The 230,686-nt window shown below is 45.3% G+C and carries 194 protein-coding genes, 28 tRNA genes, 9 rRNA genes, 1 other RNA gene and 1 riboswitch (2 of these 233 running past the window's edge); of the genes, 89 read left to right on the forward strand and 143 right to left on the reverse strand.

Annotated elements, in window-relative coordinates; genetic code table 11:
- From aceE to ampD, 3 genes are all read right to left on the reverse strand, one after another.
- Positions 1-934: the 5' portion of a pyruvate dehydrogenase (acetyl-transferring), homodimeric type gene (aceE, locus tag N646_RS07770; RefSeq protein ID WP_005386612.1), read on the reverse strand. The gene continues 1,730 nt to the left of window position 1, outside the view; only the first 934 of its 2,664 coding nucleotides appear in the window; its start codon is at positions 932-934; the stop codon falls past the left edge of the window.
- Positions 935-982: 48 nt separating this feature from the next.
- Complete coding sequence (gene pdhR, locus N646_RS07775; protein ID WP_005379989.1) at positions 983-1,750, reverse strand: pyruvate dehydrogenase complex transcriptional repressor PdhR; 768 nt, start codon at positions 1,748-1,750, stop codon at positions 983-985.
- A gap of 405 nt (positions 1,751-2,155) precedes the next feature.
- Positions 2,156-2,707 (reverse strand): 1,6-anhydro-N-acetylmuramyl-L-alanine amidase AmpD, encoded by a 552-nt coding sequence (ampD, locus tag N646_RS07780; protein ID WP_005386614.1) that lies wholly within the window; start codon positions 2,705-2,707, stop codon positions 2,156-2,158.
- Positions 2,708-2,799: 92 nt separating this feature from the next.
- Here ampD and nadC point away from each other — a divergent pair, with 92 nt between their 5' ends.
- The 8 genes from nadC (at position 2,800) to yacG (ending at position 10,001) form a co-directional block, all read left to right on the forward strand.
- Complete coding sequence (gene nadC, locus N646_RS07785) at positions 2,800-3,687, forward strand: carboxylating nicotinate-nucleotide diphosphorylase (RefSeq protein WP_017820396.1); 888 nt, start codon at positions 2,800-2,802, stop codon at positions 3,685-3,687.
- Between the two features lie 261 nt (positions 3,688-3,948).
- Positions 3,949-4,386 carry a pilin gene (locus N646_RS07790; protein ID WP_017820395.1) on the forward strand — a complete coding sequence of 146 codons (438 nt, stop codon included), beginning with the start codon at positions 3,949-3,951 and terminating at the stop codon, positions 4,384-4,386.
- Between the two features lie 12 nt (positions 4,387-4,398).
- Positions 4,399-6,084: a type IV-A pilus assembly ATPase PilB gene (pilB, locus tag N646_RS07795; RefSeq protein ID WP_017820394.1), complete on the forward strand. Its 1,686-nt coding sequence runs from the start codon at positions 4,399-4,401 to the stop codon at positions 6,082-6,084.
- Positions 6,085-6,107: 23 nt separating this feature from the next.
- Positions 6,108-7,331 carry a type II secretion system F family protein gene (locus tag N646_RS07800; protein ID WP_017820393.1) on the forward strand — a complete coding sequence of 408 codons (1,224 nt, stop codon included), beginning with the start codon at positions 6,108-6,110 and terminating at the stop codon, positions 7,329-7,331.
- A gap of 64 nt (positions 7,332-7,395) precedes the next feature.
- Positions 7,396-8,265, forward strand: a complete 870-nt coding sequence (locus N646_RS07805; RefSeq protein WP_017635919.1) for a prepilin peptidase — start codon at positions 7,396-7,398, stop codon at positions 8,263-8,265.
- Complete coding sequence (coaE, locus tag N646_RS07810) at positions 8,266-8,880, forward strand: dephospho-CoA kinase (RefSeq protein ID WP_017635920.1); 615 nt, start codon at positions 8,266-8,268, stop codon at positions 8,878-8,880.
- Positions 8,881-8,907: 27 nt separating this feature from the next.
- Complete coding sequence (gene zapD, locus N646_RS07815; RefSeq protein WP_017820392.1) at positions 8,908-9,648, forward strand: cell division protein ZapD; 741 nt, start codon at positions 8,908-8,910, stop codon at positions 9,646-9,648.
- A 158-nt stretch (positions 9,649-9,806) separates the two neighbouring features.
- Positions 9,807-10,001: a DNA gyrase inhibitor YacG gene (gene yacG / locus N646_RS07820; RefSeq protein ID WP_017635922.1), complete on the forward strand. Its 195-nt coding sequence runs from the start codon at positions 9,807-9,809 to the stop codon at positions 9,999-10,001.
- A 464-nt stretch (positions 10,002-10,465) separates the two neighbouring features.
- On the opposite strand, the gene rplS is transcribed toward yacG, so the two are convergent.
- From rplS to ffh, 5 genes are all read right to left on the reverse strand, one after another.
- Positions 10,466-10,819 carry a 50S ribosomal protein L19 gene (gene rplS / locus N646_RS07825; protein ID WP_005379971.1) on the reverse strand — a complete coding sequence of 118 codons (354 nt, stop codon included), beginning with the start codon at positions 10,817-10,819 and terminating at the stop codon, positions 10,466-10,468.
- Between the two features lie 41 nt (positions 10,820-10,860).
- A complete protein-coding gene (gene trmD, locus N646_RS07830; RefSeq protein WP_005385420.1) occupies positions 10,861-11,622 on the reverse strand; it encodes a tRNA (guanosine(37)-N1)-methyltransferase TrmD in 762 nt (253 codons plus the stop codon).
- A gap of 27 nt (positions 11,623-11,649) precedes the next feature.
- On the reverse strand, positions 11,650-12,198 hold the full coding sequence (gene rimM, locus N646_RS07835; RefSeq protein WP_005379964.1) for a ribosome maturation factor RimM: 549 nt from the start codon (positions 12,196-12,198) through the stop codon (positions 11,650-11,652).
- Between the two features lie 29 nt (positions 12,199-12,227).
- Complete coding sequence (gene rpsP, locus N646_RS07840; protein WP_005379962.1) at positions 12,228-12,476, reverse strand: 30S ribosomal protein S16; 249 nt, start codon at positions 12,474-12,476, stop codon at positions 12,228-12,230.
- Positions 12,477-12,685: 209 nt separating this feature from the next.
- Positions 12,686-14,068 carry a signal recognition particle protein gene (gene ffh / locus N646_RS07845; protein ID WP_005385423.1) on the reverse strand — a complete coding sequence of 461 codons (1,383 nt, stop codon included), beginning with the start codon at positions 14,066-14,068 and terminating at the stop codon, positions 12,686-12,688.
- A gap of 224 nt (positions 14,069-14,292) precedes the next feature.
- On the opposite strand from ffh, the gene N646_RS07850 reads away from it, so the two are divergent.
- Together N646_RS07850 and N646_RS07855 are read left to right on the forward strand one after the other, a co-directional pair.
- Positions 14,293-15,087, forward strand: a complete 795-nt coding sequence (locus N646_RS07850) for a cytochrome C assembly family protein (RefSeq protein WP_005379950.1) — start codon at positions 14,293-14,295, stop codon at positions 15,085-15,087.
- 124 nt (positions 15,088-15,211) lie between these two features.
- The gene (locus tag N646_RS07855; protein WP_005379948.1) at positions 15,212-16,492 is read left to right on the forward strand and encodes an HlyC/CorC family transporter; all 1,281 of its coding nucleotides are present in this window, start codon (positions 15,212-15,214) and stop codon (positions 16,490-16,492) included.
- Positions 16,493-16,559: 67 nt separating this feature from the next.
- Here the strand turns inward: N646_RS07855 and luxS are convergent, their stop codons facing one another.
- From luxS to pncC, 23 genes are all read right to left on the reverse strand, one after another.
- Positions 16,560-17,078, reverse strand: coding sequence for an S-ribosylhomocysteine lyase (gene luxS / locus N646_RS07860; protein ID WP_017820391.1), 519 nt, complete (start codon positions 17,076-17,078; stop codon positions 16,560-16,562).
- An 84-nt stretch (positions 17,079-17,162) separates the two neighbouring features.
- Positions 17,163-17,768, reverse strand: coding sequence for a transglycosylase SLT domain-containing protein (locus N646_RS07865; protein WP_005379943.1), 606 nt, complete (start codon positions 17,766-17,768; stop codon positions 17,163-17,165).
- Between the two features lie 23 nt (positions 17,769-17,791).
- A complete protein-coding gene (gene gshA, locus N646_RS07870) occupies positions 17,792-19,360 on the reverse strand; it encodes a glutamate--cysteine ligase (RefSeq protein WP_017820390.1) in 1,569 nt (522 codons plus the stop codon).
- A gap of 156 nt (positions 19,361-19,516) precedes the next feature.
- Positions 19,517-22,360, reverse strand: coding sequence for a M16 family metallopeptidase (locus tag N646_RS07875; protein ID WP_017820389.1), 2,844 nt, complete (start codon positions 22,358-22,360; stop codon positions 19,517-19,519).
- A gap of 9 nt (positions 22,361-22,369) precedes the next feature.
- On the reverse strand, positions 22,370-22,831 hold the full coding sequence (locus N646_RS07880) for a YqaA family protein (protein ID WP_005379938.1): 462 nt from the start codon (positions 22,829-22,831) through the stop codon (positions 22,370-22,372).
- Complete coding sequence (locus N646_RS07885; RefSeq protein WP_017820388.1) at positions 22,825-23,775, reverse strand: NADP-dependent oxidoreductase; 951 nt, start codon at positions 23,773-23,775, stop codon at positions 22,825-22,827. The genes N646_RS07880 and N646_RS07885 overlap by 7 nt, the downstream gene beginning before the upstream one ends.
- Before the next feature lie 123 nt (positions 23,776-23,898).
- Positions 23,899-25,029: a sodium ion-translocating decarboxylase subunit beta gene (locus tag N646_RS07890; RefSeq protein WP_005379935.1), complete on the reverse strand. Its 1,131-nt coding sequence runs from the start codon at positions 25,027-25,029 to the stop codon at positions 23,899-23,901.
- Between the two features lie 9 nt (positions 25,030-25,038).
- A complete protein-coding gene (gene oadA / locus N646_RS07895; protein ID WP_017820387.1) occupies positions 25,039-26,823 on the reverse strand; it encodes a sodium-extruding oxaloacetate decarboxylase subunit alpha in 1,785 nt (594 codons plus the stop codon).
- 31 nt (positions 26,824-26,854) lie between these two features.
- A complete protein-coding gene (locus N646_RS07900) occupies positions 26,855-27,112 on the reverse strand; it encodes an oxaloacetate decarboxylase subunit gamma (RefSeq protein WP_005379932.1) in 258 nt (85 codons plus the stop codon).
- Positions 27,113-27,665: 553 nt separating this feature from the next.
- A tRNA-Arg gene (locus N646_RS07905) sits at positions 27,666-27,742 on the reverse strand.
- 52 nt (positions 27,743-27,794) lie between these two features.
- Positions 27,795-27,871 (reverse strand) — tRNA-Arg (locus tag N646_RS07910).
- A 53-nt stretch (positions 27,872-27,924) separates the two neighbouring features.
- A tRNA-Arg gene (locus N646_RS07915) sits at positions 27,925-28,001 on the reverse strand.
- A 52-nt stretch (positions 28,002-28,053) separates the two neighbouring features.
- A tRNA-Arg gene (locus tag N646_RS07920) sits at positions 28,054-28,130 on the reverse strand.
- Between the two features lie 53 nt (positions 28,131-28,183).
- A tRNA-Arg gene (locus tag N646_RS07925) sits at positions 28,184-28,260 on the reverse strand.
- Positions 28,261-28,345: 85 nt separating this feature from the next.
- Positions 28,346-28,437: transfer RNA gene (locus N646_RS07930), tRNA-Ser, on the reverse strand.
- Between the two features lie 29 nt (positions 28,438-28,466).
- Positions 28,467-28,543 (reverse strand) — tRNA-Arg (locus N646_RS07935).
- A 31-nt stretch (positions 28,544-28,574) separates the two neighbouring features.
- Positions 28,575-28,666, reverse strand: a tRNA-Ser gene (locus N646_RS07940).
- Between the two features lie 334 nt (positions 28,667-29,000).
- Complete coding sequence (csrA, locus tag N646_RS07945) at positions 29,001-29,198, reverse strand: carbon storage regulator CsrA (RefSeq protein ID WP_004415691.1); 198 nt, start codon at positions 29,196-29,198, stop codon at positions 29,001-29,003.
- A gap of 92 nt (positions 29,199-29,290) precedes the next feature.
- Positions 29,291-30,478 (reverse strand): aspartate kinase, encoded by a 1,188-nt coding sequence (locus tag N646_RS07950; RefSeq protein WP_005383803.1) that lies wholly within the window; start codon positions 30,476-30,478, stop codon positions 29,291-29,293.
- A 212-nt stretch (positions 30,479-30,690) separates the two neighbouring features.
- Positions 30,691-33,273, reverse strand: a complete 2,583-nt coding sequence (alaS, locus tag N646_RS07955) for an alanine--tRNA ligase (protein WP_005380872.1) — start codon at positions 33,271-33,273, stop codon at positions 30,691-30,693.
- A gap of 142 nt (positions 33,274-33,415) precedes the next feature.
- Positions 33,416-33,883: a recombination regulator RecX gene (recX, locus tag N646_RS07960; RefSeq protein WP_005383799.1), complete on the reverse strand. Its 468-nt coding sequence runs from the start codon at positions 33,881-33,883 to the stop codon at positions 33,416-33,418.
- Between the two features lie 127 nt (positions 33,884-34,010).
- Complete coding sequence (recA, locus tag N646_RS07965) at positions 34,011-35,054, reverse strand: recombinase RecA (protein ID WP_005380874.1); 1,044 nt, start codon at positions 35,052-35,054, stop codon at positions 34,011-34,013.
- Positions 35,055-35,254: 200 nt separating this feature from the next.
- Positions 35,255-35,737: a nicotinamide-nucleotide amidase gene (gene pncC, locus N646_RS07970; RefSeq protein WP_017821622.1), complete on the reverse strand. Its 483-nt coding sequence runs from the start codon at positions 35,735-35,737 to the stop codon at positions 35,255-35,257.
- A gap of 84 nt (positions 35,738-35,821) precedes the next feature.
- Here pncC and mutS point away from each other — a divergent pair, with 84 nt between their 5' ends.
- Entirely contained in the window at positions 35,822-38,383 is a 2,562-nt protein-coding gene (gene mutS / locus N646_RS07975) for a DNA mismatch repair protein MutS (RefSeq protein ID WP_017821623.1), read from the forward strand.
- 82 nt (positions 38,384-38,465) lie between these two features.
- Here the strand turns inward: mutS and rpoS are convergent, their stop codons facing one another.
- The 13 genes from rpoS to rlmD form a co-directional block, all read right to left on the reverse strand.
- The gene (rpoS, locus tag N646_RS07980) at positions 38,466-39,452 is read right to left on the reverse strand and encodes an RNA polymerase sigma factor RpoS (protein WP_005380887.1); all 987 of its coding nucleotides are present in this window, start codon (positions 39,450-39,452) and stop codon (positions 38,466-38,468) included.
- Between the two features lie 80 nt (positions 39,453-39,532).
- Positions 39,533-40,456, reverse strand: a complete 924-nt coding sequence (locus N646_RS07985; RefSeq protein ID WP_017633546.1) for a peptidoglycan DD-metalloendopeptidase family protein — start codon at positions 40,454-40,456, stop codon at positions 39,533-39,535.
- Between the two features lie 13 nt (positions 40,457-40,469).
- The gene (locus tag N646_RS07990; protein WP_005380892.1) at positions 40,470-41,096 is read right to left on the reverse strand and encodes a protein-L-isoaspartate(D-aspartate) O-methyltransferase; all 627 of its coding nucleotides are present in this window, start codon (positions 41,094-41,096) and stop codon (positions 40,470-40,472) included.
- The gene (gene surE / locus N646_RS07995; RefSeq protein WP_005380894.1) at positions 41,096-41,872 is read right to left on the reverse strand and encodes a 5'/3'-nucleotidase SurE; all 777 of its coding nucleotides are present in this window, start codon (positions 41,870-41,872) and stop codon (positions 41,096-41,098) included. The genes N646_RS07990 and surE overlap by 1 nt, the downstream gene beginning before the upstream one ends.
- Positions 41,872-42,915 carry a tRNA pseudouridine(13) synthase TruD gene (gene truD, locus N646_RS08000; protein ID WP_017821624.1) on the reverse strand — a complete coding sequence of 348 codons (1,044 nt, stop codon included), beginning with the start codon at positions 42,913-42,915 and terminating at the stop codon, positions 41,872-41,874. Before truD ends, surE begins: the two co-directional genes overlap by 1 nt.
- Positions 42,916-42,960: 45 nt before the next feature.
- Positions 42,961-43,437 carry a 2-C-methyl-D-erythritol 2,4-cyclodiphosphate synthase gene (ispF, locus tag N646_RS08005; protein WP_005380896.1) on the reverse strand — a complete coding sequence of 159 codons (477 nt, stop codon included), beginning with the start codon at positions 43,435-43,437 and terminating at the stop codon, positions 42,961-42,963.
- Positions 43,438-43,451: 14 nt separating this feature from the next.
- Positions 43,452-44,159 (reverse strand): 2-C-methyl-D-erythritol 4-phosphate cytidylyltransferase, encoded by a 708-nt coding sequence (gene ispD / locus N646_RS08010; protein WP_017821625.1) that lies wholly within the window; start codon positions 44,157-44,159, stop codon positions 43,452-43,454.
- Position 44,160: 1 nt separating this feature from the next.
- The gene (gene ftsB / locus N646_RS08015; RefSeq protein WP_017821626.1) at positions 44,161-44,442 is read right to left on the reverse strand and encodes a cell division protein FtsB; all 282 of its coding nucleotides are present in this window, start codon (positions 44,440-44,442) and stop codon (positions 44,161-44,163) included.
- 402 nt (positions 44,443-44,844) lie between these two features.
- Complete coding sequence (gene eno / locus N646_RS08020) at positions 44,845-46,146, reverse strand: phosphopyruvate hydratase (protein ID WP_005383785.1); 1,302 nt, start codon at positions 46,144-46,146, stop codon at positions 44,845-44,847.
- Positions 46,147-46,224: 78 nt separating this feature from the next.
- Positions 46,225-47,865: a CTP synthase gene (locus N646_RS08025; protein WP_021034029.1), complete on the reverse strand. Its 1,641-nt coding sequence runs from the start codon at positions 47,863-47,865 to the stop codon at positions 46,225-46,227.
- 205 nt (positions 47,866-48,070) lie between these two features.
- Positions 48,071-48,874, reverse strand: coding sequence for a nucleoside triphosphate pyrophosphohydrolase (gene mazG, locus N646_RS08030; RefSeq protein WP_005383780.1), 804 nt, complete (start codon positions 48,872-48,874; stop codon positions 48,071-48,073).
- Positions 48,875-49,098: 224 nt separating this feature from the next.
- On the reverse strand, positions 49,099-51,318 hold the full coding sequence (gene relA / locus N646_RS08035; RefSeq protein ID WP_005380915.1) for a GTP diphosphokinase: 2,220 nt from the start codon (positions 51,316-51,318) through the stop codon (positions 49,099-49,101).
- 123 nt (positions 51,319-51,441) lie between these two features.
- The gene (gene rlmD / locus N646_RS08040) at positions 51,442-52,761 is read right to left on the reverse strand and encodes a 23S rRNA (uracil(1939)-C(5))-methyltransferase RlmD (protein WP_017821627.1); all 1,320 of its coding nucleotides are present in this window, start codon (positions 52,759-52,761) and stop codon (positions 51,442-51,444) included.
- 192 nt (positions 52,762-52,953) lie between these two features.
- Between rlmD and barA the strand changes: the two genes are divergently transcribed.
- Positions 52,954-55,752 (forward strand): two-component sensor histidine kinase BarA, encoded by a 2,799-nt coding sequence (gene barA / locus N646_RS08045; protein WP_017821628.1) that lies wholly within the window; start codon positions 52,954-52,956, stop codon positions 55,750-55,752.
- A 69-nt stretch (positions 55,753-55,821) separates the two neighbouring features.
- On the opposite strand, the gene acpS is transcribed toward barA, so the two are convergent.
- The 11 genes from acpS to rpoE form a co-directional block, all read right to left on the reverse strand.
- Positions 55,822-56,202, reverse strand: coding sequence for a holo-ACP synthase (acpS, locus tag N646_RS08050; protein WP_005380927.1), 381 nt, complete (start codon positions 56,200-56,202; stop codon positions 55,822-55,824).
- 10 nt (positions 56,203-56,212) lie between these two features.
- Positions 56,213-56,947, reverse strand: coding sequence for a pyridoxine 5'-phosphate synthase (gene pdxJ, locus N646_RS08055; RefSeq protein WP_005384579.1), 735 nt, complete (start codon positions 56,945-56,947; stop codon positions 56,213-56,215).
- Positions 56,944-57,675, reverse strand: coding sequence for a DNA repair protein RecO (recO, locus tag N646_RS08060; protein ID WP_006743310.1), 732 nt, complete (start codon positions 57,673-57,675; stop codon positions 56,944-56,946). Before recO ends, pdxJ begins: the two co-directional genes overlap by 4 nt.
- Before the next feature lie 115 nt (positions 57,676-57,790).
- A complete protein-coding gene (era, locus tag N646_RS08065; RefSeq protein WP_005380931.1) occupies positions 57,791-58,753 on the reverse strand; it encodes a GTPase Era in 963 nt (320 codons plus the stop codon).
- Positions 58,746-59,423 (reverse strand): ribonuclease III, encoded by a 678-nt coding sequence (gene rnc, locus N646_RS08070; RefSeq protein WP_005380932.1) that lies wholly within the window; start codon positions 59,421-59,423, stop codon positions 58,746-58,748. The genes era and rnc overlap by 8 nt, the downstream gene beginning before the upstream one ends.
- A gap of 21 nt (positions 59,424-59,444) precedes the next feature.
- A complete protein-coding gene (gene lepB / locus N646_RS08075) occupies positions 59,445-60,344 on the reverse strand; it encodes a signal peptidase I (RefSeq protein ID WP_005380933.1) in 900 nt (299 codons plus the stop codon).
- 104 nt (positions 60,345-60,448) lie between these two features.
- Entirely contained in the window at positions 60,449-62,242 is a 1,794-nt protein-coding gene (gene lepA, locus N646_RS08080; RefSeq protein WP_005384577.1) for a translation elongation factor 4, read from the reverse strand.
- A gap of 158 nt (positions 62,243-62,400) precedes the next feature.
- Positions 62,401-62,871, reverse strand: coding sequence for a SoxR reducing system RseC family protein (locus N646_RS08085; protein WP_017821629.1), 471 nt, complete (start codon positions 62,869-62,871; stop codon positions 62,401-62,403).
- A gap of 2 nt (positions 62,872-62,873) precedes the next feature.
- Entirely contained in the window at positions 62,874-63,833 is a 960-nt protein-coding gene (rseB, locus tag N646_RS08090) for a sigma-E factor regulatory protein RseB (protein ID WP_005380941.1), read from the reverse strand.
- On the reverse strand, positions 63,830-64,456 hold the full coding sequence (locus N646_RS08095; RefSeq protein WP_005380944.1) for a sigma-E factor negative regulatory protein: 627 nt from the start codon (positions 64,454-64,456) through the stop codon (positions 63,830-63,832). The genes rseB and N646_RS08095 overlap by 4 nt, the downstream gene beginning before the upstream one ends.
- 26 nt (positions 64,457-64,482) lie before the next feature.
- Positions 64,483-65,061, reverse strand: a complete 579-nt coding sequence (gene rpoE / locus N646_RS08100) for an RNA polymerase sigma factor RpoE (RefSeq protein ID WP_005380946.1) — start codon at positions 65,059-65,061, stop codon at positions 64,483-64,485.
- A gap of 554 nt (positions 65,062-65,615) precedes the next feature.
- Here rpoE and nadB point away from each other — a divergent pair.
- Positions 65,616-67,229, forward strand: a complete 1,614-nt coding sequence (nadB, locus tag N646_RS08105; RefSeq protein WP_017821630.1) for an L-aspartate oxidase — start codon at positions 65,616-65,618, stop codon at positions 67,227-67,229.
- A gap of 22 nt (positions 67,230-67,251) precedes the next feature.
- Here the strand turns inward: nadB and N646_RS24960 are convergent, their stop codons facing one another.
- Both N646_RS24960 and N646_RS08110 read right to left on the reverse strand, forming a co-directional pair.
- The gene (locus N646_RS24960; protein ID WP_226977255.1) at positions 67,252-67,713 is read right to left on the reverse strand and encodes a protein YgfX; all 462 of its coding nucleotides are present in this window, start codon (positions 67,711-67,713) and stop codon (positions 67,252-67,254) included.
- On the reverse strand, positions 67,682-67,942 hold the full coding sequence (locus N646_RS08110) for an FAD assembly factor SdhE (RefSeq protein ID WP_005380951.1): 261 nt from the start codon (positions 67,940-67,942) through the stop codon (positions 67,682-67,684). The genes N646_RS24960 and N646_RS08110 overlap by 32 nt, the downstream gene beginning before the upstream one ends.
- Before the next feature lie 189 nt (positions 67,943-68,131).
- Between N646_RS08110 and ygfZ the strand changes: the two genes are divergently transcribed.
- The 3 genes from ygfZ to N646_RS08125 all read left to right on the forward strand — a co-directional run bounded on the left by ygfZ (position 68,132) and on the right by N646_RS08125 (position 70,411).
- Entirely contained in the window at positions 68,132-69,100 is a 969-nt protein-coding gene (ygfZ, locus tag N646_RS08115) for a tRNA-modifying protein YgfZ (protein WP_017821631.1), read from the forward strand.
- Complete coding sequence (locus N646_RS08120) at positions 69,093-69,566, forward strand: aminoacyl-tRNA deacylase (RefSeq protein WP_021707783.1); 474 nt, start codon at positions 69,093-69,095, stop codon at positions 69,564-69,566. The genes ygfZ and N646_RS08120 overlap by 8 nt, the downstream gene beginning before the upstream one ends.
- A 638-nt stretch (positions 69,567-70,204) precedes the next feature.
- Positions 70,205-70,411, forward strand: a complete 207-nt coding sequence (locus N646_RS08125; RefSeq protein WP_005380970.1) for a DUF1107 domain-containing protein — start codon at positions 70,205-70,207, stop codon at positions 70,409-70,411.
- Between the two features lie 65 nt (positions 70,412-70,476).
- On the opposite strand, the gene N646_RS08130 is transcribed toward N646_RS08125, so the two are convergent.
- From N646_RS08130 to N646_RS08140, 3 genes are read right to left on the reverse strand one after another with little or no spacing between them, the layout of a single operon-like run.
- On the reverse strand, positions 70,477-71,685 hold the full coding sequence (locus N646_RS08130; protein WP_017633554.1) for an FAD-dependent 2-octaprenylphenol hydroxylase: 1,209 nt from the start codon (positions 71,683-71,685) through the stop codon (positions 70,477-70,479).
- 31 nt (positions 71,686-71,716) lie between these two features.
- The gene (gene ubiH / locus N646_RS08135; protein ID WP_017633555.1) at positions 71,717-72,895 is read right to left on the reverse strand and encodes a 2-octaprenyl-6-methoxyphenyl hydroxylase; all 1,179 of its coding nucleotides are present in this window, start codon (positions 72,893-72,895) and stop codon (positions 71,717-71,719) included.
- Positions 72,896-72,918: 23 nt separating this feature from the next.
- Positions 72,919-73,497 (reverse strand): YecA/YgfB family protein, encoded by a 579-nt coding sequence (locus tag N646_RS08140; RefSeq protein ID WP_005380976.1) that lies wholly within the window; start codon positions 73,495-73,497, stop codon positions 72,919-72,921.
- A gap of 249 nt (positions 73,498-73,746) precedes the next feature.
- Between N646_RS08140 and N646_RS08145 the strand changes: the two genes are divergently transcribed.
- The 5 genes from N646_RS08145 to serA all read left to right on the forward strand — a co-directional run bounded on the left by N646_RS08145 (position 73,747) and on the right by serA (position 77,069).
- Positions 73,747-74,055, forward strand: a complete 309-nt coding sequence (locus N646_RS08145; RefSeq protein ID WP_005384553.1) for a cell division protein ZapA — start codon at positions 73,747-73,749, stop codon at positions 74,053-74,055.
- Positions 74,056-74,063: 8 nt separating this feature from the next.
- Positions 74,064-74,248, forward strand: a non-coding RNA gene (ssrS, locus tag N646_RS23685) — 6S RNA.
- Between the two features lie 5 nt (positions 74,249-74,253).
- The gene (locus N646_RS08150; RefSeq protein WP_005384552.1) at positions 74,254-74,853 is read left to right on the forward strand and encodes a 5-formyltetrahydrofolate cyclo-ligase; all 600 of its coding nucleotides are present in this window, start codon (positions 74,254-74,256) and stop codon (positions 74,851-74,853) included.
- Positions 74,854-74,906: 53 nt separating this feature from the next.
- A complete protein-coding gene (rpiA, locus tag N646_RS08155) occupies positions 74,907-75,563 on the forward strand; it encodes a ribose-5-phosphate isomerase RpiA (RefSeq protein WP_005380982.1) in 657 nt (218 codons plus the stop codon).
- 273 nt (positions 75,564-75,836) lie between these two features.
- Positions 75,837-77,069: a phosphoglycerate dehydrogenase gene (gene serA, locus N646_RS08160; RefSeq protein ID WP_017821632.1), complete on the forward strand. Its 1,233-nt coding sequence runs from the start codon at positions 75,837-75,839 to the stop codon at positions 77,067-77,069.
- Positions 77,070-77,140: 71 nt separating this feature from the next.
- Here serA and N646_RS08165 read toward each other — a convergent pair whose 3' ends face one another.
- Together N646_RS08165 and N646_RS08170 are read right to left on the reverse strand one after the other, a co-directional pair.
- A complete protein-coding gene (locus tag N646_RS08165; RefSeq protein WP_005384550.1) occupies positions 77,141-77,833 on the reverse strand; it encodes an oxidative stress defense protein in 693 nt (230 codons plus the stop codon).
- A gap of 207 nt (positions 77,834-78,040) precedes the next feature.
- Positions 78,041-78,937 carry a LysR family transcriptional regulator ArgP gene (locus tag N646_RS08170; RefSeq protein ID WP_017821633.1) on the reverse strand — a complete coding sequence of 299 codons (897 nt, stop codon included), beginning with the start codon at positions 78,935-78,937 and terminating at the stop codon, positions 78,041-78,043.
- A 147-nt stretch (positions 78,938-79,084) separates the two neighbouring features.
- Here N646_RS08170 and N646_RS08175 point away from each other — a divergent pair, with 147 nt between their 5' ends.
- A complete protein-coding gene (locus N646_RS08175) occupies positions 79,085-79,714 on the forward strand; it encodes a LysE/ArgO family amino acid transporter (protein WP_017821634.1) in 630 nt (209 codons plus the stop codon).
- 26 nt (positions 79,715-79,740) lie between these two features.
- Complete coding sequence (locus N646_RS08180; RefSeq protein ID WP_017633558.1) at positions 79,741-80,223, forward strand: YbaK/EbsC family protein; 483 nt, start codon at positions 79,741-79,743, stop codon at positions 80,221-80,223.
- A gap of 47 nt (positions 80,224-80,270) precedes the next feature.
- On the opposite strand, the gene mscS is transcribed toward N646_RS08180, so the two are convergent.
- The 5 genes from mscS to N646_RS08205 form a co-directional block, all read right to left on the reverse strand.
- A complete protein-coding gene (gene mscS, locus N646_RS08185) occupies positions 80,271-81,137 on the reverse strand; it encodes a small-conductance mechanosensitive channel MscS (RefSeq protein WP_005380995.1) in 867 nt (288 codons plus the stop codon).
- Positions 81,138-81,562: 425 nt separating this feature from the next.
- Positions 81,563-82,639, reverse strand: a complete 1,077-nt coding sequence (fbaA, locus tag N646_RS08190; protein WP_005380996.1) for a class II fructose-bisphosphate aldolase — start codon at positions 82,637-82,639, stop codon at positions 81,563-81,565.
- Between the two features lie 154 nt (positions 82,640-82,793).
- On the reverse strand, positions 82,794-83,954 hold the full coding sequence (locus N646_RS08195; protein WP_005384547.1) for a phosphoglycerate kinase: 1,161 nt from the start codon (positions 83,952-83,954) through the stop codon (positions 82,794-82,796).
- A gap of 151 nt (positions 83,955-84,105) precedes the next feature.
- Entirely contained in the window at positions 84,106-85,143 is a 1,038-nt protein-coding gene (epd, locus tag N646_RS08200) for an erythrose-4-phosphate dehydrogenase (RefSeq protein WP_005384545.1), read from the reverse strand.
- Between the two features lie 136 nt (positions 85,144-85,279).
- Positions 85,280-87,238, reverse strand: a complete 1,959-nt coding sequence (locus tag N646_RS08205; protein WP_021034033.1) for a ligand-gated channel protein — start codon at positions 87,236-87,238, stop codon at positions 85,280-85,282.
- 140 nt (positions 87,239-87,378) lie between these two features.
- Here N646_RS08205 and N646_RS08210 point away from each other — a divergent pair, with 140 nt between their 5' ends.
- Positions 87,379-88,272, forward strand: coding sequence for a LysR family transcriptional regulator (locus tag N646_RS08210; RefSeq protein WP_017633561.1), 894 nt, complete (start codon positions 87,379-87,381; stop codon positions 88,270-88,272).
- Between the two features lie 91 nt (positions 88,273-88,363).
- Here the strand turns inward: N646_RS08210 and tkt are convergent, their stop codons facing one another.
- Positions 88,364-90,358: a transketolase gene (gene tkt, locus N646_RS08215; protein ID WP_017821888.1), complete on the reverse strand. Its 1,995-nt coding sequence runs from the start codon at positions 90,356-90,358 to the stop codon at positions 88,364-88,366.
- A gap of 315 nt (positions 90,359-90,673) precedes the next feature.
- On the opposite strand from tkt, the gene metK reads away from it, so the two are divergent.
- From metK to ruvX, 8 genes are all read left to right on the forward strand, one after another.
- Positions 90,674-91,828, forward strand: coding sequence for a methionine adenosyltransferase (metK, locus tag N646_RS08220; RefSeq protein WP_005381027.1), 1,155 nt, complete (start codon positions 90,674-90,676; stop codon positions 91,826-91,828).
- Between the two features lie 402 nt (positions 91,829-92,230).
- Positions 92,231-93,028 (forward strand): DUF2189 domain-containing protein, encoded by a 798-nt coding sequence (locus N646_RS08225; protein WP_005381026.1) that lies wholly within the window; start codon positions 92,231-92,233, stop codon positions 93,026-93,028.
- A 68-nt stretch (positions 93,029-93,096) separates the two neighbouring features.
- The gene (locus N646_RS08230) at positions 93,097-93,594 is read left to right on the forward strand and encodes a SprT family zinc-dependent metalloprotease (protein WP_005381025.1); all 498 of its coding nucleotides are present in this window, start codon (positions 93,097-93,099) and stop codon (positions 93,592-93,594) included.
- A 150-nt stretch (positions 93,595-93,744) separates the two neighbouring features.
- On the forward strand, positions 93,745-94,440 hold the full coding sequence (endA, locus tag N646_RS08235) for a deoxyribonuclease I (protein ID WP_017821889.1): 696 nt from the start codon (positions 93,745-93,747) through the stop codon (positions 94,438-94,440).
- A 113-nt stretch (positions 94,441-94,553) separates the two neighbouring features.
- Positions 94,554-95,285: a 16S rRNA (uracil(1498)-N(3))-methyltransferase gene (gene rsmE / locus N646_RS08240; RefSeq protein ID WP_017821890.1), complete on the forward strand. Its 732-nt coding sequence runs from the start codon at positions 94,554-94,556 to the stop codon at positions 95,283-95,285.
- Positions 95,286-95,298: 13 nt separating this feature from the next.
- Positions 95,299-96,249, forward strand: coding sequence for a glutathione synthase (gene gshB, locus N646_RS08245; protein ID WP_005381021.1), 951 nt, complete (start codon positions 95,299-95,301; stop codon positions 96,247-96,249).
- 128 nt (positions 96,250-96,377) lie between these two features.
- On the forward strand, positions 96,378-96,941 hold the full coding sequence (locus tag N646_RS08250; RefSeq protein WP_005381020.1) for a YqgE/AlgH family protein: 564 nt from the start codon (positions 96,378-96,380) through the stop codon (positions 96,939-96,941).
- Between the two features lie 35 nt (positions 96,942-96,976).
- Complete coding sequence (gene ruvX, locus N646_RS08255) at positions 96,977-97,402, forward strand: Holliday junction resolvase RuvX (protein ID WP_005381017.1); 426 nt, start codon at positions 96,977-96,979, stop codon at positions 97,400-97,402.
- A gap of 61 nt (positions 97,403-97,463) precedes the next feature.
- On the opposite strand, the gene N646_RS08260 is transcribed toward ruvX, so the two are convergent.
- Both N646_RS08260 and N646_RS08265 read right to left on the reverse strand, forming a co-directional pair.
- A complete protein-coding gene (locus N646_RS08260; RefSeq protein ID WP_005381016.1) occupies positions 97,464-98,570 on the reverse strand; it encodes a PilT/PilU family type 4a pilus ATPase in 1,107 nt (368 codons plus the stop codon).
- A gap of 30 nt (positions 98,571-98,600) precedes the next feature.
- A complete protein-coding gene (locus tag N646_RS08265; protein WP_005381015.1) occupies positions 98,601-99,641 on the reverse strand; it encodes a type IV pilus twitching motility protein PilT in 1,041 nt (346 codons plus the stop codon).
- Positions 99,642-99,669: 28 nt separating this feature from the next.
- Between N646_RS08265 and N646_RS08270 the strand changes: the two genes are divergently transcribed.
- The 7 genes from N646_RS08270 to hemW all read left to right on the forward strand — a co-directional run bounded on the left by N646_RS08270 (position 99,670) and on the right by hemW (position 104,728).
- Positions 99,670-100,371, forward strand: coding sequence for a YggS family pyridoxal phosphate-dependent enzyme (locus tag N646_RS08270; RefSeq protein WP_005384521.1), 702 nt, complete (start codon positions 99,670-99,672; stop codon positions 100,369-100,371).
- A 159-nt stretch (positions 100,372-100,530) separates the two neighbouring features.
- Positions 100,531-101,349: a pyrroline-5-carboxylate reductase gene (proC, locus tag N646_RS08275; protein WP_005381013.1), complete on the forward strand. Its 819-nt coding sequence runs from the start codon at positions 100,531-100,533 to the stop codon at positions 101,347-101,349.
- A 52-nt stretch (positions 101,350-101,401) separates the two neighbouring features.
- On the forward strand, positions 101,402-101,959 hold the full coding sequence (locus N646_RS08280) for a YggT family protein (RefSeq protein ID WP_005381012.1): 558 nt from the start codon (positions 101,402-101,404) through the stop codon (positions 101,957-101,959).
- Positions 101,959-102,249, forward strand: a complete 291-nt coding sequence (yggU, locus tag N646_RS08285; protein WP_005393980.1) for a DUF167 family protein YggU — start codon at positions 101,959-101,961, stop codon at positions 102,247-102,249. Before N646_RS08280 ends, yggU begins: the two co-directional genes overlap by 1 nt.
- Positions 102,250-102,378: 129 nt before the next feature.
- On the forward strand, positions 102,379-102,810 hold the full coding sequence (locus N646_RS08290) for a DUF4426 domain-containing protein (RefSeq protein WP_005381010.1): 432 nt from the start codon (positions 102,379-102,381) through the stop codon (positions 102,808-102,810).
- 118 nt (positions 102,811-102,928) lie between these two features.
- Positions 102,929-103,531: an XTP/dITP diphosphatase gene (locus tag N646_RS08295; RefSeq protein WP_005381009.1), complete on the forward strand. Its 603-nt coding sequence runs from the start codon at positions 102,929-102,931 to the stop codon at positions 103,529-103,531.
- Positions 103,532-103,549: 18 nt separating this feature from the next.
- On the forward strand, positions 103,550-104,728 hold the full coding sequence (hemW, locus tag N646_RS08300; protein WP_017821891.1) for a radical SAM family heme chaperone HemW: 1,179 nt from the start codon (positions 103,550-103,552) through the stop codon (positions 104,726-104,728).
- Between the two features lie 89 nt (positions 104,729-104,817).
- On the opposite strand, the gene glsB is transcribed toward hemW, so the two are convergent.
- From glsB to trmB, 3 genes are all read right to left on the reverse strand, one after another.
- Positions 104,818-105,738, reverse strand: a complete 921-nt coding sequence (gene glsB / locus N646_RS08305; RefSeq protein WP_005381007.1) for a glutaminase B — start codon at positions 105,736-105,738, stop codon at positions 104,818-104,820.
- A 98-nt stretch (positions 105,739-105,836) separates the two neighbouring features.
- The gene (locus N646_RS08310; RefSeq protein WP_017821892.1) at positions 105,837-106,865 is read right to left on the reverse strand and encodes a TRM11 family SAM-dependent methyltransferase; all 1,029 of its coding nucleotides are present in this window, start codon (positions 106,863-106,865) and stop codon (positions 105,837-105,839) included.
- Positions 106,866-106,882: 17 nt separating this feature from the next.
- A complete protein-coding gene (gene trmB, locus N646_RS08315; protein WP_005384506.1) occupies positions 106,883-107,602 on the reverse strand; it encodes a tRNA (guanosine(46)-N7)-methyltransferase TrmB in 720 nt (239 codons plus the stop codon).
- 203 nt (positions 107,603-107,805) lie between these two features.
- Here trmB and mutY point away from each other — a divergent pair, with 203 nt between their 5' ends.
- The 16 genes from mutY to N646_RS08395 all read left to right on the forward strand — a co-directional run bounded on the left by mutY (position 107,806) and on the right by N646_RS08395 (position 113,906).
- Positions 107,806-108,882, forward strand: coding sequence for an A/G-specific adenine glycosylase (mutY, locus tag N646_RS08320; RefSeq protein ID WP_017821893.1), 1,077 nt, complete (start codon positions 107,806-107,808; stop codon positions 108,880-108,882).
- A 19-nt stretch (positions 108,883-108,901) separates the two neighbouring features.
- Positions 108,902-109,174 carry an oxidative damage protection protein gene (locus tag N646_RS08325; protein ID WP_005381002.1) on the forward strand — a complete coding sequence of 91 codons (273 nt, stop codon included), beginning with the start codon at positions 108,902-108,904 and terminating at the stop codon, positions 109,172-109,174.
- 77 nt (positions 109,175-109,251) lie between these two features.
- A complete protein-coding gene (gene mltC, locus N646_RS08330) occupies positions 109,252-110,391 on the forward strand; it encodes a membrane-bound lytic murein transglycosylase MltC (protein ID WP_017821894.1) in 1,140 nt (379 codons plus the stop codon).
- A gap of 100 nt (positions 110,392-110,491) precedes the next feature.
- Positions 110,492-110,567 (forward strand) — tRNA-Phe (locus tag N646_RS08335).
- 66 nt (positions 110,568-110,633) lie between these two features.
- Positions 110,634-110,709 (forward strand) — tRNA-Thr (locus N646_RS08340).
- A 7-nt stretch (positions 110,710-110,716) separates the two neighbouring features.
- A tRNA-Phe gene (locus N646_RS08345) sits at positions 110,717-110,792 on the forward strand.
- Positions 110,793-110,837: 45 nt separating this feature from the next.
- Positions 110,838-110,913: transfer RNA gene (locus N646_RS08350), tRNA-Asn, on the forward strand.
- A gap of 71 nt (positions 110,914-110,984) precedes the next feature.
- Positions 110,985-111,060: transfer RNA gene (locus N646_RS08355), tRNA-Thr, on the forward strand.
- Positions 111,061-111,067: 7 nt separating this feature from the next.
- Positions 111,068-111,143: transfer RNA gene (locus N646_RS08360), tRNA-Phe, on the forward strand.
- A 45-nt stretch (positions 111,144-111,188) separates the two neighbouring features.
- A tRNA-Asn gene (locus tag N646_RS08365) sits at positions 111,189-111,264 on the forward strand.
- A gap of 275 nt (positions 111,265-111,539) precedes the next feature.
- The gene (locus tag N646_RS08370) at positions 111,540-113,165 is read left to right on the forward strand and encodes a methyl-accepting chemotaxis protein (RefSeq protein WP_017821980.1); all 1,626 of its coding nucleotides are present in this window, start codon (positions 111,540-111,542) and stop codon (positions 113,163-113,165) included.
- A gap of 233 nt (positions 113,166-113,398) precedes the next feature.
- Positions 113,399-113,474: transfer RNA gene (locus N646_RS08375), tRNA-Phe, on the forward strand.
- A gap of 52 nt (positions 113,475-113,526) precedes the next feature.
- A tRNA-Thr gene (locus tag N646_RS08380) sits at positions 113,527-113,602 on the forward strand.
- Positions 113,603-113,624: 22 nt separating this feature from the next.
- Positions 113,625-113,700, forward strand: a tRNA-Asn gene (locus N646_RS08385).
- A gap of 39 nt (positions 113,701-113,739) precedes the next feature.
- Positions 113,740-113,815 (forward strand) — tRNA-Thr (locus tag N646_RS08390).
- Between the two features lie 15 nt (positions 113,816-113,830).
- Positions 113,831-113,906 (forward strand) — tRNA-Asn (locus N646_RS08395).
- Positions 113,907-114,153: 247 nt separating this feature from the next.
- On the opposite strand, the gene N646_RS08400 is transcribed toward N646_RS08395, so the two are convergent.
- The 16 genes from N646_RS08400 to N646_RS08475 form a co-directional block, all read right to left on the reverse strand.
- Positions 114,154-115,590 (reverse strand): NAD-dependent succinate-semialdehyde dehydrogenase, encoded by a 1,437-nt coding sequence (locus tag N646_RS08400; protein WP_017821979.1) that lies wholly within the window; start codon positions 115,588-115,590, stop codon positions 114,154-114,156.
- A gap of 497 nt (positions 115,591-116,087) precedes the next feature.
- Positions 116,088-116,164: transfer RNA gene (locus N646_RS08405), tRNA-Asp, on the reverse strand.
- Positions 116,165-116,242: 78 nt separating this feature from the next.
- Positions 116,243-116,359, reverse strand: a 5S ribosomal RNA gene (gene rrf / locus N646_RS08410).
- A 57-nt stretch (positions 116,360-116,416) separates the two neighbouring features.
- A tRNA-Thr gene (locus N646_RS08415) sits at positions 116,417-116,492 on the reverse strand.
- Positions 116,493-116,593: 101 nt separating this feature from the next.
- A 5S ribosomal RNA gene (gene rrf, locus N646_RS08420) occupies positions 116,594-116,710 on the reverse strand.
- Positions 116,711-116,803: 93 nt separating this feature from the next.
- Positions 116,804-119,693, reverse strand: a 23S ribosomal RNA gene (locus N646_RS08425).
- 260 nt (positions 119,694-119,953) lie between these two features.
- Positions 119,954-120,029: transfer RNA gene (locus N646_RS08430), tRNA-Ala, on the reverse strand.
- A 42-nt stretch (positions 120,030-120,071) separates the two neighbouring features.
- Positions 120,072-120,148, reverse strand: a tRNA-Ile gene (locus N646_RS08435).
- 67 nt (positions 120,149-120,215) lie between these two features.
- Positions 120,216-121,768 (reverse strand): 16S ribosomal RNA (locus N646_RS08440).
- Together the 16S, 23S and 5S rRNA genes with 4 tRNA genes alongside form the textbook arrangement of a ribosomal RNA operon.
- Positions 121,769-122,318: 550 nt before the next feature.
- The gene (locus N646_RS08445) at positions 122,319-123,572 is read right to left on the reverse strand and encodes an HD-GYP domain-containing protein (RefSeq protein ID WP_005381029.1); all 1,254 of its coding nucleotides are present in this window, start codon (positions 123,570-123,572) and stop codon (positions 122,319-122,321) included.
- Positions 123,573-123,702: 130 nt separating this feature from the next.
- Positions 123,703-124,701 carry a LacI family DNA-binding transcriptional regulator gene (locus tag N646_RS08450; protein WP_005381031.1) on the reverse strand — a complete coding sequence of 333 codons (999 nt, stop codon included), beginning with the start codon at positions 124,699-124,701 and terminating at the stop codon, positions 123,703-123,705.
- 104 nt (positions 124,702-124,805) lie between these two features.
- Positions 124,806-125,561 carry a chitin disaccharide deacetylase gene (gene chbG, locus N646_RS08455; RefSeq protein WP_017821838.1) on the reverse strand — a complete coding sequence of 252 codons (756 nt, stop codon included), beginning with the start codon at positions 125,559-125,561 and terminating at the stop codon, positions 124,806-124,808.
- Between the two features lie 18 nt (positions 125,562-125,579).
- A complete protein-coding gene (locus N646_RS08460) occupies positions 125,580-126,902 on the reverse strand; it encodes a 6-phospho-beta-glucosidase (protein ID WP_017821839.1) in 1,323 nt (440 codons plus the stop codon).
- A 12-nt stretch (positions 126,903-126,914) separates the two neighbouring features.
- Entirely contained in the window at positions 126,915-127,226 is a 312-nt protein-coding gene (locus N646_RS08465) for a PTS lactose/cellobiose transporter subunit IIA (RefSeq protein ID WP_031777269.1), read from the reverse strand.
- Positions 127,227-127,277: 51 nt separating this feature from the next.
- Entirely contained in the window at positions 127,278-128,612 is a 1,335-nt protein-coding gene (locus N646_RS08470) for a PTS sugar transporter subunit IIC (RefSeq protein WP_017821840.1), read from the reverse strand.
- Positions 128,613-128,699: 87 nt separating this feature from the next.
- Positions 128,700-129,005 (reverse strand): PTS sugar transporter subunit IIB, encoded by a 306-nt coding sequence (locus N646_RS08475; protein WP_020480920.1) that lies wholly within the window; start codon positions 129,003-129,005, stop codon positions 128,700-128,702.
- Between the two features lie 246 nt (positions 129,006-129,251).
- On the opposite strand from N646_RS08475, the gene N646_RS08480 reads away from it, so the two are divergent.
- Entirely contained in the window at positions 129,252-130,535 is a 1,284-nt protein-coding gene (locus N646_RS08480) for a carbohydrate-binding protein (protein WP_017821842.1), read from the forward strand.
- A gap of 246 nt (positions 130,536-130,781) precedes the next feature.
- On the opposite strand, the gene N646_RS08485 is transcribed toward N646_RS08480, so the two are convergent.
- Both N646_RS08485 and N646_RS08490 read right to left on the reverse strand, forming a co-directional pair.
- Positions 130,782-130,866, reverse strand: a tRNA-Leu gene (locus N646_RS08485).
- A gap of 190 nt (positions 130,867-131,056) precedes the next feature.
- A complete protein-coding gene (locus N646_RS08490) occupies positions 131,057-131,722 on the reverse strand; it encodes an SDR family NAD(P)-dependent oxidoreductase (protein ID WP_017821843.1) in 666 nt (221 codons plus the stop codon).
- Positions 131,723-131,949: 227 nt separating this feature from the next.
- On the opposite strand from N646_RS08490, the gene N646_RS08495 reads away from it, so the two are divergent.
- Positions 131,950-133,218, forward strand: coding sequence for a DUF2254 domain-containing protein (locus N646_RS08495; protein WP_005385537.1), 1,269 nt, complete (start codon positions 131,950-131,952; stop codon positions 133,216-133,218).
- Positions 133,219-133,402: 184 nt separating this feature from the next.
- A complete protein-coding gene (locus N646_RS08500; protein WP_005381070.1) occupies positions 133,403-133,882 on the forward strand; it encodes an RDD family protein in 480 nt (159 codons plus the stop codon).
- An 87-nt stretch (positions 133,883-133,969) separates the two neighbouring features.
- Here the strand turns inward: N646_RS08500 and lptG are convergent, their stop codons facing one another.
- Both lptG and lptF read right to left on the reverse strand, forming a co-directional pair.
- The gene (gene lptG, locus N646_RS08505; RefSeq protein ID WP_005381071.1) at positions 133,970-135,040 is read right to left on the reverse strand and encodes an LPS export ABC transporter permease LptG; all 1,071 of its coding nucleotides are present in this window, start codon (positions 135,038-135,040) and stop codon (positions 133,970-133,972) included.
- A 3-nt stretch (positions 135,041-135,043) separates the two neighbouring features.
- Positions 135,044-136,144, reverse strand: a complete 1,101-nt coding sequence (lptF, locus tag N646_RS08510) for an LPS export ABC transporter permease LptF (protein WP_005381072.1) — start codon at positions 136,142-136,144, stop codon at positions 135,044-135,046.
- 199 nt (positions 136,145-136,343) lie between these two features.
- On the opposite strand from lptF, the gene pepA reads away from it, so the two are divergent.
- The 5 genes from pepA to N646_RS23700 all read left to right on the forward strand — a co-directional run bounded on the left by pepA (position 136,344) and on the right by N646_RS23700 (position 143,023).
- On the forward strand, positions 136,344-137,852 hold the full coding sequence (pepA, locus tag N646_RS08515; RefSeq protein WP_005381073.1) for a leucyl aminopeptidase: 1,509 nt from the start codon (positions 136,344-136,346) through the stop codon (positions 137,850-137,852).
- Positions 137,853-137,967: 115 nt separating this feature from the next.
- The gene (locus N646_RS08520) at positions 137,968-138,417 is read left to right on the forward strand and encodes a DNA polymerase III subunit chi (RefSeq protein ID WP_031777270.1); all 450 of its coding nucleotides are present in this window, start codon (positions 137,968-137,970) and stop codon (positions 138,415-138,417) included.
- 96 nt (positions 138,418-138,513) lie between these two features.
- Positions 138,514-141,372 carry a valine--tRNA ligase gene (locus N646_RS08525; RefSeq protein ID WP_017821845.1) on the forward strand — a complete coding sequence of 953 codons (2,859 nt, stop codon included), beginning with the start codon at positions 138,514-138,516 and terminating at the stop codon, positions 141,370-141,372.
- Positions 141,373-141,597: 225 nt separating this feature from the next.
- Entirely contained in the window at positions 141,598-142,002 is a 405-nt protein-coding gene (locus tag N646_RS08530) for a DUF2061 domain-containing protein (protein WP_005381078.1), read from the forward strand.
- Between the two features lie 115 nt (positions 142,003-142,117).
- On the forward strand, positions 142,118-143,023 hold the full coding sequence (locus N646_RS23700) for a bifunctional helix-turn-helix transcriptional regulator/GNAT family N-acetyltransferase (RefSeq protein ID WP_017821846.1): 906 nt from the start codon (positions 142,118-142,120) through the stop codon (positions 143,021-143,023).
- A 19-nt stretch (positions 143,024-143,042) separates the two neighbouring features.
- On the opposite strand, the gene N646_RS08540 is transcribed toward N646_RS23700, so the two are convergent.
- Both N646_RS08540 and rraB read right to left on the reverse strand, forming a co-directional pair.
- Complete coding sequence (locus N646_RS08540) at positions 143,043-143,843, reverse strand: glycosyl hydrolase 2 galactose-binding domain-containing protein (protein WP_017821847.1); 801 nt, start codon at positions 143,841-143,843, stop codon at positions 143,043-143,045.
- Positions 143,844-143,997: 154 nt separating this feature from the next.
- Entirely contained in the window at positions 143,998-144,411 is a 414-nt protein-coding gene (gene rraB, locus N646_RS08545; protein ID WP_005381081.1) for a ribonuclease E inhibitor RraB, read from the reverse strand.
- Between the two features lie 583 nt (positions 144,412-144,994).
- Between rraB and arcA the strand changes: the two genes are divergently transcribed.
- From arcA to N646_RS08575, 6 genes are all read left to right on the forward strand, one after another.
- Positions 144,995-146,215 (forward strand): arginine deiminase, encoded by a 1,221-nt coding sequence (gene arcA / locus N646_RS08550; RefSeq protein ID WP_005381082.1) that lies wholly within the window; start codon positions 144,995-144,997, stop codon positions 146,213-146,215.
- A 156-nt stretch (positions 146,216-146,371) separates the two neighbouring features.
- Positions 146,372-147,376, forward strand: a complete 1,005-nt coding sequence (locus N646_RS08555) for an ornithine carbamoyltransferase (protein ID WP_017821848.1) — start codon at positions 146,372-146,374, stop codon at positions 147,374-147,376.
- 99 nt (positions 147,377-147,475) lie between these two features.
- Entirely contained in the window at positions 147,476-147,571 is a 96-nt protein-coding gene (locus N646_RS08560) for a hypothetical protein (RefSeq protein ID WP_005381084.1), read from the forward strand.
- Between the two features lie 86 nt (positions 147,572-147,657).
- Positions 147,658-148,587, forward strand: coding sequence for an aspartate carbamoyltransferase (gene pyrB, locus N646_RS08565; RefSeq protein WP_005381085.1), 930 nt, complete (start codon positions 147,658-147,660; stop codon positions 148,585-148,587).
- A 15-nt stretch (positions 148,588-148,602) separates the two neighbouring features.
- A complete protein-coding gene (gene pyrI, locus N646_RS08570; protein ID WP_005381086.1) occupies positions 148,603-149,064 on the forward strand; it encodes an aspartate carbamoyltransferase regulatory subunit in 462 nt (153 codons plus the stop codon).
- A 130-nt stretch (positions 149,065-149,194) separates the two neighbouring features.
- On the forward strand, positions 149,195-149,584 hold the full coding sequence (locus N646_RS08575; protein ID WP_005381087.1) for a RidA family protein: 390 nt from the start codon (positions 149,195-149,197) through the stop codon (positions 149,582-149,584).
- Between the two features lie 85 nt (positions 149,585-149,669).
- On the opposite strand, the gene N646_RS08580 is transcribed toward N646_RS08575, so the two are convergent.
- The 8 genes from N646_RS08580 to mlaF all read right to left on the reverse strand — a co-directional run bounded on the left by N646_RS08580 (position 149,670) and on the right by mlaF (position 155,111).
- Entirely contained in the window at positions 149,670-150,395 is a 726-nt protein-coding gene (locus tag N646_RS08580) for a 1-acylglycerol-3-phosphate O-acyltransferase (protein ID WP_005381088.1), read from the reverse strand.
- 155 nt (positions 150,396-150,550) lie between these two features.
- A complete protein-coding gene (murA, locus tag N646_RS08585) occupies positions 150,551-151,807 on the reverse strand; it encodes a UDP-N-acetylglucosamine 1-carboxyvinyltransferase (protein ID WP_005388419.1) in 1,257 nt (418 codons plus the stop codon).
- A 9-nt stretch (positions 151,808-151,816) separates the two neighbouring features.
- The gene (ibaG, locus tag N646_RS08590; RefSeq protein ID WP_005381092.1) at positions 151,817-152,071 is read right to left on the reverse strand and encodes a BolA family iron metabolism protein IbaG; all 255 of its coding nucleotides are present in this window, start codon (positions 152,069-152,071) and stop codon (positions 151,817-151,819) included.
- A 3-nt stretch (positions 152,072-152,074) separates the two neighbouring features.
- On the reverse strand, positions 152,075-152,395 hold the full coding sequence (locus tag N646_RS08595) for an STAS domain-containing protein (protein ID WP_005381093.1): 321 nt from the start codon (positions 152,393-152,395) through the stop codon (positions 152,075-152,077).
- The gene (gene mlaC, locus N646_RS08600; RefSeq protein ID WP_017821301.1) at positions 152,395-153,033 is read right to left on the reverse strand and encodes a phospholipid-binding protein MlaC; all 639 of its coding nucleotides are present in this window, start codon (positions 153,031-153,033) and stop codon (positions 152,395-152,397) included. Before mlaC ends, N646_RS08595 begins: the two co-directional genes overlap by 1 nt.
- Positions 153,034-153,035: 2 nt before the next feature.
- Positions 153,036-153,524 carry an outer membrane lipid asymmetry maintenance protein MlaD gene (gene mlaD, locus N646_RS08605; protein ID WP_005381099.1) on the reverse strand — a complete coding sequence of 163 codons (489 nt, stop codon included), beginning with the start codon at positions 153,522-153,524 and terminating at the stop codon, positions 153,036-153,038.
- 2 nt (positions 153,525-153,526) lie between these two features.
- Complete coding sequence (mlaE, locus tag N646_RS08610) at positions 153,527-154,318, reverse strand: lipid asymmetry maintenance ABC transporter permease subunit MlaE (protein WP_005381100.1); 792 nt, start codon at positions 154,316-154,318, stop codon at positions 153,527-153,529.
- Positions 154,308-155,111: a phospholipid ABC transporter ATP-binding protein MlaF gene (gene mlaF, locus N646_RS08615; protein ID WP_005388422.1), complete on the reverse strand. Its 804-nt coding sequence runs from the start codon at positions 155,109-155,111 to the stop codon at positions 154,308-154,310. The genes mlaE and mlaF overlap by 11 nt, the downstream gene beginning before the upstream one ends.
- 374 nt (positions 155,112-155,485) lie before the next feature.
- On the opposite strand from mlaF, the gene N646_RS08620 reads away from it, so the two are divergent.
- The 11 genes from N646_RS08620 (at position 155,486) to mgtE (ending at position 164,248) form a co-directional block, all read left to right on the forward strand.
- On the forward strand, positions 155,486-156,451 hold the full coding sequence (locus tag N646_RS08620) for a calcium/sodium antiporter (protein WP_005381102.1): 966 nt from the start codon (positions 155,486-155,488) through the stop codon (positions 156,449-156,451).
- Between the two features lie 29 nt (positions 156,452-156,480).
- On the forward strand, positions 156,481-157,452 hold the full coding sequence (gene kdsD / locus N646_RS08625; protein WP_005381104.1) for an arabinose-5-phosphate isomerase KdsD: 972 nt from the start codon (positions 156,481-156,483) through the stop codon (positions 157,450-157,452).
- Positions 157,453-157,538: 86 nt separating this feature from the next.
- Positions 157,539-158,102 (forward strand): LPS export ABC transporter periplasmic protein LptC, encoded by a 564-nt coding sequence (gene lptC / locus N646_RS08630; RefSeq protein WP_005381106.1) that lies wholly within the window; start codon positions 157,539-157,541, stop codon positions 158,100-158,102.
- Positions 158,083-158,577, forward strand: coding sequence for a lipopolysaccharide transport periplasmic protein LptA (gene lptA / locus N646_RS08635; RefSeq protein WP_005381109.1), 495 nt, complete (start codon positions 158,083-158,085; stop codon positions 158,575-158,577). Before lptC ends, lptA begins: the two co-directional genes overlap by 20 nt.
- A 1-nt stretch (position 158,578) precedes the next feature.
- Entirely contained in the window at positions 158,579-159,304 is a 726-nt protein-coding gene (lptB, locus tag N646_RS08640; RefSeq protein WP_005381111.1) for an LPS export ABC transporter ATP-binding protein, read from the forward strand.
- 50 nt (positions 159,305-159,354) lie between these two features.
- The gene (locus N646_RS08645) at positions 159,355-160,824 is read left to right on the forward strand and encodes an RNA polymerase factor sigma-54 (protein WP_017821302.1); all 1,470 of its coding nucleotides are present in this window, start codon (positions 159,355-159,357) and stop codon (positions 160,822-160,824) included.
- 24 nt (positions 160,825-160,848) lie between these two features.
- Complete coding sequence (gene hpf, locus N646_RS08650) at positions 160,849-161,136, forward strand: ribosome hibernation promoting factor (protein ID WP_005381114.1); 288 nt, start codon at positions 160,849-160,851, stop codon at positions 161,134-161,136.
- A 2-nt stretch (positions 161,137-161,138) separates the two neighbouring features.
- Positions 161,139-161,585 (forward strand): PTS IIA-like nitrogen regulatory protein PtsN, encoded by a 447-nt coding sequence (ptsN, locus tag N646_RS08655; RefSeq protein WP_005381116.1) that lies wholly within the window; start codon positions 161,139-161,141, stop codon positions 161,583-161,585.
- Between the two features lie 14 nt (positions 161,586-161,599).
- Positions 161,600-162,463, forward strand: a complete 864-nt coding sequence (gene rapZ, locus N646_RS08660; RefSeq protein ID WP_017821303.1) for an RNase adapter RapZ — start codon at positions 161,600-161,602, stop codon at positions 162,461-162,463.
- 2 nt (positions 162,464-162,465) lie between these two features.
- Positions 162,466-162,741, forward strand: a complete 276-nt coding sequence (locus N646_RS08665) for an HPr family phosphocarrier protein (protein ID WP_005381120.1) — start codon at positions 162,466-162,468, stop codon at positions 162,739-162,741.
- A gap of 148 nt (positions 162,742-162,889) precedes the next feature.
- Positions 162,890-164,248 (forward strand): magnesium transporter, encoded by a 1,359-nt coding sequence (gene mgtE / locus N646_RS08670; RefSeq protein WP_005381121.1) that lies wholly within the window; start codon positions 162,890-162,892, stop codon positions 164,246-164,248.
- Positions 164,249-164,312: 64 nt separating this feature from the next.
- Here mgtE and pmbA read toward each other — a convergent pair whose 3' ends face one another.
- Positions 164,313-165,656, reverse strand: coding sequence for a metalloprotease PmbA (pmbA, locus tag N646_RS08675; protein WP_017821304.1), 1,344 nt, complete (start codon positions 165,654-165,656; stop codon positions 164,313-164,315).
- Between the two features lie 110 nt (positions 165,657-165,766).
- Here pmbA and yjgA point away from each other — a divergent pair, with 110 nt between their 5' ends.
- Entirely contained in the window at positions 165,767-166,294 is a 528-nt protein-coding gene (gene yjgA, locus N646_RS08680) for a ribosome biogenesis factor YjgA (protein ID WP_005381124.1), read from the forward strand.
- An 89-nt stretch (positions 166,295-166,383) separates the two neighbouring features.
- On the opposite strand, the gene N646_RS08685 is transcribed toward yjgA, so the two are convergent.
- Together N646_RS08685 and N646_RS08690 are read right to left on the reverse strand one after the other, a co-directional pair.
- Positions 166,384-167,346 (reverse strand): D-2-hydroxyacid dehydrogenase, encoded by a 963-nt coding sequence (locus tag N646_RS08685; RefSeq protein WP_017636188.1) that lies wholly within the window; start codon positions 167,344-167,346, stop codon positions 166,384-166,386.
- Positions 167,347-167,449: 103 nt separating this feature from the next.
- Positions 167,450-168,202 carry a pseudouridine synthase gene (locus N646_RS08690; protein ID WP_017821305.1) on the reverse strand — a complete coding sequence of 251 codons (753 nt, stop codon included), beginning with the start codon at positions 168,200-168,202 and terminating at the stop codon, positions 167,450-167,452.
- A 342-nt stretch (positions 168,203-168,544) separates the two neighbouring features.
- Between N646_RS08690 and N646_RS08695 the strand changes: the two genes are divergently transcribed.
- Positions 168,545-169,810, forward strand: a complete 1,266-nt coding sequence (locus N646_RS08695) for an NRAMP family divalent metal transporter (protein ID WP_021707779.1) — start codon at positions 168,545-168,547, stop codon at positions 169,808-169,810.
- Between the two features lie 108 nt (positions 169,811-169,918).
- Here the strand turns inward: N646_RS08695 and rapA are convergent, their stop codons facing one another.
- Positions 169,919-172,828: an RNA polymerase-associated protein RapA gene (gene rapA, locus N646_RS08700; protein WP_017821307.1), complete on the reverse strand. Its 2,910-nt coding sequence runs from the start codon at positions 172,826-172,828 to the stop codon at positions 169,919-169,921.
- A 561-nt stretch (positions 172,829-173,389) separates the two neighbouring features.
- Between rapA and N646_RS08705 the strand changes: the two genes are divergently transcribed.
- Positions 173,390-174,766: a PhoH family protein gene (locus N646_RS08705; protein ID WP_017821308.1), complete on the forward strand. Its 1,377-nt coding sequence runs from the start codon at positions 173,390-173,392 to the stop codon at positions 174,764-174,766.
- 66 nt (positions 174,767-174,832) lie between these two features.
- On the opposite strand, the gene tldD is transcribed toward N646_RS08705, so the two are convergent.
- The 26 genes from tldD to N646_RS08835 form a co-directional block, all read right to left on the reverse strand.
- Complete coding sequence (gene tldD, locus N646_RS08710; protein WP_005381134.1) at positions 174,833-176,278, reverse strand: metalloprotease TldD; 1,446 nt, start codon at positions 176,276-176,278, stop codon at positions 174,833-174,835.
- Positions 176,279-176,289: 11 nt separating this feature from the next.
- Positions 176,290-177,111: a carbon-nitrogen hydrolase family protein gene (locus N646_RS08715; protein ID WP_005381136.1), complete on the reverse strand. Its 822-nt coding sequence runs from the start codon at positions 177,109-177,111 to the stop codon at positions 176,290-176,292.
- A 33-nt stretch (positions 177,112-177,144) separates the two neighbouring features.
- Positions 177,145-181,026 (reverse strand): YhdP family protein, encoded by a 3,882-nt coding sequence (locus tag N646_RS08720; RefSeq protein ID WP_017821309.1) that lies wholly within the window; start codon positions 181,024-181,026, stop codon positions 177,145-177,147.
- A 12-nt stretch (positions 181,027-181,038) separates the two neighbouring features.
- Entirely contained in the window at positions 181,039-182,508 is a 1,470-nt protein-coding gene (gene rng, locus N646_RS08725; RefSeq protein ID WP_005381138.1) for a ribonuclease G, read from the reverse strand.
- Between the two features lie 18 nt (positions 182,509-182,526).
- A complete protein-coding gene (locus N646_RS08730) occupies positions 182,527-183,096 on the reverse strand; it encodes a Maf family protein (protein ID WP_017821310.1) in 570 nt (189 codons plus the stop codon).
- A 4-nt stretch (positions 183,097-183,100) separates the two neighbouring features.
- Entirely contained in the window at positions 183,101-183,589 is a 489-nt protein-coding gene (gene mreD / locus N646_RS08735; protein ID WP_005381141.1) for a rod shape-determining protein MreD, read from the reverse strand.
- Positions 183,579-184,475: a rod shape-determining protein MreC gene (mreC, locus tag N646_RS08740; RefSeq protein WP_005381142.1), complete on the reverse strand. Its 897-nt coding sequence runs from the start codon at positions 184,473-184,475 to the stop codon at positions 183,579-183,581. Before mreC ends, mreD begins: the two co-directional genes overlap by 11 nt.
- 150 nt (positions 184,476-184,625) lie before the next feature.
- Complete coding sequence (locus tag N646_RS08745; RefSeq protein ID WP_005381144.1) at positions 184,626-185,669, reverse strand: rod shape-determining protein; 1,044 nt, start codon at positions 185,667-185,669, stop codon at positions 184,626-184,628.
- A 151-nt stretch (positions 185,670-185,820) separates the two neighbouring features.
- A complete protein-coding gene (locus N646_RS08750; RefSeq protein ID WP_017821311.1) occupies positions 185,821-190,410 on the reverse strand; it encodes a DUF6701 domain-containing protein in 4,590 nt (1,529 codons plus the stop codon).
- Entirely contained in the window at positions 190,407-190,847 is a 441-nt protein-coding gene (locus tag N646_RS08755; protein ID WP_017821312.1) for a hypothetical protein, read from the reverse strand. Before N646_RS08755 ends, N646_RS08750 begins: the two co-directional genes overlap by 4 nt.
- A complete protein-coding gene (locus tag N646_RS08760; protein WP_017821313.1) occupies positions 190,837-191,550 on the reverse strand; it encodes a PilW family protein in 714 nt (237 codons plus the stop codon). The genes N646_RS08755 and N646_RS08760 overlap by 11 nt, the downstream gene beginning before the upstream one ends.
- Complete coding sequence (locus tag N646_RS08765) at positions 191,550-192,149, reverse strand: type II secretion system protein (RefSeq protein WP_017821314.1); 600 nt, start codon at positions 192,147-192,149, stop codon at positions 191,550-191,552. Before N646_RS08765 ends, N646_RS08760 begins: the two co-directional genes overlap by 1 nt.
- A complete protein-coding gene (locus tag N646_RS08770; protein ID WP_017821315.1) occupies positions 192,146-192,625 on the reverse strand; it encodes a type II secretion system protein in 480 nt (159 codons plus the stop codon). The genes N646_RS08765 and N646_RS08770 overlap by 4 nt, the downstream gene beginning before the upstream one ends.
- 115 nt (positions 192,626-192,740) lie before the next feature.
- Positions 192,741-192,974, reverse strand: coding sequence for a hypothetical protein (locus N646_RS08775; protein ID WP_017821316.1), 234 nt, complete (start codon positions 192,972-192,974; stop codon positions 192,741-192,743).
- Positions 192,975-193,046: 72 nt separating this feature from the next.
- Positions 193,047-193,550 (reverse strand): type II secretion system protein, encoded by a 504-nt coding sequence (locus tag N646_RS08780; RefSeq protein WP_017821317.1) that lies wholly within the window; start codon positions 193,548-193,550, stop codon positions 193,047-193,049.
- A gap of 291 nt (positions 193,551-193,841) precedes the next feature.
- A complete protein-coding gene (locus N646_RS08785; RefSeq protein ID WP_017821318.1) occupies positions 193,842-194,303 on the reverse strand; it encodes a hypothetical protein in 462 nt (153 codons plus the stop codon).
- Positions 194,304-194,306: 3 nt separating this feature from the next.
- Positions 194,307-195,530, reverse strand: coding sequence for a type II secretion system F family protein (locus N646_RS08790; protein ID WP_005381186.1), 1,224 nt, complete (start codon positions 195,528-195,530; stop codon positions 194,307-194,309).
- An 8-nt stretch (positions 195,531-195,538) separates the two neighbouring features.
- The gene (locus N646_RS08795; protein WP_017821319.1) at positions 195,539-197,263 is read right to left on the reverse strand and encodes a GspE/PulE family protein; all 1,725 of its coding nucleotides are present in this window, start codon (positions 197,261-197,263) and stop codon (positions 195,539-195,541) included.
- Positions 197,260-198,354 (reverse strand): tetratricopeptide repeat protein, encoded by a 1,095-nt coding sequence (locus N646_RS08800; protein ID WP_017821320.1) that lies wholly within the window; start codon positions 198,352-198,354, stop codon positions 197,260-197,262. The genes N646_RS08795 and N646_RS08800 overlap by 4 nt, the downstream gene beginning before the upstream one ends.
- Complete coding sequence (locus tag N646_RS08805) at positions 198,351-199,196, reverse strand: ExeA family protein (RefSeq protein WP_017821321.1); 846 nt, start codon at positions 199,194-199,196, stop codon at positions 198,351-198,353. The genes N646_RS08800 and N646_RS08805 overlap by 4 nt, the downstream gene beginning before the upstream one ends.
- 44 nt (positions 199,197-199,240) lie before the next feature.
- Positions 199,241-200,881, reverse strand: a complete 1,641-nt coding sequence (gene mshL, locus N646_RS08810; RefSeq protein WP_005388471.1) for a pilus (MSHA type) biogenesis protein MshL — start codon at positions 200,879-200,881, stop codon at positions 199,241-199,243.
- Positions 200,882-200,901: 20 nt separating this feature from the next.
- The gene (locus N646_RS08815) at positions 200,902-201,234 is read right to left on the reverse strand and encodes a hypothetical protein (protein ID WP_005381196.1); all 333 of its coding nucleotides are present in this window, start codon (positions 201,232-201,234) and stop codon (positions 200,902-200,904) included.
- Positions 201,227-201,877, reverse strand: coding sequence for a type II secretion system protein GspM (gene gspM / locus N646_RS08820; protein ID WP_005381197.1), 651 nt, complete (start codon positions 201,875-201,877; stop codon positions 201,227-201,229). The genes N646_RS08815 and gspM overlap by 8 nt, the downstream gene beginning before the upstream one ends.
- A complete protein-coding gene (locus tag N646_RS08825; protein ID WP_005387799.1) occupies positions 201,874-203,319 on the reverse strand; it encodes a hypothetical protein in 1,446 nt (481 codons plus the stop codon). The genes gspM and N646_RS08825 overlap by 4 nt, the downstream gene beginning before the upstream one ends.
- Before the next feature lie 11 nt (positions 203,320-203,330).
- Complete coding sequence (csrD, locus tag N646_RS08830) at positions 203,331-205,340, reverse strand: RNase E specificity factor CsrD (protein ID WP_005381201.1); 2,010 nt, start codon at positions 205,338-205,340, stop codon at positions 203,331-203,333.
- Positions 205,341-205,581: 241 nt separating this feature from the next.
- Complete coding sequence (locus N646_RS08835) at positions 205,582-206,121, reverse strand: single-stranded DNA-binding protein (protein ID WP_005387798.1); 540 nt, start codon at positions 206,119-206,121, stop codon at positions 205,582-205,584.
- Between the two features lie 277 nt (positions 206,122-206,398).
- Here N646_RS08835 and N646_RS08840 point away from each other — a divergent pair, with 277 nt between their 5' ends.
- From N646_RS08840 to N646_RS08855, 4 genes are all read left to right on the forward strand, one after another.
- Positions 206,399-207,043, forward strand: coding sequence for a LuxR C-terminal-related transcriptional regulator (locus N646_RS08840; RefSeq protein ID WP_005381237.1), 645 nt, complete (start codon positions 206,399-206,401; stop codon positions 207,041-207,043).
- Between the two features lie 159 nt (positions 207,044-207,202).
- Entirely contained in the window at positions 207,203-208,075 is an 873-nt protein-coding gene (gene galU / locus N646_RS08845; RefSeq protein ID WP_005381239.1) for a UTP--glucose-1-phosphate uridylyltransferase GalU, read from the forward strand.
- A 149-nt stretch (positions 208,076-208,224) separates the two neighbouring features.
- A complete protein-coding gene (gene uvrA / locus N646_RS08850) occupies positions 208,225-211,047 on the forward strand; it encodes an excinuclease ABC subunit UvrA (RefSeq protein ID WP_005381241.1) in 2,823 nt (940 codons plus the stop codon).
- 67 nt (positions 211,048-211,114) lie between these two features.
- Positions 211,115-212,896 carry a PglL family O-oligosaccharyltransferase gene (locus N646_RS08855; RefSeq protein ID WP_021707781.1) on the forward strand — a complete coding sequence of 594 codons (1,782 nt, stop codon included), beginning with the start codon at positions 211,115-211,117 and terminating at the stop codon, positions 212,894-212,896.
- Positions 212,897-212,955: 59 nt separating this feature from the next.
- On the opposite strand, the gene N646_RS08860 is transcribed toward N646_RS08855, so the two are convergent.
- Positions 212,956-214,077 carry a pyridoxal-phosphate-dependent aminotransferase family protein gene (locus tag N646_RS08860; protein ID WP_017821323.1) on the reverse strand — a complete coding sequence of 374 codons (1,122 nt, stop codon included), beginning with the start codon at positions 214,075-214,077 and terminating at the stop codon, positions 212,956-212,958.
- 220 nt (positions 214,078-214,297) lie between these two features.
- A riboswitch (Lysine riboswitch) is annotated at positions 214,298-214,476 on the forward strand.
- Between the two features lie 101 nt (positions 214,477-214,577).
- Here N646_RS08860 and lysC point away from each other — a divergent pair.
- Positions 214,578-215,930 (forward strand): lysine-sensitive aspartokinase 3, encoded by a 1,353-nt coding sequence (lysC, locus tag N646_RS08870; RefSeq protein ID WP_017821324.1) that lies wholly within the window; start codon positions 214,578-214,580, stop codon positions 215,928-215,930.
- Positions 215,931-216,016: 86 nt separating this feature from the next.
- Here lysC and metH read toward each other — a convergent pair whose 3' ends face one another.
- The gene (gene metH / locus N646_RS08875) at positions 216,017-219,697 is read right to left on the reverse strand and encodes a methionine synthase (RefSeq protein WP_017821325.1); all 3,681 of its coding nucleotides are present in this window, start codon (positions 219,695-219,697) and stop codon (positions 216,017-216,019) included.
- A 191-nt stretch (positions 219,698-219,888) separates the two neighbouring features.
- Here metH and N646_RS08880 point away from each other — a divergent pair, with 191 nt between their 5' ends.
- Positions 219,889-221,220 (forward strand): cation:proton antiporter, encoded by a 1,332-nt coding sequence (locus tag N646_RS08880; RefSeq protein WP_017636212.1) that lies wholly within the window; start codon positions 219,889-219,891, stop codon positions 221,218-221,220.
- A 746-nt stretch (positions 221,221-221,966) separates the two neighbouring features.
- Here the strand turns inward: N646_RS08880 and N646_RS08885 are convergent.
- The 8 genes from N646_RS08885 to N646_RS08925 all read right to left on the reverse strand — a co-directional run.
- A tRNA-Asp gene (locus N646_RS08885) sits at positions 221,967-222,043 on the reverse strand.
- Between the two features lie 77 nt (positions 222,044-222,120).
- Positions 222,121-222,237: ribosomal RNA gene (gene rrf / locus N646_RS08890) — 5S ribosomal RNA — on the reverse strand.
- 94 nt (positions 222,238-222,331) lie between these two features.
- A 23S ribosomal RNA gene (locus tag N646_RS08895) occupies positions 222,332-225,221 on the reverse strand.
- A 290-nt stretch (positions 225,222-225,511) separates the two neighbouring features.
- Positions 225,512-225,587, reverse strand: a tRNA-Ala gene (locus N646_RS08905).
- A gap of 42 nt (positions 225,588-225,629) precedes the next feature.
- Positions 225,630-225,706, reverse strand: a tRNA-Ile gene (locus N646_RS08910).
- A 67-nt stretch (positions 225,707-225,773) separates the two neighbouring features.
- Positions 225,774-227,326 (reverse strand): 16S ribosomal RNA (locus N646_RS08915).
- A 317-nt stretch (positions 227,327-227,643) separates the two neighbouring features.
- Positions 227,644-227,760, reverse strand: a 5S ribosomal RNA gene (rrf, locus tag N646_RS08920).
- 93 nt (positions 227,761-227,853) lie between these two features.
- Positions 227,854-230,686: ribosomal RNA gene (locus tag N646_RS08925) — 23S ribosomal RNA — on the reverse strand (it continues 57 nt past the right edge of the window).

A 230,686-nucleotide genomic window follows, 5' to 3' on the forward strand; every position in this document is an offset into this window, starting at 1 on the left:
GCTGTAGAAGCTTACCAGTCGTATCTTTAGCTAGTAGTGAATCCCAGTTGTTACCCCAGATTACCTTCACTACGTTCCAACCAGCACCTTTGAACAGACCTTCAAGTTCTTGAATGATCTTACCGTTACCCATTACAGGGCCATCTAGACGCTGTAGGTTACAGTTGATTAGGAAGCATAGGTTGTCTAGTTTCTCACGCGCAGCGAAAGAGATAGCACCACGTGATTCTGGCTCATCCATCTCACCGTCACCTAGGAACGCGTAAACGCGCTGTTCTGAAGTATCTTTAAGACCACGGCCTTCTAGGTACTTAAGGAAACGAGCTTGGTAGATAGAAGCGATTGGACCTAGGCCCATCGATACTGTCGGGAACTGCCAGAATTCAGGCATCAGTTTAGGGTGCGGGTATGAAGGAATACCTTTGCCGTCTACTTCTTGACGGAAGTTGTCTAGCTGCTCTTCAGTTAGACGACCTTCAACGAATGCACGTGAGTAGATACCTGGTGAAATGTGACCTTGGTAGTAAACTAGGTCGCCACCATCCTTCTCGTTTGGTGCACGGAAGAAGTGGTTGAAACATGTCTCGTAGAACGCAGCAGAAGACTGGAAAGACGCCATGTGGCCGCCTAGCTCTAGGTCTTTCTTAGATGCACGTAGAACGATCATGATAGCGTTCCAACGAATAATTGAGCGAATACGACGCTCAAGTGTTGTGTCACCTGGGTATGCTGGTTCTTGGTCTGCAGGAATCGTGTTGATGTAGTTAGTTGTGATACCTGTTGGCATATCAACACCGTCTAGACGTGCTTTATCTAGAACTTGCTCTAATAGGAACTGAGCACGCTCTAGACCTTCTTCACGTACAACTGACTCAAGCGCTTGTAGCCATTCTTGAGTTTCCAGTGCATCTACGTCATGCTTCATATCAGACATGGCGATCTATCCTTCTGTTGGTTGGATCTACTTATTTAAGTAACGCTCTTACGAGTCATTACCCTGCTGAATTCGACGTAGAGAACGCTCTCGTCGAGACTCTTCTCGAGTCAAATCCAACAATGTTTCTTCGATGTAAGCCAAGTGCGAGTGGGACATTTCTCGCGCCTTTTCAGGCTGACCAGAAACAATCGCATCCACGATATTGGCTCGGTGTTTACTGACTTTCTCGACCGCTTCTGGGCGGCGACGTAGTAATTTAAAATTTTGTAGAATATTTTGCTCAAGCAAAGGTGCTAAGCTTCGAACAATGTGCAACAAAACCACGTTGTGCGCGGCCTCTGTCAAAGCGATCAAAAATTGCATTACTTCCGCAGATTCAGCTTCGATATCGTTGTTTGCTTGCTCTTGACTAATGCGCTCAAGGCAACCTTGAATACGCGCAAAATCTTCTTCGGTACCACGTAAAGCTGCAAAGTAGGCTGAAATTCCTTCCATCGCATGACGAGACTCAAGCACATCAAGCTGGGTTTCAGAATGACTAGACAACAAATTCAACAAGGGATCTGAAAAGCTCTTCCAGATATTCTCACTTACGAATGTTCCGCCACCTTGGCGACGAGTCAACAAACGCTTCGCTTCCAAGCGTTGAATGGCTTCTCGGACTGAAGGACGAGACACATCGAACTGTTTTGCCAGTTCACGCTCTGGAGGCAGTTGTTGCCCCGGAGACAATGTTCCTTCCACTATCAACCTTTCTAACTCTTGTTCTATAACATCAGAGAGTTTTGGCTGACGAATCCTTTGATAAGCCATAATTTATTGTTCTTCTACTCTTGCAGGTAATTGGTAATACCAATTTTAAGTTGGTGCAGAAATTAACATAATTAAAACGCCACTGTCCAGCCGAAAATTGACCTAAATCATAGAACGAGCTTACTTCCAACACTCTGATAACAATCGACTGTTAAAACAGCAATAGAATTGGTATGACCAATTACATAAAGCATACAAATGGGAAGTCGACGTGCTAGCAGTTTTGGAAAAGAAATACAGAAAATGACAAAATTATCAGTCTATTTATTCACCAAAACGGCATGTGCGAGCGTAAAAATGTAGTTAACTTTTAACAATCATTAATATTTCTGGTATCAAAAAAAGGCATACCTGATCGTATGCCTTATTTATTTCGCTTTTTTGAATTTACACTTTCGCTACAAATCAACGCTGTATAAGCAGTCTATATTTCACCCAATCAAAGCTTAGACCAGGATCGCTTTTTCTCAAGGGCGCAATATATTGATGACCGGTAATTCGTGGCGGGGTGATTTGAGGATAAGACTGCATAATCACCTCAGTGATCTCTGCAAGTGATTGATATTGCGCTTCTGTGTAGGCAGTAAATTCTGTCCCTTCAAGCTCGATACCAATGGAATAGTCATTACAACGCTCCCTGCCTGCGAAACTGGATTGACCGGCATGCCATGCTCTATCAAGAAAAGAAACAAATTGAACAACCTCGCCGTTTCTTTTAATCAAGCAATGTGCAGAAACGCCCATTTTGTGAATGACTTCAAAAAATGGATGTTCATTTGGGTCTAGCTTGCCAGTGAAGAAGTCCTCTATATATGGTCCACCAAACTGCCCAGGAGGCAAACTGATATTGTGTACCACCAGCAGAGAGATGTCGTTTACATCAGAGCGGGCATCAAAAAATGGTGACGGAACATGCTTTGCTTGTGTCAGCCAGCCATTCTCGATAATTGGGCGCATATCAACCTCTCTACTTTGCAAATTAACTGCTGAAATTATTGACACCGGAGAGTATCATTCGTTGCCATCTCCCTTTCAAGACAAGATTTGCGATGAAGAACACACACAACATTCAAGAACGCCTAGAATACCTTAAACAACAACTCCCTTTAGAGATCACTCGCTCTGTCGCTGATACCTTAAAAGAAGATCTAGGTGGCAGTGTCGACGCAGATAATGACATTACTGCATCTTTGATCCCTGCCGATGCGGTTAATACCGCAACGATTATTACTCGTGAGCATGGTGTGTTCTGTGGTCAAGCATGGGCTGATGAAGTTTTTAAACAGCTCGGTGGCAAGGTCAGCATTGAATGGCACGTAAAGGACGGCGATAAGGTCAAACCTAACCAAACCCTTTGCACGCTGACAGGCCCTGCTCGTGACCTGTTGACTGGTGAGCGTAACGCAATGAATTTCATCCAAACGCTGTCTGGCTGCGCAACAGTTACCGCAGAGTACGCTGAAAAAATCGCGCATACTGAGTGCCGTCTACTAGACACACGCAAAACCATTCCTGGTCTGCGTAGCGCACTAAAATACGCCGTGACCTGCGGTGGTGGCTTTAACCATCGCATCGGTGTGTTCGACGCTTACCTTATTAAAGAAAATCACATTATTGCTTGTGGTGGCATCACTCAAGCTATCCAAAAAGCGAAAGAGCTCAACCCAGGCAAACCGGTAGAAGTCGAAACGGAAAGCTTAGAAGAGTTGAAACAAGCGATAGAGGCTGGTGCCGACATCATCATGCTCGATAACTTCACAAAAGAAATGATGCGTGAAGCCGTAGCGATTAACGCAGGTCGTGCCGCTTTAGAAAACTCCGGCAACATTACGCTAGAGACCATCGCAGAATACGCAGAAACCGGTGTCGATTACATTTCGGTAGGCGCGTTGACTAAGCATTTAAAAGCGATGGATCTTTCGATGCGCTTCAAATAATAAAAGCAACAAATCTAAATTACTTCAACTAACTCAGTGAGTTGTGAGTAACTCATCATTTAAAAGGGCCAATTGGCCCTTTCTTTTTATCCACTAAAAAAATAGTACTACTCGCAAAACTCTGCATGCGATATGCAACTTTTTACCAAAGAGTTTTATCTCACTCGAGAGCCCATCTCTTCCCCATTTTCAACCCACCTTAACTCTCCATAATCTTTCGCTAATGCAAGAGCATTATTAATTTTTAAGAAAGGGTTAAAAATGAAAAACAGTAAACATAAAAAACAACAGGGTTTTACTCTGATTGAATTAATGATTGTGGTGGCGATTATTGGTGTGTTGTCTGCAGTTGCTATACCTGCCTACAAAAGTTACGTAGCTAAATCTGAAGCAGCCACTGCTGCTGCAACTGTTAGAGGACTGTTGACAAATATTGATATGTATCAGCAAGAAGTTGGTAGTTTCCCTACTGACATTAATAAAGTAGGCGGCACACAAACAATGAATGCTTTGGGTTCGATAGCGTTGGCATCAACAACTAGTGGCGGTACTGCTACTTTCACATTTACAGACGGTTCGTTAAAAACAGGCGGCGCTAGCAATAATGCAGCAACAATTATATATACCAAAGATAATGCAACAGGATGGAGTTGTACTCATACAATCCAAGATACTTCTGTTGTGCCTGCCGGTTGTTGATAGCTGTCCATAATGCTAACCAAACTCTCAACGGTTCTTCGCCAAAAAGGGTTACTAACATTTTCCCAAGAAGAATCGTTAATAGAGCAAGTCAAAGCTTCTGGCATTTCGATGCCGGAAGCTTTACTCAGTTCTGGATTCTTCACGTCAAGTGAGCTCGCTGATCACTTAAGTTCTCTCTTTGGTTTAAATCAGTCTGAGTTATCTCAGTATGAGTACGCTTCGCTTTGTCAGCAACTTGGTCTTAGGGAATTAATCACACGGCATAACGCACTCCCACTCCAGCGTACGTCTTCAACGTTATTACTCGCCGTTGCCGACCCCACCAACCAACAAGCCGAAGATGACTTCCGCTTTGCCACTGGGTTACAGGTTGAACTAGTCTTGGCGGATTTTCGTCAACTCAGCGCGGCAATTCGACGCTTGTATGGTCGTTCATTGAATCATGAGAAGTCTGGGTTAAAAGAGATCAACCAAGAAGAGTTAGCCAACCTGGTTGATGTGGGCGCAGATGAAATCGACAACATTGAAGACTTGAGCCAAGATGAGTCTCCTGTTAGCCGTTACATCAACCAAATTCTGTTGGACGCTGTGCGCAAAGGCGCATCCGATATCCACTTTGAGCCTTATGAAAAGATGTACCGCGTGCGCCTACGCTGTGATGGCATCTTAATTGAAACACAGCAGCCACCAAGCCACTTAAGTCGCCGCTTATCCGCTCGTATCAAAATCCTCTCTAAACTTGATATTGCAGAGCGACGTTTACCACAAGATGGGCGTATTAAGCTCAAGTTGAATCAAGACACCGCAATTGATATGCGTGTATCCACGCTACCGACTCTATTCGGAGAGAAAATTGTACTACGACTGCTCGACAGCAGCTCTGCGTCACTGGATATCGACAAGCTTGGTTATAGCGAACAACAAAAACAATTGTACTTGGATGCGCTGCGTCGCCCACAAGGCATGATTCTGATGACAGGCCCAACAGGGAGCGGTAAAACCGTTTCTCTATACACTGGGCTAAGTATCCTCAATAAGCCAGAAATCAACATTTCCACGGCAGAAGACCCAGTAGAAATTAACTTATCGGGCATTAACCAAGTTCAAGTTCAGCCTAAGATTGGTTTTGGTTTTGCCGAAGCCCTGCGCTCTTTCTTACGTCAAGACCCGGATGTGGTAATGGTCGGTGAGATTCGTGACTTAGATACCGCCGAAATCGCTATAAAAGCATCGCAAACCGGTCACTTAGTACTTTCAACCTTACATACCAATTCTGCGGCTGAAACGGTTATTCGTTTATCAAACATGGGCGTAGAAAGCTTTAACTTGGCCTCCTCTCTTAGTTTGATCATTGCCCAGCGCTTGGCCCGTAAACTGTGCTCGCACTGTAAAAAATCACAAGAGCTTACCGTTCAGCTACAACATCTTGGAATTCAAGCAAGCGACAACATTTTTAAAGCCAATCCCGATGGATGTAATGAGTGTACCCATGGTTATTCCGGCCGAACGGGGATTTATGAAGTGATGCGCTTTGATGAATTTCTTTCCGAAGCGCTTATTAAAGGCGCCTCGGTGCATGAACTAGAAAAACTCGCCATCGCAAACGGGATGAGCACGTTACAAATGTCGGGCATAGAAAAACTCAAACAAGGGATCACAAGTTTTAGTGAACTACAGCGCGTACTTTATTTTTAATCCTTTAATCAGCAGTCACCTCTATGAAAAGCACTACACCACAACTTAAAAACTTCCGCTGGAAAGGCATCAACAGTTCAGGCAAAAAGACATCTGGGCAAACCCTCGCGATGACAGAAATTGAAGTACGCGAGCGTCTAGACGCACAGCACATCAAGATCAAGAAGTTAAAGAAAAGCAGTATCTCGTTTCTCACTAAACTCAACCATCGCGTGAAAGGCAGAGACATCACGGTGTTTACCCGTCAGATTTCGACGATGTTGATAACCGGTGTACCCTTAGTTCAGGCTTTAAAATTAGTCTCAGAAAATCATAAAAAAGCAGAGATGAAATCCATTTTGATGAGCGTGACACGCGCCGTTGAAGCGGGGGCGCCCATGTCAAAAGCCATGCGCACTGCAAGTGAACACTTTGACCCACTCTATACTGATCTTATCGCCACAGGTGAGCAATCCGGTAACTTAGCGGAAGTGTTCGAGCGCTTAGCCACCTACCGAGAAAAAAATGAACAACTCCGTGCGAAAGTGATCAAAGCACTGATTTACCCAGCGATGGTAGTGCTAGTAGCGTTAGGCGTGTCGTTTATCATGCTCACCAAAGTCATTCCCGAGTTCGAAAAAATGTTTGTTGGTTTTGGTGCTGACTTACCTTGGTTTACCAGGCAAGTGTTAGATCTTTCCGCCTGGACACAAAACTGGAGTCCGTTTATCGCACTAGGCTCCATTAGTTTATTCATTTCGGCGAGAATCCTCTCTAAGCGTTCAGATTCTTTTCGCTTAATGCTCAACCGCTCTGTGCTTAAATTTCCGGTCCTTGGGCCTGTATTATCAAAAGCCGCTATCGCCAAATTTAGTCGAACACTCGCCACAAGCTTTACAGCGGGTATTCCAATTCTAACCAGTTTAAAAACCACATCAAAAACCTCAGGAAACTTACACTATCAACTCGCCATAGAAGAAGTTTACCGTGATACCGCCGCAGGTATGCCAATGTATGTAGCCATGCGCAACTGTAATGTGTTCCCTGAATTGGTGTTACAAATGGTTATGATCGGTGAAGAGTCTGGTCGACTTGACGATATGCTCAATAAAGTTGCAACAATCTACGAGTTTGAAGTCGACAACACCGTCGACAACCTTAGTAAAATCCTAGAGCCACTAATTATCGTTTTTTTAGGTATCGTTGTTGGCGGATTAGTGACAGCAATGTACTTGCCAATCTTTAACTTAATGAGTGTATTGGGCTAGAATGAGCTGTTAACTCCTTTAAAACAGCATCTTGCTGATTTCACTCATCGCTCAAGAGACAAATATGGAAGTATTCCAGTACTACCCTTGGCTATTCGTTGTGTTTGCCACCATCTTCGGTCTGATCGTGGGTAGCTTCCTCAATGTGGTTATTTATCGACTACCTAAAATCATGGAGCTAGAATGGCGACGCGAATGTGCCGAGTCATTTCCTGAATACAAAATAGAACCTCCTAAAGAAGTGCTGACCTTGAGCGTTCCACGCTCCTCCTGCCAGAAATGCGCAACACCGATACGTATTCGCGACAACATTCCTGTGATTAGCTGGCTGCTTTTAAAAGGCAAATGTCACAACTGTCAGGCAACCATTAGTGCACGCTATCCACTGATTGAACTGCTCACCGCGTTCTGTTCTGGCTTTATCGCTTATTACTTTGGTTTTAGTTACTTTACCGTTGCCCTACTCTTTTTTACTTTTATCTTAATCGCCGCAACATTTATCGATCTCGATACTATGTTGTTACCTGACCAATTAACATTACCATTAACTTGGGCTGGCATTGCCTTAGCATTAGTCGAAATAAGTCCTGTTACTCTACAAGATTCTGTCATTGGTGCTATTGCTGGTTACCTATGTCTCTGGTCCGTTTACTGGGGCTTTAAGTTACTTACCGGTAAAGAAGGAATGGGGTATGGTGATTTTAAACTACTGGCGGCACTAGGAGCTTGGCTAGGTTGGCAGTCACTGCCGATGATCATTCTACTTTCTTCTGTGGTTGGCATCGTATTTGGCATCATTCAACTACGCTTGCAAAAGCAGGGAATTGAAAAAGCTTTCCCTTTCGGTCCTTACTTAGCAATTGCTGGTTGGATAAGCTTAATTTGGGGCGACCAGATTTTAAACTGGTACTTTACTTCAGTTCTAGGAGTGTAAATGGCTTTGGTTATTGGTTTAACAGGTGGTATCGCTAGTGGAAAAACAACCGTCGCGAATCTGTTCAAACAACAATTTAAAATCGATATCGTCGATGCCGACATTGTCGCAAGAGAAGTTGTCGAGCCAGGTACTCCCGGCCTAAACGCGATTATTGAACACTTTGGTCACGATATCGTTCGTGAAGACCAAACTTTAGATCGCGCAAAGCTGAGAGAAAAAATCTTTTCGAATTCAGATGAAAAAGCATGGCTCAACGCACTGTTGCACCCGATAATTCGTGAAAAGATGATCGAAGATTTGCAGCAAGTCACTTCAGAGTATGCGTTACTTGTGGTGCCGTTGCTCGTAGAAAACAAGCTAGATAGTTTGTGTGATCGCGTTCTTGTCGTCGATGTAGAACCGAATACACAGATATCTCGCACGATGAAACGAGACAATGTGAGTGAAGATCAAGTTCGCGCCATCCTTGCCTCTCAAGCATCAAGAGAGCAAAGGCTCGCGCTTGCAGACGATGTGGTTAAGAATAATCCAAGTGACCCTGATCTTTTGCTTCAAATCACAGATTTGCACGAAAAGTACCTAGCCATGTGTAAGAAAAATCTGCGAAAATAGGAACGAAACTCACAAAGGCTTATGTCGATGACCACGCACAAATTTGAACATCCGTTAAATGAGAAAACTCGTATTTATCTAAGAGTGGAGTCTCTGCTGCGTCAGGCTCACTTGGCCTCTGGGTTTAGCGAAAATCATCAGTATCAACTGTTTTTCCGTGCGTTATTCGATATGGTTGAGATCTTCGAACAAATCCAACTGAAAAGTGAACTGGCTAAAGATCTTGAGAAGCAACGGCTGTCGTACCGCCATTGGCTCAATGTTGATGGTGTCGATCAAGACGCATTAAATACCTTGCTACAAGAGATAGATGTCGTTCATAGCCAACTAATGAGTGCTGAACGTTTTGGCCAAGCATTAAAAGAAGATCGCTTCCTAAGCTCTATCCGTCAACGCTTTAATCTACCGGGTGGTTCATGCTGTTTTGATCTGCCAGCATTACACTACTGGCTTCATCTACCTATTGAACGTAAAAAGCGTGATGCACAACAGTGGCAAGCAAGCTTAAAGCCCTTATCTGATGCGCTTTCGTTATGGTTAAAGCTCACTAGAGAGACCGGACATTTCAAAGCTCAAATCGGTCGTGCAGGTTTCTTCCAAAGTGACGCTGATGAAGCCAACATTCTAAGACTTCACATCCCAATGGAATATGGCGTGTATCCTATGATTTCAGGCCATAAAAACCGCTTTGCGATCAAGTTCATGTCGTTTGAAAACGGTCAAGCATGCACACAAGATATTGAATTTGAACTTGCTGTTTGCAGCTAAGACGACACTACGCCTCGCCTCCATAATCTAAAATTCAACGCTTTATTGCGCTTATATTTGATAAAATTTCGTAGCAGCAATAGCGCGTTGAATAAGCCATCTTTAATTCGTTTAGGTATACTACCCTTTAACACCAATTAGTAATGGGACGCTCAACTATGTCTAAAGTTACCATCGTTCAATGCCCACAATGTGGCGCCGACGTAGAATGGGGAGAACAAAGTCCTCATCGCCCTTTCTGCAGTAAACAATGCCAAATGATTGATTTTGGTGAATGGGCAGATGAAGAAAACACCATCCCAGGCGCACCCGATATGTCCGATAGTGATGGCTGGTCTGAAGACCAGTATTAAATTGAGGCCTAGGGTAAAGGAATACCCTAGGTTTCTTCTTGGGGAATCTGAATCACGGTCCTTCGTCGCTATCCAGAATGACGAATTTTAACCACGGTACTCTGTAATCTTTGACCATCATTTCCTGTCATTCCGAGGAGCCATAGCGACATTAAGAATCTACTAACAGCAAAGATGAAGCTAACAACTTAAACAATTGCATTCTCGACTAGTAGATTCTGAATCACGCTCCTTCGTCGCCTTCAAAATGACGAATTTTAACCTCGGTGCTATATAATCTTTGGCCATCATTTCCCGTTATTCAGAGAAGCCATAGCGACATCAGGAATCTATTCACAGCAAGGTAGAGGCGTGGAGTGTACGTCAGTGCAGGCGGATGAAAAGAAACGAGCAAGCTAATTACACAAATAAAAAAACGGAGCCCTAAAAGGACTCCGTTTAAGATGAGAACGCTAGTTATAGCATTACTTCTTAGCAAGTTTCTCTTTGATACGAGCAGACTTACCAGAACGCTCACGTAGGTAGTACAACTTGGCACGACGTACTGCACCACGGCGTTTAACTTCGATGCTATCAACGATTGGAGAGTGTGTTTGGAACGTACGCTCAACACCTTCACCGTTAGAGATCTTACGTACAGTGAAAGCAGAGTGTAGACCACGGTTACGGATTGCGATTACAACGCCTTCGAAAGCCTGTAGACGCTCACGGTCACCTTCTTTTACCTTAACTTGAACTACAACAGTGTCACCTGGTGCAAATTTAGGTAGGTCTGATTTCATTTGCTCTTCTTCAAGAGCTTTGATGATGTTACTCATTTTTTAAATTCCTAGAATAAACTGATACTAAATAAATTAGGTTACTTTGCGTTATGTTCTTTAATGGCTTTATGCTCATTAACAAACTCAGCAAGTAATTGTTCCTGTTCGTCAGTCAGAGCTAGGTTTTCCAGGAGCTCTGGTCTTCTTAGCCAAGTACGGCCCAACGACTGCTTGAGTCGCCATTGACGAATGTCCTTGTGATTGCCTGACATCAGTACCGCTGGTACCTCTTTGTCATCCAATACTTCTGGACGCGTATAGTGAGGGCAATCTAACAAGCCATTTGCAAAAGAGTCTTCTTCTGCTGACGCGAAATCCCCTAGTACACCCGGAACAAACCGAGAGACAGAGTCGATTAACGTCATGGCTGGTATCTCACCACCCGTCATCACAAAATCACCAATCGACCATTCTTCGTCGACTTCAGATTGAATGATGCGCTCATCTACCCCTTCATAACGACCACAAATCAGAAGCAAGTTCTCATTCGTTGCCAGTTCTTCCACTCCTTTCTGGTCGAGCTTGCGACCTTGAGGAGAAAGGTAGATGACTTTCGTCTTGCCCGGTGAGGCTGCTTTCGCGGTATGAATGGCATCGCGCAAAGGCTGAACCATCATTAACATACCAGGGCCTCCACCGTAAGGTCGGTCATCGACTGTGCGATGTTTGTCGTGAGTGAAATCTCTAGGATTCCAAGTCTCAATCGACAAAAGACCTTTTTTAACCGCTTGACCTGTTACTCCAAAATCAGTAACAGAACGGAACATTTCTGGAAAAAGGCTAATAACGCCAACCCACATGTTTATCTCGCTCTGTAATTTTGGAGATTAGAATCCAGGATCCCAGTCAACTTCGATCCGTTGAGCTTCGCGATCAACATTAATGATCACTTGCTCTTCAAGGAACGGGATTAATCGTTCCTTCTGCCCGAAAGCATCTTTAAGATTTGCTTTAACAACCAGAACATCGTTTGAGCCAGTTTCTAGCATGTCAGTAACGACACCTAGATCGTAACCTTTAGTAGTTACAACTTGCATCCCAAACAATTCGCGCCAGTAGAACTCATCTTCTGACAATTCAGGAAGTACCGCAGGGTCAATAGCAATTTCAAAGTTCGTCATTAGATGCGCGTCTTCACGAACATCCATGCCTTCCAGCTTAGCCACCATACCTTTGTTATGGCGCTTCCAGCTTTCTACTTTGTACTCAACCCACTTGCCCTTTTGGTTAATGTACCAAGGGCTGTAATCGAAAATGCTTTCAGCATTGTCTGTGTAGGAAAAAACCTTAAGCCAACCACGAATGCCGTAAGTAGCACCAAACTTGCCTACAACAATCTTTTCGTTGCTCATTGTTTCTTTACCTTTCATCGACATAAACTAGTTTCTACTTTTCAAGTAAAAAATTAAGCCGCTTTTTGAGCGTCTTTAACTAGCTTAGCAACACGGTCAGATACTGACGCGCCTTGACCAACCCAGTGGTTAACGCGGTCTAGGTCTAGACGTAGACCTTCTTCTTGACCTTTAGCAGTTGGGTTGAAGAAACCAACTTTCTCGATGAAACGGCCAGTTGCAGCGTTGCGGCTGTCCGCTACTACGATTTGATAAAATGGACGCTTTTTAGCGCCGTGACGTGCCAAACGAATGGTTACCATGTCGTCCTCTTTGCTTTCTCAAAAATAAAATTAACCCCAAAAACCATTCAAGAAATTAAACAGTTTGGGGTCTCGTGCCAAAATAAAGCTCCGGAATTTTACTCTTCTCCCGGAGCAATGCAAGGAGTTTAGTTACTTTTTCACCAACATAAATTGAATTTAAAGTTTGTGACGTACCTAACACCCTGAATCTATGCGTGATCGATTAATTAACGACCAAATGGGTTGAAGCCACCGCCACCACCCATGCCGCCCATCATGCCTTGCATGTTGCGCATCATGCCTTTCATGCCACCTTTTTGCATCTTTTTCATCATTTTCTGCATTTGGGTGAACTGTTTTAGTAAGCGGTTTACATCTTGAACCTGCACACCAGAACCAGCCGCGATACGCTTCTTGCGCGAGCCCTTGATAATTTCTGGGCGTTGACGTTCTTTCATTGTCATGGAGCTGATGATCGCTTCCATCTGTTTGAACATCTTGTCATCGACTTTGTCTTTTACATTGTCTGGTAGCTGGGACATTCCTGGAAGCTTATCCATCATCCCCATCATGCCGCCCATGTTTTGCATCTGGCCTAGCTGTTCACGGAAATCTTCAAGGTCAAAACCTTTCTTCTCTTTGAACTTCTTCGCTAACTTTTCTGCCTTTTCTTGGTCAACGTTGCGTTGTAGGTCTTCAATCAAAGACAAAACGTCACCCATGCCAAGAATACGTGAAGCAACACGATCTGGGTGGAACGGTTCTAGCGCGTCAGTTTTTTCACCGACACCCAAGAATTTGATTGGCTTGCCCGTGACATGGCGTACTGAAAGTGCCGCACCACCACGAGCATCACCATCAACCTTAGTTAGAACTACACCGGTAAGAGGTAGCGCATCGCCAAAGGCTTTTGCTGTATTTGCTGCGTCTTGACCCGTCATGGCGTCAACAACAAATAGCGTTTCTACTGGGTTGATAGCTGCGTGAAGATCTTTGATCTCCCCCATCATCTCTTCATCAATTGCCAAACGACCTGCGGTATCGACAATAAGTACGTCGTAGAATTTTTTCTTCGCATGGTCAATCGCTGCATTGGCGATATCAATAGGCTTTTGGTCTGGTGATGATGGGAAGAAGTCAACACCGATGTCTGATGCCAGTGTTTCAAGCTGCTTGATTGCCGCAGGACGGTAAACGTCGGCAGACACAACCAAGACTTTCTTCTTGTCACGTTCTTTTAGAAGCTTAGATAACTTACCTACCGATGTGGTTTTACCCGCACCTTGTAGACCAGCCATAAGAAGCACTGCAGGTGGTTGAGCAGCAAGGTTTAGCGCCTCATTCGACTCACCCATTACGGCTTCAAGTTCTGTTTGAACGATCTTGATAAATTCCTGACCTGGAGTCAGAGATTTAGAAACTTCTACGCCCACCGCTTTTTCTTTAACGCGGTTCACAAATTCACGAACGACCGGAAGCGCAACGTCAGCTTCAAGTAGAGCCATTCGGACTTCACGCAGGGTTTCTTTAATGTTGTCTTCGGTCAGACGACCTTTACCACTGATATTTTTCAGCGTTTTGGATAATCGATCCGTTAAATTCTCAAACATCTTTGTCTCTTCGCTAAAATGGCGATTAATTAGTGTGAGTATACATTAGCCAAGGTCTGAGTCATACCCGTACCGCTGTCCTATTCTTGTCTCTATTTATATATGGTGCGGTAACTTATTAATTTCAATATCTCATCTCTCACGATTGATGTCGGATATATCGTAGCCCCAAAGTGTAATGCAAGGTATAATTTCTCCATCGTGCACAATAATATTTAGGATTCATGGATAGCTTAATAGCCATCGCGGCCGCCATACTTTATGTCTTGGCGATTGCGACCATCATACCCGGACTCTCACAACAGTCAGGAATCAAAGCAAAAACAGTGTTTGCTAGCGCTGCCTGTGCGCTTGTTTTTCATGCGTGGATTTTGAGTGATCTGATTTTTGATGGTTCAGGTCAAAACCTGAGTATTCTCAACGTGGCTTCTTTGATCAGTTTTATTATTTCTCTGGTCATGAGCCTTGCTATGTTGAAAAACCGACTGTGGTTTTTATTGCCTGTCGTTTATAGCTTTGCTGCCATCAATTTATCTGCTGCCACATTTTTGCCAAGCACGTTTATAAAGCACCTAGAGAATGACCCTAAGCTACTCATTCATATTTCATTTGCGCTCTTCTCATACGCGACTTTAACTATCGGGGCACTCTATGCGCTTCAGTTGGCTTGGCTGGATCACAAACTGAAAGCAAAAAAATCTTTGGCGATTAACCCAAACCTGCCGCCTCTATTAATGGTGGAGCGTCAACTCTTCAAAATCATTTTGATCGGTAACTTATTGTTAACTGCCACGCTCATTACTGGCTTTGTCTTTGTGCAGGATATGTTTGCCCAAGGTAAGGCACATAAGGGCATTCTTTCTTTCATCGCTTGGGTGGTGTACTCAATACTGCTTTGGGGTCACTATCAAAAAGGCTGGCGTGGTAGAAAAGTCACATGGTTCGCTGTTGCAGGAGCAACACTGTTAACTCTGGCATATTTTGGCAGTCGCTTTGTAAAAGAAATCATCTTGAATTAAGGAGCTCTAGGGCTCCTATCCTTTATATTTTAGGCTAGATAAAATACAGTACGCCTTAACTCTTTGACTTAACGGACTTACTCAACCGTTATATAACCCAATACTTACAAGGAACAGCAACGTTTTGGACGACATCTCTACGGGTATCTTGTTTGCGCTACTCGCGTGTCTTATCGTCATATCAGGTTACTTTTCCGGTTCAGAAACAGGGATGATGTCTCTGAATCGTTATCGCTTAAAACACTTAGCCAAAAACGGGCATAAGGGTGCTAAGCGAGTCGAAAGACTATTAGACCGTCCAGATCGTTTGATTGGTCTTATTCTTATCGGCAACAACCTCGTTAATATTCTCGCGTCTGCTATCGCAACCATTATTGGTATGCGTTTGTATGGTGATTTAGGTGTCGCTATCGCAACCGGTGCACTAACTATGGTTGTATTGGTTTTTGCCGAGGTTACCCCTAAAACAATTGCAGCGCTTTACCCTGAACGTGTGTCCTACGCGAGCAGTATATTATTGACCATACTGATGAAGTTACTGTCGCCTTTAGTGATGCTTGTTAACTTTATTACGAATGGCTTTATCCGCTTACTTGGTGTAAGAGCGGATCACTCAGCAGAAGATCATCTTAGCTCCGATGAGCTGCGTACGGTAGTAAATGAAGCTGGCGGTTTGATCCCTCGCCGACACCAAGACATGCTGGTGTCTATTTTGGATCTTGAGCACGTCACCGTGAACGACATTATGGTCCCACGCAATGAAATTACTGGTATCGATATTAACGACGACTGGAAATCCATTGTTCGTCAACTAACCCACTCACCACATGGGCGCATAGTTTTCTATCGTGACCAAATTGATGAAGTGGTTGGCATGCTGCGCTTGCGTGAAGCTTATCGTCTGATGTTGGAAAAGAACGAATTCAACAAAGAAACGCTATTACGTGCTGCTGATGAGGTCTATTACATCCCAGAAGGCACACCACTGAACGTGCAAATGTTGAAATTCCAACGTAACAAGCAACGTATCGGTCTGATCGTGGATGAGTACGGTGATATCATCGGTCTAATTACTCTTGAAGATATTCTGGAAGAGATCATTGGTGAGTTCACGACGTCAATTTCTCCAAGCCTCTCTGATGAAATCAGTCCTCAAGGTGACGGAAGCTTTCTTATTGAAGGCAGCACCAATATCCGAGATATCAACAAAGGCCTGAAATGGGATTTACCAACGGATGGTCCGAGAACGCTAAACGGGCTCATTTTAGAACACTTGGAAGATATTCCTGAGAGCCATCTAAGTGTGAGAGTGGCTGGTCATCCAATGGAGCTTGTTGAGATTGAAGAGAACCGAATCAAGCTCGTTCGTGTTTATCCGAAGAAGAAAAAATCGACATCCAAATAACCAAAAGAAAAGCCTGACTCATGTCAGGCTTTTTACTTATTGGGGCAATATGCTTCTTAATGAGCACCTAGTCGATGCGCAACTCTTTTAACATCGACTCAGGCAAAGCAAGTTCATCATTTTTGTTCACCGAAACACCAGCATCCAAAATGTTCTTTGCGATCTGTTGTGCTTCTTTTAAAGAGTGCATTGCTGCCGTGCCGCATTGGTATTCGTTAAGTTCAGGGATCTTATTCTGACTTTCTACCTTCAGCACATCTTCCATTGCTGCAATCCAAGCATCTGCGACTTGCTGCTCTGATGGTGTGCCAATCAGGCTCATGTAAAAACCTGTGCGGCAACCCATAGGCGAAATATCGATGATCTCAACAGAATCACCGTTTAGGTGATTACGCATAAAGCCTGCATAAAGGTGCTCTAGGGTGTGAATACCTTTTTCAGAAAGAATGTCTTTGTTTGGCGCAGTAAAGCGTAAGTCGAAAACAGTAATCGTATCCCCTTTTGGGGTCTGCATGGTTTTCGCCACTCGTACAGCGGGTGCGTTCATACGAGTGTGGTCCACGGTAAAACTATCGAGTAAAGGCATTACATCTCTCCTGATTGTAACTCCAGTACCTTTCGGTAATGGATAAATGTCATTCATCCCTACAGCACATGAACTGACTGTGGGCTAAAAGAACCAGCTGCTGTTGTCTTCTAATTCCTGACGACATTGCTTCAGCTGCCAGCCATAAGTTTTCGCTGTTTGTTCAACACGTCGAGCGACTTTGATTAAACTAGGCTTTCGATTATAAGTACCTCGCTTATACCCACCTCGCCCTTCATGATAAGCCAGATACTGGTTATAGGGATCCCATAATGAAATCCCTAGCTGACGCCGTGTTTCATGAGTATACCAACCGACAAACATCATAGAATCATCGAAGTTGGTACGAGAGCCACCCTGACCTGTGGCATCTTGGAAGTCTTCCCAAGCAGGGTCTTGAGCTTGAGCGTAACCATACGCACTGCTGACTCGTCCCCAAGGAATAAACCCTAGCAAATAATCTTTAGGTGGTTTTGCATCGTGCCGAAAGCTGCTTTCTTGTTTAATGATGGCCATAGCGACATGAATAGGGGTCCCCCATTCATCTTCCATATCTTTGGCATCATCGTACCAACCGGATTTCTCTCGGAATATCTCGCATAAGTTATTCTGCTGCTTTGGCGGTGCCGTAGCACAACCTGCAAGTAACACGCTTCCAAGTACCGCTACTACTGACGACTTAATGTTCAACCGCACCAATCCTTAGTTAGTCATTACTGCTTCAGGTAAGCAAAGTAATCTTCCAAAAAATCATCAAAAGAAAGCGTATCACTCTGCTCTGCTTGCTTTTGTTTTTCCACGGACGACGCTACTTCCGTTTCCATCGTATCTTGTGAATAGTACTGATAACCGTGAGCTAGGTTTTCATCACGGTACTTCATACCAAGAGTACAACCAACTTTACCTAGCCCACCCAGCTCTTTCGTTAGCTCTAATAGTTGACCAGAGATCGTTAGTTCTGGGTTATCAATCCATGTCTCGAGTTGATTACACACATCTTGGTATGCACTGCCACCAGCGGTCATATCCATTTGCTGTGCTATTTGACGTAACTCGACGAAAACTCGGTGTGCCCAATCTTGTAGAGATAGACGCTCACCTTGGCAACCAATTTGCAGCATTAGACCTTTTTCACGGCCAGAAACAATGACTTTATTCCAGTTATCGCGCCAACACTCTAATTCACAGTTATCCATAGGGTCTGAGTCTGACAAGGCCGCCCAGGTAAGGAAGAGATCCAAGAATCGTACTTGCTCTTCATTTAAACCCACTGCGCTGAATGGGTTAACATCTAGAGAACGAACTTCAATGTATTCGACACCACCGCGTCGTAACGCATCTGAAGGCTTCTCACCACTTTTCGATACACGTTTTGGACGAATCGGAGCGTACAGTTCATTCTCAATTTGTAAGATATTGGAATTAAGCTGGCGGTATTCACCATCAACTTTTACCCCAACTTTCGCAAACTCTTCTGATGGGTGGCGAATCGCATCACTCAAACCATCGAGGTATTGGTCAATGCTGTTAAAACCAATTTTCAGCACACTTTGAGCACTATTGGTATAGCCAAGATCGCTCAAACGCAAAGACGTCGACTTCGGCAAATATAATGTCCCGCCAATCTTCTCGAATGGCAGATCGGTTTCACGACCTTGAATAAAAGAGCCACACAACGCTGGTGATGCACCAAAGAAGTAGGGAATCATCCAGCCAAAGCGGTAGTAATTACGGATCAACGCAAAGTACGCATCAGACTTAGCATCTTGGCGGGCTTGTTCATCTTGCTCGCCATAGAGCGCATCCCAAAATGTTTCAGGAAATGAGAAGTTAAAATGGACACCTGAAATTATTTGCATCAGGCTGCCATAGCGACGCTTTAGACCTTCTCGGTACAGCGTTTTCATTTTCGCTGCATTCGAAGAGCCATACTGGGCTAACTGAATATCATCCTCTGAGCCGACGTAGCAAGGCATTGATAGTGGCCACATTTTCTCTTCACCCATTTTGGTTTGAGTGAAATGATGGATATCTTTCAGCTGTGCCATCAGTTCTGGAATTTCATGTGACACAGGCGTAATGAACTCTAACAATGATTCCGAAAAATCCGTTGTGATCCATTGATTTGTGAACGCAGAGCCTAACCCTTCAGGATGAGGAGTTGTAGCTAGATGTCCATCCTGACGATAGCGCAAAGTTTCTCGCTCAACACCGCGTCCAAACTGCTTAAATACTTCGGGGTTTGATGCAACTTTTTTTAGTCGCGCAGCAAAATCAGTCAAAATGAGGTTCGCTTATATTGGGAGCAGGACACTTGTTACATAACACAAGTGTAAGCTAAGTTATTGATAGTTAATGCATCTAGATAAATAACCCACGAAAAGTTGCTTATCTAGATGAATAGCGGAGAAACGTTTCTCCGCTATTAAATGTGTACTCTATCGAATGATTTCAAGCTCTTCTACGTCTTTCCCCAACTTTTCTAATTGAGGACGCAACGATTTAGCATCACCAACGACGATAATTTGATAGTCATTTGGATCAAACCATTTCTGAGCCAGCGCATTCAACGTCTGCTTATCGACTTTTTCTACGATAGCGTTTCTTTGCTGCAAGTAATCATGATCGAGGTTGTACTTAAGAATATCACTGATGAGCTCCGCTTTTTGTGTTGGCGTTTCATATTTCAGTGCATCTTTTTGACCGACCGCTTGACGCATAAATTTCATCTCTTCATCAGTAATACCTGACTGCGAGTATTCATTTAGCTCATTTTCCATCTCAATGATCGAAGCAACCGTTGCATCCGCTCGTACTTGCGCGGTGAAAACCACCGAGCCTGTTTCTGGATTACCAGAGAAGTAGCCGTAAGCACCGTATGTGTAACCCTTGTCTTCACGTAGATTTTGGTTAATGCGGCTATTGAAGTTCCCAGCTAAGTTGAAGTTTGCCAGTTGGCTTAGGTAAAAATCGCCCGTTGCGTCGTAAGGCATACCTTGACGAACCATCATGACCACACTTTGCGGCGCTCCTGGTTTATCAACAAGATGGATCTTTTGCTCACCTAATGCAGCAATGCTTTGCGGTGCATACAATGGCGCAGCTTCATCTTGCCAGTTTTTCCAGAACGTCAGTTGCTGCTCAATTTCCTGTTTATTGATGTCACCAACAACGACGATTTGCGCACTTTGTGGCGTGTAATGCTTCGAGTAGAATTCACGGACATCATCCAACGTTAATGCACTGACACCTGCTTGCGTGCCGTCTTTTGGTCGAGCAAAAACCGAATCCCCATAGAGCACCTGACGACTCGCTTGTGACGCCATCCAACTTGGATTTTGGTGCTCATATACCAGGCCTTCTAGCGCTTGCATTTTTACACGCTCGAAATCATCTTGATTAAATGCAGGAGACAGCAACATCTCTTCGACAATTTTTAACGTCGGCTCTAAGTTCTTTTCTAGAGCAGAAACACTGATGTTTGTTGTATAACCTGTGGCATTAACAGAGATAACACTACCTAGTTTATCAAGCTCAGCTTGAATCTCTTCGACACTGCGTTTCGTTGTACCTTCTTGCAACATCGCAGCGGTCAATTGGGCAAGACCTTCTTTACCCTTTTCAACAAAACGTGTCCCTGCAGGTAAACTAAATTGCATCATCACCGTCGGCGTTTCATCGCTAACTGCACCAAGCAGCTCTGAGCCATTCTTGAAATGTAACTCGTACAGCTCTGGCATCGTCGCTTTCACTGGTTCTCCTACTGGCGGTTGCACTGAGCGATCGAAGTTATCGGTCGCACGACGATACGCCAATTGGTCATCGGAAATCTTCTCATATTCTGGCAGCGTACGCTTTGGTGTCACAAAGGTCGCAGGTTTTACGACAAGGTCTGTTTTTCCTTTTGGGACCACGCTTAGGGTCACTTTGTTCTTACCTTGGATAAAGTCCGTATACGCTTTTTCTACCGAAGTCGGCGTAACTGCACGGATTTGTTCAAGCTGTTGCTCAAGACGATCAGGATCGCCGAAAAATGTCTCGTTGGAAGCCAACTGAGTCACTTTACCTTTAACGCTTTCTAGCGCAAAAATAGCATCCGCTTCCGCTTTACCCTTCAACTGCTCAAGGCGATCTTCTGTCACGCCTTTTTCCGCAAACTGATTAAGTGATTGTAAAAGCTCGTCGTACAGTTTTGATAGGTCGCCTTTATCTCCAGAATCACCCATTGCGTAAACGTAAAAGTTACACGCCAGTTCAGCACAATCATGGAATGAACCAGCATCGACCGCTTTTTGAGTCTTCACTAGGTCTTGATAGAGCACGCTGTTGGTACCGCCCCCCAATACTTCTGATAATGTATCGAGAGACGCTTGGCTTTCTTCGCCGTTGTAGGTTGTTGGCCACGCGATCATCACCATAGGTTGTTGAATACGATCTTCTAGAGTGATGTATTTGTCTTCTTGCAGTTTTGCAGGTTGTTTCGGCGCATTTTCAACCTCAGGACCACGAGGAATCGAACCGAAGTACTTATTTACCCACTCTAGAGTTTGTTCAACGTCTAAGTCACCACCGATCGTGATAGTCGCATTGTTTGGGCCATACCAACGCAAGAAAAACGCTTTGAGGTCGTTCACATCAACACGATCAAGATCTTCAACATAACCAATGGTTTGCCACGAATACGGATGACCTTCAGGATATAGCGCTTCGGACATGCGCTCCCAAATCAAGCCATAAGGACGATTATCGTAACGCTGAGCTCGCTCATTTTTTACAGTCGAACGCTGAATTTCAAATTTGCGTTGAGAAACCGCATCCAACAAAAAGCCCATACGGTCAGACTCTAACCACAGCATTTTCTCGAGCTGGTTAGCAGGGACAGTTTCAAAGTAGTTAGTACGATCGCGGTTTGTTGTACCATTTAACGTGCCGCCAGCCTCTGTGATGATTCTGAAGTGCTCTTGGTCACCAACGTTCTCTGAACCTTGGAACATCATGTGCTCAAAGAAATGCGCAAAACCAGACTTACCCACTTCTTCACGAGCTGAACCAACATGGTAAGTCACATCCACATGGACCAATGGGTCAGAATCTTCAGGAGCTAAGATCACCGTTAAACCATTATCGAGTTTATACTTTTGGTATGGAATCTTAACTTTGCCTTCTTCAGCTTTCGATGACTCAACGAAAGTTACCCCTTTCGGCAGTGATGAAACTGGCGTATTTGATGCACAGCCCGTGATCACCAACAGTGAACACGCGCCAACCCAAAACATCTTCATGTACTTTCCTTAAAATAATCCGAGATAGATGGCCGCAAGTAAGCTATACCTAGCAGCCTTTCCTAAAAATATTAAAATCACGCAAGGCAGAAACTTCATTCTTAGCCACCCTGCGGCTAAACACAGCGGGTCTCCAATTACAGGTAACCAGCTAAAAAATAATCCCCAATAGCCATACTTAGAGAGCCACTTTAATGCGGTATGACCGTGCTTTTCCTCTTGTGCTTTGTTGGGAATCCACAAGCCAAGCCAATAATTTGTTAAGCCACCAAGCGTATTACCGATAGTAGCGACCATAACAATTGAAGAAACGGAGTATTGATTTAATGAGAGAGTGGCAACTAAGCCCGCCTCAGAACCACCAGGCAACAACGTGGCACTGAGAAAACCGGTCATGAAAAGCACCCATAATGCTGAATCTGAAAACCAAAGCGCTAAACTTTCAAAACTCGTGTTAAATGCTTCTAGCATGTCATATCAAGCAACACCTTGCCTCTGGTTCTTCCTGATTCGACCTGCTGGTGAGCACCAATGACATCACTCATAGGATAAACCTGTTGAATTTCAGTCTTCAGTAAGCCAACGCCGACCATATACAACAAGGTATCTAACTGCGCAGGGTCTGGTTCAACCAACATGCCACTAGCCTCAAAGCCTAGGAGTTTGGCTTTTTCACAAATCAGCTCAGCTGTGATGGTTGGAACGGTGATGACTCTCGCATTGTCTTTCAGGCATTTAAGCGCATCTAACGCAGCATCTCCGCCTACTAAATCAATCAAAACATCAACATCTTCAACACGTTCTGACACTGGTGCAAATTGATAGTTCACTGCATGAGCACCGAGCGTCGCAAGGTAATCTAAATTTCGTTCACTGCAGGTTGTAAAGACTTCCGCTTTCGTCGCGATCGCAATTTGTACCGCGAGGTGTCCAACACCACCGGCACCAGCGAGGATAAGTACGCGATCGTTTTCCGTCACATTAGCCTTACTGAGAGCTTGTGCCGCAGTTTGTCCCGCCAACGGTAATGCAGCAGCTGCCTCTAAAGTGACAGAGCTAGGAACATGACTTAACTCAGTTTCTGGAACACATATGTATTGACTGTAACCACCGCCTCGAACTGGGAAACCAATAAATCCAGCCACCTCATCACCTTCATTAAAACGTGATGCCCCCTCTCCACAAGACATCACTTTTCCTGAGATGTCGTAACCTGGCACCCAAGGTAAATTATCCTTATTCTGCGCTGCCGCCCAACCGAGCCCAGCTCGAGTTTTGACATCAATAGGATTTACGCCTGAAAAAGCGACTTTTACTAAGGCTTCACCAGGCTGTGGTGATGGTGTAGAAGCATGTTGAATCGCGAGTACGTTGGCATCACCAAACTCAGTGATAACGATCTGTTTGTGTTCCATAAACCATTCCCTGCAAGAAAACAAAAAGGGATGCGAAAGCATCCCTTTGACTATAAACCATTTTGTTAACCTAAGTTAATCGTGATTTTGTAAATTGGTTGATCATTCCATTTTCAATAATGTCTAACCAACAAGTGCTAACAATATACCAGCCGCAACGGCTGAACCCAGCACACCAGCAACGTTTGGTCCCATCGCATGCATTAACAAGAAGTTTTGCGGGTTAGCTTGTAAACCAACTTTGTTTACGACTCGCGCGGCCATTGGTACCGCAGAAACGCCAGCCGCACCAATAAGTGGGTTGATGTCTTCTTTCGAGAACTTGTTAAGCAGTTTCGCCATCAGGACGCCCGCACCAGTACCGATACTAAATGCAACTGCGCCTAACCCCAAGATACCTAACGTTTCTAGGTTCAAGAACTGCTCAGCTTGCAGCTTAGAACCAACACCAAGACCTAAAAAGATAGTCACTATGTTGATCAATTCATTTTGAGCAGTTTTCGATAAACGATCGACCACACCAGCTTCACGCATCAAGTTACCCAAACAGAACATACCAACCAATGGCGTAGCTGAAGGTAAGAACAGAATCGTCATCAGTAATACAGCAAGCGGGAAGATGACTTTCTCCCATTTACCAACATGACGAAGCTGAGCCATCTTGATTTGACGCTCTTCCTTGGTTGTCAGTGCTTTCATGATTGGTGGCTGGATGATCGGCACCAATGCCATATAGCTGTATGCCGCTACTGCAATCGCACCTAGCAGATCTGGAGAGAGCTTACTTGCTAAGAAAATCGCTGTTGGCCCATCAGCACCACCGATGATCGCGATAGACGATGCATCCGCCATGGAAAACTCCATGCCAGGTACATAGTTGAGTAAAATAGCGCCAAACAGTGTTGCAAAAATACCAAACTGCGCAGCCGCACCTAACCACAACGTTTTTGGGTTTGCGATCAAAGCACCAAAGTCGGTCATCGCGCCCACACCCATGAAGATCAATAGCGGGAACACACCCGATTCAATCCCAATGTAGTAAACGTAGTAGAGCAAGCCACCAGGCTCAGTAAAGCCAGCATTTGGAATATTCGCCAAAATAGCACCGAAACCAATCGGCAATAACAGTAAAGGTTCAAATCCTTTTTTAATTGCCAAAAACAGCAAGGTACAACCAACCAGCATCATACAGATTTGGCCGAACTCGAAGTTAGCGATCCCTGTTTCTGCCCAAAGGGTTAACAATCCGTCCATGATACTCCCTTACGCCAGGCTCAACAGAGGCGCACCTACTGTGACAGCATCGCCTTCTTTAACGTTCAGCTCTTGAACCACACCACCACGCGCCGCTCGTACTTCAGTTTCCATTTTCATCGCTTCAAGGATGAGCAATACATCGCCTTCAGCTACCTCAGCACCAGGTTGAACATTCACTTTGAAGATGTTACCTGCAAGAGGAGCAGGTACCGCTTCTGCTGAAGCATTAGAAGGTGCGCTAGGTGTAGCCGATTTTGCCGGTGCATTAGAAGGAGCAACAGATGTCAGTTCACCTTGAGGGCCAACTTCCACCTCATACACCTGCCCGTCAACACGTACACTATAAGTTTCTACACCACCAGTTGCTGGTTGAGCTACAGGTACAGCAGGCTTCTCAGCTTCTAGCGTTGGTGCAGGCTCAAATGCTTCTGGGTTTTCACGATTCTTAAGGAACTTAAGCCCAACTTGAGGGAAAAGTGCATAAGTGAGTACGTCATCAACACGCTCACTTGCTAGCTTAATGCCTTCTGATTTCGCTTTCTCCATCAGATCAACCGTAAGCGTCTCCATTTCAGGCTCAAGTAAATCGGCAGGACGACAGGTAATTGGCTCTTTACCATCAAGCACTTTCGCTTGCAGTTCTGCATTTAACTCGGCTGGCGCTTGACCGTACTCACCTTTCAATAGGCCAGCGGTTTCCTTGGTAATACTCTTATAGCGCTCGCCAGTAAGCACGTTAATCACCGCTTGAGTACCGACGATCTGTGAAGTTGGAGTCACCAATGGAATGAAACCAAGATCTTCACGTACACGAGGGATCTCTTCTAATACTTCATCAATGCGATCCGCAGCACCCTGCTCTTTCAACTGGCCTTCCATATTGGTCAGCATACCACCAGGCACTTGAGCAATCAGGATGCGTGAATCGACTCCTTTTAACTGGCCTTCCCACTTCGCATACTTCTTACGTACCTCACGGAAATATGCGGCGATAGGTTCCAGTTGCTCGAGTTTCAAATTGGTATCTCGCTCGGTGCCTTCTAGCATAGCGACTACCGTTTCAGTCGGTGTATGACCGTAAGTACAACTCATTGAAGAAATCGCAGTATCGAGAATATCAATACCGGCTTCGACTGCTTTTACCGCTGTTGCTGTAGACAGCCCCGTTGTTGCATGACAATGAAGTGCCAATGGCACATCACAAGACGCTTTGATACGCGTGATAAGCTCTTCCGCTTCATAAGGCTTAAGTAAGCCAGACATATCTTTAATACACAGCGAGTGACAACCTAAATCCTCTAGGCGTTTTGCCAAGTCAACCCAAGTGTCTGCGTTATGCACTGGGCTCGTAGTGTAAGACAACGTACCTTGAGCATGCGCACCAACATCAACCGTTGCTTTAACGGCTTTCTGGAAGTTTCGCACGTCATTCATTGCATCAAAAATACGGAATACATCCATGCCGTTAGCATGCGCGCGTTCAACAAACTTCTCTACTACGTCGTCGGCATAATGGCGGTATCCTAAAAGGTTTTGACCACGCAGTAGCATTTGCATTGGTGTATTAGGCATCGCTTTTTTTAGTTCACGTAAACGCTCCCAAGGGTCTTCTCCTAAGAATCGAATACAAGAATCAAATGTTGCACCACCCCAAGTCTCTAGAGACCAGTAACCAACCTTATCCAACTCAGCTGCGATAGGCAGCATATCCTCAATACGCATACGCGTAGCAAATAGTGATTGATGGGCATCACGAAGGACCACATCAGTAATAGCTAGTGGTTTAGACATGCTCTTAAACTCCTTTTTAATCCTAGTTCGGCTACTTCGCGAATGAGGCGCGATGTTTATGAATCGCAGCCGAGATCGCCGCCACTACTTGTGGACTAACAGCTGAAGAGGTTGATTGAATATTAGTGTTTGTTTTTGGTGCTGCGATCGGCTCTGGTACTTCTTCTGGTACCAATTTCGACATTAACCGAACGAGATAAACAAGAATAGTGAGGAAAATAAATACGACCGCCATCCCCGTTAGCATCAGGGTGGCCGCATCTACTAGCAGGCTTCCTATATTAGTCATGTTGCTTCCTTTCTTTGTCATCCTGACAACGTGCAGGACTTTAATAGTGTCAAATCCCGACCCATGGATTATCTCGATTGGTTAAATTTTGTCAATTTTGTTTAAGGAAGGTTTGTAGTAATCCTGATAAATGATTATTTATTCACTACACAGATCACAGTTCATGACAAAATAATCACTTCAAATCGCTATCACCTTACGAACAGAGTAAAGGAGGACATAAATAAAAACTGCGATTTAGATTTCAAAATCAAATCGGTACTCACGCAGTAAAAACCAACAAAAACAAAAAGATGAATAAAATTAACAATTAATAAACAAATAAAAAACAAAGTAACTACATGAGAGTAATTGAAATGAAAAATGGAAGTCAGTGTATAGGAGGGATAATCAGGATGATTTCACACGATGCGACAGAAGCTTGATAGCAAATTGCTTAGATACGCACATATTCGCTTTTAAAAAAGAGGAACATAGGCTCTAGTGATCCTACGCCATATTTCAGATGTCTAGATACAAAAAAGCCTCGCAATTGCGAGGCTGTTTCAATGAGTGGCGCGTCCTGGAGGATTCGAACCTCCGACCGCCTGGTTCGTAGCCAGGTACTCTATCCAGCTGAGCTAAGGACGCGCAGTTTTCGATATCGACTTTCGTCAACATCAGGGCATTACCCTGCAATAAGTGGCGCGTCCTGGAGGATTCGAACCTCCGACCGCCTGGTTCGTAGCCAGGTACTCTATCCAGCTGAGCTAAGGACGCGCAAGTTTTCGATATCGACTTTCGTCAACATCAGGGCATTACCCTTTAATAAGTGGCGCGTCCTGGAGGATTCGAACCTCCGACCGCCTGGTTCGTAGCCAGGTACTCTATCCAGCTGAGCTAAGGACGCGCAGTTTTCGATATCGACTTTCGTCAATATCAGGGCATTACCCTTCAATAAGTGGCGCGTCCTGGAGGATTCGAACCTCCGACCGCCTGGTTCGTAGCCAGGTACTCTATCCAGCTGAGCTAAGGACGCGCAAGTTTTCGATATCGACTTTCGTCAACATCAGGGCATTACCCTTTAATAAGTGGCGCGTCCTGGAGGATTCGAACCTCCGACCGCCTGGTTCGTAGCCAGGTACTCTATCCAGCTGAGCTAAGGACGCGCAGATCTTCTTGCTAAGAAGTTGTGAAGTAAATCACATTCATTTCTTACGAAACAAAAAAAAGGCCATCGGGCCAGTCAATGAATGGCGGTGAAGGAGGGATTCGAACCCTCGATACGGGATAAACCGTATACTCCCTTAGCAGGGGAGCGCCTTCAGCCTCTCGGCCACCTCACCGTTTTCATTGTTATATCTCAGAAGAGATATGGCGCGTCCTGGAGGATTCGAACCTCCGACCGCCTGGTTCGTAGCCAGGTACTCTATCCAGCTGAGCTAAGGACGCACTTTTTGTTGATAAATCAACGTTGCAAGAATGGCGGTGAAGGAGGGATTCGAACCCTCGATACGGGATAAACCGTATACTCCCTTAGCAGGGGAGCGCCTTCAGCCTCTCGGCCACCTCACCGTCTTGCGGAGGCACATATTACGTTTTACCGAAAATATGTCAAACACTTTCTTTGAAAAAATCTACGAAACTGGCTTAACCGTTGCTGATTTAATCAAAGTGACTATTAAACGAACTTTATCACTCTATTATGATGAAAAAAAGAGAGTCTTCTCTGAAAAAAAGACATTTATTTTCAAATAACTTTCTGAAGTTCGAATCAACATTATTGATGAATTCACAGCCATACTCAACACAATAGTTTCTGCAAATTTTCAAAAACAGTAAAAACTAAAAAGGCCAACCCTTCGGTTAGCCTTTTTCATTCAAACTAAGCTCTGTAAACAGGAGCGACTTAGTAGTTACCTGAAGCAACGTTGCCATTGCCTTTTTCAGCTTGAATGCGCATGTAGATTTCTTCACGGTGAACTGAAACCTCTTTCGGAGCGTTAACGCCGATACGCACTTGGTTACCTTTAACACCTAGTACAGTTACAGTCACTTCATCACCAATCATCAGTGTTTCGCCTACGCGGCGAGTCAAAATTAGCATTCTTTGCTCCTTGAGTAATCTCTAAATTTTCTTGCTACAAAGCTATTATCCAACAAAAGTTATATTTTCGTAAACTACCTTGTTAGCGAAAATCAGCCTAAAAAGGCATGTTTTTGTTGAATGTTTAATGCTTCACTAGACGTAATGTAAGCATCATGCAGAATGTTTGCTGCTGTATCCACACATTCGGGTGCTAAAACTAGCATCATAGTGAGTGCATTCGTTGCGCTGAAATTGATCTCAATATCTCGCTTTGCCAACAAATCGCATGCGTGCTCTACCATTCCATTGGCCTCAAGCCCCACTGCGGTCAACAGGCTTACCACTTCACTATTACGGATTTTGTCGCTGAACACCAGATCGAACTTGGCACATGCATCTTGTTTTATCATGATACCTGCCCGTTCTGTTTCCTCGATCACATTCCAAATGTCGATACCCAACATCTGACATTGTTTTGTAGCACTAGATAAATGTTCTTTATCGACTTCGATTATGGCAAGGTCACGTTGAATGGCTATACCAGAGACGGCTTGATTGCCTAACTCCCCCTTTACCAGACTGCCTTCATTAACATCAAATGTCGAAAGCACGCGCAGTGGCACATTATTCTTCCATGCAAATTGCACTGAAGGTAAATGTAATACTTTCGCGCCTCGGCTTGCCATCGCTTCCATGGAAGGAAAATCGATAACCGCCAATTTTCGCGCGTTTTTCACTACACGTGGGTCACAAGTATAAATACCATCAACGTCGGTAAAGATTTGACACTCATCAGCGCGCAATGCGCCTGCCAGTGCCACTGCGCTCGTATCTGAGCCACCTCGACCTAATGTGGTGATATCCCCGTTCTCATTCACACCTTGAAAGCCTGCAACAATCACGATTTGGTCTTGCTCAAGCAATCCCAGAATTGTCTTAGTATCAATGTGTTTAATCGTTGCGTCATTGTGTTGATTATCCGTCACAATATTCGCCTGTGCTCCGGTAAGCGAGCGTGCAGCATGACCCAATTTATTGAGTGTCATTGCTAACAGTGCCATTGACACTTGCTCACCAGCAGAGAGCAAAACATCAAGTTCTCGAGCTGTAGGCACGCTATCTATCTGTTTAGCGAGGTCCATCAGTCTGTTTGTTTCGCCTGACATTGCAGACACGACAACAACAACTTGATTGCCATCATTTTTCGCCTTAATGATGTGTTCAGCAACTTGGTGGATTCTTTCAATTGAACCCACGGAGGTTCCGCCAAACTTTTGCACGATAAGGGGCTTTTTCACCAGTCTTCACCTTCCCAAGACCGAAGTCTCTTTAGAACTGCTTACATCGTCAGTATTTCCTTTTAGAAAAATTATATAAGCAGTAGTTACAACAAAAACCAAATAGCCTAAATGACTCGGTTAACTTTTGGTCAATTAAACCACTTGGCTGCTAAAAAAAATTACGCTCAATCAAAGAAACTTGATTGAGCGTAATTTTAGTAGTTAAAAGCTTATAAGCGCTCTTCTAACCAAGGCTGAACTGTTTTAATTGCCTCTGGTAGTGCGGCTACATCAGTACCACCAGCTTGAGCCATGTCAGGACGACCACCGCCCTTACCACCGACTTGCTCAGCAATCATCTTAACTAGATCACCAGCTTTTACTTTACCAGTTAGATCTTTAGTCACACCAGCAATCAGGCCAACCTTGTCACCTGTTACGTTAGCAAGCAGTACGACACCAGACCCCATTTGGTTCTTGATGTCATCAACCATAGTACGTAGGTTCTTGCTGTCAGCGCCTTCAAGAGCTGCGACTAGAACTTTTGTACCATTGACTTCAACCGCTTTGCCCATGATGTTAGCGCTTTCTGCTGCCGCCATCTTATCTTTTAGCTTCTGCACTTCTTTCTCTAGCGCTTTTGCTTTCTGTGCAGATTCTGCCAGTTTCTCTTCGTACTTCGCGTTTTGAGCTTCAATCGCGTCTAATGCAGCCTCGCCTGTTACCGCCTCAATACGTCGAATACCTGCAGCAATGCCGCTTTCTGAAGTGATTTTGAATAGGCCAATATCACCTGTGCTTGATGCGTGAATACCACCGCAAAGCTCTGTCGAGAAGTCACCCATAGACAGTACGCGTACTTCGTCATCGTACTTCTCACCAAACAGTGCCATTGCGCCTTTCTTCTTAGCAGACTCAATGTCCATCACGTTGGTTTCAATCGTGTGGTTGCGACGAATTTGCGCGTTAACTAGACGCTCAACTTCTTTCAGTTCTGCTGCAGTTACGGCTTCTAGGTGTGAGAAGTCGAAACGTAGGTTGTCTGCCTTCACCAATGAGCCTTTCTGCGTTACGTGCTCACCTAAAACTTGGCGTAGTGCTGCGTGTAGCAAGTGCGTTGCTGAGTGGTTTAGAGAGATAGCTGCGCGACGCTCTGCGTCAACGATAGTTGCTACTTCATCACCTTTCGCTAGAACGCCTTCTGCCATTACACCGTGGTGCGCGATTGCGTTACCTAGTTTTTGAGTGTCCTCAACGCGGAATACACCAGACTCAGTACGGATTTCACCAGCGTCACCACACTGACCGCCTGACTCTGCGTAGAATGGTGTTTCACCAAGTACGATGATTGCTTTGTCGCCCGCAGATAGCGAATCTACTTCGTTGCCTTCAACGAACATCGCTGCTACAGAACTAGAGCCTTTAGTACCTGTGTAACCACAGAATTCTGTTTGCGTATCAACTTTGATTGCTGCGTTATAGTCAGTACCGAAGTTACCCGCTTCACGCGCACGTTGACGCTGCTCTTCCATCGCTTTCTCGAAACCTTCTTCGTCGATTGCGAACTCACGCTCACGTGCTACGTCGTTAGTTAAGTCAGCTGGGAAGCCGTAAGTATCGTAAAGTTTAAATACGGTTTCGCCGTCTAGTACTTTACCGTCTAGGTTATCTAGTGCTTCGTTTAGAATCGCCATACCGCGCTCAAGTGTACGACCAAAGTTTTCTTCTTCGATACGCAGTACTTTTTCAACCACAGCTTGTTGACGCTTCAGCTCTTCACCAGCCGTACCCATGATGTCAGCTAGAACGCCAACCAACTTGTGGAAGAATGCACCTTGTGCGCCCAGCTTGTTACCGTGACGAACTGCACGACGGATGATACGGCGTAATACGTAACCTCGACCTTCGTTTGAAGGCATAACACCATCCACGATCAGGAATGAACATGAACGGATGTGGTCAGCGATAACGCGTAGTGATTGGTTTGATAGGTCTTCGTAACCGATCACTTCTGCTGCTGCTTTGATAAGAGCTTGGAATACATCGATTTCGTAGTTTGAGTGAACGCCCTGCATGATTGCAGAGATACGCTCGATACCCATACCAGTATCTACCGATGGTTTTGGTAGCGGTTCCATAGTGCCGTCTGCGTGACGGTTGAACTGCATGAATACGTTGTTCCAGATCTCGATGAAACGGTCACCATCTTCTTCAGGCGTGCCAGGACGGCCACCCCAGATGTGCTCACCGTGATCGTAGAAGATTTCAGTACATGGACCACAAGGGCCAGTGTCGCCCATTTGCCAGAAGTTATCAGACTCGTACGGCTTGCCGCCTTCTTTATCACCAATGCGAACAATACGATCAGCGGGTACGCCAACTTTCTTGTTCCAGATGTCAAACGCTTCGTCATCGGTTTCGTAAACAGTTACCAATAAACGATCCGCTGGCAGTTTAAGAACTTCGGTTAGGAATTCCCAAGCAAAGGAGATCGCATCTTCTTTGAAGTAATCGCCAAAGCTGAAGTTGCCTAACATTTCAAAGAATGTGTGGTGACGAGCAGTAAAGCCAACATTTTCTAGGTCGTTATGTTTACCACCAGCACGTACGCAACGCTGAGCCGTAGTCGCTCGAGTGTAGGCTCGTTTTTCTAAGCCTAAGAAACAATCTTTAAATTGGTTCATACCTGCGTTTGTGAACAGCAGGGTTGGGTCGTTATGTGGAACTAACGATGAACTTTCTACGATTTGGTGTCCTTTGCTCTCAAAGAACTTGAGGAACGCGTTACGAACCTCATCAGTGCTCATGTACATGCAGCTCTTCCTGAAAATAGTCGAGTTAGAATTTTGCCGTATTGTAGATCATGCAAACAGCTGAGACTAGTTTTCTTGAGGAAAAGAGGGAGTAGGAGAAAAAATTTGAAGCAAAACAAAAATCAGTGCGGACGACTGACCGTTAATCTTCGTCCTCAAAGTTCAGCGCGTAGCTGATTTGGTCAAAACTGTAGCCGCGATACTGCAGAAAACGAACTTGTTTTGCGTACTCTTTTTGGTCTTTGGCTTTAATACCTTTGAATTTCTTTTCTGCCGCCTGTTTAGCCAGTTCAAACCAATCTTGCGGCTCTTCAGCCATAGCTTGCTCAATCACCGATTCCGCAACACGCTTCTGGTTTAACTCTTGACGAATTCGACGCTCTCCATGTCCTTTGTATACATGCTGTCTAATTTGACTCTTCGCGTAACGTAAATCATCTAAATAGTTATGGTCTAGGCAAAAATTAATTGCGATGTCGATGTCTGATTCTTCATAGCCCTTCATCGATAATTTTTGGTAAAGCTCATACTGACCATGATCGCGACGGCTAAGCAATTGTATAGCAGCCTCTTTGCTCGATAATGTTGGCGCCTGGCGTTTTTGGTACATGATGATCCTAAAAGTATTTTTGCTGTACAGGCTCTCAATGGCCTTTGTGATAATTCGATTTTTGATTTCAATAGATACAACAAAGCCCCGCATTGCAGGGCTTTGTCATTTATTAATCTATGAGAGATTAAAACTCTTCAGCTTGCTCTGGCGCTTCACCAGCTTCAGGCGCTTCCGCAAGTGCTGGCGCTAGCAACATTTCACGCAGTTTTGTATCGATAGTTTTAGCCACTTCAGGATGCTCACGCAGGTAGTTACACGCATTCGCTTTACCTTGACCAATCTTATCGCCATTGTAGCTATACCAAGCACCGGCTTTTTCAACTAACTTGTGCTTCACACCTAGATCGACAAGTTCACCTTCGCGGTTAAAGCCTTGGCCGTACATGATTTGTGTGTTTGCTTCTTTAAATGGTGCTGCAATCTTATTCTTAACAACTTTGATGCGCGTTTCGTTACCTACGACTTCGTCACCTTCTTTGATTGCGCCAGTACGACGGATATCTAGACGAACAGAAGCGTAGAACTTAAGTGCGTTACCACCTGTTGTTGTTTCTGGGTTACCAAACATCACACCAATCTTCATACGGATTTGGTTGATGAAGATACACATACAGTTAGACTGCTTTAGGTTACCCGTTAGCTTACGCATTGCTTGAGAAAGCATACGTGCTTGCAGACCCATGTGGCTATCGCCCATTTCGCCTTCGATTTCTGCTTTCGGTGTTAGCGCTGCAACAGAGTCGACAACCATAACATCGATAGCACCAGAACGTGCAAGTGCGTCACAGATCTCTAGCGCTTGCTCACCTGTGTCTGGCTGAGAAACTAGCAATGCATCGATATCTACGCCAAGTTTCTTCGCGTATACAGGATCTAGAGCGTGCTCTGCATCGATAAACGCACACGTTTTGCCTTCACGTTGCGCAGCAGCAATAAGCTCAAGCGTTAATGTTGTTTTACCTGAAGATTCTGGGCCGTAGATTTCTACGATACGACCCATTGGTAGACCACCAGCACCCAAAGCGATATCAAGAGAAAGAGAACCCGTTGAGATGGTTTCTACGTCCATTGCGCGGTTATCACCAAGGCGCATGATAGAGCCTTTACCGAATTGCTTTTCAATTTGACCTAGCGCAGCGGCGAGCGCTTTCTGTTTGTTCTCGTCCATTACTTTCTCCGATTTATTCATCTTCTTTGGGCGACGAATAGTAATTCATTTTTCTTAAGCAGAAGAACTGCTCAGCAATGAAAGTTATTATACTGTTGATTCATACAGTGTCCATACCTGTATGAAAAAAATTTGGCTGACCTAAAGTCGTGATTTGCTCTAGCCCTTATCAATGCTGGGCTAAAACAATTTAAGAAATTCTAGAGTAGATGTTGATACAATTGAGTCAGCGCATGCTCGACCGCTTTTTTGCGAACTTCTGCACGGTCACCAGTAAAATGCATGGTTTCGACTTGCTGCCAACTTTGGTTATCAGCAAAAGCAAAGCAGACCATGCCGACTGGTTTCTCTTCACTGCCACCACCCGGCCCTGCAATACCACTGATGGACACACCGATGGTCGCATTGGAGTTTTTAATTGCACCCTGTACCATTTCAATCACAACTGACTCACTCACTGCACCATGCGCTTCTAACGTTGAAGCTTGCACACCAAGCATCTCCATTTTCGCTTCATTACTGTAGGTGACAAACGCACGGTCAAGCCACGCTGAACTGCCAGCAATGTCAGTAATGGCGGTTGCAACACCACCACCTGTGCATGATTCTGCGGTTGTTAAAACATGCCCGTGTTTAGCCAATAATGCGCCTAAATCGGCACTCAATTTTGTTGTTTTTTCCATAGCCAAAATGCCCTTTGTCTCTTTTTACTTGATAGGGATTCACGTATCCTAAGCCGCTACGGAAATAAACAAAAGAACTTACCTGTGAAAGCTGAACAAAAACACACTCCGATGATGCAGCAATACCTCAAGCTAAAAGCTGAGAACCCAGAGATTTTGCTGTTCTACCGCATGGGCGATTTCTACGAACTCTTTTACGATGATGCCAAGCGAGCTTCTCAGCTTCTTGATATTTCATTGACCAAACGTGGTGCGTCTGCAGGTGAACCTATCCCAATGGCGGGTGTGCCATTTCACGCCGTAGAGGGCTACCTGGCAAAACTTGTTCAGCTTGGTGAGTCTGTGGCGATCTGTGAACAGATTGGCGATCCGGCCACCAGCAAGGGCCCGGTAGAACGTAAAGTTGTGCGTATCGTGACACCAGGTACTGTGACGGATGAAGCGCTGCTTTCTGAGCGTGTCGATAACTTAATCGCAGCAATTTACCATTACAACGGTAAGTTCGGTTATGCGACGCTGGATGTCACCTCTGGTCGCTTCCAACTGACAGAACCAGAAACTGAAGAAGCGATGACAGCCGAGCTTCAACGTACCGCACCACGTGAGCTACTGTTCCCAGAAGATTTTGAACCTGTACATTTAATGGCGAGCCGCAATGGTAACCGTCGTCGCCCAGTCTGGGAGTTTGAGCTTGATACGGCTAAGCAACAACTCAATCAACAATTTGGCACAAAAGATCTGGTTGGTTTTGGTGTAGAACATGCGTCCTTAGGGTTATGTGCTGCTGGTTGTTTGATCCAGTACGTAAAAGATACTCAACGTACGGCTTTACCTCATATTCGCTCTTTAACGTTTGATCATCAGGATCAATCCGTCATCCTTGATGCTGCTACCCGACGTAATCTGGAAATTACTCAAAATCTAGCAGGCGGAACCGATAACACGCTCGCTGCAGTACTCGACCATTGTGCAACTCCGATGGGCAGCCGAATGCTGAAGCGTTGGTTGCATCAGCCTATGCGTTGCATTGAAACGTTAAACAATCGTCTTGATGCGATTGGTGAGATTAAAGAACAAGCTCTGTTTGCCGATCTTCAACCAACGTTAAAGCAAATTGGTGATATTGAACGTATCTTAGCGCGCCTTGCATTACGCTCTGCTCGCCCTCGCGATATGGCTAGACTTCGCAATGCCATGCAGCAGCTACCAGAGCTAGAATCTGTCACCACTTCTTTAACCCATCCGTACCTAACAAAATTGGCGAAGTATGCAGCTCCGATTGACGAAGTATGTGACCTGTTAGAGCGCGCGATTAAAGAAAATCCGCCGGTTGTTATTCGTGATGGTGGCGTCATCGCTGAAGGCTACAATGCGGAGCTCGATGAATGGCGAAAATTGGCAGATGGTGCAACAGAATATCTTGAGCAGCTTGAGCGAGATGAGCGTGAACGACACGGTATCGATACGCTTAAAGTAGGCTACAACAACGTTCATGGCTTCTTTATCCAAGTGAGCCGTGGCCAGAGCCATTTGGTTCCACCGCATTATGTACGTCGCCAAACACTCAAAAACGCTGAACGCTACATCATCCCAGAGCTTAAGGAACACGAAGACAAAGTACTTAACTCGAAATCTAAAGCGTTAGCACTTGAGAAACAGTTGTGGGAAGAACTGTTTGATCTATTGATGCCAAACCTTGAGAAGCTGCAAAACCTAGCTTCTGCTCTGTCTCAACTGGATGTATTACAAAACCTAGCAGAGCGTGCAGATTCGTTAGATTACTGCCGCCCAACGCTTGTGAAAGACGCAGGAATTCACATTCAAGCTGGTCGTCATCCAGTCGTAGAACAAGTAACAACAGAGCCGTTCATCGCGAACCCAATTGAGCTGAACCCAGCCCGTAAGATGTTGATCATTACCGGTCCAAACATGGGTGGTAAATCAACCTACATGCGTCAAACTGCGCTGATTGCATTGATGGCACATATCGGCTCTTATGTACCGGCAGAATCCGCACAGATTGGTTCTTTAGATCGTATATTTACTCGTATTGGTGCGTCAGATGATCTTGCATCTGGCCGCTCGACCTTCATGGTAGAAATGACCGAAACAGCCAATATTCTTCACAACGCAACTAAGAATAGTTTGGTGCTAATGGATGAAATCGGACGTGGTACTAGTACTTACGACGGTCTGTCTTTAGCTTGGGCAAGTGCGGAATGGCTCGCAACACAAATTGGTGCGATGACCCTATTTGCAACCCACTACTTCGAATTAACAGAGTTACCAAGCCAGCTGCCAAACTTAGCGAACGTTCACTTGGATGCCGTAGAACATGGAGACAGCATTGCCTTTATGCACGCAGTTCAAGAAGGTGCGGCAAGTAAGTCTTACGGTCTGGCTGTTGCGGGCTTAGCAGGCGTACCAAAAACGGTCATCAAAAATGCGCGTAACAAGCTATCTCAGCTAGAGCAACTGGGGCAACACAGTGACACACCGCGTCCAAGTGCAGTAGATGTGGCTAACCAGTTGAGCCTGATTCCAGAGCCTAGCGAGGTCGAACAAGCTCTGTCAGGTATTGATCCTGACGACTTAACGCCACGCCAAGCTCTTGAAGAGCTGTATCGCTTGAAAAGGATGCTGTAAATAGACTCACACCAAGGAGCAAAAAAGAAAAAAGGCTATGGGGAACCATAGCCTTTTGCGTATCTAGTGGAATACGGATTATTTAATCGTCTTCTACGTTAAACAAGTTTTCCATATTCAAACCTTGTTTGATTAGGACTTCACGAAGACGACGTAAACCTTCCACTTGTATTTGACGTACTCGCTCACGTGTCAGACCAATCTCTCGACCAACTTCTTCCAGCGTCGAAGGCTCGTAGCCTAGTAGGCCGAAGCGACGTGCAAGCACTTCTTTCTGTTTCGGATTCAACTCTTCTAACCAATGAATCAACGATGATTTGATGTCGTCATCTTGAGTCGAAACTTCTGGATCAGAGTTGTTTGCATCAGGAATAATATCCAGCAGCGCTTTCTCACCGTCACCACCGATTGGCGTGTCGACAGAGCTAATACGCTCATTAAGGCGTAACATTTTGCTTACGTCTTCGACTGGAATATCTAATTGAGCAGCAATTTCTTCTGCGGTCGGTTCGTGATCGAGCTTTTGAGAAAGTTCACGCGCAGTACGCAGATAAATGTTCAGCTCTTTCACTACGTGGATAGGTAGACGGATCGTGCGAGTTTGGTTCATCAACGCTCGCTCTATCGTTTGTCGGATCCACCACGTTGCGTAAGTAGAGAAACGGAAACCACGTTCTGGGTCGAATTTTTCGACCGCTCGGATCAAGCCGAGGTTACCTTCTTCAATCAAATCGAGTAGTGCTAGACCACGGTTACTGTATCGACGAGAAATCTTAACAACCAAACGTAGGTTACTTTCGATCATACGTTTGCGTGCCGCTTCGTCGCCACGTAGGGCGCGTCTTGCGTAAAGCACTTCTTCTTCGGCAGTAAGTAAAGGTGAGAAGCCAATTTCGCCCAAATACAACTGAGTTGCATCTAAGCTTTTACTGCTCGCGTCAAACTCTTCACGCGCAGTCGCTTTGCTTTCTGTGGATGATGATCTTTCGAGTTCGTTATCAATGGTCTTCACTGACGCATTGTCAAATGCAAACTCTTCAACTTTGGTTACTGTGTTGCTGATACTCATAACGCCTCCCCCTGGCGAGTTAGCAAGACATGACAACTCAATATGTCGCTAAATGATGTCGCAAGTTGTTTTTCAAAGTTTTAAGGCAAATAGCGTTTTGGATTCACTGATTTACCTTGATAGCGAATTTCAAAGTGTAGTTTGACCGACTTTGCACCTGAACTACCCATGGTGGCGATTTTTTGTCCGCTTTTTACGCTTTGTCCTTCTGTGACCAGCAGTTTGTCATTATGTGCGTATGCGCTTAAATAATTGTCGTTATGCTTTACTATAATTAAGTTGCCATAACCTCGTAGCGCATTGCCTGAATAAACGACTGTGCCGGCTGCGGTTGAAACGATAGGTTGACCACGCTGTCCTGCGATGTCGATACCTTTATTTCCCTGTTCTCCCGCCGAAAAGTTCTTGATTACTCTCCCTTTTGTTGGCCACAACCACTTTGAAACTTTATCACTCTTTGCTGTGGTGGTTGGCGCTTTTTGCTTCACTTTTTGGTTATCTTTTGAACCAACATACTCCTTTGTTTTCGATTGTTCAACCTTCTTTGGAGGCTGTTTTTGTACGACTTTAGGCTTAGTCTCTGTAGGTTTTTGACTAGAGTTTTTACTCGAAGGTTTAGGTTTAGAGGCTGTTGATGTTTTCGTCACTGGAGCTGGGGGTGTCGTAACAACAGGAGCCACAACGGGTTCAACTTTTTGACCATATTTAGGGGCGACATATTTCGGAGCCCAAAGTTTTAGCCTCTGTCCTGGGTAGATAGTGTAAGGCTGAGTTAACTCATTGTAACGAACAAGATCATTTACATCTTTATCTGTGACATAAGCTATGAAGTAAAGCGTATCGCCTTTTTTTACCTCATAATAACTCCCTCTGTAACTCCCTCTTTCAAGGCTTGAATAGTCTTTTTTTAGGCTAGAGACAGGTGCAGGGGAATGCGCTGCACAACCAACTAGTCCTGCAGCAAACACAAAGCTAATACCAATATGACGTAGTAACTTATTCACCTATCCCTAACCCTTAAGCTAAATCACCCGCAACCAGAGGTACGAACCGAACCATTTCTACAACGGTAGAGAGATATTCGTCTCCCTTACGCTCTATTTTTAATAACTGTTGTTCCGTATCTCCAACAGGAATGACCATTTTGCCACCATCTCTTAATTGTGAGAGAAGAGCTTGGGGAATCACTTCAGCGGCAGCGGTAACAATAATAGCATCGAAAGGACCTCGCGCTTCCCAGCCCTGCCACCCATCAGCATGCTTAGTTGAAACATTGTAGATATCCAATTGCTTCAGGCGACGCTTTGCTTCCCATTGCAACGATTTAATTCGCTCAACGGAGTATACATGATCAACAATTTGCGCCAGTACCGCGGTTTGATAACCCGATCCCGTTCCGATTTCCAGAACACGACTCGCCGGTTCTAGCTCAAGCAACTCGGTCATACGAGCAACAATATAAGGCTGAGAAATAGTTTGTCCCTGACCAATTGGTAACGCATTGTTATCATAGGCTTGGTGCATCATCGCTTGAGAAACAAAGCTTTCTCGTGGCAAGCGTTGGATAGCATCCAGAACTCTTTGGTCTTTGATGCCACTGGAGATAAGAAACGCTATCAACCTGTCAGCATGTGGGTTACTCATTACTTCTCTTCCTTTAACCAACTATCCATAGCACGCAGCGACTCGTGAGCGGTGAGATCAACTTGCAGAGGCGTCATTGAAACTCGGCCATGCTCAATTGCATAAAAGTCCGTGCCCTCTCCTGCATCTTGCTCCTTTCCTGGTGGGCCTAACCAATAAATGTCATGGCCTCTCGGATCTTTCTGCTTGATCATATTCTCTGCGTGATGACGTGCACCTAAACGCGTAACTTCAATTTCACCTAAATTCTCTGATGGTAAGTCAGGCACGTTTACGTTCAGTAGACGATTCGTTGGAATCGGCGACGCTAAATGCTGTTGTACAATTTGACGTGCAATTTTAGCGGCGGATTCGAAATGTCGCTTACCCACTAGAGAAAAAGCCACCGACTGAACGCCAAGGAAATGACCTTCCATGGCGGCTGCTACTGTTCCAGAATAAAGAACATCATCACCCAAATTAGCGCCATGGTTGATTCCTGACAGAACAAGATCAGGCAAATCATCTTTCATTAGCTCATTCAGCGCGAAATGCACACAATCCGTGGGCGTGCCTTGCACTGAGTAGATATTTGGGGCAATTTCAGTCACGCGTAATGGTTGTTCTAATGTGAGTGAATTCGAAGCACCTGAACGATTTCGATCAGGTGCGACAATGGTCACTTCGGCGATATCTCTCAACTCATCAGCGAGGGCATGAATCCCTTGTGCATGAACACCATCATCATTGCTGATTAAGACTCTTAAGGGCTTCGGGTTTCGTGAATCCTGTTCCATTAGTATTCTCTTTCTACTTCAACCTCATTAACTAACTCACGAACAATAGAGGTCGCAAAAGATCCCGCATCCAGTGAGAAAGTCAGCGTAATGTTGTTACCTTCAACCGTCCAAGCTAAATCTTTTGGCTTCAGCGCAATATCGCGACGATCGTGGCGCATGCGATTACCACGAATCAGCGCCATGAGGTCAGGCTCTTCGTCTAAAAACGGTTGCTCTAATGCCAGAGCCTCGGCTTGAGTAGGCAGTGCATTATCGCCAGCAAGCGCAGCGGTAATTGCCGCTTCACCTTGTGCAAATTGCACTTGCAAATCAGTGATGTTGTTTGCATCAATCAACTGAGTGCCAGAATTCGTCTGTGCAATGTCACCATCAATGAACTTATCAAACACACAATTCTCTAGACGAGCTGAAACGATGCGGTTGAAAATCCACGAACGAGCCGCTGATAAATACATGCTTCGCTTGTTTTGATTGCGGGTACGAACGTTTTCGCGTCCCCATCGACGTGCTTCTTCAAGGTTGTTGCCATCGTTACCAAAACGCTGACTACCAAAGTAGTTTGGCACGCCAACTTGTTTCACTTTTTCAAGACGTTGCTCTACATCCGCTATATCTGTCACTTCAGACAAAGTAACCACGAACTCGTTCCCTACTAGGTCACCAGGACGCAGTTTTTTATTGTGACGATCTGTTGCAAGGATTTCGATACTTGGGTATTGAGCCAAAAACGCTGAAAAATCTGGCGTTTCACCTTTTGGTAAATGGACACTTAACCACTGTTCCGTCACCGCATGACGGTCTTTAAGACCCGCCCAGCTAACGTCTTTCGACTTAACACCACAGGCTTTTGCTAACTCGTTAGCAACGAAGCTGGTGTTCTCGCCCGTTTTACGGATACGAACCATTAAGTGCTCGCCTTCGCCCGTAAAGGCAAAACCTAAATCTTCGCGAACCTGAAAATGCTCTGGCTGCGCTTTAATTTTTGCCGATGCAACTGGCTTACCCGTTAGGTAAGCCAATGAAGATAAAATGTCTGACATGATGTGTTTCCGCTGATATCACAGCTTAGAGGAGCAAATTGCTAGTTATTGCTTAAACAGAAGTACAACGGCTTCCGTTGCAATGCCTTCTTTGCGTCCAGTAAAACCGAGACGTTCTGTCGTCGTCGCTTTTACGTTAATGTTACTAATGTCGGTTTCTAGGTCTTCGGCTATCGCCGCACACATTGCGTCAATGTGTGGTGCCATTTTAGGCGCTTGTGCCATGATGGTTACATCAGCATTGCCAAGGCGGTAGCCTTGCTCTTTAACTCGACGGTAAACGTCTTTCAGTAATTCACGACTGTTTGCGCCTTTCCATTTATCATCCGTATCTGGGAAATGACGACCAATATCGCCGGCAGCAATCGCGCCCAGCAGAGCATCCGTTAACGCATGCAACGCTACATCGCCATCTGAGTGTGCAATCAAACCTTGCTCATAAGGGATTGCTACACCACCAATAATGACTGGGCCTTCACCACCGAATTTATGTACATCGAAACCATGACCAATTCGAATCATTTTCTATCCTTTCTTTATTCGCCGCGCTCACGGCTTAGATAAAACTCGGCTAACGCAAGGTCTTCTGGCTGAGTGATTTTTATATTGTTCGCATTCCCTTGAACTAAGGCTGGCTTCTCGCCTAACCACTCCAAAGCCGAGGCTTCATCAGTAATAGTTACACCCTGTTCTAATGCGTCAGCCAGTGCTTGAGTAAGCTGCTGAGTTTTAAACATTTGTGGAGTCAGTGCATGCCACAATGCTTCTCTATCTACCGTATGATCGATATCTTGTACTGCGTTTGCTCGCTTCATTGTATCTCTCACAGGAGATGCGAGAATGCCACCCGTTGAGTGGGCGCAGCAAACATCAATCAAACGGTCAATGTCGGATGTTAATACACATGGCCTCGCAGCGTCGTGGACTAATACCCACTCGCTTTCCAGATGCTCATTGACATAGTTTAGCCCTGATAACACAGAGTCTGCTCTTTCTTTACCACCAGCTACACGAATCACATCTGGGTGCTTAGCAATGGACAATTCTGGGTAATATGGGTCGCCGTCAGTAATGGCAACGACAACCTTAGAAATATTTGGGTGAGAAAGCAGTTTCTCTACGGTATGTTCCAGTACCGCTTTACCTTCGATCAATAAATATTGCTTAGGGCGATCTGCCTTCATTCTGCTCCCTACACCAGCAGCAGGCACAATTGCGATATGCGATGAGTTCATATCCAACATTTTAATGGTTTTCCTCACCTATAATGCGGTAAAAAGTCTCGCCATCTTTAACTAAACCGAGCTCATGACGCGCACGTTCTTCAATCGCATCAAGACCTTGCCTTAAGTCATCAATCTCAGCGAACATTTCATTGTTGCGAGCTTTTAGCTTGCTGTTCACTTGTTGCTGAACTTCAATTTCATCTTTTACTGTGTAGTAGTCAGACACTCCGTTTTTACCAAACCATAGAGTGTATTGAAGCAAGCCAAACAGTAGCGTAAGGGCTATAACAAAGATTCGCATATCGCTGCTAACATTCTGTACCGGAAGGAATTAGATAAGGTGACATATATAGCATAAATGCGAGGTTGCCTCTAGGGGAGAAAGGGAGACTCACACGCTCCTTACAAGAAATAAGCAGCAAAATGAAACAAGCTCATAGGAAGCGCTCCTTACCCATGACCAAAGTAAGAGCCAAAAATACAAACTTATAAATACAAAAAAACCGCCGTAGCGATGGTTTCACAAAGCTATTTAGCGAAACTTTACTCAATAAGAATTAAGCTTGACCTTTAACTTCTTTAAGACCGCTTCCTTGAAACATGGAGGAGCGCGCTCACTTAGAGCTTCCGTCATATAAAAAACGCCCCGCAAGTGCGAGGCGTTTTCAAAAGCTTTAAGTTAAGCGGTTAATTCAATTAAGAATTAAGCTTGACCTTTAACTTCTTTAAGACCGTTGAAAGGAGCGCGCTCACCTAGAGCTTCCTCGATACGGATTAGCTGGTTGTACTTAGCAACACGGTCAGAACGGCTCATAGAACCAGTTTTGATTTGACCTGCAGCTGTACCTACCGCTAGGTCAGCGATAGTTGCATCTTCAGTTTCGCCAGAACGGTGAGAGATTACTGCTGTGTAACCTGCGTCTTTAGCCATCTTGATTGCAGCTAGAGTCTCAGTTAGAGAACCGATTTGGTTGAACTTGATAAGGATAGAGTTAGCTACGCCTTTCTCGATACCTTCAGCAAGGATCTTAGTGTTAGTAACGAATAGATCGTCACCTACTAGTTGAAGCTTGTCACCTAGTAGTTCAGTTTGGTGCTTGAAGCCATCCCAATCAGACTCGTCTAGACCGTCTTCGATAGAAACGATTGGGAATTGGTTAGCTAGCTCAGCTAGGTAGTGGTTGAACTCTTCAGAAGTGAAAGTTTTACCTTCGCCTTTCATGTTGTAGATGCCAGCTTCTTTGTCGAAGAACTCAGATGCAGCACAGTCCATAGCTAGAGTAACGTCTTTACCTAGTTCGTAACCAGCAGCTGCAACAGCTTCTGCGATAACTTCTAGAGCTTCAGCGTTAGATTTAAGGTTAGGAGCGAAACCACCTTCATCACCAACTGCAGTGCTGTAGCCTTTAGACTTAAGAACTTTAGCTAGGTTGTGGAATACTTCTGCACCGATACGTAGACCTTCTTTAAGAGTCTTAGCGCCAACTGGTTGGATCATGAACTCTTGGATGTCAACGTTGTTGTCTGCGTGCTCACCACCGTTGATGATGTTCATCATTGGTAGAGGCATAGAGAACTGACCTGCAGTGCCGTTTAGCTCAGCGATGTGCTCGTATAGAGGCATGCCTTTCGCAGCAGCAGCAGCTTTAGCGTTTGCTAGAGAAACAGCTAGGATAGCGTTAGCACCGAATTTAGATTTGTTTTCAGTGCCGTCTAGTTCGATCATTACTGCGTCGATTGCAGCTTGGTCTTTAGCGTCTTTGCCAACTAGAGCTTCAGCGATTGGGCCGTTTACAGCTTCAACTGCTTTAAGAACACCTTTACCTAGGAAACGTGCTTTGTCACCGTCACGTAGCTCAAGAGCTTCGCGAGAACCAGTAGATGCGCCAGATGGAGCTGCCGCCATACCTACGAAACCGCCTTCTAGGTGTACTTCAGCTTCTACAGTTGGGTTACCACGTGAGTCGATGATTTCACGACCTAGAACTTTAACGATCTTAGACATTAATGTTTCCTCTCGTTTCAAATATAAATGTCAATCTTAAAGGGCAGCAGCACAACCTTCGCCGCCGCCCGTATCCTTTTACTTCTCGAATTCGCCGCGTGCGTTTTGGCCCGCAGCCTTAACAAAACCTGCAAACAATGGATGTCCATCGCGAGGAGTCGAGGTGAATTCTGGGTGGAACTGAGCCGCTACAAACCATGGGTGAGCTGGGTTCTCAATCATTTCCACTAACTTCTTGTCCGCAGATAGACCTGATACTTTTAGGCCTGCTTTTTCGATTTGCGGACGAAGCACGTTATTCACTTCGTAACGGTGACGGTGACGTTCATGGATCGTCGCGCTACCGTACAGTTCACGAGCTTTAGTCCCTTTCTCTAGGTGACACAGCTGTGAACCAAGACGCATCGTACCGCCTAGGTCAGACTTTTCAGTACGCTCTTCTACGCTACCTGATTCGTCTACCCACTCTGTGATCAAACCTACCACAGGGTACTTAGTCTCTTTGTTAAATTCTGTTGAATGTGCACCTTCCATACCCGCAACGTTACGCGCGTATTCGATTAGTGCAACTTGCATACCCAAACAAATACCTAGGTAAGGCACGTTATTTTCACGTGCATATTGAGCCGCACGGATCTTGCCTTCAATACCACGATCGCCGAAGCCACCTGGTACTAGGATTGCGTCCAAACCTTCTAGAAGTTCAACGCCTTTTGTTTCGATATCTTGTGAGTCTACATACTTAATTGTGACGCTTAGGCGGTTTTTCAAGCCAGCGTGTTTAAGCGCTTCGTTCACAGATTTGTATGCATCTGGTAATTCAATGTATTTACCAACCATACCGATGGTTACTTCACCAGTAGGATTTGCTTCTTCGTAGATAACCTGTTCCCATTCAGAAAGGTCTGCTTCAGGAGCAGTAATACCAAAGCGAGCACACACAAGGTCATCTAGCCCTTGAGATTTAATCAACTGAGGGATCTTGTAGATAGAGTCTACATCCTTCATTGAAATTACTGCTTTTTCTGGAACATTACAGAACAGTGCGATTTTTTTACGCTCATTCGCAGGAATAACGCGATCGCTACGGCAAACTAGGATGTCTGGCTGAATACCGATAGATAGAAGTTCTTTTACAGAGTGTTGCGTCGGCTTAGTTTTCACTTCGCCCGCTGCCGCTAGGTAAGGAACAAGTGTTAGGTGCATGAACATTGCGCGCTCACGGCCTAGCTCAACAGCTAGCTGACGAATCGCTTCCATAAATGGTAGTGATTCGATATCACCAACAGTACCGCCAACTTCAACGATAGCCACATCATGGCCTTCAGAACCTGCAATAACGCGATCTTTGATTGCGTTAGTGATATGAGGGATAACTTGAATAGTTGCGCCTAGGTAGTCACCACGACGTTCTTTACGAAGCACGTCGGCATAAACACGACCTGCAGTGAAGTTGTTACGCTTGGTCATCTTGGTACGGATGAAACGCTCGTAGTGACCAAGGTCAAGGTCAGTCTCTGCGCCATCTTCTGTAACGAACACTTCACCGTGCTGAGTAGGGCTCATTGTGCCCGGGTCAACGTTGATGTAAGGGTCAAGCTTCATCATAGTCACTTTAAGACCACGAGCTTCTAGAATAGCCGCAAGAGATGCTGCTGCAATACCTTTACCTAGAGAGGATACAACCCCGCCAGTAACAAAAATGTAATTTGTCGTCATGTTTAACCTGAAATTGGTTGAATGAGGGAAATGGAGTGCTTCTGGACGGGAGATAAATATACCAGAAGCTCCTTACCGCCACAACGTGAAATCTATCACACCGTAATTTTTTATTTTTTGCTTCAAATCAAAGTGAGCAAAGACAAACCAAAGTCCGTTTTCGTGTAACCAAACAAGCTGACCTTATATTATGTATTCTGCCAGTTTACCTCTGCCTCGATTCTTCTTGTTTTACTTCATCCCAAAAATGGTCAAGTTCTGATAAAGAACAATCTGTAAGTACTTTGCCTGACTGCTGGACCTTACCTTCAACTTGTTTAAAACGTCGCGCAAACTTTACGTTTGCTTTTCCTAGTGCGACTTCTGGGTTTTTATCAAGGTGGCGAGCCAAATTGACAGTCGCAAATAGCAAATCACCGAGCTCCAACTCAACTTTCTCTTCATCGGGCTGAACTTGCAGTGCCTCTTCCATGACTTCGTCAATTTCTTCTCGTACTTTATCGACAACCGGGCCAAGTGAATCCCAATCAAACCCAAATTTTGCACATTTTTTCTGAATTTTTGTAGCACGAGAAAGTGCCGGCAAAGAGTTTGGTATTGAGTCTAGGATACTTTCTTCCGCTTTGCCTACTAGGGCTTTTTCTTTTGCTTTTTCCGCTTCCCAGTTCGCGTTAATTTCCTCGTCAGATTCAAACTCAACATCTGAAAAAACATGCGGGTGGCGACGAGTCAGTTTTTCGTTCACGGTTTCGACGACATCCGAAAAGTCGAACAGCTCTTGCTCTTTCGCTAGCTGACTGTAAAAAATCACCTGAAACAACAAATCCCCTAGCTCTTCTTTTAGATTGGGCCAATCTCGATTTTGAATCGCGTCCACCACTTCGTAGGTTTCTTCTATAGTATGCGGAACGATGGTGTCAAAGGTTTGTTTTAAGTCCCAAGGGCAACCGTTTTCTGGGTCACGCAACTTCGCCATGATTTGTTCTAACTGTTCAATTGGATGACTCATTTTTTGTTCCTTTAAACCTTTCTATTAAAGAAAAAGGTGAGCAGCCAAAACCACTCACCTTCCACATTGTATTTTCTCAGCAGCTTTCACTAAGTAATTGTTACTTTGACAAGGCAACAAATTTTCGCGACTCCTGAGCATAGCTCGCCTATGTGATGAGCCTGGGCCGGCACTCCGGAGTGCGTGCAGTCAACAACGCTACAACGACAACTATGACGAGAGTTTTAGCCGAGGCGTTTCACCGTCATGACATCCTTGATCTGTTCCACACGCTTCGAAACCCGCGAAAGCACCTCAATATTGGTGACTTCTAGGTCAAAGTCCATGATGGCAAGTTGACGTCTGTAGTCGACTCGGTTCTTCATACTGGTCACTTTGATCTTTTCGTTGGCGAACAGTGTCGTAATGTCTTTGAGTAGACCACCTCGCTCCATCGCTTCAACACGCACGGTGAGGATGTATGACCCCACAAAGCCGCTGCCCCAGACTGTATCGATGATGCGCTCTGGCGCATGATGGCGCAGTTCTTCTAACTGTTCACAGTCACTACGGTGTACTGAAATCCCACGACCTTGCGTTATGTAACCAGAGATATCGTCACCTGGAATTGGCTGACAGCAACGTGCTAGATGTGTCATTAGGTTATCGACGCCTTCTACTACAACTGCGTCTTTTTTCGGTCGGCTTTGCGCGGGTGATTTATGCTCAGCTTCTTGCAGTTTTTCCAGTGCTTGCTGGTCTTCTTCCTCTGCCGTTGGCTTGTTAACTAACGCGTTAATATGGTTAATGATTTGGTTGATGCGCAAATCACCGCTACCTACACCAACATACAATTCATCTGGTGTTTTGACGTTAAACCGCTTGAGGGCGTAATGCTCTGCATCTTTTAACGTTGCGCCAATTTTGGCTAACTCATGCTCAAGGATTTCACGACCTGCTTCAAGGTTCTTCTCACGGCTTTGTTTTCGGAACCAGGCGTTAATTTTGGCACGCGCACGACCAGAATGAACGAAGCCTAATGATGGGTTTAACCAGTCACGAGATGGGTTAGGTTCTTTCTGAGTGATAATCTCGACTTGGTCACCCATATGTAATTTATGCGTGAACGGCACAATACGACCTCCGACTTTGGCACCGATACAACGGTGTCCCACTTCGGAGTGAATGTGATAGGCAAAATCTAGCGGCGTTGCCCCCATTGGCAAATCGACAACATCACCACGTGGTGTAAAGGCATAAACACGGTCATCAAAGACTTGGCTACGCAGCTCATCGAGCATTTCGCCAGAGTCAGACATTTCTTCTTGCCAATCCAATAGCTTACGCAGCCACGTGATCTTCTCATCATAACCGCTTCGGCTGCTTGCCCCTTCTTTATATTTCCAGTGCGCTGCAACCCCCAGTTCCGACTCTTCATGCATTTGCTTGGTACGAATCTGGATCTCGATGGTTTTGCCTTCTGGCCCTAGAATTACTGTATGGATCGATTGATAACCGTTTGGTTTAGGGTTAGCAACGTAGTCATCAAACTCGCTCGGTAGGTGCTTGTATTTGGTGTGAACTACGCCTAAAGCCGCGTAACAATCTTGCAGTTTGTCTGCGATGATACGCACTGCTCGCACATCAAACAGCTCATCAAAGGCCAAACTCTTTTTCTGCATTTTTCGCCAAATGCTGTAGATGTGCTTAGGTCGACCACTCACTTCGGCATTGATGCCCGACACTTCCATTTCGTGCGTGAGGTCTTCAACAAAGTCTTTGATGTACTGTTCACGAACAATGCGTCGCTCAGAAAGCTGTTTGGCAATTTGTTTGTAAGTTTCCGGTTGTTGGTAGCGGAAAGCGTAATCTTCAATTTCCCATTTCAGCTGACCGATGCCTAATCGGTTTGCTAGCGGCGCATAGATGTTGGCACACTCTTTTGCCGCCGCACGTCGAACTTCATCTGGCGCTTTTTTAACTTCAATAAGATTACAAATTCGTTCCGCGAGCTTGATAACTACGCAGCGGAAGTCATCCACCATGGCAAGCAGCATACGGCGTACGTTATCTACCTGAGATGACGCTGCACTGCCTTCCATGTTGACGTTGAGTTGGCCAATAGCAGCCATTTCTTCAACGCCGTCGATTAATTTTATGATTTCTTTGCTGTATTTCTCTTCCAGAATTTCTCTGTTAAAAGCACCACTTGAAACCAAAGGAAACAGTTGAGCAGCCACTAAAGTGGCTTGATCCATAGACAAGGTGATCAAAATTTCGATCATTTCTCGTCCACGCCACAACAACAGCTCCGCTTGCTCGTTATCAGCTAATACCGTCTGGCAATCTCGATATACTTCGATTAAGCGTGAGGCTGTGTTTTTCTCTTGTCCTAGGCTAGCCACCCAGTTTTCGAGTTCAAACTGTTCATCTTGGTTTAAATGCGCGCTTCTTACCGCAACCATCTCATCATCCTAATTATTATATTCGTGTGGTTTGACTAACACCGTCCAGGTTAGTTCTTTTTACCGCGCGTACACGCTGGCTTTATGACCACCCACCACAAATAAGGGGTCAAAGTCCTAAAGTTAGGACTTTTCAAACAATGCCATCGATTCTAGATGACTGGTATGAGGGAACATGTCCAGCATACCTAATTTCGTTAATTTATAGCCTTGCTCTATCAAGCTTTGACTATCCCTAGCAAGGGTAGCAGGATTACAAGAAACATAAACTACACGCTGTGCGCCAAGCTCAGAAACTTGATCGATGATCCCACTCGCTCCCGCGCGTGCCGGGTCTAATAATACTTTATCAAACCGCTCTGCGGCCCAGGCTTGGCCTTCAAAATCTTGCTCAAGGTTAGCGTGATAAAATTGCGCGTTATTGATTTGGTTCAAAGATGCATTGTTTGTGGCTTTTTCTACCATCTCTGCAACACCCTCTACTCCAACCACGTACTTAGCTAATTTCGCAACTGGTAAACTAAAGTTGCCTAAACCACAGAACAAATCTAACACTCGGTCACTCTTTTGTGGGTCTAACCACTCAACCGCTTGTTTGACCATTTGTTGGTTTACACCTTGGTTTACTTGAATAAAGTTATTTGGTGCAAAAGGGATTTTCACTCCAACTTCTTGATAAAAAGGCATATCGCCTTCGATAAGGTCTAATTGTTCTGTCGATGGCATTAAGTAAAACGATGCGCCATGACGTTTTGCCAACTCCGTTAGAGATTGAGTTTCACTCGTTGTCAGAGCGCTCAAGTGGCGCAGCGTAATACACGGCCCATTATCACCAAGTACCAGCTCTACATGACCCAATTGTTCCGGCTTTTTGAACGCTTTTAGGGCTGAGTAAATCTCTGGCAGCAAAACATTCAGTTCCGGTGCCAGCACTGGGCAATCGGTCACTTGCGCAATTTGCTTACTCTGCTTTTTACGGAAACCAAAATGTAGCTGACGTGTTTTTTTATCAACAAACAAGCTCACTCTCGCACGGCGACGGTAGGCCTGCGAATATCCCAATAACGGGGCATCTAGTTCAATATCACTGCCTGAAAATTTTCGCATTAGCTGACGCAACGTTTGCTGTTTGTACGTCAATTGTTGGTCATAATCTAAATGCTGCAAATCACAGCCACCGCACTCATGATAATGTGGGCAAAATGGCTCCACACGAGCTTCACTCGGCTTAAGGATTTTAATCAACTTACCGCGAGCGTATTTGCTCTTTTCTTCCACCAATTGAGTGATCACCTCCTCACCCGGCAGTGCTCCATCAATAAACAATGGCTTCTTTTTGAGGTAAGCAATGCCTGCGCCGTGGTGATCTAAACGCTCTACTTGCACTGCTTGGTGCCGAGTATTGAGTTGGGTTTTCTTTTTCGGTTGAAAGATGCGTGCCATGCTCTATGCCTGATTTATGTGTAATTGCTCTTCGGCTTCACTATTCTTGATTGCAGCCGTTGTGTGATTCGAGTGACTTGATTATGCTTACCGTTTATTCGGTGACGTCACTTCTTTGCTCAAGGCTTTATCGTGCGCTTGAGAAATAATGCGTTATTTTCCCATATCCAGACTCCGATGTAATTAGATAACATGACCAGATATGGCTTACGAGCACGTGTAATTACACTAACTCTCGCTCCCACTCTCATTATTGGTTTATTACTGAGCGGCTTTTTCTCATTTAACCGCTACCAAGACCTTGAGAAACAAGTTATCACCACTGGTAACAGCATTATTGAGCCGCTGGCGATTGCCAGTGAAACTCATCTACTATCAGAAAGCCGAGAGGCGGTACGTCGCTTGATAAGCTACGCGCACCGCAAAAACTCCAAACTGGTTCGTAGTATCGCGGTATTTGATGAACATCATGAGCTCTTTGTGACCTCTAACTTTCATCCTAATTTTGAAGCCTTGATGTTTCCCAAAGATAAACCGATCCCGCAACTGGGTAATTCGGAAATCTACGAAAACTCACTGATATTGCGTGTCCCCATTTTGTCAGAAGGTCACTACTTAGCGGAGTTGTCGAACGAAAGCCAAGGCACAAAAGCGATTGGTTACATCGCCGTCGAGTTAGATCTCTCCTCCTTGAGGCTGCAACAGTATCAAGAAGTCTTCTCTGCTTTTTTAGTTCTGGTTCTCGGTCTTGGCTTAGCAAGTGTGTTTGCTTCACGTCTAATGCACGATGTGACCCAACCTATCACCCACATGAAGAATGTCGTTGACCGCATTCGCCGTGGTCATCTGGATGTGCGTATCGAAGGCAAAATGCACGGTGAGTTAGACCAGCTAAAAAATGGCATCAACGCCATGGCGGTATCGTTATCAGAATATCACGTGGAGATGCAGCACAGTATAGACCAAGCCACGTCCGACTTACGTGAAACGCTTGAGCAGCTAGAAATTCAGAACGTTGAGTTGGATATCGCGAAGAAACGCGCGCAAGAAGCGGCCAGGGTTAAGTCAGAGTTCTTGGCGAACATGTCGCACGAGCTGCGTACTCCGCTCAATGGGGTGATTGGCTTTACTCGTCAAATGCTTAAAACGCAGCTTTCTAACAGCCAAACGGATTACCTACAGACGATTGAGAAATCGGCGAACAACCTGCTGAATATCATCAATGACATTCTCGACTTCTCGAAACTTGAAGCGGGTAAGCTGGCACTCGAAAACATTCCTTTTGATTTCCGAGAAAGTTTAGAAGAGGTAATTAACCTACAAGCCACAAGTGCACATGAGAAAGGGTTAGAAATCACCCTAAAAGTGGACCCTAAAATTCCACCAGGTTTAGTTGGGGATCCACTACGTATCCAGCAAATTTTGACGAACTTAGTCGGTAACTCAATCAAGTTTACCGAGCGAGGCAACATTGATGTTAGCGTAGAAATGCGCTCTCAATCAGGAGACTCCGTCGAACTGCAATTCATGGTGCGTGATACCGGTATTGGTATCTCTGAGCGTCAGCAAGCGCAGTTGTTCCAAGCCTTTAGCCAAGCAGATGCAAGTATTTCACGTCGTTACGGCGGTACTGGTCTTGGTCTGGTTATCACTCAGAAACTGGTGAGCCAGATGGGCGGCGAAATCAGTTTAACCAGCCGTCTACACCAAGGTTCAACCTTCTGGTTTACGGTGCGCTTGCACTCAACCGAGATGCCAATGAGCGAACTGATTGAAGTGGAACTTCTGACTGGGAAGCAGTTACTGCTGATTGAACCAAACATGCAAGCCGCATCCGTAACCCAACAGATTCTAAGTCAGGAGGGTATTTTAGTAACCTACCGCTCTTCGCTACCAAACAACGAAGAACAATATGATTATGTACTGTTGAATTTAGCGGCCAACCAGACTCACGATGCGGAAGTTATTACACCTTGGATAGAACAAGCGAAACGCATGGCTCCGAGTGTTCTCCTAGGGACACCGAGTACCGAATTGGCGCTTGCGGACCAAATAATGACAGAGCATCACGTCCAGTGCCTGACGAAACCATTGTCTCGCCGTAAGTTGCTACAAAGCCTGATTAGCGAACATGTAGAATCGCCACCGGTATTAAGCGCTCCAATTACGCCAAGCGAAGGGGACCGTTTACCTCTCACTGTACTAGCAGTGGATGACAACCCTGCAAACTTGAAGCTGATCTCTGCACTGCTCCGCGAACGAGTAGAAACCGTCACCGCCTGTAGCAATGGCCAGCAAGCGGTGAACCTGGCGACAGAGAAAAAGTACGATTTAATCTTCATGGATATTCAAATGCCACAAATGGATGGGGTGACCGCTTGTAAGCACATTAAAGAGTTGGAGCTAAATAAAGACACGCCAGTGATTGCGGTAACGGCACATGCCATGGAAGGGGAACGAGACCGCTTGCTCTCGGCAGGAATGGATGACTACTTGACCAAACCTATTGAAGAGCATGTGCTACAACAGGTTTTGGTTCACTGGAACCCAAATGCTTGTACAGAGAGCATTGGCAAAGTCGCCCCTTCATACGTTGATGAACCTGAAGGAAGCGCACCACAATCCGTTTCTTCGCCTCAGCAGGATGTGATTATTGATTGGCAAGCAGCCTTGAAACAGAGCGCGAATAAAGAGGATCTCGCTAAAGACATGCTACGCATGTTGATTGAGTTCATCCCTGAAGTAGAAGCAGTCGTTGACCAAGCTCTGGAGCAAGAAGATATCTCTCGTGATGACCTAATTCATGTCATCCATAAGCTGCACGGCAGTAGTTCATATTGTGGCGTTCCAAGACTGAAGTCACTCTGTGCGACGCTTGAGCAAGCACTGCGCTCAGGGATCAGTCTTGAGGAGGTTGAGCCTGAAATGTTCGAGCTGCAAGATGAAATGATTAAAGTAACAACAACCGCAAAGTTATACCTTGAACAGTGATCTATTGAAGAGAAACAAAAGCCAGAGCAAATGCTCTGGCTTTTTAGTATTTTGTTTAAGACTTACAAGCTAGGATTCAAAAATGACCGTCGCCACAGCGTAATGACGCTCATCGGAAATGGACAGGTGAATGTGGTTAACACCCATCGCATCCGCTATTTGCTTGGCTGTGCCCGTCAATGCGAGTACTGGTTTTCCAAGCTCATCGTTCGAGATGGAAAAGTCGTGAAACGTGACCCCTTTTGCGATCCCTGTCCCCAATGCTTTTGAGGCAGCTTCTTTAACAGCAAAGCGCTTAGCAAGATAACGACCTTGCAGCTTAAGCTGTGAGAATTTGGCCATTTCTTCTTCTGAAAGAATCCGCTGAGCAAAAGGTTCACCACTACGAGCTAACGCTTTTTCAATACGCTCAATTTCTGCAATGTCGGTCCCTAACCCTATAATCGCCATCTAGATAGCCCTATGACTGGCGAGCCTCAATCATCAATGCTTTCATGTCAGCAACCGCTTTATTTAAACCATCAAATACCGCGCGACCAATGATTGAGTGACCAATGTTGAGTTCGTAAATTTCTGGTAATGCAGCAATTGGTGCGACATTGTGATAAGTCAGGCCATGCCCGGCATTAACAATAATACCTAGATCATGTGCATAACTAGCACCAGCGGCAATCTTCTTCAGTTCAGCTTGTTGCTCGTCTTCTGTCGTCGCATCTGCATAATGGCCAGTATGTAGCTCAATAAACGGAGCGCCACACTTTTTCGCAGCTTCAATCTGTTGACGGTCAGCATCAATAAAGAGCGAAACTTTGATGCCTGCATCTGTCAGCTTTTTCGTCGCAGCTTTAATTTTTTCAAGCTGCCCTACTACATCTAAGCCACCTTCCGTCGTCAGTTCTTCACGCTTTTCAGGCACTAAACACACAAACTCTGGTTTAGTTTGCAGCGCAATCTCAACCATTTCGTCCGTCACTGCCATCTCTAGATTCATACGCGTTTGAATGGTTTCACGCAGAATACGTACATCACGATCCAAAATATGGCGACGGTCTTCACGTAAGTGGATAGTGATACCGTCCGCGCCTGCACGCTCAGCAATTTCAGCAGCGTGAACAGGATCTGGGTATTTTGTACCACGTGCATTACGTAGAGTGGCAATATGGTCGATATTGACGCCTAAATAAATTGAGCTCATTTTCCGTTACTCCGTGCTCTGGGGGTCTGAATGAAAAATTCACGACTTTTTAAAGGTTTGCCGCCAAGATACGGCTTTAAGGCTATACGTGTAAAGCGTTTTGCCGCTTTTAGCTGCTCTTTAGTGACGAACCGCCGCTCACTGATAGCAATCAGTTCATTCCCTAAAAACGTGAGGTTATCGCGCCTAACAGAAGCAATAAACCCTTTCTGTTCCCGGTAACGATAGGTCATTTCTGGGTCGACGGGCTCGCCGGTACCTGCACAATGCAAAAAATCCACGCCATACCCCATCGAAGACAGCAAGGCTAACTCAAAACGACGCAGTGCAGGCTCAGGGTTCTCGTTGTGCGCCAACTCGGTTAACGCATGCAAATAATCATGAAATAGTGCTGGCATCGGCACTTCAGCCATCAAAATACGGCCAATCAGTTCATTGACGTACATGGCTGAGTAGAGATTAATGCCCGTTAACGGCAAACCTAGACTTATCGGCTCGGCTTGACGCAAAGTTTTCATTGAGCCTTTCCCCGACCATTTAAGTAATAGCGGGGTAAAAGGTTGCAATGCGCCTTTTAAGTTCGAACGCTTACTGCGCGCGCCTTTGGCCATTAAAGTCATTCGGCCATATTCCTCACTAAATACATCAAGGATTAAGCTCGATTCACTGTAAGGGCGTCGGTGCAATACAAAACAGCGCTGTAAACCTTCGGAAGACAGATTACTCATCTAAGTCATTGTGCCTAAAAAGTGTGAAATAAAAAATAAGGAGCCGAGCGGCTCCTTATTTTAATCGATACTGATTTTTCATCGATGTTGGAGCGAAGCACCTTCGCAGCCAAGATTATAAATCGTCTATATAACCCAACGATCGCAACGCTCGTTCGTCGTCTGCCCAGCCAGATTTCACTTTTACCCAAGTTTCTAGGTAAACCTTACGACCGAACAATTCTTCCATATCTAAACGCGCTTCGCGACCAATGGTTTTAATCTTCTCGCCACCTTTGCCAATCACCATTTTCTTCTGGCCATTACGCTCAACAAGAATCAAGGCATTGATGTGGAAACCGTCGGTTTCTGGGTTGTAATCAAAACGTTCAATCTCAACCGTTACTGAGTATGGCAGCTCTTCACCAGTAAAGCGCATCAGCTTTTCACGCACAATCTCAGACGCCATAAAACGCTGAGAACGGTCAGTTACGTATTCTTCTGGGAAGTGATGCGTTGCTTTAGGTAAGTGATTACGCACGTGCTTACGTAGTACGTCAATGTTCTTACCTTGCTTGGCAGAGATTGGCACAACATCCACGAAGTCCATCTTCTTCGACATCTCCGCCATGTGTAGCATCACGTCGTTACGATCTTGTACGTTGTCGACTTTGTTTACACAAAGCACAACTGGGAAGTTCGATTTTTGAAGTTTGGTCAGTACCATCTCATCGTCTTTAGTCCAATGCGTACCATCGACTAAGAAGAACACAAGGTTTACATCACTCAATGACGAGTTAGCAGCACGGTTCATCAAACGGTTGATCGCACGCTTTTCTTCAATGTGAAGTCCAGGCGTGTCGACGTAAATCGCTTGGTAATCGCCGTCCGTATCCACACCCATAATACGGTGGCGTGTCGTTTGCGGCTTACGAGAGGTGATCGAAATCTTCTGACCCAAAATCTTGTTCAAAAGTGTCGACTTACCTACGTTTGGACGACCAACAATAGCAATAAAGCCACAGTGTTGGTTTTCTGGCGAGCTTGGCTCACCTTGTGATGCGAAAAACGCATCGATATCGAATTCGTTATCAGCCATTTGTTAATTGCTCAAGTGCTGTTTCAGCAGCCGCTTGTTCTGCCTTGCGGCGGCTGGTGCCTTTACCGATTACAGGCTTATCCACACCTGCTACTTCGCACTCAACCGTGAACTCTTGGTTGTGCGCTTCACCTTTAATATTAGTCACTGTGTAGACAGGCAGCGGTTTTCTTCTGCCTTGTAGGAACTCTTGTAGGCGAGTTTTCGGATCTTTCTGTGAAACGCCTGGTTTAATGGCTTCAAGGCGTGACTGATACCAACTCAGTACAATGCCTCGCACAACTTCAAGATCACTGTCTAGGTAAATTGCGCCAATAATGGCTTCAACCGCATCGGCTAAAATAGAGTCTCGGCGAAAACCGCCACTCTTCAATTCACCTGGACCTAATTTTAAATAATCTCCTAGATCGAATTCACGACCCAGTTCCGCCAATGTATGTCCGCGAACCAAAGTAGCACGCATGCGGCTCATGTCACCTTCGTTCACTTTTGGGAAACGATGGTACAGATCATCAGCGATGACAAAACTTAAAATTGAATCGCCCAGAAACTCAAGACGTTCATTGTGCTTACTGTTGGCGCTGCGGTGCGTCAGCGCCAAATTGATAAGCCCGGCATCTTGAAACTGGTAGCCGAGCTTTCTCTCTAGTTTATCAATTGGAGAATTCATACTCTCTCGATATTTGAATGGTTAGTGAATGCCACCGATGCGGTTAAAACGCACACCAGTTGGAATCCATGAAGGTAGAACACTATCTGCGCCACGATCAAACTCGAAGCTGATCCAGATCGCGACAGCTTTACCGACTAAGTTTGCTTCTGGAACAAAGCCCCAGTAACGGCTGTCAGCACTGTTGTCACGGTTATCACCCATCACAAAATACTGACCTTGTGGTACAACCCACTCTGTCGTGCCGCTGCGTGGGAAATATTGCTCCACGCGGTTACGCACAAGAGGGTTAACCAAAATATTGTGCTCAACGTTACCCAATTTTTCATCCAGTTGGATCATTGGAATACCGTTCGAGCTAAACTGACTTTCTTCAACATTGCTCAGTTTAACTGGCTTACATGCCGATTCGCCTTGGCTTTGCACGCAAAGCTGCTTATCACTTGAATAACGCACGATATCACCAGGTAAACCAACTACACGCTTAATGTAGTCCACACTTGGTTGTGGTGGGTATTTGAATACCACGATATCACCACGCTCAGGCTTACCAGTTTCCACTAGCTGAGTACGCCATACTGGGTCTTTTAGACCGTACGCGTACTTCTCAACTAAAATGAAATCGCCAACCAGCAAGGTAGGCATCATTGAGCCTGATGGGATTTGAAATGGTTCGTAGATAAAAGAACGTAATACTAAAACGAACGCGATCACAGGGAAAATAGAGACGCTATTTTCAACCCACCAAGGCTGACGCTCAACTTTTTGCAAGGTCACTGCATCCAAACCATTAGACGTCTGAGCTTGAATCTCAGCCAGTTTTTCCTGACGCTTTTTCGCGAAAACCAGCTTTTCCAATAGCCAAACCACGCCAGTTACCAAAGTCGCAATAACCAACATCAGTGAGAATGTATTCGCCATTAAATTCCCTTATCTAAAAATACGAAAGTGAAAGAGCCGAAACCCTTTCACTTATTTTAATATCTAACGTCTTAAGACCGACAAGTGTGAGACAAAGTTCAACTTTAGTCTTTACCTACGTGAAGGATGGCTAGGAACGCTTCTTGAGGCAGCTCAACGTTACCGATCTGCTTCATGCGTTTCTTACCTTCTTTCTGTTTCTTCAGAAGTTTCTTCTTACGACTTACGTCACCGCCGTAACATTTCGCAATAACGTTCTTACGCAACTGTTTTACCGTTGAACGAGCGATAATGTGGTTACCAATTGCCGCTTGGATTGCGATATCAAACATTTGGCGAGGGATGAATTCTTTCATCTTCTCTACCAACTGACGACCGCGAGTCTGAGACTGATCTTTGTGTGTAATCATCGCCAATGCATCAACAGTATCACCGTTAAGAAGAACGTCTACACGTACCATGTTCGAAGCTTCAAAACGCTGGAAGTTGTAATCCAAAGATGCGTAACCGCGTGATGTTGATTTCAGACGATCGAAGAAATCCAGTACCACTTCAGCCATTGGAATATCGTAAGTCACAGCGACTTGGTTACCGTGGTAAACCATATCAACTTGACTGCCTCGCTTTTCAACACACAGGGTGATTACATTACCTAGGTACTCTGAAGGCACAAGGATATTACAACGCGCAATCGGTTCACGAATTTCTTCAATATCATTGATCGCTGGTAGTTTTGCTGGGCTATCAACATACAGCAGATCGCCATCCGTCTTCTCAACTTCGTAAACTACCGTTGGTGCTGTGGTGATAAGATCCAAGTCGTATTCACGCTCTAGACGCTCTTGGATGATTTCCATATGTAGCATGCCAAGGAAACCACAACGGAAACCAAAGCCTAGTGCTGCAGAGTTTTCTGGCTCGTAGAATAGCGATGCGTCGTTTAGGCTTAGTTTGCCTAGTGCGTCGCGGAAGTTCTCGTAATCGTCAGAAGATACAGGGAACAGACCTGCGTAAACCTGAGGTTTAACTTTCTTAAAGCCTGGTAGCGGTTTATCACAACCATTCTTCGCTAGAGTCAGCGTATCACCAACAGGGGCACCAAGAATGTCTTTGATACCACAAACAACCCAACCTACTTCACCAGTACGAAGGATATCGGTATCTACTTGTTTTGGCGTAAAGATACCAAGACGATCTACACCCCAAACTTGGCCCGTACTCATCACTTTGATCTTATCGTTCTTCTTCAGTTCGCCGTTTTTAATACGCACTAAAGAAACAACGCCAAGGTAGTTATCAAACCATGAGTCTATGATCAGCGCTTGTAGTGGCGCATCTGGATCACCTTCCGGTGCTGGAATCGCTGACACAATGTTCTCTAGAACGTCATCAACACCGATGCCTGTCTTCGCAGAACAGCGGGTTGCTTCCATTGCATCGATACCAACGATTTCTTCAATTTCTTCCGCTACACGCTCAGGATCGGCTGCTGGTAGGTCAATCTTGTTCAAGATTGGCACAACCTCTAGATCCATTTCGATCGCGGTGTAACAGTTAGCCAGTGTTTGAGCTTCAACACCTTGACCCGCATCCACAACCAATAGCGCACCTTCACAAGCCGCTAGAGAGCGTGATACTTCATATGCAAAGTCAACGTGCCCCGGAGTATCGATGAAGTTCAGCTGATACGTCTCACCGTCTTTAGCGGTGTAGTTTAGCGTCACACTCTGAGATTTGATGGTGATGCCACGCTCACGTTCAAGATCCATAGAATCCAGAACCTGTGCGGCCATTTCACGATCGGTTAACCCGCCACAAACTTGGATTAGACGGTCTGATAGGGTCGACTTACCATGGTCGATGTGGGCGATAATCGAAAAGTTACGAATGTGCTTCATAGATTTAGGGTGACTAACTCTTTACAAATAGGGACAGTAAGAAACGCCATCTACTGACGGCATTTCAATCAAGTTGGCAGATTCTACCGAATTTCGTTAACGGGCGCACGTAATTTAAAGTACATACCCAAATAACCTTTAGTGGAGGGGGACAGCACTTACTGGATTGGCTCTCCAAGTACCCGAACGAGGGTAACTTGGCGCTTGGATTCATCTTCTAACGGACGAGAAACACATTTTGCGATCCACATTCCACCAGCGGCAAACAATACCGATGCCAATATGATGATGCCTTCCCCGCCGGCTGTCAGCGGCGCTAATAGGAAGTGACCAAACATCGCGCCGATAATCAAACCAAACAATGGCAGTAAATAAACCGCCATTGCTGATTTTATTAGGCTTGACTCAGGAAAACCAATCTCGACGACTTGACCTATTTTCACCGATTTATCCGTGCGCAGGTGCCAAGATAAACTCTTGTTACCAATGGCTTTAGTAACAACGCCCGTTCCACAGCTTTTCTGTGAAGAGCAACTACTGCAACTGGTCTGCTGTTCGCAACTTAAATCAATTTCGTATTGCTTGCCGCGACGATGCACGTCTGTCACGGTAGCCAACGCGGTCATCATTGTTATTTACTCTTTGTTACATTAAATGTGACTGATTGGGCGATACGCTGTGCTGTGGTCGGTGGAATGTCTCCTACAACAGAGATTTCATGTTGACCGCTCACAAAACTGTGTAGCGTTCTTCTGCCTTGGCGAACCAACTGCCCTTTTAACGAATGCTCATCCTTGTTTGCTACGTAAACAGAGAAGCTAAACAGACCATCAGAATACAGCTGACTCTCCACCATTTGGTTAGTAACGGCCATTCGATAGCGGTTGAGCTCGTTCGGCTCGAAACCCTCAGGGATCCAACCAACCTGCCAATTACTGGTCCCAATATCGCCTTTTGGCATGGTGAGAACAGCAGGTAATTGAACATCTTGCAGGCCACTCATTAACTCTGCGATTTTTGGGTTTACCGTGTAAGAAATAGTGCGATATTGTTCAAGCATCTCACCATCTCGGTCCACAAGGTCGGCACGTAACGGCAATTTACTCTTTTCATCGATCCATAGTACGTATGAATAGCGCAGACCGTCTTTAGGAACAATACGCAGCACTTGTGTTGCCACACCAGCTTCACGAGCTCTGCCCACTTTTACATAGTCGTAATACAAGTTTAGCTCATCGATATTGGTGTTGAGCATAGGCATAGTCGGAGCGACCATTTTACCTGACTCGATGGTGAACGGTTCTAAACCCGTTTCGATATAACTTACTTCAGTTCCGCGACGAATCACTTCACGCACTGGGCCACTTAAGTAGACAAGATGAGCATATTGATCGTCACCATGCGTGGCATGACGATACAGCAACGGCTCAATGCTGTTCTTTTTGATAAGGATATAAGAGAGTTCGTAACTTAAATTCTTACTCGCCTCGCTCATTTGATGCAATAAAGCCTCCGCTGGCTTATCACCAGCAAAGGCTTGAGAAGACATCATACTGAACAGAGCGCAAGCGCTGATCAGAAATTTTTTCATTCAATATCCGGATTCAGATTTGCATCTTGTTGAGATGCATCACTGTTAATTCGTAACTGCAATTCGTAGTCTCGCAGCATAGCATGAACACGCTTGCGCTGCTCTTGCATATTTGCCTCGCCTACAGAACGTTCTACAGACTCACGAGTCAAACTCACTGGTTCTGCGCTGCCAGCAAACGGAACCGTCTGCAATACAGGTAATTGATCTGTTTGCGGCGACATTGAATCGCTACCACCGTACTGCTGTACACCTAAAATAACAACAAGCGATACACATGCAGCAACAGCAACTTGACCAAACTGCGTCAACCAACCTGGCAACTGACGTTTTGCTTTTTGCGGTTCTGGTTGCGACTCTTTTGGCGTATCCGCAATTGAGATAACATTTGCACTGTGCGAATCAAACGCACGGTGTGCAGGTTCATCTTCTAACGCTAACGCCACGCTTTCAGCAATATTCCACTCAGGTTTTGCTGGCGCTTCGCCTCGCATCACATCACCAATCAGGTGATAGTTCTGCCAAGCATCACGGCTCTCTTGGTCTTGCTCTAACTCTTGAATTAAAGCCTTATCGACCAATTCTCCATCCATGAGAGCTGAAAGTTTTTCTTTGTCAGCCATTATTTTCACCATAGTTATTACTTGTACTAGCGTTGCAAAAGAGGTCTGATTTTCTTTTCCACCGCCTCACGAGCACGGAAGATACGCGATCGTACCGTTCCTACCGGGCAATCCATCACTTCTGCAATTTCTTCATAACTCAAGCCGTCGAGCTCTCGTAATGTCATTGCGGTTTTTAAATCTTCAGGTAAAGCTTCGATTGCACTGAACACCACCCGTTGCAATTCTTTGGACAACGTTAAGTTCTCAGGGTTCGATATTTCTTTAAGTGCACTACCTGTTTCGTAAAATTCAGCATCTTCAGCATCGACATCTGTCGCTGGAGGTCTACGCCCTTGAGCAACAATGTGATTTTTCGCAGTATTCACTGCAATGCGATACAGCCACGTATAAAACGCACTTTCCCCACGAAAGCTAGGGATAGCTCGGTAAGCTTTAATAAACGCTTCTTGTGCTACATCTGGTACATCGCCAGGATTACTAACGTATCTGGAAATAAGATTACATACCTTATTCTGGTACTTTGTTACCAACAGGTTGAATGCTTGCTTATCGCCATTCTGAACTCGCTCAATCAATACTTGATCGGTCAGCTGCTCGTTCATTCGAGCGGATACTCCTATTTGTTATGCCCCTACTCTTCTCAGATATGGGTACTAATTATGCAAAACGTAGTATTGACACCACTGCTTACTTGAGCACTATTGTGACCCTAACGTGAATGAGAAAGTTCCATGGTTTCTCAAGTTTTTTGTCATTGTTTTTTCACAGTGTGATGTCTGTACCCAAATGACCACCGCTGCCTGACTTTAGTCTAAGTTTGACAAGCGAGCATCTTGGAGGGAAATGGGTATAATGAATGATCTCTGTCCCAGATTGTGCTGGGTCGAGCATGGAAAAGCAATGGCATTGACAAACTATTACTTTTCATTTGCATGGCTAATGGCTATCTGAACACCGCGTTACAAATTATAACTTAGGAAGCATGCTTATGCTCTGCATGAAAAAGAAGAGTGGCTCAGTCACCGCCGTAACACGGACGTCGATAGGTCTCCCAACTTAGCCCTTAGCGACAGATGTCGCGATAATGGAATGCACATGGTGTGCAAATAATACACAAGGTAGCCTTGTTACCTTAGCTTGGGATTATAAAAGTTATATGAACACAAATCGTGAACATGAGTGTGATGTATTAGTGGTAGGGAGTGGCGCGGCAGGTTTGTCGTTGGCTTTGCGCGTTGCTAACCACTGTAAGGTGATGGTGCTGAGTAAAGGACCACGCAGCGAAGGGGCGACATACTATGCTCAAGGCGGTATCGCTGCCGTATTTGATGAGTCAGACACCATTGATTCACACGTTGAAGACACGCAAATCGCCGGGGATGGTATTTGCGATGAGGAGACCGTAAGGTTCATTGCTGAGCATTCAAAAGAGTGCGTACAGTGGTTGATTGACGGTGGTGTCCCATTTGATCGTGAAGAAGATGACTCTGACGATGAACCTCGCTACCACTTAACTCGTGAAGGTGGTCATAGCCGTCGTCGTATTCTTCACGCGGCAGATGCGACAGGTATGGCGATGCAAACCTCCCTGCAAGATAACGCTCATAACCATCCAAACATTCATGTTCTCGAACGTCACAATGCTCTGGACTTAATCACCGAAGACAAAATTGGCGGTGATAAAAACAAAGTTATCGGTGCTTATATTTGGAACCGCAACGAAGAGCATGTCGAAACCGTGCGAGCCAAATTTGTGGTTCTCGCTACAGGTGGTGCTTCAAAGGTTTATCAATACACCTCTAACCCAGATGTGTCGTCTGGTGATGGTATTGCGATTGCTTGGCGTGCAGGGTGTCGTGTGGCGAATATGGAATTTAACCAGTTCCATCCGACGTGTTTATATCACCCAGAAGCACGTAACTTCTTGCTGACTGAAGCGTTGCGTGGCGAAGGTGCTTACCTGCGTCGTCCAGATGGCTCTCGCTTTATGCCAGATTTCGATGAACGTAAAGAGCTTGCTCCGCGTGACGTGGTGGCTCGTGCTATCGACTTCGAAATGAAGCGTTTAGGCGCCGACTGTATGTATCTCGACATCAGTCATAAGCCTGCTGACTTTATTACGAAACACTTCCCAACCATTTATTCACGTTTGATGGATTTGGGCATCGACATGACTAAAGCGCCAATCCCAATCGTACCTGCTGCACACTACACTTGTGGCGGTGTCATGGTGGATAGAAATGGCTGCACCGATCTGAAAAATTTGTATGCGATTGGTGAAGTTAGCTACACCGGGCTGCATGGTGCTAACCGCATGGCATCAAACTCACTTCTCGAATGTGTGGTTTATGCTTGGTCTGCGGCAAAAGATATTCTAAAACATCACACTAACGTTGAGCTACCCTCACAGGTGCCATGTTGGGATGAAAGCAAAGTAACCAATAGTGATGAAGAAGTGATCATTCAGCACAACTGGCACGAGCTTCGTCTGTTTATGTGGGACTACATGGGCATTGTGCGAACTGACAAACGTTTAGAGCGCGCCTTACGCCGTATCCAACTGTTGCAACAAGAAACACACGAGTACTACAGCAATTTCCGTGTGTCGAACAACTTATTAGAACTGCGTAACCTTTTACAAGTCGCAGAGTTGATGGTTCGTTGTGCGATGCAGCGTAAAGAGAGTCGAGGTTTGCACTACACGCTTGACTATCCGAACCAACTGGAAAACAGCGGCCCAACGATTTTGGTTCCAGCTAAACAGCTTTAACTTTACCAAGTAAACTATTACATCAGCAGGGAGCATTAGCTCCCTGTTTCATTTCCCATTGGCGTAATACCAAAGATAGTTGACGATACTGCTCATCGTCACAGCTATCACGCCAAATCGTAACACTACGGCCAGATTGCAATTGGAATGTTATCTTGAATGGTGATGCCGATGTATCGACTCGCTGTAAATGACCCTTTTCGGACTCAATATCTTCCGAGCATTCGCCATACTCAAGGGCATCAAACCTAACCGAGCCATCGCAGTGCACATACCAATGCCCATGACTTGTAGGTTGAACAAGGCCTTGGCTTGAGAGAGCCTTAACAATCAGTAATAACAAATAAGTCGATAATACGAGCGGAACACTAGAGAAGATAACAGCCCAAGTCATCAATAAGAAAAGTACAACATTGAAGACTCGGGCAGTCAGAGAGGGAGAAGCAGTAAAATTAACGAACTTTGCTGAGGTTATGGGCGACAATTTTATCAACCATTGCTGCATGACCTAAATTTTCGCTACGGCCATGCCCCATTACCCAAGTAAACAGATCAGGATCATCGCATTCAAGTAAAGAAACAAAGTCACGCTGCTCTTGTTCACTCAGAGTATCAAAGCACTCTTCAAAAAACGGCATAATTACTACGTCAAGCTCAAGCATGCCTCGACGACAAGCCCATTTAATACGCGCTTTTTCTTCCGGAGTGTACATTCACTATTCCTTCATAGATGTCTTGTTGTTAGTGCGGAGTGTAACAAGTGATGTGCTACGTCACTAGTGTGCGGGTCACAATACGATAGTGAAAGCAGACAAATGTTGATTCGTAAATCGCTCCCCTAGTATCTCAAGGTTATTTGGGTATAACATAGCGGAAAAATATCTTCAAAAGGCATTGTAATTATGGAATGGCAAACTCGTTTTTCAGCATTACCTCTCTCAACTCAAGACGCGCTTCCAGAGTTATCTATCTCACTGCTGGATAACTTCGGCATGATCACCATGATCGGTGATGATAAAAAATCATACTTACAAGGTCAGGTTACCTGCGATGTTGTTTCTTTAGAAAAAGACCAATCAACACTGGGCGCACATTGTGATGCGAAAGGCAAAGTGTGGAGCGTGTTCCGCCTTTTCCATCATCATGATGGCTACGGCATGATCCAACCAAAATCGGCGATTGACGTAGAACTTAGTGAAATAAAGAAATACGCCATTTTCTCTAAAGTAACGATTGAAGCTTCTGATGACGTTATCTTAGGTGTCGCTGGCGTCAAAGCCGATGAATTCATTTCAACAATGAGCAAGACAACTGGCAGCGTTCGCGCAGTTGACGGTGGCACAGCAGTGCAAGTTGCACAAGATCGCTGGTTACTGATATTAAGTGCGCCAGAAGCACAGCAAATCGTTGAAACTACCGACGCTGTCTTTACGACAAATGAGCTTTGGAATCGTTTCGATATTGAGGCAGGTTTACCATTTGTCTCTGCATCCGCGCAGAATGCTCACATTCCACAAGCACTCAACGTGCAAGCTTTAGGAGGCATAAGCTTCACAAAGGGCTGCTACACGGGACAAGAAACGGTAGCACGAGCGAAGTATCGCGGTACCAATAAACGTGCGATGTATATCGTAAAAGGTGCAACTTCTGCTCCATTCAGTGACGAACCAATTGAGCTCGAACGCAGCGTAGGTGAAAACTGGCGTTCAGTAGGTGCTTTATTAAATCACTACCAGTTCAGTGACAATCATGCGATTGGCCTGATCGTACTGCCTAATAATCTCGATGAAGACACTCGTCTTCGTTTAGTTGCGCAACCAGAATGTGAATGGACAATCGAATCACTGCCTTACAGTCTTGATGATGAGTAATACAATCAATACTCCTTTGATGCAATTTCTCACAGACCAACACATTCCGTTTCGTCTGTTACCGCATCAAAGACCATCAACCACCATTGAGGATGCCGCGCACCAACGCGGCATTCGCCCTTCTCAAATGGTGAAAGCAATCTTGCTACGAGACATGGGGAATCAATATGCACTCGCCTGTGCACCAGGTGATCGTAGCGTTGATCCCAAAAAAGTGCGCTCGTTACTGAAATGTCGCCGGATGACTTGTGTTGATCAAGCCGATGTTGAGTCCATCACTGGTTACAAAGTTGGTACTGTCACTCCTCTGTTACTCAAACGTCATATGCCAATCGTGTTCGACCCCAGCTTACTAGAAGAACAGGAAGTCACGATCAGCAGTGGCGATCGAATGGCTGGGCTGGCGCTTTCTATTCAAGATCTTATCCAATTGTGCCAGCCGACCGTAGCTGAGATCTGTCGTTAATCGTCTAAAAACAATGTAATGACACGTAGTGTTTCTATCACTGCGTGATCTCGCTCATATCTACAAAAATAGACATGAGAATTTTTAATCACATATAAAACATAAATAGTCACAAAGATAAAACTCGTATATGCTGAATTTGTTGGTTAAGTTTCAAACAAGCACTTAACCAATATAAAGTGAGTCAGCTAGCTGAGTGACAGCATTCATGCAGTTAGTTATCCACTTTTGTGTAATGCATCTGTGACTATTCGCCCGCTGAAGCGGGCTTTTTTTTACGTGGAACTTTTTCTCTTTCATTTCCTCTAATCGTTAGAACGTAAAGTGTGTTACGCGAAGCACGACCTTAATAGAAACAACTAGCAAACAACCGTTTTCGTTCTATTCTTAATTCTGTAACAAAACTATTGCTTAATGCGTCACGTAAAAAGGAGTGTATTGGGTAAGGGTTCCTTTAGAGAGGTTATTTTTGGGGTAATCCTCACGCTATTTAAGAGATGACACTGTCAAATTGTCTAAGACAACACAATTCTCCGACGCAACACCCTACATCTGTATTTAATACTATTGCTGTCACAATAATTTTCGCGTCCAGAACGTAGAATACCTAGGCTAGGTTAGATAAAAGGAAAGTAAATATGAGACTGTTTAAGCGCTATACACCAAGTATGATTGCTAAACATATAAGTCGTCTTTTTAAAGGAAGAATTTATATTTACGGGGTCGGTAGATTCGAGTTTGATAACGGTAAGTTAATACTGCCGGAGAAAGCAGAGCAACGCCATTTCCGAGCGGTCAAAGAGATCAATCAAGAAATAATGAAACTCCGATGCGCATATGCTTAGCAAAATGTTGATAAAACAAAGGCTGGATTAACCAGCCTTTTGTGTATTTGAAGTTCGCTTTGCACTTACTGACGCGCCAGATCCGGCAAGTGTCCCTTTAAACCAAGCGCGCGCTTCATGATCTCATCTTTCGCTCCCGGCAGTTGCCCCGCTAAACTTAAGCCAATGCCACGAACGAGCTTCTTAGCTGGGTTCTCGCCAGAGAACAAATCTCGAAACCCTTGCATAGTAGCGATCATCTTTGCCGCTTCCGCTTTTCGCCAACGCTCGTAGCTTCTTAGGTTGCGTTTACTACCGATATCTTGTCCCTGCTTCCAAAGTGCTAACACCTCTTGAGCAAGACTGGCCGCATCTAATAAACCCAAATTCACACCCTGCCCCGCTAATGGGTGAATGGTATGGGCCGCATCACCAACCAGCGCGACTCGCTCGACGACAAAATCTCGCGCATAGCGCATTTTCAAAGGAAACGCAGCACGCTCTCCCACTACTTCACATAGACCAAGTCGAGCATCAAACTCACTCGTCAACGCTTTATTGAAATCATGTTCACTCATCGCCACTAACTGCTCTGCTCGATTTGGCTCCGTGGACCAAACAATAGAGCACATATTTGGTTGCGACATTGGCAAAAATGCCAACGGTCCGTGAGGAGTAAATATCTGGCGCGCAATGCTGTTGTGTGGCATAGCAGTTTTGACATTCGCGACCAAAGCATGATGACCATAGTCCCAATGCGTTAATGGAATATCCATTTGATGGCGAAGCCACGAATTCGCCCCATCGGCTCCGACCACTAATTTAGCGGTCATGGCTTGGCCATTATCGAGCGTCAGCCAGCTTTCTTGCTCACCGACCGCGAGAGTCGCGCAACGTGCAGGCATAAACATAGTGACGTTATCGAGCTTTTGGACTTGTTCAAGCAGCGCAAGTTGAATCACACGATTCTCAACAATGTGCCCTAAATCAGGTTGTGCCATACTTTGTGCATTAAATTCAATACTGGCAAAGCTATCTTGTTCCCATACTTCCATGCCATGGTAAGGTGAAGCTCGGCGCTGTTCTATGCCCTGCCAAGCACCAAGTTTACGCAAAATCGTCTCACTAGAGCGGCTCAGCGCAGACACACGAACATCGGGCAATTCTTTCAACGAATCATCTGGCACTTTACCTTCAATAACGGCGACACGCAGATCACTGTCTTTGAACGCGGCAGCAAGTGCCAACCCAACCATCCCTCCGCCGATGATGGCGATATCTACACTTTGCATCATTGCTTTTTATTACCTAATTCAGTGCGGCCGTTCATCGTTTTACCAAGCCAAGTGTATGGCGTAGTAGCGGCTGCTTAAAAATAGAAAGGTTATCCATCGCTGCTAAGGCAGTATTTCGGCCAATTCGCATCGCGGGTAAATCATTTGAAAAAACATGCACCAAGGCACTGGTTAGCCAAATAGTTTCGCTTCGATCTGCTTCTCTACGTTGACTAAAGCGCATCAGGCCTTGATAAAGACCCACATCCTCACTTTGGTGCACAATTTCTTCTGCTAGTGAGACTACATCGCGAATACCGAGATTAAAGCCTTGTCCAGCTATCGGGTGCAGCGTTTGCGCCGCATTTCCAACAATCGCAAAGCGATGTGAAATATTTTGCTTTCGATGGCGAAGAAGCAATGGGTAACTTGCACGACGCCCCACTTTTTTCATCGCGCCTAAACGCCAACCAAAATCGTTCTGTAAATGCTGGAGAAATGCTTGATCAGATAACTCAAGAACGGCTTGGGCTTCTTCAGGGTGCAAACACCAAACTAAGGACATTCGATTGTCACTCATTGGCAATAAAGCAACAGGGCCATTTTCAGTAAAACGTTCAAAGGCTCTACCTTGATGAGGTTCTTGAGTCACAATATTGGCAATGACAGCCACTTGTTCAAAATCTTGCTCAGAAAGTTCTAGACCAATTTTCTGACAACAGGTCGAAACAGCACCATCTGCAGCCACCAGCAGTTTTGCTTCAAGTTGCTCACCACTTTTCAACGTCACATGGGTACAGTTTTGCTCGCGCTCGATATCGGTAACGGAGTCAGGACAAAACAGCGTAATTGATTCGCTGCTGTCTAATAATTCTTGATATACACGCCCAACATCGGCTAATTCTACAACATACCCTAGAGCTTCAACCCCAACCTCTTGCTTGGTAATCTCCGTCATCCCAGCATGAGAACGGTCAGAAACGTGGATATGTTCAATGGGTGTGACAAACGGTTCTACTGACGTCCAGAGCTGTAGTTGACGCAACAGATTGACAGTACCGTAAGACAATGCGATTGAGCGAGAGTCAAAACCAGGGTGCATATCTGATTGTGCTTTAAAAGGCTCAACGACGGCAATGCGGAGCTTTCCCTGAGACAAATGGTCAATCGCCAATGCTAACGTTGCACCAGCCATGGCACCACCAGCAATGACTACATCATATTGCTTCATACTAACCTCTGGACGGTCTACGATTAGTGAATAGTAGGTTTTTTGTCGCTGCTTTCAGGACGAACACCAAATTCAGCATGAATCGTTAGTACGCAAGCTTTGATGTGCTCAATCACTTGCTCTAGCAATTGCGCTTGTTCACCAAGATCGTCATCTTCATCGATGCCTAATTTGGCAATCTCTTCTAGGTCAGCCAGTGCTTCTTTAGCGTCATCAGATGCTTTATTAAGCGCAACGCCTGCTAGACCTAACCCAGAAATAAAGTGGTTTACAAAGTCGGACACACTGTCGGCTAATGCGAATAAGCCTTCTTCGCCCGGCTCATCTGGCAATAGTAAAGACAGCTCCATTGATGTGCCAGTAAGCTCATTAACAGTAACGTTGAATATGCTCTGAGCAAAAGTGAGTGCTGTCGAGGGCCACCCCATCCCATCATTGGTGTAGTCAAAAAGAATCGGCTGCCAAGTTTGATCATTGATCGCCAATCCACCACTTAACATGCCAACAAATAAGCCATGTAACTCCGCCGGTGTCACAGCCAGGCTTGCCGATTGCAGTTCAGCAGCAATAGATTGGTATTCAGGAAGGGTGATTTCACTCATAACTTGGCTCATTCTTGCGTAATAATGTATTGGTATATCCTACCATCAAGGTTAGTGGTCTGAAACGGCTATCAAATTCAATTTTGGACAGCATTTGTTCAATTTGCCCAATTCCTGTGTGATCTCGTCATCATTTCTCTTTCTGTGATGGGAAATGCTTGAATCTTAATAGCGGTTTTCCTATAGTTTGCTCCTCGGTAGTTGTATGAAGCAACACCTTAGATAGCGCGAATATAGAGTTTATTCATCATGAGCAATCAAGCGATCGACGTTGAAATATTAGGCAAACTTACACGTGTGAATTGTCCGACAGGACAAGAAGAGTCTCTTGTTGCAGCGGCAAAAGATCTGGATCGCCGATTGAAAGAAATGAGCGAACGTACTAAGGTAACCAATGAAATCCAACTGCTGACCTTTGCTGCATTGAATATTTGCTATGAGTTGCACACCAAGTCATACGAATCCAATGGTCAACAGCAAGAAATTACTGAGCGAATGGAAAAGCTCACCGCGTCTTTAGAGAACGCACTAAGCAAAGTTACGCAAGGACAGCAGTAAATACAAAATTTACCCTGGGGTGTGCGTCAGCAGGATTTAAGTCCCTGAGCCGATAAGCAATACCTAAGGGTTAGTATTTGGTAACTATTGAGCAAGCTCGGCATGCACCGAGAAGCCTACGGTTGTCATTGCTGATCCGCCTTGAACCAGCTGGTTCAAGGGCCACAATCCTCAACGGCACCCTGGGGTATTCTCTCTATGTCAGACCTCTCTCGACAAGACTTCCGCAAACTGATTCGTGAAAAGCGCAACGCTCTGTGCAGTGATACGCAATACCAAGCGGGAATCGACCTTATTACTCAATTTTCCCAACTTCCTGAAATCGATCAGGCGCAACATATTGCCATCTACCTTTCTGCAGACGGTGAGCTTGATACTAAACCGCTCATTGAATGGTTATGGCAACAGGGAAAATCGGTTTATCTGCCCGTCATCCATCCCTTTTCTAAAGGTCAGTTACTGTTTCTTCAGTATATAAGTGATGAACAGCTCGTCTACAACAAGTACGGCATCTTAGAGCCCAAGCTCGATATCAGACACCTCAAACCCGTTCGCCAGCTTGATTTAATCTGCACGCCTTTAGTTGGGTTCGACAGTATCGGACACCGCTTAGGCATGGGCGGAGGGTACTACGATCGTACTCTATCACGTTGGTTTATAACTGGAGAGGGAGCTAAACCTGTTGGTATCGCTCATGACTGCCAACATGTAGAACGCTTACCAATTGAAAGCTGGGATATTCCATTACCTAAGATCGTGACCCCAAGCCAAATATGGCAATGGGAAAGTGACAAGTAAGCCGCTATAATCACGCCCGCAAACGTTAACGAACATCTATTCAGGAGATTGGCATGACTCAAGATGAAATGAAAAAAGCGGCTGGTTGGGCAGCACTAAAATATGTTGAGAAAGGCAGCATTGTCGGTGTTGGTACTGGCTCTACCGTGAATCACTTCATCGATGCACTAGGCACTATCAAAGATGATATTAAAGGTGCAGTGTCTAGCTCTGTCGCTTCAACTGAGCGCCTTAAAGAGCTTGGTATTGAAGTATACGAGTGTAACGATGTAATGAAGCTGGATGTGTATGTTGATGGCGCAGATGAGATCAACCCAGCACGTGAAATGATCAAAGGCGGCGGCGCGGCTCTGACTCGTGAGAAAATTGTCGCAGCAATCTCTGATAAGTTCGTATGTATCGTTGACGGCACTAAAGCAGTTGACGTACTTGGCCAGTTCCCATTGCCTGTTGAAGTAATCCCAATGGCACGCTCTTACGTGGCTCGTGAATTGGTAAAACTAGGTGGTGACCCAGCTTACCGTGAAGGCGTTGTGACTGACAACGGCAACGTGATTCTGGATGTGCACAATATGCAAATTACCAACCCGAAAGAAATGGAAGACAAAATAAACGGCATCGCTGGTGTGGTGACTGTGGGTCTTTTCGCTCATCGTGGTGCAGACGTAGTGATCACCGGCACACCAGAAGGTGCAAAAATTGAAGAATAAATAACAGCCCAAAATGAACCTATCTGGTTCACTTTTCTGTTATTTCATTACATACGGTGCTGCAAGGCACCGTTTTTTATTCCTTTCTATAAGAAAATTATCTCTTATTCCGTAATTTTCTTACCCAAAGCAATTTTTTTTGTTACTTTATTGAACAGAAGACGCACAGGGAAACGTTTGTCTTCCTACAAAACTGTTAATTATCCCCTTTTTAATAGTTTTGTCCAATGTGCGCCACATTAGCCCACCTTTCCATTTTAAGGACGAGAAAAAATGGCCAAAGTTTCACTGGAAAAAGAAAAGATTAAGATCCTCTTGTTAGAGGGACTCCACCCTTCTTCAGTTGAAGTTCTTCAAGCAGCTGGTTATACCAACATTGAATACCATAAAGGTTCCCTTCCGGAAGAAGAACTAATTGAAGCGGTAAAAGACGTGCACTTCATTGGTATCCGCTCCCGTACGAACCTATCCGAAGAGGTAATCAATGCGGCGAACAAGCTGGTTGCAATTGGCTGTTTTTGTATTGGTACTAACCAAGTAAACCTAGATGCAGCAGCAAAACGCGGTATTCCTGTCTTTAATGCACCATTCTCTAACACTCGAAGCGTGGCAGAGCTTGTACTTGGGCAAATCCTTTTACTAGTGCGTGGTATTCCTGAAAAGAATGCACTTGCACATCGCGGTATTTGGAAGAAAAGTGCAGACAACTCTTACGAAGCTCGTGGTAAGTGCCTTGGCATTATCGGATACGGTCACATTGGTACGCAGCTTGGTATTATTGCCGAAAACTTAGGTATGCGCGTTTACTACTACGATATTGAGAACAAACTGTCCCTTGGTAATGCGACGCAAGTACATACCATGAGTGAACTATTGAACAAATGTGATGTGATTTCTTTGCACGTTCCCGAAACACCGGAAACGAAAAACATGATGGGTGAAGCTGAATTTGCTCGAATGAAACCAGGTTCCATCTTTATCAACGCGGCACGTGGCACCGTTGTGGATATTCCTGCACTTTGCCATAGCTTAGAAGCTGGTCACCTTGCCGGCGCTGCAATTGATGTATTCCCAACTGAACCAAAAACAAATGCTGACCCGTTCGAGTCTCCTTTACAAAAATTCGATAACGTCATTCTCACTCCACACGTTGGTGGTTCAACGCAAGAAGCACAAGAGAATATCGGCTTAGAAGTGGCGGGCAAACTGGCTAAGTACTCTGATAACGGCTCGACACTTTCAAGCGTAAACTTCCCTGAAGTGTCATTGCCAGAACACAGTGGAGAGTGCTCTCGTCTGCTTCATATCCACAAGAACCGTCCTGGTATTCTAACTCAGATCAACACCATCTTTGCTGAAGAAGGCATTAACATTGCCGCGCAGTACCTACAAACAGCCGCTGAAATAGGCTACGTAGTGATCGACGTTGAAACTGAACGAGCAGAAGAAGCTCTAACAAAGCTCAAAAACATTGAAGGCACAATCCGTGCTCGTATCCTTCACTAAACAGTGAAACAGAAACGACAAAGGCAGGGGTTATGACTCCCTGCCTTTTGCTTTTTACTGTTTGCTAAGCCTTACTTTAGCTTATAAATGACATCGACTTGATCGCGAATGATCATAGTTGAATCTTGGTAGCTATTCGCTCCTTCTTTACTATCCATCGCCATTGAACGCATTAACACAGGCTGAACGTGCATCTGTCTGTAATTGATCTGCCATACATCGCCCAACTTTTTCTCAAAACCAGTCGCTAATGACCCTGCTTTTTCTCTTGCGTCCTTAATCGCCGCCATTCGTGCCTTTTGCTGATACTCGGCTTGGTTGCTTACCTTAAGTTGAATATTATCAACCTGATTAATTCCCGCTTCTAACGCCATATCTAGGTATTGGTTAAGGTTTTTCAGATCCGTCACCGTGACATCAATACTGCGAGATGCTCGATACCCAACAAGTTCTGCTTTTCCTGATTTAGGGTAGTGGTACTGAGGAGCAAGGTATAAATTCGAGCTAGTAATATTGTCTTTTGACAAGCCGGCATCCGACAAGCTTTTTAGAAACTCTTCAACGGTTTTATCTACGGACAATTTCGCTTGTTCAGCCGTCATTGTCGTATCGACTACTTTTACAGAAAACGTAGCCATATCAGGTGTAGCCGTCACTTCGCCATACCCCGTTGTCGTAACATGAGCAAACTCTGGCGTATTCGCCAAAACTGAAGCACTGGTAAGGCTGAGTGCTGAAGCCAGCAAAAATGAATACAATTTCATTCAATAAATCCATCCATACAAAATTAAGTACTTAATCTCAGATTCCAACATCACTATCATGGCTGAGAAAGCGTGTGGTTTCATAATAGAAACTTCCGCCGATTATCCAAGCACCCATAGTGACTTCTAACACAACTTTGACTATGTAACATTGGCGTAATTTTTAAACAAAACACACTAAGTTAACGATATGCAGCTCTGACAAACTTATTGAGGTAGATGCTGCTGCGCATACCCCACTATCGCATGTGAGATTTCTTGTAGTACCCCAGTTTCTAACTGCCAGTGGTGCCAATAAATCCGATGGGACATTAAAAAACCTGGAGTCACATCAACCAACACACCTCTGTCTAATTCGTCGGTAATTTGCAAGCGGGGGATCAAGCAATAAGCTACACCAGCTAACGCCACTTTTAGAAACGCTTCAGAACTACTGATGTTGTGATGAATAACGCTGTCAGGATTGACGTTAAAGTGCTCGGTAAGAAATGTTTTATGTAGATCATCATATTGGTCATATGAAACGGCCGGTGCTTTTGCCAATGTCTGATTATTTACGCCTTTAGAAAAATAACGCTGATAGAACTCTGGGCTCGCGACACAAACATAATCGATGCGACCTAAATAGTCTGAGCTGCATCCGGGGATTGGCTGGGACTCCAAGCTGATCGCTCCTGTCACTTCGCCACTTTTGAGTTTTTCAATAGAGCGGTATTCACCATAGATAGTCAGTTTTAGTTCAACTTGACGCTGCTTCATAACATTTTGCAGCGCTGGCAGTAGCCATGTTGCAAGGCTATCTGCATTAGTCGCTAAAGAGAGTTGCACAGGTCGCGTACTGGTATCATTTTTTAGTTCGGGGAGAATTTCATGCTCTAGCAAGCGTACTCGCCGATAAAGACCCAACAATTTTTTACCAATTGGCGTTGGCTTAGGTGGCTGGCTTCGAATTAAAACAGGCTGCGCGAGAAACTTCTCTAACTGCTTGATACGTTGAGAAATGGCGGATTGAGAAACAAATAAATGCTCGGCAGCACGCTCAAAGCTACCCTGATAAACTATAGCGTCTAATGCCTCAATCCATTTGTAATCTAACCCTCGCATACCTTTCCTCTCACTCTTGATCAAACGCCTCCCGTTAAATTAGCCTATCTAATGTAAGATTAAAATCATTAATTATACTTATTTAGATAAACGCTTTATCTTTCCCTTTTCTGTAAATGTATTTGTTATTTTGAAGTGAGGTGAAGTGTGAGCTTGTGGGTTCTATTGCAAGGTTTTGGTTTAGGAGCATCAATGATCATTCCGATCGGCGCGCAAAATGCGTATGTTTTGAATCAAGGCATAAAGCGTAACCACCACCTAACAACCGCCACTATTTGTAGCGTGCTAGATATGATTTTCATCTCTCTAGGTATTTTTGGTGGTGGTGCAATTCTGTCTCAAAATGAAATCTTACTGACGTCGGTGACACTTGGTGGTATTGCTTTCTTGAGCTTCTATGGACTGCTCTCGCTAAAAAGTGTTTTTAAGCCAGAGAGTGAATCGGAATCAAAAGGGGAGATCGTAGCTCGAGGTCGTCGAACGGTTATTCTAGGTGCGTTAGCCGTCACTGTGCTTAATCCGCACTTATATTTAGATACAGTCGTTATTCTAGGTTCGATCGGTGGACAATTTGAAGGCCATGATCGCATTGCTTTTGCACTAGGTACGATTATGGCTTCCTTTGTTTGGTTCTACACTTTATCGATAGGAGCCGCCAAACTAGGTCCAACACTCTCTAAACCAAAAGTGAAAAAAACCATCGACATTGCAATCGCAATGATGATGTTCACAATAGCGTATATCTTAGCGAGTGAGCTTATTGATAAGTATTGGTAATCATAAGGTAGTAAGGCAGCAAAGACATGGAGTCACTAAAACGTATTTATAACAACAATAGAGAGCGATTCAACGCGCTCTCTATTCCTTTTCGTGAATGGCAGCACGAAGCCATCTTAGACTTTGAGACAGATATACGCATTGCGAGAGAGCTTGGTTGGACGGGTACGCATACCAAAAGCCTCTTTTTAACACTCAAAGGACAAGGTTACGCAGTTTATCTGACAGATAAGGACTCGCGCCTCGATGCCAAGCAGATTAAAGCGATTACAGGTAAACGTCCCTCTATTTGTAATGACGATGAAATGGTCGAAGTGTTAGGTTGCGTACCCGGCGCGGTTTGCCCAATAGGCTTACCGGAATACATCACTATCATTGTTGATACCAATCTCTATCAACATCAAGAGTTGCTCTATACGCCTGGCTTACCTGAGTTCACATTTGGATTTGCAGGTAAACATCTAAAACGCCTCTTACTTGCTGGTCATCACACCCTTTACGAAGTATAAAAAAGCGAGGCCTATTGGCCTCGCTTTTGAATATCGACTGCTTTTGATTAAGCGTCGACTTTGTTCAGGTGAACATCCATTTGTGGGAATGGAATCTCGATACCATTTTCATCCAATGCTTCTTTAATACCTTGCATTGCATCAAAGTATACGCCCCAGTAATCTGCAGTTTTCACCCATGGACGAACCACAAAGTTAACTGAAGAGTCTGCTAACGTAAGTACACCAATTGTGATATCTGGGTCTTTCAAGATACGTGGATCTTTCTCTAGCGTCTCACGAATCACTTTCTTCGTTAGTTTAAGGTCTGCTTTGTATGAAACACCAATCACTAGGTCGACACGTCGTGTCGCATGGCGAGAGTAGTTAGTAATGGCACCGCCGATAACTGAAGAGTTAGGCACAACAACCATTTTGTTGTCTGGTGTTTTTAGAACTGTTTGGAAGATTTGAATTGCTTCAACACTACCCGCTACACCACCGATTTCTACGTAGTCGCCTGATTTGAATGGACGGAACGCAACAATAAGTACGCCTGCTGCAAAGTTTGATAGTGAACCTTGTAGTGCAAGACCAACAGCAAGACCTGCCGCACCAATCACAGCAACAACAGAAGCGGTTTGAACTCCTAATCGACCAAGAGCCGCGATTAGCACGATTACAAATAGCAAGTAACGAACAAGACCGTGAATAAATTCAACGACGGCCTTATCCATGTTTTTCTTTTCTAGTACTTTAGAAACACTACCAGCGACTGCCTTAACGATAAGATTACCGATAAACAGAATAAGCAGCGCAGAGATAATGTTCACACCGTACTGAACCAGTAGATCTGAATTGTTTGTCAGCCAAGTTTCAGCCTGAGTTAGACCATCAGTTAAAGTGGTATCGATACCCACCGATTCACCTGCCATAATTCTTATCCTCAAAAATAAAGAGATATAAATCCAATTGCCGTTAATTTATGAACCTTGTTTTTTAAAGGCTCTTTTCTAAAACAACATCCCTATTGCTCCACTGAACAGTGTCAGATTTTTGGCACAATATCCCAACTCTGACTTTTTTCAAAGTCAGAGTTTCGCAAAGATATGCAAAACAAGACTTTATCAGAGCTTTCTGACACTGACTTGTTACAGGTTACGCAATGCACTCTGATTTCGCCACTCTTAAGACTGATATTCCCATGTTTTCTTTAAAAAAACGTTAAAGGTGAGATATCTAACTAGCAAATACAACCTAACGCATAAAAATATCGGGAGAAAGCAGAGGGGAAGAAAATGATAGATATAAAAAAAACCCGCTCAAAGAGCGGGTTTTTAAGTAACTTAATCAGTAACGATTATAGTACGTCAACTGCGTTAAGGTCAGCAAATGCTTGCTCTAGACGAGTAACCATTGAAGCTTGGCCTGCACGTAGCCATACGCGTGGATCGTAGTACTTCTTGTTTGGTGCATCTTCACCAGTTGGGTTACCGATCTGACCTTGTAGGTAATCGTGGTTTTCAGCTTCGAACTTACGGATACCATCCCAAGTAGCCCACTGTGTATCAGTATCGATGTTCATTTTGATTACACCGTAGCCGATAGATTCACGGATTTCTTCTAGAGAAGAACCTGAACCACCGTGGAATACGAAGTTTAGAGAGTTCGCTGGAAGACCGAATTTCTCAGAAACGTGCGCTTGAGAATCACGTAGGATAGTTGGAGTTAGTACAACGTTACCTGGCTTGTATACGCCGTGTACGTTACCGAAAGATGCTGCGATAGTGAAACGGTGGCTGATTGCGCTTAGTTTCTCGTATGCGTATGCAACGTCTTCTGGAGAAGTGTATAGCTCAGACGCATCCATATCAGAGTTGTCAACGCCGTCTTCTTCACCACCAGTACAACCTAGTTCGATTTCTAGAGTCATGTTCATTTTAGCCATGCGCTCTAGGTACTTAGCAGAAATTTCGATGTTCTCTTCTAGAGACTCTTCAGAAAGGTCGATCATGTGAGAAGAGAATAGTGGCTTACCAGTTTGCGCGAAGTACTCTTCACCAGCGTCTAGTAGACCGTCGATCCAAGGAAGTAGTTTCTTAGCTGCGTGGTCAGTGTGTAGGATTACTGGAACACCGTAAGCTTCAGCTACAGCGTGAACGTATTTCGCACCAGCAACAGCACCTAGGATTTGAGCTTCTTGACCTTCAAGTTTTAGACCTTTACCAGCAAAGAAAGCAGCGCCACCGTTAGAGAACTGAACGATAACTGGAGCTTTAACTTTTGCAGCTGCTTCAAGTACTGCGTTTACAGAGTCAGTACCCACACAGTTTACTGCTGGAAGTGCAAAGCTGTTTTCTTTTGCAACTTCAAATACTTTCTGAACGTCATCGCCAGAGATAACACCTGGTTTTACGAAGTCGAAGATCTTAGACATGGATGTAATCCTATTTATCTGTCGTTTTTAAACAAAACTTGTTAAGTTGAAAATCTTGCAAACGTTTGCTCACAACTGAGGCTATTCTAGCAGAGTTCCTCACACGTTGCAGCAAACAAGAAAGCGGGAGAATCACTCCCCCGCTTTGCTTTAATTACTTAGCGCGTGCTTCTAGCATTTCTACTGCTGGAAGAACTTTACCTTCTACGAACTCAAGGAAAGCGCCGCCGCCAGTAGAGATGTAAGATACATCCGCTTTGATACCGAACTTGTCGATAGCCGCTAGCGTGTCACCACCACCAGCAACAGAGAAGCCTTCAGAAGCTGCGATAGCTTCAGAGATACCTTTAGTACCTGCTTCGAAGTTCTTGAATTCGAATACGCCTACTGGACCATTCCATAGGATAGTCTTAGCGTTTTTAAGGATTTCAGCTAGTTCAGCTGTTGAATCTGGACCAAGGTCGAAGATCATGTCGTCGTCTTGTACTTCAGAAACGTGCTTAATTTCAGCTTCTGCGTTCTCGTCGAATGCTTTCGCACATGCAACGTCAGTTGCTACTGGAATTGCACACTCGTCCATTAGCTTCTTAGCTGTTTCAACTAGGTCTGCTTCGTATAGAGACTTACCAACGTTGTGGCCAGCAGCTGCGATGAATGTGTTAGCAATACCACCACCAACAACGAGTTGGTCAGCGATTTTAGATAGAGACTCAAGAACCGTTAGCTTAGTAGAAACTTTTGAACCACCTACGATAGCAACCATTGGACGAGCTGGCTTGTCCATTGCTTTGCCTAGCGCTTCTAGTTCGTTCGCTAGTAGAGGACCAGCACATGCTACGTCTGCGTGCATACCAACGCCGTGAGTAGATGCTTGAGCACGGTGAGCCGTACCGAATGCGTCCATTACGAATACGTCACATAGTGCTGCGTATTTCTTAGATAGCTCTTCGTCGTTTTTCTTTTCGCCTTTGTTGAAGCGAACGTTTTCAAGAACAACAAGTTCACCCGCATTTAGCTCTAGGCCATCTAGGTAGTCTTTTGCTAGCTTCACTTCGCAATCTAGTGCGTCGTTTAGGTAGTTAACAACTGGTTGTAGAGAGAACTCTTCAGCGTATTCACCTTCAGTTGGGCGACCTAGGTGAGACGTAACCATTACTTTAGCGCCTGCTTCTAGGCAGTGCTTAATAGTTGGAAGAGATGCGATGATACGTGCATCCGAAGTTACTTTACCGTCTTTTACTGGCACGTTTAGGTCAGCACGGATAAATACACGTTTACCTGCAAGATCCAGGTCAGTCATCTTGATTACAGACATGATGTGTCCTCTCAAATATTTAATAATTAAAGTTTTTGAAAACTCGGCAACCCTGCCAAGCCTGTTAATTCTTCAAACTGGTTATAGATATGGAGATATTATGGATTTATTTCAAGGCTAGAAATAAAAATTCTCCATCACTTCTTCGTCATTACTGTTCCACTTGCGAAGAAGCTTGCATTGCTAAGGCAGTATCCAGCATCCGGTTAGCAAAGCCCCATTCGTTGTCGCACCAAACGAGCATTTTTACGAGTTGCCCGTTACTCACTCTAGTCTGGCTTCCATCCACAATCGCACTATGGGGGTCGTGGTTAAAGTCGATGGAAACGAGTGGCGATTCAGTATAGTCAACAATGTTACGTAATGTACACTGAGATGCGTTAACAATGGTTTGATTTACGTCATTAACTTTCACATTTGTACTAATTGTGACACTTAAATCCATTGCAGTGACGTTAACCGTTGGAACACGAACAGAAATTGCTTCGAATTTGTTGGAAAATTTCGGGAAGATCCTTTCAATCCCCTTATGCAACTTAGTGTCCACCGGAATAATAGATTGGCTTGCAGCACGGGTACGGCGTAAGTCGTTATGATACGCATCAATTACTTGTTGATCGTTCATGGACGAATGAATTGTGGTAATGGTGCCAGACTCTATGCCGAAGGCTTCGTCTAGTACTTTAATGATGGGAACGATACAGTTGGTGGTGCAAGAGCCATTGGAGACAACACGGTGCTCGTCTTTCAGAGTTTCGTGGTTCACGCCATAGATAATCGTATTATCTAGGTCGTTTGCGCCCGGGTGCGAAAACAGTACTTTCTTCGCGCCAGCTTCTATATGCGCTTGCCCATCCGCTTGCGAACCAAATACGCCAGTGCAATCCAAGACGATATCAACTTCTAAATCACGCCAAGGAAGTAATTCGATTTCGGAGAGATGGAGAATGCGAATGGAATCATATTCACCGCTGTCATGATGAACATGCAAATGTTCTTGGTCATGGGAAATTTTTTTACCAAAGCGACCATGACTGGTGTCATATTGCAGTAGGTGTGCCATCGCCTCTGGCTGTGCTAGTTCGTTTACCGCCACAACCTTGATCTGCTGGTGTTTTCCGCTTTCATACACCGCTCGCAGAACATTACGACCTATACGTCCAAATCCATTGATCGCAACCTTTAGCATTTATCCTTCGCCCTACCAAAAATTTCGTGTCACAGATACTACCTGATCAGGCTGACAAACGCACCTGTTGAATCAAAGTAAAGCAGGATTAAAAAAAGGTCGAGACTATGCTCGACCTTATTACAACGATAGATAATTAAAATGCGACGTCTAAACCTAACCAGTAGCGACGACCATCTTCAATATATCCGTATTCTTCGTAACTGATTTCCTCGTCCAGCAAGTTATAGATAGCGCCTTTAATACGAGTATTGTCGGTTAACTGGTATGTCACACCGGCGTCCACAAAGGTATAAGCTGGTTCTACAATACTGTTTCTTGATGGGCCAGTAACCGGATCCATTTCTTTACCTCGGTACGTGACTTTCGCCCAGCTCTCTAGATCTGTTGTCGTTTGCCAAGTCACATCCACATTAAACAGATGCTTTGGTAACTGCTGCAGCGGCATGCCTTTGTATTCACCTGTTTTTTGCTCTGAGTCGGTAAATGTGTAGCTCGAGCTAAGGTAAATGGTTTCCGTTAACGGCGATGCTAAGGTCGCTTCAATACCTTGTGTGACGGCTTCATCCACGTTAATACGGTACGTTGGATCTGCGCCCCATTGGTTTGGACCATCAGTACAGATAGTGTCTGGACAAACAACACGTGTGATCTTGTCTTTGAATTCGTTATGGAACGCTGTCAAAGAGACATCTAAGCCAGAATCACCTTGATACAAGACGCTGATTTCTTTGTTTAGCGACGTTTCAGGGTCAAGATCTGGGTTACCGTAGATATTACCGCCACCACTGACTTGCGCCCAGCCAGGAGTAATTTCACGTAATTGTGGAGAACGGAAACCTGTTGCCACACCGCCTTTCACCGTCCAAGACGGATCAACTCGCCATACACCGTAAACACGCGGACTAAAATGCGCGCCATAGTTTTCGTCATGATCTAGACGGCCGCCAAGCGTAACGCTAAACGGATCAGCGATTTTCCATTCATCTTCAATGAAAATAGCCCACTGCGTATTCGATGTTTCAGTCTTCGATGACGCTTTGTTGGAGGTGAAATCCTCAAGCTCTGCATGAGTGGCGTCCACACCCGTCGTCAACGTATGGTTTCCGATACCAGTCACCAAGCTCGATTTGAACGTGGTGTTGGTGATCGTCATCTCACGAGATTTGTTCTCGCTCTCTTCTCGCTGTAAGTAAGTATCTGAAATGCCAATCGAATCCCAATCACCGTTGTGGCTTACCGTTACGTAATTACGACGATATTCATTCAGTGAGTCTTCACACCCACCACGACACCCAGTGGTCGGCACTGAAAGGCCCACATTACCACGACGACTTTGTGCCGACGTGCCACCTTCTAATTGCACCGAGTGGCGATCATTAATCTGGTAAGTCAGTTTTGAAGAGATACTCTGCATATCTTTATCTTCATAACCGTATTCGATGTCATCTTCTTCTCTGGTTGTGTACTGACCATATACTTGGAGAGATAAATTTTCAGCCAACGGACCATTAACGAAAAAGTTCGCGCTCTGCTCTCCACCTGAACGGCTATTCTCTTGTAGTACCGTGCCCAGTTGAACATTACCCGTCCACTCTAACGCATCTTTTCGTGTGATGACGTTAATCACACCACCAATCGCATCAGAACCGTAAAGCGTCGACATTGGGCCGCGAATAACTTCGATTCGCTCAATCGCTTGAAGAGGAGGTAACCAACCTTGTTCGATACCGGGGCCGTCGCTATTTGGACGAGTTTCACGCGTGCTTTGACGTTTACCATCGACCAGTATCAAAGTGTATTTAGAACCCATACCACGGATACTAATGTCGGTAGTATCACCACCACCTGTCACGACAACACCTGGCACACTTTTTAGTGCATCAGTCACATCGCGGTAATAACGGGAGTCCAACTCCTCACGTGAAATAACACTAATACTTGCAGGCGCGTCCGCTTGAGATTGCTCGTAGCTTGATGCAGTTACAACCACTGTTTCCATTTTAGAAACTGCATCATTGGCAAAAACATGAGGGACACTGACGAAGGCTAAAATACCAGTTGCGGTAATAACTGGCAGTCTAAGAGTAGACATCTACATCTCCATAATTGATAATGATTATTATTTTCGGAAGTGAATTATTCACAAATAGAATGAGATGCATAGTGAGAGTTATGGAACGGTTCTTTCCATTTATGGAACTCGTACATAACGCAGTAAGGAGTAAAAGAAATATGCACGACTTAGCATCAATTAGAGCCTTTGATGCGCTCAATCAGCATAAAAGTTTGACAGCCGCTGCTAAAGCCCTTAATCAGCCAAAATCAACGCTAAGTCGTCGCTTGGCACAATTAGAAGAAGACTTCGGTCAGGCTCTAACCGCCAGACAAGGTAATCGATTAGTTCTGACAAGAGCTGGAGAAATCTTTGCCCACTACAGCCGCCAGATTCTTGAGTTAAGCGAAGAGAGTTATGATGCACTGCAAGGTTTAACGAACCAAGTTTCAGGGCCACTGCATATTGTTTGTCACACTGCCTTAGTTAGAAGCTGGCTCGGTGGCGTACTCAATCGTTTTCTTGCTGATAATCCCGATGTTAGAGTTCAACTTACCAGTGACTTTTCTGAGGCGCATCATGACCCAGATTTGTTCATCTGGCTCGGTGAACGTAAAGAGCTAGACTGGCGAAAAGAAGTGCTGGGGGTATTTCGCTATACGCCTTTTGCCTCTCCAAATTATCTAAAACAACATGGGCCTATACCGCACCCCAAAGAACTTGAAGCACATCCATGGATCGATTTTGGTTCAGTGCAAGAAAATGGATTGATGCTAGCACACCCTCAACACGGTGAGTTCTTTTTAGAGCCCTTTGTTAGTCGCTTATACAGCGACAACATAGCAATGCAAATAGACAGTATCGCGAATGGTCATGGTATTGGACTGCTGCCGACTTGGACAGCATGCGGCTATGAGAAACATCACCCAGGGCGAATCACACCTTGCTTAGAAGGTTGGCTTTCTGAGCCTATTTCCATTAACTGCTATACACCAGCAGGACGACCACCACTGCGCTTATCCGTACTTTTAGACTGCATTCACCAAAGCATTCCACAAGGTTGGAAAACCTGACAAAAATAAAAAGGCCATCATAATGATGGCCTTTCTAACTTTAGCGTTTAACAATCGTCGTTTACGTTCGACTGTTTAGACGGTCCTGCAATTACGCTAGCAATTCTTTTGCTGTGTTCACTACGTTTTCAGTCGTGAAGCCAAACATCTCGAATAGCTGACCAGCAGGTGCAGATTCACCGAATGTTGTCATACCGATGATGCGACCGTCGAAGCCTACGTACTTGTACCAGAAATCCGCAATGCCCGCTTCAATAGCGATACGTGCCGTTACGTCTGATGGCAGTACAGATTCACGGTAAGCAGCGTCTTGTTTGTCGAATGCGTCTGTTGATGGCATTGAAACAACGCGTACTTTCTTGCCTTCTGAAGCTAGTTGCTCAGCGGCTTTCACTGCAAGCTCAACCTCAGAACCTGTTGCGATAAGGATTAGCTCAGGCTTACCTTCGCTATCTTTCAGGATGTAAGCACCTTTCGCGATGTCTGCGACTTGTTCAGCAGTACGCTCTTGTTGCGCTAGGTTTTGACGAGAGAAGATAAGTGCAGTTGGTGCATCTTTACGTTCAATCGCTAGTTTCCATGCAACTGCAGACTCAACTTGGTCACATGGGCGCCATGTGCTCATGTTTGGAGTTACACGTAGAGACGCCATTTGCTCAACAGGTTGGTGAGTTGGGCCATCTTCGCCAAGACCGATCGAATCATGCGTGTAAACTTGGATGTTCTGAATTTTCATCAGCGCAGCCATACGCATTGCGTTACGAGCGTATTCCATGAACATTAGGAATGTTGCGCCGTAAGGAACGAAACCACCGTGCAATGCGATACCGTTGATGATAGCAGTCATACCGAATTCGCGTACACCGTAGTGGATGTAGTTGCCAGAGAAGTCCTCCGTTTCTAGAGACTTAGAACCAGACCACATGGTCAGGTTAGAAGGCGCTAGGTCAGCAGAACCACCCATAAACTCAGGAAGCATTTGACCAAACGCTTCTAGTGCATTTTGCGATGCTTTACGTGATGCAATGTTCGCTGGGTTTGCTTGAAGATCGGCAATGATTTGGTTCGCTTTTTCTTCCCATTGTGCAGGAAGTTCGCCGTTTAGACGACGTTTAAGCTCTGCCGCTTCAGCAGGGTAAGCTGCAGCGTATGCTTCGAATTTTTCATTCCAAGCTGCTTCTTTCGCGGCGCCCGCTTCTTTTGCATCCCACTCAGCGTAAACATCTGCCGGGATCTCAAATGGGCCGTACTCCCAACCTAGGTATTCGCGAGCCGCTTGGATTTCATCGTGACCTAGTGGTGCACCGTGACAGTCGTGCGAACCAGACTTGTTAGGAGAACCGAAACCGATAATTGTTTTGGTACAGATAAGCGTAGGACGTGGGTCCGCTTTTGCTGCTTCAATTGCTGCGTTGATCGCGTCTGAGTCGTGACCATCGACTGCTGGGATTACATGCCAGCCGTACGCTTCAAAACGCTTAGGTGTATCGTCAGAGAACCAGCCTTCAACATGACCGTCGATAGAAATGCCGTTGTCATCCCAGAACGCGATCAGTTTGCCTAGACCTAACGTCCCAGCAAGAGAGCATGCTTCATGCGAGATGCCTTCCATTAGACAGCCGTCACCCATGAACACATACGTAAAGTGGTCAACGATATCGTGACCTTCTTTGTTGAACTGTGCCGCTAGTGCTTTCTCTGCGATCGCCATACCAACAGCGTTAGTGATGCCTTGACCTAGAGGACCCGTTGTTGTCTCGATACCAGGCGCGTAGCCGTACTCTGGGTGACCTGGGGTTTTTGAGTGCAATTGACGGAAGTTTTTCAGATCGTCAATAGATAGCTCGTAACCGCTTAAGTGCAGTAGAGAGTAAATAAGCATTGACCCATGACCGTTTGACAGCACAAAGCGATCGCGGTCGGCCCACTCTGGGTTTGAAGGGTTATGGTTTAGGTGAGAGCGCCAAAGAACTTCAGCGATATCAGCCATACCCATTGGTGCGCCTGGGTGGCCTGAGTTAGCTTGTTGAACACCATCCATGCTTAGAGCACGAATTGCATTGGCAAGATGTTTACGAGACGACATGTCTGCTCCTGAGTACATTAAGCGAAACGAAAAGTAGGTCATAATTCTCTCAAAGCCCTGTTGGGTGTGCAAACGTTTTCCAATCCAAAACCTCACAAATATTGCACCTTTCGCGCCAAATCGTTCGAAGTTCTTAAAATTATCAATAAATCAGGCAAACGTTTGGTTATAACAAAAACCAAAAAAGAGCTTGTAATTCGAGCAATCAAATTTAGAATAGACGTCTAGATGTAGATACACCTACAAAAATTAGTATTAATTTGCGCTGGAGAGTTTATCATTCCCCAGTTTTAAACCAGATATAGTGGAGCTAACATGGCTAAGCACCTGTTTACTTCTGAGTCAGTATCAGAAGGTCATCCAGATAAAATTGCAGACCAGATTTCTGATGCGGTTCTTGACGCGATTCTAGAGCAAGATCCAAAGGCTCGTGTTGCATGTGAGACTTACGTTAAAACCGGTATGGTAATGGTGGGTGGTGAAATCACGACTTCAGCATGGGTAGACATCGAAGAGTTAACTCGTGAAACCGTTCGTGAAATCGGCTACGTACATTCAGATATGGGCTTTGACGCAGATTCTTGTGCGGTACTAAACACAATCGGTAAACAGTCGCCAGATATCAACCAAGGTGTTGATAAAGCTGACCCTAAAGAACAAGGTGCAGGCGACCAAGGCATCATGTTTGGTTACGCTTGTAACGAAACTGAAGTACTAATGCCAGCGCCAATTACTTACTCTCACCGTCTTGTTCAAAAGCAAGCAGAAGTTCGTAAAAACGGCACACTACCTTGGTTGCGTCCTGATGCAAAATCTCAGGTAACATTCCAATACGATCAAGGTAACATCGTTGGTATCGACGCGGTTGTTCTTTCAACTCAACACTGTGACTCAATCTCAACTTCAGACCTGCGTGAAGCGGTAATGGAAGAGATCATTAAGCCAGTGCTACCTTCTGAGTGGATCAACAAAGAAACAAACTTCTTCATTAACCCAACCGGTCGCTTCGTAATCGGTGGTCCTATGGGTGACTGTGGCCTAACTGGTCGTAAGATCATCGTAGATACCTACGGCGGCGCAGCTCGTCACGGTGGCGGTGCGTTTTCTGGTAAAGATCCATCAAAAGTTGACCGTAGTGCAGCATACGCAGCACGCTACGTAGCGAAAAACATCGTAGCGGCAGGCATGGCTGACCGTTGTGAGATCCAACTTTCTTACGCAATCGGTGTTGCTGATCCAACGTCTATCATGGTGGAAACGTTCGGTACTGAGAAAGTATCTCACGACATCATCATTGAAGCGGTTCGTCAATTCTTCGACCTACGTCCATACGGTCTACAAGAAATGCTTAACCTTCTTCAACCTATCTACAAGAAGACAGCGGCTTACGGTCACTTCGGTCGTGAAGAATTCCCGTGGGAAGCGACAGACAAAGCTGCACTTCTACGCGATTTCGCTGGCATCAAATAATCAAGCCAAGCAAGAATCAATCAAGCCCTCGCCTATGGCGGGGGCTTTTTATTTTCAGCAACTTTTATCCAGCCATTTCGGCTCATACCGCCCTGCCCCACAAAGCAGTCCTGTTTCTCCCTCATTTTTATACCGAATAAATTTTAAGCAATTATTTGTAAATTATCCCATCTCCGCCAATAGTTAAAATATTGTTAACTCCAATTTAAATAGAGACGTCGGATGCTGGCGACTGTGGAAGCAACACTTAAGTAAAGACATGAGTCAGGCATCTTTATGGCCGATACCAAACTAAGCCAATGCTCAGATGTAAACTTGAAAAAGTCGCTTCAAGTTTGACTGAACAAAAACCGCTGTCAGTTGGTATAAGCGGATAATGTGGGAATAAATCAAGGAGGAGTTATGCCTCGAACTGTTAATCCATCGGACTTCCACAACAAACGAAAGGAAGTGCCAGACAACGAATACGCCAGAACCATACCGTGCAATACGGTCAATCTTTCTGCACCTTTTCATTGGCTCGCATTAGGTCTGCATGATTTCGTGCGAATGCCGCTTATTAGTGCTTTCTATGGCATCTGTTTTATGGCTGCTGCGATAGGCATTGTTTTGCTCGTACAGTGGCAAGGCACACACTTAGTCGTCATGCCCAGTTTGATTGTTTACATGTTAATCGGTCCGTTTCTCGCGCTGGGCTTGTATGATGCCAGTTGGGAGAGAGAGCGCGGACACAAAGCAAGCTTGTTCCATTCAATGAAAGCGATCGGTCGTAACTCAACATCTCAATGGGCGTTCGCCGTGTTACTCGCAGTGTGTATGATATTTTGGATGCGCATTGCCGCTCTACTTCATGCACTCTACCCTTCTGTTCAAGGGGCACCTTTAAGTGAGTTCCTACCCTTCCTTGTCATCGGCTCTTTAGTTGGCTTTGTTTTGGCTTGTGTGGTGTTTAGCATTTCAGCCTTTTCTATTCCTCTCATGATGGAGCGTCGTGTAGACATGATGACCGCTGTATTTACCAGCTTTAATGCAGTGAAATCCAACATTCCAGCAATGATTGTTTGGGCAGCGATCATCTGTGGCGGTATTCTTATCGGCTTTGCGACCTACGGGATCGGAATGTTGTTTACCATGCCAATTCTAGGCTACGGTACATGGCACGCTTACCATGCCACCATCAAGAAAAAACACACACCATAATTAACTGATGCTATGATCTGGCCCTCGCAAATGCGGGGGCTTTTTTATTTAATTTATCGAGGTGAATTGTGGATATAGAACTCAGCTATAAAGCCAAGCAAGTGATGGCGGGCTGTATCGCGATGGCGGAACAAGCTTTCAAACGTTCTTTCCCGATTCCAACAATCACCTTCGACGTCCGTGGGAAAGCGGCAGGAAAAGCCTACCTTCAATTAAATCAAGTACGCCTAAACCCTGTTTTATTTCGCGAAAACACCCAAGCATTCTTAGATGAAGTCATTCCTCATGAAGTAGCACACCTGATTACTTATCAGGTTTACGGGCGAGTAAGGCCTCACGGTAAAGAATGGAAAGGCGTCATGGAAGCCGTATTTAACGTACCAGCCAAAACCACTCACAGCTTTGAAGTAAAATCCGTTCAAGGTAAAACCTTTGAGTATCGTTGTGGTTGTATGACCTACCCTCTATCGATTCGCCGTCATAATAAAGTGCTGCGCAAAGAGGCGACGTACTCTTGTCAAAAATGCCGCCAACCACTTAACTTCACCGGCATTCAATTATCGTAGCCCTTACCTCATAGTGTTACTTGCGTTCCCAAAATAAAGATCGAGTTGATCAAAACCTTCCCTTCGCCACTTATTGTTAACTTACTCATCACTAAAGCTATTTTATGCGTGTTATCATGAATAAAGTCATACTTTATAAAGACTTTTATCATGAAATACTTACTCTCTCTGTTGCTTATCGCGCTTTCTAGCACTGCGATTGCCGCGCCACCGAGCTCATTCTCTGCAGCCAAACGTGAGGCGGTCAAAATTTATCAAGACCATCCAACAAGCTTCTACTGTGGCTGTAACATTCAATGGCAAGGCAAGAAAGGCTTACCCGATTTAGCCTCTTGCGGTTACCAAGTCCGTAAACAAGAAAAACGGGCTGCACGAATCGAATGGGAGCACATTGTTCCTGCGTGGCAATTTGGCCACCAGCGTCAATGCTGGCAAGATGGCGGACGTAAAAACTGTAAGAAAAAAGACAAAACTTTTCGTTTGATGGAAGCAGACTTGCACAACCTAACTCCTGCTATTGGTGAAGTAAACGGTGACCGTTCGAACTACAACTTCAGCCAATGGAACGGGATGGATGGCGTGAGTTATGGTCGCTGTGAGATGCAAGTGAACTTTAAGCAGCGTAAAGTCATGCCACCAGACCGTGCGCGTGGCTCAATTGCTCGTACCTATCTATACATGAGCAAAGAGTACGGTTTCAAACTGTCGAAGCAGCAAACGCAATTAATGAGTGCTTGGAACAAAACCTATCCTGTCGATAAATGGGAATGTGAGCGTGACGAGCGCATTGCAAAAGTACAGGGCAATCACAACCCATTTGTTCAAGAAGCCTGCCGCGCACTGTAACCTCCGACCTCGAAGCGTTTCAATTACTGATATTGAAACGCTTCTTGCCCCTTGTTTTTTCGGTGCAAAGCATCCATGTTAGGGTTTAAGTTTATTCTCTTGCTGGAAATCTCATGCGTACCCCTCGAATTTATCATCCAGAAACCATTCATCAACTTGGCTCACTTGCTTTAAGTGACGACGCAGCAGGCCATATCGGTCGTGTTTTGCGCATGAAAGAAGGCCAAGACGTTCTCCTTTTTGACGGCAGTGGCGCAGAGTTTCCAGCGGTTATCAGTGAAGTCAGCAAGAAATCAGTTTTGGTTAACATCACCGAGCGTGTAGAAAGCAGTATTGAATCCCCTTTAGATCTGCACCTTGGCCAAGTCATTTCACGTGGCGATAAGATGGAGTTCACCATCCAAAAGTCTGTTGAACTTGGCGTCAATACCATCACTCCTCTGATTTCTGAACGTTGTGGTGTCAAGCTTGACCAAAAGCGTTTTGAGAAAAAACTCGCGCAATGGCAGAAAATCGCCATCAGTGCCTGTGAACAATGTGGGCGTAATGTCGTGCCCGAAATTCGTCCAATTATGAGCTTGGAAGAGTGGTGTAAAGAAGAGTACGATGGTTTAAAGCTTAACCTTCACCCTCGTGCTAAATACTCAATCAACACTTTGCCAACCCCGGTTGAAAAAGTGCGCCTACTGATCGGTCCTGAAGGCGGTTTATCGTCTGAAGAGATCGAGATGACTCGAGAATACCAATTTGAAGAAACGCTACTCGGCCCTCGCGTTCTGCGTACCGAAACAGCGGCTCTGACAGCAATTACAGCCTTACAAGTTCGTTTCGGCGATCTTGGTTAAACGGAGAAAAATAATGATCAAACTCGGTATCGTAATGGACCCAATCTCGTCCATTAACATCAAAAAAGACTCTAGCTTTGCCATGATGCTTGAAGCGCAACGACGCGGCTATGAAATCCACTACATGGAAATGAATGATCTGCATCTCGATCAAGGCGTTGCCATTGCAGATACTAAAGTGGTGGAACTAAAAGAAGATCCAAACGGTTGGTACGAGTTCAAATCAGAGCAAACTATCGAACTGTCTGAGCTAGACGCGGTGCTAATGCGTAAAGATCCTCCGTTTGATACTGAATACATCTACGCGACTTACATCCTTGAGCGTGCAGAAGAACAAGGTGCACTGATCGTTAACAAGCCTCAAAGCTTACGTGATTGTAACGAAAAGCTGTTTACAGCATGGTTCCCAGAGCTGACACCTACAACTATCGTGACGCGAAAAGCAGAGAAAATTAAAGAATTTCGTGAAAAACATGGTGATGTCATCCTGAAACCGCTTGATGGTATGGGTGGCGCGTCCATCTTCCGTGTGAAAGAAAACGATCCAAACGTCTCTGTGATCATCGAGACATTGACTAACCACGGTCAAAACTACGCAATGGCACAAACCTTCGTGCCAGACATCAGCAACGGTGACAAACGTATCCTAGTGGTAGATGGCGAACCTATGCCTTACTGTCTAGCACGCATTCCTGCTAAAGGCGAAACGCGCGGCAACCTAGCCGCTGGTGGTACTGGTGAAGCTCGTCCGCTAAGCGAAACCGACCTCAAAATTGCGCAAACCGTTGCTCCGACACTGAAAGAAAAAGGCCTTATCTTTGTTGGCCTTGACGTAATTGGCGACAAGCTAACAGAGATCAACGTCACCAGTCCAACCTGTATTCGCGAAATTGAAGCAGCTTTTGATATCTCAATCACAGGCAAGCTGATGGATGCGATTGAACGTCGAGTAAAAGGCGAATAACTCAAACTGTATTACAGTTAATAGAGAGCGTAGTACATTAACTTAAGCAAACTCATGCACATACCTAGATGGTAAATTGTATGATGTTTGCTTAAGGGCATTTACGAGAGTTAAGGGTCAGTATGAGTATGAATCTCACAAATCACTTTTTGGTTGCCATGCCTGGGATGAAAGATCCGTACTTTCAAAACAGCGTGATCTACGTTTGTGAGCACAACGAAGACGGCGCTATGGGGCTGATGATCAATGCTCCTGTTGATATCACCGTCGGCAACATGCTCAAGCAGGTGGAAGTTCAGCCAGTACACCCGCGCCTATTTGAAGCCAGTCTAGATAGACCAGTCTACAATGGCGGCCCAATCTCGGAAGATCGTGGTTTTATTTTGCATAAACCCAAAGATTACTACGAGTCCAGCGTCCAAATGACCGATGACCTCGCGGTAACCACTTCGCGTGATATTCTGTCGGTGTTAGGAACAGAAGCAGAACCAAGTGATTACTTAGTGGCACTTGGCTACTCCGGTTGGAGTGCAGGCCAATTAGAAAGTGAGCTGGTCGAAAACTCTTGGCTCACCATTGAAGCAACGCCTGAAATTATCTTTAATACACCAATCAACGAGCGTTGGAAGAAAGCGGTCGAAAAGCTGGGCATCGACCCAAGTCACCTTTCAGCAGACTCTGGACATGCTTAGTCCAAATATACAGTTACATTAGATAGAGACACCTTATGTCACGCACAATTATGGCTTTTGACTTTGGAACCAAAAGCATTGGTAGCGCTATTGGCCAAGAAATTACTGGTACAGCTTCCCCATTAAAAGCCTTTAAAGCCAATGACGGTATTCCAAACTGGGACGATATCGAAAAGCAAATCAAAGAGTGGCAACCAGATTTGCTAGTGGTCGGTTTACCGACCGATCTGCATGGTAAAGACCTTGAGACCATAACCCCTCGTGCACGAAAATTTGCTAAGCGTCTGCAAGGCCGATACGGATTGCCAGTTGAACTGCATGATGAGCGTTTATCTACTGCAGAAGCTCGTGCGGAGTTGTTCAGCATGGGCGGCTACAAAGCCCTATCGAAAGGTAATGTTGACTGCCAGTCAGCGGTGGTGATTCTAGAAAGCTGGTTTGAAGCCCTTTGGGGTGAGTAAACACTTCAAGCACAATGAAAAAAGGTTGGCTTCTGCCAACCTTTTTTGTTTCTGGATTGGATTAATCCATATCGATCTTAACGTTTGCCAAACTGCCCGTAGAGAATGCTTCACCACGCTGCGTTTTCAACATCAAGCGCAGATCATTTGCCGAGTCGGCACTATGTAGTGCATCCTCTTCGCTGATCTTACCTTGCATCACTAACTTATAAAGAGATTGATCGAACGTCAGCATACCAAACTCATTTGAGCGAGCCATGGTTGACTTCAACTCATGTAAATCTCCGCGACGAATCAAATCCGACACACGTGGGCTATTTAGCAAGATCTCAAATACACCATGACGTCCCTGCCCATTTTTATCTCGGATCAGCTGCTGACCAACCACGCCTTTTAGGTTCATCGACAAATCGAACAAGAATTGTTCTTTTTGATCTTTCGGTACCAAGTGAAGAATGCGCTCTAAAGCTTGGTTTGCATTGTTGGCGTGCAACGTTGCCATACACAGGTGACCCGTTTCGGCGAAGGTCATCGCGTATTCCATTGTTTCACGGCTACGGATCTCACCAATCAAAATCATATCTGGTGCTTGGCGCAGCGAGTTTTTAAGCGCAACTTCATAGCTTTCCGTATCTAACCCAACTTCGCGTTGAGTCACGATACAGCGCTTGTGTTCATGCACGAATTCGATCGGATCTTCGACCGTCAAAATGTGCCCGGTTTTATTGCTGTTTCGATAGCCTGTCATCGCCGCCATGGTGGTCGATTTACCCGATCCAGTAGCACCGACCACCAGCACCAAACCACGCTTAGCTATCGCCAAATCTTGCAACACTAACGGTAACTTTAACTGCTCAAAAGTAGGAATATTGGTTTCAATACGACGAATCACTGCGCCTGGTAACTCGCGTTGAAAAAAGGCACTCACACGGAAGCGACCACAATCTCTCACAATGGCAAAATTCGACTCGCGACTTTTACGAAATTCCTGACGCCGATCTGGTTCCATAGCGCTATCGAGTAATGCAGCCACATCACTCTCGGTGAGTTTTTCCCCTTGCGGACGCAATTCGCCATCCACACGAAATAGAATTGGCGCTCCAACCGTGATGTAAAGATCCGACGCTTTCAGCGCCAGCATGCCTTCGAGAAATTTATCTAGATCCATCTTCCGTATTCACCATTATCTGTATGAACGTTACGAGAATTGCTGCACTTCTAATCCGATCTTACTATCGACCTCTTCACGGGCAACCATGCCTTGCGCCATTAACTGACGAGCATTTTGCTCCATGGTTTGCATGCCGTGAGCCGCACCTGTTTGAATGATCGAATACATCTGCGCGACTTTGTCTTCGCGGATCAAGTTACGAATCGCAGGCGTTGCCATCATAATTTCATGGCATGCAATACGGCCACCACCATTACGCTTCAGAAGCTTTTGCGCGATAACCGAACGAAGGGACTCAGATAGCATCGAGCGGACCATATCTTTATCACTACCAGGAAACACATCGATAATACGGTCAATGGTTTTTGCCGCCGAGCTGGTGTGCAACGTCCCGAAAACTAAGTGACCCGTTTCTGCCGCCGTTAAGGCAAGGCTGATGGTTTCTTTATCACGCATCTCACCAACCAGAATAACGTCTGGGTCTTCGCGCAATGCACTACGCAAAGCATTTTGGAAACTATGGGTGTCACGGTGAACTTCACGCTGGTTGATCAAACATTTATTGTTGTTGTGAACAAATTCAATCGGATCTTCAATTGTGAGTACGTGCTTGTTGTGATTACGGTTAATGTAGTCAACAATGGCTGCTAAGGTCGTCGATTTACCTGAACCTGTTGGGCCAGTGACCAGAACTAAGCCTTTTTCAGCATTCGCAATTTTTTTGAAGATCTCTGGCGCTTCTAGCTCTTCCAGAGTTGGAATGCTACTTGGAATGGTACGGAATACTGCCGCACAACCGCGGGATTGGTTGAAGGCGTTGACACGGAAACGGCCAACGTTATGCAACTCAAAAGAGAAATCGACTTCGAGTTTTTCTTCGAACTCACTGCGTTGGGCATCGTTCATGATTTCGAAAACCAAACGATGCACTTCTTGGTGTGTAAACGCTGGAATACCTAGTTTTCTCACATCCCCATCAATACGAACCATTGGTGGGACACCTGCAGAAAGATGTAGATCCGAGGCATTATGTTTTACACTAAAATCCAGTAACTCAGTGATATCCATTTAAAATCCTTAAGTCTAAAGTACAGCTATGAGTAGTATTCAACAAAATATTGAACATATCACCTCTCAAATTCGATATGACGAGCAAAAATGTGGTCGAACTCCAGAGTCAGTGCAACTTCTAGCGGTAAGCAAAACTAAACCTGTCGAGGCAATTCTCGAAGCCTACCAAGCGGGACAAACCGCCTTTGGTGAAAACTACGTTCAAGAGGGCGTCAGTAAAGTTCAGCACTTTGCCGAGCATTATCCAGATAATCGAATCGAATGGCACTTCATTGGCCCGATTCAATCGAATAAATCGCGACTTGTTGCTGAACATTTCGATTGGGTTCACACCATCGATCGAACCAAGATTGCTCAACGCCTGAATGATCAGCGGCCAAGCGAACTTAAACCGCTACAAGTTCTGATTCAGGTTAACACCAGTGGTGAGGCATCTAAGTCTGGTGTCACTGAAGCGGAAGTATTCGAGCTGGCGGAGTTGATTTCTCGCCTACCCAACCTCACTTTAAGAGGGTTGATGTCGATTCCTGCCAACGTGTCTGACTACGAATCACAACTCCGTGAATTTCAGAAGTTGGCTACGTTGAAGCAAACACTCGAAGCACAGTTCCCAGAAATCGATACATTATCAATGGGAATGAGTGGTGATATGACCGCTGCAATCGAAGCTGGTAGTACAATGGTTCGTATTGGAACCGCTATTTTCGGCGCACGAGACTACAGCTAAATCAACAAAACGCTCACTCGCGACATAAGTTATGTCGTCAATCGTTAGAGCGTAAATGCGCAATCATCTTACTCGCCAATAGGAGCAGTAAGTAACAGCGGCGCCATTATACACCTGAGCGCACAACAAATTCTAAATATCATGATGGAAATCAGACAAATGGAACATAAAAAAATCGCCTTCATTGGTGCTGGCAACATGGTGAGAGCCATTGTTTCCGGCTTGGTTGCTAACGGATACCCAGCGCAAAACATTACCGCGACGGCTCCTTCAGAGGCTCGCCGCCTTCTGCTAGAACAAGATTTTGGCATCCGTACCACCAGCGATAACATCCAAGCTGCGACCGAGGCGGATGTGGTGGTATTGTCTGTAAAACCGCAAATGATGGCTGATGTCTGTAAACCACTGCAATCGATCGATTTCACTAATAAACTGGTGATTTCTATTGCCGCAGGCATCAACTGTTCACGATTGGATGATATGCTAGCCACCAAATTGAACTTGGTTCGTGTTATGCCAAATACGCCATCACAACTTGGGTTGGGTATGAGTGGGTTATTCGCACCAACTCATGTAACCGAGCACGACAAAGCTTTTGCCGCAGAGTTAATGGAAGCGGTCGGTAAAGTATGCTGGGTTGAGCAAGAGTCTGGCATCAATAATGTGATTGCCGCAGCGGGCAGTGCTCCAGCATACTTCTTCCTGTTTATGGAAGCGATGCAAGCAGAAGCGATTGCGCAAGGCTTTGATAAAGAGACCGCTCGACTATTGGTTCAGCAAGCTGCACTGGGCGCGGCCAGTATGGTGGTTAGCAACCCAGAAACTGAGCTATCAACCCTGCGTGAGAACGTAACATCGAAAGGTGGGACAACGGCAGAAGCACTGCGTACATTCAACGAACATCAACTTTCAGATATTGTCGCTAAAGCCATGCAAGCTGCTGTGGCTCGCGCGGAAGAAATGGAAAAACTGTTTTAATTATGTGGATGAACTCCGTTTAGTATCATCCATCACTTGTTAAGGGTACCTTATGAATTCAATGAGTTTTCTCATCTCAACCCTATTTGACCTGTACATCATGGTCGTAATTTTGCGAATTTGGTTGCAAGCTGCGCGCGCAGACTTCTACAACCCATTCTCGCAATTCATAGTAAAAGCGACTCAGCCGGTCATTGGTCCATTGCGCCGCGTTATCCCTTCCGTGGGGAATATTGACCTAGCAACCGTGTTGTTTGCCTACGTGTTGTGTGTGCTTAAATTTGTCGTGCTTATCCTAATAGCTTCGAACGGTTCCGTCTCTTTCAGCGCTGACTTCTTATTCTTGGGCTTATTATCATTAATCAAAGCCGCAGGTGGCCTATTGTTCTGGGTACTATTGATCCGTGCAATTTTGAGCTGGGTAAGCCAAGGCCGCAGCCCTATCGAGTACGTATTCCATCAACTGACCGAGCCAATGTGCGCTCCAATCCGTCGTATTCTTCCGGCTATTGGTGGTCTTGATTTAAGCGTACTGGTGTTATTTATCGGCTTGCAGTTCGCGAACTTCTTAATGGGCGATATCATTGGTCCAATTTGGTTCCAGCTATAATGTCAGCTGCAGTTTGGCAAGATGGTGAGGACATCATCCTGAAGCTCTATATTCAACCTAAAGCTAGCCGCGATAAAATCGTTGGCTTGCATGGTGAAGAGCTAAAAATCGCCATTACTGCTCCACCTGTCGATGGCAAAGCTAATGCACACCTAACTAAGTTCTTAGCCAAGCAGTTTAAAATCGCTAAGGGCTTGGTTCACATAGAAAAAGGTGAATTAGGACGGCACAAACAAATTCGGATAGAATCGCCTACCCAGATACCGACAGAAATTAAAGCCATCTTATGATGGCTTTTTATTTACGATTTTGAACCACACTTACTAATACCAACGACTGAGTACGCATTTTTTACCCCCCTGACCAAGGTAAAATTGCAGCTATGGTTGTTTTATAACAAGTGCTTTGAGGAAGTAACAATGAGCAAATGGATTACCGCATTACTGATTAGCCTGTTGTCGTTACCAAGCTTCGCCGATCAGTTTAAAAATATGAAAGATATCGAAGTACACTATGTCGCGTTTAACTCAACATTCCTAACACCCAAAGTCGCACGTAGCTACGATATCAAACGTAATGGATACCTCGCTGTGGTTAATATTAGCGTGTTAGATAGAGCTTCATTGGGTAAGCCAGCATTAGAAGCAAAAATTGCTGGACGCGCGAAGAACCTTATCGGCCAAACTCAGACCTTGACCTTTCGTGAAGTCAAAGAAGGCAATGCGATATACTATTTAGCCGAACTGCCAATTACCCACGAAGAAACTTTTACTTTCGATATTGACGTAAAAGCTGGAAACAAAGGCTCAGGTAAGCTTAAATTCACCCAGAAGTTTTATGTTGAAGAGTAATTGGGTTGTGATGTTCCAAAAGCTTTTGGATCTAAGCAGGCTAAAAACCACTTATTAGTTAAAGAATATCTAGAGGAGAACGATTTGTTCTCCTCTATCACTATTAAAAGAGATTCCCATGAAAAAAATTGTGCTAGCAACTGGTAACCAAGGCAAAGTTCGTGAAATGGCAGATTTATTGTCTGACTTCGGCTTTGAAGTATTAGCGCAAAGTGAATTCAATGTATCGGAAGTAGCTGAAACGGGTACAACTTTCATTGAAAACGCAATCATTAAAGCTCGCCATGCCGCACAAGAAACAGGGCTTCCTGCCATTGCAGACGACTCTGGATTAGAAGTCGATTTCTTAAAAGGCGCTCCGGGCATTTACTCTGCACGTTACGCAGGCGAGAGCGCATCTGATCAAGAGAATTTAGAAAAATTGCTAGCGGCAATGGAAGGCGTACCAGAAGCAGAGCGTACAGCACGTTTCCACTGTGTATTAGTCCTCATGCGTCACGAGAACGACCCAACGCCTATCGTCTGCCACGGTAAATGGGAAGGTCGCATTCTAACTGAAGCTCACGGTGAAAATGGTTTTGGCTACGACCCAATCTTCTTTGTTCCTGAAGACAACTGTGCGTCAGCCGAACTTGAACCTGCACGTAAAAAACAACTGTCTCACCGCGGTAAAGCGCTCAAGTCGTTGTTTGCTCAACTGTCTGAGCAAGTGTCTCAGTAATCACGAGCGAATTAGACCATGTTAACGCCCCCAGCACTCAGCTTGTATGTACACATCCCGTGGTGTGTGCAAAAGTGCCCGTATTGCGACTTTAACTCTCACGCGCTCAAAACCGAGATTCCAGAAGAAGAGTACATCAGTGCCCTTTTAGAAGATTTGGATACCGACATTGAGAAATACCGACTTAACGAAGCGCCACGTCCACTGCATTCAATCTTCATTGGTGGTGGTACGCCGAGTTTGATTTCGGCAGAAGGCATCGAGCGTCTACTTAAGGGCATTGAAGCGCGTATTCCGTTCAAGCCTGAAATCGAAATCACCATGGAAGCGAATCCAGGCACCATCGAAACAGAGCGTTTTGTTGGCTACCGCAAAGCTGGTGTAACGCGTATCTCTATCGGCGTGCAAAGCTTTGAGCAACAAAAGCTTGAGCGTTTGGGGCGCATTCACGGCCAAGACGAAGCCGTCAATGCTGCTAAGCTGGCGCACCAAATCGGTTTGAACAGTTTTAACCTCGATCTCATGCACGGCTTACCTGATCAAAGCATCGAACAAGCCTTGGCAGATTTGGACAAAGCGATTGAGTTGGCACCGCCGCACTTGTCTTGGTATCAGCTGACCATCGAACCAAACACCATGTTCTACTACAAGCCACCAACGCTACCTGACGATGATGACTTGTGGGATATTTTCGAGCTCGGACACCAAAAACTTGCAGCCGCGGGTTATGTGCAATATGAAATCTCCGGTTACAGCAAGCCGGGCTATCAGTGTCAGCACAACCTCAACTACTGGCGCTTTGGTGATTACCTTGGTATCGGTTGTGGCTCTCATGGCAAACTCAGTTTTACCGACGGACGTATTATTCGAACGACAAAGGTAAAACACCCGCGAGGCTATTTAGCGGCTTATCAAAATATGGTCAAACCTTATCTGCATACAGAACATGTCGTCGCGGATGAAGATCGTCCATTCGAGTTCTTTATGAACCGATTCCGCTTAATCGAAGCCTGTCCGAAGCAAGATTATGTGGACACCACGAGCTTACCGCTCAGTACGATTCAAGAAACCATCGACTGGGCGATAGAAATGGGCTACCTGAATGAAACGCCTACCCACTGGCAAATTACTGAAAAAGGGAAGCTCTTCCTTAATGATTTGCTCGAAGCCTTTATGGCCGAAGAAAGCGAAGACTAACGCAACCCCAAAACAAAAAAAGCCTCTCAATTGAGAGGCTTTTTATTTAGAAACTGTGCCGTCCTAAATAAGGTTGACACATTTCCACATTAGAAAATTGAACGGCCAATTCGCTCTGAGAGCAGCTCAAGCGCCTTAGTACCCGCAAGCGAGTTACCTGAAGGATCAAGCTCTGGAGACCATACTGAAATGGTCATTTCACCAGGTACTACCGCGATAATGCCACCACCAACACCAGACTTACCAGGCATTCCAACGCGATAAGCAAACTCGCCCGCGCCATCATACAAGCCACACGTTGCTAACAGTGCATTAAGTTGTTTGGTTTGCACAGGAGAAACTACAGGCTTACCCGTTTGTACCGATGTGCCCTTGTTTGCTAAATAGCTAAACGTTTTAGCCAAATCGACGCAACTCATCTTCAGCGCACAAGCGTGGAAGTAGTTTTGTAGTACTGGAATCACTTCATTTTCGAAGTTGCCAAACGAACGCATGAGATATGCAATCGCCGCATTACGATCACCATGCATCATTTCGGATGCCGCAACGACTTTGTCATACACAATATGGGTATCACCAGAAAGCTGACGCACAAACTCCAACAGGCGCTGACGAGGCGCAGATAAGCGAGTTTGTAACAAATCCGCCACTACTATCGCTCCAGCATTTATAAATGGATTACGAGGAATACCTTGCTCCATTTCTAGCTGGATTAGCGAATTAAATGCCTGCCCCGAAGGCTCTTTTCCCACTCGAGACCAAATTTCTTCTTGCTTGTACAAGCACATCGCTAACGTCAAGCTCAATGCTTTTGAAATAGATTGGATAGAGAAAGGTTCATCGGCATCACCCGCCTTAATAACCTCACCTTCGTTGGTGTATACCGCAATACCTAACTTGTTGCTGGGTACTTTTGCCAGAGCAGGAATATAATCAGCCACTTTACCTTGGCCGATTAAAGGGCGTACTTCCGCCAAAATATCTGTCAAAATTTCCACTGTCGGTTTCATTCTCTACCTTCTATTTACAAGAGAACTCGTTGAGCTCAGAGGTAAAAAAAGCCAACGTGTCGTTGGCTTTTCCATAGGGTTCGTTCGACTCAAGTCGATTATGGTTTTACTGCCACAATAATATTGCGGTTGATAGATTGATCAACACGGTGAAGATAACCGATGTAAGGCTCTTCTGAAAGTACCTTCCAACCTTGCTCTTCAAATAATGCCGCGACATCTTTCCATTTCAATGTGAATTCATTGAAAGACAACACCACTGAACCTTGCTTTTTCAATACCACTTTCCATGCAGGCAGAGCCTCGTTTAAAAGCTCTAGTGGACTGCGGTTCAGTTTGCTGTCCTTAGCATTTTTGCTGCCGTGTTGCACGCCATAAGGCAGATCAGACACCATCACATCAACTGAGTTCTTTTTCACGACTTGATCAGCGATACGAGTATCAGCCGAATACAGCTTCATAAACTGAAGATTGCCTTGGTTGTAATCTTCTTTATTTACTGCAGCTTCAACCACGAAACCATCCGCCACTTTCTTGCCACCCGCAGTGCGCTTTTCTTTGCTCACTTTGTGCTTAAAGCGGCCATTCTTCATGAACTTAACAATAAAGGTCTGGATCTCTTGCACCCACTTGGCGTTGATCTCAACCCCTACCACGTTCAAACCGTGGATCAAGCCTTCAAATAAGGTTGTACCTTTACCACACATTGGATCCATTAAGGTCAGTTGTTCACTTCCCGTATTGGACGCACTAATGCCGATATTCACCATCAAACGGGTAAACTGTTCGTTTGTTTTCCCGGTGTAGCGCAAAATCTGGCTCATACTTTCCGGGAAAGTGTTAAATACGGGCGCTTGAACTGGTCGAAGTAAACCATCTTCGCGCACTTCAAATAGCGCATAGTAAATCGAAGAGGCTGCGATTCTTCGCGCCTGCTCATCGGTTAGCGCTTCCTGACAAGAAAACACCAACGCAGCAGGTAAGCCAACGTCTTTACTACCAATTTCTGTCACATCCACGCCTTGTGAAGCTAAAATTGCTTTTAGCTCAGAACAGGCAATGGTCATTGCGCTATCAAAGTAAATTCGGTTATGACCCGGATTCGCTAATATCGCGTAATGGTACATCCCATGAACTCCTCTGGTTACGCAATACGCTTATATTTGATATCCCAAACACCGTGACCAAGACGGTGACCACGAGCTTCAAACTTCGTTAGCGGGCGATCGTCTGGACGAGGAACGAAATCACCATCTTTAGCAATGTTTTCGAAACCTGGCGCTTGGTTCATCACTTCAATCATGTGCTCTGCGTAGTTTTCCCAGTCGGTCGCCATGTGGAAAATACCTTCATTAGGGATAAGCTTCTCACGCACCATTTCCGCAAAACCTAATTGAACAATACGACGCTTGTGGTGACGCTTCTTATGCCAAGGGTCTGGGAAGAACAATTGCAGTGTCGATAAGCTGCCATTTGGGATCATGTGTTCGAATACTTCTACCGCATCGTGACACATTACACGCAGGTTAGTAATTCCTGCTTCGCGAGCATCCGCAAGACAAGCACCAACGCCCGGGCTATGAACTTCGATACCGATGAAGTTTTTCTCTGGCGCGTTCTTTGCCATTTCAACCAATGAAGCACCCATACCAAAACCGATCTCAAGCACTACTGGGTTATCGTTGCCAAACACCTCTTTCCAATCGAGAAGTTCAGCTTTGAAGTCAATACCCATCGTAGGCCAGCATTCATTCATCGCGCTCTCTTGACCTTTAGTCAAACGCCCTTCACGGCGTACAAAGCTGCGGATTTTGCGGATCAGCTTTCCGTCTTCGTTGTATTCGTTAGTGGTTACTTCACTCATTGATTTTGCCTGCACATTGATTAATCAAAGCGGGGATTATCCAAAGAATTTACTTAGGTGCAAGTATTTGTTGAGCTCTTGGTCTATGGCAACCCAAAAGCAACGACACACCTCTTTATATCCCTACTGTTTATCCGTTGTACTTCTTGCCCATTATGTGGTGCAATTTTGCACCTAACCAATAATAGAATACAGAGCAAGTCGTGACACCTTTCGCCAGTGCCATCCTAGAATGGTATGACGCATATGGAAGAAAAGATCTTCCGTGGCAACAAAATAAGACCGCATACAGTGTCTGGTTGTCTGAAATTATGCTTCAGCAAACTCAGGTCACTACGGTTATTCCGTATTACCAACGTTTTTTGGAGCGCTTTCCAACCGTGATCGATCTTGCCAATGCTGAGCAAGATGAAGTCCTACACCTTTGGACTGGCTTAGGGTATTACGCCCGAGCCCGTAACCTTCACAAAGCAGCACAAGAGGTCGCCTCTACATACAATGGTGAGTTTCCTCTTGATATAGAGAAAATGAACGCCCTACCGGGGATTGGTCGCTCTACTGCTGCCGCCATTTTATCGTCTGTGTATAAACAACCACACGCGATTCTTGATGGTAACGTGAAGCGCACCCTATCCCGCTGTTTCGCAGTCGAAGGATGGCCAGGACAAAAAAAGGTTGAAAACCGGCTGTGGGAAATTGCCGAAACGCATACCCCACAAACGGATGTAGATAAGTATAACCAGGCAATGATGGACATGGGCGCAATGGTCTGCACTCGCAGCAAACCCAAATGTAGCCTCTGCCCTGTTGCTGATCTGTGTGTGGCAAAACAACAAGGTAATGTGCTCGACTACCCGGGCAAAAAACCGAAGAAAGATAAACCAATCAAGCAAACTCGTTTCGTGATGCTTCACCACAACACCGAAAATGGTCATGAGGTGTGGTTGGAGCAAAGACCACAAACAGGCATTTGGGGTGGCTTATTCTGCTTCCCACAAACCGAACATGTGGATGCAGAAAGCGACATTGAATTGCTACTGGATCAACGCGGCATTCAAGCCAGCAATATCAAACAGAAGCAAACACTGATTACCTTTCGTCATACATTCAGCCATTACCACCTAGATATCACGCCAATTTTGATTGATTTATCAAAGCAACCGGACGTGATAATGGAAGGCAACAAAGGTCTTTGGTATAACTTATCTAAACCTGAAGAAGTCGGTTTAGCCGCGCCAGTAAAACTATTGCTGGAAACGCTACCCCACGAACTTCGTTAATTGAATACAAGGAGTCATTATGAGCCGCACTGTATTTTGTGCTCGACTAAAGAAAGAAGGCGAAGGTCTAGACTTTCAACTTTACCCTGGTGAACTAGGTAAACGCATTTTCGACAACATCTCGAAAGAAGCGTGGGCTCAGTGGCAACACAAACAAACCATGTTGATCAACGAGAAGAAACTCAACATGATGGATCCAGAACACCGCAAACTTATCGAAACAGAAATGGTAAATTTCCTCTTTGAAGGAAAAGACGTTCATATCGAAGGTTACACACCGCCGAGCGAATAAAGTCGCTTGAGTTAAACAATGACATCACAACCATTTGTGGTGTCATTTTTCTATTACCTTCAATAACTCTGATACTTATGAAAAAAATTGTCTTTATTGCTGCCGCACTTTTAATGGCAGGCTGTAGCCGTGAATTCGTCGAAAAGATTTATGACGTCAACTACGAGCCAACAAACCGTTTTGCCAATAACTTAGCTGAGCTACCAGGACAATTTGAAAAAGATACTGCGGCGCTAGATGCCTTAATCAATAGCTTTTCAGGCAATATTCAAAAGCGCTGGGGTAAAAAAGAAATCAAGTACGCTGGCAAAAGTAATTACGTTAAGTACATCGATAACTACCTTAGCCGCGCCGAGGTCGACTTTCGCAAAGGCATGATCACGATAGAGACCGTATCACCGACCGAGCCCCAAAAACACCTAAAAGACGCGATTGTCACCACCTTATTAACACCAGACGATCCCGCTCATGTCGACTTATTCTCCTCTAAAGGTATCACGTTAGAGGGGCAACCATTCCTGTATAAACAAGTTGTCGACCAAGACAATAAGCCAATTCAATGGTCTTGGCGGGCAAACCGATTTGCGGAATACCTAATCGCAAATAAAATAAAAACCAAAAATGTAGATTTCAAGAAAGCGTATTATGTCGAAATTCCCATGGTTGAAGACCACTTTTCAACACGCAGCTACCAATACGCCGATATCGTGCGTCGAGCTTCCAAGAAATACGACATTCCAGAAGACTTGATATACGCCATTATTAAAACCGAGAGCAGTTTCAACCCATACGCGGTAAGTTGGGCAAATGCATATGGCCTAATGCAAGTTGTACCTAAAACAGCGGGACGAGATGTGTTCAAACTCGTGAAAAAGCGCTCGGGCCAACCAAGCCCTAAATATTTGTTTAATCCAGAAAACAACATAGATACTGGTACTGCGTATTTCTATATCTTAAAAAATCGTTATTTAAGAGAAGTCCGCCACCCTACCTCTCTCGAGTACAGCATGATTTCAGCTTACAATGGCGGTACTGGAGGAGTTTTAAACACATTTCATCGCAGTGATCGCAAACGCGCAATGCAAGATCTTAATTCATTGCAACCCAACCAAGTTTATTGGGCGTTAACCAAGAAACACCCGAACGCAGAAGCGCGTCGCTACCTAGAAAAAGTTACAAATTTCAAAAAGGAATTTAACTCGAAGCAAACTTTGTAGTGACAGTTGAATAAAAAGCGTTCGAACAACCACTTTTTTGAAATTATTTAAAAAAAGTGGTTGACGCAACGCGGGAAAATCCGTTTAATAGCGCTCCGTTGCCCGGATAGCTCAGTCGGTAGAGCAGAGGATTGAAAATCCTCGTGTCGGTGGTTCGATTCCGCCTCCGGGCACCACAATTTGATTTGTTGGTGTCTTAACGAAATGTTATAACACGGACAAAAGCACAAAGAATAAAGTGTGCCGACTTAGCTCAGTAGGTAGAGCAACTGACTTGTAATCAGTAGGTCACCAGTTCGATTCCGGTAGTCGGCACCATTCTTTTGCCTCGATAGCTCAGTCGGTAGAGCAGAGGATTGAAAATCCTCGTGTCGGTGGTTCGATTCCGCCTCGAGGCACCATATTTGGTGCACTTGCTTCATAAGCAAGACACAAAAAAGAATAGTTCCTCCTTAGCTCAGTTGGTAGAGCGACGGACTGTTAATCCGCAGGTCGCTGGTTCGAGCCCAGCAGGAGGAGCCAATTTCTAGAATCTTACTTAAGTGAGATTTTAAAAACAGAAGAGATAATCTCTTCTAAAAAGAATACAGTGTGCCGACTTAGCTCAGTAGGTAGAGCAACTGACTTGTAATCAGTAGGTCACCAGTTCGATTCCGGTAGTCGGCACCATTCTTTTGCCTCGATAGCTCAGTCGGTAGAGCAGAGGATTGAAAATCCTCGTGTCGGTGGTTCGATTCCGCCTCGAGGCACCATATTTGGTGCGTTTGCTTCATAAGCAAGACACAAAAAAGAATAATTCCTCCTTAGCTCAGTTGGTAGAGCGACGGACTGTTAATCCGCAGGTCGCTGGTTCGAGCCCAGCAGGAGGAGCCACTTTTAAAGCCGCATCACTTGATGCGGCTTTTTTGTATCTGCTTTATACGTCATTTCTCGTTTTCCCATTTATCTGCACTTCATTTCTAAACATCAGCGAACATTAAATCTTTTCTTCAAAAACACTTATTTCACGCTAAAAATTTAATCCTCATCGTAATTTCAATACGCATTAGTATCCGAGCATATTCATCTTCACTAAGATGCCCGAGTTATTACATTTCTTCTTTTAGCTATGCCTTGCATAGTGATAACACTTTATTTGTGAGCTAAATATGAAACTAAAAACTCAAGCCTATTTATTATCTGCGATCATATTGCTAGCTCTCCTAGCTCTGACCGCAACGGGCTTATGGACACTTCGCGTCGCAAGTAACCTTGATAACAAAGCTCGAGTTACTGAGCTATTTAAAAGTGCGTACAGCATACTTACCGAAGTAGAAAAGATGGCTATCGAAGGCAAAATGCCGGAAGACGAAGCGAAAGCATTAGCCACTCGCCTACTTCGTAACAATATCTACAAAGACAACGAATACGTTTATGTCGCAGATGAAAATATGATGTTCATCGCCGCACCACTAGACCCTCAACTGCACGGAACCAGCTTCCATGACTTTAGAGATGGCAGTGGTAATAGCGTAGGCCAACTCATTCTAGATGTATTGGGGCACAAAACAGGTCAGATCGTTGAATATACCTGGAGCCAAAAACAAGCAGATGGCAGCATTGAAGAAAAACACTCGATAGCAGAAAAAACACCACACTGGGGCTGGGTTGTCGGTACAGGTATTGGCTTTAATGAAGTTAACGCACGTTTTTGGTCGACAGCACAATGGCAGCTTGTGCTGTGTCTGATTATCGCGGGAAGTATTCTAAGTGGCCTGATCATTTCGATTCGCAAAATGCTTAATCTACTTGGTGGAGAGCCTAACGACGTGCGTAAAGCAGTTCAAGCTGTCGCTCAAGGAGACATTCAGACCAGTTTTGATACTGTGGCACCGAGAGGAAGTATCTATCGTGCCGTGCAAGATATGAGTCAATCACTAGCTACCATGGTGACAAACCTAGAGAAGTCTATGCATGCACTGCGCGCAGAGTTGTTTGCCGTAGAGGCTCGATCAAATACGATTGCCGATCTTACCGTATCTCAGCAGCAATCAACGGCTATGATTGCCACTGCGATGACTGAAATGGCATCTTCAGCCAACCATGTTGCCAATTCAGCAAGCGACACCGCAAACAATACGGACGAGGCAGACAAACAAAGCCAACATACTCAGAAACTCATTCACAACACGGTTGAAAACATTCAAGGTTTAGCTTCTCAATTAAATACTGCGAGTAAAGCGGTCGCCGATCTAGATCAGGATGTAAATAATATTGTAAAAGTGCTCGATGTGATTGGTGATATTGCAGAGCAAACAAACCTATTGGCACTCAATGCAGCCATTGAAGCAGCACGTGCTGGAGAGCAAGGCCGAGGCTTCGCAGTCGTTGCTGATGAGGTACGCAACCTAGCAGGACGCACACAAGACAGCACAAAAGAGATTCAGTATATGATCTCCAATCTGCAAGAAGGCTCGCGCAATGCCATTCACACAATGGAAATATGTGCAGAAACCAGTGAAAGCACTGTTACAGAGTCTAAGAATGCCTCTGAAGCTCTACAGCAAATTGTAACGGCGTTAGAATCTATCACCACAATGAGCCAGCAGATCGCTACTGCTGCCGCTGAGCAGACGCAGGTTAGCGATGATATTGCGCTACGCATAAACCTTATCGAGGAAAGCGGAGGCCAACTCAACTCTGTCGTAACCGAGAGCCAATCAAGTACTCAAAGTTTAGCTTCACTAGCGAATGAGCTAGAAGGTTGGGTAAACAAGTTCTCAGTAAAGCACTAGTTTAAAGTCAATTGTTCAATAAAAAGCACGTTTTCAGACGTGCTTTTTTGTTTTTATCGCCTTTATTTTGCAAGTGAACACACTATCAATGTTAAAACATCGCTTAAAGCATGGCGCATTGCTGCTAAAAACGCATAAAAACAGCCCACTCCGAGCACAAATTCATCAAACGATATTTTATTTTAATTTTATTGTTGACCTGAAAGCCGAAAAGCCTTTTAATACACCTCGTCGCCCGGATAGCTCAGTCGGTAGAGCAGAGGATTGAAAATCCTCGTGTCGGTGGTTCGATTCCGCCTCCGGGCACCACAATTTATTAATTGTTGGTGCTTAGCACGAACAATGTTAAAGAATAAAATGTGCCGACTTAGCTCAGTAGGTAGAGCAACTGACTTGTAATCAGTAGGTCACCAGTTCGATTCCGGTAGTCGGCACCATTTATTCTCTTAAAAAGACAATTCCTCCTTAGCTCAGTTGGTAGAGCGACGGACTGTTAATCCGCAGGTCGCTGGTTCGAGCCCAGCAGGAGGAGCCAATTTTCATTATTAAGTTAATAACTTATTAATGACATTGTGCCGACTTAGCTCAGTAGGTAGAGCAACTGACTTGTAATCAGTAGGTCACCAGTTCGATTCCGGTAGTCGGCACCACTTATTAAAATTTGTTCCTCCTTAGCTCAGTTGGTAGAGCGACGGACTGTTAATCCGCAGGTCGCTGGTTCGAGCCCAGCAGGAGGAGCCATATTAGAAGAAGCCGCATCATTTGATGCGGCTTTTTTGTATTAGTTTAAAGCTAAGCTCTCTCCTACTACCCACGAAATAACATAAGCGCTTTGATTATTAAAAACCGCTTACCGCAAGCTAACTATCGACTCACTAAGTAACCAGAAAATATTAACCACAAACGCGCGTGGCAAATGGTATGCCTTTCAACTAAAAAAAAGCCAGGTAAAAACCTAGCTTTTTAATTCAATCGGCCATCTCTGAAATCAGCTTAAACCACCAAGACAAATATACTTTGTCTCCAGATATTCATCGAGGCCTTGCTTAGCACCTTCCCGTCCAACACCCGACTCTTTAACTCCACCAAATGGAGCCACTTCAGTAGAGATGATCCCTTCATTCACTCCAACCATGCCATACTCTAAACCTTCACTAAAAGTCACAATACGCTTCAAGCTATTCGTATAGAAATAACAAGCCAAACCATATTCTGTATCGTTCGTCATTTCGAGAACTTGATCATCATTTTCAAAGGTAACAATAGGCAACACAGGCCCGAATAGCTCTTGCTGAACAATCGACATATTCTGCGTCACACTATCCAAAAGAACGGGCTCCATAAAGCGACCAGGCCGTCTCTGTGGAGAGTTAGCAATAGAGGCTCCTTCTTGTACAGCTTGATCGATCACCGCTTCTAGTCGATGCTTAGAGGCCATGGTAATAACAGGACCTAATGTGACACCTTTCTCTAAACCATTGCCAAGCTTTAATTTGCTTAACTTCGACAATACTTTATCAACAAAAGCTTGTTTTACATTTTTATGAACATATAGCCGATTGGTACAAACACATGTTTGCCCTGCATTACGGAACTTCGACGCGACAAGCCCTTCCGCAGCCGCATCTAAGTCTGCATCTTCAAACACGATGAAAGGCGCATTACCACCCAACTCCATCGACACCGCCTTGACTGAATCACTGGCTTGCTTCATCAAAATTTTCCCAACGCGCGTAGACCCCGTAAAAGAGATCTTCTGAATCCTAGGATCAGTACTTAGTACTTGACCAAACTCAGCAGCCTGTTCTGATACCACGACAGAAAGCAGTTCTTTAGGGATACCAGCCTGATAAGCTAATTCAACAACAGCAATTGCAGTGAGAGGGGTAAGCTCTGATGGCTTGATCAACATGCCACAACCTGCCGCTAGGGCTGGTGCTACTTTTCTTGTAATCATCGCAATAGGGAAGTTCCAAGGTGTAATTGCAGCGCATACTCCCACAGGCTGGCGAATTGCAGATAGACGTCTATCTGTCGTGGGAGCAGGAATAACTTCGCCATAAGCACGTTTTGCTTCTTCTGAGAACCACTCGACAAAAGAGGCACCATACATCACTTCCCCTTTGCTTTCAGCTAAAGGTTTTCCCTGCTCTAAGGTAATAATCGTGGCTATGTCTTCTGCATTATCAAGAAGTAGTTGATACCACCCCATCAAACGACGAGAGCGCTCTTTGGCACTTAATTTAGCCCAACGGACTTGCTCCGTTTTGCACTGACCAATGAGATCATCTAACTCATCAAGAGTACTAGGCTTTAACCGAATTAACTCTTGCTCAGTTGCAGGGTTGATGACCACAATTCCCTCTTCGGAAGACCATTGCTTAAATACAGATTTCAGCGTTTCATTTTTTATTTGTTGCATCATCAAACATACTCCTCAAGAACTCCTCTTAGGTTAATCGCTACTAGCAAGTTCAGCAAAGAAAACAAAGTTTTCTAAAAGGCATTAATTTTCGGAAGACTTAGCTCTCTTCCTCACTATATTTCGGGAAATTGCGCAATCCACGCAACGACGGTTTCGCTCTAAATATGGGAGCAATGAATGTTTGAGAAATAAGAAGTAGAAAATTATTGTTTAAGAGAGACGCTAACAAAACACGCAGTACGGAAGACTATTCATTCTATTACGGTTTAGGGCGAGTGTTATAAAGACTCATTGTTCAAATGACCAATCTTTCAACGAGGACATGATACAAACTCGGAGTAATTGGAAGTGCAGGCAGCAGGCTCATCTTCCTGAGAAACTCATGTGCCAAAAGGGTAAAGAAAGTCGTATTGTCTCGCCTTCAATATGTAAATGCATTTCTAGGGGACACGACCAAACGAAAAAGCCCCAGTCTTTCGACTGGGGCTTAATATAAGTGGCGGAGTGGACGGGACTCGAACCCGCGACCCCCGGCGTGACAGGCCGGTATTCTAACCAACTGAACTACCACTCCGCAGTGGTATCACTCGCTTGTAATCAGCAAGTGTCCGCTTTTGTCTTCACTTTTCGAAAAAGTGAAAATAAAACTAAAGCCTGGCGATGTCCTACTCTCACATGGGGAAGCCCCACACTACCATCGGCGCTATTTCGTTTCACTTCTGAGTTCGGTATGGAAATCAGGTGGGTCCAAAATGCTATGGTCGCCAAGCAAAATTCTTTACATTTTGTTTTAGGCTTTAATTTAAAACATAAAACAAACAATAAATGGTGCTGATACCCAGAATCGAACTGGGGACCTCATCCTTACCAAGGATGCGCTCTACCGACTGAGCCATATCAGCACATTATTTGTGTCCGTGAGGACTAAAAAAGCCCGCTTTTACAAACGGGCTCTCTTAACTTTTGTCTTCGCCTTTTTAAAAAGGAAAAAACTAAATTTAAAGCCTGGCGATGTCCTACTCTCACATGGGGAAGCCCCACACTACCATCGGCGCTATTTCGTTTCACTTCTGAGTTCGGCATGGAAATCAGGTGGGTCCAAAACGCTATGGTCGCCAAGCAAATTCTTTAATCTGGAAAGCTGTTTTTTAATTCTCGTTCTTACACATTCAACGTTCTTTCATTGAGTCCATCAAAACCCCTTGGGTGTTGTATGGTTAAGCCTCACGGGCAATTAGTACAGGTTAGCTCAACGCCTCACAACGCTTACACACCCTGCCTATCAACGTCGTAGTCTACGACAACCCTTTAGGATACTTAAAGTATCAGGGAGAACTCATCTCAAGGCTCGCTTCCCGCTTAGATGCTTTCAGCGGTTATCGATCCCGAACTTAGCTACCGGGCAATGCGTCTGGCGACACAACCCGAACACCAGAGGTTCGTCCACTCCGGTCCTCTCGTACTAGGAGCAGCCCCTTTCAATTCTCCAACGCCCACGGCAGATAGGGACCGAACTGTCTCACGACGTTCTAAACCCAGCTCGCGTACCACTTTAAATGGCGAACAGCCATACCCTTGGGACCGACTTCAGCCCCAGGATGTGATGAGCCGACATCGAGGTGCCAAACACCGCCGTCGATATGAACTCTTGGGCGGTATCAGCCTGTTATCCCCGGAGTACCTTTTATCCGTTGAGCGATGGCCCTTCCATTCAGAACCACCGGATCACTATGACCTGCTTTCGCACCTGCTCGAATTGTCATTCTCGCAGTCAAGCGGGCTTATGCCATTGCACTAACCTCACGATGTCCAACCGTGATTAGCCCACCTTCGTGCTCCTCCGTTACGCTTTGGGAGGAGACCGCCCCAGTCAAACTACCCACCAGGCACTGTCCGCAACCCCGATAAGGGGTCGACGTTAGAACATCAACACTACAAGGGTGGTATTTCAAGGACGGCTCCACGCAATCTAGCGACTGCGCTTCAAAGCCTCCCACCTATCCTACACATGTAGGGTCAATGTTCAGTGCCAAGCTGTAGTAAAGGTTCACGGGGTCTTTCCGTCTAGCCGCGGGTACACTGCATCTTCACAGCGATTTCAATTTCACTGAGTCTCGGGTGGAGACAGCGTGGCCATCATTACGCCATTCGTGCAGGTCGGAACTTACCCGACAAGGAATTTCGCTACCTTAGGACCGTTATAGTTACGGCCGCCGTTTACCGGGGCTTCGATCAAGAGCTTCGACCGAAGTCTAACCCCATCAATTAACCTTCCGGCACCGGGCAGGCGTCACACCGTATACGTCATCTTGCGATTTTGCACAGTGCTGTGTTTTTAATAAACAGTTGCAGCCACCTGGTATCTGCGACTCTCAATAGCTCCATCCGCGAGGGACTTCACCGTCGAGAGCGTACCTTCTCCCGAAGTTACGGTACCATTTTGCCTAGTTCCTTCACCCGAGTTCTCTCAAGCGCCTTGGTATTCTCTACCCGACCACCTGTGTCGGTTTGGGGTACGATTCCTTACAATCTGAAGCTTAGAGGCTTTTCCTGGAAGCATGGCATCAATGACTTCACTACCGTAGTAGCTCGACGTCGTGTCTCAGCCTTAGAAAGAGCCGGATTTACCTAACTCTTCAGCCTACGCACTTGAACCTGGACAACCGTCGCCAGGCCCACCTAGCCTTCTCCGTCCCCCCATCGCAATTGTAAGAAGTACGGGAATATTAACCCGTTTCCCATCGACTACGCCTTTCGGCCTCGCCTTAGGGGTCGACTTACCCTGCCCCGATTAACGTTGGACAGGAACCCTTGGTCTTCCGGCGAGGAGGTTTTTCACCCCCTTTATCGTTACTCATGTCAGCATTCGCACTTCTGATACGTCCAGCATGCGTTACCACACACCTTCAACCGCTTACAGAACGCTCCCCTACCCAATGCACTAAAGTACATTGCCGCAGCTTCGGTTTACTACTTAGCCCCGTTACATCTTCCGCGCAGGCCGACTCGACCAGTGAGCTATTACGCTTTCTTTAAATGATGGCTGCTTCTAAGCCAACATCCTGGCTGTCTGAGCCTTCCCACATCGTTTCCCACTTAGTAGTAATTTGGGACCTTAGCTGGCGGTCTGGGTTGTTTCCCTCTCCACGACGGACGTTAGCACCCGCCGTGTGTCTCCCGGATAGTACTTACTGGTATTCGGAGTTTGCAAAGGGTTGGTAAGTCGGGATGACCCCCTAGCCTTAACAGTGCTCTACCCCCAGTAGTATTCGTCCGAGGCGCTACCTAAATAGCTTTCGGGGAGAACCAGCTATCTCCAGGTTTGATTGGCCTTTCACCCCTAGCCACAAGTCATCCGCTAATTTTTCAACATTAGTCGGTTCGGTCCTCCAGTTGATGTTACTCAACCTTCAACCTGCCCATGGCTAGATCACCTGGTTTCGGGTCTATATCCAGAGACTGAACGCCCAGTTAAGACTCGGTTTCCCTACGGCTCCCCTAGATGGTTAACCTTGCCACTGAATATAAGTCGCTGACCCATTATACAAAAGGTACGCAGTCACAGGACAAGCCTGCTCCTACTGCTTGTACGTACACGGTTTCAGGTTCTATTTCACTCCCCTCACAGGGGTTCTTTTCGCCTTTCCCTCACGGTACTGGTTCACTATCGGTCAGTCAGTAGTATTTAGCCTTGGAGGATGGTCCCCCCATATTCAGACAGGATATCACGTGTCCCGCCCTACTCGATTTCACTGAACACACGTCGTCAACTACGGGACTATCACCCTGTATCGTCGGCCTTTCCAGGCTGTTCGTCTAACGCGTGTAAAGCTTAAGGGCTAGTCCAATTTCGCTCGCCGCTACTTTCGGAATCTCGGTTGATTTCTTTTCCTCGGGGTACTTAGATGTTTCAGTTCCCCCGGTTCGCCCTGTTGAGCTATGTATTCACTCAACAGTAATACCTTATGGTATTGGGTTTCCCCATTCGGAAATCCCAGACTCAAATGGTTTTTACTACCTAATCTGGGCTTATCGCAAGTTAATACGTCCTTCATCGCCTCTGACTGCCAAGGCATCCACCGTGTACGCTTAGTCACTTAACCATACAACCCGAAGGAGTTTCGAGTTGATGAACAAGTCACCAAAGTTGTCTGCAATTTTTATACATGATGCAGACTCGATTTTGCCGGACTCAAATTCCAAGAACACTTGAATGTGTTTTTAGTTGTATTCATAAATGAATACTTTGAGAACTTTACAAACAACAATAAATTGTTGTTTTGTCAGCTTTCCAAATTGTTAAAGAGCTAGATTTTCTGATGAAAACCATTTTTAAAGATTCTTTTTCAAGAACACTTAAAGATGGTGGAGCTATGCGGGATCGAACCGCAGACCTCCTGCGTGCAAGGCAGGCGCTCTCCCAGCTGAGCTATAGCCCCATCAAGGTGTCGATACTGTCGCCAATTCCTTGGGAAAGAAATTGGTGGGTCTGAGTGGACTCGAACCACCGACCTCTCGCTTATCAGGCGAACGCTCTAACCACCTGAGCTACAGACCCAGTATCGTCTCTTTACTTTATAAACCATATCAATCTGTGTGGACACTCATCGTGAGTAATCATCGCATAAGGAGGTGATCCAGCGCCAGGTTCCCCTAGCGCTACCTTGTTACGACTTCACCCCAGTCATGAACCACAAAGTGGTAAGCGTCCCCCCGAAGGTTAAACTACCTACTTCTTTTGCAGCCCACTCCCATGGTGTGACGGGCGGTGTGTACAAGGCCCGGGAACGTATTCACCGTGGCATTCTGATCCACGATTACTAGCGATTCCGACTTCATGGAGTCGAGTTGCAGACTCCAATCCGGACTACGACGCACTTTTTGGGATTCGCTCACTTTCGCAAGTTGGCCGCCCTCTGTATGCGCCATTGTAGCACGTGTGTAGCCCTACTCGTAAGGGCCATGATGACTTGACGTCGTCCCCACCTTCCTCCGGTTTATCACCGGCAGTCTCCCTGGAGTTCCCGACATTACTCGCTGGCAAACAAGGATAAGGGTTGCGCTCGTTGCGGGACTTAACCCAACATTTCACAACACGAGCTGACGACAGCCATGCAGCACCTGTCTCAGAGTTCCCGAAGGCACCAATCCATCTCTGGAAAGTTCTCTGGATGTCAAGAGTAGGTAAGGTTCTTCGCGTTGCATCGAATTAAACCACATGCTCCACCGCTTGTGCGGGCCCCCGTCAATTCATTTGAGTTTTAATCTTGCGACCGTACTCCCCAGGCGGTCTACTTAACGCGTTAGCTCCGAAAGCCACGGCTCAAGGCCACAACCTCCAAGTAGACATCGTTTACGGCGTGGACTACCAGGGTATCTAATCCTGTTTGCTCCCCACGCTTTCGCATCTGAGTGTCAGTATCTGTCCAGGGGGCCGCCTTCGCCACCGGTATTCCTTCAGATCTCTACGCATTTCACCGCTACACCTGAAATTCTACCCCCCTCTACAGTACTCTAGTCTGCCAGTTTCAAATGCTATTCCGAGGTTGAGCCCCGGGCTTTCACATCTGACTTAACAAACCACCTGCATGCGCTTTACGCCCAGTAATTCCGATTAACGCTCGCACCCTCCGTATTACCGCGGCTGCTGGCACGGAGTTAGCCGGTGCTTCTTCTGTCGCTAACGTCAAATAATGCAGCTATTAACTACACTACCTTCCTCACGACTGAAAGTACTTTACAACCCGAAGGCCTTCTTCATACACGCGGCATGGCTGCATCAGGCTTGCGCCCATTGTGCAATATTCCCCACTGCTGCCTCCCGTAGGAGTCTGGACCGTGTCTCAGTTCCAGTGTGGCTGATCATCCTCTCAGACCAGCTAGGGATCGTCGCCTTGGTGAGCCCTTACCTCACCAACTAGCTAATCCCACCTAGGCATATCCTGACGCGAGAGGCCCGAAGGTCCCCCTCTTTGGCCCGTAGGCATCATGCGGTATTAGCCATCGTTTCCAATGGTTATCCCCCACATCAGGGCAATTTCCTAGGCATTACTCACCCGTCCGCCGCTCGACGCCGTTATCGTTCCCCGAAGGTTCAGATAACTCGTTTCCGCTCGACTTGCATGTGTTAGGCCTGCCGCCAGCGTTCAATCTGAGCCATGATCAAACTCTTCAATTTAAGATTTTGTTCGGCTCAATGAATACTGAACATTCCTTTCGCTAATAAATAGCAGAAGTAATGTTTGAATTGACTGTGCTCTTATTGGTTTTTACTTTTGAAAAAGTAAAACAAAACAGCTCAAGGCTGCTTCCCAATTCAAATGGTCACTTCGTTTCATTGAAACCTAATTTGATACCGAAGTATCGAATTGGATTATCATCAACGAGTGCCCACACAGATTGATAGGTCTATATTGTTAAAGAGCTTGCTTTGCGAGAAGTTTTTCTCTCAAAGCGGAGGTGCATTCTAGCGATTTAGTTGTTAGTGTCAAACACTTTTTTAAACTAATTTTTTGTAGAAGCTTTTTACCTCTTCGACCCTGCTGAAGCCTTGTGACGTCTGCTGTGTCGATGGATGCGCATTATAGGGAGAAGATTTTCTTTGGCAATACTAAAAATGCATTTTTTCTAAAAAAACATGCCAAATGGATACTTTCCATCCAACCCTAAAATTACCCAGAAATAACACTCAGGATTTATACAATTTACCCACAAAAAGCTGTGGATAACTACTCATCACTATCAAAGAAATAAGAAATACGCGAACGCGGATTTAGATACTCTTTTACTTTATCCGGTAATTTTGACGGATGAATCGCGTTAACTATCTTTATATCTTTTGAGGCAAGATCAATGATTGGCGCTTGCGTCCTTGGTACTGATGGATCGTAAACCAAGACATTCGGGAATAATAAATGCGATGCATTCACTGAGATAACCAGGCCGACCATATTATTAGAAAGCTGAACTACGGTACCCGGAGGAAACACGCCCATAAACTTAATTAGGATGTTCAGGTTCTCTTCTTTATATAGGTGTTTACAGTTCTTATATAAATGAGAGAGTGCGGTATAAGGAATCTTTTGATCTGAGACTATCGGTGTATGACACAAGTTATCAAACGCATTGGCTACAGCAATAATTTGAGCAAACTCGTTGATCTCATCTCCTTTCAGGCCTTTAGGATAACCAGACCCATCTCTTAGCTCATGGTGCTGCGCGATCACAATTCTCGCGACTTCGGGAAAAGCCTCGATTTGACTCGCAAGATCGACACCATATTTAGTGTGCAACTTTAAGTAGTTGGTTTCTGGCTCTGTTAGAGGTAGTTGCTTTCTTAATATTGCAGTCGGGATTTTTATTTTCCCGATATCATGGAATAGTGCGGAGAAGGAAAGCTCTTTCAACTGTGCTGCTGAGTACCCTTTAGCACGGCCAATCATCATCGAGATAACAGCCACGTTCAATGAGTGGAAATAAATATCTTCAAACTCATTTTTTCCGTTCATCAGATGTAACGTAACATTATCATCGCACATTAACTTCTCGACGATATCTTCAATAAGAAGCTTTGCTTCATCAACTGCTGCTGTCGGACGGTTACGGATTTTAGTCATGACTGAACGCATACGTGCCAGAGAGCGCTCAAACTCTTTTTCACACTGAATCACGCGTCGACGGTATGCACTTAACTTTTCTATGCGGTTCTGTTTTTCTTGCCACATTTTTTGAGTTTCATGATCTAACGACGCTTCATTTGTTACTCTGTCAGCTTGTCTTTGATCAACAGGGAGTGGAACGGCATCGCTTTGCTCTGGATTAAAGTAAACGAACTTTACGCCGAGGTGGCGGATCATCTCGACTTGCTCTTGGTCTTTAATCTTAAAGCTATTGAGTAGAAAGGGGTGATCGTTCCACTTTAGCGGAAGACGGATATGTAATCCGGGTTGAATACGATCGACCGTTAGTTTAATGGCTGCCACTTATTCACTACTGATTTATATTTCTTAAGAGAGTTAGAATACTAGTAAATTTTGTGAATAAATTCATCAGTAACTAGCAAAACATCAAACCGTTATTTCTAAGCGACTCACTTAATTAGATAGAAGTAAGCTACTTTAAGGAGCGATCTGCTTTGCGTATTTTAAGCTTGGCCTCGAACACTGGCTTGTCTATTACTTCTTGATCTTTGACTAGCCCCATTAACGTTTGTACCGCTACACGGGCCATGTCACTGATAGGAAAGTGCACTGCTGATACTGTAGGGTAAAGACTTTCACAAAGATCAACACTGTCAAAGCTAGTTAATGAGATTTGCTCTGGTACAGAAATACTGTGCTCGTGTAAGTACTGCATTGCGCCAACCGTCATTTCTTCACTGCACGAAAAGACAGCCGTCACATCAGGGTGTCGTTGTAAAATTGCAGCCATTGCATCATAACCACTTTGCCGACCATAATTCCCTTCTTCACACCAGCTTTCATCAATATCTATACCAGCATCCTTCATTGCATCAATATACCCAAGCTTTCTCAATACACTGTTATGACGTTGGGATGGACCGGCAATACAAGCAATCTTTCGATGACCACCAGCTAAAAGGTGCTCAACGGCAATACGGCTTGCATGATGATGGTTAAAGGTAACACAACGCTCTTCTATTCCTTCCACGTAGCGATCCAGGAGAACGAAAGGTGTTGGCTGTTTAGCTAATTCACGTAAGTCATCATCTGACAAATAACGACTATGAAGTACATAGCCGTCACAACGTAAATCATTAAAACGCTGAATTGCCTCTTTTTCACCTTGTGCAGAATGATGGCCTTGAGCTGTAATCAAAAACTTCTTATGAATATCCAGCTCGGTCTGAACCTGCTCCATCATCTCGCCAAAGAAGCCCCCCGTATAGTAAGTCACCAATAACCCAACCATATTACTGGATGAGGTTGCGAGTGAACGAGCAATTGCACTAGGACGATAATTCAATTGCGCCATAGCTTGCTCTACTTTTTTTCGAGTTTCCTCGCGAAATTTCCCCTCTCCATTAATAATTCGAGAAACGGTAGAGCGATTTACACCGGCGAGTTCGGCTACATCTTTAATCCTTGCCATAATGCTATTGGGTCCAACTGCAATTGTTATTAAATATTCGTTTGTGTAGAACGGCTGCCAGCAATTCGTAAGGTGCTATAGGGGGCGAAGCTGGCAGCCTTTAATCATACACCGACCATTTGATTGGTAGAAACAAGCTCAGAGTAATCCGTGACAGTTATGCCATGATGAGCTAACTGTTCTTTTAAAATGGGAGAGGTAAGAACTTGTAACTCTAGCTCTCGCTGAAGCGCATAGCCACTCTTTAAGATAAGCGCCTGATCGGCCTCTGCCGGGTGGCACATCACCTCAACCAAGTCATAGTCAGCTTTTAAGCTCAATAAATGTGTCATCAAACCATCCAAGCTCACTTTTTGGTCATAAAACTCATCAGTAAAGATATACCTGATTGTCATCGATTCTTGACACAAGCCAGTGCCCCGCAGTGGCACTCGGTATTCATTCGCTACTTCTTTAATAACGGGCAAAATTTGAGGGTGAGTATGCGCGTGATGATGGCTATCTAAGTGGCTTAGCTCTAACCCAAGCGATAAAAAATGTTCCACCTGAGCTTTTGCTTCATCATAAACGACCTGAGTTTCGAAGTCCTGCTTACTCCAAAGTTCGTCATAGTTGATAAAGTGCGCTCGGCCGTTGGTCAAGTTAGGATGCTTCGTTATAGGCACACCTGCTGTAAACCTAAGATGAACGCCAACTTTCAAGCCTGGATTATGGCGAGCTAGTTCTAAGGCATGTTGCTCAGCATCCATACCCACCATCATGGTGGTTGAATGAACCACACCTTGCTGATGAGCTTTAACGATGCCGTTATTTACACCTCTCGTTAAACCAAAATCATCAGCATTAAAAATGACTTTCATTGGCGTCCTTCCTTAGTACTACAACGTCGTTAGTTTAAATTGAGGTAAATACGGAGCGTTCACCGCTAGGATATCATCCAGGATTGACTTGGCGCGGCCAATGTCAGGCACCAATGGGTTATTGGTTAATGCCATAAGCGCCTTGTCATAATTACCTTCGACAGCAGCTTCTATTGTTAGCTGCTCATACGCTTTAACTTGATGGAGTAATCCTTTGATATTGTTTGACAACTCGCCAACCGCAAGAGGTTTCGCCCCCCAGCTACCAATCACCGCACTACATTCAATCACAGCATCGTCAGGTAGGCCGTTGATCGCTCCATTATTTAAAACGTTAACAACATGAATACTATTACGATTGTTATAAATTGAATCAACTAGGTTCAGTGATGCATCAGAATAATAAGCACCACCCCGCTCCTCTAACTCTTTCGGCTTATGATCGAGGGTAGGATCTTGATAGAGCTTAAACAGCGCATTTTCTGTTTCCATTACCTGCTCAGCACGAGTGCCTTTTTCATCGGCACTTTGTTTCTCTTCAGCAAGCATGGCATCAGTTTGGTAGAAGTAACGATGATAAGGACATGGTATCGCCCCCAGTGCTTTTAGAAATGCCGGATCCCACGGCTCTTCCCAGATATTCTTCATACTGAAGTTGGCACCATCACCGACTTTCTCTAATACCGTTTGAGTAATATCTTCCCCATTGAGCCATGCTTTGTGTACCCACACGAGATGGTTTAACCCAGCAAACTCAAGTTGTAGCTCTTTTGGCTCGCACTCCATCATTTCTGCAATCATCATTTCCATTGAAACGGGCACATTGCATAAACCAATACTCTTTACTTTGGTGTACTTACTGACCGCTTCGGAAACTAAACCCGCTGGGTTGGTGAAATTGAGCATCCATGCGTTTGGAGCCAACTCTTCAATGTCTTTACAGATATCAAGAATGACCGGAATGGTTCGCAGTGCTTTAGCAAAACCACCAGGGCCCGTTGTTTCTTGGCCGATGACGTTGTACTTGATTGGGATTCGCTCATCGTTAGCGCGTGCAGCAAGGCCACCAACACGAAACTGCGTCATCACAAAATCCGCATCTTTTATCGCAGCACGGCGATCGAAACCGGCTTTTATCTCAATTTTTGCTCCGGCTTTATCGACCATTCGCTGAGCCAATCCTTTGATGATCTCAAGCTTCTCAGCTCCTGACTCAATGTCCACAAAATGGATTTTCTTAACGGGTAAATATTCTAAGCGCTTAATAACCCCTTCAACCAATTCCGGGGTATAGCTACTACCACCGCCAATAATGGCAAGTTTGATCGCCTCTCTAGACATTTTCATCCCCCTTTACTTGTTCGAGATTTTTTTGTTCAGTGCGACGATTTCTACAGCCATCTCTTGAGCCAAAATCGTAGTCATCAGGTGATCTTGAGCATGCACCATCACTAACGTCATCGGGACTTTCCCTTCTCCCTGATCTTCTTCAATAAGCTGAGTCTGTATTAAGTGGGCTTTATTAATGCACTCTCTTGCTTGAGAGAGCTTCTCGTCAGCCGCTTCAAAATCTTGTTCTCGAGATAAACGCAATGCCTCGTAGCTTAAACTTCTGGCTTCACCAGCATTGCAAATGATCTCCATCACAACCAATTCTTGTTCCATCATTTTCTCTCCGAAAATCGGGCCGCGGTAATTGCGGCCCATTAAGCACAGTTAAGCAGTAACGCCTTCGCCTGACGGCTGCGTGTCACCTTTAGTTTCCTTCGTCGTTGGTAGTTCTTGCTCCAACATTTGCTTCTCAAACATTTTGAAGAATGGGAAGTAGATGATTAGATCAAGAATCAATAAACCAATGACGAGCAATACTGGCGCAAAGGTCCAACCGCTACCCCACGAAGCACCTATCAGTGCCGGTGTTGTCCAAGGTGTTGTAGCGACACCCATACCCACAAAGCCGACATGCACAGCAAAATACGCAATCGTAGCGTTGATGACTGGAGCGAAGACGAACGGGATAAACAAGGTCGGGTTCATCACAACTGGGCTACCGAAGATCACTGGTTCGTTGATTTGGAAAAAGCCAGGCACCGAACTCATTCGACCAATGCTCTTAAGGTGAACAGAACGGCTAAACGACATCAGCATAACAAGAGCAAGTGTTGCACCAGAGCCGCCAATAAAGATGTAAAAATCCCAGAACGGTTGAGTAAATACATTTGGAATCGGTTCACCTGCAACAAAGGCTTCAATGTTGGCACCAATGTTGGTCAAAAAGATTGGAGAAAGCAGTCCAACAACAATTGCAGCACCATGAATACCCGCAAACCAAAGCAGCTGGCAAAGCAATAAAGCGCCAATAATGGCAGGCAATGAGTTAGACGCACTAATTAGCGGTTTAAAGATAGCCATAACAGCATCTGGAATCAGCATGTCGTACTGGGTTTGTACGAAAAGGCTAAGTGGATATAAGGTAATGAATATCGCTAAGACTGGTAGCAATACTTCAAATGATCGCGCAATCGCCGGTGGCACCTGCTCTGGCATGCGAATCGTAATATTGTGCTTTTTCATAAAACGGTAGAGCTCCACCGAGAAAAATGCACACATCACTGCGGTGAAGATCCCGGTTCCGCCCATGTGAGACATAGACAACGCGCCATCTTTAGCTGGGGCCGCAATGAGTAAAAAAGACATTAGTGACAATACAGCACTCGTGATCCCATCCATCTTGTAAGCCTTCGCTAAACTATAAGCAACGCCCAGCGAAACAAAAATGGTCATGATCCCCATCGACATGTTGTAGGGCATCATTATGGTATCAAAATGTGTAGTGGCGAAATCGAGCCAAATTCGACCAAAAGTAAAGGTTGTATCTTCGGCAAATGGGGGGAATGCAAAAATCAAAATGAAACTACCGACAATAATAAACGGCATTGCGACAATAAAACCGTCTCTCATTGCGCGAACATGGGGCTGATTCCCCACTTTAGCTGCTATAGGGGCTATATGCTTTTCGACTGCGCCTATAATTGCGTCATAAAGCTTCATAGAATCCATCCTTATTTTAGGCAAAAGAATCCCGCATCAAATATTTATATTTGATGTACAGTTATCTTTTTAATTTAAAACTATAGTTTAGTTAATTAATTCTAATGCTTGCTCTAGTACTTCTTCTCCCTTCATCATTCCATAATGCTGAGGAGAAATAGCATCAATGTTTTTACCATGCTCTTGCGCCGTTTTTCTTAGCTCTTCTAGCTGAAAACGTACTTGAGGCCCGAGAAGACAAACATCGTACTCTTTAATTACATCTTCAAACGCATTCACTGACATTGCATCAATTTTGCACTCAATTCCTTTATTTTCAGCAGCTTGCTCCATTTTCTTAACAAGCATACTGGTTGACATCCCTGCGCTACAGCATAAAAGGATCTTTTTCATAGCCTTACTCCCGTTGTGTAAATTTCAACCTGTAAAAACTGTAGCAAAAATAACCAAGACAAAAAAGCGCAACCGGTTGCATTATTCGTGAACACAATCCCAATTTAGAAAATACCACCTATTTTTTGTAATTATTTAGGTCTAGGATAAAAGTCATAAAATAATTTAAGACATCACATTAAGTTTCAAATTATCAATATTTTACTACTGACAACGTCGTTATTAATTTCTTAAAAGGAATAGAGAATGAAATTTAATAAATTGGCTATTGCAGCGCTTGTAAGTGCCGCACTATCACAGCACTCATTTGCTCAAACCGACTCTAAAGGCACCATTTATCTAACGTTTGATGATGGACCAATCAATGCATCTATTGACGTTATTCAAGTACTTAACCAGGAAGATATCAAAGCGACGTTTTACTTTAATGCTTGGCATTTAGATGGAATTGGTGATGAGAATGAAGACCGTTCGCTAGAAGCCTTAAAGCTCGCATTAGACACTGGTCATATTGTCGCGAACCATAGTTACGATCATATGGTTCATAATTGCGTTGATGAGTTTGGACCGAACAGTGCTGCGGAGTGTAATGCGACCGGGGACCACCAGCTTAACTCGTATCAAGACCCTGTTTACGATGCCTCAATGTTTACGGAAAACTTATCTGTGTTAGCAAAGTATTTGCCGAACATTACAAGCTACCCGAACTACAAGGCAACAGAGTTTGCTAGACTGCCCTACACCAACGGTTGGCGCGTGACGAAAGACTTCAAAGCAGATGGGTTATGTGCCACGTCTGATGACCTGAAACCTTGGGAACCAGGATATGTATGCGATACATCCAACCCATCCAACAGTGTAAAAGCAGCTATCGAGGTTCAAAATATCCTAGCGAATAACGGCTATCAAACTCACGGTTGGGATGTGGACTGGGCACCTGAAAATTGGGGCATTGAAATGCCAGCAAACAGCCTTACAGAAGCAGAAGCATTTCTTGGATATGTGGATTCCGCGTTAAACACTTGTGCACCAACAACGATTAACCCGATCAACTCCAAAGCTCAAGAGTTCCCATGTGGTACACCTTTACACGCCGATAAAGTTATCGTTTTAACTCACGAGTTCCTATTTGAAGATGGTAAGCGTGGCATGGGGGCAACGCAAAACTTACCTAAGCTCGCTAAGTTTATACAGTTAGCAAAACAAGCGGGTTATGACTTCGACACAATGGATAACTACACACCGAACTGGCAAGTTGGTCATAACTACGACGCTGGCGATTACGTCTTACACCTAGGTACTGTATACCAGGCTGTAACAAACCATACTGCACAACAAGATTGGGCACCGTCTCCAACCTCTAGCCTCTGGACAAATGCAGACCCAGCCACTAACTGGACTCAGAATGTTTCCTATAAACAAGGTGATGTGGTGACTTATCAAGGTTTGCGTTATCTAGTTGATGTACCGCACGTGTCCCAAGCAGACTGGACTCCGAACACTCAAAATACCTTGTTCACAGCTCTATAGGCTGTTCCTACTATCACCATGTAGTAGTTTGCGCGAGGCATACCCCTCGCGCTTTTTTGTTTTGAAGATCCAGATACAACAAAGCCCCGACTTTCATCGAGGCTCTGTCTTAAAATATGGTACCGGTGGACGGAGTTGATTGGACTGGCATTCCTGCCGTCACCGCGAAGGCAACGCTAACTTCCTTTTGATATTTACGAGCACCTAAAACGACGAAAGGCCGCTATAAAAGCGACCTTTCTGATATGGTACCGGTGGGCGGACTTGAACCGCCACGCCCGAAGGCAACGGATTTTGAATCCGTCGTGTATACCAATTTCACCACACCGGCATCTTTGGGCTATTGCCCTTTGATGGTTGGCATTATACGTAAGCTTTTGACCTGCGCAAGCAGAAATACCTTAAATAACTATCGTTTGCTGATAATTTCGCCACAAAGTGTGACAAAGCTGTACTCATAAGAAACGTACGCTCCATTTTCTACTACTCTTCCAGATGAAAGTGAGTATACGAAACTCTTTTTAAATTCTATTCACTGTAATATCAGAAACATAACCATTCCCAATGCTCGACAACGCATTATGGAGCATCTCTGCGGCATCTTCTGCTTGCATGAAGTAACTCGTGTCCATCGTATTGCCGCTTGTTTTCCAGAATTCCGTATCCATTCCACCAGGATAAACCGCGATAATTTTCATAGGTTTTCCTTTTAGCTCCAAACGAACCGACTCAATTAATCCTTTGACGGCCCATTTCACTGCACAATACGTAGACTCTTGCGCTTTAGGTTGTTGCGCGGCTGTGGACATGATCATGACCACTTTTATTGGATGATCTTTGTAACGCTTTACTAACTCTCTTAACACATGAATCGCAGAATTCAGGTTGTTATCAATCAACTTTTGAATCTCTTCCGGCTCCTGCTCTTCCAGTAAGCCAAAATAACCACTTCCTGCACTATGAATGACCATTTCAGGCGGCTGTTTCATCCCATCAAAGAGCTGTTTCACACCTTGATGTAATGAGAGGTTGCAAGCTTGATAGCCGACGTTATGAGAGAGTTGTTTTGCTAGTGCGGATAGTTTTTCTGTATTTCTTCCTATTACATACGTCTCTTTGCCTTCCGCATCATAACGCTTTGCTAGTTCCGCCCCTAAGCCGCTACTTGCACCTGTAATTACAATCATGCGCTACCTCTTTTCAATCACATACTTTTAATTCATCTATCAATTAAGGTAACAGAATCGTGGTAATTCACACCTCAAGAGCACCATTCTTTGAAGCAAGCAGCTTTCTTACTTTCGTGATGCATGAAATATCAAGCAGAACGACGGGCATTTAACCTATGCTTAAGCAAGAATAACTTTCTGAATTTTCTATCGACTTTCTAGTGAGAACTGAATAGGAGCAAAGAATGACTGGGTCAAAATGGCAGTGGTTACTGAAACAGATGACACGAAAACTGTGGGTCCGGACGTCACTCTACGCATTACTAGCTGTTGCTACCGCCTTAATGTCGATTGTTTTAAACCAGTTCATTACTCTGCCCCCTGCCATCAACGTCAGCAAGGATTTGTTGAACAACATATTAAATATCCTCGCAACCTCCATGCTTGCAGTGACTACATTCTCTCTCAATATTATGGTCTCAGCGTACAGTGCCGCTAGTGCAGGGGTAACGCCGCGAGCGACAAAACTGTTGATGGAAGACAGCACAACACAAAATGCCTTAGCAACCTTTCTTGGCTCTTTTCTATTTAGTTTGGTAGGAATTATCGCGCTAGGTATTGGGGCCTATCATCAACAAGCACAAATTTATCTATTCATCGTGACTATCGCCGTAATCGTGATGATCATACTCACTCTGTTACGTTGGATTCAGCACCTTTCCGTACTAGGAAGGGTCAGTGAAACCACTTCATACGTAGAGCAAGCCTTGTTAGATGCGATAAGAAAACGGGGTAAAGAGCGCTGGCTAGGTGCTCACCCGTGGAGCCACCCAGAACATAAACCCAGAGGAAGTAAACCTATTTTGAGCCAAGAAATTGGCTACTTACAGCATGTTGATATGCATCATCTCGATAGTATTGCTGAAGCAAACCAATGCACCATCTATCTTGAGCGACAACCGGGAAGTTTTGTGTACGTAGGTCAACCATTGGCTTGGGTTTGTGGAGAGTTGCCAGACGAAAGCGAAGTAACGGCAGCCTTCACGATTCGAACGGAGCGTTCATATGATCAGGACCCTCGCTTTGGTTTAGTCGTTATGGCGGAAATCGCCTCACGAGCACTATCTCCGGCTGTAAATGATAATGGCACCGCGATTGACGTTCTTGGGCGTTCTGTACGAGCACTTTCATTATGGGGAGACCTACTCAGCGAGCCGCCTACCAAAACTCGATACCCTAGACTATTTGTGCCCGCATTAAGCTGCCAGGATTTGTTCGATGATGTCTTTTTGCCGATAGCACACGATGGTGCAGCGCAACTCCAAATACAGATTCGCCTACAAAAGGCCTTGCTAGCTCTCTCTAGTATGCACCCTAAGTTATTTTTGTCACCAGCAATCAAGCTGTCAGAAAAAGCTTTAGAGCTTTCATTAAGCCAACATTATACCGAAGATGAGAAACACCAACTCTCTCAGCTATCTAATCTGGTCACAGACCAAAAAGCCAATGGTTAAGAGAGTCGAATTCAGTTGAAACATATTGCTGCACGGCCTCGTGTATCATGACATGTGCTGATAACGTAGGGCAGAAAAGTCTCTTCGTTTATACACAATTAAAGACTCTGTGCGTTAGGTCTCTTTTCTCTTGGTGAGGGAATCTATATTCTGACGCACAATTTTTAAGGTAAGTGATGGAATAATGACAACGTCTACAACTCTTCCACCTGCTGGTCTCTTTCGTCGACTTGCAGCGTTGATTTACGACACATTGATTATTATCGCAATTGAAATGATGGCCGCAGGTATTGTTATGGCCGTTGTGTTTGCACTAAATGCAGCAGGATTGTTGAGCTATGGCGAGTACGCTGATGCCGCAGATATGCTCGGAAAGCACCCTGTATTGAGCCCTCTATTTACACTTTATCTTGCGGGTGTGTGGATATATTTCTTTGTGTTCTTCTGGACGCGAGCAGGACAAACTCTTGGGATGCGCGCTTGGAAGCTTCGAGTTCGCAATGCCAAAGACGGAGCACCAATTACGGTAACTCAAGCTCTGATTCGTATTTCGACATCTGGCTTTGGCTTGGCAAATTTGACTGTACCGATTGATCCGAAGAAACGTGGTTTCCACGACATTTGGGCCAAAACAGAGGTTGTTGTATTACCTAAGGCAAATTAACTTGTCTAGGAACACAAAAAAGGAAGGCGTAATGCCTTCCTTTTACGTTTGGTTCGGTAAAACTTGGTTTATTCGATGATGCTTCAGTTATAGCTTTCTTCGTAGCAGTGCAATCGCAATAGCTAAGAACACCAAACTCGGGGCCAAAGCACCAAACACTGGGGATATGCCATACACCAAGCTTAATGGACCAAAGAACTCACTGGATATGTAAAAAGTAAACCCGGCAACCACGCCCGACAATACCCTTGCCCCCATGGTCACGCTTCTGAGTGGACCGAAAACAAAAGATAGCGCCATTAACATCATCACAGCAATTGAAAGCGGCTGAGTCAACTTACGCCAAAACGCCAACTCATAGCGAGATGCATCTTGTTCCGATGCTTTCAGGTAAGTCACATAATCATACAAACCGCTCAGTGACAGTTCTTCTGGCTTCACGGTCACCACAGCTAGCTTATCTGGTGCCAAAGAGGTGTGCCACTCCATCTGTTCGATGTCTTGCTTTGAAATTACGTTTTCATTTTCCATGTCCGTAATTTGTACGTAGCGCATCAGCCAGTTGTTATCTTGTTGGTAGTCGACTTCTTCGGCGAAAATAACTTTTTGTAGATTCTTATCATCATCAAAACGCCACATATTTAAAGCATAAAGCTTGTCGTCTTCGACTTTACCTATAAAGATAAAGTCGTTTGCGTCACGAGCCCACACACCTGAGCGCACAGACACAATGCTACCACCTGATATCGCAAACGCACGTAAGTCACGGGCCATCTTCTGGGCCTCAGGAGCGCCCCATTGACCTAACGCCATAACGACAATCATGAGCGGGACGGCCGTTTTTAGTACCGATAACCCGATATCCAGCTTAGAGAAACCAGCAGCTTGCATCACCACCAGCTCAGAGCTTGAAGCCAACATACCTAAGCCGATCAGGGCACCGAGTAATGCCGCCATTGGAAAGAACATTTCGATATCACGCGGCACACTGAGTAACACAAAGTACAACGCATGAGTGAGGTCGTACACACCTCGCCCTACTTTACGTAGCTGTTCTACATATTTGATGATGCCCGATAAGCCAACAAACGTCGCTAAAACCAAGGCAGTGGTAGAGATGATGGTTCTACCGATGTAAAGGTCTAAGATTTTGAACACAGCTTACGCGAGCCTCTTCTTGCGGAATTTGTCTTTTATTCGTCTAGCAGCAACGCTGTCCATCATATTCGCCATGATAGCAACAATCAGCAACATCGCATTGATTGGCCACATACCAATAGCAGCCGGGATGTCACCATCTTCTAATGCAGATTTGGTTGCACTGATCGCCAAGAAATACGCTAGGTAGATCAGAATCGCAGGCCCCATTTTGGCAAACCGTCCCTGACGCGGATTCACCGCAGACAAAGGAATAACGAGCATTGTTAAGAGTGGAATACACACAAATAACGAAATTCGCCATTGTAGCTCCGCTTGCGCCTCTGGATCTGGGTGACCTATCAAGTCAACCGTTGGGTATGCTTCCCAGTCTCGCCCTTTCTTTTTGACCTCACGTTGGCCGATAACACCTTCGTATTCATCGAATTTCGTGATCATATATTCAACGCGAGTAGGCACACCTTCATAACGCGTACCTTCTTTCATAGTGATGATCTGACGACCGTCCGAAAGCTCTTTTACTTCACCAGAAGATGAGAACATCACACTCGGTAACACTGAATCTCGAGGGCGCATCTGCGCAACAAAAACGTTGCTCAAGGTATTGTCTTTAATGTCATCGATGAACACAACCGATGAACCGTCTGGTGTACCTTGGAACTGACCTTTTTTAAGTAGGTCAACGCTGTTTTCTGACGCTACCTGCTCATAAAGCTGCTCAACGCGGTCTTGAGACCACGGCGATAGCCACAACGCATTGAAAGCCGCCACCGCTGAAGTAATCAACGCTAGGTATAAGGCCGCTTGAACCAAGAATTTATTACCAATACCTGTCGCGTTCATTACGACAATTTCGCTCTCTGCATACAGACGACCAAATGTGATCAATATGCCGATATACAGACTTAAAGGCAGCATTAACAGACCCATTGCTGGCATGTTCAAACCAACAATCGAGAAAATCAATCCAGCAGGAATATCCCCATCAGAAGCATCAGCAAGAACACTTATGAATTTCTGGCTTACAAACACCAAAAAAAGTACGAAAAAAATCGCAAATTGGCTCTTGAGTGTTTCGCGGATCAAATATCTAACAATAATCACGCTGAAATTACCTATACAAAACTTGTTTTTTTGGTCGAATCACTATAGTTTCCCGTTGAACCATTTATTTTTTAAAAATTATAAACTAGATGTTAGTCGCTTAATCAGCTCTGCATGTAAGCCTGGAGCTAAAATTCAACAAGTAAGCGATCATTATCTAACATTTAGAGCAATTTGTCTTCAGGATGTAGGAGTACGCATGGAGTTCAGTGTAAAAAGTGGCAGTCCAGAGAAACAACGTAGCGCATGTATCGTTGTTGGTGTGTTTGAACCACGTCGCCTTTCTCCAGTAGCCGAACAACTTGATAAAATCAGTGACGGTTACATCAGTTCACTACTTCGCCGTGGTGATCTAGAGGGTAAACCTGGTCAGATGCTGCTACTGCATCAAGTACCAGGTGTTTTGTCAGAGCGCGTTTTACTTGTCGGTTGCGGCAAAGAGCGTGAACTTGGCGAGCGCCAGTACAAGGAAATCATTCAAAAGACGATCAGCACACTTAACGAGACAGGCTCAATGGAAGCGGTATGTTTCCTAACTGAACTGCATGTTAAGGGTCGTGATACATACTGGAAAGTGCGCCAGGCTGTAGAAGCGACTAAAGATGGTCTATACACATTTAATCAATTCAAGAGCGTGAAACCTGAGACTCGCCGCCCACTGCGCAAGCTTGTTTTCAACGTACCAACGCGTCGTGAATTGAACTTGGGTGAAAAAGCAATCACTCATGGTCTTGCTATCGCATCAGGTGTCAAAGCCTCAAAAGACCTTGGCAACATGCCGCCAAACGTAGCTAATCCAGCTTACCTTGCTTCTCAAGCTCGTCGTCTAGCGGACGATTACGAAACCGTAACCACCAAAATTATTGGTGAGCAAGAGATGGAAAAACTGGGTATGACCTCTTACCTAGCAGTAGGCCGTGGTTCTAAAAACGAATCTATGATGTCTATCATCGAGTACAAAGGTAACCCTGACTCAGATGCAAAACCGATTGTGCTCGTAGGTAAAGGTCTAACCTTCGACTCAGGCGGTATCTCTCTAAAGCCGGGCGAAGGTATGGATGAGATGAAGTACGACATGTGTGGTGCGGCATCGGTATTCGGTACAATGAAAGCGCTAGCGAAGCTAAACCTACCAATCAACGTTATTGGTGTTCTAGCGGGCTGTGAAAACATGCCTGGCAGCAACGCTTACCGTCCAGGTGACATCCTAACGACCATGTCTGGTCAAACTGTAGAAGTTCTGAACACGGATGCTGAAGGCCGTCTTGTTCTTTGTGACGCACTGACTTACGTAGAGCGTTTCGAACCAGACTGCGTGGTTGACGTTGCAACGCTAACTGGTGCTTGTGTTATCGCACTAGGCCACCATATCAGCGGTGTAATCTCTAACCACAACCCTCTTTCTCATGAGCTAGTAAACGCTTCTGAGCAAGCGAGTGACCGTGCATGGCGTCTACCAATGGCAGACGAGTACCACGAACAGTTGAAGAGCCCGTTTGCGGATATGGCAAACATTGGTGGTCGCCCTGGTGGCACAATTACTGCGGGTTGCTTCTTATCTAAGTTCGCGAAGAAGTATAACTGGGCACACGTCGATATCGCAGGTACCGCGTGGAAATCAGGCGCAGCGAAAGGCTCAACGGGCCGTCCTGTCTCAATGCTTGTCCAATTCCTTTTGAACCGCAGCGGCCAAGAGACAGAAGAGTAATTTCTGAACAGAATCTAAAAGGGCCGCAAGGCCCTTTTTTATTATCCTAATTTTCTAAAATGAAAGTGGGACTTAAGATGGTCTTAGGAAGAGACCCAAGGCAAGTGAGAGAATGATGCAAACTGCAACCTTCTACATCATTAACGAAGAGAGCCCGCAAGCAACGGTGGCTGGCTTTGAAGAATACATCGTGTTTTTGGCTCAGCACTTTGCTCGCCAAGGCGCTAAAGTGTATTTAAACTGCCAAGACAAACCACACGCCGAGCAGCTCGCTGAAGCCTTTTGGCAAGTTGATGCAGACAAGTTCATGGCACATAACCTCGTAGGCGAGGGACCGAAATACGCCACCAATATTGAAATCGGCCATGAAGGTGTAAAACCTAATTGGAACCGTCAGCTGGTAATTAATTTGGCGGAAAATGAGACAACCTTTGCGAACAAGTTTGCTCAAGTGGTAGACTTCGTGCCCTGCGAAGAAAAAGCTAAACAACTCGCAAGAGAAAGATATAAAATTTACCGTCAAGCAGGTTACCAGCTGCAAACGATCGAAATTCAATATCCTTAACGGTCAATCCTTATAGTTAAGGCGATCTTGTTAAGATCCCTCACTTATAAAGATTGACTAAGATTCAACCATCAACGTATCCATTAAAAGAGCGCTATGGAAAAGACATACAACCCAACTTCAATCGAACAAGCTCTGTATCAGACTTGGGAAGAGAAAGGCTACTTTAAGCCACACGGTGACACTACTAAAGAATCATACAGCATCATGATCCCGCCACCGAACGTCACTGGTAGCCTACACATGGGCCACGCGTTCCAAGATACGATCATGGATACGCTTATCCGTTGTGAACGTATGAAGGGTAAAAACACCCTTTGGCAAGTAGGTACTGACCACGCTGGTATCGCAACTCAGATGGTTGTTGAGCGTAAGATCGCTGCAGAAGAAGGCAAAACAAAACACGATTACGGTCGTGAAGCTTTCATCGACAAAATCTGGGAATGGAAAGGCGAATCTGGCGGCACTATCACTAAGCAGCTTCGTCGTCTTGGCGCATCTGTAGACTGGGATCGTGAACGCTTCACGATGGACGATGGTCTATCTAACGCCGTTCAAGAAGTGTTCGTACGTCTATACGAAGACGATCTAATCTACCGCGGTAAGCGTCTAGTTAACTGGGATCCAAAGCTACACACAGCGATTTCAGATCTAGAAGTAGAGAACAAAGACACTAAAGGCCACATGTGGCACTTCCGCTACCCACTGGCAGATGGCGCTAAAACAGCGGATGGCAAAGACTACATCGTTGTTGCAACGACTCGTCCAGAGACCGTGCTAGGCGATACGGGTGTTGCAGTTAACCCAGAAGATCTACGTTACAAAGATCTTATCGGTAAAGAAATCATCCTTCCTATCGTTGATCGTCGCATCCCAATCGTGGGCGATGAGCACGCAGATATGGAAAAAGGTACTGGCTGTGTGAAAATCACACCTGCGCACGACTTCAACGACTACGAAGTAGGTAAGCGCCACCAGCTACCAATGATCAACATTCTGACTTTCGACGCAAACATCCGTGATGCTTCTGAAGTATTCAACACCAACGGCGAAGCAAGCGACGCTTACAGCACTGAGCTACCAGCTAAATACCACGGTATGGAGCGTTTTGCCGCTCGTAAAGCTATCGTTGCTGAATTCGACGAGCTAGGCCTACTTGAAGAAGTGAAAGATCACGATCTACAAGTTCCTTACGGCGACCGTGGTGGCGTGGTTATCGAACCAATGCTAACTGACCAATGGTACGTACGTACTGCGCCTCTAGCGAAAACTGCAGTTGAAGCAGTAGAAAACGGCGACATCCAATTCGTTCCTAAGCAGTACGAAAACATGTACTTCTCTTGGATGCGTGACGTTCAAGACTGGTGTATCTCTCGTCAGCTATGGTGGGGTCACCGCATCCCAGCTTGGTACGACAACCAAGGTAATGTTTACGTAGGTCGCACTGAAGAAGAAGTTCGTAAGAACAACAACCTAGAGTCAGTCATTGAACTTCACCAAGACGAAGACGTACTGGATACGTGGTTCTCTTCTGCACTATGGACGTTCGGTACTCAAGGTTGGCCAGAGCAAACTGACGATCTGAAAGTATTCCACCCTTCAGACGTTCTAGTAACTGGTTTCGACATCATCTTCTTCTGGGTTGCGCGCATGATCATGATGACCATGCACTTCGTGAAAGACGAAAACGGCAAGCCACAAGTACCATTTAAAACGGTTTACGTTACTGGTCTAATCCGTGACGAAAACGGCGACAAGATGTCGAAGTCGAAAGGTAACGTACTTGACCCAATCGACATGATCGATGGTATCGACCTAGAGTCTCTCGTAGAGAAGCGTTGTGGCAACATGATGCAACCTCAGCTAGCGAAGAAGATCGAGAAGAACACTCGTAAGACGTTTGAAAACGGTATCGAAGCATACGGTACAGACGCACTACGTTTCACTCTTGCAGCAATGGCATCAACAGGTCGTGATATCAACTGGGATATGAAGCGTCTTGAGGGTTACCGTAACTTCTGTAACAAACTATGGAACGCAAGCCGTTACGTAATGATGAACACAGAAGAGCAAGATTGTGGCTTCAACGGTGGTGAGATTGAATACTCACTAGCAGACAAATGGATCGAGTCTCAGTTTGAACTTGCAGCGAAAGCGTTCAACAACCATATCGACAACTTCCGTCTAGATATGGCTGCGAACACGCTTTACGAATTCATCTGGAACCAATTCTGTGACTGGTACCTAGAGCTAACTAAACCCGTTCTATGGAAAGGTACTGAAGCGCAACAGCGTGGTACTCGCCGTACACTCATCACGGTACTTGAGAAGACTCTACGTCTGGCTCATCCTGTGATTCCTTACATCACTGAAACTATCTGGCAAAGCATCAAGCCACTAGTTGAAGGTGTAGAAGGTGAGACAATCATGCTTCAAGCACTGCCTCAATTCGACGAAGCAAACTTCAACCAAGAAGCGCTAGATGATATCGAATGGGTGAAGGCGTTCATTACCAGCATCCGTAACCTACGTGCTGAATACGACATCAACCCTGGTAAGCCGCTTGACGTTATGCTGAAAGCAGCAAATGCAGAAGATGCCTCTCGTCTAGAAGCAAGCAAGCAAGTACTGATGTCACTAGCGAAGCTAGAAGCAGTACGCGTGCTTGAAGCTGGCGAACAAACTCCTGCATGTGCGACAGCACTGGTTGGCAAGTCTGAGCTGATGATCCCAATGGCAGGTCTGATCGACAAAGATGCTGAGCTTGCTCGTCTAGATGGCGAAATCAAGAAGACTCACGGCGAAATCAAGCGTATCGAAGGCAAACTAGGTAACGAAGGCTTCGTAGCGAAAGCACCTGAAGCAGTTGTTGCTAAAGAGCGTGAGAAACTTGAAGGCTACAAAGAGACGCTAGCTAAGCTAGAAGAGCAGAAGACAACGATCGCTGCACTTTAATCGCTAAAGGCTAGAGTAAAAGAATCAAAGGGTTGGTGTGAAAGCATCAACCCTTTTTGCATTTATCACTCGGAAAGCTTTCAAAGATATTCGCTCTTCTCTCCTACTTCCACTCCTATTTAATAGTTTTTACCTATCAAACTAATCTTAACTGCCCATTAGATTTAATGATAATAATTCTCAATAATAGACCTATCGAAACAACACAACGATTGAGTAATTATCATGAAAAAGACACTAACCTTTGCAGCACTCCATTTTACTATCGCGTTTAGTGTCGCTTACGTGCTTACTGGCGACATTCTAATTGGTAGTTTAATTGCCATGATTGAGCCTTCAGTGAACACCGTAGCCTTCTACTTTCATGAAAAGGCATGGGCAAAAGTCCCAGCACTTAAAGCTCGTCAGTGGATGACCAAATTAAAAACCGCAAGCTTTGCGACCGTGCACTTCAGCGTCGCTTTTACCGTGGTTTACTTACTAACAGGTGATGCATTTGTCGGCGGCGTAATGGCGATGCTAGAGCCGAGTTTGAACACGGTGGCTTACTACTTCCACGAGAAAGTATGGATGCGTAAATCATCAGAAAAAGCTCCAGCACCGCAGTTTTGTTTACATCACCACGCTTAAACATGGAGGCTCACTACGTCTCCTAACAAGAAAAATGACATTTACCATTGACAAGGTTGCGTACCGCAATTAATTTAATTGCGGTGCGCAACTTTATTTTTAGAGGTAAGTGATAATGAACGCTCGTCAACTTCGACACTACTCCCGTCAAGCCGTCCGATTGCTTGGTATGCTTGATAAACAATGCGGCGATGTCGCTCTCACTCCAGTGCAAGCGCACGCATTGGGTGAAATCCAATTGCAGCCATTGACCATCAATCAGCTGGCACAGCAGCTTAATGTCGACAAGTCCAACGCGAGCCGAACCGTTACTGGTTTGATTAAATTAGGTTTGGTCGAGAGCATCGAAAACCCAAAAGACAAACGTAGTCAACTCGTAGCGATTACAGAGCAAGGCCAACAGGCGTTATCACAACTGGACCAACAGCAAAACCACTTCTTTGAACAACTGCTTACCCAACTCGATGACAGCGAGCAAGAGCAACTCAAACTTGGTCTAGAGACTTACCTAAAAGGGCTAACAAAAGTGTGTCAGTCTGAGGAATACGTTCTTCGACCTCTTACTAAAGCAGACAACCCGCAAGTCGCAGATGTGATTCGTAAAGTCTCTGCAGAATACGGCTTAACCGCAGACAAAGGTTATGGTGTGGCCGATCCAACGCTTGATGATATGTATTCGGTTTACAATCAATGCGGGGCCGCCTATTGGGTCATTGAACATCGCGGAGAGATCGTTGGTGGCGGTGGCTTTGCCCCTTTAGCTGGCGAGCCAAATGTGTGTGAACTACAAAAGATGTACTTCTTACCTCAAACACGAGGACACGGTTTAGCCAAACGCATCGTCGCATTGAGCTTACAATTGGCGAAACAATTTGGGTATCAGCAGTGCTATTTAGAGACAACTGAATGTCTGAGAGAAGCGGTAAGCTTGTATGAAAAGCTAGGCTTTGAGCATCTCGATGCCCCGCTTGGACAAACAGGGCATGATGCATGTGAAGTCGTAATGCTTAAGATGCTGTAATAGATAATATTATTAGACGTTAAAGCACAACATGGGTAACACAAAGCTCCTGGCTCAAGGCAACAGTGAAGTTTTGGTGCTGCCCATCCAACTCAACAGACAACTGGTAGAGATCACTTGGATCAGGATCAGTAAGATCGGCATACTTTGGCGCTTCGATCTGGAATAAAGCGCTCGCATGCTCCGCTCGGACATCAATAGGAATATGGTAAGTCATGCCATTGAACTTAACCGATGCCGATACTAAACCCGGCGCAAAAGTTTGGTAGTACAAATCCACCTTAAACTCACAACCACCACCGTGGTGCCAAATCTGTTCAGTAGCCACGCGGTCTAAACGCACATTGCGAATAAACTGCAGATACGGCTCTTGCCATACCCCTAAGCGCTCGTCACTCTTTTGGTATTCATGATCTGCAAGTGAACACAACTCCGGTTTATCCTCATCCAACAGAAGATCTTCTTCTTCCTCAAGGAATAGGATCTCAAAACGGTTGCGCCCCATCTGCATGAACGGGCGAATGTCTTTCTTGTAGACATTTTGAGAACCGTCACAGTCAAACAATGCTACTCCGTTCAAACGCACTTCTGCATGGTAATCCACACCACCCAACACCATTTCTACCGCTGGGAATGCCATCATGGATTCATCCACTTCAATGTCATGCATCAGGTGCCACTCTTGCTGACGAATTGCTTCTTCTGTCATTTCAACTGGCAATACCTGACTCAAAGGAGCAGGGAAAGTAATGTCATCCTGTGGGATAGAAAGGTCCGTCAGTGGAGAGACTTGCCATAAACCGGCGAGTGAGAGTTGCATATACACCTTGAGCTAGATCAATTTTCACGCATTATAGGGAGAAATCCCCTATAAACTCAATGTGAATTATTTATCGCCTCCACATTCGTCAGTTTTTCAAGGTATAAAAAAACCAGCGTTAAACGCTGGTTTTTCCAAAAGTAGTGAGCTTTGATTACTCGTCGTCTTCATCTTCTTCAGGGTAAAGCGCATCTTCGCCTTCGTAGTACGTACCCCAACCGTCATAGATGATGTCGTATTTTTCTGCCAAGTGAATCAATTTTTCAACTTGCGCATCAATCGCTTCTGCATCTAGTGCGGACTCCATAGTCGCATCACAGCAAAGCAACTTGTTACCATCTTCATCTTCAGTTTCTTCTGCTTCAAGAACTTCAAAGCCCATCTTGAATGCTTCAACTACCGCTTTTTCTAGCGTGTCAAAATCTTCTGCAAACAGGTGGTGCTCAATTTCGTATAGCGAATCTGGATCGCTGCCATCTTCTAGCAATGCTGCAATGATATCGCGAGTCTCTTCCTTTTGAATCTCAATTAATTCTTCTACTGATAGATATTCATCTTCGTGAGACATGTTTTGGCTCCAGATTAGTTACTTGATGGAAACACAATACCCGATACTGAGTATGCTGATCCGGTGAAATATGGCATGGATTGCGATGAAAAGCCACAAACAAACATCATACCACTGCGATTCTTATCGGTTATTTGAATCTAAATATTAAACCGACCACACAAAGAAACAAAAAATTAACAAAGAATGGCGTTTTTTAATATTCAGAACATCCTAATTGACACTTAATGTGGTTATTTTCTCTTTCTATGCGTGTTTATGATGCTTTCTTGAATACACTCACGTGTAAAACAAAGATGCATAACGAATAAATTCACTTTAATAATGCATAATTTAGAATAAAAATGCACGTTTTATGCACTGTGCATGTATTCTTTCTCAACGGGAAAATTAGAATAAAAACGCACGCACTCTAATTTTAGTAAAATAGCATTTATATCTAATAATAAATTTAATAAGAATCAAAATAAAAATAAAAAACTTACAAAGTCAAAAGCATCAGAATATAAACAAAGCTTGATAACTTGCATCTTTCTAGGAAGCTTGTCATAACTAATGGCTGGAAAATTTGTAAGGATACAAAATGAGCAAGCTGTACGTTGGATCAGAAGTTGGTCAACTTCGACGAGTTCTATTAAATCGCCCTGAACGCGCCCTAACCCACTTAACTCCGTCAAACTGTCATGAGTTGCTATTTGATGACGTTCTTGCTGTAGAAGCGGCAGGTGAAGAGCACGATGCATTCGCACGTACGCTGCGCGAGCAAGACGTTGAAGTGCTTCTCCTCCACGATTTACTGGTCGAAACCCTCGCTGTTCCAGAAGCAAAACAATGGCTGCTGAACACTCAGATTTCTGACTTTCGCTACGGGCCAACATTTGCGCGAGACCTACGCCAATACTTTTCAGAAATGGATGATGAACATCTTGCCTGCATCTTTTTAGGTGGCTTAGCTTACTCAGAGCTACCGATCTCCTCATCTTCTATGCTGCCAAAAATGAAGCGTCCTCTCGACTTTGTTATTGAGCCACTGCCTAATCACCTCTTTACTCGTGATACCTCATGTTGGGTTTATGGCGGCGTTTCTCTTAACCCGATGATGATGCCTGCACGTCAACGTGAAACAAACCACCTACGTGCTATTTATCGTTGGCACCCAATTTTTGCTGGCCAAGATTTTATCAAATACTTCGGTGACGATGATCTGCATTATGATAATGCGAATGTCGAAGGCGGTGATGTGTTGGTTATTGGTAAAGGTGCAGTTCTTATCGGTATGTCTGAGCGTACGACTGCGCAAGGTGTAGAGAACCTTGCAGCGAGCCTATTTAAAGCAGGCCAAGCTACCGAGGTGATTGCAATTGATCTGCCTAAACACCGCTCATGTATGCATTTAGACACTGTGATGACCCATATGGATGTAGATACTTTCTCTGTCTACCCAGAAATCATGCGCAAAGATCTCGACACATGGCGCTTAACACCAAAAGGCAACGGTGAAATGCATGTTGAAGCCTCACATAACTATCTGCACGCGATTGAGTCCGCTCTTGGCTTAGATCAGCTGAAAATCATCACCACTGGTGGCGACAGCTATGAAGCGGAACGCGAACAATGGAATGATGCCAATAACGTTCTAACTGTAAAACCGGGCGTAGTAATTGGTTACGAACGCAACGTATACACCAACGAAAAATACGATAAAGCTGGCATCAAAGTACTGACAGTACCTGGTAACGAGCTTGGTCGTGGTCGCGGTGGCGCTCGCTGTATGAGCTGTCCAATAGAACGAGACGATATATAACTTACTCGTCCCTTTACATTAGGTGAATCAAAACTAAGGTTGATGTGAATACATCAACCTTTTTTAGCTTTAATTAAAAATAATTATTCACAATAAAAGCATTTATATGTTTTAATGGATTCTATTAATCTAATCACATGTACTAAGGGACGAGCTATGGCTTTCAATTTACGTAACCGCAACTTTTTGAAGCTATTGGACTTCTCAACCAAAGAAATCCAGTTTTTGCTCGAACTGTCTGCAGAGCTGAAAAAAGCTAAATATGCAGGAACAGAGCAGAAGAAACTTCAAGGTAAAAACATCGCACTAATCTTTGAGAAATCTTCGACTCGTACCCGATGTTCGTTTGAAGTCGCTGCCTTTGACCAAGGTGCTCAAGTCTCTTACATCGGCCCTTCTGGCTCGCAGATCGGTCATAAGGAATCGATGAAAGACACCGCTCGCGTCCTTGGTCGTATGTATGACGGGATTGAATACCGAGGCTTTGGCCAATCCATTGTTGAAGAGCTTGGTACTTATGCTGGTGTTCCAGTGTGGAATGGTTTAACGGATGAGTTCCACCCAACCCAGATCCTTGCTGACTTCCTGACCATGCAAGAGCACGGCCGTGGTAAACAGCTACATGAAGTAACCTTCGCTTACCTAGGTGATGCGCGCAACAACATGGGTAACTCACTTATGGTGGGCGCAGCGAAAATGGGCATGGATATTCGCCTTGTCGCGCCAAAAGCGTTCTGGCCTGAAGAAGATCTCGTGGCAACTTGTCAAACTATCGCGCAACAAACCGGTGCAAAAATCACGTTAACAGAAAGCGTTGAGGAAGGTGTGAAAGGTTGTGACTTCCTATACACCGACGTTTGGGTGTCTATGGGTGAGTCTGCCGAGGCATGGGATGAACGTGTAGCGTTAATGACACCTTATCAAATCAATATGGACGTGATTAAGCAAACGGGTAATCCACATGTGAAATTCATGCACTGCCTTCCAGCTTTCCACAATGATGAAACCACCGTCGGCAAAGAAGTCGCTGAAAAATACGGTATGAAAGGCCTTGAAGTAACAGAAGAGGTATTTGAATCGGAATACTCCATCGTATTCGACGAAGCTGAAAACCGTATGCATACCATCAAAGCCGTGATGGTTGCGACGCTAGGAAGCTAAACCAGCGCGCAAAAACAGCCGATAAAAACCATGATGTAATCGCTTGCGCTCACGAAAGTTAAGCGTATAATGCTCGGCAATTTGTCTGAGGATTAAGAAATGACCACGCTGATTGCTGACGTAAAAACGCGATTTGCTCTCGCTAAGCGACTACGCTTACGTGGTGTTATTTTCGTTAATTCTATTGAATTTTAAAACCTCCCCATTGGGGAGGTTTTTTTATGTCCAAAATTCCTTTCGGTTATTTGGATGTAGTCATCAATGTTATAGGGAAGAAGATCATGGCGAACTCGCTTTACCAGAAGCACATCATCTCTATTCCAGAGCTTTCACGCGAAGAACTGGAACTTATCGTAGAAACAGCAGGTAGCCTTAAAAAAGCACCTCGACCAGAACTGATTAAAAACAAAGTCGTTGCAAGTTGTTTCTTTGAACCATCAACACGTACACGTTTATCGTTTGAAACAGCGATTCAGCGCATTGGTGGTGACGTGATTGGCTTTGATAATGATGGTAATACCTCTCTGGCGAAAAAAGGCGAAACACTCGCAGATTCAGTACAAGTCATCTCTTCTTACGTCGATGCCTTTGTGATGCGTCATCCACAAGAAGGCGCCGCTCGCTTGGCCTCTGAATTTTCAAATGGCGTGCCAGTGATCAACGCGGGCGACGGTGCAAACCAACACCCAACTCAAACGCTACTCGACCTATACACCATCGCGGAAACACAAGGGCGTCTAGACAACCTGAACGTCGCATTCGTAGGTGATCTAAAATATGGCCGCACAGTGCACTCACTGACTCAAGCCTTAGCAAAGTTTAACAACATCCGCTTCTTCTTTGTTGCACCAGATGCGCTGGCAATGCCAGATTACATCTGCGAAGAACTAGATGAAGCTGGCATTCAATATAGCCTACACACAGACATGGAAAGTGTGATTCCTGAACTGGATATTCTGTACATGACACGCGTACAGAAAGAACGTTTTGACGAATCGGAATACGCACATATTAAGTCGGCTTACATCCTAACGGCGGCACTACTAGAAGGCGCGCGTGAGAACTTGAAAGTGCTGCACCCACTACCACGTGTGGATGAAATTACAACTGATGTTGATAAAACGCCTCATGCTTACTTCTTCCAGCAAGCTCAAAATGGCGTGTATGCTCGCCAAGCACTGCTGGCGCTTGTTCTAAACGAAACACTGTAATCGAGGGGAAAAATCATGGCTAAAGAAACTCAATTGCAGGTAGAAGCAATCAAAAATGGTACGGTCATCGACCACATCCCTGCGCAAATCGGCATCAAAGTATTAAGACTGTTCGATATGCACAATTCATCACAACGCGTAACGATTGGACTGAACTTGCCATCATCAGCACTCGGTCATAAAGATCTACTCAAAATCGAAAATGTGTTTATCAATGAAGAGCAAGCGAGCAAGCTAGCGTTGTATGCTCCTCACGCGACCGTGAATCAAATCGAGAATTATGAAGTGGTGAAAAAGCTCGCGTTAGAGCTTCCTGAGCGCATCAATGATGTATTTGAATGCCCGAATTCAAACTGTATTTCTCATAATGAACCAGTAGAAAGCAGCTTTAGCGTGTTCGAGAAGAAACAAGAAATCCGCCTAAAGTGTAAATACTGCGAGAAAGTGTTCTCACGCGAGATCGTAACCGAGCGATAAACACGCCGCACGACTAGGCTGTGATACGTTTAAAATACCCTGCAATGTCAGGGTATTTTGCTCTTTACCTACCGAGGGTTTAGAGGCAAACTGAGAATCTTTATTCCCTACAACTGATGGAAAAAATCAAATGACGAAAGTACTTCACACTGAGTCTGCACCAGCAGCAATCGGTCCTTACGTTCAAGGCGTAGATCTAGGTAACATGGTTCTTACTTCAGGCCAAATCCCAGTAAACCCAGCGACAGGTGAAGTGTCTGCTGATATCGCAGAACAAGCTCGTCAGTCTCTAGAAAACGTAAAGGCTGTAGTTGAATCTTCAGGTCTTAAAGTATCTGATATTGTAAAGCTAACGGTTTTTGTTAAAGACCTAAATGACTTTGGCACAGTGAACGAAGTTTACGGCAAGTTCTTTGATGAGCACGGCGTAGCAAACTACCCTGCACGCTCTTGTGTAGAAGTGGCTCGCCTACCAAAAGATGTTGGCATCGAGATTGAAGCAATCGCTGTTCGCAAATAATTGCACTTGCTGACAAACATAAAAAAACGGGTAGCTCAGGCTACCCGTTTTTTATTGTCTTTTCGTGATGATATCGCAGTAAAACTTAAGCAGCGTTGCGCTGTTTGACTTCTTCATCTAACGATTCAAGCTTCTCTTTCATCTGTTCACGACAGATATTCGCTAACTCGCGAATGCCCTCTTTACCATAGCCTTCAGTGCTGATTGGAGGTAGCATTTCAACAATCACATGACCATTGTTCCAACGGTTCAGCTTAATTTTATTCGTCGAGCTACATACGATAGGAATGATTGGCACACCTGCACCAATTGCCGCATGAAAAGCACCTGTTTTGAATGGCAGCAAACCACGCCCACGAGAACGCGTGCCTTCTGGGAACATCCACACCGAAACATCACTTTCTTTCATGCTGCTCACGACCTGATCGATAGTACCTTTTGCTTTAGAACGATTCGCTCGGTCAATCAGAATGTTACCCGTAAGCCAGTAAAGCTGACCAAACAGTGGCATCCAAGCCAAGCTCTTTTTACCTACTGTCACAACTTTCGGAGTCACAGCCGCAGAAACAGTAAACATGTCCCAGTTGTTCTGGTGGTTAGCAATGTAAACATGTTGGCCGCGTGAATACGCATCTTCAGGGATACGTAACTCTAACTTAATCCCAAACACACGAGACATCTTGGCAAACAAACGGCCAAAAGTGAAAACGTGCTTAGGGTTTCTAGGGCTTAATAGGCAGTAACCACAACCACCAATAAACATAACAATCGCAAAGATAGCGACAGCAAATACACGTAACAGTGCAATCATTCTTGTTCTCCAGGAACCGGCTTTTGCCAGATACAGCTATTAATATCTCTCTTTCCATAAAGGGAAAATATGGTCATGAGAGTGATATAAAAAAGCCGAAACTCAGGTTTCGGCTCTCTTGATATCCAAGTTACCTGCGGTGCAGTTTAACTTGCCTAGCTCACTCGCTCAATATTTGCGCCAAGTGCAGCCAGTTTATTTTCGATTTTGTCGTAACCACGGTCGATATGGTAAATACGATCAACGACGGTTTCGCCTTTAGCAATGCAACCTGCAATAACCAAACTAGCCGAAGCTCGTAGATCGGTTGCCATCACTTGCGCACCGCTGAGTGACTCAACATCACCACAGATAACCGTATTGCCTTCGATCTCAGCTTTAGCGCCCATACGCATGAGTTCTGGTACGTGCATAAAGCGGTTTTCAAAGATAGTCTCTGTGATCACGCCGCCACCTTTCGCCATCATGTTCAGAAGCGTAAATTGAGCTTGCATATCCGTCGGGAAACCAGGATGTGGCGCAGTACGTACACTTACCGCTTTTAGCTCGCGGTCGGTCATATCAACGGAGATCCAATCTTCACCCGTTTCGACAAGCGCGCCAGCTTCTTCCAGCTTGGCGAGAACCGCTTCAAGCAAATGAGCATTAGTGTTGCGACATACCACTTTACCGCCAGATACTGCTGCTGCGACAAGGAATGTTCCCGTCTCAATACGGTCAGCAACCACGTTGTGTTTACAACCGCCTAGGCGCTCAACACCTTCAATCGTAATGGTATCTGTGCCAGCGCCAGAGATTTTTGCGCCAAGCTTATTTAGGAAATCAGCGGTATCGACGATTTCAGGCTCACGCGCAGCGTTATCTAGTGTTGTTGTGCCTTCCGCCAGCGCTGCGGCACACATGATGGTGATCGTCGCGCCTACGCTGACTTTATCCATCACGATGTGCGCGCCTTTTAGACGACCATCCACTTCTGCTTTCACATAACCATCTTCTAATGTAATGGTTGCGCCAAGCTGCTCTAAACCAGAAATATGCAGATCCACAGGACGGGCACCAATGGCACAACCGCCTGGTAAAGAAACCTGACCTTGACCAAAGCGCGCCACCAAAGGACCTAAAGCCCAAATAGAAGCACGCATGGTTTTCACTAAATCATAAGGCGCGCAGTATTCTGTAATACTGCTTGGATCAACATGAACAGAGCCATTGCGGCTTACTTTCGCGCCTAAACGCTTAAGCAATTCCATGGTTGTGTCGATATCACGAAGGTGTGGTACGTTTGCCACTTCTACTGGCTCTTCCGCCAAGATAGACGCAAATAAAATCGGCAGTGCTGCGTTTTTTGCACCTGAAATGGTCACTTCACCAACTAGTGGTTTATCTGACCCAATAACTCGAAACTTTTCCATCAATAAACCTTAAAGCGACATCAATTTCTTATCACGAGCCCACTCTTCTGGTGTGAACGCTTTGATTGATAATGCGTGAATGTCGTTACGCTGGATGTATTCCATCAGAGGAGCATAAATTAGCTGCTGCTTCTTAACGCGGCTCATTCCATCGAAACAAGCATCAACAGCAACCACTTCATAGTGGCTACCTTCACCTTTCACATGCACTTCTTGAAGGTTTAGTGCTTCTTCTAATAACTGTTGTACTTTTGCGCTATCCACAATTTACCCCTGATAATTCTGTATGTGTTTGGCCACTAAAGATTCAACATTGCTCAGTTGAAACAAAGTGCGCAGTTGCGCCGGCACGAAACTGAGCATTATATGACAGTTTTGCTTTTTTGCATGCTCTAATAAGTGGATTAACATCACCATTCCTGCAGAGTCGACGCGCTCTATCTCTTTTAGCGAGCATTCCAGCTCCGATTGAGCAGGTTGCCATTGCTGTGCATACGCCCACAATGAAGGCACTGTATCTCTATCAAGTGCCCCTGTTAGCTTAAGAATGTTTTGATCCAATTGCCACTGAGCGGGAGTCTGGGCCATTATTTCTTCGCCTCGAAGCGGATCGGTTCTGCGGCCAATTTTTCTAGGTCTTTAGCAACAGATAGAATACCTTCTTGACGAATTTTACTGTTCCATTCGGATTGTTTACTAGAAAGCAAACTAATGCCCTCTGCAATCATATCGAATGCTTCCCACTCACCAGAGTGGTTGTCTTTACGCAGTTTAAACTCAAGTTTGATGTTTGGACGCGGAGTATCGATGATATCAACTTTAATGCTTGTAATACGCTTAGAGTCATCAATGCTAGGCTCAGGACCAAACTCAATTTTTTGGTCAGAGTATTGCGTCAACACTTGTGCATAAGACGCAATCAGGTACGCACGAAATGCATCGATAAACTCAAGTACATCTTCACGCTTAGCACCTTTTAAGTTTGGACCAAGAAGTTTTAACCCTGCATAGCGGTAGTTGACGTAAGGCATTAGCTCTTCTTCAACGATCACTTTAAGTAAATTTGGATCTTGTTTGATTTTCGGCTGTTCGGCTTTCAATCTTTCGAACGTGACTTCAGCTACCTGCTTCATCATCTTATAAGGTTCAGTTTTATCCACCTCTGCTGCTGTTGCTCCAAAGACGCTAAACACAGCACAAACTGAAAGTAGTAATCTCGCTAACATAGTTATTCCTTACTTGAGTCGTCTGAACCACCTACGCTGTATAGTACTTGACCAATTAAGTCTTCAAGCACAAGCGCCGATTTGGTGTCTTCGATGGTATCACCATCCACTAGCATGACTTCATCATCAAAAACGAAGCCAGGTACTAAACCAATGTATTGCTCACCAATCAGGCCAGATGTCAAAATTTGTACGCTCGACGTTTCTGGGAACTGATTGTATTTGCTATTGATAGATAGTGTTACAACTGGCAATAAGTTGTCTGGGTTAAGCGAAATACTACTTACTCGACCAATCACAACGCCCCCCACTTTTACGGGAGAACGAACTTTTAAACTGCCAATATTATCGAACTCGGCTTTGAGGGTATAAGTATCACCAGAGCCAATGCTTTTTACGTCAGCAACTTGAAAAATCATCACAAGAATCGCGCAAATTCCCGCTAATACAAAGCTGCCAACCCATAATTCAGTTTTACGTGTTTGTTGCATGATTAATTCCCAAACATCAATGCGGTCAGTACAAAGTCTAATCCTAGTACTGCTAAAGAAGAATGCACAACAGTGCGCGTAGTTGCTCGGCTGATCCCTTCCGATGTTGGAATAGCATCATAACCGTTAAATAGAGCGACCCAAGTAACCGTAATTGCAAACGCAAAACATTTGATCATACTGTTACCAATGTCTTGCCCTAGCTCAACAGAGGACTGCATCGCTGACCAAAAACTGCCGTGATCAACGCCTTTCCAGTCAACACCAACAAGCTGAGCGCCCCAAATTCCCACAGCCATGAAAATCATAGCCAGTAAAGGCATTGAGATAACCCCAGCCCAAAACCGTGGTGCAATCACTCGTTTCAATGGGTCTACCGCCATCATTTCAAGGCTAGACAGTTGTTCCGTTGCTTTCATTAGACCTATCTCTGCGGTTAACGCAGAACCGGCACGACCAGCAAACAAAAGTGCAGTAACAACGGGTCCTAATTCACGGAGTAACGAAAGCGCTACCATTTGCCCCAAACTGCCTTCTGCGCCGTAATCCACCAACACAACATAGCCTTGTAGACTCAAAACCATTCCAATGAACAGACCAGATACGACGATGATCGCCAGCGACTGAACACCAACAGAATAAAGTTGCTTAACAAGCAGAGGAAAGCTTCTGATCGGTTGTGGCTTAGAAAATAGCGCCCCAATCAACATGAAAGTCGCACGACCAAATGCTCCGCAAATAGAAAGCGTGCGTCGACCCAGCGAGGCGACAAAGTGAATGAAGTTATCGACCATCAAATAAGTCCTTTTCGATACTTTGAGAAGGGAAACGAAACGGTACAGGACCGTCGGCATCACCTTGTAAGAACTGCTGGACACGAGGATCAGAGTTTTGAGTCAGCTCTTCTGGCGTACCATAGGCGATGATTTTTCCATCGGCCATCAGGTATACCCAGTCAGCAATACTCATGACTTCAGGTACGTCGTGAGAAACCACAATAGAGGTCAAACCTAACGCTTGGTTTAGATTGCTAATTAGCTCAACCAAAACGCCCATAGTGATTGGGTCTTGCCCCACAAACGGCTCATCGTACATGATCAGGTCAGGGTCAAGTGCGATTGCACGAGCCAAAGCAGCGCGTCTTGCCATACCACCTGAAAGCTCACTCGGCATTAATTGCGCCGCGCCGCGTAGACCGACAGCTTCGAGCTTGAGTAACACCATGGTGCGAATCAAATCTTCCGATAAATCGGTATGCTCTCTCAATGGAAAGGCGACATTATCAAAAACATTCAAATCAGTGAATAAAGCCCCTGACTGGAACAACATGCTCATTTTCTTTCGAGCATGGTAGAGTTTTTTACGCGAGAGAGAGGGAATATTGTCTCCATCAAACCAGATCTCTCCTTGCTCGGGATACAACTGACCACCAATCAAACGCAGCAGTGTTGTTTTACCAATTCCCGATGGTCCCATAATGGCCGTCACTTTGCCCTCAGGAACATGCAGATCAATATCATCAAAGATCATGCGTTCTCCCCGTGAAAAAGTGAGGTTGTTCACGGTGACTAAATCGTTGTTCGACATATCATCTCTTCTACTGTAGGAGCGTTGCAACTCACGGAATCATCAAGCAGATACTCATCGGAGTTGAATTCTACGTTTAATAAAGTAACGTCGGTACATTTATTAGGCTGCAATCATAAGCACATTGGCGTTGAATTTAAAGCACTGTTCAATTAAATAAAGTCGACTATATCCCTGCAATTTCTCATGGTTTATGACCTAATTAGCACGAAGTGTTTAAATCCTAGACCAGAATTGCTCATTTAAATGAGTGAGATTTACATACATTTTCGTTACTAACCTTTAATTTATTCTTCGTTTATCTTCCATTTTAGGCCGCAAAAGGTCAAAATTAGCGGTTATTCATTTTACTTATTTAATACTTAGGAATTCTCATGCTCGAAGCCGTTGCGTTGCTTATAGTCGGTCTTGTTTTGCTTGTTTGGAGTGCAGATAAACTTGTTTTTGGCTCTGCAGCGATAGCCCGCAACGTCGGTATTTCCCCGCTTGTCATCGGCATGACAATCCTTGCGATGGGCTCATCCGCCCCTGAGATGATGGTATCTGCAACCGCTGCTTGGGATGGCAAAACAGATACAGCGGTGGGTAACGTATTAGGCTCAAACATAGCGAACATTGCGTTAATCCTAGGTATTACAGCGCTGATCAAGCCTTTGTCGATTAGCTCCGCCGTCATCCGCCGAGAACTTCCACTCATGATAGCCGTAACCGTACTCGCTGGTATTCTGCTTTGGAATAGCCATCTCGGTTTTTATGAGGGTGTCTTATTGTTTGTACTCTTTGGGGCATTTTTATTTGCTATGTTGCAAATCAGCCGCAAAGAGCAAAAATCAGGTGATGTTTTTCTTGATGACCAAGAGTCAGAGATCCCAGAAGGCGTCAGTAACCCTAAAGCAATCATGTGGGTGGTTATTGGCTTGATACTGCTTCCTTTGGCAGCCAGCATGCTGGTTGATAACGCGGTAATTATTGCTAAACACTTTGGTATGAGCGACCTTGTTATCGGTCTAACTATTATCGCCATTGGCACTAGCCTGCCAGAACTAGCCGCATCACTTGCGGGAGTTTTAAAGGGTGAAGACGACATGGCTGTCGGTAACATTATCGGTTCGAATGTGTTTAACATTCTGGCGGTAATGGGGATTCCTGGCATCATTAATCCATCGGTGCTCAGTGAGTACGCGATGGGACGTGACTTCTGGGTCATGTTAGGCGTTTCATTGTTACTTGTCGCGATGTGTTTGGGTAAATCACGCAGTATTAACCGTATTGAAGGTGCCATCTTGTTTGTGTGCTTCTTAGGTTACCAAGTGTACTTATTCGCAAACATGACCGCTTAATTACCACGATCAATAAGTAGAGATCTGATATGTCCAATCAATTTGATTTTCGCGCTGCTGCTAAACAAGTTCTTGATATCGAAGTTGCTGCTCTGCAAGAGCTAGATACCTACTTTGATGATCAATTTGAAAAAGCGTGTGAACTTATCCTTTCCAACAACGGCAAAGTTGTCGTTATGGGTATTGGCAAGTCAGGCCATATTGGTAACAAGATTGCCGCCACTCTGGCAAGCACTGGGACTTCGGCGTTTTTCGTTCATCCAGGCGAAGCCGCACATGGTGACTTGGGTATGATTAGCCCTGGTGACATTGTGCTGGCAATTTCTAACTCTGGTGAATCAAACGAAATTCTGTCTCTATTTCCAGTATTAAAGCGCCTGAATATTAAGATCATCAGCATGACAGGTAAGCCAGAATCAAATATGGCCAAGCTGTCTGACTTACACCTGCAAATTACGGTACCTCAAGAAGCTTGTCCGTTAGGCCTGGCGCCAACTAGCAGTACGACTGCCACATTAGTGATGGGAGATGCATTAGCCGTAGCTCTGCTTCAAGCTCGTGGTTTTTCTGCCGAAGATTTTGCCCTATCTCACCCAGGTGGTGCACTGGGGAGAAAACTGCTACTTAAGTTGTCTGATATTATGCACTTTGGAGAAGCGTTACCTAAAGTTTCTCCTGACGCATTAATTCGCGATGCCCTGCTTGAAATTTCAGAAAAGGGGTTAGGCATGACAGCCATCGTCGATGAGCACGATGCTATGCTTGGTATATTCACCGATGGTGATTTACGTCGTACCTTAGACAAGCGTATCGATATTCATACGACGGCAATTGGCGAGGTCATGACGACAAACCCAACCACAGCACACCCTGATATGCTGGCGGTTGAAGGTTTGAACTTGATGCAGAATAAAAACATTAACGCTCTGATTTTATGTAAAGACGAAAAAATTGTGGGTGCACTGAACATGCACGATTTACTAAAAGCTGGCGTGATGTAATATCAGCACAAACATTTAAATCATTTATTAGACGAATAAAGGCAATGGTCAGGGAAGTACTGAGCTAAACGATAGGCCTTCATTATATGAGTTTTACTCGCCTTATTTATTTGCTCTTGATCTTCGTTGTAGCGTGGTGCGGTTATTACCTACTAACCCCTAAAGGCAACGACGCAATTCAAGTAGCACCAGATTCTGAACTGCCCATGTTCAGTGGTTCTGGATTAGAAAACATCACCTACGGTGAAGATGGTGTCCGCAGTTACATCATTCGCTCCACTAACTTAGACCATTATGCTAAGAGTGGAGATACTATTTTTAATAACCCGACTTTGATGGTTTACCGTGAAGGTAGCGTCATTGAATGGAAGGTGACTGCCACAAGAGCAGTGTTAGATGAAGACCAAGTTTTGACTTTATATGACAAAGTCTTAATGCAAAATCTTCTGCCTGGTGCGAGTTTTGATACCATGGCAACAGACAAATTGGTCATTAATCTAACCAATCGTGATTTTAAAGCTGACCAACAAGTAATGTTGGTTGGACCACAATTTGAAACTACTGGAGGCGCAATGCAAGGTAACTTAAAACAGCATACTGCGACTCTGACAGATGAAGTTCAAGGTCGATATGAAACCGTTACACCTTAGCCTACTGGCACTGGTATTGGCGGCGCCTCAAGCGCTGGCACTCAAGTCGGATACTCAACAGCCGGTTTACATAAACTCTGACACCCAACAGGTGGATATGAAGAGTAACCAGGTTGTTTTTGAAGGCGATGTATCTCTTAAGCAAGGGAGCATCAATATCGATGCTGATAGAATCGTGGTAACTCGCGATCCTAAAACCGAAGCAATTAAACAGATTCAAGCATTTGGTAAACCTGCGAAGTTTTCTCAGCTGATGGACGATGGTAAAACACTTAGTGGTCAAGCTACGGAGCTGGATTACCGTATTTCTACAGACGAACTGACCATGAAAGGTCAAGCGCAGCTGGCGCAAGACAACAACACCATCAAAGGTTCTTCGATTCGTTACCAAATTGGTAAACAAAAGCTAGTCGCAGATAGCTCTAAGGAAGAGCGCGTTACGACCATTTTGCAACCCAATCAGATAGAGAACTAATATGGCAGTACTGAGTGCGAAAAACTTGGCGAAAAGCTACAAAAAACGCAAAGTCGTCACTGATGTTAGCTTAGAAGTTGAATCTGGTCAGATTGTTGGGCTACTCGGTCCAAACGGCGCGGGTAAAACCACCTCGTTTTACATGATTGTCGGCTTAGTACCTCGTGATGAGGGCACCATTACCATTGACGACAATGACATCAGTATTTTACCGATGCATAGCCGTTCACGCCTTGGCATTGGCTATCTTCCGCAAGAAGCGTCGATTTTCCGTAAGCTTTCAGTAGAAGATAACATCATGGCCGTACTTGAAACTCGTCAAGAAATGACGAGGGAAGAGCGCCAAGATAAACTGGAAGATTTGTTGGAAGAATTCCACATCCAGCACATCAGAACCAGTGCTGGTATGGCACTATCAGGGGGTGAGCGACGCAGGGTGGAAATCGCTCGAGCTTTAGCGGCCAACCCTCAGTTCATTTTATTGGATGAACCTTTCGCTGGTGTTGACCCAATTTCGGTTAATGACATCAAGAAAATCATTGAGCATCTGCGCGATCGTGGTCTCGGAGTGTTAATCACTGACCATAATGTACGTGAAACACTGGACGTATGTGAAAAAGCCTATATCGTGAGCCAAGGGCACCTAATTGCATCGGGAACTCCGGCAGAAGTTCTCAATAATGAACAGGTGAAACAAGTTTATCTCGGCGAACAATTCCGTCTATGATTATATTAGGAACGGTAAGATTCTGAGCATTACAAGGTAAGTAACACTGAATGAAACCTTCATTACAACTCAAGCTAGGTCAGCAGTTAGCCATGACGCCACAGTTGCAGCAAGCGATTCGCTTATTGCAATTGTCGACACTCGATCTTCAACAAGAAATCCAAGAAGCGTTGGACTCAAACCCATTATTGGAAGTTGAAGAAGGCCAAGACGAGCCTCTAGCAAACGGTGAAGATAAGTCAGCGGTCGAGGCTGCTGATAGCAACAGTGCTAGCGAACCAACAGAAATTGACGTTCCAGATAGCTCCGATGTGATAGAGAAATCAGAAATTAGCTCTGAACTTGAAATCGACACGACTTGGGATGACGTCTACAGCGCTAATACTGGTAGCACTGGCTTAGCTCTTGATGATGATATGCCCGTCTACCAAGGCGAAACCACTGAATCGTTACATGATTACCTCATGTGGCAGCTTGACCTAACACCATTCAGTGAAACCGACCGCACGATTGCATTAGCGATTATTGACGCTGTTGACGACTACGGCTATTTAACTTTGTCGCCTGAAGAGATTCATGAGAGCTTCGATAATGAAGAGATAGAGTTAGACGAAGTAGAAGCCGTTCGTAAACGCATTCAACAATTCGATCCTCTTGGAGTTGCATCACGTAACTTACAAGAATGTTTGTTACTGCAACTGACGACCTTCCCAGAAGACACGCCGTGGCTTGCTGAAGCCAAAATGATACTTGCGGATCATATTGATCACCTAGGCAACCGTGACTACAAGCTCGTCATCAAAGAGACTAAGCTGAAAGAAGCCGATCTTCGTGAAGTCTTAAAGCTTATCCAACAGTTAGATCCTCGTCCAGGTAGTCGCATCACTCCTGATGATACCGAGTACGTAATTCCAGACGTGTCCGTTTTTAAAGACAATGGCAAATGGACCGTTTCTGTAAACCCGGATAGCGTGCCCAAATTAAAAGTAAATCAACAATATGCTCAATTAGGCAAAGGTAATAGCGCGGATAGCCAGTACATCCGCAGCAATTTGCAAGAGGCAAAATGGTTAATTAAGAGCTTAGAGAGTAGAAACGAGACGCTACTCAAAGTTGCAAGATGTATTGTTGAACATCAACAAGATTTCTTCGAGTATGGTGAGGAAGCCATGAAGCCAATGGTGCTCAATGATGTCGCTTTGGCTGTGGACATGCATGAATCCACGATTTCTCGTGTAACAACGCAAAAATTTATGCATACACCACGTGGTATTTTTGAATTGAAGTACTTCTTCTCTAGCCATGTTAGTACTGACAACGGCGGAGAATGTTCGTCAACAGCAATTCGTGCACTCATTAAAAAACTGGTCGCAGCAGAGAATACTGCCAAACCACTGAGTGATAGCAAGATTGCTGCTCTTCTGGCTGACCAAGGGATTCAGGTCGCAAGACGTACGATAGCCAAATATCGCGAATCCTTGGGAATTGCCCCTTCAAGTCAGCGTAAACGCCTATTATAAGGCACTAACTGAAAAGGAAAGTCTATGCAAATCAATATTCAAGGCCATCACGTTGATCTTACCGATTCAATGCAAGACTATGTAAATTCTAAGTTTCAGAAGCTCGAAAGGTTCTTCGACCACATCAATCAAGTGCATGTTGTACTAAAAGTTGAAAAAATTACTCAAATCGCGGAAGCTACGCTTCACATAAATCAAGGCGAAATCCACGCATCAGCCGATGACGAAAATATGTATGCCGCGATCGATTCGCTGGTAGATAAATTGGTTCGCCAACTTAATAAGCACAAAGAAAAACTAAACAGTCATTAATCATGCAACTGAGCGAAATACTGTCATTGGACTGCACCAAAAGTGCGGTCCACTGCACGAGTAAAAAACGCGCCCTTGAAATGATCAGCCGTATCGTGGCTGATCAAACGGGCCAAGATTCTACCGAGCTGTTCGAATGCATGCTCAATAGAGAAAAAATGGGCAGTACCGGTATCGGAAACGGTATTGCGATCCCTCACGCGAGAATGCAATCAAGCGACAAGGCCATTGCTGTCTTACTGCAATGTGATGAAGCAATCGAATTTGATGCGATTGACAATCGACCTGTCGATCTTCTTTTTGCGCTCCTTGTACCAGAAGAACAGTGCAAAGAGCACCTCAAGACTCTATCCTCTATGGCAGAACGTCTGAGCGATAAGCAAGTATTAAAACTACTGCGTAATGCTCAGAGTGATGAAGAACTTTACGACATCATGATTCACCAATAAGCAGGACTAACTCCATGCGACTAATCGTTGTTAGCGGGCACTCAGGTGCCGGTAAAAGTATTGCGCTTCGTGTACTGGAAGACTTAGGTTACTACTGTGTTGATAACCTGCCAGTTAACTTGCTGGACGCATTTGTTCATTCTGTTGCTGACAGCAAACAGAATGTTGCAGTCAGCATTGATATTCGTAATATTCCTAAAAAGCTAAAAGAACTGACGAGTACACTAGAACAGTTAAAAACTGAGCTTGATGTGACCATGCTTTTCTTGGACGCCAATAAAGAAACGCTACTCAAACGCTACAGCGAAACACGCCGAATTCACCCGTTATCTTTAGGTGGCACCTCCCTCTCGCTCGATCAAGCCATCGAGCGTGAGAAACAAATTTTGACGCCACTCAAAGCGCATGCAGATCTGGTCCTAAATAGTAGTGGGCAGTCTTTGCATGAATTGAGTGAAACCGTGCGTATGCGCGTTGAAGGCAGAGATCGCAAAGGGCTCGTTATGGTATTTGAGTCTTTTGGTTTTAAATACGGCCTGCCTTCCGATGCCGATTACGTATTTGACGTTCGCTTCTTACCTAACCCACATTGGGAACAAGCACTACGCCCGCTTACAGGTCTGGATGCTCCTATCGCCGCATTTTTAGAGCAACACCAATCGGTGTTAAGTTTGAAATATCAAATTGAAAGCTTTATAGAGAATTGGTTACCTCTGCTTGAGAAAAACAACCGCAGCTACCTGACCGTTGCAATCGGTTGTACTGGTGGTAAGCACCGCTCGGTGTACTTAACTCAGCAAATCGGTGAATACTTCGCCAACAAAGGACACCAAGTACAAATTCGCCATACCTCACTAGAGAAAAACGCTAAGGAGTAGCCGTGGAGTTAAGTCGTAAAGTATTGATTCAAAACCGCCTTGGCTTACATGCTCGTGCAGCAGTCAAGCTGGTCGAACTGGCACAGAGCTTTGAAGCGGTCATCACCATCGACAATGAAGAAGACAAAACCGCCACAGCAGACAGCGTAATGGGCCTGTTAATGCTAGAGTCCGCTCAAGGACAATACGTCACGATCCACGCAACGGGTGGGCAAGCGGAAGAAGCACTGGATGCCGTTTGCCACTTGATCGAAGATAAATTTGATGAAGGCGAGTAGTTTACTCGCTTTTTTCTTACCTCCCATTATCTTTCTCTTCCCTGACCTAATAAATAAATTTGCTTAGTATCATAAGTTGTTATTAAAAGGCGCCTAGAATTAAGTTATTATTCAACGCATTGTAAATATCAGGAATTGGGAGGAATGAATGGCAGAGCAAATTGAATTCGACCAAGCTCACCAAGCCCTCCAAGAAGTCACAGAAGCGCTAGAAAATGGCCGCTTCGTCCATGTTCGTCGTCAATTACAGGACATGGAACCTGAGGATATCGCTCACCTTTTAGAAGCCTCCCCACGGAAGAGCCGTGAAGTTCTTTGGCAACTCACCGACCCTGAAGATTATGGTGAAATCCTTGACGAGCTGAACGAAGACGTCAAAGACAGCCTCGTATCCAAAATGGCACCAGAAGCGCTTGCAGAAGCGACAGAAGGCATGGATACCGATGACGTGGCTTACGTACTGCGTAGCTTGCCTGACAACCTGTCACGCGAAGTCCTGTCGCAAATGGACTCCTCTGACCGTCTACGGGTCGAAACTGCCCTATCCTACCCAGAAGACACCGCGGGAGGACTGATGAACACCGACGTCATCACAATTCGTGGTGACGTAGATGTGGACGTAGTTTTGCGTTATCTACGTATGAAAGGCGAGCTTCCAGAAGCTACGGATGCCCTGTATGTGATCGATGAAGAGAGTAAGCTCATCGGTGAACTGCCGATCACGACGCTTATTACCACTCAGCCAGACGTAAAAATCATTGATGTAATGGAAGACGCGGACGAGGCCATCACCGTCGATACTAGCGACTCAGATGTTGCGAGTCTGTTCGAACGCCGTAATTGGGTATCTGCACCTGTTGTTGATGAAAACTTGCATTTGGTCGGTCGTATCACCATCGATGACGTGGTTGACGTTATTCGTGAAGACGCGGAACACTCGATGATGAGTATGGCGGGTATGGACGATGACGAAGATACTTTCGCGCCTGTTGTAAAATCAGCTCGCAAACGCAGTATCTGGCTTGGCGCTAACGTATTAGCCGCCCTTGCTGCTGCTTCCGTTTCTAATATGTTTGAGGCCACATTAGATCAAATGGCGGCCATTGCAGTATTGATGACGATTGTTCCGTCCATGGGTGGTGTCGCTGGTAACCAAACCGTCGCACTAGTGATTCGTGGTCTTGCTCTTGGTCATATCGGTGACTCAAACAAACGCGAACTGTTAATGAAAGAAGCTTCGATCGGCTTACTCAACGGTATCATGTGGGCGCTGATTATTGGTGGTATTGTTGTTGCTTGGAAAGGTAACTGGATGCTCGGAGGAATCATTTCCGCCGCCATGCTGACCAACTTATTGGTCGCAGGTATTGCAGGAGTAACGATTCCAATCCTATTGAAAAAAATGAACATCGATCCTGCTTTAGCTGGTGGTATGGCATTAACAACGGTGACGGATGTGATTGGTTTATCTGTCTTCTTAGGGCTTGCCACAATACTGATTACCTAACAGAAAAAACGAAAAAGCCTGATGAACACATCAGGCTTTTTTGATTCTGAATTGCTAGAAAAGCTTATTCACCCGCCACTTTCATGGTATCCAGTAGGATAGAGCCCGTTTGGATTTGTGAGCGCGTTTCAATATCACTACCAACCGCCACAATCTTGGTGAACATGTCTTTTAGATTACCTGCGATGGTAATTTCTGATACTGGGTATTGGATCTCGCCATTCTCAACCCAGAAGCCTGCGGCACCGCGAGAGTAATCACCCGTTACCACGTTCACACCTTGTCCCATGACTTCTGTCACTAGAAGACCAGTACCGAGCTCTTTAAGCATTTGTTCGAAGTTTTGGCCTGTCGACTTCACGTACCAGTTATGAATCCCACCAGCGTGACCTGTCGGCGTCATCTTCATTTTACGTGCGGCATAACTGGTTAACAGATAAGTTGCTAGCACACCGTCGGTAATGATCTCACGGTCTTGAGTGTACACACCTTCACTATCGAATGGACTTGATGCCAAACCACGCAATACATGCGGACGTTCTGAGATATTGAACCATTCAGGAAGCACTTGTTTGCCTAGATGGTCAAGTAAGAAAGAAGATTTTCGGTACAAGTTACCACCGCTGATCGCCATAACGAGATGGCCAATCAAGCCTGTCGCAACATCAGCCGCAAACATGATTGGGTATTGACCTGTTTTTAGACGCTGCGCATCTAAGCGGTTAACCGTATTCTCTGCCGCCTTACGACCCACCGTTTCTGGGGTCCATAAGTCATCACGATGACGTGCCACGGTGTAGCTGTAATCACGTTCCATCTCGCCGTTTTGACCAACGCCAATTACACAACAGCTAGTACTATGTCGGCTAGACGCATAACTAGCTAATAAGCCATGGCTATTGCCATACACTTTCACGCCGTAATGACTATCATAACTCGCGCCATCACTTTGTTTGATTGCACTATTATAATTTAGCGCCTCTTTTTCTGCTGCAATCGCCACATTGGCAGCATAGTCTGGATCGGGTGCGTCAGGGTGGAAAAGATCAAGCTCAGGGATCTCTTGCACCATGTATTCTTTCGCTGCAGGGCCTGCAAATGGGTCTTCAGATGTGTAATGTGCAATATCTAGCGCCGCTATAACGGTTTGCTCGATTGCAGCTTCACTTAAATCAGACGTGGAAGCACTGCCTTTGCGTTGACCTCGGTAAACGGTAATGCCCAGCGCACCATCGCTGTTGAACTCGACATTTTCTACTTCACCCATACGAGTTGAAACACTTAAACCAGTGCTTTTAGTAATTGCGACTTCGGCGGCGTCAGATTTTGCCGATGCAAGCTTTAAGGCTCTTGCGACGGCTTGCTCTAGCTCGGTACGTTGCTCAGCAACCTGCTGTTTAATATCCATTGTCTTTCACATCTTGTCTTTGATGAACAATAGGATAACAAGAATTTCGCTTTCTCCCCATGATTCTTGTTAAAATAGTCATAATATTAATCAAAACACAGGCAACTGAAATGGCACGTAAGAATCAAAAAGCGCCATGGGAACCAGAAGAAGAGATCATCTGGGTAAGTAAATCCGAGATGAAGCGAGACATGGAAGAACTGCAAAAGCTAGGTGAGGAGCTTGTCGGCCTCAAACCTTCAGTTCTAGAAAAGTTTCCATTGAGCGAAGATTTGCGAGAAGCAATTGCTGACGCGCAACGCTTTAAAAATGAAGCGCGTCGTCGCCAATTACAACGTATCGGTAAATTGATGCGTTACGAAGATCCAGAGCCAATCCAAGCCGCACTGGATAAAATTCGTAATAAGCACTCTCAATTAACGGCGGTATTCCACAAACTTGAAGCGTTGCGTGATCGCGTAGTGGAAGAAGGTGACAAAGCCATTGATGACGTAATGGAAATGTACCCAGAAGCGGATCGTCAGCGTCTACGCCAACTTGCTCGCCAAGCAGCGAAAGAGAAAAAAGCTGGGAAACCAGCAAAAGCGTACCGCGAAATCTTTCAGATCCTTAAAGGTCTAAACGAAGAAGAGTTTTAATTCGAGGGCTCACGCAATGAGCATTCGATTTAAACGCAAAAAGCAGACGTCAATGTCTGCTTTTTTTATCTTTGGTTTTACAGTCAGCGTTACACTAAGCGATTAACGCGGTCTCCGCGCTCGAAAGCGTTAATGTTCTCAATCAAGATTTCCGCTAAACGTTGAATAGATGAGTCGCTGCCCCATGCAACATGCGGTGTCAGTAACAAATTAGGTAAACTCATATTGGCAATCAGCGGATTGCTCTCATCAGCCGGTTCTTGTGTAAAAACATCAAAACCAGCCGCTGCAATTTCTTGCTGTTTTAAGGCATCCACCAGTGCGCTCTCATCCACCAAACCTCCACGCCCTGTATTAATCAAAATGGAGTTGGACTTCATTTGTTGCAACTCTGCTTGACCAATTAAATTCTGAGTATGATCGTTGAGCGGGCAATGCAAGGTCAGCGCATCGGAGCGTTTTAATACTTCCTCAAACGGCACATAACCAGGCCGACATTCTGCCGCCCCTTTACGCTCAGAAAACAACACGGTCATTCCTAACGCTTGAGCCAGATTCGCCGTCGCTTGCCCTAGTGCCCCGCTACCAACAACACCTAACGTGCTACCACCAATATCCCCGATTGGGTGCGTAAAAAAACAAAACTGCTGGTTACGCTGCCACTCACCTGCGGCAATATCTTGGTGGTACCCAAATAAATTCCGTCTTAAAGCGAATAACATTGACATCACATGCTCGGGCACCGAACGCGTCGCGTAACCACGTACATTAGCAACCGCAATATCATGATTAGCACAGTAGTTCACATCGACGTTGTTAAAACCAGTTGCGGCAACCGCGATCATCCGTAATTTTGGTAGTTGCTCTAATACATGTTGGTCAAGCAGGACTTTATTGCTAATCACGATATCGGCATCTGCTAACCTTTCTATTACCTGCTCAGGCGCAGTTAGGTCGTACTCACGCCAGTGGTGCGGAAAGCCAGGTCGTGGGACCTCAATATGTTCTGGGATGGTCGCTCGGTCTAAAAATACGATGCTTGGCAAAGACATAACAACTCCTTGTTCACGGCTGAAAGACAGGATACATCAACCACAGTAACGAAATAGCCAAAAATAGCGAACTAGAAAGAACCGCTGTTGAGTGCAATTGGCATTAAGGGTGTGGCAACGTTTTATAATCAGGCAATGTACGCTCTGGCGAAAAATAGTTAAAGATCATCGCCTCGGCTTCAGGAGAAAAGTCACAGGGTACAAAAATACTGCTCAACTGTTCTGTGACTGGGTGATAAAAACTTAACTCCGCAGCGTGCAACTCTAAACGCTCTGAAAACTGATACGCCTCTTCAGTTGCATAAAACTCATCACCAATAATCGCATGACCAATCGCCATCAAATGCACGCGTAACTGATGCGATCGACCAGTAATGGGCAGTAGTCGCACAACGGTCGTATGGGTGCCATCAGGGTGCACTTCACGCTTCACTACTTGGAATAAAGTTTGAGATGGTTTGCCGTCGTCAAAACATACTTTTTGTCGTGGACGATTTGGCCAATCACAAATTAATGGAAGATCAATATTCCCTTCTTGCGGCTCAACATGCCCCCAAACACGTGCGTAATACACCTTGTGAGTGAGGCGATATTGGAACTGCTTTTTTAATGCTCGCTCCGCGGGTTTGTTTTTCGCCAGCAACATCAACCCTGATGTCGACATATCCAAGCGATGCACAACTTGAATTTCTGGATGCAACTCTTTGAGGCGGCTCCACATGCTGTCGTAATGCTCTGCAAGGCGACCAGGGACAGACAGCAGCCCTGATGGCTTATTCACTGCCAGAATGTCGTCATCCTCAAAAACGATATCAACCCAAGGGTCGGTGGGAGGGGTATATTCAAGCATTGCCATGGGAGATCTCTACAAAATAAAAACGCCGCGATTATATACCCAAATAGCACCCAGATGCAGGGTTCGGAAGAAAAGTTCAACCCAATAAAACAAAGTCAATCCTTTAGCATAAAAACTAAAAATAGCACGTTGTAAATTTAGTTTGACAACAAGACGCATAACTGAATAGAGTGCTAGATGCACACAGCATGATATTCGCAAAGAATACTTAAAATAAATACACCAAAACACAGCATTTAAAAGACATTACCGTTGCGCAGTATAGGGCGATCGCTCAGCCTGTCATGTACTGCGGTATGTATCTCTTTAGAAAGATACATAAGATAAAAAGGACAATAAGCAATGGACTCCGCCGTTATAGATAAACCCCAATCCAAACTTTCCTTATTTTTTCGTTCGCTAGGCCCCGGCATATTAATGGCATCTGCTGCGGTCGGTGGCTCTCACCTCGTCGCATCAACCAAGGCTGGTGCGATTTATGGTTGGCAATTGGCTGCACTGATTCTGCTCGTAAACCTGTTTAAATACCCTTTTTTCCGAGCGGGCGTACAGTACACCATGGGGACAGGGCTCACCTTGGTTGAGGGCTACGCGAAATTAGGTCGGCCTTATCTATGGCTATTTCTATTTCTGAGCGTGGTATCGGCCGTCATCAATACCGCCGCTTTGTTGATGTTTAGCGCTAGCTTGCTGGGCTACTTCATTCCGTTTTCACTATCAATGGCATCACTCAGCATCATTGTGATTGTCACCTGCCTGATCATATTATTTGCTGGCCATTACAAAGCGCTCGATACGCTATCTAAAGTGATAATGTCGGTGTTAACCATCGCGACTTTACTCGCTGTTTCTATCGCCGTTGGTAACCCTGTTGAGCAAGTAGCCAACTTCGAGCCGCCATCACCTTGGTCTATTGCGGCTATTGGTTTTATCGTCGTGACAATGGGGTGGATGCCTGCACCGATAGAGATCTCCTGTTTAACCTCAGCGTGGCTAAAACGCCAATCAAGCCAGCAAGAAGTAACATACCGCTCTGCTCTATTTGACTTTAATGTCGGTTATATTGGCACGGCGTTTCTTGCCATTATCTTTGTATCGCTAGGCTCTTTGATGCTTTATGGTTCTGGCGTTGCGCTTGAAAGCTCTGGCGTTGGCTTCTCCCACCAATTGGTTGGCTTATATGCGGCAACGATTGGCGAATGGTCTCGTTACTTAATCGCGGTAATTGCGTTTTTCTGTATCTTTGGCAGCACGATTACCGTTATTGATGGCTATTCGCGCGTTATTTCGGATTCTCAACGCCTACTGCGCTCACAACCAGACACTAACCCTAAAACCACTTCAGCGATCATGCTGGTAGTCTCCTTACTTGCATTAGGTATTGTGGTTTTCTGGGCTTCTGCGTTATTGCCTATGCTGAACTTTGCGATGATTCTCGCCTTTATGACCACGCCATTCTTTGCTCTGCTAAATTACACCTTAGTGAGCAAAACTGAGTTATCTGAGCCTTTGGCTGTTGGACCTAAACTAAAGTGGTTGTCGATTGCAGGCCTGATTTACTTGTTTGGCTTCTTGGCTGTATTTATCTGGTGGAAGTGGTTGATGTAAATGAGATAGCTATCAGTGATTAATGCATTCCGCTTAAAGAAACTAAACCGTAAATAAAGAAAAAGGTCTTCAACTGAAGACCTTTTTTAATGAGCAATAAATACTTACTTAGTTGTGGCTCACCACAATCAAACGCAGCGAGTCGAGCTGAACCTGAGCTTGGTTGATGTAACCAGTGAGCTCTTTAATTTGTGCGTCGATAGCTTCAATTTCTTCGTCACGAATATTTGGGTTCACCGCTTTCAGTGCTTGCAAACGCTCAAGCTCTGCATTCAAACTGTGCTGCATATCTTGATGAGCTTGTTTGCGTACTTCTTCGACCTTCTCTTCAATAAGAACATCACCGGCTTCAATTAAGCGGTGTACGTCTTTCTGTACCGACGTAACCAACTTGCTACCTAAGTGACGGTTTACAGGGCTGAGCTGGCGGTTAAAGCTTTCAAACTCCACTTGAGCAGACAAATCATTACCACGCGAGTCCATCATTAAACGGATTGGCGTTTTCGGTAAGAAGCGCGCGATACCACTGCGTTTTGGCGCTTGCGCATCTACCGCGTAAATCAACTCAAGAAGAATAGTCCCGACTGGTAACGCTTTGTTTTTCAATAGAGATACCGCAGACGTCCCCACCCCTTCACTCATAAGAAGATCGATACCACCCTGGATCATTGGGTGTTCCCAACTGATAAAGTGCATATCTTCACGAGATAAAGCCGTATCACGATCAAACGTGATCGTCGCTCCTTCGTATGGCAGACCTGGGTAGCTTGGCACCATCATGTGCTCAGATGGGGTCACAATCAGGGCGTTTTCACCTTTATCGTCTTGATTCAAGCCAATCGTGTCAAAAAGAGAAAGTGCGAAGGTGACCAGATTGGTATCGCCGTCAGTTGATTCAATTTTCTCAACGATTTGTTGTGCTTTTTCCCCGCCATTTGAATGCATTTCTAATAGGCGATCACGGCCTTGCTCCAATTGGGATTTCAGCTCTTTATTCATTTTTGCTGACGCTTCAATGATCTCATCTAGCGTGCTGGTATCACCAGAGGCAAGAATTTCAATCAGATCATCGGAGTACTTATCGTAAACAGCACGGCCTGTTGGGCAGGTTTCCGCAAAAGCGCTCAGGCCTTCATCGAACCAACGTGCTAGGATCGCTTGCGATGTGCCTTTCAGGTAAGGAACATGAATGTCGATATCGCGATTTTGACCGATACGGTCCAAACGACCAATACGTTGCTCAAGCAAGTCTGGGTTAAATGGCAAGTCGAACATGACAAGTTGGTTGGCAAACTGGAAGTTACGACCTTCAGAGCCGATTTCGCTACAGATAAGAACTTGTGCTCCACCTTCTTCTTGCGCAAAGTAAGCCGCCGCTTTGTCACGTTCAAGAATCGACATACCTTCGTGGAAAACGGTGGCGCGGATACCTTCACGCTCACGCAGTGCTTGCTCCAATTGCAGTGCGGTACTCGCACGAGAAGCAATCACGAGGATTTTCTCGCTGCGCTTCTCTTTTACTTTTTCAAGCAACCAATTCACACGCGAGTCAAACTGCCACCAGCTCGCGTCATCGCCTTCAAATTCTTGGAAAATTTCTTCCGGGTAAAGGTTCTTCATCGCACGTGCTTCAGAACTCATCTTACCGCCAATCATCCCAGCAACACGCATTGATGTAGTGTATTGCGGTGGAATATCCATTGGCATCAGATGCACGTTACGCGTAGGGAAGCCTTTGATGGCCGCGCGCGTGTTACGGAACAGAACACGCCCTGTACCATGACGATCCATCAAGTTATCGATCAGCTCTTGGCGTGCCGACGCTTTAGCTTCTTCGTCCGCTTCACTTTCGATAATACGGAAAAGTGGTTCTACGTCTTGTTCAGACAACAACTCAGTGATCTGGTTTTTTGCTTCATTAGGTAGCTTTTCACCGGAAAAGAGTGAAGTAATCGCATCCGCTACGGGCGCGTATTGATCTTCTTCCTCAACGAATGCTTCGTAATCATAGAAGCGGTCTGGGTCCAATAAACGCAGACGAGCAAAGTGACTCTCACGACCAAGCTGCTCTGGCGTTGCAGTCAGTAGCAACACACCTGGAGTACGTTCAGCCAAGCCTTCTACCACTTGGTATTCACGGCTCGGTTTATCTTGGCTCCATTCAAGGTGATGCGCTTCATCGACAACCAGTAGGTCCCATTCACCTTCCAGTGCTTGTTCAAAACGCTTGCGGCTCTTGCGTAGGAAATCCAAAGAACACAGCACATATTGCTGAGTATCAAATGGGTTTTCTGCATCCGCAAACGCTTCGATACAGCGCTCTTCGTCAAAGATAGAGAAATGCAGATTGAAACGACGCATCATCTCAACCAGCCATTGATGCTGCAGTGTTTCAGGCACCACAATCAAAATGCGTTCGGCACGACCAGACAGAACTTGTTGGTGGATGATCATGCCCGCTTCGATGGTTTTACCCAAACCTACCTCATCCGCCAACAAGACGCGTGGCGCGTGACGACGGCCAACTTCGTGCGCGATGTAAAGCTGATGAGGGATCAAACCTGCACGCATACCACATAGGCCACGCATTGGGCTCTTATGCTGCTCAAACTGGTTGGTTAGCGCACGGTAACGCAGAACAAAGTTGTCCATACGGTCGATTTGACCGGCGTACAACTTATCTTGAGGTTTGTTAAAACGAATTTGGTTGCTAAGGAAAATCTCACGCAGAACAACAGCGGTTTCTTGCGTGTCTTCACGAGTACCGAAATAGGTGTAAAGACCTTCATCTTCCAGTACTTCTTCTACTTTTAGAGACCAACCTTCTTGGCAATCGATGACATCCCCAACATTAAAGGTGACTCGGGTAACAGGTGCATCGTTACGTGCGTAAACTCGGTTTTCCTCTGACGCTGCAAACATCAATGTCACAGTACGAGCATCCATTGCTACAACGGTACCTAAACCTAAATCGCTTTCCGTATCGCTAATCCAGCGCTGCCCCAAAGCAAATGTCATGAATTGACTACCTCGTTATTAGTTCTTGATTCGTGTTTCTTGTTGGTCTACTCATGCCCGTGGGCATGGATAATAGTTTAGATCTGATTCTGGCTTCTGCTATGCCGATAGCATTCGTCATTTCAGTATGAACTGAGTATTTTTTAAGCCAGCTCAACATGATAAATCGGACGTAGCCTATACGCAGAAAAAGGTCGCTAATCTTACTTGAAGCTGTGATTTAGGTCACGCCGAAACCGCACCAAGCAGAAACTTTTTTTCCCAAACTCTAAATGCAATCAAATTGTAAAATACTCATGCCAATTATTAAGTTGTAGAACGTAAATATTACGTATACTTCTAATGAGGGGCGTTTAAAACCATTGCATATGATTTAAGCGCGTTAGTACACGATTAGGATCAACACGGGTTTGCAGTAAGTTGTCTTGCTACTCGGTTGCACACTAGCCGACATCAGCCCGACAACCTCTATTGCAAGCAATCAGAGTTAGGTCACTTCACACCTATTTGGAAACGACCTAACAACTCGCATGCAGAGCCGTACTACGGCAAGGAGACGCTATGGGCGATACCGATCGGAAACTGTTTGTACTCGATACCAACATTCTTCTTCATGAACCCTTTGCCATCTTCTCTTTCCAAGAACACGATGTCGTTATCCCCATGACCGTGTTGGAAGAACTCGACCGAATCAAAGACAGTAAGCGCGACGTTGCAAGAGATGCGCGCGTGGCTATTCGCACCTTGGAAGATTTGTTTAAAGAAGCAACGCCAGATGAAATCTCTGAAGGCATTCCTGTTTCTAAAGACAACCCCGACCAAGGTACTATTTCCATTTTGGCGGATTTTGAACTGCAGGAAACTGTCAAAGCCTTCGCCGACAAAGCCGGTGACAACCGTATTCTCAACGCGGTGCTTTATCTGCAAAATAAACGTGCACCACGTGAAGTGGTACTGATCACGAAAGACATCAACATGCGTCTGCGAGCCAAAGGGGCTGGTGTACGCTTTGTTGAGGACTATAGAACCGACCAACTGATTGACGACATTCAATACCTAACCAAAGGCTTTCAATTGCGTGAAGGTGATTTCTGGAGCGGTATTGAGGAAGTAGAAAGCTATGCTCTGGGCGGAAAAACTTACCACAAACTCAGTCGCGAACCCTTCGACCCAACCTTTATCAACCAATACGTTATTGATGAAGACAGTGACTTTGCTGGTCGCGTAGAAACCATCAATGAAGACAAGCTAACGCTTCTCGACCTGAGCCGCGAACGTCTAATGCATCGTAAGGCTTGGGACATCACACCTAAAAATATCTACCAGGGAATGGCGTTAGATGCCTTACTCGATCCAGAAATTGACTTGGTGATTCTAACGGGTGCGGCGGGTAGTGGTAAGACATTACTGGCAATGGGAGCAGCATTGGAGCAAACCATTGAAAAAAGCATGTTCGATAAAATTATCGTAACACGTAACACGCCAGATATCGGTGAATCCATCGGCTTCTTACCCGGCTCCGAAGAGGAGAAAATGATGCCGTGGTTAGCGGCGGTGACCGATACCTTGGAAGCACTACATAAACACGATCACTGCACTGAAGGCTCATTGAAGTACATCTGCGATAAAGCCAACATTCAATTTAAATCGATCAACTTTATGCGTGGCCGTTCGATTCAAAATGCGTTTGTACTGCTTGATGAGTGTCAAAACCTCACTGCATCACAAATCAAAACCATCATTACCCGCTGTGGCGAAGGAACCAAAATCGTCTGCTCCGGTAACTTGGCGCAGATTGACTCCCATTACCTCACCCCAGTGACATCAGGATTGACGTACATGGTTGAGCGCTTCAAGAACTTTGAAGGCAGCGCAAATATTCACCTCAACGGCGTGGTTCGTAGCCGCTTGGCGGAATTTGCTGAAGAAAACCTGTAATTGACACCGACTCACAAAGCAAAAGAGCGCTCTAATGAGCGCTCTTTTTATAACGATTCGACTGAGTTACTCCGTGCCACCCACTGTCAGTGAGTCCAGCTTCAAGGTCGGCTGACCAACCCCAACTGGCACACTTTGACCTGCTTTACCACATACGCCAACGCCCTTGTCGATACTTAGGTCGTTACCGACCATAGAGACTTGCTGCATTGCTTCGATACCTGATCCAATCAACGTCGCACCTTTAACAGGGCGCGTAATTTTACCGTTTTCAATCAAGTATGCTTCGGATGCAGAGAACACAAACTTACCCGAAGTAATGTCCACCTGACCGCCACCAAAGTTTGGCGCATACAACCCTTTCTCGACCGTCGAGATTATTTCTTCTGGCGTATGTTCACCTGGTAGCATGTAGGTGTTGGTCATACGCGGCATTGGTAAATGTGCATAAGACTCACGACGACCGTTACCTGTTGGGTTCACACCCATTAACCGCGCGTTTAGCTTGTCTTGCATGTAACCTTTCAGCACACCATTTTCGATAAGCGTGTTGTACTGGCCGTTTACCCCTTCATCATCCACATTCAGTGAACCACGAAGGTCTTTTAACGTGCCATCATCGACGATGGTACACAGCGAAGACGTCACTTGTTGACCCATTTTGCCAGAGAAAACCGAAGATTCCTTCCGGTTAAAATCACCTTCTAGGCCATGACCTACCGCTTCGTGTAGCAACACGCCAGGCCAGCCAGAACCCAATACCACTGGCATCATGCCAGCTGGTGCTGCTTCTGCTTCAAGGTTGATTAACGCCATGCGAATCGCTTCGTCTGCGTAATGAAAAGCTTGTTTCACACCATTGCTTTCCGTTAAAAAGAAATCGTAACCGAAACGGCCGCCGCCACCAGCGCTACCGCGTTCACGTCGTTCACCTTTTTGTGCGAGCACGCTAATAGACAAACGCACCAAAGGACGAATATCGCCAGCATAAGTACCGTCTGTTGCCGCAACAAGCATCTGCTCATGCACACCGCTGATGCTGATCGAGACCTCTTTAATCAATGGTTCTTTAGTGCGGATGTAAGCATCTAGAGATTTGAGCAATTCTGTTTTTTGCTGCTTTTCCCATTCAGCTAGTGGATTCACAGCGGCGTAGTACGCTTGGTTTTCGGTGCGTTTAAACGCTTGGACTTTACCATTCTGCCCTTGCTGAGCAATACCGCGCGCCGCCATTGCACTCTGCTTCAGGCCTTCAGGCTGGATTTGATCAGAGTAGGCAAAGCCGGTTTTCTCGCCAGTTACTGCACGGACACCAACACCACAATCAATGTTAAAAGAGCCATCTTTGATGATGCTGTCTTCTAGAACCAGAGACTCATGCCAGCTGGACTGAAAGTAAATGTCCGCATAATCGATCTGGCGCGTCGCAATGCTGGCAAGCGTGTCAGCAATGTCTTGTTCTGTCAGACCATTTGGGGCAAGGAGTGCCTGTTCTATTTGGTTTGTGCTCATAGTTAGCTCTTTTATTTCCGTCTCAATTCATTTTGAAAGCGACTGTGTTGAGTCAGCGGCATATTCTGCCTTACTTGTTGGCTTTGTGACAAATCTATCTCAGTCACCAATAAACCTACTTCATCCTGAAGCTGTTTATGGATACGTCCCCAAGGGTCAACGACCATTGAGTGTCCCCATGTTTTTCGTCCACATGGATGCGTTCCAGTTTGTCCGCTTGCCAAAATCCAACATTGTGTCTCAATCGCTCTAGCTCGCAATAATACTTCCCAGTGAGCTTGCCCCGTCACAGCGGTAAACGCAGCGGGCACCACAATGATATCCGCCCCTTCTTGACGCAATACTTTATAAAGTTCTGGGAAACGTAAATCATAACAAATACTCAATCCAACACTGCCGATATCAGTTTCCGCAACGACTATTTGATTACCCGCCATAAACGTATCCGACTCACGATAACTACCATAACCATCGGCTACGTCGACATCAAACATATGCAGTTTGTCATAGTGAGCAATGCATTTACCGTGCGGCGGAAATACAAGTGTTGTGGTGGTGACACCTTTTGCGGTTTGAATGGGCATGCTTCCGACAATTAGCGTTAACTGGTTCTTTCTAGCGATTTCACAGAGCCGCTGTTGAATCATGCCACTGCCAAGTGGCTCTGCATGTTGATGATAAGCTTCGCGACTGGAAAATAGCACTGTATTTTCAGGAGTAAGAACAAGTTTGGCACCTTGCTTGCTCGCTAAAGCACACTGTTTTTCAATGAAGTCCAAATTCGCGTTAATATCCGGACCCGAAGTCATTTGAATAATGCCAACACGCTCCATGTGTTTCCTCCCTATTCCATTATATTCGGTGAGTTATTTGGCCTGTTCACGCAGTTTTTCTGGCAGCTTGTATTCACCTTTACTTCGCGAAATTTCTTTCACCGTTGGTGAATCTAGTAGGCCTTTCACTTCATAATTGACTTGAGTGAAGACCTCAACCACCGGAGATATCACCGTAGAGATGGCCAAGACATACAAAGCAGTTTGAGGCGCAACGGCAAACGCGGTCAGCATTGGTAGGCCTGATGTGATGTCTGGTGTGAATTTCACTTCCGCATCAACCATTCTGCTGTTCATATTAGCGATGCCGCGGATTTGCATTTCCCCTGCTAACGCATCCATTACGATATCATTGGTGATAAACACACCGTCTTGGATTTTGCCCGTTCCCGTGATCGAGTTGAATGCCATGCCTTTATCGAATACGTCGGTAAAGTCGAGCTGCATCTTACGGATGATAGAATCCAAGCTAAACAAGCCTAACAAGCGTGCCGCACCACTAACTTCACTGATCACGCCTTTACCAAATTCCGTTGAGACGTTTCCTTGCAAGGTTTGTGTCTTCATTGACCAAGGTGCGCCGTCCCATTCCATATTGGCATTGATCTCAAATGGTGCTTGTTGAATGCCTGATGTAATACCAAAGCGCTCCATAAGATCGGTGTTGTTATCACCTTTCATTTTCATGGTTAAGTTGGAATGGCTACTCTCTTTCGTCAGGTCCCACCAACCACTCATATCAATGCGGTTTTTGCCGCTACTAAAGGTGATATTTTTCCACTCCAAACGGTTCTGGCGACGCTGCAAATCAACATTCACTTTGCCCACTTTGTAGCCTTGCAGCCAAAAATCATCAATGTTCAAAGTTAAGTTTGGCATCTCTGCGTGAAACTTGCGGTCAAAATTGGTAATCAAAGGTGCGTTTTGATCTTCACTCGCAAAGATTGAGCTGCGCTCTTTGGTCATCTCTTCAAACCCTGGAATGTACAGATGCAAGTGCTCTAAAGAGACCGATAGATCATAGGGTTTCAGATAGTTAGCTTTCCCTTTAACCTCTTGACTGTCCACATCGAGTTGCCAACTCAAATTTTTCTTGCTTGCTGAAAAATCCACATCATGAAACTCAATCCCACCGAGCTGTAAGTTTGGCGTTTCAACTTCAATGCGTGTCGGCAATGGAATGGTCGGCGTTTTCATGCTTGCCAAAACAGACGATGACGGCTTGCTCTCAGAGACCTGCGCAAGCTCCGCCCATTGGTCTAAATTCAGTTCTTCGACACGCACCGAAGCATCGTGCCCGACAATAGGACTAATCCGGAAGCCACCTTTGCCAACCATTAAATGAGTCGCAGTCAGAACCGGGACATCGCCAGCGATATCTATCTCAGTTTGATACTTCACATTTGGGATCTGTAGTCTTGCTGAAATACTCTCTTGGTTACCGGATGCTTGCAGTTTCGCTTGCCCAGACTCACCAATTTTTTTCGCTAAAGGATAAGGATATTGACTAGCCAGACGATTTAGCTGCGCCAGCACTTCAAGCTGATAAGTGAAACCAACATCATTGAGTTGCAAGTCAATGTCCATTTGCCACGGCGCATGGCCAGAAACAAGGTTTAACCAACGCTCACCGACATAGGGTTTGAGAGGCTCGACATCCCAATCTCCTAGTGTATTAATTGTCACGTTGTAGCCTTGCTCCGCACTCTCCCCATGGAAATCAAGAGAGATAGGCTGTTGTAATAATTCGGCCGACAAACCCGATGTGGTAACCACATCATTGTCGAAGGTGATACGTCCTGTGGCGTTTTCAAGCGTCATTGGCGGCGCTTCAATATCAACACGATTTTCTGTTAAATCGGCATAACCCCAAGCGCGAGACTCTTTCTCAAAATCAAACGGTATATTGAGTTGAAACTCAGAGTAAACGGGACCACTCACTTGCAGCGCTGTCAATGCGGCACCGACTGAATCCACTAATGGCGTCGCCATCATGTAGTCACGGACTTCATTACCCGGCGCGCTTGCTTTCGCTTCAATCTCAATGTGCCCACCTTCTGCCAACTCAGGGATTCGCCCAGTGATACGCTTGGCATGAACGCCATTTAGTGTGGCTGATTTTGAATCCAAATACATGGCATCATTTTCAAACAGCAAGTCTAGCTGCAAATCCGTGATGGTTGGCCATGCCGTATCAAAGCTAAATTTCGCGTCTTTTAATCCAACCCAAGCTTGGAACATGCCATTATGTTCTTTGTAAGGAAAATCACCTAACTCGCCATACCACAACAATTTCGCTGTATTCACTTTTCCGCCCTGAATCGCGGTCGAAAGATAGTCGGTCAAGTCTTGTCCAAGTGCCAGAGTCGGTAGATAGCGCCATGTTTCACCCGCGTTGTAGAGATCCGCTTCGGCATAGAACGATAAAAATGGGCTTTGTTCTTTTGGAAAATCAAGACGAAATGCCCCCAGGACTTGAAGATCAGGCGTTGCTGCCGTCACTTTATCCGACCACAAGCGCCAACCCGCATCATCTTGCTGCCAGATAATATCGACTTCACCTTGTTTGATATTCAGCGGAGCTTGGAATACATCGCCGTACGGAAAGACATCATCAATGACGGTGACTTTTGCTTTAGCTTGATTCACATCCCCCGATACGCTGCCCTGTACGTGATGAAACCCGGGTAGGAGCTCCCATTGTGTCATCGCGAGTTCATCCAGTTCAGCCGAGTAGCGTAAGGTGTCTAAACCACCGTTCATTGACAATCGGACATCTTCGACCCGACCTTTCGGTGCTAGTTTGTTAATAAGGTCACTGGTCGACTCTGACTCTGGAGCCAGCTTAATGAGCGGAATGAGTGCTTCAATGTCGAGTTGAGAGAGATTAAGCATCCAGCCGTTTGGTTGCCAATCAAACGCGACGTCTAGCTCTGGCCAAGGGGTATTATCGGTTCTGATCTGAAGTGAGTGGCCATTTACTTTCCAGCCTTGTTTATCTGGTCGAAGATTGAAAATTCCAGACTCAATAAACAGCTCATGATGTCCATCTTCATTCCACACCAACTCGGAAGGCAGCAATTCAACATAAGCATCATGCGGTTGGCTATGTTTGAGCGTTAGCCAAGTATTTAAGCTGACTTTACCCGACTCTGCTCCTGACTCTTCTTGCATGTAAGTGGTCAGCCAAGGTGTGACCGAGACATCTTGAGCACTCACGTAAAACTCACCAGATACATCGCGCAACGAGCCATGATCTTTAAAGTTAGCGCTTACTAACAATGAGTTCAGGCGAACATCGGCAATGCTAACCGTGCCTTCGGCTACGTGACGTTTCCCTTGATTGCTCCAACGAAGCTGCTCAATATCTAAACGGCGAGTTTCACCAGACACCGACTTATACCAAATCCGTGAATCGCTAATAGTGAAGTCTTCGAACTGACGTAAAAGAAGTGAGTCGAGTTGGTCAATGAGTTTCACTTCGCTCTTATCCACTTCAGGCTTCGGATCTTGACGATGAGAAGTCGGCAGAATGTCTACCGTGTGAATGTCTAAAGCGAGGTTATGAATGGTAAGGTCTGCAACTACAGGTTTAAGTTGAAAAAGAGATTGAATAAGGTCGAACTCAATTTGGACTTCTTCAACAGCGAAGCGTGCATCTTGCACGTTTGGTAGATTTGCCTCTAAACCCAGTAACGCAATTGAGGGATGATTATTGCGCCACGTCCCTGCGACATTAGCAATAGAAACGTCAAAACCTGTGCCTTGTTTGACCCAGGTTTTGATCTCATCTTGGAAATGGTTAAGTTGCGGCAGTGTGACGCGAAGCGTGGTTACTAATATGGCTAATAACACCAATACAGTAACTAAACTCCACGCACAAAAACGCCCAAAACGGTTAACACCAGAATTCACAAATGTTCCAAATTACATCATTACGACGTCAAACTGTTCCTGAATGTACAGGGGTTCAGCCTGAACTCGCACTTGCTTGCCAATAAATACTTCGAGCTCTGCCAACGCATGAGACTCATCGCCCAATAGCGCTTCAGCAACAAACGGCGATGCGTACACGACAAAATTATCGGCGTCGTAAGCACGGTTCACACGAGTAATCTCGCGTAATATCTCAAAGCATACGGTTTCGACCGTTTTCACGCTGCCACGGCCTTCACAAGTAGGACAGCCAGAACACAAGATATGTTCAATACTTTCTCGTGTGCGCTTGCGCGTCATTTCAACTAAGCCAAGCTGGGTAAAGCCGTTGATGTTGGTTTTTACTCGGTCTTTCGCCAGCGCCGTTTCCAGTGAGGTAAGTACTCGCTGACGATGCTCTTCGGATGCCATATCGATAAAATCAATAATGATGATACCGCCGAGGTTACGTAAACGTAGCTGACGCGCAATAGCTTGCGTTGCCTCTATATTGGTATTGAAGATAGTCTCTTCGAGATTACGACGACCAACAAATGCACCCGTGTTGATGTCGATGGTGGTCATGGCTTCGGTTTGATCGATGATCAAATAGCCGCCCGATTTTAGCTCGACCTTGCGCTCTAAAGAACGCTGAATTTCGTTTTCGGTGTCGTACATGTCAAAGATTGGCTTGTCACCTTCGTAAAGCTCAAGCTTATCTGTTAACTCCGGTACATACTCAGAAGTGAATTCTTTCAGGTTCTCGTATTCAAGGCGGGAGTCGACCATGATCTTATCGAGCTCTGTGCCAACAAAGTCACGCAGAATGCGTTGAGCTAAGCCGAGTTCACCGTAAAGTGTTGAACGCGTTTTGTATTTTGAGCGACGCTCCATGACTTTTAGCCACAAACGCTTTAGAAATGCCGCATCTTGAGATAGCTCTTTTTCATCAGCGCCTTCTGCCGCGGTACGAATGATAAAACCACCGTGCTCATCGCAGTAATGGTTCACCACCTTTTTCAAACGCTCGCGCTCTTTTTCACTTTCAATACGCTGCGAAACACCGACATGGCTGGCCCCCGGCATAAAAACAAGATAACGCGAAGGTAAGGTGATATCCGTCGTTAAACGCGCACCTTTTGTGCCGAGCGGATCTTTGACCACTTGCACAACAATGTCTTGTCCCTGGCGTACCAGCTCAGAGATATCACGGACTTGAAACTGCTGTTTTTCGTTTTCTGCCACACATTCGGTATGAGGAACAATATCTGACGCATGTAAAAACGCCGCTTTATCTAAACCAATGTCGACGAAAGCCGCCTGCATGCCTGGTAACACTCGGCTTACTTTGCCTTTGTATATATTGCCCACAATACCGCGACGCGATTCGCGCTCGATATGTATTTCTTGTAGTACTCCACCTTCAATCATGGCCACACGAGTTTCACTCGGGGTCACGTTAAGCAGCAATTCTGCACTCATGTGCACACCTCAAAACAATTATAAAAATTCTTGAATTAGCTGATCGGTTTCGAACAAAGGTAAGCCTACTACAGCGTGATAACTGCCTTCGATTCGGGTGACAAATCGCCCTCCGAGTCCCTGAATACCATAACTTCCAGCTTTATCGCATGGCTCTCCTGACTGCCAATATTGTTCGATTTCTTCGTGAGTCAGTGGTTTGAACCACACGTCAGTGGTAACGACCACTGAATGTTGTTGTTCCGATGATACAACGCTCACCGCAGTCATCACTTGATGGCGACGACCCGATAAGTCAGTAAGCATACGCTTTGAATCTTCAAAACTTTTTGGTTTTTCTAGCACACGGTCATCGCATACTACGACCGTATCAGAGCCCAATACAACGGAATCAGGCTTAGCCAACGCTAAGCCTGCCTGAGCTTTTTCCAAAGAAAGACGCAACACGTAATCTCGTGCTTGCTCATGAGCCTGTTTGGCTTCCTCAACATCAGGCAATACGATCTCAAAATCATAACCCAGTTGAGCAAGCAGCTCTTTTCTTCTCGGAGAACCCGATGCGAGAACGAGAGATAAGCTTTTCTTCACCGCTTTACCTTACGTGCCATGCACGACGAACTCGTCGCATTAATAAAAACATCCATGGCCAAAGTATACAGTTTATTGCCGCCGTCCACAGAGATAATGGATTAAATACTACGTCTTGGTTCAAATATTCCCCACAGAATATCAGAACTTCCAATAACGCAGTAAAAAAGGCAATTAAAATCGACTGTTGCCACAAAGCCATGTTGCGAATCAACAGGAAATTCAGCGCCACGAGGTAGATAACGATCGACATCATCATGCCACGAATTCCAAGCGTTGAGCCGATCAAAATGTCCCATAATAAGCCCAACACTAGCGCAGTTCCGACGTTCACTCGGTGCGGTAGTGCCAACACCCAATAACACGTAACAAGGAACAACCATGAAGGGCGTAACACATCTAACACACCTGGCCATGGAATGGTTTGCAGTACCAGCGCAACGAAGAAACTGACGCCAATCACCATTCGGCTACTCAATACATTATTGGCCATCGGTTACCTCTTGTTCTTGCTCTAACCCTTCATCTACATTGGACCGCAGTACTTTGTGTTGACGGTCTTCATTCGGCCAAATCAGCAGTAGGTAGCGTAAGCGATCAAACTCCACAACCGGCTCAGCCTTGATTGAGGCGAACTCTTGACGCGTATCGTGATCCACATTGGTAACCGTCGCGACTGGATATCCCTCAGGGTAAATGCCACCTAAACCGGATGTCACCAATAAATCACCAACCTGAATATCTGTGCTGGTTGGAATGTGCTCCAGTTGGATTTCATCCATTTCACCATTGCCCGATGCGATCACTCGGATATCATTGCGGATCACCTGGACAGGAATTGCATTTTTCGCGTCCGTTAGCAGCAGAACACGTGCGTTGTGCGCTGCGACAAACGTAACCTGACCGACGATGCCTTTCTCGTTGATAACAGGCTGACCAACGTAAACACCATCAATACGGCCTTTATCGATCACCACTTGATGACGATAAGGTGAAGTATCCACCGCCATTACTTCTGTCACGACTTTCTTTTCATCACGGACAAATGAAGATCCTAACAACTTACGTAAGCGTTGGTTTTCTTCTTTATATTGGTCGAGCAAGATAAGCTCGCTTTTCAGGCGTAGCACTTCTCGCTTTAAGCTGCGATTGCCTTCAACCAATGCCTGATGAGAATTAAAACGTTCAAATACGCCATCGAACATACTACGAGGCAAATTCGCTGCGTACTGAATCGGTGCAACCATACTGTTTAGTAGGTATCGAACGTTGGAAAACGTATCTAGACGACTATCGGCCAGCATTAAGCTCGCCGACACGATGACAGCAAAAAACAGACGTAATTGCAGAGACGGACCTCTGCCGAAAATCGGTTTCATCTTGTTTTTGACCTGATTGCTTCCATGATTATTGAGCCTTACTTGGCAACCTAAAAATACTTAACTAAATACTTTTAGGTATGGAGCATGTTTGAATTACAGAGAGAGCAGAAATGAAGGTGAAGCCCGACATGAGCTTCACCTAAACCTTTATTCTTCAGAGAACAGATCGCCACCGTGCATGTCGATCATTTCTAGTGCTTTACCGCCACCACGCGCAACACACGTTAGTGGATCTTCCGCGATAACCACAGGAATACCAGTTTCTTCCATTAGTAGACGATCGAGATCTTTCAGTAGTGCACCACCACCGGTTAGTACCATACCGTTTTCAGAAATGTCTGAAGCAAGCTCTGGAGGACACTGTTCTAGTGCAACCATGACTGCTGATACGATGCCAGATAGCGGCTCTTGAAGCGCTTCTAGGATCTCGTTTGAGTTCAAGCTAAAGCTGCGTGGTACACCCTCTGCAAGGTTACGACCGCGAACTTCAATCTCTTGAACTTCATCACCAGGGTAAGCAGAACCGATTTCGTGTTTGATCTTTTCAGCCGTTGCTTCACCAATCAAGCTGCCGTAGTTACGACGTACGTAGTTGATCACAGCTTCATCAAAGCGGTCACCACCGATACGTACAGACGATGAGTAAACCACACCGTTTAGAGAGATAACGGCAACTTCAGTTGTACCACCACCGATATCGACCACCATTGAACCTGTCGGCTCAGATACACGTAAACCAGCACCAATTGCCGCCGCCATTGGCTCGTCGATTAGGTAAACTTCACGCGCACCAGCACCAAGTGCTGATTCACGAATTGCGCGACGCTCAACTTGGGTAGAACCACAAGGAACACAAACAAGAACACGTGGGCTTGGCTTTAGGATGCTGTTATCATGCACTTGCTTGATAAAGTGCTGAAGCATTTTTTCGGTTACGTAGAAGTCAGCAATTACGCCGTCTTTCATTGGGCGAATAGCGGAAATGTTGCCAGGTGTACGACCAAGCATCTGTTTTGCTGCGTGACCGACTGCAGCAACGCTTTTTGCAGAACCTACACGATCTTGACGAATAGCAACTACAGAAGGTTCATCAAGGACAATTCCTTGCCCTTTTACGTAAATTAGAGTGTTGGCTGTACCTAAATCGATAGATAGATCGTTAGAAAACATGCCACGAAGTTTCTTAAACATACTCTTCGCTCATCCTGCAAAAATATAGAAGACAAAAATTGCTCTAAATGTACCAATGCCTCGCTGTCACAGCAAGGTATTGGTACACAAACATGAGCAGAAAGCCTCAATTTCTTGCAGTTTCCTAACTTAAGGGCAAAAACCTAAGTTGTTACTGTCCGGTTAACCCTGGCTCACCACGGTAAATCACGCGATCGTTACCACGGTGAATACCAAAGGTGACGACTGAGGATGGGTTTTCTTCGGAGCCATCATTGTCCCAATCATATTTGAGCCATGGTAAGCCATTTTTTGAATCATCAAGATCTAACCAAACGCGCGTTTGCTGACGGTATGGTTCAGCTTGAGTTGCAGTAACAGATCGAGAAGAACCAGAAGACACTTCACCACCAGCTCCTAGTGTAACCGCTTTAGGATCAGCATCAGTACCTGTTGGCCAAATATGCCTTTCAGCGGCAGTGACACCTTTCACATCGGTTTGATTATCATTAGGGTTGGCGATAAAGCGGCTACCATTCCAGTATTCGATTCTTAGAGGAATATGTAAGGTCGCACCCTGATTTCCACCAACATCATCTAGGCCTACACGACCAAAGCGGATATCAGGTTGAATAGAAAGAACTGGATTACCATACACCGATATAGGATCTGGCTCTGTTGCCACGCCAACCTTTATATCTGTCGCTTTTATGGTGTTGCCATTAAGATTAAAAGGTCCATCTTCGTAACCTGCGGCAGGAGTCTTTTTCATCCAACACAATCCTTCTGCCGAATTGCACTCTCCACTTAATGGGGGAGTCAGTGTGAAGCGTTGAATACTTCCCAATGCGTCTACCCAAGAAGGTGTTAAATTCCCCTGAGCATTAAACCGATTCAATGAATCACTCAACTCAAAAGATGCTACATGTTCTTTGTTGAAGTATTTATAATTTTCTACTGATTTTGGAACATCCCCACCAGTCAATACCTCTACTTCATACCACATAGAATCGAAGTTTTGATTCATATAGTTAAAGCTTTGACTTCCAGCATAGTCCCAATTTTGCCCGCACAACGTGTAGAACTTAGGATAGAAACGACCAAGTGTAATGGTCGCGGGCTGAATCAAGAATGAACTCTTACCAAGGTAGAGAGACGTATTTTCAACATCGCCTTTGGGCGCACTTATTGAAAATTCAAACGCACCTACCTCTGACACAGTTTGAGGAAATAACGTTTTAGCATCATCAGAAGCAATATGTTTATATGTGTCTGTGAGAAGCTCTGCTTTTTTTCCGCCAGCACTTATAGCGGGATACACAACTTCATTTGACACAACCATTTGTTCTTCTTCGTAGTTTTTAGCTGGTATATGACCTTTACCATCTTCACTATACTGCAAAGCAGTGATGCTCATAGTAAATTCCTCACCAGCTGAAACAAACCGACTATCACACCCAGAGTTAATACTGCTACACCGCCCACCTGCAGTTACTTGGAGGCGATGTGGATAACTCACAAATTTGCCAACACCCTCGGAATCTTGAATCCCCTCAACAGAAGCAATAAACGAAACTTGACCTACTTCAGGATAAGTAAACTTAAACTTAGCTTGCCCATTATCATTAAAGTATACATCCTTAAGGTAAGTACTCCCTTTCTCTGAAATAGTTTTGTCCGAGCTCCAAACCGGCGCAGTATCCCCCTCTCTCTTCATATAGTTTAACGTAACATCTGGCTGCACTATCGGAGCTACGGTATGCTTCATGCTCATATTAATATTACGTGTAGTATCGGTTGTTGAACTAGATGAGCAAAATTCAAAAAAGTTGCTATCTGAAGACTCCTTGTTAGCGATGACATCTTCAGCAACGATAGATAACGTATTGCGACGGAATTTAATCTTACAGTATTTGGCCGAAAGCTCACCACCATTAATTCGACAACGTGTATCCTCAAAACCGAACTGTGGAACCGAGCTGTGTGCAATACCCATAGTAACTTCACCCGCTCTAGAGCCTCGAATCTGAAGATTAGTAGACCCCTTAAAGCTAATTGGTGAACTTTGTTCCCAATTAGCAACATGATGCCCCGCACTGGGGGAAAGAGTTACGTGCAAATCTTCGGCATCGGTTATTGAGCCAGGATAAAGCGTATTACAGTCTTTATCCATACATGCCCTCAGAGTGACATCAGACGGCTGACATGTACTGCCAGAGCCGGAGTAATCAAACTCAAAATGATGGATACCTTCTGTAAGTGGCTGGAATTCGTCGGCACATATTTGGAAGTTATCAATTTCATGCACATTTTTTACCAAGCCAGTAGAACCCGCTACAGACACTCGAAATTCACTTGGAGCAGTCGATTGAGCAAAACCTTGCATGATATTGAAAGAATCAATAATGTCCTCCCAATCTAGGTTATAGCTTTTTAGTTTCCCTCTATCATCAACATCAACTTTGAGGTTACCTTGGTAGCTGGCTCTTTTGATAGAGACATAAACCCCGGCGTCTCGACCATCGATAGCCCGTGAATCAATAGTCATCCGATAACGGTGAATCTCGTCCTTTGACTCATCATCAAGCTTGCCAACGTTACTGTTCTTTTTAATAAAGCGATATCCACCGAACCATCCTTCAGGGAACGTACCTATACGATGGTTGTTCGTGTCAATATATTCACCAGGACCTTTTTTCTCACCCGATCCTCGTATTGTTATTGAATGATCATTCTGTCCAGGGCTACTATCAAGCGGATTTTTATCTTGATAATAACTGCCTTCATTAGAGAAGTTACCATACTCATCAATACCAAAAGCGATCCAACCTCCAGCAAACCCTTCGATGCCTCCGCCGTCAGGTTTCACGCCATAACCTAACGGCCCACCAAATGCACCAGTAGATGGTGGAACACTTGCATCCGAAAACACAATCGCTACCCCATCTGCACCAGTGTTGTTACGGTTACCATCGTACGCAAAATGGTCAAATTCAACTTCAATAATGTTGTTGCTTGATGGAAATATATAGTTGTATGCGCCAACTGCGGCTTGGCCCTGCACATTGTTGGTTATTCTCAAACGATTCTTGTGAATAAATGGTTTAGGCTCTGCACCACCCTGTCCATTATAATCACCGCTAAAGTAACCCATAGTTGCCCACTTTTGCTCAAGGTCAGATTCTTGAGCAAAGGCCTCAACATCAATACATTTTTTTGGATCAGGTAAAGTTGGTTCAGGCTCTGGCGGCGTAATGCCACAGTAATCATAAAAATCTCTATATTCTGAACTACTCACTAAATCAACAGGACATTTACCCTTCGATTGCTGTGCACTACATTTTGGATCGCTTAACCCACAATACGCAACGAGGTTCCCATCATAGGAATACGATGAATTCGCAGTACCGCAAAGGGTAGTATTATTAGAGAACTCAATGTACCTATTGCTTGGAAACTCTAAAGCCTTACTGTCCGCTAGGATTTTTGCTGCAGACAAAGCCATTCCTGCATTAAGAACACCTGCCGTGCCAAACACTGTTGAGTTCGTCACGTTCAGGTACTTTTTAGTGTTTACATCATCACCGATATAGGCGTTACTGATATTTGCCCCATTATTTTCACTTGATGCTGTACCACACACATAAGAATTACTAACTACCTCTAGATACCCCTTAACCTCAACATCACTTTTCACTCTTGAGCTATTGATCCGACCGCCATCGTTAGAACTGACGACTTCACCATCAACAAGGGAGTTTTGAACATCCACATAGCCTTTAGCTAAAACATCACCATCTATCTGACTACTTTCAACTAAAATGCCCTGATTGCTGCCTTGAGTATTATCTACATTGCCGCTCACGGAAGAATGGCTTACTTTGATATACCCTTTGCTTATAATACTGCCTGAAACATCTGAACCTTGCTGGATGACTACAGCGGGACTGCTATTACTATTTGTACTTACATAGCTGGCAACTTTAGTGTTAGTCAGTTCAATATAACCATCCGATGAGATTTGCTGGCTTACCTGATAATGATTAACCGTGACGGCCCCCTTAGCCGTAATATGACCACTCACAGACTTTGCGCTGGCACTGCCAGACGCATCAATATCTACCCCACCATTAGAGCTTGTGATACTGCCGTTAACCGAGCTATTGAAAGCTTCAATTTCTTGCTTCGCGATGAGATATGAGCCAACAAATGCATTATTAATACGAATACCACTATGACTGCTGTCAAGGTATCCATGGATAGCACCGTTTGAAACATCTACATAGTTTTTAGCGATAACATTTTGGCCGACATCGACATTGGTCAGCTTGACACCATCTTTGGTACTTCTTACCGTCCCTAGCACAGTCGAGTTAGATAGCTCTATATAGTTACCATTATCAATATGGCCATTAAGAGTCAGGTTAGAGGCAGCAAATGAATTTCCGTTGAGATCCAACGATAAAGAGTTGCTCGGGCTACCGATGGTATTATAACCGCCAAAACTCACGTATTTTTTTATACGCAGCCAACTGGTTTGGTTATTGGTTAAGATTTTATCGCCGGGATCAAGCGATAATCCCTTTGAGCAAGTGTAAATGGTTAAACTGTAGTTGTAACTGCCCTTCCCTGGACAAGGGCTATTTTTAGCATATATCTTTCCTTTCCAGCTATACCAAGGCGTGAGATCGAAAACAGTAGCAAAAGCATTTCCAGAAAAAAACAGCAATCCAGAAATTATAATTAGTATTCTTGTATTCATTTGTACTCCTTTACCCAAACCTCTTGCTGACGCTGTACCTGTATAACCCCAGAACCACACGTTGCCGTGGCCTGCACCTTAAAAAGATATTTAGCGTCAGGGGTACCCTCATTGAAAGTACCTATATTTGTACATGCCATCGCATTAACCTTGCACCCACTTCCCACAGCTACCGGCGGAACGGCACCGCTAACCTCCCCACTGCATACGGTCTCGATATCTGTTGTACTTGTATCTAACGGATACATCTTGGTCAGTGCCCATTCATTGGCGGACTGAGCAACAAACCAAGCTTTTGTTCCCAAAAACTCTCTTGTTAATCCGCTTTGATTCGACCATGTAACTTTCATTAAAGAGGAAGCCAAATATCCCATTACAATAATGACGAATAACACGATGATTAGTACATTTCCGCTGGAGTTTCTTTTACGGGACATTGAGCACCTGCACATCTTGTTGATACACACTACGTTCACCATCCTGCTCAAACTCTAGATTAATATGAACTAAACCACCTCGTTGCAGAGTAGACTCTAGATAACGCATACCACTTACGGACGTATCGACACTATCCGCAACTGTAATACCATTTCGCGTAACTCGCTTGGTATCAAAACAGTAGCGAACCTCCGACTTCTCTTGATAAATATAAAGACGGCTAGAAACAGAGGATCCCGTAATCGTACTTGCCCCCCCACTAACAACAAAAACCTTACCTGTTTTAGCTAAACCACCAATGGCTATATTTCGCGAAGAAGTTGATTGTAAATCTTCATATCGGCTCGGATTTATCACCATCCTGCGATTCGCAGGAATAGGATTAAGCGTTGAGTCATTACCTAGCAAAAACTCTAAGTCATTATTCTTAAACGTGTAAAAACCAGAATATTCAATCGGCACAAACTCTAGACAATTAGTTGTTCCTTTTGGCACATGAAAACTATTAGGTACAGCATGGCGGATTTCACGCGTCATCTTTTCTAAAACAAACTGAGCTTGTGTTTGTATTCGTTGGCGGTCGATAGTATCAGCGTACCCTTTCATTCCTAACTGGACATACCCAGCTATACCCAACATGATGAAGCTGCCGATCACAATCGTAACTATCATTTCCATTAAGGTGAAACCACGAGCTTTCATCAGTAGTTCCCTTTAATAGCGGTTAAAGTAAGGGGCTGCGTGTTCCCCGCAAAAATCCGTAATGTTACTTTTTTGTATTCGGTTATTTCATCGGGAGCTTTATCCGTCAGATCATCATAGGCAACGCTAACTTCTAATCTAAAGTTTTTGTACTGCTCAGTACTGTCCGCACCAAGTACATCACTAATATTCCCTCTAGGGATACCATCACACTGAGAAGCCGTTGTAGATGTGCTCCAACACCCGATATAGTCATCGACATCGTTGAAAGAACTCGGATTTGATGCATCCTCTCCGTAGTCAGTATCCACACCTAAAGTCGAAGAGCATAAATTCAAAGGATTATCTAGATGAGGGCTGTCTTTAGGCTCACCACATCGAACAGTACCACCATCAAAGTCACTCCACTGGTCAAAGCCTCGTGAAAGAATCTGTGACATAAAACCTTGGCCTAATGCGGCCGCGCGGGTTTGATAGTGAGGGATGGCGGAATCTCGAATTTGAGGGACAAGAAAAGAAGTAAACGCCACCATCGCAATGCCCATTAAAACAATCGCGATGATCATTTCTATTAAAGTCATGCCACTAGATTTCTTCATGAGCATGTACCTTTAGAAACATAGCCTTGAGTATTAATTTCAACTTGGCAGCGGCTTCGACCATGTTTATCTTCAATTAAGATGTTTACAGCACCACTTACAGGATTGCCGAGAAGGTTAAAATTAATTGTATTTGCGGCACCGCTGATAACGGAAAACTTTGCGGACTTATCGATAACCACGTCACTACGGGCATCTTGTGCACTACCTATTAGTGCGCAGGCAGCAACTGAACCAACACATGAGCTAGAAACTTGCAAACGAAAGTTATCATCAGGTTTCTCAACATTCGACTGCATACGATTCACCTGCACTTGGCGAATCACAGAAATCACACGTTCTTGTAATGCATATGCAGAAAAACTGCCAGAGCCCATAAAACGGCTGGCTGCAAAAAGTGAAAGGCTAGAGAGGAGAACAATCACGAGGATTAACTCCATTAACGTGAACCCTAATGCAGAGCTGCGAATTTTCATAACCCAACCTTAGGCTTAGAACAAGCGAGATAAGTATACGATGAAATTATGAGATTAATGATAGGTTTATAATTTTTCGATTCGAAGTGTGAACAGACGAACAAATAACCAATGTCTAGTTATTTTGCCCTTTTGAACGACCAATCTCTTCTTCAATTCGATCGTAAGTTTCTTTATTGCTCAGCGTTTCAGAAACGTGCTCAGCGGTTTGCTTGGTTTGCTCCCACTTTGCTTCGTAAGTTTCTGGCTCGAAGCTGATAAATCTTGGTAATACCACATAACCGATCACACCTAAGATAACCAGCACAACTACAAACTCTATTGCACTAAGACCCGATGATTTACGCATATGAATTATTCCGAGATTAATCAAAATAAAGAGATAAAGGCCAGCCAAAACGACTGACCTTTACAGAATAATCTAGCACTTGTCGCTAGCAATTACAGTTTTGGCAGCCTTATCTGCTGTTGTACCTGTTGCTTCAATGTAACCAACGTAACAACCTACATTTTCCTTAGTACCTGTTGGGTCATATACCCAATCACTATCCGCTTTTTTACCTTTAAATGTATATGCTTTATTGTTGTTTACAGTAATTTCATCCCAATCATCAGACAAACCTGTTACAGCAGTTTTTAAGCCTTCAAACGTTGGATAACCAAAAGTTATTTTAATTCCTTCTACTTCAGGCTTATCATCTTCATCAGCTTTACTAGCGTCGATAGTCTCTTTACCTTCTACTGCAGCCTTACCATACGCAATACCGGACGCACCATCAATGGCACCTTTCAAACCTTGCAATGAAGCTTTGCGAGCATCATCTTGCAGGTTAAGGAAACGTGGTGCTGCAGTGACCGCTAGAATACCTAGGATTACAATTACCACTACCAATTCGATAAGGGTGAAACCACCTTGTCTTTTCATTGTTTACTCTCTCTATGTAAGCATGCAGTACAACTGCAAAGTTTTGTTTAGGTCACGCGACCATTTTGGATATTGTCAAAACGGTTTGGGGCAGCAACGTTCACTAAAACTGACCGTGAAGTGGATACTGTATCTACCGCTTGAGCAGAATGACGATTCGCCATTATTCAGTTCATGCTGCAATGAGAAAAACACATTATTGTTTACCCACTATTACAGCCTGTTACTTATGGTAATGATTGCATTATACCGACTTTCATTACCAATTATAGTGATTAGGTGTCAAAAAATTCACTCTGCCGACATTTCGACGTCTATTTTCAGTTGATTAGCAGTTAAGATAACTACAATCGACTGACCATTTTCATAAGTGTAGTGACAGACATAACGATCAGTTTTGATGGCTCCACTGATATCTATTAACTTGTTGGTCATTATTTTACGTTGGGGGTAATGCACCGCTAGCCAATAACCACAATCTAATACACCTTGCTGAGTAAAGGGAGACACTAACCCGTCCTCAGTCATAGTAAGGTTAAAACCATCCATCAGCATATGCTCTGGCTCGCCTTGTACTAGCCAAGCTTGACGATAACGCTGAACACTATCTTGCATCCAAACTCTCGCCAACTTAGCCCCAGTTACTTGTGCTTGCTCGGTCACAGGACGTAATTTGACCGCCAAACCCACCGCCATAATCGTAGCAATAACCCCAAACACAATAAGCGTTGCTCGGCTTTGATTTTCAACCACCTATTAGCCGCCTTTGATGATGTCGAGCATTCCCCACATTGGTAAGAAGATACCCAATGCCAGCACCATGACCATGCCTGCGACAATCACCAAAAGTAATGGTTCTATTCTTGCGGTCAGCGTTTTTAGATCGTAATCGACTTCTCGATCGTAAAAGTCCGACACCTCCAGCAGCAACTCATCAATACGACCAGTTTCTTCACCTACTGCAATCATCTGAATCACCAATGGGGTAAATATTTTACTGTTGATGGCCGTCACTGAAATGGTGCTACCCGCTTCAATTGCGGACTTCATCTCAAGAATTCGGTTTTCTAAAAAACGGTTCCCTAATGCTTCCCCGGCCAAAGCCAAAGACTGGTTAAGTGGCACACCTGATTTCAGCATCAACGAAAAGGTTCTGGCAAAACGAGAAAGCTGCGCACGATTAACGATATCGCCTACAATTGGCAGCCGAAGCCGAAACTTATCGAACTTCTCCCGACCATCAGCCGTCGCCACCCACGCTCTGAATACAGTAAACGCGCCAATCATTGCCACAACCAGCAACACCCAATAATTAACAAAGAAATTAGAAGTCGCGATCAAAATACGCGTCGGCAATGGTAGCTCAACCCCAAAGCGCGTGAACATCGATGCAAACTCAGGGATCACCAAGATATTCAATACAAACATGGCGATGGTGATAAAGATAATGACAAACGTCGGATAACGCATCGCCGCTTTAATGCGTTTGCGAGTCTCAAGTTCCTGTTCGTAGTAATTCGCCAGTTGCAATAGCGCTTGGTCAAGCCGACCCGTATTCTCACCGACGTTGATCATAGAAACGAACAGTGGGCTGAATACTTTGCTGTGTTGCTGCATCGCAGAAGACAAACCTCGGCCATTACTCAGTTCAGAAACGACATCTTCTAGCGCCTCTTTGAGCTGTTTGTTTTCGCAATTTTGCAACAAGCCACGCATAGAGCGCAGCAAAGGTACGCCAGCTTTAGTCAAACTAAACAACTGGCGAGAGAAAAGAATAATTACTTCCAACGGAATAGCAGGCACAAACAGCTTAGATAAGCTCACTTGGCTTTTTGCCGACTCTTTCTCTAAACGTACATTGAGCGGGATGACCCCTTTATTCATCAAAGCTTCCGCCGCAGCTTCTGAGTTCACTGCTTCGATTTTGCCGTTAGTGGATGAGCCGTCTAGCGTGCGGCCTTGATAACGAAAAGTTGGCATTCACTTACCTATATGAAAATGGGATCAGTCTTACCAGAAGCATCACCCTCACCTAGGGTCATCACTTCATCCAAACTGACGGTGCCTTGTAGCGCCAGTTCCATTGCAGAAGCAAGCAGTGGCTTATAGTTTTCTGAGCGGCGCGCGGCTTGCGCAAAGCCAACCGCATCATTGGCGCGCAATTTATCCATCATCTCTTGCTCAAGTTCGAGCATTTCAAACACACCGATTCGGCCTCGATAACCAGTCAAGTTACAGTTTTGGCAACCTGCGCCTTTATAAAAAATGGTGCTAACTTGATTTGGGAAACGCCCAGCTAACCACTGCTGGCGAGACTCATCTAAGTGATCTTCTGTTTTACAATCTGGGCAAACTCGGCGCACAAGACGCTGCGCCACCACGGCTCTGACCGCACTAGCAACCAAGTAACCCGGCGCCCCCATATCGATCATACGTAACGCACTGTCGACAGCATCGTTGGTGTGAAGAGTGCTCAATACTAAGTGACCCGTTAGTGCAGCTCGCAGACCAATTTCTACCGTCTCTTGATCACGCATCTCACCAACAAGAATGATGTCTGGGTCTTGACGTAAAAAGGTTCTAAGGACACGCGAGAAAGTTAGATCGATCTTACTGTTAACCTGTACCTGAGTGATGCGAGGCAGACGATATTCAACCGGGTCCTCTGCTGTAATGATCTTTTTCCCAGGTTCGTTGAGCTCACTCAATGCGCCGTAAAGCGTGGTGGTTTTACCGGAACCTGTCGGCCCGGTAACCAAAATCATGCCATGCGGACGCGCCAACTGTCGACGTAAGCGAGCAAGCAAGTCTGGCGGCAAGCCCGACTCTTCTAACGGACGCAAACCAGCGGACTGGTTAAGCAGACGCATTACTACAGATTCTCCGTACTGCGTTGGTAACGTCGACATACGAATATCAATTGATTGGCCACGAACTTTGATATTGAATCGGCCATCTTGTGGCAAGCGCTTTTCAGAAATATCTAGGTGTGCCATCAACTTCAGTCGAAGAACCAAAGCCGATGCAATATTCACTTCATTTAAGAGCGTTTCATGCAATACGCCATCAATACGCTGGCGCAAACGCAATACTTGATCGTCTGGCTCAATATGAATATCCGAAGCTCCAACCTGTACCGCATCTTCAAACATGGAATTAACCAGCTTTACAACGGTAACCTCTTCACTATCGGCTTCATCAACACCGTAATCAAAGCTTTGTACATCTTTATGCTCTTCATGCAGCTGTTCAGCAAAGGAGGCTATCTCTTTAGTACGGCGGTAATAACGGTCAAAGCTTGAAATAAGCTGACGCTCCGAAGCCACAATGAACTCAAGGTTGTATTGACCTAACAAGTTCATCAATGATTCTTGAATGAACAAGTCCGCAGGGTCGCTCATAGCAACGCGCAGGGTGTCCCCATTTCGAGCAACGACCATCGCACGTAAGCGACGAGCGTGTACCTCAGGTAAAATCTGCACGGCTTCGGCATCCACAGGTGCACGACCAAGATCGATCAGTGGCAAACCAAGCTGCTGAGACAAGAAGTCCAACATTTGCTTTTCAGTAATAAAGCCAAGGTCAATTAACGCATCCCCTAACTTCTGCCCGGTACTACGTTGTGCGTTTAGTGCTTGCTGGATTTGTTCTTCAGAGACGATACCTTCCTCAACCAGAAGATCGCCCAAGCGTTTTCTCAACTGAATTTTCATTGTGCGCTCTCCAACTCTTTCAAGATGCTCAAACGGTCACGGATAAATGCTTGCGATTGATTCGAAATGCCAACTTTACTCAGAGCTTGGTTGTAAGAGTTAATCGCGGCAGTAAAAGCCAGGGCGCGCTCTTGTTGAATAGCCAAACCTAACCACCAGCGCGCGTTTTCCGGCTCACGCTGAGTTAGGAGTTGATAGCTCTCAAGCGCAATGTCATTTTGCTTGTGTTTTTGTGCCAATGCCGCACGCATCGCCAAGTAATCTCGACTTGGTACTGGAGGCAAATGAACAAGCGGGCTCAGCGCCGCTTCAGGTTGATTAGCTTTCACTAACAACTTAGACAAGGCCAAGCGGAGTACTTGGTTGTTCGTATCTAGGTTGATGCCTTCTTGAATAATCTCATATGCTTTACGCGTGTCACCTTTACCAAAGTACAACGCTGATAACTTTTGACGCGTGTCTGCATTCATTGGCTCATAACGCAACGCCTCGGCATAAGCCGATAACGCCGTTTGCATATCGTTAGCATCGAGTGCCTTTTCCGCTCGACTAACTGCCTTAAGAGAAAGCTGACGATGTGTAAGCTCAACCTGCTCAATACGCATTGAGCTGTTTTCTGATGTCGTGTGGGTTACGGGATCGTATTGCTCCTCGCTCGGCATCGTTGCTAACTGCGCGAGTAAAACTGCCTCTTCAGAGGCGGTATTTATCTCAGATCTTGGCGTGAACCTATCAGTCTCTTGCATGTGAGGCTGTTGCGCTACCGGCTGTGTGGCTGGTTTGGTGTAAACCACTTGAGTTGTATCGGGCGTCATTTTACTCGTTGGCGAGTGAGTGCGCTCCGATGAAACAATTGGTGAGACATTCACAGACGACAGTGGCATAGCGTCGGTTTGAAACTGTGATAGCTCGCCTGAAGGAACAGGACCGCGAGAGACCGCCCAGCTACCAACCGCAAGGCTTAACGAAAAACCGGCGACAAGCCAAAGCCAAGGTTTACTGCGTGAGACACTTGGAATCTCCGCACGAGTAAGCTCTGACGGCGATGTTTTTTCAGCAAGTTCTGATAATGCTTTATTGATGGCACTCAAGGTTGACTCCATCCCCAAAATACGGGTGTTTTAAACTTAGGTTTACGGGCATCAAACGTATCGTGCATAGCGGCGTAAACGTGATGATTTTTCAATAGTGTGCAACGCTCATTAAATGCAGCAAGCAACGACTTGTGGCTAATTTGGTTTATCAAGCGCGGAATCCCCATGGATGAACGCCAAATCGCTTTTTTCTGTTCAATAGAAAAAATGTGTGCCCCATTACCTGCTTTATCTAAACGATTATTGATGTAAGCCACGCCTTCATCGATAGAGAGAGGACGTAACTGGCAGCTAAACGTAATGCGTTGACGAAACTGCCTTAGCTCATGGTTAGCCAATCTTTCATCCAACTCAGGTTGTCCGAATAACACCAATTGAATGAGCTTATCTTGTTCCGTTTCTAGATTGCCAAATAGACGCAATGTTTCTAAAGCTTGTGGGGAAAGAGCTTGCGCTTCATCAACGATCAAGACGGTTTTCTTTCCCAAGGCATGTACTTGAATCAAGTGCTCTTGAATGAGGGAAACGATACGCAGCGGATCATCGTTCTCGATACCCAACTCTCTGGCGACAGCAAACTGCAACTGTTCCCCATTCAACACTGGATTGGGTAAGTAAATAAGCTCAACTTCAGATTCAATCTGCTCGATCAGCTTACGGCATACCATGGTTTTTCCAGTGCCGACTTCTCCCGTCACCTTAATCACCCCTTCTCCTATTTGCACGGCAGCTAGGATGGTTTGGATCGCCTCATAGTGAGGGACTAACCCCAAGAACATTTCTGTATTTGGGGTTAACGAAAAAGGCTGAACTCGGAATCCAAAGTGTGACAAGTACATACTCGAATCACAAACCTATTGAAAAACAGAACCTTTCCCAGCGCTTATTGCGCATCTGGGAACCACTCTTGCAGCAGATCACGAGAGCGCTCTAGCTCTTTCTGCCAAGAGTTCACGCCAACTACGGTCGGTTTTAGCAAGATGACCAATTCTGTTTTCTCAGTTACGTTATTCACGTTGCGGAACAAATGCCCCAGTGCTGGTACATCGCCCAAAAATGGGACTTTAGAAACAAGCTCACGATTTTGCTGTTTCATCAACCCGCCGATAACCACAACATCGCCATCTTTAGCACGAATAACCGAGTCTGATTCACGAATAGAGCTTTTCGCTAATGGCAGTTGGATGTTTTGGAAATCTCCGCCCAAGTTCAATTGCTTCACTTCTTCCGTGACTTCAATAACTGCGGGGTGAACATGCAGGAACACATTGCCTTTGTTATCAATTTGCGGAGTCACATCGAGGGAAATACCCGAGAAGAATGGCGTCAGTTCCACTTCAGGAACTGCATTTGAGTTTTCACCGTTGCCTGCATTGCTCGATAGCTCGGTAACAAAGTACTCATCGGTACCCACTTTGATGACAGATTTTTGGTTGTTGGCAGCGGTAATACGAGGGCTCGAAAGGACGTTCAAGTCACCTTGCGTAGACATGAAGCTCAACACTGCATTGAAGTTACCATCCGAAATAGTCACGTTAGTTTGACCGCCCAATAGCGTGCCAATCGCATCCAATGGTGGTAATGTCGACGCAGGGCGGTTGACTACGATACTACCCGAGTTACCAATTGACGCCGATAAGTTTGACCAGTTGATGCCTTGTTGGTAGCCATCATTCAACGTCACTTCTAGGATTTTAGCTTCAAGAATGACCTGGCGCTGCATGCGCTCCTGCGATACACCTAAGAACTCGCGTACTTCGCGAATATCATCTGGAAATGCTCGAACCGTAATAACTCCCGCTTGTGGCGTTACAACCACACTTTGCCCTTTGCCTGAACCAATTAGATTCGCAACAGCTTGCTGCAGCATCGGCCAGAAGTCACTTTCAGTGATGGTTTCGATGCGTGTACCACCCGTAGATGTGGTCGAGCTATCGTTGTTGTTTCCATTGTTAGAGTCTGACGAGTCAGAACTGTCTGAGCTACCACCAGAATTAGACGTACCAGCCGAGGTTACAGAGCCCGTAACAATACTGGTTAATGAGCGACCAGAACGCTTGAACTGTAGGTAATCGACTGGAATGGTCACAGTACGCATACCTGCTGGGTAGATTTGAATAACTTTGCCAGACTTCACCACGTCATAGCCATACATATTCTGTACGACATTCAGAACTTCATCCAATGTCACATCTGACAAGTTGACAGTGATATTACCTTGTACCGATGGGTGAATCGCCACGCTGTACTCTGTGCCTTTCACCAACGAGGCGAAAAAGCTTCTTGCATCGACCGCATTCGCTTGAATACGAAAACGCTTCGAGGTGCCTTGCTCTGATGCAACGTTCGAGTCTAAATTTGGCATCAAGTCTGCCTCAACAGAAGAAGGGATTTCTTCCAATGTGCGGCTGTTCGCTTGATTGATTGATTCATTGAGCGCTTCTTTAACTTCCACTGGATTCCGATGACCCATTGAACATCCCATTAAAGAAGCAATCGTTATTCCTACAACTAATTTGCGCATATCTGATCGGGCTCTGGTTATTATTGTTTTACGTTTAAATCAAAAAGCTCTAGGTCCCACTGACGGTTACCACGCTTTAAAGTTACAAATTCACTATTAATGCTCGCGACGCGATAACCTTTAAATAGCTCGCCTTTTTCGACAAGTTTGTTATCCATAATCGCGATACAATCAGTACTTGGCTTACACACAATACTGTTGAGCTTAGGCAGTCGGTACCGTTTAACTTTTGGTTTCGCTGACGTTTCAACCGCTGGTTTTTCCCAACCAAGTGGGGCCGTTGGGTCTTGGTTTGCCCAAGCGGTTCCTGCCGCTGCCATAACAAGCAATGAGATGATGAGTTTGTTAACCACCAATAAACTCCTCTCTAGATCCTAGTGTGTAGACTTCTAACACAAGCTTCGCTTTCGGGTACTCTTCGACTTTATAACTAAAGCTGCGCCAGTAATAACTCGCAGGAAGGCTCTCCAATTTATTCAGATAATTAGCAATAGAAAAATAGTCACCAGTCAGTTCCATACGAACAGGATGCACGTAGTAACCAGAGTATTGCGATGCTTCTTTATCTTCCGTTATTGGCTCAGATGGCAAGGTTTGCAGAGACAAAAGGTGAATGCCACTTTGCTGCTCCAACACATTTTCAAGCAGCTCAGCCATTTGCGAAGGTGTAATAAGATGCTCGATGATCTCCGCTAATTGCATCGAAAGATGCTGACTCTCAGCTAACAGATTAGATATCGCGCGATCAATCTCAGCATTTGGATCTTTCTTAAGTTGCGCCTGAATACGTAGCGTATCGATTTCAATCTTTTGATTGGCTTGCTTTAAATTACTTAGTTGCCTCTCATTACTGATGATCTCGTTAAGCTTTGGCTCCAATACCAGCGTAAAGAGCAACATGATCACGACAACTAAACCGCACAATGCGGTGAGCACTTTTTCACGCGTACTCATTTCGCCAAAGCGCCCTTCTAATGAGAGCCAGAATTCGTTCATTTCTCTTTATCCTCGCGCGTTTTTAGTTCAAACGTCACAATATCCTTATCATTTCGACCTATTTTGACGTCGTCAAACGTTCGACCAACCAAGCTAATTTCGTTTTTAAATTGGCTAACCCAATTTGGCACTGAGCTCGGTTTTTTCGCTAGCCCCTTCAGGTCTAAGGTATGGGTATTGATTCGAATTTCGGACAAAGAAATTTCTTGGTTTCCTAACTTCGCTAATGATTGCATCACGCCAGAGTAACCCGTGCGTTGCGAGTCATCGTATTTCCCGACAGCTTTAAGCGAGTCTCGCTTCGCCTTGACTTCACGCTCTAAGCGGGCTTTAGCTGCCAGCTTATTATTGTCAGGTTGATGTTTACGTAGCTTGACTTGATAACGTTCAAGCTCTGACTTCATGATATCGCCTTTACTTTTTACAATAGCAATCTCATCTTCCAAACCGCTGCTCTGCCAAGTGACATAACCGTAAGAAAATAGAATTGCAGCCGCCGCAACGCCCCAAGATAACGCGATATTTTTTAGCGTCAGGAGCTCTTTTTTCGGCTTTAAGTAGTCGGGATATAAGTTGACGCGTCGAGTATTTGAAGTAGCCGCAGTGTCAGCCAAAACATGTCCTGATAGCTCATGTTCTGGTGGTAATAACGGTGAAACCTTAGTACTTAAACGGTAGTTCAGAGCCTGAACAAGCTCGCTCTCATCCTCTTCATCACAGCACACTTTCAATTGATGTAATTGCACGTGGCGTAACTGAGATGAAAGATAGTCAATCGAACGTTGCAGTTCTAACGACAGACTGTCCATCTGTAAATCGCTAGACGGAACCCCCGTTAACGGTGGCGTCACACTGCGAATAGAGCGGTGGAACGCAATAGTATTTTCGACAAAAGCGCTTATACGGAAATGACCACGCACACTGCGTTGTAATAATAGGAAGTTTCCTAGTTCACCCGCAGTCTCTCCCCAAATATCGTCTTCAGGAAGAATGGCTTCTAATGGTAACTGGGCTCGGCTGGCCAGTAACACAATCTTATCCAATATTTTTCGCGATAAGACGTATGCTTGCACTTTGGTTGAATTCGGTAACTCGACCGCATCGGCAATAATGTCGATAGCACGCTCAGAGATCAGTTCTTTCAACAAAAACGGTAATGCGGCTGGCCATTCTTGACGCGGCATGACCGGTTTGTCGATTTGGTACATCTGGTAATAGTTATGAGAAAGAATAACCGTTAATGAATCATACGCACTCGCTGCAACGCTCAATGCTTGCTCAACGGCTTTTTCCCAATTGGACTCAGAAATATCAAATTGGTATGGACGACTACTTTTGATTGAAGATGATAAATAAACGGCGTCTGGCTGAATAACCAAAAAGCAGGAGCGATCACCACTAGATGATCGCTTAAGCTTGTCGAATAGTGCTTTGAAATCCATGATTATTATCTTTATTTTTTCCGCCAGCGATTTCGTCTTCCCAATTTAACTTGGGATTCTGATTGAGAATTCGGCAACGCTTGGGGACGAGGAAGAAACTGCTGCTCCGCAGAAAAGTAACGCCCTTGCCCACCATAAACCCCGAGCTCAATTAATGTGTTGAGCTCGTTCTGATTCTCAATTCCCACTGCTATAATTTTAGTTTTACTGTTTGCCGCCGCACCTAGCATACTGCGGACAAATAGCTGGTTTTCATGTCGTTGGTCGATTTTTGCTACTAAACTGCGATGAAGTTTAAGGTAACGAATGTCCACTTCTTTTAAATAGTGAGTGCTGACGATGGTACGCCCAGCCTGCCCAACCATTAAGTGGCACCCTAAACCGGCCAGCATTTTAGCGACTGGTCGCATAAAGTCTAAGTGTCTTACAAATTGTGCTTCAACAAACTCAAAACTGAGACACTTTCTCTGCTCACGTGACAACTGTAAGAGTTCATCACGAAACCATTTAAAGTACTCTCGGTTAGAAAATGGCGTTACATTCAAATTGAGCGCATACGATCTTGAGTTATCAAAATTATCCTTAAACTCTCTTAAGAATTTATTAATAACTGACTTATCCATTTGCGCTTCATAACCAACCTGTCTGATCGCAGAAATGAACCGAGACGCTTTAACAATCCCATTCTCAGGATCGCGAATCCGACATGTTAACTCTTCATATAATGATTTTTTATGCGTCGCGTCACTTATTGGATGCACAGATTGTGCGTAGAGTATCACACTTTCTGGTGTAAGTGCTGTGTCAAATAACGTTCTCCATCTCACACTTCCGCGAGCTTCTTCATCGTGGTTCCATTTTTTGAAGCGACTCCAATTATTGTTATTTTGTAGTTGCGCACTACGCAAAGCAGTCTCGGCTTCATCAATGATTTGGCTGTGTCGCTCACCTTCTTTATAAGTGGTGATGCCAATATGGCACCAGTTGTCTGGATCAAGTGGCTCTGGCGGCATTAACTTTTCTAACTGGCGAATGCATTGCGAGGCAAGGTTAGCCACATCTTTCGCACTTTGGTGCGGTAGAAAAAGCGCAAAATCAGCATCGTAATAACGGGAAAATACAACATCTGGGTATCGTTGAACTAAATTGGACAATAAACTCCCAACTTCAACAATAAACTCATCCGTAATTTGCTTATCTTGCTCTTCTTCAACCAGTTTCCAGTCTTGAATACGAACTAGCAACACGGCGCCGCGAGCCCCGCTTTCTAGTAACGCCGATTCCAACTTGCTATCAAATAACACTCGGTTAGCGGTACCGGTTAGCTTATCAAGGAAGGTTTGAGTTCGAATAAAGGTATCAAATCGGCTTCGCTCTTGACGCGCATCTTGTAACTCTTCGATTAATACATCGAGCGCTTCACTGGCGGTGTAAGGCCATTCTTTTTTGTCACCTTTGGCATACTGCTCCACCCTACCAGCCAGGATCATTCTGCCTCGCTCTTCGAGCATTTCGGAGCCTTCTAATTGCTCCTTAAGCCATGCCACGCCGCGCATTAAGCAGAAGATGATCAATATAACGGCAAGCGTGATCGACCAAAGCGCCTGCATTGAGTAGCTGTAACCTAAGTAAGGGGGAATTGCTTTAAAGTGAATCGTGTAATCTTGATTGTGAGTCAGCTGATACTCTGCCTCAAACAAGACTGACGCTTCCATTTGATGAGAAGTATCTTTGAAGCGATAAACAACGGCGTTGTTGGTCGACAACGTCATTTCGACAATATTGGAAGCCTGCAGCATTTTCGGCATCCAGCGCTGCATAGAATAAGCGGCGTCAGGATCTTCCATCTCCTTGTCGACCACCTCTACGATCCCTTCTAAATAATGGGTGAGATATTCCTGCCCAAGACGTTTAAAAGAGAGGGTGCCACCGACAAACAAGATAAACATGGCGCAGATAACGATCATGGTGACAAAGGCCACCAGCCGTGTGCTTAACTTAAGAGTTGGGGTATACCTCATGAATACCAAATTCCTTTTTTATTCATCATATACCTTATTGAAATATTTATACTTGATAAGAGTTCATCAAACAATCGGATTAGTCTGATAGTGAGAGGCTGGAGCATAAAGAAAATCACACTCATTGATAAGTTTTATTGTTACGCCTAACCTTGCCAAGAGAAGCCTGTGAAATCATTAGATTGCGACAATAAAAAGGCCGCGATATTCGCGGCCTTTTCGATTCAAGCATAAGCAGAATTTAGAACGGGATATCGTCGTCAAAATCCATTGGTGGCTCATTGTACTGCTGCTGTGGTTGCTGCGGAGCCTGTTGTTGTGGTTGCTGTTGCTGAGGCGCATTGTACTGCTGCTGAGCTGGCTGTTGAGGCTGACCCCATCCACCTTGCTGCTGCTGTTGACCGCCCATAGGTGCGCCGCCACCTTGAGCACGACCGCCAAGCATTTGCATCACACCATTGAAGCCTTGAACAACGACTTCAGTTGAGTAGCGATCTTGACCACTTTGATCTTGCCATTTGCGAGTTTGCAGTTGCCCTTCAATGTAAACTTGAGAGCCTTTACGCAAATACTCACCTGCTACTTCCGCAAGTTTGCCGAACAACACAACACGGTGCCATTCCGTTTTTTCGCGCTGTTCGCCAGTCGCTTTATCACGCCATGAATCAGAAGTCGCAATAGTAATGTTTGCTACTGCACCGCCATTCGGCATGTAACGAATTTCAGGGTCGTTACCTAGATTCCCCACCAAAATAACTTTGTTAATTCCACGGCTGGCCATGATGTGCTCCGTTTCACTCTGGATATATAAAATTTTAGCGCATTAGAATAGCACGCTTTAATGTTTTGATTAAAGTCTAATACCATTGTGATCTATTGAGTCATCCTCTAGAACCCAAATCGTATTTCAACTTACGTGTGTAGCATTTTTGATTCGCGTTGCAGACATCGTTTCGTGAAGCTTTGAATTCGAACGCATTTATTCAGTAAAGCGATGGTTATGGCCTCTCTTTAATGCCAGTTTATGGCTTCTATTGAACCCAGGGAGATTGGAACACGTGAGAAAGTCGGCTTACGCAAGAAAGCTATTTCTGATCAGTATGGAAGATAATGCGCAAAAAAAAGTGGCGGCACTCGAAAAGTACGTTGATATGAGCATCCCGGTGATTTCAACCGCAGCACTCATGGAAGCCAAGCCACAACACCGTAATAAAATTCTACTGATCGACTTCAGTGAACATAAATCACTTGTTCAATCGATCAAAAACTTGCCTCTTGTATGGAAAAACTTTGAAACCGTTGTCTTCAACGTGCCTAAAAGACTAACCACAGATGAACTTCTTTCATTTGGTCAATTAAAAGGTGTGTTTTATTCTGAAGATACGCTAGAGCAAATTGGAGAAGGGTTAAAAGGCATTGTTAACGGTCAAAACTGGCTGCCGCGTAATGTAACCAGTCAACTTTTACACTATTACCGCAATGTCATTAATACTCATACTGCACCAGCTACGGTAGACCTAACCATTCGTGAGCTACAAGTACTGCGTTGCCTACAAGCTGGCGCCTCGAACAGTCAGATGGCCGAGGAGTTATTCGTCAGTGAATTCACCATCAAATCGCACTTGTATCAGATATTCAAAAAGCTATCCGTAAAGAACCGAGTACAGGCAATCGCCTGGGCAGACCAAAACTTAATGTCATGATGCAATGTGATCGGCTCTGATAACTGAAATGACGAGTCGCTCATCTTTTTTCCGCACCGAGTCTCACATTTTTTCCTACTTTATTCATGATTCATTGATACCTCTCGTGTTAAAGTTATGCGCAGATTCTTGATAAAAACGAGATAGGATATTCCCCCAATGATAAAAAAATGTCTGTTCCCTGCTGCAGGCTATGGCACACGCTTCCTACCGGCAACGAAATCTATGCCAAAGGAGATGATGCCAGTCGTGAACAAACCGCTTATTGAATACGGTGTCGAAGAAGCAATCCAAGCTGGTATGAACGGCATGTGTATTGTGACAGGTCGTGGCAAGCACTCGATCATGGACCACTTTGATAAGAACTACGAACTGGAACATCAGATTAGCGGTACCAACAAAGAAGAGCTGTTGGTAGATATCCGTGAAATCATTGAATCTGCAAACTTCACTTATATACGTCAACGCGAAATGAAAGGCTTGGGCCACGCGATTCTAACTGGACGAGAATTGGTAGGCGATGAGCCATTTGCTGTTGTTCTTGCTGATGACCTTTGTGTGAACGAGCAAGAGGGCGTACTGGCTCAGATGGTGGCACTATTTAAGCAGTTCCGCTGTTCTATCGTTGCAGTGCAAGAAGTACCAGCCGAAGAAACGCACAAATACGGCGTTATCTCTGGTGAAATGATCAAAGACGACATCTATCGCGTAGACGACATGGTAGAAAAACCAGAGAAAGGCACGGCGCCTAGCAACCTTGCTATCATTGGCCGCTACATCCTGACTCCCGATATTTTTGAACTGATTGAAAACACTGAACCTGGTAAAGGTGGTGAAATTCAAATCACTGACGCGCTGCTAAAACAAGCAAAAGCGGGCTGTGTATTGGCTTACAAATTCAAGGGCAAACGCTTTGACTGTGGTAGCGTTGAAGGTTACATCGAAGCAACTAACTATTGTTTTGAAAACCTGTATCTAAAAGATGAAAAAACCTCTGAGCTAGGTAAGCACGCAACACAAAAAGCAGTATAAAGCATCGTCGTAGTACGAAATTACTGTATCGAAAGCCCAGCACAACGCTGGGCTTTTTACTTTACTGTTTTTTTATCCAGTAATTTTCTTTGCACATTTCTCACACTATGTAATACTTGCCCCACTTGGTTATACATAGAGCAAAAACGATGGATAAAATAGAAGTTCGCGGTGCCCGAACCCATAACCTTAAAGACATTAATCTTACAATCCCTCGCGATAAACTGATTGTCATTACTGGACTAAGTGGCTCCGGTAAATCCTCTCTCGCTTTCGATACATTGTATGCAGAAGGCCAACGACGCTACGTAGAGTCTCTCTCTGCCTACGCTCGTCAGTTTTTGTCTCTGATGGAAAAACCCGATGTCGACCACATTGAAGGGTTATCACCCGCGATTTCTATTGAACAGAAGTCTACTTCTCATAACCCGCGTTCAACCGTCGGTACAATTACCGAAGTCTACGACTACTTACGTCTATTGTATGCTCGTGTGGGCGAACCCCGCTGTCCAACGCATCATGCTCCTCTTGCTGCGCAAACCATCAGCCAAATGGTGGACAAAGTCCTAGAGATGCCGGAAGGCAGCAAAATGATGCTATTGGCACCTATTGTCAAAGAACGTAAAGGTGAGCATGTTAAAACGCTTGAGAACTTAGCGGCTCAAGGCTTTATTCGTGCGCGTATTGATGGAGAAACTTGCGATCTTTCCGATCCTCCAACCCTTGAACTACATAAAAAGCACACCATTGAAGTTGTGGTAGACCGCTTTAAAGTTCGTCCAGACTTACAACAGCGCTTGGCCGAATCTTTCGAGACAACACTCGAATTATCAGGCGGAATTGCAGTTGTCGCGCCAATGGATGGCGACGGTGAAGAGATTATTTTCTCCGCCAACTTCGCTTGTCCACAATGTGGTTACAGCATGCAAGAGTTAGAGCCGCGACTTTTCTCATTCAACAACCCTGCTGGAGCATGTGGCACTTGTGATGGCTTGGGTGTTCAACAATACTTCGATCCAAGCCGAGTCATTCAAGATGATTCATTAAGCTTGGCACAAGGTGCGATTCGCGGTTGGGATCAAAAGAACTACTACTACTTCCAAATGCTCACCTCATTGGCCGATCATTATGGTTTTGACCTCCATGCCCCTTTTAATTCTCTGCCAAAGAAAACGCAAGATGTCATTCTAAAGGGCTCAGGTCGTACTGAGATTGAGTTTAAATACATCAACGATCGTGGCGATATTCGCGTTAAGCGCCATCCATTCGAAGGTATTCTGAATACCCTAGAACGTCGCTATCGTGATACAGAATCCAACTCTGTCCGTGAAGAGCTCGCGAAATACATCTCCACTAAATCTTGTTCAAGCTGTGGCGGTACTCGTCTACGCCTTGAAGCACGTAACGTGTTTATTGCTGATACGACACTACCTGAGATTGTTGAACTCAGCATTGCTGATGCATTGGAATTCTTCCATTCCTTGAAACTGGAAGGTCAACGCGCCCAAATCGCTGAAAAAGTGATGAAGGAAATCAACGACCGCCTGCAATTCTTAGTTAACGTCGGTTTGAACTACCTAAACTTATCACGCAGTGCGGAAACCTTATCAGGCGGTGAAGCTCAACGTATTCGTTTAGCAAGCCAAATTGGTGCAGGTCTTGTTGGTGTGATGTATGTTCTGGACGAACCGTCGATTGGTCTCCACCAGCGTGATAATGAACGCTTATTAAAAACGCTCACTCACTTGCGCGATTTAGGTAATACCGTACTTGTGGTAGAACACGATGAAGATGCGATTCGCTGTGCAGATCATGTCATAGATATTGGTCCTGGTGCTGGCGTACATGGTGGTAATGTTGTTGCGGAAGGCACCATGGAAGAGATAGTCGCGAATCCGAATTCTCTGACAGGTCAGTACTTAAGTGGTGTTAAAGAAATCGCAGTACCGAAAGATCGCACGCCGCGAGATCCGAAAAAAACGGTTGAGCTATTAGGCGCAACAGGTAATAACCTTAAAAACGTTAACCTTTCAATTCCTGTTGGGTTATTCAGCTGTATTACAGGGGTATCTGGCTCAGGTAAATCAACGCTGATTAATGATACTTTCTTTAAAATTGCGCATACCCAACTTAACGGAGCGACAACGGCTCAGCCTTCGCCTTATAAATCGATTAAAGGTCTAGAGCACTTCGATAAAGTCATCGATATCGATCAAAGCCCAATTGGCCGTACACCTCGCTCTAACCCTGCAACCTACACGGGGATCTTTACCCCAATCCGTGAACTGTTTGCAGGCACACAGGAGTCGCGTTCTCGCGGTTACAAGCCGGGCCGTTTTAGTTTTAACGTACGCGGTGGTCGTTGTGAGGCCTGTCAGGGTGACGGTGTTATCAAAGTAGAAATGCATTTCCTACCAGATGTTTATGTGCCATGTGATGTGTGTAAAGGTAAACGCTACAACCGTGAAACGCTCGAAGTACGTTACAAAGGTAAAACTATTGATGAAGTGCTAGAAATGACGGTCGAAGATGCACGCACCTTCTTCGATCCAGTTCCTGCCATCGCTCGCAAACTACAAACACTGATGGATGTGGGTTTGTCGTACATACGATTGGGTCAAGCGGCAACAACACTCTCCGGTGGTGAAGCACAGCGTGTGAAACTGGCGCGAGAGCTATCCAAACGTGATACAGGAAAAACCTTGTACATTTTGGATGAACCAACAACCGGCCTTCACTTCCATGATATCCAGCAGTTGCTCACTGTACTGCACAGACTTCGCGACCACGGAAATACTGTCGTGGTGATCGAGCATAACCTGGACGTCATTAAGACTGCGGACTGGATTATCGATCTTGGTCCTGAAGGGGGTCAGGGTGGCGGCGAGATAATCGCTCAAGGCACTCCGGAAGATGTGTCGCAAATCGAGGGTTCGCACACAGCTCACTTCCTCAAGCCTATGTTGAAGTAGAAAAAACAGGTAAAGTATCGAGACCAGCAAGTGCTGGTCTTTTTTCATTCAAAACAACGCAATAACTATGGCTACTATACATGTAAGTGGAACAAAGCTTTCTCCCGAAAAAGTACAGGTTCCCCTCAATCGCAAGTTTCTCATTGCCTTGGCAACACTATTTGTGTTGGCAATGCACTTTTTCATGCCCAACCCCGGCGGTTCGGGGCTTTCGCTTTCGTTCAATGCGACAACTTGGATTGCTTTTAGCTTTGCATTAGGCATTGGGTGTTACCAACTTGCGAATAATCGAGTACTACGTTACTCAAAACTAACCATCGGCTTGTTCATTAGTGCTCTTATCATGACGGTGCCCATTCTGTACCCAAATGCGAATAGCAGTTTGGCTGCCAATAAGCTCATTGGCCTGTGGTGTGGTGTCCTGTTCTTTATTGTCTTACAACAATTTCATTTCAGTAATAAACATCGCCAACGCCTATTATGGTTCATTGTCCTTGCGGTTGTTATCGAAGCCATTTTTGGTTTGACACAATATCTGTATCTCAAACCAGGCAATCCGTTTGGTTACGACACGGTGGCCAATCGTCCTTATGGTATTTTCCAACAGCCCAATGTAATGGCCAGCTTTCTTGCGACAGGGTTGGTGATTGCCAGCTATTTACTTGCACGTCAGCCCTACAAATACGATCGTAAGTTAAGCGATGTTTACCTTCTCTATGCCGTACCAGTTTTAACTTTACCACTAATTGTGGCGTTGGCTTCACGCACTGGTTGGTTAGCCTCGGTCATCGCCGTGTTGTTGGTCATTCCATACATGTACCGCTTTGCAACCAAAGGGCGCTTTATCCGCTGGGTTGTGTCACTTGTAAGTGGGCTCTTACTCTCAGTCGTTGTCATGCATCTTGCCTTTCCTGATGGAGGTGGGTTAGCCGCAGAAAAAGTAAATATGGAGTCTCCTCGAGCGTATACTTTTCCGCAAACATTAGACATGGTGATTGAAAAGCCTTTTACTGGTTATGGATATGGCAAGTTTGAATCTGAGTACATGCTGTATACGGCTCGTCAACATGCCCTAAATGAGAATTACCCAGCTGGTTTGCCAGCCATGGATCATCCGCATAACGAGCTACTTTACTGGGGAGTAGAAGGTGGCTTACTGCCAATACTCGGCATCTTCTTAGCGATGGCACTGGTACTGTATCGAATCTATCAAGCCAAACGCGGAACTCGTCTTGCGTTGCTGGCCTTGTTTATACCTATCGTATTGCACTCACAACTGGAATACCCTTTCTACCACTCTCTCGTGCATTGGTTGATCTTCGTTATCCTACTGTACTGGGTCGATCAGCGCGTCTCTCGTTATCGACAAGTCGGCTTTAGTAATGTGACCAAAAGCTTGCTGCGTGTTTTTAGTTTGGTACTTCCCGTTGCGTTTACGTTTTATATGGTAAGCGCATTACATACGAACTATGTATTGACGAAGTTTGAGACCACTAGACCAACTAACCCTGATATTCTGAATCAAGTCAGTAACCCTGTGGTTTGGAAAGACAGGTTTGATTGGGATGTCTATAGCACGTTTTTAAACCTTGGGCTGTACCAACAAGACGCAACCTTGATTCAGCCTTATATCGATTGGTCGCTAAAAATCATCAAAGATAAGCCTCGTCCTGCATTTTATAATAATTTGATTTTGGCCTACCAAGGCTTAGATGACTCAAGTAAAGCGGAGCAAATTAGAGCTGAAGCGCAGTTTTTGTTCCCGAAGATTGATTTCAGTGACGTCAATTACCAACCACCTTCTCAAGCAATCTCTGCCTCACCAGTCCCCACTTCAGGAGCTGAGTAATAAATACCAAAAAGCGAAGGGATGACCTTCGCTTTTCTTTATCTCATTACTGTATGATTTTATTCAGTGAGTGACTCTTCTAACGCTTTTAAGCACAGCGCAACGTTTTCAGATCGAGCGCCGTAACCCATTAAGCCAATACGCCACGCTTTACCAGCTAATGCCCCAAGGCCTGCACCAATTTCTAGGTTATAGGTTTCTAGCAAGTGAGCACGAACTTTTGCTTCATCAATTCCTTCAGGCACGTAAATCGCATTTAATTGTGGCAACCGATGGGCTTCGTCCACAACAAATTCAAAGCCTAACTTTTGTAAGCCATTTTTGAGTTTTTCATGCATCAGTTGGTGACGAGCCCAAGCGTTTTCTAATCCTTCATTTTTCAGTATCAATAAAGCTTCATGAAGCGCATACAAGCTATTAACTGGCGCCGTATGATGGTAACTACGCTTGCCTTCTCCACTCCAATACCCCAAAACTAAACTCTGATCGAGGAACCAACTCTGTACTGGTGTTGTTCTTGCTTGAATCTTTTCAATCGCGGCAGGAGAAAACGTCACTGGTGAGAGCCCAGGTACACATGACAAACATTTTTGACTACCAGAGTAAACCGCATCCAGTTGCCATTCATCCACTTTTAACGGCACACCACCAAGTGACGTCACCGCATCAACAATAGATAATGCATTATGCTGTTTCGCCAGCTTACCCAATGCTTGAGCATCACTGACTGCACCAGTTGAGGTTTCCGCATGCACAAAAGCAAGAATTTTTGTATCTGGGTGCTGTTCGAGTGCTTGCTCGACTTTATCAATGGAAACAGGCGTCCCCCATTCATCATCGACGATAACAACTTCACCACCAGCACGGACGACATTTTCGCGCATGCGTTCACCAAATACACCATTACGGCAGACGATCACTTTATCGCCTTTCTCGATCAAGTTTACAAAGCAGGTTTCCATCCCTGCACTACCTGGCGCTGAAACCGCAATCGTGAACTCATTGTCAGTTTGAAAGGCATACTTCAATAGCTGCTTGAGCTCATCCATCATACCGATAAACAGAGGATCAAGGTGACCTACAGTAGGACGGCTTAGTGCTTGTAACACTTGAGGATAAATATCAGAAGGACCAGGTCCCATTAAAATACGGTGAGGCGGAATAAAGCTTTGGATCGACATGTCAGCTCCTTGATTATCTTTTATCCTGAGCATTCTAAAAGTTCTATTCAATAACATGGCTCAGGTGTAGGGTTCTTCACCCTAATAGATTTTTCCTCTATCAGCAATTAGCCGTAAGTATGGAGGTCAAACCAGTGTCACAAAATCGTTAATAAAAAACACCATAAAGGTTGAAATATTGATTGACATTAAGGCCTCAAAACCGTTCAATGTTTGAGCTTTATGTAGAAGAGGAGCGCTACCCAGGTAGATGATTTGTGGAACCGCAATTCCAACACCAATCATTGAGGGGGAGTAGTGCCGAGGTAAGTCAAAGTTGCAGGATTTGACTTGTCGGTTGAATTGGGCTGAATCCCATCAACTGTCATCAGCGCAGTCTGATGAAGGGCTTCTGAGGGTAAATTTTTCAAATAGCATTCTAAATACCTCTCTTTTTGCTCTGTTCCTTTTCTCACTAAACATTGGATGTACAATTTTTTAGGAAGCCGTGGGAGAACGCAGTGAGCGCATTTAACGTAGCTAAATTCGGTGGAACCAGTGTTGCCAACTTTGAGGCAATGAGTCGTTGCGCCACCATTATCGAAAACAATCCAAATACTCGCCTGGTCGTGAGCAGCGCTTGCTCTGGCGTCACCAACCTATTGGTAGAACTCGCCAACGGTGTTCAGGATCAAACGCACCGTACTGAGCTGCTGCAAAATCTGGCCAACATTCATGACGCCATTTTAACTCAGCTCGAAGACAGCACGAAAACTGCTGCCGAGGTGTATGGCATATTAGATACCGTAACCAGCCTGGCCGAGGCTGCATCTATCCAAGCTAGTGCGAAGTTAACCGATCATTTAGTCGCATGTGGCGAACTCATGTCGACGCATATTCTAACTCAGTTAATGTGTGAGCGAGGCATTCAAGCTGTGCGCTTTGATATCCGCGATGTGCTGCGTACTGATGACAACTTTGGTCGCGCAGAGCCAAACATTGAAGCAATTTCGACGCTTGCGCAAGATAAACTCGTACCACTTTGCCAACAATCCGTTGTTGTTACTCAAGGCTTCATAGGATCTGACGAAGCCGGTAATACAACAACACTAGGTCGAGGAGGCAGCGATTACAGCGCCGCCTTAATTGCTGAGAGCGTCAAAGCGGCAGGGTTAGAAATCTGGACTGATGTTCCGGGCATCTACACAACAGACCCGCGAATTGCGCCAAAAGCCTCACCAATTCCTGAGATCAGCTTTAGTGAAGCTTCAGAAATGGCTAACTTTGGCGCTAAAATCCTTCACCCTTCTACGCTAGTACCTGCATTGCGCCACGACATTCCGGTATTTGTGGGGTCATCGAAAGAGCCTGAAAAAGGGGGAACTTGGATTCGCCACCAAGTCGAAAGCTCACCGTTATTCCGTGCGCTAGCTTTGCGTTGTAACCAAACCATGGTAACGCTACGCAGCGCCAATATGTTCCACGCATACGGTTTCTTAGCAAAGGTCTTTGAGATCCTTGCAAAGCATAAGATCTCTGTCGATTTGATCACGACATCTGAAATCAGTGTATCGTTAACACTTGATCAAACTGATACATCTGGCGGAGCACCACAGCTGCCGCAAGCTGCACGAGAAGAGTTAGAAGAGTTATGTAAGGTAGAAGTTGAACATGACCTATGCCTCGTTGCTCTCATTGGTAACAACATGAGTGAGAGTAAAGGCTACGCGAAACAGGTTTTTGGCACGCTAGAAGATTTTAACCTACGCATGATTTGTTATGGCGCTAGCCCTCACAACTTATGCTTCTTGCTCCATGAGTCGGTATCGAAACAAGCCATACAAAAACTCCACACGGAGTTGTTTGAGAAGTAAGTTCAACTCAATAAAACAAAGGGCTGCGTATCTGCAGCCCTTTGTTGTTTCATTAGTTGTTATATTTGGACGAGGTAAACATCAATTTAACCATTAATGTTTGGCCCTAACCATTTTTCAGCCTCGATCCTATCCCACCCCTTACGATCGGCGTAACTCTCTAGCTGATCTTCTTGGATCTGTGCGATCGCAAAGTAACGTGAGTCAGGATGAGAGAAGTACCAACCAGATACTGACGCACCCGGATACATTGCATAGCTGGAGGTTAGAGTCATGCCAATATTCTCTTCCACATTAAGTAGCTCCCAAAGCGGTCCTTTTTCAGTATGCTCAGGGCACGCTGGATAACCTGGTGCAGGGCGAATACCTTGGTATTTTTCACGAATGAGATCATCGTTAGATAAATCTTCATCCGCAGCATAACCCCAAATTTCTTTACGGACACGCTCATGCAAATACTCAGCAAACGCTTCGGCTAGGCGATCCGCCACCGCTTGAATCATAATTGCGTTGTAATCATCTCCCTGTGCTTTGTATTCATCAGCAAGCTCTCGTTCACCAATACCACCAGTGACAGCAAATGCCCCTATCCAATCATGTTTACCCGACTCTTTAGGTGCGATGTAGTCGGATAAACAATAGTTGAATCCTTTTGGTTTCTCGGTCTGTTGTCGCAAGTTACGTAATACTTTCACAACGTCGGTACGAGTTTCATCAGCATAAACTTCAATGTCGTCCCCCACGCTCGCAGCAGGGAATAAGCCACACATTCCACGCGCTTTTAACAGGCCTTCTCGCTCAACTCGATCAAGTAACTCGTTGGCATCTTCGAATAAACGTTTTGCTTCTTCACCAACTTCTTCATGTTGGAAAATTGTTGGATACTTACCCACAAGTGACCAAGTCATAAAGAATGGTGTCCAATCGATGTATTGACGTAATATAGCCACATCAAAATCATCGAAGATATGAATGCCAGGCTTAACAGGCACTGGAGGAGTATAAGCTTCCCAATCGATAGCAACTTTATTCGCTCGAGCAGCTTCTAATGTCACTGGTTTGGTTCTCGGTTTCTTTCGATTATGTTGATCACGTACTCGTTCGTAATCAGCTTCAAGTTTTTCAACAAATTCAGGGCGACGTTCATCTGACAGAAGAGAAGTACATACGCCCACTGCACGTGAGGCGTTGTTCACGTAAACCACTGGATGCTTGTAATTTTGCTCAATCTTAACTGCTGTATGGGCTTTTGACGTTGTTGCGCCACCGATGAGAAGAGGTAAGTTAAAGTCGAGACGCTCCATCTCTTTTGCAACATGCACCATTTCGTCTAATGAAGGTGTGATCAACCCTGATAAACCAATAATATCGACGTTCTCTTCTTGCGCTACTTTTAAGATCTTTTCGCAAGGAACCATGACACCAAGATCGATAATTTCGTAGTTATTGCACTGCAATACAACGCCAACGATATTTTTCCCGATATCATGTACATCACCTTTGACCGTCGCTAGCAAAATCTTACCGTTTGTTTGTCCCACCTGCTTTTCTGCATTGATGTAGGGCTCCAGATGCGCGACTGCTTGCTTCATCACTCGTGCAGATTTTACGACTTGAGGAAGGAACATTTTACCTTCACCAAACAAATCTCCGACGACGTTCATCCCATCCATGAGTGGGCCTTCAATCACCTCTAATGGCTTTGAAGCATTGACACGTGCCTCTTCGGTATCATCAACGATAAACTCGGTTATTCCTTTCACTAACGCGTGTTCTAAACGCTTTTCAACAGGCCAAGTTCTCCACTCAAGTGCAGAGGCATCCTCCTCTTTACCTACCCCTTTGCCTGCGTATTCCGCCGCGATATCTAACAACCTCTCAGTGGCATCATCGCGACGGTTAAGAACGACATCTTCCACAGCCTCACGCAATTTTTCAGGCACGTTATCGTAGATTTCTAACTGACCCGCATTCACAATCCCCATATCCATACCGTTTTTAAAACAGTGGTAGAGGAACACCGCGTGAATCGCTTCACGTACATAGTTATTGCCACGGAAAGAGAATGAGACGTTAGAAACACCACCCGAGATCATCGCGTGTGGTAAATCACGTTTGATATCGCCAACGGCTTCAATGAAATCCACCGCGTAGTTATTATGCTCCTCGATCCCCGTAGCAATGGCAAAAATGTTTGGGTCAAAAATGATGTCTTCTGGTGGAAAGCCCACTTCATCAACAAGAATTCGGTAAGCGTTGGTACAAATTTCTACTTTGCGCTCACGTGTATCTGCTTGCCCAATCTCATCAAACGCCATCACAATCACAGCCGCACCGTAACGGCGGATCAACTTAGCTTGTTCAACGAATTTCTCTTTGCCTTCTTTGAGAGAGATCGAGTTAACAATGCCTTTTCCTTGGATGCACTTAAGACCGGCTTCAATAACCTCCCACTTGGAAGAGTCAACCATGATTGGTACTTTGGATATTTCAGGTTCTGACGCACAAAGGTTTAAAAATCGAACCATACAAGCTTGTGCATCCAACATGCCTTCATCCATGTTGATATCGATAATTTGAGCGCCATTTTCAACTTGTTGACGAGCCACATCGAGCGCTTCGTCGTACAGTTCTTCTTTAATCAAGCGCTTAAAACGCGCAGAACCAGTTACATTCGTACGCTCACCGACATTGATGAATAAAGAGTCTTTATCAATGGCGAGCGGCTCTAAGCCAGACAAGCGACAAGCAACGGGAAGTTCAGGTAATTGACGAGGGGCGATATTTTCAACCGCGAGTGCCATTTGGCGAATGTGCTCAGGAGTTGTACCACAACACCCACCAATCAAGTTTAAAAAGCCGCTTTGAGCCCACTCTTTAACATGCTTAGCCATATCTTCTGGCGACAAATCGTATTCGCCGAATGCATTCGGAAGCCCAGCATTTGGGTGAGCGGAAACAAAAGATTCTGATATACGCGAGAGCTCTTCAACATAAGGACGCAGTTCATCCGGGCCAAGTGCACAGTTCAAACCAAACGAAATCGGTTTAACATGACGTAATGAGTTGTAAAACGCTTCTGTGGTTTGACCGGATAATGTTCTACCGGAAGCATCAGTAATAGTCCCCGAGATCATCACAGGTAACTCAATACCCATATCTTCAAACACACTTTCAACAGCAAATGAACAAGCCTTAGCGTTAAGAGTATCGAAGATGGTCTCGATAAGAATAAGATCAGAACCACCTTTAATCAGCGCTCGAGTCGATTCAGAGTAAGCCTCAACTAACTCGTCGAAAGAAACATTTCGATATCCAGGGTCGTTTACATCAGGAGAGATAGAACAAGTGCGGTTCGTCGGCCCTAAAACCCCTGCGACATAACGCGGTTTATCGGGTGTTTTTGCGGTCCATTCGTCTGCAACTTCACGTGCAAGCTTGGCAGCTGCAAAGTTAATTTCTTCACTTAGGCTTTCCATCTCGTAGTCAGCCATCGCAATGGTTGTTGCGTTAAAAGTGTTGGTCTCAAGAATATCTGCACCCGCTTCTAAATATGCAGCGTGAATTTCCTTGATAAGTTGAGGCTGACTTAGAACCAACAGGTCGTTGTTACCTTTTAGATCACAATGCCAATCCGCAAAGCGCGTTCCTCGATAGTCTTGCTCTTCAAGTTTGTATCCCTGAATCATGGTTCCCATACCACCATCAATTAAAAGAATACGTTGCTTCAATTGAGCTTCAATCTGTTGTATTACGTTACTTCCCACAGTACAGCCTCATTCCTTTAGTTATCTTTCCATCCTATCACACAAACTTCAGGAGTCTAGACGTCTAAACGTAGAATTAATGATTATTTTATCTCCTTCTTAACTTGCAAAATAATCACGAAAAAATGTTTGCTATTTAAGCAGCATCAGCCGAGAATTCCATTCATAAAATGTTACAAATAGAGAGCTCTATGTCGGTCTATCATACTTTATGTTTTCTATCCGCAGCTGCGATGCTAATTGCTTTTGTAAACAGCAAGATAGGAAAGATGCAAACCACCATTGCGATTACCGCAGGTTCAATGGTGCTTTCACTTCTAATCTTAATTGCGGGTCAAAACAACTGGTTCCATCTCACCGAAATTGCGACGGAGACGGTCACAAGGATTAACTTCGAAGATTTCTTGCTCAAAGGCATTCTTGGCTTCTTACTATTTGCTGGTGGACTAGGCATCAAACTCCCGAACCTTAAAGATCAGAAGTGGGAGATCACTGTTTTAGCCCTTGGAGCTACACTGTTTTCTACGTTCTTTATTGGATTTGCACTGTATGGGTTTTGTCAGTTAATTGGCATCCAATTTGATTTGGTCTACTGCTTACTATTTGGTGCTCTAATATCGCCAACTGACCCAATCGCTGTATTGGCTATTGTGAAAAAACTAGATGCTCCTAAACGTATCTCCACTCAGATTGAAGGAGAATCGCTCTTCAATGATGGCTTCGGTTTGGTTATCTTCGTCACTCTATTTACGATTGCATTTGGCACTGAGGCACCAACTGTAGGTAGTGTCACCTTGCTCTTCATCCAAGAAGCTATCGGTGGTATCATATATGGTTTCGTCCTCGGTTTGCTATTCCACTACTTGATCAGTGCCACCGATGATCACTCAATGGAATTGTTACTTACCATTGGTGTCCCAACAGCAGGTTACGCATTTGCTGAATACATCCATGTATCAGGCCCACTCGCGATGGTTGTATCCGGTATTATGATTGGCAACTGGACACGCTTTATTGGCTTTTCAAAAGAGAGTGAAGATCACCTTGACCATTTTTGGGAGCTTGTTGATGAGTTCTTGAATGGCGTGTTATTCCTACTGATCGGCATGTCGATGCTGCTATTTGAATTCCACAAAGAAGACTGGATTATGATGGCTATTTCAGTCCCTCTTGTACTAGCAGCTCGCTATTTAAGCGTATTTCTCTCGTACATTGGCTTTAAGCGTTACAGAAAATATAACCCGTGGTCAGTACGTATTTTGACGTGGGGCGGCTTACGCGGGGGCCTTGCATTGGCAATGGCACTTTCCATTCCATCTGGTATTTGGGTGATTCAAGATAAGTTAATCGATGTAAAAGAGATTATTCTTGTAATGACCTACTCCGTCGTTGTTTTCTCTATCCTCATTCAAGGCTCAACAATCACCCCAATGATTGAAAAAGCAAAAGCAGAAGAGAAGAAGATGGAAGAGAATAACCAAGCAATAACCACTCCGGAACATACGGAGCCAGTGGACTCTTAAAGACACGTTACTTAATAGATAAAAAGCAGCTACCTAGCTGCTTTTTTCATAACTAATTTTCAGACTCCCCTTCAAGGACGAATGCTCCTTATTCTTTGATATACCTTCAAATATACTAAGAATCGCTACGCTACACTTTCATAGATACTAACTATTGCCGATAGATAGTATTCATAAACGAGTCTTTTAATTTGCCCATTTTCATCTGTATCACTTCTCTTCCCTTGGCAATATAGGCTCCTCGCAAACATCAAAGTTAAACTTCCACAATACTTAGCAATGAGCGAGTTTGTGTTTTTATGAGAAAGAGACATTTAGGGTGATTGCGTTCAGAACCCAAACGGGTTAGAAACCTCACCGAGATAAAACTGAGCTAGCACCCAGGTAGCAAAGCCTTAACGGAAGTTTAAATCCCTTCCCTCTTGAACTCAGTGAGACTAAACTTGTATTCAAAGTCCTCCTGTTTTCAAATTAGAAACAAGCGACACCTCAAACAATTAAGCTCTGTCATATAACTAGATTTTCTAATATCGAATAAAAGGAGCTTTGGTTAGAGCTTGGTATCGGAATAAGGCTAAGACTAAGGCACAGAGTTACATGCTAGCTCGTTCACGACGATATTAAAACCATGTGAAGAGGGTAGCGTAACTCTAGATGCAAGGTTCCAATATGAAAGTGAGTTTCAGGTAAGTCGGGGGAACCAGAACGAAAAAAGCCTCAGTCTTTCGACTGAGGCTTAATATAAGTGGCGGAGTGGACGGGACTCGAACCCGCGACCCCCGGCGTGACAGGCCGGTATTCTAACCAACTGAACTACCACTCCGCAGTGGTATCACTCGCTTTAATAAGCAAGCGTCCGCTTTTGTCTTCACTTTTCGAAAAAGTGAAAATAAAACTAAAGCCTGGCGATGTCCTACTCTCACATGGGGAAGCCCCACACTACCATCGGCGCTATTTCGTTTCACTTCTGAGTTCGGCATGGAAATCAGGTGGGTCCAAAACGCTATGGTCGCCAAGCAAATTCTTTAATTCGGAAAGCTGTTTTTTTAATTCTCGTTCTTACACATTCAATGTTCTTTCATTGAGTCCATCAAAACCCCTTGGGTGTTGTATGGTTAAGCCTCACGGGCAATTAGTACAGGTTAGCTCAACGCCTCACAACGCTTACACACCCTGCCTATCAACGTCGTAGTCTACGACAACCCTTTAGGATACTTAAAGTATCAGGGAGAACTCATCTCAAGGCTCGCTTCCCGCTTAGATGCTTTCAGCGGTTATCGATCCCGAACTTAGCTACCGGGCAATGCGTCTGGCGACACAACCCGAACACCAGAGGTTCGTCCACTCCGGTCCTCTCGTACTAGGAGCAGCCCCTTTCAATTCTCCAACGCCCACGGCAGATAGGGACCGAACTGTCTCACGACGTTCTAAACCCAGCTCGCGTACCACTTTAAATGGCGAACAGCCATACCCTTGGGACCGACTTCAGCCCCAGGATGTGATGAGCCGACATCGAGGTGCCAAACACCGCCGTCGATATGAACTCTTGGGCGGTATCAGCCTGTTATCCCCGGAGTACCTTTTATCCGTTGAGCGATGGCCCTTCCATTCAGAACCACCGGATCACTATGACCTGCTTTCGCACCTGCTCGAATTGTCATTCTCGCAGTCAAGCGGGCTTATGCCATTGCACTAACCTCACGATGTCCAACCGTGATTAGCCCACCTTCGTGCTCCTCCGTTACGCTTTGGGAGGAGACCGCCCCAGTCAAACTACCCACCAGGCACTGTCCGCAACCCCGATAAGGGGTCGACGTTAGAACATCAACACTACAAGGGTGGTATTTCAAGGACGGCTCCACGCAATCTAGCGACTGCGCTTCAAAGCCTCCCACCTATCCTACACATGTAGGGTCAATGTTCAGTGCCAAGCTGTAGTAAAGGTTCACGGGGTCTTTCCGTCTAGCCGCGGGTACACTGCATCTTCACAGCGATTTCAATTTCACTGAGTCTCGGGTGGAGACAGCGTGGCCATCATTACGCCATTCGTGCAGGTCGGAACTTACCCGACAAGGAATTTCGCTACCTTAGGACCGTTATAGTTACGGCCGCCGTTTACCGGGGCTTCGATCAAGAGCTTCGACCGAAGTCTAACCCCATCAATTAACCTTCCGGCACCGGGCAGGCGTCACACCGTATACGTCATCTTGCGATTTTGCACAGTGCTGTGTTTTTAATAAACAGTTGCAGCCACCTGGTATCTGCGACTCTCAATAGCTCCATCCGCGAGGGACTTCACCGTCGAGAGCGTACCTTCTCCCGAAGTTACGGTACCATTTTGCCTAGTTCCTTCACCCGAGTTCTCTCAAGCGCCTTGGTATTCTCTACCCGACCACCTGTGTCGGTTTGGGGTACGATTCCTTACAATCTGAAGCTTAGAGGCTTTTCCTGGAAGCATGGCATCAATGACTTCACTACCGTAGTAGCTCGACGTCGTGTCTCAGCCTTAGAAAGAGCCGGATTTACCTAACTCTTCAGCCTACGCACTTGAACCTGGACAACCGTCGCCAGGCCCACCTAGCCTTCTCCGTCCCCCCATCGCAATTGTAAGAAGTACGGGAATATTAACCCGTTTCCCATCGACTACGCCTTTCGGCCTCGCCTTAGGGGTCGACTTACCCTGCCCCGATTAACGTTGGACAGGAACCCTTGGTCTTCCGGCGAGGAGGTTTTTCACCCCCTTTATCGTTACTCATGTCAGCATTCGCACTTCTGATACGTCCAGCATGCGTTACCACACACCTTCAACCGCTTACAGAACGCTCCCCTACCCAATGCACTAAAGTACATTGCCGCAGCTTCGGTTTACTACTTAGCCCCGTTACATCTTCCGCGCAGGCCGACTCGACCAGTGAGCTATTACGCTTTCTTTAAATGATGGCTGCTTCTAAGCCAACATCCTGGCTGTCTGAGCCTTCCCACATCGTTTCCCACTTAGTAGTAATTTGGGACCTTAGCTGGCGGTCTGGGTTGTTTCCCTCTCCACGACGGACGTTAGCACCCGCCGTGTGTCTCCCGGATAGTACTTACTGGTATTCGGAGTTTGCAAAGGGTTGGTAAGTCGGGATGACCCCCTAGCCTTAACAGTGCTCTACCCCCAGTAGTATTCGTCCGAGGCGCTACCTAAATAGCTTTCGGGGAGAACCAGCTATCTCCAGGTTTGATTGGCCTTTCACCCCTAGCCACAAGTCATCCGCTAATTTTTCAACATTAGTCGGTTCGGTCCTCCAGTTGATGTTACTCAACCTTCAACCTGCCCATGGCTAGATCACCTGGTTTCGGGTCTATATCCAGAGACTGAACGCCCAGTTAAGACTCGGTTTCCCTACGGCTCCCCTAGATGGTTAACCTTGCCACTGAATATAAGTCGCTGACCCATTATACAAAAGGTACGCAGTCACAGGACAAGCCTGCTCCTACTGCTTGTACGTACACGGTTTCAGGTTCTATTTCACTCCCCTCACAGGGGTTCTTTTCGCCTTTCCCTCACGGTACTGGTTCACTATCGGTCAGTCAGTAGTATTTAGCCTTGGAGGATGGTCCCCCCATATTCAGACAGGATATCACGTGTCCCGCCCTACTCGATTTCACTGAACACACGTCGTCAACTACGGGACTATCACCCTGTATCGTCAGCCTTTCCAGGCTGTTCGTCTAACGCGTGTAAAGCTTAAGGGCTAGTCCAATTTCGCTCGCCGCTACTTTCGGAATCTCGGTTGATTTCTTTTCCTCGGGGTACTTAGATGTTTCAGTTCCCCCGGTTCGCCCTGTTGAGCTATGTATTCACTCAACAGTAATACCTTATGGTATTGGGTTTCCCCATTCGGAAATCCCAGACTCAAATGGTTTTTACTACCTAATCTGGGCTTATCGCAAGTTAATACGTCCTTCATCGCCTCTGACTGCCAAGGCATCCACCGTGTACGCTTAGTCACTTAACCATACAACCCGAAGGAGTTTCGAGTTGATGTTCAAATCACCAAAGTTGTCTCTCATTATTTGAATGAGCGAGAGACATTCGATTTTGCCGGACTCAATTTCGAATAATCACTGTAAAAGTGATATTCCCAAGAACACTTGAATGTGTTTTTTGGTGTTTGTCATAAAGACAAACATTGAGAACTTTACAAACAATCTTAAAGATTGTTTTGTCAGCTTTCCAAATTGTTAAAGAGCTAGATTTTCTTATGAAAACCATTTTTAAAGATTCTTTTTCAAGAACACTTAAAGATGGTGGAGCTATGCGGGATCGAACCGCAGACCTCCTGCGTGCAAGGCAGGCGCTCTCCCAGCTGAGCTATAGCCCCATCAAGGTCTCGATACTGTCGCCAATTCCTTGGGAAAGAAATTGGTGGGTCTGAGTGGACTCGAACCACCGACCTCTCGCTTATCAGGCGAACGCTCTAACCACCTGAGCTACAGACCCAGTATCATCTCTTTACTTTATAAACCGTATCAATCTGTGTGGACACTCATCGTGAGTAATCATCGTATAAGGAGGTGATCCAGCGCCAGGTTCCCCTAGCGCTACCTTGTTACGACTTCACCCCAGTCATGAACCACAAAGTGGTAAGCGTCCCCCCGAAGGTTAAACTACCTACTTCTTTTGCAGCCCACTCCCATGGTGTGACGGGCGGTGTGTACAAGGCCCGGGAACGTATTCACCGTGGCATTCTGATCCACGATTACTAGCGATTCCGACTTCATGGAGTCGAGTTGCAGACTCCAATCCGGACTACGACGCACTTTTTGGGATTCGCTCACTTTCGCAAGTTGGCCGCCCTCTGTATGCGCCATTGTAGCACGTGTGTAGCCCTACTCGTAAGGGCCATGATGACTTGACGTCGTCCCCACCTTCCTCCGGTTTATCACCGGCAGTCTCCCTGGAGTTCCCGACATTACTCGCTGGCAAACAAGGATAAGGGTTGCGCTCGTTGCGGGACTTAACCCAACATTTCACAACACGAGCTGACGACAGCCATGCAGCACCTGTCTCAGAGTTCCCGAAGGCACCAATCCATCTCTGGAAAGTTCTCTGGATGTCAAGAGTAGGTAAGGTTCTTCGCGTTGCATCGAATTAAACCACATGCTCCACCGCTTGTGCGGGCCCCCGTCAATTCATTTGAGTTTTAATCTTGCGACCGTACTCCCCAGGCGGTCTACTTAACGCGTTAGCTCCGAAAGCCACGGCTCAAGGCCACAACCTCCAAGTAGACATCGTTTACGGCGTGGACTACCAGGGTATCTAATCCTGTTTGCTCCCCACGCTTTCGCATCTGAGTGTCAGTATCTGTCCAGGGGGCCGCCTTCGCCACCGGTATTCCTTCAGATCTCTACGCATTTCACCGCTACACCTGAAATTCTACCCCCCTCTACAGTACTCTAGTCTGCCAGTTTCAAATGCTATTCCGAGGTTGAGCCCCGGGCTTTCACATCTGACTTAACAAACCACCTGCATGCGCTTTACGCCCAGTAATTCCGATTAACGCTCGCACCCTCCGTATTACCGCGGCTGCTGGCACGGAGTTAGCCGGTGCTTCTTCTGTCGCTAACGTCAAATAATGCAGCTATTAACTACACTACCTTCCTCACGACTGAAAGTGCTTTACAACCCGAAGGCCTTCTTCACACACGCGGCATGGCTGCATCAGGCTTGCGCCCATTGTGCAATATTCCCCACTGCTGCCTCCCGTAGGAGTCTGGACCGTGTCTCAGTTCCAGTGTGGCTGATCATCCTCTCAGACCAGCTAGGGATCGTCGCCTTGGTGAGCCCTTACCTCACCAACTAGCTAATCCCACCTAGGCATATCCTGACGCGAGAGGCCCGAAGGTCCCCCTCTTTGGCCCGTAGGCATCATGCGGTATTAGCCATCGTTTCCAATGGTTATCCCCCACATCAGGGCAATTTCCTAGGCATTACTCACCCGTCCGCCGCTCGACGCCGTTATCGTTCCCCGAAGGTTCAGATAACTCGTTTCCGCTCGACTTGCATGTGTTAGGCCTGCCGCCAGCGTTCAATCTGAGCCATGATCAAACTCTTCAATTTAAGATTTTGTTCGGCTCAATGAATACTGAACATTACATAAAGTAATGTTTGAATTGACTGTGCTGAATCTTTCGATTCAATGGTCACTTCATTTCATTGAAACCTAATTTGATACCGAAGTATCGAATTGGATTATCATCAACGAGTGCCCACACAGATTGATAGGTCTATATTGTTAAAGAGCTTGGCTTTCAGTGCCTTAGCACTTAAGCGAGGTGCGTATAATACGCTTTCCACTTTGAAAGTCAACATAAAACTCTAAATTTATTTAGAACTTTATGGTGACTTGCTTATTTAATAAGCAAGTGCAAAATAAAGCCTGGCGATGTCCTACTCTCACATGGGGAAGCCCCACACTACCATCGGCGCTATTTCGTTTCACTTCTGAGTTCGGCATGGAAATCAGGTGGGTCCAAAACGCTATGGTCGCCAAGCAAATTCTTTAATTCGGAAAGCTGTTTTTTAATTCTCGTTCTTACACATTCAATGTTCTTTCATTGAGTCCATCAAAACCCCTTGGGTGTTGTATGGTTAAGCCTCACGGGCAATTAGTACAGGTTAGCTCAACGCCTCACAACGCTTACACACCCTGCCTATCAACGTCGTAGTCTACGACAACCCTTTAGGATACTTAAAGTATCAGGGAGAACTCATCTCAAGGCTCGCTTCCCGCTTAGATGCTTTCAGCGGTTATCGATCCCGAACTTAGCTACCGGGCAATGCGTCTGGCGACACAACCCGAACACCAGAGGTTCGTCCACTCCGGTCCTCTCGTACTAGGAGCAGCCCCTTTCAATTCTCCAACGCCCACGGCAGATAGGGACCGAACTGTCTCACGACGTTCTAAACCCAGCTCGCGTACCACTTTAAATGGCGAACAGCCATACCCTTGGGACCGACTTCAGCCCCAGGATGTGATGAGCCGACATCGAGGTGCCAAACACCGCCGTCGATATGAACTCTTGGGCGGTATCAGCCTGTTATCCCCGGAGTACCTTTTATCCGTTGAGCGATGGCCCTTCCATTCAGAACCACCGGATCACTATGACCTGCTTTCGCACCTGCTCGAATTGTCATTCTCGCAGTCAAGCGGGCTTATGCCATTGCACTAACCTCACGATGTCCAACCGTGATTAGCCCACCTTCGTGCTCCTCCGTTACGCTTTGGGAGGAGACCGCCCCAGTCAAACTACCCACCAGGCACTGTCCGCAACCCCGATAAGGGGTCGACGTTAGAACATCAACACTACAAGGGTGGTATTTCAAGGACGGCTCCACGCAATCTAGCGACTGCGCTTCAAAGCCTCCCACCTATCCTACACATGTAGGGTCAATGTTCAGTGCCAAGCTGTAGTAAAGGTTCACGGGGTCTTTCCGTCTAGCCGCGGGTACACTGCATCTTCACAGCGATTTCAATTTCACTGAGTCTCGGGTGGAGACAGCGTGGCCATCATTACGCCATTCGTGCAGGTCGGAACTTACCCGACAAGGAATTTCGCTACCTTAGGACCGTTATAGTTACGGCCGCCGTTTACCGGGGCTTCGATCAAGAGCTTCGACCGAAGTCTAACCCCATCAATTAACCTTCCGGCACCGGGCAGGCGTCACACCGTATACGTCATCTTGCGATTTTGCACAGTGCTGTGTTTTTAATAAACAGTTGCAGCCACCTGGTATCTGCGACTCTCAATAGCTCCATCCGCGAGGGACTTCACCGTCGAGAGCGTACCTTCTCCCGAAGTTACGGTACCATTTTGCCTAGTTCCTTCACCCGAGTTCTCTCAAGCGCCTTGGTATTCTCTACCCGACCACCTGTGTCGGTTTGGGGTACGATTCCTTACAATCTGAAGCTTAGAGGCTTTTCCTGGAAGCATGGCATCAATGACTTCACTACCGTAGTAGCTCGACGTCGTGTCTCAGCCTTAGAAAGAGCCGGATTTACCTAACTCTTCAGCCTACGCACTTGAACCTGGACAACCGTCGCCAGGCCCACCTAGCCTTCTCCGTCCCCCCATCGCAATTGTAAGAAGTACGGGAATATTAACCCGTTTCCCATCGACTACGCCTTTCGGCCTCGCCTTAGGGGTCGACTTACCCTGCCCCGATTAACGTTGGACAGGAACCCTTGGTCTTCCGGCGAGGAGGTTTTTCACCCCCTTTATCGTTACTCATGTCAGCATTCGCACTTCTGATACGTCCAGCATGCGTTACCACACACCTTCAACCGCTTACAGAACGCTCCCCTACCCAATGCACTAAAGTACATTGCCGCAGCTTCGGTTTACTACTTAGCCCCGTTACATCTTCCGCGCAGGCCGACTCGACCAGTGAGCTATTACGCTTTCTTTAAATGATGGCTGCTTCTAAGCCAACATCCTGGCTGTCTGAGCCTTCCCACATCGTTTCCCACTTAGTAGTAATTTGGGACCTTAGCTGGCGGTCTGGGTTGTTTCCCTCTCCACGACGGACGTTAGCACCCGCCGTGTGTCTCCCGGATAGTACTTACTGGTATTCGGAGTTTGCAAAGGGTTGGTAAGTCGGGATGACCCCCTAGCCTTAACAGTGCTCTACCCCCAGTAGTATTCGTCCGAGGCGCTACCTAAATAGCTTTCGGGGAGAACCAGCTATCTCCAGGTTTGATTGGCCTTTCACCCCTAGCCACAAGTCATCCGCTAATTTTTCAACATTAGTCGGTTCGGTCCTCCAGTTGATGTTACTCAACCTTCAACCTGCCCATGGCTAGATCACCTGGTTTCGGGTCTATATCCAGAGACTGAACGCCCAGTTAAGACTCGGTTTCCCTACGGCTCCCCTAGATGGTTAACCTTGCCACTGAATATAAGTCGCTGACCCATTATACAAAAGGTACGCAGTCACAGGACAAGCCTGCTCCTACTGCTTGTACGTACACGGTTTCAGGTTCTATTTCACTCCCCTCACAGGGGTTCTTTTCGCCTTTCCCTCACGGTACTGGTTCACTATCGGTCAGTCAGTAGTATTTAGCCTTGGAGGATGGTCCCCCCATATTCAGACAGGATATCACGTGTCCCGCCCTACTCGATTTCACTGAACACACGTCGTCAACTACGGGACTATCACCCTGTATCGTCGGCCTTTCCAGGCTGTTCGTCTAACGCGTGTAAAGCTTAAGGGCTAGTCCAATTTCGCTCGCCGCTACTTTCGGAATCTCGGTTGATTTCTTTTCCTCGGGGTACTTAGATGTTTCAGTTCCCCCGGTTCGCCTCGTTATGCTATGTATTCACATAACGATACTTACTTATGTAAGTGGGTTTCCCCATTCGGAAATCCCAGACTCAAATGGTTTTTACTACCTAATCTGGGCTTATCGCAAGTTAATAC

Source organism: Vibrio alginolyticus NBRC 15630 = ATCC 17749 (genome assembly GCF_000354175.2).
Lineage (GTDB): Bacteria > Pseudomonadota > Gammaproteobacteria > Enterobacterales > Vibrionaceae > Vibrio > Vibrio alginolyticus.

Bases quoted from the DNA above. Each gene is read 5' to 3' on its own strand.
- pdhR (WP_005379989.1), bottom strand. From the start codon at position 1,750: ATGGCTTATCAAAGGATTCGTCAGCCAAAACTCTCTGATGTTATAGAA.
- ampD (WP_005386614.1), bottom strand. From the start codon at position 2,707: ATGCGCCCAATTATCGAGAATGGCTGGCTGACACAAGCAAAGCATGTT.
- nadC (WP_017820396.1), top strand. From the start codon at position 2,800: ATGAAGAACACACACAACATTCAAGAACGCCTAGAATACCTTAAACAA.
- N646_RS07790 (WP_017820395.1), top strand. From the start codon at position 3,949: ATGAAAAACAGTAAACATAAAAAACAACAGGGTTTTACTCTGATTGAA.
- pilB (WP_017820394.1), top strand. From the start codon at position 4,399: ATGCTAACCAAACTCTCAACGGTTCTTCGCCAAAAAGGGTTACTAACA.
- N646_RS07800 (WP_017820393.1), top strand. From the start codon at position 6,108: ATGAAAAGCACTACACCACAACTTAAAAACTTCCGCTGGAAAGGCATC.
- N646_RS07805 (WP_017635919.1), top strand. From the start codon at position 7,396: ATGGAAGTATTCCAGTACTACCCTTGGCTATTCGTTGTGTTTGCCACC.
- coaE (WP_017635920.1), top strand. From the start codon at position 8,266: ATGGCTTTGGTTATTGGTTTAACAGGTGGTATCGCTAGTGGAAAAACA.
- zapD (WP_017820392.1), top strand. From the start codon at position 8,908: ATGACCACGCACAAATTTGAACATCCGTTAAATGAGAAAACTCGTATT.
- yacG (WP_017635922.1), top strand. From the start codon at position 9,807: ATGTCTAAAGTTACCATCGTTCAATGCCCACAATGTGGCGCCGACGTA.
- rplS (WP_005379971.1), bottom strand. From the start codon at position 10,819: ATGAGTAACATCATCAAAGCTCTTGAAGAAGAGCAAATGAAATCAGAC.
- trmD (WP_005385420.1), bottom strand. From the start codon at position 11,622: ATGTGGGTTGGCGTTATTAGCCTTTTTCCAGAAATGTTCCGTTCTGTT.
- rimM (WP_005379964.1), bottom strand. From the start codon at position 12,198: ATGTCGATGAAAGGTAAAGAAACAATGAGCAACGAAAAGATTGTTGTA.
- rpsP (WP_005379962.1), bottom strand. From the start codon at position 12,476: ATGGTAACCATTCGTTTGGCACGTCACGGCGCTAAAAAGCGTCCATTT.
- ffh (WP_005385423.1), bottom strand. From the start codon at position 14,068: ATGTTTGAGAATTTAACGGATCGATTATCCAAAACGCTGAAAAATATC.
- N646_RS07850 (WP_005379950.1), top strand. From the start codon at position 14,293: ATGGATAGCTTAATAGCCATCGCGGCCGCCATACTTTATGTCTTGGCG.
- luxS (WP_017820391.1), bottom strand. From the start codon at position 17,078: ATGCCTTTACTCGATAGTTTTACCGTGGACCACACTCGTATGAACGCA.
- N646_RS07875 (WP_017820389.1), bottom strand. From the start codon at position 22,360: ATGAAGATGTTTTGGGTTGGCGCGTGTTCACTGTTGGTGATCACGGGC.
- N646_RS07880 (WP_005379938.1), bottom strand. From the start codon at position 22,831: ATGCTAGAAGCATTTAACACGAGTTTTGAAAGTTTAGCGCTTTGGTTT.
- N646_RS07885 (WP_017820388.1), bottom strand. From the start codon at position 23,775: ATGGAACACAAACAGATCGTTATCACTGAGTTTGGTGATGCCAACGTA.
- N646_RS07890 (WP_005379935.1), bottom strand. From the start codon at position 25,029: ATGGACGGATTGTTAACCCTTTGGGCAGAAACAGGGATCGCTAACTTC.
- oadA (WP_017820387.1), bottom strand. From the start codon at position 26,823: ATGTCTAAACCACTAGCTATTACTGATGTGGTCCTTCGTGATGCCCAT.
- N646_RS07900 (WP_005379932.1), bottom strand. From the start codon at position 27,112: ATGACTAATATAGGAAGCCTGCTAGTAGATGCGGCCACCCTGATGCTA.
- csrA (WP_004415691.1), bottom strand. From the start codon at position 29,198: ATGCTAATTTTGACTCGCCGCGTAGGCGAAACACTGATGATTGGTGAT.
- alaS (WP_005380872.1), bottom strand. From the start codon at position 33,273: ATGTACATGAGCACTGATGAGGTTCGTAACGCGTTCCTCAAGTTCTTT.
- recX (WP_005383799.1), bottom strand. From the start codon at position 33,883: ATGTACCAAAAACGCCAGGCGCCAACATTATCGAGCAAAGAGGCTGCT.
- recA (WP_005380874.1), bottom strand. From the start codon at position 35,054: ATGGACGAGAACAAACAGAAAGCGCTCGCCGCTGCGCTAGGTCAAATT.
- pncC (WP_017821622.1), bottom strand. From the start codon at position 35,737: ATGGAAAAAACAACAAAATTGAGTGCCGATTTAGGCGCATTATTGGCT.
- rpoS (WP_005380887.1), bottom strand. From the start codon at position 39,452: ATGAGTATCAGCAACACAGTAACCAAAGTTGAAGAGTTTGCATTTGAC.
- N646_RS07990 (WP_005380892.1), bottom strand. From the start codon at position 41,096: ATGAGTAACCCACATGCTGACAGGTTGATAGCGTTTCTTATCTCCAGT.
- surE (WP_005380894.1), bottom strand. From the start codon at position 41,872: ATGGAACAGGATTCACGAAACCCGAAGCCCTTAAGAGTCTTAATCAGC.
- truD (WP_017821624.1), bottom strand. From the start codon at position 42,915: ATGTCAGACATTTTATCTTCATTGGCTTACCTAACGGGTAAGCCAGTT.
- ispF (WP_005380896.1), bottom strand. From the start codon at position 43,437: ATGATTCGAATTGGTCATGGTTTCGATGTACATAAATTCGGTGGTGAA.
- ispD (WP_017821625.1), bottom strand. From the start codon at position 44,159: ATGTTGGATATGAACTCATCGCATATCGCAATTGTGCCTGCTGCTGGT.
- ftsB (WP_017821626.1), bottom strand. From the start codon at position 44,442: ATGCGAATCTTTGTTATAGCCCTTACGCTACTGTTTGGCTTGCTTCAA.
- eno (WP_005383785.1), bottom strand. From the start codon at position 46,146: ATGTCTAAGATCGTTAAAGTTCTAGGTCGTGAAATCATCGACTCACGT.
- N646_RS08025 (WP_021034029.1), bottom strand. From the start codon at position 47,865: ATGACGACAAATTACATTTTTGTTACTGGCGGGGTTGTATCCTCTCTA.
- mazG (WP_005383780.1), bottom strand. From the start codon at position 48,874: ATGAGTCATCCAATTGAACAGTTAGAACAAATCATGGCGAAGTTGCGT.
- relA (WP_005380915.1), bottom strand. From the start codon at position 51,318: ATGGTTGCGGTAAGAAGCGCGCATTTAAACCAAGATGAACAGTTTGAA.
- rlmD (WP_017821627.1), bottom strand. From the start codon at position 52,761: ATGGCACGCATCTTTCAACCGAAAAAGAAAACCCAACTCAATACTCGG.
- barA (WP_017821628.1), top strand. From the start codon at position 52,954: ATGACCAGATATGGCTTACGAGCACGTGTAATTACACTAACTCTCGCT.
- acpS (WP_005380927.1), bottom strand. From the start codon at position 56,202: ATGGCGATTATAGGGTTAGGGACCGACATTGCAGAAATTGAGCGTATT.
- pdxJ (WP_005384579.1), bottom strand. From the start codon at position 56,947: ATGAGCTCAATTTATTTAGGCGTCAATATCGACCATATTGCCACTCTA.
- recO (WP_006743310.1), bottom strand. From the start codon at position 57,675: ATGAGTAATCTGTCTTCCGAAGGTTTACAGCGCTGTTTTGTATTGCAC.
- era (WP_005380931.1), bottom strand. From the start codon at position 58,753: ATGGCTGATAACGAATTCGATATCGATGCGTTTTTCGCATCACAAGGT.
- rnc (WP_005380932.1), bottom strand. From the start codon at position 59,423: ATGAATTCTCCAATTGATAAACTAGAGAGAAAGCTCGGCTACCAGTTT.
- lepB (WP_005380933.1), bottom strand. From the start codon at position 60,344: ATGGCGAATACATTCTCACTGATGTTGGTTATTGCGACTTTGGTAACT.
- lepA (WP_005384577.1), bottom strand. From the start codon at position 62,242: ATGAAGCACATTCGTAACTTTTCGATTATCGCCCACATCGACCATGGT.
- N646_RS08085 (WP_017821629.1), bottom strand. From the start codon at position 62,871: ATGATGACCGCGTTGGCTACCGTGACAGACGTGCATCGTCGCGGCAAG.
- rseB (WP_005380941.1), bottom strand. From the start codon at position 63,833: ATGAAAAAATTTCTGATCAGCGCTTGCGCTCTGTTCAGTATGATGTCT.
- N646_RS08095 (WP_005380944.1), bottom strand. From the start codon at position 64,456: ATGGCTGACAAAGAAAAACTTTCAGCTCTCATGGATGGAGAATTGGTC.
- rpoE (WP_005380946.1), bottom strand. From the start codon at position 65,061: ATGAACGAGCAGCTGACCGATCAAGTATTGATTGAGCGAGTTCAGAAT.
- nadB (WP_017821630.1), top strand. From the start codon at position 65,616: ATGAACACAAATCGTGAACATGAGTGTGATGTATTAGTGGTAGGGAGT.
- N646_RS08110 (WP_005380951.1), bottom strand. From the start codon at position 67,942: ATGTACACTCCGGAAGAAAAAGCGCGTATTAAATGGGCTTGTCGTCGA.
- ygfZ (WP_017821631.1), top strand. From the start codon at position 68,132: ATGGAATGGCAAACTCGTTTTTCAGCATTACCTCTCTCAACTCAAGAC.
- N646_RS08120 (WP_021707783.1), top strand. From the start codon at position 69,093: ATGAGTAATACAATCAATACTCCTTTGATGCAATTTCTCACAGACCAA.
- N646_RS08125 (WP_005380970.1), top strand. From the start codon at position 70,205: ATGAGACTGTTTAAGCGCTATACACCAAGTATGATTGCTAAACATATA.
- N646_RS08130 (WP_017633554.1), bottom strand. From the start codon at position 71,685: ATGATGCAAAGTGTAGATATCGCCATCATCGGCGGAGGGATGGTTGGG.
- ubiH (WP_017633555.1), bottom strand. From the start codon at position 72,895: ATGAAGCAATATGATGTAGTCATTGCTGGTGGTGCCATGGCTGGTGCA.
- N646_RS08140 (WP_005380976.1), bottom strand. From the start codon at position 73,497: ATGAGTGAAATCACCCTTCCTGAATACCAATCTATTGCTGCTGAACTG.
- N646_RS08145 (WP_005384553.1), top strand. From the start codon at position 73,747: ATGAGCAATCAAGCGATCGACGTTGAAATATTAGGCAAACTTACACGT.
- N646_RS08150 (WP_005384552.1), top strand. From the start codon at position 74,254: ATGTCAGACCTCTCTCGACAAGACTTCCGCAAACTGATTCGTGAAAAG.
- rpiA (WP_005380982.1), top strand. From the start codon at position 74,907: ATGACTCAAGATGAAATGAAAAAAGCGGCTGGTTGGGCAGCACTAAAA.
- serA (WP_017821632.1), top strand. From the start codon at position 75,837: ATGGCCAAAGTTTCACTGGAAAAAGAAAAGATTAAGATCCTCTTGTTA.
- N646_RS08165 (WP_005384550.1), bottom strand. From the start codon at position 77,833: ATGAAATTGTATTCATTTTTGCTGGCTTCAGCACTCAGCCTTACCAGT.
- N646_RS08170 (WP_017821633.1), bottom strand. From the start codon at position 78,937: ATGCGAGGGTTAGATTACAAATGGATTGAGGCATTAGACGCTATAGTT.
- N646_RS08180 (WP_017633558.1), top strand. From the start codon at position 79,741: ATGGAGTCACTAAAACGTATTTATAACAACAATAGAGAGCGATTCAAC.
- mscS (WP_005380995.1), bottom strand. From the start codon at position 81,137: ATGGCAGGTGAATCGGTGGGTATCGATACCACTTTAACTGATGGTCTA.
- fbaA (WP_005380996.1), bottom strand. From the start codon at position 82,639: ATGTCTAAGATCTTCGACTTCGTAAAACCAGGTGTTATCTCTGGCGAT.
- N646_RS08195 (WP_005384547.1), bottom strand. From the start codon at position 83,954: ATGTCTGTAATCAAGATGACTGACCTGGATCTTGCAGGTAAACGTGTA.
- epd (WP_005384545.1), bottom strand. From the start codon at position 85,143: ATGCTAAAGGTTGCGATCAATGGATTTGGACGTATAGGTCGTAATGTT.
- N646_RS08205 (WP_021034033.1), bottom strand. From the start codon at position 87,238: ATGTCTACTCTTAGACTGCCAGTTATTACCGCAACTGGTATTTTAGCC.
- N646_RS08210 (WP_017633561.1), top strand. From the start codon at position 87,379: ATGCACGACTTAGCATCAATTAGAGCCTTTGATGCGCTCAATCAGCAT.
- tkt (WP_017821888.1), bottom strand. From the start codon at position 90,358: ATGTCGTCTCGTAAACATCTTGCCAATGCAATTCGTGCTCTAAGCATG.
- metK (WP_005381027.1), top strand. From the start codon at position 90,674: ATGGCTAAGCACCTGTTTACTTCTGAGTCAGTATCAGAAGGTCATCCA.
- N646_RS08225 (WP_005381026.1), top strand. From the start codon at position 92,231: ATGCCTCGAACTGTTAATCCATCGGACTTCCACAACAAACGAAAGGAA.
- endA (WP_017821889.1), top strand. From the start codon at position 93,745: ATGAAATACTTACTCTCTCTGTTGCTTATCGCGCTTTCTAGCACTGCG.
- rsmE (WP_017821890.1), top strand. From the start codon at position 94,554: ATGCGTACCCCTCGAATTTATCATCCAGAAACCATTCATCAACTTGGC.
- gshB (WP_005381021.1), top strand. From the start codon at position 95,299: ATGATCAAACTCGGTATCGTAATGGACCCAATCTCGTCCATTAACATC.
- N646_RS08250 (WP_005381020.1), top strand. From the start codon at position 96,378: ATGAATCTCACAAATCACTTTTTGGTTGCCATGCCTGGGATGAAAGAT.
- ruvX (WP_005381017.1), top strand. From the start codon at position 96,977: ATGTCACGCACAATTATGGCTTTTGACTTTGGAACCAAAAGCATTGGT.
- N646_RS08260 (WP_005381016.1), bottom strand. From the start codon at position 98,570: ATGGATCTAGATAAATTTCTCGAAGGCATGCTGGCGCTGAAAGCGTCG.
- N646_RS08265 (WP_005381015.1), bottom strand. From the start codon at position 99,641: ATGGATATCACTGAGTTACTGGATTTTAGTGTAAAACATAATGCCTCG.
- N646_RS08270 (WP_005384521.1), top strand. From the start codon at position 99,670: ATGAGTAGTATTCAACAAAATATTGAACATATCACCTCTCAAATTCGA.
- proC (WP_005381013.1), top strand. From the start codon at position 100,531: ATGGAACATAAAAAAATCGCCTTCATTGGTGCTGGCAACATGGTGAGA.
- N646_RS08280 (WP_005381012.1), top strand. From the start codon at position 101,402: ATGAATTCAATGAGTTTTCTCATCTCAACCCTATTTGACCTGTACATC.
- yggU (WP_005393980.1), top strand. From the start codon at position 101,959: ATGTCAGCTGCAGTTTGGCAAGATGGTGAGGACATCATCCTGAAGCTC.
- N646_RS08290 (WP_005381010.1), top strand. From the start codon at position 102,379: ATGAGCAAATGGATTACCGCATTACTGATTAGCCTGTTGTCGTTACCA.
- N646_RS08295 (WP_005381009.1), top strand. From the start codon at position 102,929: ATGAAAAAAATTGTGCTAGCAACTGGTAACCAAGGCAAAGTTCGTGAA.
- hemW (WP_017821891.1), top strand. From the start codon at position 103,550: ATGTTAACGCCCCCAGCACTCAGCTTGTATGTACACATCCCGTGGTGT.
- glsB (WP_005381007.1), bottom strand. From the start codon at position 105,738: ATGAAACCGACAGTGGAAATTTTGACAGATATTTTGGCGGAAGTACGC.
- N646_RS08310 (WP_017821892.1), bottom strand. From the start codon at position 106,865: ATGTACCATTACGCGATATTAGCGAATCCGGGTCATAACCGAATTTAC.
- trmB (WP_005384506.1), bottom strand. From the start codon at position 107,602: ATGAGTGAAGTAACCACTAACGAATACAACGAAGACGGAAAGCTGATC.
- N646_RS08325 (WP_005381002.1), top strand. From the start codon at position 108,902: ATGAGCCGCACTGTATTTTGTGCTCGACTAAAGAAAGAAGGCGAAGGT.
- mltC (WP_017821894.1), top strand. From the start codon at position 109,252: ATGAAAAAAATTGTCTTTATTGCTGCCGCACTTTTAATGGCAGGCTGT.
- N646_RS08370 (WP_017821980.1), top strand. From the start codon at position 111,540: ATGAAACTAAAAACTCAAGCCTATTTATTATCTGCGATCATATTGCTA.
- N646_RS08400 (WP_017821979.1), bottom strand. From the start codon at position 115,590: ATGATGCAACAAATAAAAAATGAAACGCTGAAATCTGTATTTAAGCAA.
- N646_RS08450 (WP_005381031.1), bottom strand. From the start codon at position 124,701: ATGGCAAGGATTAAAGATGTAGCCGAACTCGCCGGTGTAAATCGCTCT.
- chbG (WP_017821838.1), bottom strand. From the start codon at position 125,561: ATGAAAGTCATTTTTAATGCTGATGATTTTGGTTTAACGAGAGGTGTA.
- N646_RS08460 (WP_017821839.1), bottom strand. From the start codon at position 126,902: ATGTCTAGAGAGGCGATCAAACTTGCCATTATTGGCGGTGGTAGTAGC.
- N646_RS08465 (WP_031777269.1), bottom strand. From the start codon at position 127,226: ATGGAACAAGAATTGGTTGTGATGGAGATCATTTGCAATGCTGGTGAA.
- N646_RS08470 (WP_017821840.1), bottom strand. From the start codon at position 128,612: ATGAAGCTTTATGACGCAATTATAGGCGCAGTCGAAAAGCATATAGCC.
- N646_RS08475 (WP_020480920.1), bottom strand. From the start codon at position 129,005: ATGAAAAAGATCCTTTTATGCTGTAGCGCAGGGATGTCAACCAGTATG.
- N646_RS08480 (WP_017821842.1), top strand. From the start codon at position 129,252: ATGAAATTTAATAAATTGGCTATTGCAGCGCTTGTAAGTGCCGCACTA.
- N646_RS08490 (WP_017821843.1), bottom strand. From the start codon at position 131,722: ATGATTGTAATTACAGGTGCAAGTAGCGGCTTAGGGGCGGAACTAGCA.
- N646_RS08495 (WP_005385537.1), top strand. From the start codon at position 131,950: ATGACTGGGTCAAAATGGCAGTGGTTACTGAAACAGATGACACGAAAA.
- N646_RS08500 (WP_005381070.1), top strand. From the start codon at position 133,403: ATGACAACGTCTACAACTCTTCCACCTGCTGGTCTCTTTCGTCGACTT.
- pepA (WP_005381073.1), top strand. From the start codon at position 136,344: ATGGAGTTCAGTGTAAAAAGTGGCAGTCCAGAGAAACAACGTAGCGCA.
- N646_RS08520 (WP_031777270.1), top strand. From the start codon at position 137,968: ATGCAAACTGCAACCTTCTACATCATTAACGAAGAGAGCCCGCAAGCA.
- N646_RS08525 (WP_017821845.1), top strand. From the start codon at position 138,514: ATGGAAAAGACATACAACCCAACTTCAATCGAACAAGCTCTGTATCAG.
- N646_RS08530 (WP_005381078.1), top strand. From the start codon at position 141,598: ATGAAAAAGACACTAACCTTTGCAGCACTCCATTTTACTATCGCGTTT.
- N646_RS23700 (WP_017821846.1), top strand. From the start codon at position 142,118: ATGAACGCTCGTCAACTTCGACACTACTCCCGTCAAGCCGTCCGATTG.
- N646_RS08540 (WP_017821847.1), bottom strand. From the start codon at position 143,843: ATGCAACTCTCACTCGCCGGTTTATGGCAAGTCTCTCCACTGACGGAC.
- rraB (WP_005381081.1), bottom strand. From the start codon at position 144,411: ATGTCTCACGAAGATGAATATCTATCAGTAGAAGAATTAATTGAGATT.
- arcA (WP_005381082.1), top strand. From the start codon at position 144,995: ATGAGCAAGCTGTACGTTGGATCAGAAGTTGGTCAACTTCGACGAGTT.
- N646_RS08555 (WP_017821848.1), top strand. From the start codon at position 146,372: ATGGCTTTCAATTTACGTAACCGCAACTTTTTGAAGCTATTGGACTTC.
- N646_RS08560 (WP_005381084.1), top strand. From the start codon at position 147,476: ATGACCACGCTGATTGCTGACGTAAAAACGCGATTTGCTCTCGCTAAG.
- pyrB (WP_005381085.1), top strand. From the start codon at position 147,658: ATGGCGAACTCGCTTTACCAGAAGCACATCATCTCTATTCCAGAGCTT.
- pyrI (WP_005381086.1), top strand. From the start codon at position 148,603: ATGGCTAAAGAAACTCAATTGCAGGTAGAAGCAATCAAAAATGGTACG.
- N646_RS08575 (WP_005381087.1), top strand. From the start codon at position 149,195: ATGACGAAAGTACTTCACACTGAGTCTGCACCAGCAGCAATCGGTCCT.
- N646_RS08580 (WP_005381088.1), bottom strand. From the start codon at position 150,395: ATGATTGCACTGTTACGTGTATTTGCTGTCGCTATCTTTGCGATTGTT.
- murA (WP_005388419.1), bottom strand. From the start codon at position 151,807: ATGGAAAAGTTTCGAGTTATTGGGTCAGATAAACCACTAGTTGGTGAA.
- N646_RS08595 (WP_005381093.1), bottom strand. From the start codon at position 152,395: ATGGCCCAGACTCCCGCTCAGTGGCAATTGGATCAAAACATTCTTAAG.
- mlaC (WP_017821301.1), bottom strand. From the start codon at position 153,033: ATGTTAGCGAGATTACTACTTTCAGTTTGTGCTGTGTTTAGCGTCTTT.
- mlaD (WP_005381099.1), bottom strand. From the start codon at position 153,524: ATGCAACAAACACGTAAAACTGAATTATGGGTTGGCAGCTTTGTATTA.
- mlaE (WP_005381100.1), bottom strand. From the start codon at position 154,318: ATGGTCGATAACTTCATTCACTTTGTCGCCTCGCTGGGTCGACGCACG.
- mlaF (WP_005388422.1), bottom strand. From the start codon at position 155,111: ATGTCGAACAACGATTTAGTCACCGTGAACAACCTCACTTTTTCACGG.
- N646_RS08620 (WP_005381102.1), top strand. From the start codon at position 155,486: ATGCTCGAAGCCGTTGCGTTGCTTATAGTCGGTCTTGTTTTGCTTGTT.
- kdsD (WP_005381104.1), top strand. From the start codon at position 156,481: ATGTCCAATCAATTTGATTTTCGCGCTGCTGCTAAACAAGTTCTTGAT.
- lptC (WP_005381106.1), top strand. From the start codon at position 157,539: ATGAGTTTTACTCGCCTTATTTATTTGCTCTTGATCTTCGTTGTAGCG.
- lptA (WP_005381109.1), top strand. From the start codon at position 158,083: ATGAAACCGTTACACCTTAGCCTACTGGCACTGGTATTGGCGGCGCCT.
- lptB (WP_005381111.1), top strand. From the start codon at position 158,579: ATGGCAGTACTGAGTGCGAAAAACTTGGCGAAAAGCTACAAAAAACGC.
- N646_RS08645 (WP_017821302.1), top strand. From the start codon at position 159,355: ATGAAACCTTCATTACAACTCAAGCTAGGTCAGCAGTTAGCCATGACG.
- hpf (WP_005381114.1), top strand. From the start codon at position 160,849: ATGCAAATCAATATTCAAGGCCATCACGTTGATCTTACCGATTCAATG.
- ptsN (WP_005381116.1), top strand. From the start codon at position 161,139: ATGCAACTGAGCGAAATACTGTCATTGGACTGCACCAAAAGTGCGGTC.
- rapZ (WP_017821303.1), top strand. From the start codon at position 161,600: ATGCGACTAATCGTTGTTAGCGGGCACTCAGGTGCCGGTAAAAGTATT.
- mgtE (WP_005381121.1), top strand. From the start codon at position 162,890: ATGGCAGAGCAAATTGAATTCGACCAAGCTCACCAAGCCCTCCAAGAA.
- pmbA (WP_017821304.1), bottom strand. From the start codon at position 165,656: ATGGATATTAAACAGCAGGTTGCTGAGCAACGTACCGAGCTAGAGCAA.
- yjgA (WP_005381124.1), top strand. From the start codon at position 165,767: ATGGCACGTAAGAATCAAAAAGCGCCATGGGAACCAGAAGAAGAGATC.
- N646_RS08685 (WP_017636188.1), bottom strand. From the start codon at position 167,346: ATGTCTTTGCCAAGCATCGTATTTTTAGACCGAGCGACCATCCCAGAA.
- N646_RS08690 (WP_017821305.1), bottom strand. From the start codon at position 168,202: ATGGCAATGCTTGAATATACCCCTCCCACCGACCCTTGGGTTGATATC.
- N646_RS08695 (WP_021707779.1), top strand. From the start codon at position 168,545: ATGGACTCCGCCGTTATAGATAAACCCCAATCCAAACTTTCCTTATTT.
- rapA (WP_017821307.1), bottom strand. From the start codon at position 172,828: ATGACATTTGCTTTGGGGCAGCGCTGGATTAGCGATACGGAAAGCGAT.
- N646_RS08705 (WP_017821308.1), top strand. From the start codon at position 173,390: ATGGGCGATACCGATCGGAAACTGTTTGTACTCGATACCAACATTCTT.
- tldD (WP_005381134.1), bottom strand. From the start codon at position 176,278: ATGAGCACAAACCAAATAGAACAGGCACTCCTTGCCCCAAATGGTCTG.
- N646_RS08715 (WP_005381136.1), bottom strand. From the start codon at position 177,111: ATGGAGCGTGTTGGCATTATTCAAATGACTTCGGGTCCGGATATTAAC.
- rng (WP_005381138.1), bottom strand. From the start codon at position 182,508: ATGAGTGCAGAATTGCTGCTTAACGTGACCCCGAGTGAAACTCGTGTG.
- mreD (WP_005381141.1), bottom strand. From the start codon at position 183,589: ATGGCCAATAATGTATTGAGTAGCCGAATGGTGATTGGCGTCAGTTTC.
- mreC (WP_005381142.1), bottom strand. From the start codon at position 184,475: ATGAAACCGATTTTCGGCAGAGGTCCGTCTCTGCAATTACGTCTGTTT.
- N646_RS08745 (WP_005381144.1), bottom strand. From the start codon at position 185,669: ATGTTTAAGAAACTTCGTGGCATGTTTTCTAACGATCTATCTATCGAT.
- N646_RS08750 (WP_017821311.1), bottom strand. From the start codon at position 190,410: ATGAATACAAGAATACTAATTATAATTTCTGGATTGCTGTTTTTTTCT.
- N646_RS08755 (WP_017821312.1), bottom strand. From the start codon at position 190,847: ATGTCCCGTAAAAGAAACTCCAGCGGAAATGTACTAATCATCGTGTTA.
- N646_RS08760 (WP_017821313.1), bottom strand. From the start codon at position 191,550: ATGAAAGCTCGTGGTTTCACCTTAATGGAAATGATAGTTACGATTGTG.
- N646_RS08765 (WP_017821314.1), bottom strand. From the start codon at position 192,149: ATGAAGAAATCTAGTGGCATGACTTTAATAGAAATGATCATCGCGATT.
- N646_RS08770 (WP_017821315.1), bottom strand. From the start codon at position 192,625: ATGAAAATTCGCAGCTCTGCATTAGGGTTCACGTTAATGGAGTTAATC.
- N646_RS08775 (WP_017821316.1), bottom strand. From the start codon at position 192,974: ATGCGTAAATCATCGGGTCTTAGTGCAATAGAGTTTGTAGTTGTGCTG.
- N646_RS08780 (WP_017821317.1), bottom strand. From the start codon at position 193,550: ATGAAAAGACAAGGTGGTTTCACCCTTATCGAATTGGTAGTGGTAATT.
- N646_RS08790 (WP_005381186.1), bottom strand. From the start codon at position 195,530: ATGCCAACTTTTCGTTATCAAGGCCGCACGCTAGACGGCTCATCCACT.
- N646_RS08795 (WP_017821319.1), bottom strand. From the start codon at position 197,263: ATGAAAATTCAGTTGAGAAAACGCTTGGGCGATCTTCTGGTTGAGGAA.
- N646_RS08805 (WP_017821321.1), bottom strand. From the start codon at position 199,196: ATGTACTTGTCACACTTTGGATTCCGAGTTCAGCCTTTTTCGTTAACC.
- mshL (WP_005388471.1), bottom strand. From the start codon at position 200,881: ATGCGCAAATTAGTTGTAGGAATAACGATTGCTTCTTTAATGGGATGT.
- gspM (WP_005381197.1), bottom strand. From the start codon at position 201,877: ATGAACGAATTCTGGCTCTCATTAGAAGGGCGCTTTGGCGAAATGAGT.
- N646_RS08825 (WP_005387799.1), bottom strand. From the start codon at position 203,319: ATGGATTTCAAAGCACTATTCGACAAGCTTAAGCGATCATCTAGTGGT.
- csrD (WP_005381201.1), bottom strand. From the start codon at position 205,340: ATGAGGTATACCCCAACTCTTAAGTTAAGCACACGGCTGGTGGCCTTT.
- N646_RS08835 (WP_005387798.1), bottom strand. From the start codon at position 206,121: ATGGCCAGCCGTGGAATTAACAAAGTTATTTTGGTGGGGAATCTAGGT.
- galU (WP_005381239.1), top strand. From the start codon at position 207,203: ATGATAAAAAAATGTCTGTTCCCTGCTGCAGGCTATGGCACACGCTTC.
- uvrA (WP_005381241.1), top strand. From the start codon at position 208,225: ATGGATAAAATAGAAGTTCGCGGTGCCCGAACCCATAACCTTAAAGAC.
- N646_RS08855 (WP_021707781.1), top strand. From the start codon at position 211,115: ATGGCTACTATACATGTAAGTGGAACAAAGCTTTCTCCCGAAAAAGTA.
- N646_RS08860 (WP_017821323.1), bottom strand. From the start codon at position 214,077: ATGTCGATCCAAAGCTTTATTCCGCCTCACCGTATTTTAATGGGACCT.
- N646_RS08880 (WP_017636212.1), top strand. From the start codon at position 219,889: ATGTCGGTCTATCATACTTTATGTTTTCTATCCGCAGCTGCGATGCTA.